Here is a 230,686-nt window from a genome sequence, read left to right on the forward strand (position 1 = left end):
GCGATTTTCTAGCTGAATACAGACTTTTGCCCTCCGGAAACTTAAACCTGCGGTTTTTCCGTACAAACCAGCTAGACCAGCTGGGGCAGATGGAGTTCCGTGAAAGGATTGGTTTTTCTCTTATTCACCGCAAGCGGTTTAACAAATGGAAGTACCTGTTTAAGAGCCGGACAAAAGAGAAAAAGAGATTAGGTATAGAAGGCAACCCAGATGAACAGTAAACAAACGCAGTAAACAAACCATTACTAAAAGACGCATATGCTGCGTCTTTTTTGTTACTATAGCTTTTATCCATTGTTAACACCTAACAAATTGCCTACTACACAGTTCTCTAACAACAACGATTGATTTACCTATTATCACAGACTATTTTTTTATGATTGTCAATACAGACCCAAAAGGGTGGGAAGTAATTCACCAGCGGGCACACGGATTATTAGCTATGAAAATAGCCAGCCAATGGCGCAAAGACCAGCGGCCGCATCGATGGATAGAAACTTTGCTGGCAACTGCCGAACACGACGACGGCCAGGAAGACTGGACAGGAACAAACCACATCAATGAAGCAGGTGCCCCCCTGGATTTTATCCATAAACGCTTCAACATGGTGCAGTTGAAACGCATAACTGAACTCTCGCAGCATAAAGGACAATGGATAGCACTGCTTATTTCTATGCACATGTCTTTTTTATATGAGAGTATGCGGGGCAAAGAAAAAGAACTGGATTCATTTCTGGATGAACAGAAACAGCACCAGGAACAATGGAGGAAATCGCTGAAAGTTAGCCAGCAGGAAGTAAAAAGTGCCTATGCGCTGATGCAGTGGTGCGACCGTTTCTCCCTCATCTTATGCAGAAATGAACTGCCTGCCGGAGAAAGATTGCTGGAAGTAAGCACTGGGCCCGATGGCACAAAGTACGAAGTAATGCAGCAAGGCGATAAAACAGTAATAGTAAAACCCTGGCCTTTTGAAGAAGATAGGTTTGAGCTATCTATAGAAGCTACTTACCTTAATCAATTGAGCTTTAAAAACGACCAGGAGTTATTGGCTACCTTAAAAAAATCTGCCATTAAGGACAAAGCATGGCTGCTAAGCAAGGCGTAGGGGAACAGGTTATATCAAATAAATCCTCTACCTTTGCAGCAGCATAAGCTTTATTACGAATTATAAATGTTCATGGAAGAGAAAATCCGGATTGCCATACAAAAATCTGGCAGGTTAAGTGAAGATTCATTAAAACTGATTAAAGAGTGTGGCATTCAATTCAACAATGGTACTGGTAAGTTAAAATCCGATTCAGACAATTTTCCGGCAGAGTTCCTTTTCCTACGTGACGACGACATACCGGGTTATGTAGCTGACGGCGTGGCAGACATAGGGATTGTAGGCGAAAATGTATCTGTAGAGACAAATAAACCGGTACATACGGTACATAAACTAGGGTTTTCCAAATGCCGCTTATCTTTAGCAGTACCCCGGACGGTAGAATATACAGGACTGCAAATGTTTCATAACAAAAATATAGCTACCTCCTATCCACGTATCTTGTCTACCTATTTGCAGCAGGAGGGAATTGAGGCAGCTATTCATGAAATCAGCGGATCAGTAGAAATAGCTCCCAGCATTGGCCTAGCCGATGCCATATGTGATATTGTCAGTTCCGGCAGCACATTAATGAGTAATGGGTTGAAGGAAGTAGAAGTTATTTTCCGTTCGGAAGCTGTTTTAATCAGCAGCAATACCTTATCAGCTGCTAAGCAGAAAATACTGGATCAGCTGCTGTTCAGGATTAAAGCCGTGCAGGCAGCCAAAAACAATAAATATATACTACTGAATGCACCCAACCATGCTATTCCTAAGATAATAGATGTATTGCCAGGCATGAAAAGCCCCACCGTGGTGCCCCTGGCTATGGAAGGCTGGAGCTCGATTCATTCTGTGATCAACGAAAATGAATTCTGGCAAATTATTGAAAACCTGCGGGAAGCCGGAGCCCAAGGAATTCTTGTGGTACCTATCGAAAAAATGATTATATAGCAAATAAACTAGCCCTAGCTGCTTTATGAAAAACCTTTGTCTATGTATCATTTGCTTTATAGTAGCATTGGGCACGCAGGCCCAGGTTGCCAATACATTATCTGGACAGGAAAAAAAGGAAGGCTGGAAACTATTGTTTGATGGAAAAAGCCTTATTGGCTGGCATACCTATGGAAAAAAAGGGATTGGCCCAGCCTGGAAAGTTGAAGGAGATGCGTTATTACTACATGTACCGGAGAGAGCAGGAAATAAAACGCAGGGAGGCGGAGATATCGTAACTGATGACGTATTTACCGGAGACTTTGAACTAAAGTTTGACTGGAAAATTACCCGTTTGGCGAATAGTGGCGTGTTTTTATTTGTTACAGAAAGTCCCAAGTATGAGAATGCACACAATACTGGCTTAGAAATACAAGTTACAGACAATGCCATTTTTGGTGAAGGCCCAGATAACAACCGCCGGGCAGGCGACCTATTCGGAATTGCCAGTTCCAGGCTACGGGAGGTAAAATCGGTAGGTGAATGGAACCAGACACACGTAGTATTTCAGAAAGGCCGCTTAAATATATTTCTGAATGGATTTCAGATCCACGAAATACGGTTGGACAGCCAGGCATGGAAAGAAGCTTTAGCCAAAAGTGGCCTGAAAGAAGCTCCCATTAGCCAAGGCAAATTTACCGGACGCATCGGAATACAAGATTGGGGTAGCCAAGCATGGTACCGGAATATTAAGATAAAGCCCTTATAGAATACATATCAAGCCTAGACATGAACGTTTCTTTAAAGCATATATGAAAAACCCTGCCAGGTGGAATAATCTGGCAGGGTTTTTCAATTTTTCGATTTTATAAAGATTTTACCTAAGCTTCTGCCTTCATTGCCTGAGAAAGCTCTTCCCGGTGTTTTTTATTTACCTTAAATGCGTCTAAGGTTTTCTGATACACTTCTTTATCTCCGCCTTTTATCCGGTTTACTACGGCTTCCAGCTGTTTGTCTGATAACCAGGGGCGGGTATCTTCTACAGCAGGGGCAGCGGGCTGTTCGGTTGCCGCCTGGGCGGGTTGCCTGTTCTGCGATTTACTTATTTCATCTGCGCTGGCAATACTATCTATAACCCCGATACCTGCCATAGCACAAGCCCTGCCTACAGCCGAAGTCTCTGCATTTTCCAGAGCCGATGAGTAATTTACTTCCCGGTAATTATCAGACTCCAGCTCTTGGGCTAACCCGGTATACACATATTGTTTATCATCTTTGTACATGGTAAGCTTGGCTTTCACTACCCACATTTTGCGTGATTCAAAGTACTGGTAATCAGTTTCAATAGAATAATCAAAATCGTCCTGGTTGGCTAAGTACAAAATGCGTTCTTTTACTTCTACATACTCTTTACCTTTGATAGAGATTGTTTTTAGTTTTCTGGTGGCCATAAAATGTGTAAATGGATAAGTTGTGCTAGGCTAATTAAATGAAAAAATAATGTCAGAATTACAAATTACTACTGATTATACTAAGGCAGATTAATAAATGCCTGCTGAGCAAATTAATAAAGTATTGGCACAAATACCAATCTTATAAAATTTAGTCAGACAAGTGTTTATTCATTGAGGTATACCCAGTATCAGGCCAGAGAATTACAGTTTGATCTGTTAGTAAAGATTTTGAAATTCATTCTACTTAGTGCCTACCATTACCAAAGCCCCTCTATTTATTCCCATCCCATAGCTGAGTCCAAAGCCAAGGCTGATTTGCCAGGTGGTAACCTTTTAAAGGCTGTCTGTATATATCCCGTGTAAGATTCTTTCAATTAATAAAAGCGGTAATTCCTGATAGAACCTTAATAAACGTGTTTACAGTATGAAACCCAACCAGCTTTGCTTGTACTTTTTGTTACTTTTTGTCTTACTACCGGGTCTGCCAAACGTGTATGGCCAGATTATGGTACCCAAAGGTGATATTACATTAGGAAGTAATGAGGGAGATTATCTTATACGAACCATTAAAACAAGTGACGGCGGATACCTGCTTGTTGGCATGGTAAATACAGCCAATACAGATGTTAGTGGTCCTATACAAGGCAAGTATGATTACTGGGTAGTAAAAACAAATGCAAACGGGCAAATGTTGTGGAGCCGCCTGTTAGGAAGTGCTGACAATGAATTTGTAGCGGATGTAACCGAAGATCTGGTAAATGGAGGTTTTGTTATTATCGGATACACGGATGCAGTTACAGCCAGCGGACACATTTCCTTACCTTCTAAAGGTGGCTCTACAGATATATGGGTAATTAAGCTATCTGGCGATGGAAAATCTATTATCTGGGAAAGAAGGCTAGGAGGAGACAGAGAAGACTATGCCTCCTCTATTGTTCAGCTTTCTGGCGGAAATTTTTTGATTGCCGGATATACGAACTCTACACATAGTACCGGAGACCTGGGTAGTACCACATCCCGGGGAAGTTACGATTACAGGCTTATTCATTTAAATTCTTCTGGTATGGTGGCATGGGACCGGCGTATTGGCGGGCCAAGTTTTGAAGGAACAGGCCAGAGTGGAGGAGCAGTAACTGGTATTCAGACAACTGATGGAGGCTACTTAATAGCCGGCAGAAGTTTCTCTACTACCGGAGGCGATAAAGCAGCTGGTAACATTGGTACTGGCAGTACGTCTGATATATGGATTGTCAAACTAAATGCGGCCAGAACCAAACAATGGGATGTTACGTTGGGTGGCCCGGATCAGGACATATTAGCTTCGGTTATTGAAACCTCTGATGGATTTGTAGTGGGAGGTACTACTGTAACTGATGACCCTTTGCGTGGCTATGCAAAAAACAAACAATATTTCGTAACCAAATTGAATACATCCGGATCGATGGTATGGCAAAAAACCTACGGTGGTTCTGCTGCCGATGAATTAATGTCGCTGAAACAAAGTACAGATGGTGGGTACTGGCTTGGTGGCTGGTCGTTGTCTGCAAAGGAAGGTGACAAAAGCGAACCAGGTTTTGGCTCAGCAGATTTCTGGCTTGTCAAACTTTTTTCAGATGGAAGCAAAGATTTTGATGCTACGTTTGGTGGCTCTTCCAGCGATTATTTAACAGATATTCTCGAAACAACCGACAATGGATTGCTTTTAGCCGGATTCTCAGCCTCTCCGGTTAGCGGCACCAAAACCTCTTCCAACAAAGGAGCCGACGATTTTTGGATGATGAAGGTCAATGGGATTGTGGCATTACCTGTAAATCTGTTATTCTTCAAAGCCCAGGTTATTTCAGATAGAACAGTAGCTCTTGCCTGGAGCACAGCTTCTGAATCAAACAATGCTTCTTTTACGGTAGAGCGGTCTATGAATGGACAAACATTTACACCTATTTTGCAGGTACCAGGTGCAGGCAATAGCAAAGAAGTACGGAATTACACTTCAACTGATACAGACGCACCAAATGGGTTAACCTACTACCGGTTAAAACAAACCGACTATGATGGCAAAGTAAGTTATTCAAAAACAATTAGCATACAAATTACCCAACAGCATTCGCAAGACTTTGTGGTTTTCCCTAATCCTACCGATGGTTCACAACTAAATATAGAAGTAAATTCTCTGGATATACAAGCCGAAGGATTGGTTAGCCTGACAGATATGGTAGGCCATACCATTTTTGAAAAACCAATAGCTGCGCATACAGCTAGCCGAATCAACTTGCTAGAGCATATTCCTGCATTAAAGAAAGGTATATATATTGTAACGCTGCAAAACCAAGCAGGCATTACTAGAAAAAAAGTAGTAGTTCAATAACACTAGGTACTTTTTATTAACCTTATCTTGCTATTTACTTATAAAACCACAGGCAACTCAGGCCGGTAGTTTGCCCATGCAAGCTATTAGCGGCAGTTAGCAATCAGGTTATAAAGGCATAAGCAATATTGAGTTAGACGATTTACAAGTTTTTCGTAATAAGAGAGAAAATAGCTGGAAAATCAGGGGTAATTATAGTAATTTGCGAGAATAAGTATTTTGCCTTTTCTAACCCGATTTAAACAATGGACATTACCAACCCATTAGTGTACGGAGTACCTTGTTTTGTAGCCTTCATTTTATTAGAGTTAGTTTATAGCAAAACCCACGACGACGACAGGTTGTATGAATGGAAAGATTTAGCCGTAAGCAGTGCCATGGGTTTAGGTGCTGTAATCATAACACCGCTCATTAAGGTTATTTCTTCGGCCTTTATTTTTAACGTCGTTTATGAAGCATTCAACCCCCTGGTAAATGGTGTCCGGACCAACATAATGGGCTACGAATCGTTTGGATGGGCCTGGTATACCTGGCTTATCTGCCAGTTTCTGGACGATTTCACCTATTACTGGTTCCACCGGTTAAACCACACTGTCCGTATTTTGTGGGCTGCACATATTGTTCATCATTCTTCCAATAATTTTAATTTAGGTACCGGGTTAAGGAATGGCTGGTTTACGTTAATGTACAAACCGCTGTTTTATATGTGGTTGCCTGCTATTGGCTTTCATCCCTCGATGGTAATTATTTGCCTGGCCATAGAGTCGTTGTGGCAGTTTCAATTACATACTAAATATGTACCTAAAATGGGCTTCATAGAAAAGTTTATGAATACCCATACTATGCATCAGGTACATCATGCACAAAACCTGGAGTACCTGGATAAAAACCATGGTGGATTCCTGAATATGTTCGACAAATTATTTGGTACATGGGTAGAATTGGATGAGAAAATTGATATCAAATTTGGCGTAGTGCATGCACCTAATTCTTACAATCCGGTAGTGGTCTTAACCCATGAGTTTAAAGATATCTGGCTTGATGTAAAGAAATCTAAAAATTTGTATCAGGCATTCATGTATGTATTTGGCCCTCCCGGTTGGAGTCCCGATGGCTCTACGCTAACTGTGCGGCAGATGCAGCGGGCTATGATAGCCGAGAGAAAAGCGCAACATGCTAAATCTGGAAAAATTCAGTTACAAACTGCGGTAAAGGATAAAAAGGAGGCCGTAGCTTCTAATAAATAGGTACTTGCTAAGCTAATTACGAAAGCTTATGAAGATAAATAGTAGGGGTAGCCTGGTTTGGATGGCTGCTATAAGTGTAACAAGCTTCGTGTGCTGTACTAAAGTTGCCTCAACACATCAAAAAGCTACTGATTCGGCTCAGCACCCGACTGATTCTGTAATATACATGCTAACCGCAGATAGTGTATCCATTCCAATCCGGTTAAATGAAATAGGAGATTTTCCGGCATTTGCGAAAGGGAGGCCTTACAGGCTTAGTGCCTCCGCTTACACATTTAACTTTAGAGACACAACATACCTGCACTTTTTAAATGGGCAAAGGATAGAAGGCAAACAAAAAGCCAGAATCCTACGCAGACTAAAAGAGACTGAGATAGAAAGCATAAGATATATACCTGCTGAGCAAGGAATGGAAGATTATGGACAGAAAGCAGCGAATGGCATCCTGTTTATTGAAACGAAGGATAGAAAATAAGTAGTTGGCAACTGTATAACCCTGCCTTGGTGCTCTACCTTACCAGTGAGTTTATTCTTTTAAAGCCAAACAATTGAGCCACAATCCGGTAAGGCATTCTGGTAGCCTGCTGATTATACGCCTTTATTTCTGTTTCCAACCGCTGCTGGTTCTTTATTAGTTTAGTAGCTGTTAGCTCGGCAGAGCTGAGTAATTCCTGATAATCTGGGTTATTCTGCAACTCTGGCGTATGTCCGTTTGCTTGCAAGGTAAGCTGTTTAATTGAGCTACTAAGCTTTGATGCATTTATTTTCTGGCTTGGGTCATTGGCTAGTTCTACCAGGTAAACAGGCATTTCCTTCTTATAGATCAGCAACAGGGCAGACAATTCTTTAGACATACGCACATAAGAAGCCAGTAGCTGATCTCTAGCTACCTGTAGCGAAGCGATGTTAGTACGTCTGGTAGAAAGGCTGTTGTAGTTTACAATGATCCATAAAAGTACAAATCCGGCTATTGCCAGCACCACTGGTATCATTCCCATAAGCAATCAAAATTTAAGATTCAAAGCAAAGGGCATGGAGCATATAGGGAAGGGATGCGGTACCTATCTAAAATCTACCCAAACAGCTTTACTAACAGAATTTGCGATATTCTACTTCCTCTTTCCATTGGTAGCTTACGTATCAGACACTTAAAATCCGCACCATCCGGATCAGATCGTCACTGATAGGTTTGAGTTTGGTAATGGTATCCCTGAATGGCGTATACACTAACTGATTATTGACCACACCGGCCATAACACATTTCTGCCCGTTGATTAATCCTTCCAAAGCACCTAAACCCAGGCGGCTAGCCAATATACGGTCGAAGGCGGTGGGTGCACCACCCCGCTGAATATGTCCCAGATTGGTAATACGAATGTCAGCCGTTGAGAAAATATTTTTAATCTTACTTCCTATTTCAGTTGCTCCCCCCTCTTCCCCTTCTGCCACAATAATAATAGAGGAAGTTTTAGAACGGGTCCAGCCTTGTTTCAGGGTTTCTATTACTTCTTCCAGTGGCGTAAATGTTTCCGGTACCATTACTAGTTCTGCTCCACCGGCAATACCTGATTGTATGGCAATATAGCCAGAGTCGCGTCCCATTACTTCAATAAAAAAGATACGGTCGTGCGAATCGGCGGTATCCCGTATTTTATCTATGGCATCCAAGGCCGTATTTACAGCTGTATCATAACCTATGGTATAATCGGTGCCATATAAGTCGTTGTCTATAGTACCGGGCGCACCCACTGTCGGTATTCCATATTCTTCAAAGAAAATCTGTGCACCGGTGAATGTTCCATTTCCACCAATAGCTACCAGGCCTTCTATTTCATATTGTTTCAGTTGCTCATAAGCCTTTGCTCTTCCCTCTTTGGTTCTGAATTCTGTACTGCGGGCAGACTTTAAGATGGTACCTCCCTTTTGAATGATATTGCTTACTGAATATGATTTCATTGGTGAAATCTCTCCTCTGATCATTCCATCGTAGCCATGTTTAATGCCGAAAATCTCCATCCCATAATAAATAGCTCCCCGTACTGCCGCGCGTATACAGGCATTCATTCCCGGGGCATCGCCACCAGAAGTAAAGATTGCAACTTTTTTCATGTGTATGTATTTTTTAAATAAGTGTTACCGTTATGCGTATATTTGCCTGATACTATTTTGCTTATTACAATTTTATGGAAAACAAAAGCCGCCTGCAAACATTTCTGCCTCATATTATCATTTTACTTATATTTATTGCCGTTACCTTCATTTATTTCCCTCCGGTACTTCAAGGCAAAATACTCATGCAGAATGATATTGTGCAGGCCAAGGCGGCTGCCAGAGAAGTTGCTGATTTCCATGACAAAACCGGACGCTGGCCTTTGTGGACCAACACGATGTTTGGCGGCATGCCTGCTTACCTGATTGGCACCGACTATCCGAATAGCTGGAGTACCGCCATTGGCCGTTTAGTAACCAATATTCTCCCTGAGCCCGCAAATTTACTGCTAATCTCGCTAATTGGCTTCTATATTCTGCTGATAAGTTTAAATTTTAATGTCTGGCTGGCAACAATAGGTGCTGTTGCCTTTGCTTTTTGTTCTGCTAATCTTATTAACATAGAAGCCGGACATAGTTCTAAAGTAATTGCCATTGCTTATTCGCCTCCAATTATAGCTGGTGTTATATTAGCTTACCGGGGCAAATATTTACTAGGCGGTGCTCTTACGGCCTTGTTCCTTGCACTACAACTATATGGCAACCACGTACAAATTACCTATTATTTATTTCTTGCCTTAGGCTTATACGGCTTATATAGGCTCTATTTTGCTATCCGGGAAAAAAAACTTGCCCAGTTTGGCATAGCTTCAGCTGTGCTGGCGTTAGCAGTAGTACTTAGTATAGGTTCGCATGCTTCCAGAATACTCACTACCTATGAATATTCCCAGGAAAGTATACGGGGTAATTCTGAATTAACACAGCCTTCAAAAGATGGAGAAAAGGGTTTGGATAAAGAATATGCGTTCAGATGGAGTTATGGCATTGCCGAAACATTCACCTTGCTTATTCCTAACTTCTATGGCGGAGCTACCCAAGGCGAGGTTAGCACTTCTTCCGGCTTTTATAAAGCCTTGGTATCTAACGGTATAGCACCTAACCAGGCCGTACAATATTCTTCTCAGGTACCTTTATACTGGGGCGATCAGCCTTTTACCGGCGGGCCTGCCTATGCGGGAGCTATCATTATCTTCTTGTTCGTATTAGGCTTGTTTATTGTAAAAAGTCCGGTCAAATGGTGGATATTGGCCGTAACAGTACTTTTTATCCTCTTTACCTGGGGCAAAAACTTTGCTGCATTCAACTACCTGATTTTCGATTTGTTGCCTGGGTATAATAAATTCAGGGCCGTAACCATGGTTATTGCGGTGGTGCAAATATTCCTTTGTGTACTAGCTATAATGGCGGTACGTGAGATTGTTCAAGAAAAACTCACCTGGCACTATTTAAAGAAACCTCTTGCCATTAGTGCCGGGCTTACGGCAGGGTTAGCTTTATTACTCGGCCTGTTCGCAGGTGCTTTCTTTGATTTCGCCGGAGCTTCCGACGCACTATCACAGTACCCAGCATGGCTTACCGAAGCTCTTCGCGACGACCGCAAGTCGTTCTTTCAGCGAGATGCCTTCCGGGCGGTTTTCTTCATACTAGGTACAGTAGCTTTACTTTGGGCATATGTGCAAAACAAAATAAAGATTACTGTTTTGTATGCAGGCTTGCTGGTACTAGTATTTATAGATATGTTCACCGTAAGCAAACGGTACTTAAATAATGATGATTTTGTCGTAAAACGCCGCGCACAAGAGCAGGTACAGGCTTCAGAAGCCGATCTATTGATTAACCAGGATAAAAGTATCTACCGGGTTATTGACCTGACTGATGGGATTAGCGGAACCGTTAACAGTGCCACTGCTTCCAGGTTCCATCTGTCGGTAGGCGGTTATCATGGGGCTAAGATGAAGCGTTATCAGGAAGTACTGGATAGTGTAATGCTCCAGCAAATCCAGAATTTTGCTGTACAACTTCAGCAGCAGCAAAGCTATACGCCCCAGATGCTTCAAGGATTATCTGTGCTGAATATGCTGAATACGAAATACTTCATTCTGGCTCCTTCTTCACAAGGAGTAATTACCAATACATCGGCCTTGGGCAATGCCTGGTTTGTAGATGAATATAAACTAGTACCTAATGCCAATGCGGAATTACAGGCTATCCGGAATTTTAATCCGGCAAATACCGCTATTATTGATCAACGGTACCAGAGTTTATTAAATGGCCTGACTATTTCGCCAGACAGCAGCGCCTCCATACGCCTAACCAACTATGAACCCGATTATCTGACCTATGAATCCAACACCGCCAGCCCTCAAGTAGCTGTGTTCTCTGAAATATTTTACCGCGGCAATACCGACTGGCAAGCATATATTGATGGGCAACCAGTACAGCACTTCCGGGCAAACTATATTCTGCGGGCCATGGTAGTACCTGCCGGAAAGCATAAAATAGAGTTCCGCTTTGAACCCAAAACCTATCATCAGGGAGAAACCATTGCCTTAATCAGTTCTATTTTGTTATTTGGCGGAGTAGCTGCTGCTTTCTTTCTGGAATCACGCAAGAAAGGAAACCAACAAAGCTGATTTTGCAGTCCATTTGGTTATTGCTAAACTTTTATAGAAGCACAGCTATAACCTGTGCCTCTTCTATAATATATCCATAACACTCCCCTGTGCTGGTACGTATACTATCTTCCGCACATTGTTATTTTTTACCTAGAAACTGTTCCATGGAGTGGTTAGAAAATCTGTTCAGCCAGACATATATTAATTCTCTGCAAATCACTATCCGCTTATTTTTGAGTATGCTGCTGGGTGGCTTTATTGGTTGGGAACGCGAAAGCCGCCGGCAACCTGCCGGGTTACGTACGCACATACTTATTTGTATGGGATCTACTTTATTAATGATTACGTCTATTTACATACCTCAGACTTTTCAGAATTTTCAGAACGGCGATCCTGGCCGTATAGCAGCTCAGGTAGTATCTGGTATTGGTTTTCTGGGGGCCGGGGCTATTTTCAGATTGGGCGTAAACATTAAAGGGCTTACAACAGCCGCTACTATATGGGTAGTGGCCGCTATTGGCCTAAGTGTAGGTGCAGGCATTTATTCAGCAGCCCTTATAGGCACTGGTTTTATCTTGTTTGTGCTTACGTTCCTTACTAAAGTAGAGAAGAAATACTTTACCGATTTCCATTACAAAGAACTGCAGATCCATTTTAACACAGCCCGTATAGAGACCGATGCTGTTTTTGCAACCCTTAGCAGGTTCCGTATAAAAACTGTATCCCTTAATATATTACAGTCGAGAGACAAAAAACGCAGCAAGATGAAATTGGTTATACAGTTTCCTGACAAAACCGACCTGAAGCAGTTATACAAGGAACTTAACACTATTAACCACGTTACCCAGATTCATTTGGGGCAAGATTTTTAGAAGCTGATGCGTCAAATTTGCTTGCATTCAACTATATATAAATTTTCAGGTAGGTGTCTGCCAGTGAATCAAAGCTAATGGGAGAGATAGTTCGCACTAACAAAGGCATTCTCTGGAATTTGTTGATTACTGATGAAGGGCATAACTTCCGGAAGAAAATCAGCTAGGGTTTGCAGATGAATGCATCCGCAGTTTCCTGGAAAAGATATGTTTATATAAACATGTAGCTGACTAATACAGGCAAGCTAAAAAACAAATATGTCCGGAACTGTATTTTTTACAATTCCGGACATATTCTCAAACTTTGATTTTTCTTAGATATGTACTGCCACAAATTCATCTACTGATTCCCAGGGCCGGTTCGTATGCGTATTGTCGTTTACTACTTTTATACAGTCTCTGGCTTTCATAAATTCTACAATTTTTTCGCAGCCTCTCTTCATGGAATGTACGTTTTGTTCGCCTTTCCAGCTAACGTGTAATACTTTCGTTTCTGAATTATAACCAATTTCAAAGTTCGCTTCTTCAAAAAGTACTTCTGTTTTCATGGGTGTTTAATTTGCTTTATTGGTTAATCGAAATAGCCGGTTTTTGTATTTCCTGTTTGTACATGGTACAAAGCCACTTCTTGGAAATATTAAATAAATGTTAAGATTTGAAAGTGCTAAACTACACATTATTTAATATATAATAAAAGAATAAAACCCCTTGCATTATTACATGCGACTGTTATCTATATAAATATACACCAAAAGGCTGGTTACATATTTCTGCGGTACTGGCCACCTACTTCATATAAAGCTTGTGATATCTGGCCCAACGAACACACTTTACTTGTTTCCATTAATTGTTCAAAAATATTTCCGTTGTGAACAGCTGTATGCTGCAAGGCTTGTAGCGCCTGGCCAGATACCTGTGCATTCCTCTGGTGAAAAGCCTGAAGCGAACGGATGGCATATTCCTTCTCCTCACTAGTAGAACGGATAACCTCCGCTGGAATAATCGTAGGCGAGCCTTTGGGGTCCAGGAAGGTATTGACCCCCACAATGGGTAGCGCACCGTTGTGTTTTAACGTTTCATAGTATAAGGACTCTTCCTGAATTTTAGACCGCTGATACATCCGCTCCATAGCCCCTAGCACACCTCCCCTCTCTGAAATGCTCTTAAATTCATTTAAAACAGCCTCTTCTACTAGGTCTGTTAGTTCTTCGATGATAAAAGAACCTTGTAGCGGATTTTCATTTTTAGCCAGTCCCAACTCCTTATTAATAATTAGCTGAATGGCCATGGCCCGCCGGACAGATTCTTCGGTAGGAGTTGTAATGGCTTCATCATAGGCATTGGTATGCAGCGAATTGCAATTGTCGTAAATGGCATACAAGGCTTGTAGAGTAGTACGAATATCATTAAAAGCAATTTCCTGGGCATGCAGCGAACGGCCAGATGTTTGAATATGATACTTTAACTTTTGCGACCGGTCGTTGCCTTTGTATTTGTATTTCATGGCTTTAGCCCATATCCGCCTGGCAACGCGGCCTATTACAGAATACTCCGGATCGGTTCCGTTAGAGAAAAAGAAAGACAAATTAGGGGCAAAGTCGTCGATGTGCATGCCCCGTGAGAGGTAATATTCTACAAAAGTAAAGCCATTTGCCAGCGTAAATGCCAATTGTGTTACCGGATTAGCACCCGCTTCGGCTATGTGGTAGCCAGAGATAGATACTGAATAAAAGTTGCGGACAGCCTTATCTATGAAATATTGCTGAATATCGCCCATCATGCGGAGGGCAAACTCAGTGGAGAAAATACAGGTGTTCTGCGCTTGGTCTTCTTTAAGGATATCTGCCTGCACGGTGCCCCGCACAGCTTTTAGGGTATTGGCCTTTATTTTTTGGTAGACATCTGTAGGCAATACCTGGTCACCGGTAACACCCAGCAGTAGCAACCCTAATCCATCGTTCCCTACAGGCAGGCCACCCTGGTAAGACGGGCGTGGCAGGTTTTTTTCTTCATAAATGGCATTTATTTTTTCTTCTGTTTCTTGCTCTAACCCATGTTGGCGGATGTATTTTTCGCATTGCTGATCTATGGCTGCATTCATAAAAAAACCCAGGAGCATGGGTGCAGGTCCATTAATCGTCATGGAAACAGAAGTGGCCGGATGCGATAAGTCGAAGCCGGAATAGAGTTTTTTGGCATCATCCAAGGTAGCAATGCTTACGCCTGAATTCCCAATTTTGCCATAAATATCAGGCCGATGGTCGGGATTTTCGCCATATAAAGTAACAGAATCGAAAGCTGTGGAAAGACGCTTGGCTGGCAATCCGTTGGATACATAGTGAAAGCGGCGGTTGGTACGTTCGGGGCCGCCTTCACCAGCAAACATACGGGTAGGGTCTTCTCCTTCACGCTTCAGTGGGAACACACCTGCTGCATAGGGAAATTCGCCCGGCACATTCTCTGTAAGTAACCATTTCAGTATATCCCCCCAGTTTTCATATTTTGGTAGGCTCACTTTTGGAATCCGCAGATGCGATAAGGATTCAGTATATAAATCTTGCTCGATTACCTTATCCCGAACCCGGTACTGGTATTTTTTGGAGGTGTAGCGTTTTTTAGTTTCTTCCCAGTTCTTAAGTAGATCACGGCATTCAAAATGCAGCTTGGCTTCTACATTTTCGTAAATAGCTTCAAGTTCTTTAGTTATACTCTCATTTGCTACCCCTGTTTCTCCCGCACGGTTCTTTAGCAAAGTAAGGGTGTCTTTCAGCCCAAAAAGTTGCCTGGCTATCGTGCATTGTTCTTGCACAAACTGCTGATAAGCTACACTATTTTCAGCAATTTCTGCCAGATAGCGTACCCTGTCTGGCGGAATAATATAGGTGGATGCAGGCGATTGTACAATTGTTGCAGCTAATTTTCCCGTACTCCAGCCAGATTGTTCTGTTTTTTCACCTATCTTCTGCATCAATTTCCGGTATAAGATATTGGTGCCTGCATCATTAAACTGGGAGGCAATGGTACCAAATACCGGCAGATTTTCATCGGCTACTTCCCATAAATTATGGTTGCGTTTATATTGTTTGCGTACATCCCGCAGGGCATCCAGGGAGCCTCGCTTATCGAATTTGTTAATGGCAATTACATCGGCAAAATCAAGCATGTCAATTTTTTCCAGCTGGGTAGCGGCACCGTATTCACTGGTCATCACATACAAAGACACATCGGAATGTTCCGTAATTTCCGTATCTGACTGCCCAATGCCTGATGTTTCCACAATAATAAAATCATAGCCGGCTGCCTTGCAAATATCTATGGATTCCTGCACATACCTGCTCAACGCCAGGTTGGACTGCCGCGTAGCCAGTGACCGCATGTACACCCGAGGATTATGAATGCTGTTCATGCGGATGCGGTCGCCAAGTAAAGCTCCTCCGGTTTTGCGTTTAGAAGGGTCTACAGAAATAATGGCAATGGTTTTTTCCGGGAAGTCCAGCAGATACCGCCGTACCAGTTCATCTACCAGAGAAGATTTGCCAGACCCACCAGTGCCGGTAATCCCTAATACAGGAATCTTCTTTTCCTGAATAAAACTGGCTAGTGCTGCGTGTAACTGGCGGGTTTCTTCCGGATAATTTTCTACCATGGAAATAAGAGACCCAATCACTTTCGGATCTTTTTCAGGTAGATGGTGTACTTCTCCATTGAGTGGAGGGGTTTTGGTAGGAAAATCACATTGCTGCAATAAGTCATTGATCATTCCTTGCAAACCCATCTCCCGGCCATCGTCCGGAGAATAAATCCGGTTGATGCCATAGGCATGTAGTTCTTCTATTTCGGATGGAAGGATGGTGCCGCCCCCGCCGCCGAAAATTTTTATGTGGCCAGCGCCTTTCTCGCGCAGCAGGTCATACATATATTTAAAAAATTCTACATGGCCGCCTTGGTAAGAAGTAATAGCAATGCCTTGAACATCTTCCTGTATTGCACAGTCTACAATTTCAGCTACTGAACGGTTGTGCCCCAGGTGAATTACCTCTGCGCCGGAGGCTTGTAAGATACGCCGCATAATATTGATGGCAGCATCATGGCCATCAAAGAGTGACGCAGCGGTAACAATACGTATATGGTGAGTAGGTTTGTAAGCGTGTAGTTGCGTGGTTTGCATCGGTTGACTGAAGTGTTGGTCATGCAAAGGTAGCACTTTTTGAGGGAAAACTTGGAGAGAATAGAGAAGCTGGGTAAGAATACAAAAGCCGCTCTGGAAAGCGGCTTTTGTACTAGGTAATAGGATCGTATCTGCTATTTCTTTTTCTTCTTCTTTTCGGTGGCCGGGGAGGCAGCGCCAGCTGGTGCTTCAAGAGCAGGCTGGGTTGAAGGTGCCGGAGCCGTTACTACTGGTACTGGTTCACCGTTAGTATCCAGTTCTATTATTTCAAACCCTAATCTCTCTAGTCCTGGCTTTACTAGTTCTTTATCTCCTACAACAGCAATAGCCATTTTGTCCATTGGCAGATGTTTCCCGGCTAAACTATTAATTTCCTCTTTAGTCATGTTTTTCAGAATCTCGTTCTGCTGCTTCACAAAATCTTTATCCAGATCGTACTTAATAATGTTAGATAAGAAGCCTGCTTTCTGGCCTAGCGTTTCATACTTCAACGCTTGCACCTGGCCTATAGAGTTTTTGGTAAAAACAAGCTCATCATCTGTAATACCGCTTTTGTTAAAATTGGTAAGTTCTTTTACTATTTCTACTACAGAACTATCGGTAGTATTGGCTTTTACACCAGCTGAGACGGTATAAGGCCCAGGAATTTTTGAACTATCAAAGTAAGACCAGGAACCATAGGTATACCCTTTGTCTTCCCGCAGGTTCAGGTTGATACGGCTGTTAAAAGATCCGCCCAGCGAAAAATTCATCAGTCCCATCCGGTAATATTCACCAGTCGCATCAAAGGGAATATTGGTTAAGTAACCTACCCGTATTTCAGACTGTGGAGCTTGTTTTTTATCTACCAGATAAATTTTGGCTTTTTCTACCGGTGCAGAAGCAGCTAACGTAGGCATTTGTACTTCTTTAGCAGACCAGTTTTTCAGAAAATCTAATTTGGCAAGCGCAGCTTCTTTGGTAATGTCGCCTACAATAACCAATTCAGAAACAGAGGGAGAATAATAACTGGCGTAGAACTTCTGCACATCTTCCAGGGTAATGGCTCCTACTGTTTCCATGGTACCTTCTGTTGGTACGCCAAATATGTGGCTTTTACCATAAACGGTTTTATAATACACATTATCTGCTATACTGGAAGGAACATTTTCTTCTCCCTTAATACTTTCCAACTGTTGCCTTTTTATCCGTTCAAAATCCTCCTGAGAGAATTTAGGATTGAATAGCTTTTCTTGCATAAAGGCAAGTGTAGCATCCAGGTTTTTTACCAGTGATTGTACACCAATGGTTGTTCCGGTTTTACTGGCATAGGTATATATCGTGCTACCCAGTTTATCCAGTTCATCATTCATCTGTTCGGCGGTATATTTCTTAGTGGATTCGCCTAGCAGTTTAGCCGTTAAGGAGGCTATCCCAGCTTTTTGAGGTTCGCTGGCAGAAAGCATATGGCCACCATTAATAGTTAACTGCAGATATACCATGGGTAGTTCGTCGTTGCGGGAGCCTATTACTTTCATACCATTGCTGAACTTATCCGTCCAGAACTCCGGCACATTTACTACTGGATTAGCCCCGGAACCGGGTCTTTTGCTGCGGTCGAAGGTATCTTTTCCTTTTACATAGGTTAAACTTTCATTAGGATCGTTTACCGATTTGTATTCTTGCTTGGGTACCTTATAATTATCTGGCTTTGCGGCTGCAATTACATTCCCGGATTGGTCTTTAGTAAGCACACTCAGCACAACAGCTTTTTTACCTTTCATGTACTGATTATATACCCGCAGTACATCGGCTTTAGTAACAGCCCTGTACGCTTTTAATTCCTGCATCAGGTAGTTAGGATTGTCTCTGAAAGTTTCATAATACGCCAGGGTAGATACTTTTCCGCCGACACTTTCCAGCTGTTTAATTTTATTGGCTTCATACTTGGCTTTGAATTTCTGTATGTTTTCGTCTGTTACACCGGCTTTCTCAAATTCTACCAGGGCCTCTCTCATTTCAGTTTCAAACTCTGCCAGCGATTTTCCGGGAAAGGGCAATACAAACATGATAATTTCTCCGGCCAGTTCATTGTTGTTGTTAAAAATGCTTGACTGGATAGCTTTCTGGGTTTTAACGAATTTCTGATACAGAAAAGAACTTTTACCTTCGCCTATAATATCGGCCAGGCAACTCAAGGCAGGCTCATCTGGGTGCCCGGAAGGTACGGTTGGAAAATCAAACACCAGTGCCGGAAAAGGTGCATTGTTATCTACATAGGATATGTACCGGTCTTCATTGAGAACAATAGGCGCTTGCTTATCTTTGGCTACCGCAGGGCCTTTGGGTATACTGCCAAAATATTTCTCTACCATGCGTACAACTTCTTGTGGCTTTACATCGCCGCCCACTGTTAAAGTAGCATTATTAGGGCCATACCAGCGGAGAAAGAACCGTTTCAAATCATTGACATCTGCCCGGTCCAGGTCTTCCAGGTAGCCAATTACCGGCCAGGCGTAGGGATGGTTATAGGGATACAAGGTTCTGGAAAGATTCTCCCATATTGGCCCATAAGGTGCATTATCTACGCCTTGTCCACGTTCATTTTTTACGGTAGCCCGCTGAATCTCGAATTTTTTCTGCGTAACCGCATCCAGAAAGAAACCCATACGGTCGGCTTCCAGCCATAACATCAGTTCCAGCTGGTTGTTGGGTACGGTTTCATAATAGTTTGTCCGGTCGTTGTTGGTGGACCCATTCAGCGAACCACCCGACTCAGTAACAATTTTAAAATGCTCTTCATCGGCCACATGGTCGGAGCCTTGAAACATCATGTGCTCAAAGAAATGGGCAAAACCGGATTTGCCTACCTCTTCCCGGGCAGAGCCTACGTGATAGGTAACATCTACATGCACTACTGGATCGGAGTGGTCTTCGTGAATAACTAATTTTAATCCGTTGGGTAATACGTATTTCTCGTAAGGGATCACCAGTTCATTGCCTTTCTTCGTTACTTTTTCTACCAGTTTCGTCTGGCCGAAAGCCATAGTGATAGACAGCAAGCTTAGTATACCTACTAGCTGAAGGTTCTTTTTCATAAGCATTGAGATTTAGGGATGGAAGTTTGAATACTTTCTGAATATAAATAATTTAATTATCTGATACACAGGAAATATGATGAAGCGTTTAAATCTTTTTAGCTTGGGACTATTGTATACTAGCAGGCAATAAATTAAGCATACTAAGCCGCTCATTACTAACGGTTTATAAAAAAAGTGTGTATTTTTAAAATGAATAGTTCTGGTAAAAAGAAAAAAGCCGCTGGATGAGCGGCTTTTTTTATGGATGAATAGCTTACTGCTTACGATTTCTTCTTTTTCTTCTTTTCTGTGGCTGGAGAGGCGGCTCCGGCAGGCGCTTCCGAAGCTGGCTCGGCAGGTGCAGGAGCTACTTGCGGAGTAATTAGGTTGCCTTCAAAATCCAGTTCTACTACTTCATAGCCTAGTTTTTCCAGCCCTGGTTTCACCGATGCTTTATCTCCCACTACCAGAATATTCATTTTTTCGATAGGCAAGTGTTTTTTTGCTAATGCATCTATTTCCTCTTTCGTGATATTTTTCAGGATTTCATTCTGCTTTTTCACAAAATCTTTATCCAGGTTATATTGGATGATGCGGCTAAGGAAGCTTGCCTTGTCGTAGCCTGTTTCATAGTTTAGGGCATCTCTCTGGCCGATGGAATTTTTAGTGAAGGCAAGTTCCTCCTGCGTAATGCCGCTGTTGCGGAAATTAGTTATTTCTTTTACAAACTCTACTACGGCACTATCTGTAGCGTTACCTCTTACCCCGGCAGATGCGGTGTACGGTCCTGCTAACTTAGTACCTGAGAAAAATGATCTGGCTCCATAGGTATACCCTTTATCTTCGCGCAGGTTCAAGTTAATACGGCTATTGAAAGCACCGCCAAGTATATAGTTCATAATGCCGGATTTGTAATATTCTTCCGTTGCATCATATGGCATTGCTACATAACCCATCCGTATTTCTGACTGGGGTGCTTTTTCTTTGTCTACCAGATAGATTTTGGTTTTGTCTATTGATTTGTTAGGGCTTAACTCTGGAAGTTTCACATCTTTTTTCTCCCATTTATTCAGGAAAGCCAGCTTAGGCATTACCTGGTTCTGCTCCATATCTCCTACGATTACCAGGTTGGTTACGGTTGGAGAGAAATAGCTCTTGTAAAAATTCTTTACATCGTCCAGTGTAATGCTCTTTACAGTGGTTTCAGTGCCACTCATGGGTACAGCCCGGATGCTACTCTCGCCAAATAACAGTTTGTTGTATACTTTGCTGGCAATAACTGTTGGCTGCGTGTTCTGGTTAGCGATCCCTTCCAATTGTTGCTTCTTCAATCTTTCGAAGTCATCTTGTGCAAACTTAGGGCGGTACAATCTTTCTTCAAGTAGCTTTAGGGTAGCATCAAGGTTTTTCACCAGCGATTGTACTACGACAACCGTATTTTCCGGCCCGGAAGAGATAGATATGCTGCTGCCTAATTTTTCCAGCTGATTACTCATCTCTTCGGCTGTATAAGTTTCAGTATCTTCATTCATCAGCGAAGCGGTAAGGGAAGCAATACCTGCCTTAGAAGGATCAAAGGCTGATAAGTTATGGCCACCCTCTATGGTAAACAACATAGTAACAGTAGGAATCTCGTTATTTTTGGCACCTATCACTTTTATTCCATTCTCAAAAGTATCTGTCCAGAAAGGAGGTACGTCTACTACTGGGTTTTTACCTGGGGCAGGCCGCTTGCTACGGTCAAAATTATCTTTCGCTTTTGCATATTTTAAGCCTTCATATCCATACTCCGGCGCATTGTAATTGTCTGTAGAAATCTTGTGGTTATCAGGTGCGGCAGCTGTTAGGTTCTGCCCTTTAGGCAATACACTCAAAATCACGGCTTTTTTGCCTTTGAGGTATTTGGTATACACCCGCATTACGTCTTCTTTGGTAATAGCCATGTGCCGCTTCATATCCTTCACCATATAATTAGGATCTCCGGTAAAGGTCTGATACTGGGCTAACTGCGAAACCTTGCCAGCTACTGCAGATAAAGAGTTTATGGTACCTGCTTCATAGCTTGCCTTAAAGCGGTTCAGGTCATCATCTGTTACCCCACGTTTCTCAAATTCCAGTAAGGACTGGCGAATAATAGCTTCCATACTATCTAAGGTTTGGCCCGGATAAGGAAGTATAGTAAAAGTAAACTCACCGGCTAGTTCAGATGCCGGATTAGAAGCATTTGCCTGAACAGCTTTCTGGGTAAGGGTTAAATTTTTATATAAAATAGAGTTTTTCCCCTGGCCTAAAATTTCAGCTAACAAATCCAGAGGCGCTTCATCGGGGTGGTAATTGGGTACAGCCGGGTAAACCATCCTCAGCATAGGAAAACGGATATTGTCTTCGTAGGAAATATAGCGGTCTTGCGCCAGTACTGGTGCAGGAAGTCTGGTAGGTTTTACTTCCGGGCCTTTGGCAATAGGACCAAAATACTTCTCTACCAGTTTGATTACATCTTTAGTGTTTACATCGCCGCCTATGGTTAAAACAGCATTGTTAGGGCCATACCAGCGGAGAAAGAAATTCTTCAGATCATCTAAATTTGATCTGTCCAGGTCTTCCAGGTAGCCAATGGTAAGCCAGGAATACGGATGGCCGTAAGGATACAAATGTTTAGACGTATATTCCGAAACCAATCCGTATGGACGGTTGTCGTAATTCTGGCCACGTTCATTTTTTACGGTAGCCCGCTGAATCTCGAATTTTTTCTGTGTAACGGCATCCAGCAGAAATCCCATGCGGTCGGCTTCCAGCCACAGAGCTGTTTCCAGCTGGTTGCTGGGAAGGGTTTCAAAATAATTTGTCCGGTCGCGGTTGGTTGTTCCATTCAAGGTACCACCAGCCTCACTTACAATTTTAAAATGCTCTTCATCGGCCACATGGTCGGAGCCCTGAAACATCATGTGCTCAAAGAAATGAGCAAAGCCGGATTTGCCTACTTCTTCCCGGGCAGAGCCTACATGATAGGTTACATCTACATGTACCACCGGGTCGGAATGGTCTTCATGCACAATTACTGTCAATCCATTGGGCAGTACATATTTTTCGTAAGGTATAAGGAGTTCATTTCCTTTACGGGTTACTTTTTCTACTAGCTTGGTCTGCGCCTGTGCCCAGGTAAATATACAGACACAAAGCCATACAGTAAGGTTTAGTTTTTTCATTAGTATAGTTAAATAGTAAGTAGCATAAACTAGTAATGTTACTACAAAACAGCCATATTTTCAATACGTTTTGTACTATTTACTTTATTTTTTACACGAGCGGACTTTATACAGGGATGAGTGCCAGAGAAAGGTAGGGAAATGAAAAGAGATTAAATACGGAATAGAAAGACAAGCTTGTTAGCCAGCATGGAAATAAACTTTAAACACGGTTCCTACACCATATTCACTTTCTACTTCTATACTTCCGCCATTGTTTTCGATAATCCGCTTAATAATATATAATCCTATGCCGGTGCCTTCCACATGGGTATGAAACCGCTTGAACATGGAGAAAAGCTTTTCCTGCTGATTGGGTTTCAGACCAAGTCCATTGTCTTGTATACACAGTACCACACGGCCATCTTCCATTCTGGTGCTAATTGTTATCTGGGGCATTCTATCCGGAGAACGGTATTTAATTGCATTAGAAAGCAAATTATATATAATACTGCGGAGGTTTTTGCGGGCATAAACCAGTTCCTGCACTTGCAGATCCATAGTTATTCTTGCCTCGGCACTCTCTATCAGGTTCCGGATGTCTTCTGTTACATCGTGTAGCACATCTGCCAATAACAAGGGTTCGGTATGAATGTTTTTTTCCTTTTGAACCTTGGTAATTTCAGCCAGATCGCGTATGGTGCTTTGTAATTTGTTAATCGATTGCTGCACCAGGGTAAGTAACTGATCTTCTACTGGTCCCAGCTGCTTTTGAAGTTTGCGCCGGAGCATGGTGCTGAGCCCTTCCAGGTTGGCGATAGGCGCTTTCAGGTCATGTGAGGCCGTGTAAACGAAGCTATCCAGGTCGTTATTAATCTGGGTGAGTTCCTGATTTTTGCGGCTCAGTTCCTGGTTGATGTACGATAGTTTCTGCCGGGCAGTAACCAGTTCGGTAACATCTACAGCGAAAAGCATAATGGCTTCTATCGCATCCATTTCATTCACCAAGGGTTGAAATACGATATTAAAATAATGCGTAACCAGGTTGCCATCCAGGTTCCGGTCTATGACCAGGGGCATTTCTTTGCTAGAAAAAGGTTTGCCTGTCCGCAGAACTTCCTCAGTTATGTCCATCAGAATTTTGCCTTGACGGCCTGGATGCGCCTCTTTCACCGTTTTACCCAGCAGGTCCCGGTTTTCATACATATCCTGTAAGATCGGGTTAACCAAGATATATTTCTTTTCGGATGCTTCTATCAGCCCTACAATGGCTGGTACTTGTTCAAATACTTTTTGAAGCAGCAAGGCATTCTTTTTTATCTTGTTTTCAGCCTCCTTAATTTCAGAAATATCAATTACAGACCCGATATAGCCAATGAACTCCTGATTGGTATGGAACCGCGGACTCCCAGTAGATACTACCCATTTGTACCCTTCTGTCATGTGTTTTAGCCTGTATTCGAGCCGGAAGGGAGCTTGCCGGCGATTGGCTTCCAGGTAGATTCTGGCTGATTTTTCGCGGTCGTCGGGATGCATAGCTGCCTGCCATCCTCTGCCTAACCCCTGTTCCAGAGTTTGCCCTGTAAAAACCAGCCATTGTTTATTTAAATAGGTGCATTGGCGGTCTGCATCAATAATCCAGATCATTACCGGGGCACTTTCCGCCATACTCCGGAAGCGGGCTTCACTTTCCGACAGGGCAGCTCTGGCTCTTTTATCTTTGGTAATATCGCGTACTTCTATAACCGTGGCTACCGGAATACCGGCTTCAAAAATAGGGCGGGCAGCACAGGTTACGTTAAAAAATTCGCCTCCTTTTCGGATAAATACATCTTCGTGGGCCCGCATTGCATTATTAGTAGGCAAAGCTCTGTCTATGGGGCATTCCGACAAAGGATAAGGCGTACCATCGGGGTGTGTATGATGAATCATGTTATGCAAGGGCTGCTGACGGATTTCTTCAAAGGTATACCCCGTCATATGTTCGGCAGCCGGATTCATAAATGTGCAATAGCCGTTAGCATCCATCATAAACAAAGCTGCCGTAGCATTATCAGTAATGGTTTGCTTCAGGTGGTTGGATTTTCTGACGTTCGCTTGCGAAATACCTATAAACAGGACCAATATGGCCAGTAGAATCCCTCCCTGCAGAATAAATGCCGGTAGGTCGGTATGCGTAGCAGTTTCAAAAGCAGGCAGTGAAGTAAAATACAACGTCCAGGTATTGCCGGCAATTTGGGAGGTAACGGTATTTTGATAGTAGCCTTGTTTTTTTTCCTGCAGATAATGGGCAATGGTATCTGTATCGAACAACAAAGAAGCAATTGTAGGCTTGGTTCCGTCGTACACTTCAATATCAATATCTGTATACTCATTTCCTAGAATAGCTTTGAACAGATCCTGGGACCGGAAAGGGCAATAGACGAAGCCTTTTAGTAATCTGCGCCTGTCTGTGGTATTTTCCAGATGAACCTTTCCTTCATAAACCGGCAAATAAATTAAAAAACCGGGTTGTCTATCCTTTTCATTCTCTTGTATCAATTGTACTTTGCCAGATAATACCGGATCACCAGAGTCGCGGGCGCGTTCCATGGCTTCTCTCCGGCGAGGGTCGCTAAACATATCAAACCCAAATGCCCGTCGGTTGCGCCCGGTAAAAGGTTCAATAAACGAGATAGGTGTATATATTTCCCTTTTGCCTTCAGGAAATATTATGTAATCAGGGGCCTCTTCTAGTTTTTCTGCCTCTACCTGCGCTATATGCTGGGGTAATTCATCAGACCTGAGATAGGGAGCAAACCCTATGCCTTGTATACCTGGATAATTTTCTTCTATCTGCAGCCACTTTACATAGATTGCCCAGTCGCTTCTGGTTACTGATTCGGAGGCTTTATAAAGTGCTTTTCCGCCTTTCAGTATCTGAATATAATCCCGCATCCGGTTTTCAATATCTACCTGGACCTGCGAGATTTTGAGATTAAACAATTTTTCGTTCCGTTCCTGTACCCGTTGGTAGGTTTCCTGGTATACAAGCAGCGTGAGCAACAAGACTATTACGAAGGAAGCAATGGCGAGGTAATAATAATTAAAAAAATAGCGTATGCGGGTGAGTTTCATCTTATTCCTCTGCTCTGCCAAAAATCAGGTGGTCGTACTAATTGCTTGACGGTCTTGTGTGAAACAAACGTCAATTACCTATATAGTGTTTCTATAAACCGGAAAAGCTGCTACAATCCGCAGCAGCTTTTCCGGTTGGGCAAATATACGCAAAAGTTCTAACTAAAATACCTGAAATCGTGGCCTCCCTTCAGCTGGACCAGGAACTCATACATGAGCCGGATCACGTTCTCTACATCTTCCTGATGCACCGTTTCCACGGTAGTATGCATATATTTAAGCGGCAAAGAAATAAGCGCTGAGGCCACCCCAATATTGGAATAGGCAAAGGCATCCGTATCGGTACCGGTAGCTCTGGAAGCAGAAGCCCGCTGAAACGGAATTTGCTTCTGTTCTGCTACATCTATAATCATATTGAGCAGATTATTTTGCACGGCCGGGCCATAGGTAAGCACCGGACCTTTGCCACATGCCTGATCGCCCTGTTCCATTTTTTTGTACATAGGCGAATGCGTATCGTGGCATACATCGGTAATAATGGCTACATCCGGCTGCAGGTGATGGGCAATCATTTCAGCGCCTCGAAGCCCAATTTCTTCCTGTACAGCATTTACAATGTATAACCCATAATCCAGTTTGTTGGCATTTTCATGGATCTGTCTGGCTACCTGAGCAATCATATAACCGCCTATTCGGTTGTCCAGGGCACGGCCTACATAGTATCGGTCGTTCATGGTCATAAAGCCTTCGGCAAAGGTAATAACAGAGCCTACGTGTATGCCCAGGTTATGTACTTCTTCTTTATTTTTACAGCCGCAATCAATAAAAATGTTTTTCAGGGTAGGTACTTCATCTTTATCTACATTGCGGGTATGAATAGCCGGCCATCCAAATACACCTTTTACTATCCCTTTTTTGGTATGAATGTTTACCCGCATAGAAGGGGCAATCAGCGCATCTGATCCGCCATTGCGGCGTACATATATATAGCCTTCATCTGTAATAAAATTAACAAACCAGGAAATTTCATCGGCGTGTGCTTCAATTACTACTTTATAACGGGCTTTTGGGTTAATAATGCCTACAACCGTGCCGTAGGTATCTACCATGTATTCATCAATATAGGGCTTTATGTATTCCAGCCATAGCTTTTGTCCGGATGCCTCAAATCCGGTAGGCGAAGCGTTATTGAGGTATTTTTCTAAGAATTCTAATTTATCCATTAATCTGGCGTTGAGTTTAATTTATAACAGATGAGTAGGGTGCATAATTTTATTAAACTATCCGAAAGTAAAAGTAAACATTTACCGAAAATAATTTTACAAAATACCTCATTCATAATTATTTATTAGCCACTTACTCATTAGTGCCACAGCTAGTTACCTAATATAATAAGCAAAGAAGCAACTTTTACCTCAGCTGAATGGCTTACGTAAAACCAAGCTATGCGCTACATGCATCTCCTCCGGCAAATGTATCTGCCCCTACTCTATTTATTGACTCATCTCTGTATTCTTTTCATTCAGTGTATATTTGATCAAATGATCGGAAACATTGGCTTTTAAATACCCACAGATAATTTTCTGGATATCCCGGTTGTGTGCATACGGTTTTATATACCCTCTTATCTGTGCCAGGCTAGGCTGTTCATCCATTTCTTCGAAATAGCCAAAACCTTTGTATTTACCCCCTTCTATACAAACCACTGACTTTTCGCCACGGCTTCTGCCTCTGCCCACAATAACAAAATTCTCTTTGCTAAAGCTAAAACTATTCACAGCTTCCTGTACCCGGGCATTATATTCCTCGGCTGATTCGTGTCCGATACAGGCTCCTTTGCAGCGGCGCAACTGAAAATCGAAGCAAGGACCTTTTATCTTATGCAGGTCACACATTTTCAGGCAAAGATTAAACTTCTCTACCTGCCGGTATAAGAATCCCTGTGCCCGTTGGTAATTCTGCAAAACTACCAGTGGTTCGTCGCCCACGCGTATCCGGTCGAAATAAAGGTGGAGGTAGCCATTTTTATCTAATTCCTGGTAAATGCCATACAAGCCGCCGGTCCGTTTCTGAGCAGAGTTATATTTGGGTTTTATCCGCTTTATTTCATCTGACTCCAGCAGCAAGGCTACCAGTTCGCTACCCGTCACTTCATAACTGATGTCGGTAATGCTGTTCTTAAACTCAATGGATTTACGGCTCTTGTAATCCATAGCAAAGTGACTGACAATACGCTTTTTAATATTCTTGCTTTTGCCTACATAGATTACGTGGCCATGGGCATCATGAAAATAATATACGCCTGTTTCTTCCGGAAGGGCCATTACCTGCTCAGCTCTAATTTGCGGAGGCAAGGTCTGTGCTTTTATTTCGTCATCGATGAGGTCAATCAGCTCGTGTGGTTTCTCTAACTTCAGTATTTTGTCGAATAATTTGCTGGTAGCTTCTGCATCGCCGTAGGCGCGGTGGCGGTTGGTTAATGGAATTTTTAAGCTGCTACAGAGTTTACCCAAACTATACGATGGAAAGCCAGGCAACAATTTCCGGCTTAGCCGCACAGTACATAAGGTTTTCCGCTGGTAGTTATACCCCAGGCTATGGAACTCTGATTTCAAAAATGAATAATCAAAGCGAACATTGTGGGCAACAAACACTTTTCCTTCCGTAAACTCTACAATGCGGCGGGCTACTTCATGAAATCTGGGTGCTTCCCGTACCATTTCGTTGGTGATGCCGGTAAGCTGCGTAATTTCATAGGGAATAGACCGGCCAGGGTTTATCAGGGAAGTGAATGAATCTACTACCTTCTGGCCATCGTGCAGGACTATAGCTATCTCGGTAATCTTATCTTCGGTTGGCCGGCTCCCGGTAGTTTCAATATCTACTATGGCGTACAAAACTGCTGATGTTAAAATGGACTGTTCTTATACTCTAAGTTACAATACTGCCTGTAAAGTTCAAAGCCTAAGCATAACAGCTACGCTACAAAACAGGGTCTGGAGCCGGCACATTGAGCAAAAGAATAATATACCTTAACGAGGCTGAAACCATCCGGACGCAAAAGACCTGTTATAAGGGCAATAGGTTATTTAGATCTATATTGGTTTTCCACAGTATATAGATTCTCTCCAGAGAGTACTTTTCGACTTACTGCGGCTATGCCTTACATCAAATTTTAGTTTGAGCTACTCACTTGTTGCCGATTTATACTAATTTTAATCGTTATATTTATCCTACGAATTTTACCTGCACTATTACCCTGGCAACATGGCAAAGAAATCTGGCAACGTCCCAAGAAAAACCAAACGCAGTTCTAATGGAAATAAACGGTTACTTATCCTGTTAGTGCTGTTCATTGCTATATTTCTCATTTACAATAATGCTGATAAGTTGAATTTGCCCTCGTTGAAGGAGGGCACTGTTGTACCGGCAGAGAAGAATGAAAGAAAAACGTCAGCCAGTAAAAAACCTTCTGCTGAAAAAAAACCTGATTCCCAGGCAGCTTCCCCTAACAAAAAAAGCACAGGTTCTACTAAATCTTCGTCTGGCAAAACGGCAACCAAAAATGCTTATGCACCAGATTATACGTTTGAAAACAACAAAGACTTCTCTCTTCCTACATACACCAAAAAAGACCAAATTATCTGGCATGAAGGGTATACGCTGTGTTATGTAGAAGAGTATGAACAAGCTTCCTGGGTTTCGTACAGACTTACAGCTGCCCAGATAAAAGGTAAAAATGAACGGGAAAACGACTTCCGCCCCGATCCGGAAGTGAGCTCTGGCTCAGCTGTACCCGACGACTACCGCGGCTCTGGCTACGACCGTGGGCACCTGGCCCCGGCAGCAGATTTTAAATCGTCCGCTGTTCTTATGTCGGAATCTTTTTTTATGAGCAATATGAGCCCGCAAGAGCCTGATTTCAACCGGGGTATCTGGGAAAAGCTGGAATCCAGGGTACGTACCTGGGTAAAGCGGGATGGCGCCTTATACATTGTAACCGGCCCAGTATTAAAGGGAAAAATGGCCTATATCGGCAAAAAGAACAAGGTGGCCGTTCCAACTATGTATTACAAAGTGGTTCTGGATCTGAAAGAGCCGGAAGTTAAAGCCATCGGTTTCCTGATGAAAAATGAAGGTTCTAATAAATCGTTGCAATCATTTGCCGTAACCATAGATGAAATAGAAAAAGAAACCGGCCTGGACTTCTTCCCGCAGTTGCCCGACGATATGGAAAAAACCCTGGAAGGCTCACTGGATGTAAAAATGTGGTTTAGCCGGGGTAACAAAGATGAGCTGGCAGAGTAAGGGCACTTATGCCATTACAGCTACCATGTTTATTATCGGCTCACCTAAGTAGATTGGGCCATTTATCACTATTTTTTCACGGGCCGCAGCCGGACTAATGGCTTTTGTAAATAGCTGCCAGGCAATCTCTCCTGGTATGATTACCTCAGCCAGTGGCTTTGCTACAGCCTCTTGTACTAATTGCCATTTATTGTTCTGCATATATAAGAACCAGTTTCCGCCCGCTTCGCCAGTTACAGTACATTTTACGACAGCTCCTTCTTCTGCCTCTGTATGCCGGTATGTGTGAGGCAATGCCCGCATAAAAGTATCTAGCAGCGGATAATAAAAGTGCCTGTTCATGATTCCGGCCTTATGTACTGCCAATCGTATCTGCTGTTGATGATGCCACCGTTCGGTATATTCGCGGGCTATATCAAACCAGTTCCGGGATTCTGCTTCCCCTGCCCAGGCCACCGAAAATAAAGCTTTTGCATAAGGATCAAGTCCTTTAAACACCTCATATACTTCCTTTCCGGTGTGCTCCAGCAGTTCTATTAACAGTTGCGGACTTATCCGCTTGGTAGCCTTTACCCAGTCGGCATTCAACCCATTCAGGAAATTTACCAGATCGGCATACGACTGAATATTCTCAGGTTTTTCTCCAAAGTAATTGTCTCTACCCATACTGATTCTGCGGATATTCCCATCCAGCAGATGAGAGGCAATGTCTTTTACTGTCCATAATCTGGCTACGGTAGGTCTGTTCCAGTCATCGGGACTCAGGCTACGCAATAGTTGAATAAGTTCTCTGTCCAGTTCTGGAAAGAGGTCTATCAAGTGAATTGGTGGTAATGTTTGCATATGACTTATAATTTTCCTTGCCAGAGCTGATAGTGCTCCGGAAATAAGCTTTTTACATCCGTTTCTTTTTCAAAGATTCCATATACGGTAGAGCCAGATCCAGACATACTGGCATACACCGCTCCATGTGTGTACAAAGAGTCTTTAATTTGCCGTATTCCGGGATAGTTGGCAAAAATGTTTTTTTCAAAATCATTTATCAGGTATTCTTTCCAGCGTTCTATTGGAAGGGCAAGTATTTCCTCAATTTTACGTTCCGGCTCGGCAGGTGTAATCCCTGCATAGGCCTCGGCTGTTCCTATATGGATTTGTGGATTTACTAAAGCAATATAATACTTACTCAAGTCTACCTGAATATCTCTGAACTGATCACCTTTTCCGTAACAGAACACAGGGGTATTTTCGATAAAGAAGGCACAGTCACTTCCCAACCGCCTGGCATATTCCTGCATCTGGGCCACCGTGAGGTTCAATGCAAATACCTGATTCAGCAATTTAATACAAAAAGCTCCATCAGCAGAACCGCCTCCCAGACCAGCACCTATAGGAATAACTTTGTGTAGATGAATACTTACCGGGGGTAGCGAAAAATCTTTTTGCAGGAACTGGTAGGCTTTCACACACAAATTGCCAGCTGCATCGCCTGGAATAGGTATGCCAGTACTCGCAAAGGCAAAGGATTCGGCCGGAACCATTTCCAGAACATCCGTCCAGCCAACCGGATAGAAGCAGGATTCAATGTTATGAAATCCATCGGGCCGTTTAGCAATAATATTCAGCCCTAAATTAATTTTGCAGGTAGGAAATACGACCAAGTTTTTCAGAAGTTAGTGACTAGTATTTTCGCTTTTCGGAGCAAGAGAACAATAATAACAGAATTTCTGCAAAATTTGCCCGCTTATCATAGGAAATACATAGCCGTACAATTTAGCACCTAAGCCTGGGCTAATCGTATAGCCTGTTGGCCTATCCTTTTGGGAATACCTGCCGATATTCGTAACTTGATGAGAGGAATGAGATCATGTTTATGAAGAAATATTTACTTGGATTGGGCATACTTCTGTTGTTGCTGGCGATACTTTATTTAGCAGGCCCCAAACCGGCTTCTCCCAGTCTGGTAGCCGGTTATCCTACCTTACCGCATAACCTGACCGAACTCGAAAAAGTAGTCCAGAATTCAGAAAAAGCCCTAAAAACAATAAAGCAAGATAACCAGGCCCGCATTATCTGGTTTGATAGCCTACGGAAAGAAAAGACACCCTATAGTATTGTTTACCTGCACGGCTTTGGTGCCAGCCAGGCTGAAGGAGCACCAGTACATACCCAACTGGCTAAGCAATTTGGTTGCAATTTGTACCTTTCCCGCCTCCGGGACCATGGCGTGCAACAGGAGAATGTATTTGCAGATCTTACACCAGAAAACTTTTTAGAAACTGCTCAGCAAGCTATTGCTGTGGGCAAAGAATTGGGCGATAGTGTACTGGTAATTGGCACCTCTACCGGCGGTGCTTTTGCTTTATATGCAGCCTCCCATGATCCATCTATTAAGGCTCTGGTACTGTACTCACCGTTGATAGACTTTTATTCCGGAGCTACTGCCCTCATAGACAAACCCTGGGGCCTTCAACTTATGCGGACTATTATTGGTTCGGATTATATGGAATTTACCCGGAAAGACACACTAGAAGATCAGTACTGGCTGTCTAAATACCGTCTGGAAGGTCTGGTAGCCCTCAAATCTTTCGTTGCTGCGGCCATGACCGAAGAAACATTTAGCCAGGTGAAATGCCCCGTATTTCTGGGGTATTATTACAAAAATGAAGAAGCACAGGATAAGGTTGTCTCTGTTCCGGATATGCTGGAAATGTACGATCAACTGGCTACACCCATCCATCTGAAGCAGAAAAAAGCCTTCCCGGAGGCAGGACACCATGTAATAGCATCGTATATCCGCTCCAAAGACTATGAAGGTGTAAGAGATGAAACAGCCAGATTTTTTCAGGAAGTAGTACACCTAAAACCCGTATCGGCTGCGGAACCATCTTTATCAGAGATGGCGGCTTCCCAATAATGATTAACTCCCTCTTTTCCTGCATCCGGCCTACGAACAGCCATGCTCTTTGCTTTTATCTCACTAGCTGATTATATAAGTGTGTAAGCGTTTGCTGTGCATTGGAACACAAACCGGTATGAACCGGCGATGTTTGTACAATGGTGCTACGGGAAGCCGTTAGCCAGCGGAAACGGGCAGCTATGGGCAGTTTTCCTATAATTCCTCCTTCTGCCCGGCCTGCGCATACCTTTTTAAAAGCCAGCAGCCGTTCCTCTAATTCTGGCATATCTACTTCTATAGAAAAGATTTGCAGCCGTTGCCGGGGCAGTTCATACATTGTTTCTAGAAAACCCTGCGCAGAACAATACAAAATAACACCAGCATTGAGAAATTCTTCACGTTCCACACGTGGGACAATGCGGATAACGGCATACTCAAATAAGTGCTTTTCTTGCATAATTAGCTTCGTTGACAAAAATTTCTGAAGAGGCAATCCTGGTGGTTAAAAATTGGCTATACATCTTCCGTGATTCCAGGGCGGATTCTGTTGGAAAAGCTTCTTCCAGCCACTCATCTGGTATAAGAGATACAATGGATTGTATCCGCTGAGGGGTAAGTATCGTGCGGAAAATGGCATCTGCTTGCTCCAGTTCAGAAGCCTGTGGCAATAATACATGATCTTTTACTTGCGTGAATGGCCGCTGGCTCTGCTCCTGCCAGTTTTGTCCGGAATGATGAAAGTACAAGGATGCTCCATGATCTATCAGCCATAGTTCTTTGTGCCACATCAGCATATTCGTATTACGGGCTGTGCGGTCCACATTAGTTATCAGGCAATCCAGCCATACAATTTGGGAGGCAAGCGTAGCATCTATTGTATTGACCACAGCATCAAACGTGATAGCCCCTGACAGATAATGTAACCCCAGATTTACTCCACCACTCGCTTTTAACAGATCCTGTATTTCTTCATCCGGCTCTGTCCGGGACATTACCGGATCTAAAGTAGCAAATACAATTTCGGGTATCCGCAAACCTAACGTACGGGCTATTTCTCCGGCCAGTAACTCGGCAATCAGTACTTTTACGCCCTGCCCGGCACCACGGAACTTTAGTACATATAGAAATTCATCGTCTGCCTCTATAATAGCAGGCAGTGAACCACCTTCCCGCAATGGTGTAACATATCGGACTACCTGGACAGCCCGTAATTGAGGTTGACTGCTGATCACGGCTATTTAGTTTATATAGTATCTTTGGTTAGTTGGATTCAAGTGTTTGGCAAACTCAAATGTATTAAATAATATGCTGATCTACATGATTCATACATCATTCAACCAATTTTATAGAACACCAATCCCATACCTGAATTATCAGTTGTATACTTGATAAATACGTTATATATTTACCATATGGAAGAACTCACCAAAACGGAAGAGCGCATCATGCAAGCTCTCTGGAAATTAAAGAAAGCGTTTGTCAAAGATATTATTGAGCATCTGCCGGATGATCCTAAACCTCCATATAATACTATTTCGTCTGTCGTACGTATCCTGGAGAAAAAAGGCTATGCAGGTTATACCGCTTATGGCAAAACGTATGAATACTTTCCGCTTATCAGTAAATCAGCCTATAAATCTTTTGCTGTAGAGAAATTGTTAGGCAACTATTTCGATAACTCAGCAGCCAGCCTTTTGTCGTTTATGATAAAGGAAGAAAAATTAAGTGCAGAAGAAATGAAAAAGCTAAAAAAAATCATTAACAAGAATCTGTAGGCAGCACGTATTGTAAGCAATAGGTATTGGCTGTCAGCCAAAAACAACGGGCAAAGGCGGCTGAAATAGAATGTATTGCTATAGCACCGGAAGCATAACTGTTACCGTTGTCCCTACATTTAAGGCAGAATCTATAGCTAAGTATCCTTTGTGCAGTTTAATGATTTTATCCGTTAACGATAATCCTAAGCCATGTCCCTTAACTTGTAAGGCATGATCGGCCCGGTAAAATGGCTCCCGGATATGTTGTAAATCGTCCCTGGAAATACCAACGCCTTTGTCTTCCACTTTAATTTTTAAAAAGCCCGGCTCTTCACCTAAAGTAACAGTAGTAAGTTGTCCGTTGGAAAATTTACAGGCATTCTCCATAATATTTCCCATAGCCGATTTCAGCAAAGCTTCGCTGCCTACTATGGTTAGCTTTTCTTCATCATCAGTAGGTATGTTATATTCAAAAGCAATCCGGTAGCTATCTTTAGTTTCGGTTAATTCCTCAATGGTACTTAGCAGCAGTTCATCTATGCGCAGGGGATTAATTACTATCTTTTTATTTTCAATATCCATCTGGGCCAGTTCCAGTAAGCCATTGTAGAGCTTACTTAAACTCTTTACGTCTTCTAATACGGACTGTAGTACTTTTTCATACTCTTCAACCCCTCTCTTTTTAAGTAAGGCTACTTCTATCTGGCTTGTTACAGATGTTAGCGGAGTACGTAATTCGTGGGAAGCATTCGCTACAAAATTCTTTTGCATTGTAAAGGCTTCCTCCAGCCGCTCCAGCATTTTGTTAAAAGTTATAGAGAGATGGGCTATTTCATCCTTTTGGTTTCCTTCATTTAAACGGGCATGCAGATTACTTGCTGAAATATTGTTTACATCCCGCACTACTTTTGCTATTGGCTCTAATGCCTGGTTAGCAAAAATCCATCCTGCCAGAATGGTGATTCCTATACTCAGCAAAAACACCAGGATTAGTACATACTGCAAGTTTCTTAACTTACTCAGCCCATAAATATCTCTGGCCGAAGCAATCACTACATATCGTTTGTATTTTCCCGCATAGAGCATACCTACTACCTCTTTTGTTCCATCGGTGTAATATAACTCTGTCTCCAGCCTGATCTGGTTTAACAAGGCTACAGGTATGGAGTCGCCGGCTTCGTCCTTGCTGTTGTAAATTTCTTCGTTCAGGTAATTATAAATAATTACCTTTTCTTCTGGTAAGGCGGTGGTATTCTGATTAATAATTCTAAGCAATGTATTATCTATCTCGTCTACATCTACTAACAGTTTGGCTGAACTAATGGCTTTATCTTTTAGCCGCCTGTTAAATTCATTGCTCCGGTATTGGGCCGATGAGAAATACACCACCAGAGACGACATCAGCAGGATAGATGCCACGATAAGGGCAAACTTTATGGCTAGTTTTATCTTTATATTCATATCTATTCTCCTTCCTTCATAATGTAGCCCATACCTATATGAGTATGGATTAATTTGGGAGAATAGTTTTTATCAATTTTCTTCCGGAGGAAGTTTACATATACTTCAATTACGTTGGTACCGGTATCGAATGTGTGGTTCCAGAGTTTTTCGGCCAGATCCACTTTTGAGATAATTCTGCCTTTGTTCCGTAAAAAGTACTCTAACAACTGAAATTCTTTGGCAGTTAAATTGATTATTTCGCTGCCCCTGGTGACAATTTTTGTTTCTAGATTTACTTCCAGATCTGCAATTTTTAATACACTTACGTCACCAGAAACAGGTTGGTTTGCTCTTTTTAATAAAGCCCGCAACCGTAGAAGGAGCTCTTTAAACTCAAAGGGCTTCACCAGATAATCATCGGCTCCGGCATCAAAACCTGTTTCTTTATTTTGAAGAGAACCTAATGCCGTCAGCATAAGAATAGGCACTTTTGCATTAGTAGTCCGTATTGCTTTGCAAACGTCAAACCCATTCATTTTGGGCAGGTTTATATCTAAAATAATCGCATGATACTTATTAGAAAGAGCCATTGTTTTTCCTATAACCCCGTCGAAAGCCACTTCAGCCGTATAATAATTATCTTCCAAGCCTCTTTTAATAGATCCGGCTACTTTGGTTTCATCTTCTATAATTAATATCGAGGAGTGCATAACTGAGCTTTATGGTATATGCTCTAAATTACTCTTATCACCGATAACAGCAGATGCATTATCCTGCTAAATCTTACCTGCTCATTCAGTGGATTTTAAGCTCATTTTAAGGTGCTTTTAAGGCATTTTTAACGTGAGTTTAAGTCCGTTTTAAGGAGAGGTGTATAGTTTTGCTGTATCTAACATATAACCCCAGCGCATACAACTATGAACGTATCCAACACAAACAAAGTAATTGCAAGTATTATTGCAGCCGTCATGCTTGCTCTGCTCATGACTACTTTTATCACTGTGAATAAAAATTCACAGCTTAAAGAAAAGGCTAATCAGGAAAGAATACAGTCTGAAAAGCTTTTATCTGAAAAACTATTATTAACTAAACAAATTGAAGATTTCCGGAAAGAAATTTCGTCGTTAAAAGGAATAAATAAAGAAACAGATTTGCTCCTGGAAAAAGCCAACAGAAACCTGAATGAAAAAGAAGCCACTATCAATAAATTGTCGAAAGACGCATCGGATGCTAAACAGGTAAAGGCTCAACTGGCAGATGTAAAAAAAATCCGGGAGAATTTATTAGCTGAATTAAAAAAAATAAATACCGACAACACGGAGCTGAAAGCTTCTAATGCTGAGCTGCAGGGAAAAAATGATGAGCTAAAGAAAGCCTATGATAATTTGCTAGCAGAAAACAATACGTTAGCTCATCAGCTCAGAGAAAAATCATTTACCGGTACTAATTTCAAAATTGAAGTAATTAAAGGCAAAAAGGATAAACTCACTGTAAAAGCCAAAAAAACAGATAAAATCCGGATTGAATTTGAAGTAGCTGCCAACACCTATCCCATTGACCCTACCTTTATACATGTGGATTTGCTTTCTCCGGAAAAAACCATTTCTGCAGGCGAAACAGATGTTAAGGTAGAAAACCAGGCACCGCTTTCAGCTAGTTTAGATAAAAATGTATCTAACGAAACTCCACAAAAAATTATTATTGAATACACTCCCAAAGAGAAGATGAACCTGGGCAGTTATACGGCTATTGTGTTCCATAAAAATACCTTCTTAGGTAAAGCACAGTTCCGGTTAATGAAATAACCTCTTTTAAATTTTAGCATATGCATCCTTATATTAAAGTAAGGATGCTTTTTTATTTTAGGCAATTGACAAACACAATCAGTTGCAGGCCAACCTAGGATTTTTTAGGTTTTTAACCCATTTTTATAGCTAGCAATCCAGTTGCCTGAAACCTACCTATTGAAAGGGAAGAACATTTTCTGGCGATAGAGGTTTCTATAGAGAATTTACTACTCAGCACAAGTATGGTCCATGTAAATAAATATATTGTTTTTATAGTTACCAGCATCTGGTACATAGCTGCCTGTGATGACACCAGCCAGCGGGGAATAGATAGCCAGGAAGTAAAACAGGAGATCAGAAACCGGGAAATTAAATACGTTACTCAGCCTCAGATTATCGATGCTGCTTTCAAAAGAGGGAGCCAGATTACAGATACTTTGCAGCAAGCCCTCACGCGGCAAATGCAAAAAGCCGTAGCGGAAAAAAGTCTGACAGAAGCGGCCGCTTATTGTAAGTTAGAGCAACTGGAAGCCTATAAGCAACTGCAGGAAAAACATACAGCGAGTATTAAAAGAGTACGGTTAAAAGCCCCAAAAGCCGATTTACTGTTGAATGAAATGGAGAAACAATTACTGGACGCTTACCAGTATAATCAGGAGAACAAACTACCTTTAGAGAATAATGTACAGAAATCAGGAGCAGAAGAAATGCTTTTTACAGCACCCATTCTGGTCAGCAATACTGTATGTTTGAAATGCCATGGCAAAGTCGGAACAGACCTCAGTGGGGAAGAATATCAAACCTTACAAGCAACCTATCGCATGGATTCACTGGTCAATTACTCCCTTAATCAGCCAATAGCCATATGGAGTATCCTCTTCCCGAGGAAAGGACTTATCAAAAGTATACAGGCTGAGTAGCTACTAATGTTGTTCTAATTTTTACTGGCTATGTTGCTTTACTCCATAGATGACTTTTGCTGTTCTACAGGTACTGCTGCGTACGAATAGGTTGGCTGCATAGAAAGAGTTTTTACCGGCTGCTTTGGCGGCACATTTAGCGTAGTTTTTAATTTCTGGTATGCCGAACGTATAATCCTTCCTCCCATAGCACTGAAAAATACCCCTAATAACAGATTGATAAACGCTGCAATAGCATAGGGATTATTCATCAGTATTATACCTAAGAGGACAGTGACAATTCCGCTGAAGATAAGAATCCCCTCTTTAACAGTATAGCTACGCAGGTCAAACGCCAGCGCAATTTGAACTAATCCCATACCGGCGCATATTCCTCCGAGCATACCCATAAATACATTCATAGCCGCCGCAGGAAAAGTAAGTACCCATATACCCAACAGCAAACTAAGTAAGCCTTCGTAATGGAACAAGCCAAAATTTCTGATCTCAGTTTTTGTATGAATAATCGATAATAATGTTAATAATCCGCTAATGGCTGTTGCGGTTCCAAATGTGTATGCTAGTATAGTAAAATTTTTATCTTCAAAGAATAAGGCGATTATACAGGCTAATCCAAAAACGGTACTCAATACACCTTTTACTGCCACCAGCTTTGTCTCCGATTGATTAAATACTGTTAGTGTCATAGATAATTTTAATTAATAGATATATTGTACTTTACGAATATAGGGGCAATAGTGTTTTCTCTTTTCAGTAAGTCTTAGAATAAACATGCCTGCTCATTGATGAGCAGGCATGTTTTTAGCTTTACCTGAACTATCAGTTATAAAAAAGTTTAGCAGGTATTACACTTTCTTTGTTTCAGGGGAGATAGTTTCTTTAGTTAATGCCCGTACGGCCGGGCCATTGAGTACTTCTCCGGTACTGGCTTCAAACCTGGCTCCGTGGCAAGGACAATCCCAGCTTTTATCTGAATCGTTCCATTGCACGATACAATGCATGTGCGTACAAACTGGCGAAAGGGCATGCACTACATCATTATCGTCCCGGTATACGGCTAGTTGCTTGCCTTCTACCCGTACAATGCAGCCTTCGCCTCTGGGCACCTCTGCCGCTTCGCTGGCATCAGTAGTCAGGCGGTCTTTCACAAAATGATACATGGTAGTTAAGTTTTCCTCTACCCAGTCTTTGGCTGAGGCTACAATATTTGCCCGGTTAGGGGCATATACCTTAGCTAATGGATTGTCTTTCCCAGTAAGCAGGTCGGATAGCAGCAGGGCAGAAACTACGCCAAAGGTAAGTCCATCGCCAGTGAAGCCGGTAGCAATGTATTTGTTTTTACCAAAAGGGCTTCTTCCAATGTAGGGTAATCCATCTGCGGCCTCAAAGTGTTGCGAAGACCAGCGGTGTGAGAATTCGGTAATACCGAACTTTGCTTTAGCATAAAACTCCAGTCGCCTGAACGATTCATTTTCATCATACCCACTTTCACCTACTTTGTGGTCTTCACCCCCAATGATCAGGTAATTTTCTCCATTCATTTCATAGGTACGGATGTAGTGATAATGTTTCAGCACATCCCAATATAACCCTTTGGCCACCTTATCTTTCTCTACTTTAGCAGCTACCACATACGAGCGGTAGGGAATCATTTCAGCCTGCGTAATATTGAACTGGATGGGTGTATGGGTTGCCAGCACTACGTGTTTAGCGGTAATTTTTTGTCCATTCTTGGTAGTTACTACGCAAGGTTCACTGTCGTCTACATCTGTTACATGTGTTTTTTCAAAAATCTGTCCACCATCCCGTACAATACATTGTGCCAGGCCATAGATATACTTTAATGCATTAAACTCTCCCTGATCTTTCAGTTCAAAAGCCCGCTTCACAGAAAAAGGCAGTGGAATGGTATTGGTAAAAAAAGCATTTAGCCCGGCTTCAATAGTAGCTTTTCCTCCGTCATTTACATCCTGCACCGAGCTTTCATCTTCTGTATATTGATAAGCAGATAAACGGACAAAATCACATGCTATGTTTTCGTCTTTACATACCTGCTCAATAAAATTGATGGCATTCTGCATAGAAAAAGCTACTTTTCTGGCTGTTTCTTTGTCAATGGCAGAAGAAACAAATGAGTAGTCTGCATCCAGAGAAGAAGTTAAGTGCCCGGTACTGAAAGCAGTACAGCCCGAACCCAGTTTATCAGATTCCAGCACCACTACTTTTACGCCCTGCTTTGCCAGCAGATAAGCCGTAGTAATGCCTGTAATACCTGCCCCTACCACTACCACATCTGTTTGTAAATCGGAAGTAAGGGAATGAAAGGAAGGAGCGGTAGAAGCATCCTGCCAGATAGATTTTAAGAAATTTTGCATAGTGGTTTGTTTTAATATATACTTTTTCTCTATTGTATAAATACTTTCACCTGATAGCCATTAGGCGTAAAATAGTATCAACCTCTGTTGAGGCTGTGTTGTTTAGCATACGGTGTTTATACTACAGAGTTGTAGGGAAAATTAAAACAAGGTTCCTTGTACAGGTTGAGGTGTAATGCGGGGAGGCGTCAGAGAAAATTTGCCTTTTTCGTTCAGTTGTTGAATAAAATAAGCGACTAATTCGGGAGAAAATTTATTGTCTGGCTCGTGTACAAAAAAATACAACGTTTGTAACCCAGATTCTATCCATTGTAGGCAGCGTTCTATCCAGTCACTTACCCGTGTATAATCCGTAGGATGCAAACCGTTGCCTACAAAACGGATCATGGCAATAGGTGTGGTTAAGCGTTGATGCAACACATCCCGCCGGCCGGCTACATCTGTAATAACGGTGCTAATGTTGTATTGTTCCAGCAGATCAAACGCTTTATCGGTAACAGGCGAAGACTTAAACCAGTCTTGGTGGCGGAACTCAATAGCTAGGGAAATATCTTTGGGGAAAAATTTTACATACTTCTCCAGCAGAGGAAAATACTTAGGCGAAAAATTAGGAGCTAGCTGCAGAAAGGAAGTTCCCAGATGTTCGCCTAATCCGCGGATGGCTTCACAAAACTCCAGGGTCAAGTCTTCTGCTTCATCGAGTTGCTTCTCATGGCTAATAATTTGCGGAAATTTCGGGCTGAAAGTAAATCCTGGTGCTGCGGCCGCTTTCCAGCGTTCAATGGTTTCAGGGTCTGGAATGCGGTAATGAGTTGTATTTAGCTCAATGGTGTTAAACTGCCTGGAATAATGATATAGAAAATCTTTTTCTTTGGCATGTGAAGGATATACTTTGCCTACCCAGTCTTTATTTGTCCATATCGGACAGCCTACATAGATGGCAGGTTTACTGGCTTTGTGGGCATTTTTCTGCAGAACCGTTTTTGTCTGAGACGCATCTGCAGGTAAAGTAAAGTCTACAGAAGTGATATCAGATAATTTGCCGAAATCCATGGAGAGACAGTTTGAAGATTGGTAAATGTGGAAATTTGAAAATTATTTTTCTTTTATCAAAGCAAAATTTTCAGTGTTATAGGGAAATAACCCTATTAACTACAGGTAACAAAAAAGGTTGAAATCTATAGATACTTTCGTATAGATTTCAACCTTTATATAGTATAGGTAGATATGAGCTTATAACTCCTCGTCTTCCTGCACCCCATAAGGTCCTTCTTGCCTGGCCTGGTCTTCGGCACTGTTCCCTTCTTTGCGTTCGTCCTGCAAGTCGGTTATGGTTTTGGTGCTATCCTTTTCAGCGGATACCGTTCCTTTTTCGTCAGGGTTACTATCGGCCTTTTTTATAGCCTGATAGCTACCTTCGGTAAACTGGTCTTCATTGTCGCCAATAGGCATATTTTCATTTTCCGGGTTCATACGCGTAACGTTTAGTATTCTTCTGTATATACATACGGATAGACAGAAGGCTTGTTGCTTATGAACCTGAAGCAAAAGCAACCCTTAGTTTAAAGGCGTAATATTAATCGCTTCCACTCCCCTGATCTCTGGCACAGCCTTGATAATAGCTTCTTCTACGCCAGCTTTCAGCGTCATGGTAGACATACGGCAAGAACCGCAGGCGCCTAATAATTCCAGCTTTACTACTTTTTCTTCCGTAATTTCCAGAATTTTTACATTACCTCCATCTGCTTCCAGATATGGGCGGATCGTATCTAAAGCCTTCTCTACTTTATCTGTTAAGTCAGTATTTACAAGCGTATTCATAGGTATATATTTTAATATGTCTGAACCTGGATTTAAGTATTCGAAGATTAACAGGATTACTTTAAGGGAGAATATCACCTACTGATACGGCTTTTTCTCCTGTGTTTTACATTCAGAAAAATCTTTCTCATCCAAGTAATCCGGCGAATCCTGGTTACACTTTTATTTCCACAGGTCTGGTTCTTTCCAGCGTTGCATTTCTGATAGACACTTCCTGGGCTAAAGCCTGGGCCACTTCTTTAAATGCAGCAGCGGTTACTTCATCAGTCATTACCGCAGGTTTTCCAAAGTCGCCGGCTTCCCGGATACTCTGCACCAAAGGGATCTGTCCCAGCAGCGGCACATTGTATTGAGTGGCCAGTTCTTTCCCCCCATCTTTGCCGAATAAGTAATACTTATTTTCCGGAAGTTCCTCAGGTGTAAAATACGCCATGTTTTCCACAACTCCCAGCACCGGCACATTAATTTGTGGCTGACGGAACATAGCCAATCCTTTGCGGGCATCGGCCAGGGCTACTTTCTGAGGGGTAGTCACAATAACAGCTCCGGTAACTGGCACAGTCTGCACTAGCGTCAGGTGAATATCACTGGTACCTGGAGGCAGATCAATAAGCAAATAATCTAATTCACCCCAGTCGGCATCGGCTATAAACTGGCGCAGGGCAGAACTAGCCATTGGGCCACGCCATACAACCGCACTTTCTGCCCGAGCCAGAAAGCCGATAGAAATCATTTTTATGCCATATTGCCGTACAGGAATAATATAGTTTTTGCCATCTTTCTGGGTAACCAATGGTTGCAGATTCTCCGCATCAAACATGGTTGGAATAGAAGGCCCGGAAATATCGGCATCAATAATCCCTACTTTGGCCCCACTCCTATGCAAGGCCATTGCCAGGTTAGCCGTTACCGTAGATTTGCCTACGCCTCCTTTACCGGAAGCAATAGCAATAATATTTTTTACGCCGGGTAACACAGCCGTTTTGCCCACACGGGTAGAGGTAACATCCGCTGTCAGGTTCACCACTACATTCATCTGCTCGCCAATGTACTTATGTATAGCATCGATACAGGATTTTTTTATCAGTTCTTTCAGCGGACAGGCAGGGGTAGTTAGCACCACCGTAAAGCTTACCTGATTCACTCCAATCTCAATATCCTGGATCATGTTCAGCGTTACCAGATCTTTTTTCAGATCCGGTTCCTGTACTGTACTGAGTGCCTGTAGTATATGTTCTTTGTTAATAGTCATCCCCGTTTTTTAGATTGTTGTTGGGTAAATTTTCTTATTTTTGAAATAGGCTTTTACCCTAAAAATGCATACCAGCCATATGTCTTTCCACTCCGGTACATCAAAAAAACTTGTTCAACCGGAGGAAAGCTTTTTAGGTAAACAAAATAAATGAACCTTTGGCTCAAATTTACCAAAAAAATTACTGTGCAACCAGCAGAAGTGCAGACTTACAGAAAATCAGCGGGTTTGGGCCTGTAACAAAGGTATAAAAAGTAGTTTCAACGTGAAATAAGTACGGCAAAGGATGAGAATAAGCGACGATATTATAGCACAGATCCAGCAGACGGCCGACATTGTAGAGGTAGTTGGCGATTTTGTTACCTTAAAAAAAAAGGGGCAGAATATGATGGCTTGCTGTCCTTTTCATAATGAAAAAACACCTTCTTTTTCTGTTTCTCCGGCAAAAGGCATCTACAAATGTTTTGGCTGCGGCAAGGCTGGCGATTCTATCCGCTTCATTATGGATATTGAAAGTCTGGGCTATGTGGAGGCACTGCGGTATCTGGCAAAGAAGTACAACATAGATATTCCGGAACCAGAAGCCATTACCGATACACAGGTTCAGCAGCAACAGGAAAAAGAAAGCTTATATATTGTACTGAACTATGCCAAAAATTATTACCAGAACCTGCTCTGGAACCAGGATGAAGGGCAGGCAGTTGGCTTAAGTTATTTTAAAGAACGCGGCTTTAAGGAAAATACCATCAAAGAATTTGAACTGGGCTATAGTCTGGATAACTGGGACCATTTCTCTAAAGAAGCCATTGCCAAAGGCTACAATCCGGATATTCTGGATAAAGCCGGTTTACTTATCCGCAAAGAAGGCAAACAATTTGACCGCTTCCGGGGCCGGGTAGTTTTTCCGATTCATAATGTATCTGGTAAAGTAGTAGCTTTTGGGGCCCGTATTCTGAAGCCAGATAAGAACCAGCCAAAGTACCTCAACTCTCCGGAAACAGACGTTTACCACAAAAGCCATATTCTATACGGCTTATTTCAGGCCAAAAATGCCATTCGCCAGGAAGATACGTGTTACCTGGTAGAAGGCTATACGGATGTTATTTCGCTGCACCAGGCAGGTGTAAACAACGTAGTAGCTTCCTCCGGTACTTCCCTTACCATTGAGCAAATCCGCCTGATTGGCCGTTACACGCAGAATATCACAGTTTTGTATGATGGGGATGCGGCCGGTATTAAAGCCTCTTTGCGGGGCACCGACATGATTCTGGAAGAAGGCTTGAATGTGAAAGTAGCGGTATTTCCGGATAATGACGACCCCGATAGTTATGTGCGGAAAATTGGTGCCCAGGCTTTTAAAGATTTTATCAAGAAAAACAGCACCGACTTTATTACCTTCAAAACCAAGCTTTACCTGGATGAAGCGGCCAATGACCCCTTTAAGAAAGCAGGCATCATTAAAGAAGTAGTTGAAAGCATTACCAAAATTCCTGATCCAATTAAGCGGGCGGTATTCTTTAAGCAAACAGCCGGATTGCTGCAGATGGATGAAGGCACGTTGATTGTGGAAAGCAACCAGATTCTGAAAAAACAGGTTCTGGATAAAGAAAAAAAGCATCAGAAAGACCGGGAGCACAAAAAGTCACCTGGCAGGGAAGTGTATCCGGATGCGGATGTTTTCTTTCCGGAAGGGGTACTGCCGCCTCCCGACTTTGATATGCCGGAGCCAGTAGAGGAAGTAGCTGCTGTTCCACAAAAAAATCCGATGGCTTACCGGGAAGAAGAAATTATCCGGATGCTGATCAGTTATGCAGATGCCCCGATAGATGAGCACAATAAGCTTTGCGATTACATCCTTGCCGAAATTGACGGCATTGAATTTCAGACACCCATCTACAGCCGCATCCTGGAAACCATTAAAAATCAACTACGGATGGGCAATATTGTAGGAGCCGATTACTTTGTTCGTCACTGGGATGCGGCTATACAAGCAGAAGCCATTAACCTGCTGGCAAACAAATATGAGATCAGTGAAAACTGGGAGAATAAGTACCAGATATTTATTCCTAAAGAGAAAGACATGCTTTCCCATGCGGCGTTTACGAATATTCTGCGGCTAAAGCAACGCATTGTACAGGATAAAATAACCGCCAACCTAAAAAGCTTTGCCTCAGCCCATACTGAGGCAGAGCAAGAAAGGGTTATGCGTATTCATATGCAACTCAAAGAAATAGAAAAACAAATAGCTGGCTATTTAGGAAATATTGTGAGGTAGAATTTTAAATTTGAAAATGTGAGGATGTGAAAATATACTAAACAGAATAAATGCGCATCTACTACTCTTAGACAATCTTCTCTGCAAGCTTTCTCTGGATTATCTCACTTATTTCATCTGCCCGGTTGTGAATCATAAAATGGCCTCCTTTAGGTATAGCAATGGTATGGGGTGTGTTGCTGAAAGGAAACAGCTTATCGGCTGTTCCATGAATATGCACCAGGTTATCTACAGGCATTGCATTACGCCACAATAGTATTTGTTTGATTGCCCATTCTAAAAATATACTATTTGTATCGGCTACAATCTTCTTTAACAGCACATAGTCTTCATCCGAAATAGGGCTGAAGGCAAACCGGAGAAATGGATTGGGCTTCTTTAGTAGAGCATAGGGCAACCACTTGTATACATGCAGATAGTCTGCTAAGGAGAAAAGCCTAGGGATAGCCTGCCGATGCTGCACACTGGAAATGAGAATTACCTGCTTTACCTGAAGTATTTTTGCCAGCTCTGTAGCCACCATTCCTCCAAACGATACACCCAGCAAAATCTGGTTGCTTTCTATAGCATTTGCTTCCATTAACCGCTTTGCATACTGTTGTAAACTTTCATCCGGAAGGGGAGTAAGCCAATCAATATACACTCGTTCGCCGGATAGAGTTAGCCGTTCAAAAACCCGCTTATCTGCCCCCAGGCCGGAGAATAAATATATTTTTTGCATGTTTCCCTTTACAGAACTATCTGTGTAAATTAAGCATTTTATCTATAGAGATTTCTACTATTACAAGATTCTCCCATTACATACAACTACATGGCGAAAGTTAAAACAACGTATTTCTGTCAGAACTGTGGGCATCAGTCCCCTAAATGGCTGGGCCGCTGCCCTTCCTGCGGCGATTGGAATACCTTTGTAGAAGAGCTGATAGAAAAAGAAGATAAGAATGAAAAAGGATCGTGGCGGGTAAGTACTACACAAAAAGTACTGAACAAGCCAAAGGCCATTACTGAAATTACCTATAGCGAGCAGCCCCGCACCATTACCAAAGATAAAGAGCTCAACCGGGTGCTGGGCGGCGGTATTGTACCTGGCTCTATGGTATTAATTGGTGGTGAACCGGGCATTGGTAAATCTACCCTCATGCTGCAAATTGCCTTAAGTCTGCCTAGCCGGGTGCTGTATGTATCCGGGGAAGAAAGTGAGCAGCAGATTAAAATGCGGGCGGAACGGATGACTACCAAAGGCGACAATTGCTTCATTCTATCCGAAACCTCAACGCATAACATTTTCAAGCAAATTGAGCAATTTGAGCCGGATATTTTGGTAATAGACTCCATTCAGACACTGCAATCTAACCTGATTGAATCGGCAGCAGGGAGTGTATCGCAGGTGCGGGAATGTACAGCAGAGCTGATGAAATATGCCAAAGAAAGTGGTACGCCTGTATTTATGATCGGCCATATTACCAAAGAAGGAACCCTGGCTGGTCCCAAAGTACTGGAACACATGGTAGACACCGTATTGCAATTTGAAGGAGACCGCCACATGGCTTATCGGATTCTGCGTACCACCAAAAACCGCTTTGGTTCTACGTCTGAGCTAGGCATTTACGAAATGCAGGGTTCTGGTTTACGGGAGGTCAGCAACCCTTCTGAAATTCTGATTTCGCAGCGGGAAGAAGAACTAAGTGGCTCTACCATTGGCGCCATGCTGGAAGGCAACCGGCCTCTATTAATAGAAATTCAATCGCTGGTAAGTCCGGCAACCTATGGAACTCCGCAGCGGAGCAGCACTGGCTTTGATGCCAAACGATTGAATATGCTACTGGCAGTACTGGAAAAACGCGGCGGTATCCGCTTAGGCGTGCAAGATGTGTTTCTGAACATAGCCGGTGGTCTGAAAGTAGAAGATCCGGCGATTGACCTGGCCGTTTGTGCATCCATTGTGTCTTCGTATGAGGATATCAGTATTCCCCATACGACTTGTTTTGCCGCAGAAGTAGGCTTGGGAGGGGAAGTACGGGCCGTTAACCGGATAGAAAACCGCATATCGGAAGCGGAAAAACTGGGCTTTAAGGAAATATATATTTCAAAATACAATACCAAAGGTCTGGATTTTAAACAGTTCAACATACGCGTGCATGCCGTAGCTAAACTGGAAGAGATTTTTGCCCAGATTCTGAGTAGTTAAAGAAACAGCCAATGGGTTGATGTGCTGGTGGGCTATTTATTTAGTCTAATACATTTTTTGCCTACTAACTTTATGTTTATTTTGCCAAACTCAGGTCATATTAATACATGAAACAGATACACGACAGGCGGGGATTTCTAAAAAAAAGTGCATTAGCCGCTTTAGCTGGTATAGCAGGCGTAGAAATTGTTTTTGCCGGAAATATGCCCCGCCATTATACACCCCTTTTGTTAGAAGATCCATTGGCCGGAAAAAGTCCGGAAATGATCATCTTAAGTGATAAACCCTGGAACGTAGAAACACCCCCTCATTTACTGGATGATGCCATTACGCCAGTAGAGAAAATGTTTATCCGCAACAACGGCTTAGCTCCTGAAGCATCTATTAACGCAGCTACCTGGACCTTAACAATTAATGGAGAGTCGGTAAATAAACCCAAAACCTATAAAATTACAGACCTGAAGAAACGGTTTAAGACCTATACTTACCAGCTGGTATTGGAATGTGGCGGCAATGGCCGGTCTGGTTTTCAGCCGCAAACTTCCGGTAATCAGTGGGACCAGGGAGCCATCAGTTGTGCCGAATGGACTGGGGTGCGGCTCAAAGATATTCTGGCGGATGTAGGGTTGAAAGACGATGCCGTGTACATTGGTTATTATGGCAAAGACAGCCACTTGAGCCGCGATCCATCGAAAGTAGCTATATCCAGAGGAGTTCCTATTAAGAAAGCCTTAGAAGATGAAACCCTGGTGGCCTGGGCAGTAAACGGAAAAGATATTCCCTTGATTCATGGCTTTCCGTTGCGTTTAGTAATAGGTGGTTGGCCGGCTTCTGTTTCCGGAAAATGGCTGCATACCCTTGCTGTACGCAACAAAGAACATGACGGGGCCAAAATGGATGGCCATAGTTACCGGGTACCGGTTGTACATCTGGAGCCTGGTGAAAAACTAGCTGAAACGCCTGAAAATTTCCGCATCATTGAGTCTATGCCGGTACGCTCCTTAATTACTTATCCGAAAACAGGTGCTCTGCTGGACTCTGGAAAAAAACTTATCTTAAGGGGACATGCCTGGGCGGGCGATCTGGAGGTAAAAGAAATGCATACTTCTATTGACTTTGGAGCTACCTGGCAAGCCTGTAAACTGGAAGCACCCAAAAACCGCCTGGCCTGGCAACATTGGTCTGCAGAGGTGGAGTTCCCAACAAAGGGTTATTATGAAGTATGGGCAAAGGCTACTGACAGCAAAGGTATCATGCAGCCGATGCTGATTCCGAGCTGGAACCCCGGCGGGTATCTGAACAATGCCTGCCACCGCATAGCTGTAAAAGTAGTATAATAGATTTCATCAGAACTTTTGTAGATTAAAAACCATGTGGAAATTTGTTATTTTGTTGGCTATGCTTTTTACCGGACTGGCTAGTTTTAAAGATGCTTCCCAGGCAACTGAACTTAATCCGCGGACATCTGCTAGGTGGGTAACAGATACACTAAAAGTAGATGAAGCTACCGGGTTAATTATTGACGAGCACCTGCCATTGATAAGAGCCAATTGTACGGGCTGCCATTCTACCAAACTCATTGGGCAACACCGGTTTACCAGGGAGGGCTGGGTAGGAAAAATCCGCTGGATGCAGCAATACCATAACCTCTGGAACCTGGGCGAATCAGAAAAATTGATATTAGATTACTTGGAAAAGCATTATTCTCCGGCTAGTGCCAGTAACAAGGTACCCGCCCGCAGAACTCCGCTTACCAATATTGAATGGTACAAGTTAGATGAGTAGTGACCATTAGACAAATACATCCTCATGTTAATTAAGCCTATGGTTTGTTCGTCTGTTTATTTGCAAGGTAAAGTGTAAACTTGTCAGCTATTTTTAGTTACTTGGACGCCGCAAACTCCTGTAGTAGTTCATGGAAACTTTTTTTACCGAAACGCTGGGTATTAGTAAAGAAACATACCAACTAGTGTTTTTACCGCTTGTTATTTACTGCTCACGCATGTGCGATGTAAGCCTTTCTACGTTGAGGCAAATATTTGTGATGAGCGGAAGAAGAAATTTAGCTCCCGTGGTGGGCATTTTTGAATCGCTGATATGGCTGGTTGCCATTAGCACCATTATGCAGAATCTGACGAATGTCTATTGCTATATTGCGTATGCAGCTGGTTTTGCTTCCGGTATTTTCCTGGGGATGACCATAGAAGAAAAATTAGCTTTAGGCAAGGTAGTAGTGCAGGTAATTACCCGCCGGGAAGCCACCGACCTGATTGATTATTTACGGTCTACCAAGTTTGGTTTTACCTATGTAGAAGGAGAAGGCAAACGTGAAAATGTAAAACTAATCTTCTCAGTTGTGCAACGCCAGGACCTGCCAGAACTGCTTAGCATTATTACAACCTTTAACCCGAATGCTTTTTACACGGTAGAATCTGTCCGCTATGCCAGTCAGCCGGCCAACTATGCCATGATCGGTGATAAAGGAGGATTATTCTCTTTCTTAACCAATTTAAAAAGAAGATAAATTATATATTTATATAGCTCATTTCTAACAAGTTATTAGCTATCTCTCAAAAAACAGGAACCTTACCGGCAGATATTCGTTTTTCTTACAGTTGAACTTTATTGGTAGAATCTTAGCTCCTGCCGGAGCTTTACCTGCTTTACAAGTATTCTTTATCTATGTTTTTACAGATTTTACTGCACCTTGCTGAAGGAATTCCTGCAGACGGTGGACCTATTTATGCGGAAACAGATTTAACAAATTTAGTCGCAGAACCCTGGAATGCGTATTCTTCCCTTACCTTTCTATTGCCAGTTATTTATTGGTTTTTCAAGCTACGCAATCATTATAAAGACTATCCATTTCTGATGGCCTGTATGCCATTGCTTACACTTGGGGGCATTGGCAGCACCATTTATCATGCGTTCCGTAACTCAGAATTCTTTTTGCTGATGGATGTGCTTCCTATTGCCCTGCTTACGTTTTCTGTCATTTTATATTTCTGGTGGAAGGTATTAGAGCAGTGGGTGTATGTGGCTCTGGTGGCTATTGCCTACATTACGTTACGCATATTCATTTACCAGATAGCCTTTGGCCAGCAAACCATCCTGAATCTTTCGTATTTTGTTACTGGTGTGATGATGTTTGTACCGGCCTTCTTACTCTTGCTTAAAACTAATTACAAGGGTGTGCTGATTATTATTATAGCTTCCGCTTTTTTTATATTTTCCTTGATATTCAGGCAGATAGACACTCCTTTTGTATGGCTGCCCATGGGTACACACTGGCTATGGCATGTGAGTTGTGCCATTGGTGCCTTCTTCCTGGCGCAATACCTGTATATGGTTGCCCATGTGCAAAACCAGAAAGTAAATGCCTAACATCCGATAGTATCCATCTTAGAAGGGCGGGGAAATTGTTTTCTCGCCTTTTATTTTATATACAGATTTTACCTAAACGTAAGTTGTTCCCTATTGACCCTTAGCCAGATAATTGCTTTATTGGACATAAACATCCAATACATGAAAAACCCTGCGTACACGACTAAATTTATATTGGCTATGCCTGTCATTCTGTGGTTTTTGCTGGCAGGCACGGCATTCCTAACTTCCTCATTTCAACCTCCTGTAGCAGCCAACAAACCCAGACTGATTATCCGTTGCGACGATGTCGGGATGTGCCATGCAGTAAATATGGCAACTAAACAAATGATTGAAACAGGTATTCCCTTCTCTGCTTCCGTTATGTTTGCCTGCCCCTGGTACCAGGAGGCCGTAGAGATTTTAAAGAATAAACCCCATGTTTCTGTAGGTATACATCTCACGTTGGGCTCAGAATGGAAAAATTACCGCTGGGGCCCTATATCCGGCAAAACAGTGGTGCCCAGCCTGGTAGATAGCCTAGGCTATTTTTACCCCACGCCTGGCGACCTTATTCGCCGCAATCCGGAAATCGGGGAAATAGAAACCGAATTCCGGGCACAGATTGAACGGGCGTTAGCTTCCGGCCTGAAAATAGATTACCTGGATAACCACATGGGAGCCGGACTATACAGCCATGAGCAAAGAGAATTGGTAGAAAAACTGGCGAAAGAATATAAACTAGGTATATCCCGTTATTTCGCTGAAGAAAACATGAAAGGCTTTTCGGCAATCCCATTTGAGCAGCAGCCAGACAGCCTGATTGCAGCCATCAATAAATTAGAATCCGGAAAAACATACCTGATGGTAATGCACCTGGGTTTGCAAAGTCCGGAAATGGACGCCCTGCACGATGCTAATGCTGGGGGTGTAAAACAAATGAGCAAACAACGGGAAACAGAACTACGAATTCTGCGTTCGCCTCAATTCAAAAAAGTTATTACTGATAAAGTAACTGTTCTTACTTACAAAGACTTAATGGCTAATAACGGAATAAATCAAATGAAAAGACCAAGCAACTAGTAAAAAATAAAAACCGCACAAATCATGTGATCTGTGCGGTTCTGTTCTGCAAATGGAAAAAGCATTACAGAAATTTTCCAATACTTACTCCTTTCCAACTTCTGTAATGCTTTGTACGATAAATAATCAAACTTGAGCTAATTATTTGCCGTAGTATGTTGAATTATACGGGTAGCTTTTCTGAAAGGTTATACTTTTTTGAATTTTCTTTTAAAAAGTTTCACACCAAATTTACACTTGTTTTCATTTTCTAGTATTACGTGTTTCTTATATTACGCTGGGCAAAAGAAAAAGGAACCAACGTTTCTGTGTATAGGAATTTAAAAATCTGCTATTTTTCGTGGTGAATTTTGCAAAAAGCCTGGAGAAATCTAAACTTCACTTCCCAATCTCGTATACAGTCAGTAATTAAAATCTGTATGTTTGCTCATTCAATTAATTCGTATTGCTTATGCTGAATAAAAGAGCTAGTGGCCTGTTGTTGCATATTACCTCCCTGCCTTCTGCCCATGGAATTGGCGATCTTGGCCCGGAAGCCTACCGTTTTGCAGACTTTCTGGCGGCGGCCAGGCAAACCTACTGGCAAATTTTGCCACTTACGCCTATTGAAGAAGGCTTAGGTAATTCGCCTTACAGCAGTGCTTCTGCCTTTGCTGGCAATACCCTGCTTATTAGCCTGGAGTTTCTGGTGCAGGAAGGTTTACTCTCGAGTAGCGACCTGACGGAGGTGCCCCGTTTTCCAAGCTCACAAGTAGATTTTACTGCCGTGCGCCAGTATAAAGAACCCTTGCTGCACAAAGCCTATGAACGGTTTTTTACGCATGCCTCGCATGTTGAGCTGCAAGCCTACGAATCTTTTTGTGCAGAAAACCAAAGCTGGCTGGACGACTTTGCTTTGTTTTACCCCCTTACGCTACATTTCAATTACTTGCCGTGGCGGGAGTGGCCAGATTCGATTAAGAACCGCACACCTCAGGGTATAGCAGAATATGCACACCTGCTGGCAGACAAAATTCGCAAAGAGAAATTTTTACAATACTTATTTGCCAGACAATGGTTTGCATTGAAAAAATATTGTAACGAACGGGGTATCCATTTTATAGGCGACCTTCCTATTTATGTACAATACCAGAGTTCAGATGTATGGGCAAACCCCAATATATTTAAACTTGACTTAGATAAAAAACCGTTTGCCGTAGCTGGCGTCCCACCCGATTATTTCAGCGAAACCGGGCAATTGTGGGGTAACCCAGTATATGATTGGGAAAAGCTACAACATACTCAGTATGATTGGTGGGTAAAACGGGTAGGCCATAACATCCGCCTGTTCGACATGGTGCGCCTGGATCATTTTCTGGGATTTGTGGCCTATTGGGAAGTGGATGCTGGTGAAAAAACAGCTATTAATGGTAGCTGGATTAAAGCCCCGGCTGACGATTTCTTCCAGACCTTATTTAAGCATTATCCTTATCTACCTATTATCGCTGAAGATTTAGGGATTGTTACAGCAGAAGTAAGCGGATTTATGCAACGGAATAACTTTCCGGGAATGAAAGTATTATTATTTGCCTTTGGCGAAGGCATCAGCCATAATCCCTATGCGCCACATAACCATGTAGAGAACTGTCTGGTATATACTGGTACGCATGATAATGATACGGTACGGGGCTGGTTCAGTAAAGATGCCGATAAAGCTACCCGCCAGCGGCTTGAAGCCTACCTTGGTTGCGAAGTAACCGAACGGAATATTGCGAATCAATTTATCCGGCTGGCCATGATGTCGGTAGCAAAAACAGCTATTATGCCAGTGCAGGATATCTTAAACCTGGATAATACGGCTCGTATGAATACGCCTGGTACTGCCAGCAGCAACTGGGGATGGCGATTGGCTCCTGACCTGTTAGATCAAGGGATGGCTCATAATCTGGCATCCGTTACCGAACTATTTGGCAGGGCTTAAAAGATCATGTAAAATGATTTTATTGAAAAAACATTAAACAAAAAATCCGCAGTTTGGGCTGCGGATTTTTTGTTTATTAAGCGGCTACATCGTCTATATCCTGGCTGCGGCGTTCGGCAATTACCCGCTTGAGTTTTGCAATGGCTTTTTCGGCCCTTTCAAAATCAAGTTTGTTAATGCTGCTCACCATCTTCTCTTTTTCTTCGGCAGTTACTACCTCATTATTGAGCAACAGCAGAATTTCAGCTTTCTGCTTGGTAGTAGCCGGCTTTTGGGTAGCATCGTCCTGAGCCACTACCTTGGGCTGTTGTACTTCAGCAGCTATAGGTTCTGCAGCTACCGGGGCAGCTTGCGAACGTTGCGTAGAAGCTTTAGATGCATCAGCAGGTGTAGACAAATAATCCATTTCTTCCGCAGGTGTTGGCTCATAACCGGCTGCACGGATTATCCAGGCAAGTATATTCCGGTAAGCTTTACCAATAGCCCTGGTTTGAGCCATAGAAGCAATGGCAAATTCCTGATAATATTTTTTACCTGACTCTTTATTGCTACAGATGGCAAAGCCTGAACCCACAATTTGTTCGGTACGCAGGTTCAGCAGTTTTACTTTGGCCTGGTACTTCATTTCATGCTCGTCGCTGATATTGGTGAGCTCTTCTACAATAGGCAGAATTCCCAGGCGGGAACCAGCATATTGCCAACCTTCCACATTTACAAACTCTTTTCCCTGGATGTTATGAAACAGTTTGTTCTCCTTAATGAATTTTGCCAGATCCACTGCCAGATTCATTGTCTCATCAGACTTAGAAATGTCGTAACTCTCGACCCTTTTCTTTACCATTTTCTGATTGTTTTCTGTATTCATCTCTACTTGTTTTTGCATATAATATCAACAGAAAATGTTCAGCAAAAGTGCCAATTTTATAAAAATATTTTATATATAATTAACTGAAAATTAGATTTTTATAGAGTTATTTTTCTGTTTTATACAGCTTGTATTTTTACACATCTGTATGGGAGCAGACCCTTGCTTTTTGACTAGTAAACGGTTGCCCCTTAAACGACAGGACATATCTGGTTTCTAGCATTTTTTGTAGTGGCCACTAGTGCTGATCAGGTTTTTTGCTTCTTCTTTTTAGCGGCTGGAAACAGTATATTATTCAGAATTAAGCGGTAGCCAGCCGAGTTGGGATGCAGGGATAAGTCTGTGGATTCTTCTTCCGGCATGTGCCAGTAATCTTCCGGATCGTGGCCGCCATAAAATGTCCAGGTACCTTTGCCTATTGTGCCATGGATATACCTGGCTTCATTCTCTACCTTCGTTTCTCCCATAATAACGGCCGATGCTTTAACATAAGCCTTTTTAAAAGCAGTGGTCTGTCCCATAAACCCTTTGATCATATGTTCGTGGTTCTGGGTAAGCATACTGGGAACGGGGTCCCATTTGGCAGAAAATGTAAAAAGCGAAAAAAAGTCGTTGCCTTCATAGAGGCTCCGCTCATGTCTTTTGTTATCTATATTGGAGAATCCACGGTTGTATGAACCTAGACTTAGGGTAAAATTTTCAAAAGCAAACGATTTAGTGAAATCAATTTTCTGCTGTGCCTGCGGCTCAATTCCATCGCCATCCCATGCCTCGTCCACAATATCTACCCCATCGGATGCCAGGGCCACGTCAAAGGTTTCCGTGGCAGAACACATGGCAAACATATAGCCTCCGCCCAATACAAACTCTTTGATTTTCCGGGCTACCTCAAGTTTCATGCGGGATACTTTGGTGAAGTTGTATTTAGCCGCCAGACTCTCCGACTCTTGTTGCTGCGCCTGGAACCATGCTTCGTGCCGGTGGCGGTATGATTTTCCGTACTGCCCGGTAAAATCTTCGTGGTGCAGATGCAACCAGTCGTAGGTAGGTAATTTACCTTCCAGGATTTCCTGATCATACACGCGGTCGTAGGGAATTTCTGCATAGGTAAGCACTAAGGTAACGGCATCGTCCCAGGGCTGGTTAATTTTGGGTGAATACACTACAATTTTGGGTACCTTTTCCAGCTTCATTACATCCATATTTGCATCCGGGCTGGCAATTTCTGTGAGAATAGTGTTGTATTCTGCATCTGACAATACCTGGTAAGAGATGCCCCGCACCAATAGTTCTTTTTCCAGCGGCACAGAATGTTTAAAAGCAAAACTACCTCCCCGGTAATTCAGCAGCCAGTCTATTTCTACACTATTCTGTAAAATATAGTAAGCAGCCCCATACGATTTTAAGTGGTTTTTTTGTGTGTTATCCATCGGGATAAGAACCTGGGCAGCCTGAATTTTAGGTAGTTGTAAGCAAACTACCAGCAGGCTAAGAAGGAGGCATCTGGTCATACGCAAAGACGTTTACTGATCGGAGAACATATGCTGGTAGCAAGAGCACGGTTTACTTTGTAATTGCCCTGGCTGAACCATTACAGGGTATCTATTTTACGAATGGATTAGTTCAGCCATTGTATATATAGGCTCTTGAGACATTCAATCAATATACAAAATTTAATTTGTACATCAGCCGAATATGCTCTAAAAATGAATAACTGCCGGGAGTTTGTGTTAGCCCTGGGTTTTTACGCCTACCAGTTAAAGTTAAGTAGATGATTAGCTATTATTTCACTCAAGAAACGAGGTATATTTACGTAGAAGGGTTTGTAATTTTTGTTGAATGTTTTGCTCCACTATGCCCCCATGGTAGCAAATAAGTTTGCGGATAGCTACCTGCTGAAGTTTTTCAACAGACCTGACTGCTGCCGGCAGATCAAGCGTAAAGTGCGGATTGGCTATTTCCAGTTCATCATTTTCATATACTACTGCATCTGCGGTAATTAGTGTCTGGCTTTCTTCTAGGTAAAGAGAAATATGGCCAGGCATATGACCAGGTGTAGGAATAATCCTAACTTCTTCTAGAAACAGTTCGCTTGCGTTTTCCGGCAAGGTACGATCCACCGGTACGGTTTGCATCTTTCTAAGCATCTCCTGAAAATACTGTGCACCGGCTTTCTGGTCTTCCGGAAGGGTATGATACAGCTCTTCCGCCTGCTGTAAGCGCAAGGATTTTGCTTTTCCACTAATGTATTTCTGCTCTATTGCAGACGAGTAAATTACTGCCTGCGGGTATTTCTCTTTAAACTCTGCTAATCCGCCCATATGGTCTATATCGTGATGGGTTATAAGTATACCTGTAAGGTGTTGCAATGATAAACCTTGCAAACTGGCAGCCTGCTCTATCATAGGCATAAAGCCTGTGTAGCCACAGTCCACCAACATCATTTCTTTCTCTTTTCGTAAAACCACCGGATACAGAGTATCTTCTTTTCCATTAAAGCCAAATTTTACTTCCAGTACATGTACTTGCATGGTTTCTTTAGATTATTTTCAGTAGTTGAATGTTGTTTTTTGTTTACTCAGTTGAATTACCGGTTAATTCGTATATCATCGTATACTCAGTATCCGGGCTTACTTCCTGGATAAATTCTCTTGCATAAATTGCCCGATGGCTTCTGCAACTTTTTGGGGCTGCTCTTCTTGTGGAAAGTGTCCGCTGGTTTCCAATTTTACCACCCTGGCCTGTGGAAAGCCAGCCACAAATTTATCCAGATTATGCGGTTTAATTACCGGATCTTTCATGCCCCATATCAACAGCGTTGGTTTGTTAGATAGAATATGCCTCTTATGCCAGAGTTCCTCAAACCAATGCTGATCATGTAGGAGAGATCTGGCAAATGCCAATGCCCCATATCGTTGCGATTTAGCAGCAAAAGGTTTGGTAAACTGTTTTAGGGTTGCGTTGGCTAGTGTATGCTCACCAAAGGATTGAGGAAGAATAAATCTGGGTGAAAAATTCAGATATAAGTACAAAAAAGGTAGCAAGGGACTTTTCAGAAACTTGCTCATCTTCTGGTAATCAGGATCTGCTTGACTGCTCCACAGCCAGGAATTCAAGATTATCAGGTTAGCTATTTTTTCCGGATGATTCATGGCTGCATGCAAGCCAATAGGGCCGCCAAAATCATGCACGACAAGGGTGATCCTATTTAATTGTTTTTCCTGGATAAATTTTTCCAGCGTCTGGCTGTGATTGAGCGTGGAGTAGTCGTAATGGGCGGGCTTATCCGACAGGCCGAAACCCAGGTGATCTATGGCGATGCAACGGTAGGTTGGCATTAGCGCCTTTATTACGTTGCGGAAATCGAAACTCCAGGAAGGTGTGCCATGAACAAACAACAAGCACTCACCCTGCCCTTCGTCTATGTAGTGCAACTTGTGTCCGTTTACAGAAAAATAGTGGGGCCGGAACGGATAGGCAGACGTGTCAAGCCATGGAGGAGCCATATATGTTTTTCTACAAATATCTGCTTTCTATGGCTTTAGCAAAATAATTCGCTACAAAATAACATCCTGGAGAAAACAAACAACCGTTTATAAAAGCAAAAACTGTTGCAAAGAATATTTATGTTTCTCTGCAACAGTGCCATACAGCTGACTCTAATTCATTACAGGCTGTTCTGGGTGTGGCATTCAATCGTATGCGTGTTTGAGTGTGGCTATGTCAATTTTATCCATTTGCATCATGGCTTGCATTACCCGGCCTGCTTTAGCTGCATCTTTATCCTGCATAAGTTCGCTTAGTAAGGTGGGTATAATTTGCCAGGACAGGCCATATTTATCTTGTAGCCAGCCACACCGGTTAGTGGCTCCTCCTTCAGAAAGCTTGGTCCAAAGTTCATCCACTTCGGCCTGCGTTTCGCACTTGACAAAGAAGGAGATGGCTGGGGAAAAAGTAAATTGAGGGCCTCCATTCAACACCATAAACTCTTGCCCATGAAGCTGAAACGAAGCAGACATAAACCCTCCTTTTGGCCCAGGACCTGCATCGCCGTAGCGTAACACATTTTTTACTTTTGAATCTTTAAAAATGGACATATAAAAATTCATTGCTTCTTCCGCATTGTTGTTGAACCACAGAAAGGGTGTAATTTTTTGGGTGTGGCGTTGCTCGGTTTTCATGATAAATAGGTGGTTGGTTTATACAAAGGTACTTGTTATCAACCTTTCAGCCGATGTGCATTTCCGGCATTTTAGGGGGTGGTTTGCGGCAATAATCCTGTTAAAATTTATCACCGCTTTTACCTATAAAATGTTGGTGTGTAACGGGATTTTCGATTAAGAAACAGGCATAGTACTTTGCCCGATAAACTTCATCACCAGTTCATTAAATTCATCTGGTTTATCCATATTGGCACAGTGGCCGGCATCTTTCATCAGAAAGTAGCTACTTTGAGGTTCCGACTCATGCCAATTCCTGCTCATCCGCAAGGCTAAAGCAAGGTCTTTGTCTCCGCTAATAATCAGCACCGGATAGGTACGTTTTAGCTTAGCTCTTGGCTGAAGTACTTTACCCAAGCCTGCCATCACTGTAAATGATTTTCTGGTAAACCTGGTTGCCATCTCATAAAAACGGGCTTTGGATTCCGGCTTCAATACAGATACTTCTGCCACATACTTACGGAACGAAGTCATAGAAAACAGCGCTTTCAGTATCCATTTTATGTTTTCAAGCCGTTGTGCCCTGGCCAGTTCTTTGTTATCAGCATTTATATTGTAGCCACCCAGAATAGTTAAGGAGGCTAATTTGTCTGGAAAATGCAAGGCATAGTACTGAGCAATCAATGAACCCATAGAAACACTCACCAGGTGTACTTTGCTATATCCCTCCAACCCGAGAATGGCCTCTATATGGTAAATGGAATGATCTATTTTGTCTTTAGCTTTCTCTACGGACGATAAGCCATGGCCAAGCAAGTCTATCGTTACTACCCGGTAGGCACGCGAAAAATAGGCAACCTGCTGATCGAAGCACCGGTGGTCGGCAAATGCCGGATGCAGAAATACAATCAATTCATGGGCAGGATTTCCACAAGTAAAATAATGGATTGTGTAGCCATCTTGCTTCAGTTGTTTATGCTCAAGGGTTGACTCAGTAGTAAGTAAAGACATAGCTGCGGTTTCTGTTAAAGGTACTCTTTGTGTGTAATACTGCGCTAAAACCTTTACACAAATGTTGCAAAATACCCTTTTTATTTATTCCTACCATGTCTGCATTAGCTTAGTGATGTTGTTTTATGCATTAGAAAGTATATAATCATGTGTTTAGTCCAAAGAAATTGACTCCCTGTCACAATCCATACGGTAGAGGTCAAACCCGGTATCCCAATAATCTTTTACGATTTCTCTAACTTGCAAGCCAAATTTCTCATAGAATGGGTGTACCAGCTGCAAGGTTCTGACAGAAAGTGTTTTTACTGAGCTGATTTCTTTTATCTGCCCGATTCTATACCTGGTTAGCGCCGTACCCAGACCTTTTCCCTGGCTTTCCGGATGAATAATGTCCCAAGATATTTTAGCCGTTGCGCCATCTTCTGTTATGTTAAATCCGCCACAACCCATAATTATTGCATCTACTTCTACGACAAAGTAATTTGCTGCATGGTTGTCTAAATAATAGATCAGGTCTTTTTCTTCATTGGCAGAAAAATACGCTGGTGTGTTTAGCCTAAGCAACGTTAGGACACCCTCTTTATCGGCAGGCTGGTATTTTCTGATGATCATTGTCAGTAGTATTTATCCGGTTTTCACCTTTTAAGGCTTTTCCCGGTTAGCTTCTTTGAGTTTCTAGATAAAATTACTACCGGGTGGTAAATAGTTCTCTTATGCTTGCAGCTGATGTTTAGCCATTACGTTTGGGCTCGTAATGAAGCACAACAATTCCACACTCGAAAGCGGTAGATTTTACCAGCGTGAGCTTTTGTTGACTTTCTACTTCTTTGAAAATGGCCATTCCCTTTCCAATAACTGTGGGATTTATAAACAGATGAAGTTCATCAATTAGCTGGTGTTTAATGAGAGCCGATACAAAGGTGGCACCGCCATAGGCAATAATGTCGTTACCGGTTTGTTTTTTGAGGGTATTGATTTCCTGGGTAAGGTCGCCTTTGGCTAAAACGGTGTTATCCCATATTGATTTGTCCAGGGTTTTGGTAAACACTACTTTGGGTGTATCAGTAAATTTTTTGCCGGCTGCCACTTCAGGATTTTCCGGACTAGCGGCCACATTTGCCCAATAGGGAATGAATCCTTCGGCAAGTTTCCGCCCCAGAATAATGCAATCTACGGGTTCTGTTAGCTCTTCCACGTAATTTTTAAGTTTAGTGTCCCAGTCGAAAACCATAAAGTCCATTTCGCCATTTGGTCCGGCAATATATCCATCTACAGTCATTTGTACTTGAAGCTTTACTTTTCTCATGTTCGTTTAGTTTGTTTATAGAGCAAATTTCGCAGTAAATTTTAACTTTTACGGGGTGTAAAAACGGCATAGTAGCTGGCTTTCTGCGGCAAAATTCATATAAACTTGTGTAGTATCTACGCATCAACATTAGCCCGTTGGTACAAGGCTGTCTGTAGCTTGTAACCCCAATGGCAGCGCACAGCAGTTCCAGGAGAATATGCCTGTTGGTAGCATGCCCTGAAAGCAAGATGTTGGGGTAAGTTAAAAGCCAATTTTTTTTGAATCGGATGACTGCTCGAAACCCCGTTTGTCGAAATTGAAAATATCGGCAAGCGCCATTTCTTTGTCAACTGCACTATACCCCCATGATTTTAACAAGTTGTTTGTTTTTTCTTTGGATAGCGGTTTAAATTCATAATTGGCTATCATTCTACCTTTACGAAGAAGGGCTTTGTCTACCCGTTCTATATTCGTATTGAATGTACAAACAATCTTAATATTGAGATAATCGCTGAAAAGCCCATCGGTTAGCTGGAGAATTGTGGAAACCACAGAACTTTCGCTTTGGTACTCCCTGGTAGTAATCACTTTCTCTGCATCTTCAATAATCAGGATGCAACTTTTATTTTTCAACAAAAAGGAGATAAACTCGGGATTAAGCAAATCCTTAATAAACTCATTCTGAATAAAAATAAATGCATGCTTCGGGTGCCCGGAAATGAGATGTTTAATATAGGATGTTTTGCCTGTGCCAGGTGCGCCATGCAGTAAAATTAATCCTGCCTTATCTTTAACCATTGCCTCCAGAATGAGGGAGTGTATTTCCTTAAAATCATCGTTATACAGCTTTTCAATATTCAATTCCAGTTCATCTGTAGGAACGTCTTCCGTAAAAAATCCTCCTGTATTACGGGATAATACTTTAAAAACCGGCGATTTATTAGCCCCGAACCGGATACGAAGTTTACTGTTGGTGGAGATTACCCATTGTTCAAGGGCTACGTCTGAGACATCGTATTGAAAGTCTACCATTAATTCATTACTCACTAACCGGATAAATAAGACAAGTTTTTTTGTCTCACTTCTCAGCAGATATTCGTATGGGTAATCATTAGAAGAATCAGCATTTTTTACATCTTCTGTAGACCAGTTTTTATAAACCTCTGTAATGGCTAACTCCGTAAAATCAATAGAAGCGATTACTGCTTCCATATTTTCCTTGCTTTCGTGGAGTGGCGTTTCAAATCTAAGATTGGAGGGAAGCACGTTGTAACAGACCGTATAATAAGCAGACCGGTCAAACTCCTTATAGGAATTGTAGGCATCAATGAGCTGGAGCATTTGTTAAATTTTATTTCAAGTATGAAGTTTTATAAGCAGGTATGGCTTGTACTGTAATTTCCTGTAATGCACCAGAAGAAGTGCCAATGCAAAATGTTGCTTATTTCTGCAACGCTGTGCCTTGAAAAAACTCTCCTACCTGAATGGCAGCATTCTTCCTTGTTTGTTATACCAGCCAAAAGAAACAGATATAGAGCAGTAAGCTAAGCTGTATCACCAATTAATGTATACGCTGACCGAAAGTAAGCAAATTATTATCCGGGTCGAGTACGGAAAATTCTCTTTGTTTCCAGGGTTTGTTGGCAAGTGCTGTACAATTGCTGTTTTTACTTTGAACGTATTGGTAGAATGCATCAATGTCATCTGTACGTATATATACCTGGCCATAATTTTCCTTTGGATCAAGTTCTTTAAACTCAAAGAAATGAATCTGGATATTGTCTTTTTGAATCATCAGGTAACCCTCGTAATCCGCTTCACCAAATTCTTGAAAGCCTAACTTGTTTAGGTAAAAGTCCAGAGTGAGGGCTTTATTACGCATAGGCAATTTTGGGTGGATGTCTGTCAGCATAGGTTGTTGAATTAACGTGCCAAATTTTTATTTCTCATTTTCTATTACAGCCGGAACAGTAGGTTTTCCGGAGAAGTATTCTCTATTTATTACTGTTATTCTTCCGGCATATCCTCTTTATTTTATGGCTATCCATAGTATGCTTACCGGATCAAATTGGGTAATTGATTCCTCATAAGCAGTTCGGGTAGAATCTTTCCATTCCCGGATTTGCAGAAAGATTTGATCTTGCTCGAACAGATATGTGCACTTGAGTTTCATGAAAGGTTGCTTATCTGCTTGCTTAACCTGTAAACGGAACTGATTATGTTTTTTGTTTTTACTACCTTTCCATTGTTTAGGGCTTCTGCTTTAATGTGATAGTGGTTAAACTTGCCCGCCTTTAATTCAATAATATACTCTTTTCCGTTCTCTACCTTATCAAGCTGTTGACCTGTTTTACTATCATATACCAGGATTAAGGGGAAATTAGCTTGTGCATTATCAAGATAGTACTGCCCAAAACGGATAGTATCAGCTCTATTAACCCTTTGAGTAGCAGAATATTTTTGAAAACTACAGGACGTGATACCTATACACATCCATAAAAGATAATTCTTCATATACAAAGCTTTCTGAACATGGGTTTATCTCTTTTTAAGTGCTAATTGCAAACGGTGAATCAAGAAATCACTTATACCGATGGTTTGGCCTTGCGGAGAGGAAGGACCTTCTAAAGCCGGGAGTTATCCACGGTTTTTAATTACTTGATACGTTACCTGCAAGGTACCATTCGAGTACGTCTTACTATTTATCAAGGATAGCCACACCTTGTCTTTCAATAGGTCAACCATCGGTTTACCCTTGCCCAGCAATACAGGGATAATGGCTACTGAAATTTCATCAACCAGCGCAAGATCCAACAAAGAAGCTAGCAAATTGGCGCCGCCAAACACCGCAATGTCTTTTCCTTCCTGCTGCTTAATGGCTTCCACTTGTTCTTTGATCGGATCATTAATCAGCCTGTAGTTTTTATTAACAGTCTTCAAGGTGTGAGAGAACACATAATTGGTAATACCTGGTGTTGGCTTATTCGTCATTGTCCCTATCTTTTCATACGTAATGCGGCCAAAGAAATATGTATCAAACCGTTTCATATGCTCGGCAAAGTCTATTTCTTTATCGATCAGAATCCAATCATACGCTCCATTTGGACCCTCGATATAGCCATCCAGACTTGCTGCAAAGCCAGCGATGATTTTTCTCATATCAGTGACATTATTCTGTTGAAATAGTAAAGTGGCTACAATTACAATAAATCCCCAATTCCTTATACTGTGCTATGTTAGCACGCAGGTACGTGGCGCAGGCTTACTCATACCTGTTGTGTTTGGCGAATAATAGTATCTGCAAATCCTTTTGGCTGTAAGAGCTAACTTTTTATCCAATTGCATAGTATAACCTAAGCAATGCTCACCCATTATTGCTGAGAAGCAGGTAAGTAGATTTGCAGTCCAACATTCAAGACGACTCTACCTGTCCGGTTCTCAACGCTGTACTTTGAAGAAGAGTAGGCGACTAATGCTTCTAGTCCTATCTGTTGTGTTATAAAATGTACTACTCCTACTCCCGCTCTGTATGTCGAAAAATTGTCAACATTTATCTGAGGTTCGCTTCCATTTATACGGGTATTCTGCCATAAACGCTGAAAAACAACAGCACCTTGCGTAAATAGACGGGTAGACGTTGCCTTTCCAAAATAATAGCGGATAAACGGAGAAAACCCAGCAACTGTCGTGTTTGACCGGTAGCTGTTCCCCACGGTATCGTCATTGTTGAATTTGGAGTAGCTTATGCTTACCCCTGTCCCCAGAGCAAAATTAGTAGTAATAAAATAGCCCATCTGCGGAGAGATTCCAAATGAGTAATTTTTCTCAAAATTAAAGTTAGCACTTCCCCCAAGAAGTTTGGATCCTTTTTCAGTTTGTGCCCAGGTGGTAGAGGAGAAAACAAGTAAACAGAATAAAAATAGCAAAGTGGTCTTACGCATAGTAGTTATAGTTAAAAGTTGAAATTTATAAGGAAGCGGCCTTAGTCTAGATCTGTACTAACTCAAATTTTTTGACCTCGGCTCTTGTCTTTTTGCAACACATTCCGCATCAAACCTACCTGCGCACAAAGGCGATTGCAGTGAGGCAATGTGCTTTGCTTTAGAAAGCCAGTTTGTCAAATATAAGTGTTTTGCCTATTGGCCTTGTTTAATTTTTGAGATCTTAGTAAGCTTTCTAATCCGTATACTTAGTTTTTACATCGCTTAGTATAGTATCTAACTGGCCGGCACTTAACCACTTTCCCTTAAGCATTACCCCACTTATTTTCCTTGTATTAGATATATTTTCGAGCGGATTTCCTTCAAGCAATACTAAGTCGGCAACTTTGCCAGCTTCTACGGTACCATTATCAGTATTTCTTTTCAGAAATTCCGCAGCATTAACCGTACTCGTTTTTAATGCTTCGAATTCGGAAAGTCCAATACTAACTAACTCTTCCAGTTCTTCATGAATACTGAATCCGGGTAATACATACGGATTCAGACAATCTGTTCCGGCCAGAAATCTTGCTCCGGTATCAAACATAATCTTGGCCAGCTTTTGTTGTAATGCGTATTCACTTGTTCCTTCCCGTAACCGCTGTTTCCAAAACTTTTTGGTAACCTTATCAACATATTGCTCATAGTGCTTTTGCTGGGCAAAATCGTCTGGACTTTTCTGAATATTTTTATGCACAAGCAAGGTTGGGCAAATCCACTTATAGGCTTTTCCAATCATAGCTGCTTTTGTATCTAAAGAGATTGCCGGTGAAATCTTCCTCAATTGGCTAAGGTCGATATGCTCCATTGAATATTGACTTAAGGAAAGCGTTTTGCTTAAGTCTACTGCCAGCGGAATGTGGCCAACAACAGGAATATGGAGGGAATCACTACTTTCTAAAATTTGGCTATATAACTCTGGAGTTAACGTGTGGTAAATTTTAACAAAATCAAATCCTGCCTTCTTAAACCTGATTACGGCCTCTTTTGCTTCGGTTGCAGTTTTTAAGCTTACACTTTGCGGCCAACCTTATATACATCCAGTACCGGACTGGATGTATATAAGGTTGGCCCCAGCAGTGCTCCCTTCTCAATCTGCTCTCTCCATTGCAAATGAAAAGAAAACCCAAACATATCCCGTACAGTTGTTACGCCATTGGCTACTAATAAGAGTAAGTTATTATCATCATTCAAATGCACGTGCATATCTGCCAATCCCGGAATCAGGTATTTTCCAGTGCCCTCTATCAAAAAGGGTTCAGCCATAGTATGAATGCTAGCTAGAGAACTTTCAATCTGTTTAATCCTGCCATTTTCGATCAGTACGAACTGGTGCTCCAGAATTGTATCCAGAGTCATGGGTATAAGGGATACATCCTTAAAAAGATACGTAGAAGGTTTGCCCAACATCACTTTTCCATATTTAGATGGTAATGGAGAGGTGAGATGTTCTGGAGGAAAAGTCATGAACATAGAAGGGTATAGCAAATAAGCATAGATACCGGCCACACTGATTACAGCCAGGCTAACCAGCCCTATGAGGGTACGTATGATTATTTTTTTCATTAAATCGGTCTGCTATACTTTCCTTAGGTCGTTATTTTATAGCCGCTTGAGTTCACTTACAGGTAATGGAACAATCATCCTCGCAGTTCTTGGTTTCTGTGGTGAAATCTTGCGTTGGAGCAAGCCCAATTGCCGTAGGATGAGATGCATGTTATGTGCTTATAAGCTACTAAAAAGAAAACCATTCTCTTAGACAAAAATGGTTTTCTTTTTAGTAATGAAATTCTGAATTAATGCGCTGCATTCTTCTGGTCTGCCCGCTTTTGTAGCTCTTCCACCGGTATAGACATCAGGCGGCCTTTGGGTTCATTGCCTTTGTAGGTGATCACCCGGAGCATAACTGCCTCTTTTGGAAAAATCAGTGGCTCTTTGTACTTGGGATAAAATCTGTCAGGGAATGAGTTGTCAAAAGTGTAGTAAATATCCAATCCTTCTGCTTCGGTAGTTAGTTCTACCTTTAGTTGCTTGTCGGCTGTGCGGGTGGCTGTTATGATGGGCTCAAATACACTGGGGGCATACTTTACTTCGGCTACATCCATTCTGTCGAAATGCTGCTCTACCCGGTTTACAAACTGATTCCAGTTTTTCTTTTCCTTAGGAGACCATACCGATTCTGCGATAGCAAAGCCGCGGGGCCAGGTCATGTATTCTGCATGGCGCATGTTGTATACCTGCTCTGTCCATAAGTTGGCTTGTCCTCCTTTAATATACTTGGGATCTACCCCATTGGGTACTGGCTCAAACTGGTAGGCTTTGTTTAAACGCAGAGTAGCATATACTCTGGGTTCGATACTAGGGTCGCCCTGCATATAATCTATATAGGCAAAGGTAGTAGGGCTCATTACCACTTCGTGCTTTTGTTTAGCCGCTTCTATTCCCCCTTCTATGCCCTGCCAGCTCATTACAGCCGCATTCGGAGCCAGGCCGCCTTGCAAAATTTCATCCCATCCAATAAATTTTTTACCCTTTGCCATCACTATCTTTTCCAGCCGTTTGGTAAAATAGCTCTGTACTTCATTCATGTCTTTCAGCTTCTCTTTCTTCATCAGCGCTTTTACAGCATCGCTTTTCTCCCAGAAGTTTTTGGGGCATTCATCGCCACCCATGTGTATATATTCGAATGGAAACAACTGGGCTACTTCGGTTACTACCTTATTCAAAAATTCATATACTTTTTCGTTGGCCGGACAAAGGGTGTTATCTACCAGGGCTATTGGCGGATGTCCCTGCGACCAGTCCATAATTTCCTCTCCTGAACGCACCTGGTAGTTTTCCACGCCTGGTGTACAGGAAAGTTCCGGATACGAAACTACAGCCGCTAAACTGTGGCCGGGTACATCTATTTCAGGCAGAATATTTACAAACCGTTCTTTCGCATATTGCACCAGTTCTTTGATGTCTTCCTGGGTATAAAAGCCGCCATACTCGCGTGGCTCGTCGGCAGCAGGTTTCTCAAATGTACCAAAGTAGCCTACTTTCTTTACGCTCCAGGCACCTACTTTTGTTAAGTTCGGATAGCTCTTAATCTCAATACGCCAGCCTTCATCATCCGTTAAGTGTAAGTGCAGCAGGTTGTATTTGTAGCGCACCATGTTATCAATATAAGATTTTACCTCATCTTTGGTAAAGAAGTGCCGCGATACATCAAACATCAGTCCCCGCCAGCCAAACCGGGGGTAATCGGTAATTTCTACACAAGGAGCCTCCCAGGTTACATTCTCTACCTTTGTCTTGCTTTCTATTGCTGCAGGAAACAGCTGTACCAGAGATTGTACTCCATAATACAAGCCTGCCGGTTGATTCGCTTTTATTTCAATGGCAGTAGGCTTCACCGATAACTGATACCCTTCCTTTCCAATTGTTGCATCGGCTTTTTGGTTCAGCAATAAGCGGATAGTAGCGGAAGGAGCCGTTGCATTCACAGTTACTTGCCTGCCGGTGGGTATGGATAGGCGGTCTTTCAGAAAAGCAATCACTTGTTTCATTTCCGGCTGCGATCCGGCTTCTATTACCACGTTTTCAGGCAGGGTAAATTTGCCATTGGTCTGTGTTACAGATACCGGTTCAGGAATAATGGCAATACTTGTCTGGGTATTCTGGCCAAAGGATGCTACCGTTAGAAAACTGAGGCAGAGTGCAATTAAAATTTTTTTCATAGAATGGTAAACACGACAGGTATGGAAAAAATAAAGAACGTATAATTTGCTGTTGCGTGTAGGTACACGCGATAAGCTGGTAAATTACTTAGCTAACTTAACAATTCAAAGTTACTTCATTCTATCCATATATTATTCAAGTTATTCATTAAAAAGTATAATTTTCAAAATTATAGGATTCGCCAAAAGAGTATAGCTATGGAATACGTTCCCATTACCTGGGCTCCATAGAGTACTCTTTAATTCAGTATCCGTGCGCTTTGAGTATCTATACTACAATTTTCTACCTTCCTCCTTTATCATCATTGCTAATCTTCTTGCTCCGTTTACCTCCACCATTTGCTTCCATCTGCCCGAACCGCCACTCGAAAGTAAGCCGGATAGAGCGGGTTACATACAAAGATGTAAAGGTAGACTGGAATGTAGGCATGGCCTGGCGGCCTTCTTGCCATACACCTCTATTAAAGGGATTGTTGATGCCCAAAGTAAGACTAGCTTTTTTGCTCCAGAATTCACGCTTGGCCGAGATGCCATACCAATAAAAACCTGAATATTTTCCTTGCAAGTTAATCCAGCCAGAATTGAAGTTTCCATTTGCCTGTAGGGTGAAATCTTTAGGCAATTTATAAGTAGTGTTCAGGTTTACACTCCAGATAATACCACTGTTTTGTTGGTTAAGTCCCGGACTGTTAACATAAATATATTGCATATCAGCTCCGCCATTCATGTTCCAGTCTTTATTTGGCTGCCCGGAAAGGTTCAGGTTCAATCCATAAGATTCCCGCTTGGCTATATTTTGTGGTTTGGTAAGAGATGAGCCTTCTTCGGTTACGGTAGATATATATTCTATGGCATTGTCTGTGAGCCGGTAGTATAAAGAACTATTAATGGACAATCCTTTTTTGGTGGTTGTGCTATACGAGATTTCCGGAGAATGATTTAGTTCAGGGTCCAGATAAGGATTGCCGGTAAATTTATTTAGGGTATCTGCTTCATTAATCCATGGATTTAAGTACCAGATCAGGGGCCGCTGAATACGCTGGGTATAGCTTATTTTAAATGTGTGAGTTTTAATGCCTTTAGATAAAGTAAAACTAGGAATCAGGTTAGTATAGTTGTTGGACAAAGTGGTCCGGGTGGTTACAAAGTCACCATCTATATCGGTATGCTCCAGCCTGGCTCCGATGCTTAAGCCCCACTTGCGTTTGGTATCTATCCGTAAAGAAGTATACCCAGAGTATACACGCTGTACATAATTAAAATCATTAGATTGTGCAGGTACAGGAACTAATGGCCCTACCCCATCGGCTGATTCTTCTACGCGGAACTCACTGCCGATATCCCGCAGAATACTTTTTAGACCTACTTCAACCTTTATTTCGGTAGTATCTTTCCGGCCATTCCGTTTAAATGGATGCGTGTAATCTGTTTGCACGGTATATTCTTTATTGCGGCTGTAATTGTTGCTACGCTGACGCGAAAGGATAGTCTCTCCAACGGAGAGCGCAAAGCGATCGGTATCGTAAAAATAATTATCTGGCATACGGCTGTACTGGCCAAGCAGCGAGAATTCTTGTCCGGCTTTTTTGAATGTTTTGGTGTAGCCTACATCCATCTGCCCATTGCCATACGGATTATAGAAACTAATAGCATTGCCAAAGGATTGCAGTTCGGCTCCTGCCGGATCGGTCAGCCGATTGATTACCCGGCTATCGTTCGGAAAATTTCCACCCCATATATTGAGTGCCAAATTGAACCGGCTGGTAGAATCGGGGTCATAATCAAAACTCATTTCTCCATAGCCGCCCCGGCCGGTATTGTCCATAAAGTTGCTTTGTGTAAGTGTGTTTACTGGCTGTCCATTAAAAAGAGTTGTACGCACCGATTCTCCTTCCCGTATATTGCGGTACTGGTATCCATTGGCTGAAAGGGATAGCCCAAATTTTCCTTTTTTTGCATTGAGGCTAGTGCCTATGCCCTGGTTGAAATTGCCTGCGGTGGCATTTACTGTTCCGCTAAAACCTTGCAAGGCTTTTTTAGTGATAATATTAATTACTCCAGCTGAACCTTCAGCATCGTATCTGGCACCAGGATTAGTAATTACCTCTACAGATTTAATGGTATTGGCAGGCATTTGACGCAATGCATCGGCCAGATTACGGGCCATCATGGCCGAAGGTTTTCCATTAATAAGCACTTTGATGTTACCATTACCCCGCATCTGCACATTACCATTTAAATCCACAGAGAGCATAGGCACTTTGCGGAGCACATCGGCAGCCGTACCGCCAGCATTAGAAATATCTTTTTCAGCATTGTATACCAGCCGGTCGCCTTTATCTTCTACCAGATCTTTCTGCCCGCTTACGGTTACTTCTGCTAATGCCTTGCTTTCAGTCGCCATACGAATTGCGCCTAAGTCAAGAACAGGCCGCTGGTCACTCAGGGTTACCGGAACTGTTTTACTGCGGTAGCCCACATAGGACAAAACTAGGGAGTAAGTACCTAATGGCAGATTCGCCAGCACAAACGTGCCATCGTCTTCAGAAGTGGTGCCGGTGAGTAATTTAGTACCCTCCATTAACGCTACAGTTACATAAGGAACTGGCTTAGCTGTGGTGGAGTCGGTAAGGGAGCCCGTCAGCTTCCCCGGATTGGATGTTTGGGCAAAGGCAATAGTTGCCCAGAAAGTAAACAGGAAAATGGCAAATAGCTTATTCATTGAAGTGTTATGGGCTGCTAAGGTAAATTAGCACTGGTTAAAAGGTGAACTGTATTATAATGAGAGGACTATATTCCTTTACAATAGTAATAAAGTAATACTTTGTATAAGATACTTCACAATAATATAATATGCATAGTTATTATGCGTCATGGTCATGAGTTTATGTAAAAAGGTTTTTTCTTACATATTCTTAGCTTTCTTGCGTTTGGGTTGAACAAATAATTTGCCAGCCAAAAAAGAGGCTTTTATGGAGATTAAAAGCATTTTTTATGGAATAGAACTAAAAATAACTGTCCGTTTCCGGACAGTCATTGTATCAAGTTGAACAGCAAAAATTAGTTTAATAGGATTTGTAAGCAAAGCTGCATATCAAACACACCTAAAGTCTATTAAGCAAACCTTCCACTTTTAGTACTTCGCCTGGCAGTAGATTCATCAGATGGATATGGCCGATACGCATCCGGATGAGCCGTAAGGTAGGAAAGCCCAAAGCCGCCGTCATTTTGCGGATCTGCCGGAATTTGCCTTCCGTGAGTGTAATTGCCATCCAGCTGGTGGGGCCATGGCGGTCGTCGCGGATCTTTCTGCTGCGCAGTGGCAGTTCCGGAGCCGGTTCAAGCAAGCAGGCTTTACAAGGTTTGGTTTGGTACTTTATGCCTTCTAGCGTAATTTCTATGCCTTGCTCCAGCTGTTCCATTGCCTGCTGACTGATCAATCCATCTACCTGCACGTAATATTCTTTTTCTATGCCGGCACTGGAAATATAGTTACTGAGCTTTCCATCGGTAGTTAATAGAAGCAAGCCTTCGCTTTTTTCGTCTAATCGGCCTATGCTCATGGTGCCAGGCGGAAAGGCATATAACTCACCCAGGCGTTTTTTCTTGTTGCCTTCCCCAATAAACTGGCTCAGGTAACCAAAAGGCTTATACATAATAAAATGGTGGTGCAGCATAAAGCAATATATTTCCGGATGGTGATTTGCCCGACAGGTTTGCAAAGTAAGCTTACGAAAAATACTATACAAAAGCCGCCACTGTCCTGGTTGATAACAGGCAGTGGCGGCTCGTATACGGTAAATCGTATGAACTATCCGATAATGAATTTCTATCGTTCTTCTGCTGCTTCACCTTTCAGAAGTGCCAGGTATTCTTTTTCTTTCCGCTGCATCTCTTCCTGGGTGGCAACCAGTTCTTCCATATTCTGGCGCATTTCTTCCTCTTGTGCCCGCATCTGCTCTGCCTGCTGCTGGAACTGGTTAAGCAAAGATTGAGTCATTTCGGTGCTTTGTGCAGCAGCAATGGCTGAAGCTACAAACTCTCCGGCTTTCTCTACGAAAGCAATCTCATGCGGCTCATATTTGTGGAATCCGGCAATTTCAATAATAGCCTGCACTTTGTCATTATACTTCATGGGCACAATTAACAGGCAAGTGGGGGTTGCATCGCCCAATCCGGAGGTAATGGTTGTATACTGCTGAGGCAACTGGGTTAGTAGAACAGTTTCCGCTTCCAGGTAGGTTTGCCCTACTATTCCCTGCCCGATTTCAATACGTTTTTGTATGAATTTTTTCCTGTCAAAGGCATAGCAAGCGGCCAGTTCCAGATACGAATCATTCCCTTCTTCTCCCCGGTGAACAAACAAGCCACCCTGCTGAGCATGCAAGTATTTTAGTAAAAAAACCAGCGATTCATAACACAGCTCTTGCAGGGAATGTTGATGTTTGCGGATATTTTCAGAAAACTGGTTAATGCCTTCGGTAGCCCACAAACGTTTTTCATCTTCCTGCTTTACTTTCTTCATCTGCTCCCGCATGCCAATCAGCCTACCCACCAGGTTATCTTTGTTCAGTGACTGATTTTCGTCTGTAAGTTCCTGCCATTCTACCTGATAATTACCTTCCGAAATCTGGTTAATAAAGTCTGCTGCTTTTTTCAAATTCTCGATGGAATACTCCAGAATTTCTTTTTCTTGTTGCTTGGTAGCCTTTCCAGGATTAAATAGATATTTCTGATTGTTTTCTTTCAAATTAGCTAACAGCATTTTGCGGTTACTTTCTTCTCTGCGCAGCTTTCGCAAAACAAATAGCAAGGTTGGCAGGCCAATTAGCACCAATACAATCTGGGTATATTTGCTCCGGTCCATAGCTGCGTCATAGTCTGCTTTGGATGCCTGATAGAGTTTATCTTCGTATGCATATAGCCTGGTTGTAAATTGTTCGTAATTTTTCCAGAACTGTTTTCCCCGGTCTTCGCTCAGCAACTGCCGGAAGTCAGCCATGCTATCCTGCCGGATAAGACCAATCATTTGTTCGTAGAGGTCGGTATATTCGTGTAATCCTTGTTTTACGGAGGCATACAGCTCCAGGTCGTCATAGCCTTGCAAGCGGAGCAAACTATCTACCGTAGCCAGGTTCCGCTGGTTGGTCTGGCGGGCTTCTTCTACAGATAGAAACAGAAAACGGTCTTCTTTCATTAGGGCGTAGCCCCGCAAGCTTACATCTATGCTGCGTGTGATCTGCGCCAGGTTCTGGGTTTGTTGCATTATAGATTCTGCTTGTTGTTTAACCTCCTCATTTCTGGCGATGATGTACTCATTGTAGTAAGAGAATACAGCACTTATAACAATTAAAAACAAGATGTAAGAAAGAGCAAAAGAGATATACTGTTTTTGAAAAAACTGCTTCATAAATAATGAATGAAAACACGTAGAAAAAATGATGGCCTGCTAAAAAATACAAAACAGGTACTTACAAAAAAATACAAGTCTGTTCAATCATTTTTACTGAATCTGCGGCAAAAACTACGGAAGTAGGAGAATACTCAACTTTGTAAACAATAGCAAGATTACTAGTAACTTACCGGATGTAACCTATGAATTCTTTTGCTGTAAGGCTCATTGACGACACCGTGCATTTACGAATTACCTAGGGAGAAGCAACCATGCACTAGCTTTAAAAGAGGTCAAGTGTTGGAAAAAAATTACTTACTTTGACTAGTCTAATCACGAGTGAATGCTTTTTCTACCAATTGTGCCATAAATCCATGTTAAACCTATCTGAGAATGTGTAGCCAAATTTATAAAATGCTTCTACCTTATCAGGTAACTACCCAGCATAAAGTGGATTGGTAAAAGGTAGAAGACAGATTTGGTGACTATCCAATTATGTTGATTCCTGATAGATTAATCGGATGGTGTGACCCGAAAAGAGCATTGCTTTTAGAAGAACCGATTGAGTAAAACATTAAGATAGAAAAACATCTGCCACCCATACTAGTCAAGCCGGCTACCGGGTTCACTAACCTGCAGCGCAGACCTGATGCATAGACATATGGTGGCGATTGGCCATACTCCATTAGTAAACAAACAAAAATTTAGTAATTTACCTTTATGAAAAACTATTTACTTCTGCTGTTCGGAATTCTTGGTAGTCTTGTATTTGCATGCAAAGAAGTACCTAGCAAGCAAGGAAATACACAAGAAAGGAGTGTATCGATTGAAACTGTTTCAAATACCAAACCCAGAAATGTCATATTCATTCTGGCGGACGACCACCGCTTCGACTTTCTGGGATTTACCGGAAAAGTACCCTGGCTAAAAACGCCTCACTTCGACAGAATGGCTAAAGAAGGAGCATATGGCGTAAATACCTTTGTTACCACGGCCTTATGTTCTCCCAGCCGGGCATCTATCCTCACGGGGCTTTACTCCCACACGCATACGGTTGTAGATAACCAGGCACCTGTTCCGGAGAACCTGATATTTTTTCCGCAGTACCTGCAGAAAAGAGGCTATCAGACGGCTTTCCTGGGAAAATGGCATATGGGTGAAGAAAGCAACCAACCCCGCCCCGGTTTCGATCACTGGGAAAGTTTTAAAGGGCAAGGTGTCTATTATAATCCGGTATTGAATATCAATGGCAAAGAAGTAGCTTATACCGACAGCACTTACATTACTGACCTGCTTACTGAACATGCCGTAGACTGGCTAACTAAACGGGATAAGGATAAACCATTCTTCCTGTATTTGTCGCACAAAGCCGTGCATGCCGAGTTTCAGCCGGCCAAACGGCACCGGAATACCTATCAGCGGGAGAAAATTGCCTATCCGGAATCATTTAACACACCTTTGTATGGCATAGCTCAAAAACCCACGCAAACCAAAGAACGGCCGCCGCTAACACAGCAGGAGTATTATGGACAGAACCGGATGCCCGACTGGGTAAAATCGCAGCGGGAAAGCTGGCATGGTGTGGATTATATGTACCACGGGGCACTGGATTTTGAACAGTTCTACAAACAATATTGTGAAACCTTGCTGGGTGTAGATGAAAGTGTAGGAAAAGTGCTGCAATACCTGGATGAAAACAAGTTAGCGGAATCTACCCTGGTTATTTATATGGGAGATAATGGTTTTTCTTTTGGAGAACATGGGCTGATCGATAAAAGGCATTTTTACGAAGAGTCGGTGAAAGTGCCGCTGTTGGTAAGATGTCCGGAACTGGTGAAAGGTGGCCAGACAATAACTCAGATGCTCCAGAACATTGATATTGCACCAACCATTCTGGATGTAGCAGGCATAAAAAAACCAGCCAATATGCCAGGGCAATCGTTTGTTCCTATACTCAAAGGCGAAAATATTTCCTGGCGCGACAAGATTTTTTATGAATACTACTGGGAGTTTGACTTCCCGCAAACGCCTACTATGCACGGCGTACGCACGGACAGGTACAAATACATCCGGTACCATGGTGTGTGGGATACGAATGAGCTATATGATTTGCAGGAAGACCCGCATGAGATGCATAACCTGATTGCCAGTGAAGAACATCAGCCACTAATAAAGCAGCTAAACACCGAGATTTATGACTGGCTGGAGAAAACCAACGGGTTACAGATTCCGCTCAAACGCACAGAACATCCCCACAACGATCACCGGAATAAAGACACGTATTGATTACTGTCTGATGGAATATTGAGTACCAAACAAGGAATGAGGAATGATGTTTAATACCGATTATTATTTTGTCTACATCTAAACAGAAAACCTCTGCTAAAGCAGCAAGCCAATTAGGTTACTACTTTCGACAGAGGTTTTCTGTATGTGTAAATCTTAAAGCTTATTTTTTCAGTTCAGCCAGTAATTCTTCATTCAAGCGTACATAATCGTTGTTATTGGCTTTTTTCGCAAGTTCTATCGATTTGTTTGCTGATTCCATCGCTCCTTTTTTATCTTTAAGCATAGCCTGTAATTTGGCTTTCTGATGCATTTGCCAGAATTGAGGATCTTTGGCAGTGCCTTTATTCATCATCTCCAGGGCCTGCTTCAGGTCTTTGCCATTTTCCATATAATAAACAGCGGCCTGGTAGTTAGCCATGGCATCGTCGGGTTTAGCCGCCAGGGTTTCTTTAATTTGTGCCATTACTTTGCTGTCTACTTCTGCTTCTAGCTTCAACGCTATTTTGGTATTCTCCCATTTTATATTGATCATGGCTGTTTTGTTGGTCAGGTCAGACAGGTCAATGGTCATGGTTTCGTACGTAGAAGCTGTTTTCTGCGGTTTAACTGTAAAAGTAGCTACATCCTCTTCTTTCTTGTAATCATTGGTAGACGCTTTGGCATTTTTATTCAGCATCACTTTCCACTCCGTTTGCCCTGGAAGAGAGAAGACAGAATAAGTACCGGCAGGCACTTTTTTCCCTTCAATGGTTACTTCATCGCTGAATGTAAACGTAGTAGCTCCATTGGCACCAGTCCGCCATAATTCCCCATACGGACGTATGCCGCCAAATACTTTACGGCCGCGCATGCTGGGTCTGGAATACGAAATAGTTACATCGGTTAAGCCTACTTTTTGGGTAAGGGTAGCCGCCGGACTAGCCGCAGGCGTGGCTATCTGGGCATGGCTGGTAAGAGATAATGCAATACAGCAGATCAGCGCAAAAAAGCTGTAGATTACTGATTTGTTCATAAAAAATTTGGAATGTGATTAGTGAAATTATTTTACAATATTATGCAAAATGTTTTAGTTTCCGGGATTATCTGCGTTTATATCTCTTTGGTAGCTATCTTCCAAAATACTCATCACCGGATACTGGCAGCCAAAGACCTTTTCGGTATATTTGTATAGGAGCTTTATAAAAGTCTGCGTATGCCAACTGTTACACCGTTTATTGATCTGCTTTCCCTGGGTAATTTGTTGGGTGCGGTGCAAGGTGTTTTTCTGGCAGCTATCTTTTTTGCAGCCCGTAAAAATAACCGCTACTCTAATTTTCTGCTGGCTTCTTTGTTGTTTTTTCTCTCCCTGGATATATTTGAAATTTTTCTATGCTATACAAACTATATTTTTTATGTGCCCTGGATGGTAAATATAGCGGAGCCTTTCTCTTTTTTGTATGGCCCGTTTGCCTACTTTTACGCCAGGTCGCTAACCAGTCCCGAGTTTCGTTTTGAGCGAAAGCATATCCCTTACTTTGTTCCGGCTCTCCTTTACTTTATCTACCGGATTCCCTTCTATCTGCAAAGCAATGCTTTCAAACTGCACGATGTAATTCAATCCTACCAGAAGCCCTATTCTATTGATTACGAATTAAAGCCTATTGCCTGGTTTCCCGATGGAATTAATATTTCCGGAGAGTGGTTCGACGTAGTTTTGTTTATATGGTCTCTTCCGTTTAACATGTATAGCATTTACCTGGCATATAGCTATGCCAGAAGCCATCGAATCTCTTTACTTACTACCCAAAATACATCGCTGAAATGGCTCGTGCTGACTACCTGTTATTTAACACTTACGTTTATTGTATTCGGCCTTATATCCTTTACTGATACCAGAGACCTGGGAGATATATACATCGCTACGGCTATGTCGCTGGTATTGTATGGCATGAGTTTCTATGTAATTGTAAAATCGCAGGTGTTGGACCATAAGCAAGTACCAGTGCCTGCAGAAGTTCCTCAGCCGGAAGCCAAGCGGAAGTATGAAAAATCGGCTTTGCCTACAGAGCTAGCCGATGATATGCTGCCCCGGCTTAAACAATATATGGAACAGCAAAAGCCTTTTCTAAACAGCGAACTGGGTTTACCAGAACTGGCGGCGGCTCTTTCCATCTCTACCCATCATTTGTCTCAGCTGATTAACGAAGGACTTGGGCAAAATTTTTTTGATTTCATAAACAGCTACCGGATTGATGAAATAAAAAAGCAACTGCACGACCCGAAGTTGAGCCATATCAAGATAGAAGAAATTGCTTTTCAGAACGGATTTAATTCCAAATCAGCTTTTAATACGGCTTTTAAAAAATTTACCCAGACTACACCTTCCCAATTCCGGAAAAGCATTAGTGTTTCATAAAACGCAGGTTTTGCCTTATTACGCGTTCGTTCCGGTAGGGTAGAACGTCTGATCGATCAGAAATGTCTTTATCAGGCATACTTACTCTTACTTTTGTTACCATACTCAAACAAAAATCGGCGTATGTTACCTCTACAAAATCCTACAATGGCTCCCCGAAAATACGACTTAGACTGGCTACGGGTCCTGGCTTTTACCCTGCTGATCTTTTATCATACCGGTATGTTTTTCGTCAGCTGGGGCTGGCACATTAAAAATAATGAGATTAGCGAAGCCATGGAATGGCCCATGCGTTTCCTATCCCAGTGGCGGATGCCTTTGCTGTTTATGATTTCAGGTGCCGGGGTGTACTTTGCCTTGGGCAGGCGGCCTGGCGGCACTTTTCTGGCCGAGCGGACCAAACGTATTTTAGTGCCACTCATTTTTGGCATGTTTGTCGTTGTACCTCCCCAGATCTACTATGAACGGCTAACTCAGGGAGCCACCTTTAGTTATCTGGAGTTCTACCCAAGTGTATTGGAATTCCAACCATATCCGGAAGGTAACTTCAGCTGGCACCACTTATGGTATCTGGCGTATATTTTTACCTATTCTCTCCTTTGCCTTCCCCTGTTTTTGTATCTGAGAGGCGAAAAAGGAAAACAGCTACTGCACAACCTGAGTCAATTTATTTCTACGAAAGCCGGCATTTATCTGCTGATGATTCCTCTTTTTATCAGCGAAGCTTCCCTTCGGCCCTACTGGCCCACCAACCAGAACCTGATTGCCGACTGGGCCAATTTTACACTGAGCTTACTTTTGTTCATTTATGGATTTATTATCTGTTCCCAGGAGAATATACGCCAGCGGATAGAAGATAACCGGTTTGTTTCGTTAAGTATAGCCCTGGTTACTGTAACTATTCTATATAGCTATTACTGGATTGACTGGCCAGATCCTTCTCCGGCAGGCATGCTTCTCTTCTGGGCGATAACAGTTACTAATGGCTGGTGCTGGCTGATGACCATATTCGGATTTGCCCGAAAGTACTTGAACTTCACCAATCCCTTTCTCAAGTATGCCAATGAAGCGGTGTATCCTTTCTATATTCTACATCAGACCATTATCATCTGCATTGCCTATTATATGATAGACTGGCAATTAAGTATTGCTTTGAAATTCCTGATCATCAGCACCGGCATGTTCCTGATCACCTGGTTTTTGTATGAAGGCATCATCCGGAGAATAAAGGTATTGCGGATTGTATTTGGATTGAAAGCCAACGCCACCAATAAACACATAACTGTTCCTGCTTCCGGAACCAGGCAGGTTGTGTAATTTATAGCAGCAAGCAGCCTTACACCTATACTTGGGCGGCTTTATTCCAAACCTGCCAGATTATAAAACCTGGCAGGTTTGTGGTTATATAGGAAATTGCTTGTAGATGTGCCCATTGCCTTTTAATTTGCTGGCTTAATTATTCTACGTATGACAAAAGATATCACCATTGAAGTTTGTATAGATTCTGTACAATCTGCCATTGAAGCCCAGCAAGGTGGCGCCAACCGCGTTGAACTCTGCGATAACCTCTTTGAAGGAGGTACTACACCCAGCGCCGGAGCCATCGCCATCGCCAGAAAAAACATTACAATCGGGCTGCATGTCATGATCCGTCCACGGGGTGGAGATTTCTATTACTCCGACATTGAGTTCGATTGCATGAAAAAAGACATACAAATAGCCAAAGAATTAGGGGCTGATGGAGTAGTTTTTGGTTTATTGACCAAGGATGGCCGCATAGATATAGCACGCAGCAAGGAACTGACAGAGCTGGCTTTACCGTTGCAAGTAACCTTCCACCGGGCTTTCGACATGACCATAGACCCTGTACAAGCCCTGGAAGATATTATTTCTATTAAAGGCATTACCCGCCTGCTTACCTCCGGACAAGAAAAATCGGCCCCTGAAGGTGCTGAACTGATTGCCGACCTGGTAAAGCAAGCCAATGGACGTATTAGTATTATGCCCGGAGCCGGTATTTATGAACGCAATATTGCAAAGATGAAGAAGATTACTGGAGCCAGCGAATTCCATGTTACCGGCTATAAAACCGTGCACAGCCAGATGGAATACCGCAATCCCACCATTTTTATGGGCGGTACCCTGAGTCTACCAGAATACGATATGAATGTGGTAGATTCCAGCCGCATACAAGCCATGCGTTCAGCTGCTCAATAAACAGTACCAATAAAAATACTATAGCAAACCTGTCGGGATGTAAAAACCCGACAGGTTTTAAGTTGTAAGCCGATGAACAAAAAAGCCATTGATGTGGTGCTGCTACCTTCTGGAGAAATGATGGATAAAGCCATTGCCATCAACCAGGAGCTGCTGCAACGGGGCGAGCCAAAAAAAATGGTGTTGAACAAAACAGATTGCCTTCCGCATATTTCTCTTTTAATGGGTTGCGTAGCAGAAGATGACTTTGCTCAAGTAAGCCAGCTATTGAATGATATAGCTTCCAGATATACCGCATTTCATCTACAAATAGCTGAAGTAGCGCAGGAAGGCAGCAGCACTGTACTGAATGTGCAGAACCATTACTGTTTGCAGGAGTTGCATGAAACCATTGTGAGGGAACTTACTCCTTATCTCTCCTATGATGCTGTGGCAGAAATGCTGTACAACCCACCGGAAGTAGGGCCTACATCGCTAGAATATATTAATCACTTTCGTAGCAAAGCAAGCCTTGAAAAATATTCTCCCCATATTACTGTGGGCAGTGGGCCATACCAGGTACATAATTTACCTATTTCTTTTACAGCTGCTACCTTAGCTATATGCCATCTGGGTAATTACTGTACGTGCCGGGAGATGCTGCATCAAGTGCAGTTAAAATAAGTTTCTGCCTAAAATAAAGATAGTAGGCTTACCTATTTTCAAGTTTATATACCTTCCAACTTCCCACTCACTGTATGTTCGAACTGCTAATCCGTATTCTGTGTGATATACAACCCACGACCAGTACCAACGCTATTTTCCTCTTTGGCCAGACAGAAGATAATGACGTATCTGTACTGGCCAAAGCAAAACAAGTAGTGGAAGCAAAACAGACCGACCAGATCCTGTTTATGCATACACCTCCGACTAATGGCTACCCTGGGTATGAAGCATGGAAAAAGAAGTTGATAAAAGCCGGCGTAGCCGGACAACAAATTGCAGGAGTACCTATGTTACCAGCTCCCGTTTTACATACCTTAGTAGAAGCCGAATCGGTGATGACTTATGCCAAGCAACACAACTTTCAGGCTATGTATGTAACGGCGGCTCCTTTTCATCAACCCCGTGCTTTTATGACCGCTGTAACGGCTGCCTTACGGATTTACCCTGAACTTAAGATCTACAGCCAGACTGGTATTTCCCTTCCCTGGCTGGAAGAAGCCATCCATTCTCAGGGCAAAACCACCGGCACCCGAAATCAGCTGATTGCCGGCGAAATGGAACGTATAGAAAAATACCAGAAGCAAGGAGACTTGGCTACTGTAGAACAGGTAGTAGACTATTTAAACAGGCGGGATAAGTAGAATTTGTGAATGTGGAAATTTGAAGATGAGGAAATGGCTGTTATTCTATTCTCTGTAAAGACAATCTTTTATTTCTGTTAATCAACAGAGCAGAACTTAATGTGCGGTCTACACTATTTCATTTCCAAATTACCGCATTCTCAAATTTTCAAATTAATCACTCTTTAAACCACTCCATATACTTAATATAGTTATTGGCGGTGCGGCTGATAAGGTCTATTTGTTCGGGACTTACTTTTTTAATGAATTTAGCCGGGTTTCCTGCATAAATACATCCGGGCTCGATTACTGTATTTTGCAGCACAATAGCTCCGGCTGCTACAATAGAACCTGTTTTTACCACTGCATGATCCATTACAATGGCTCCCATACCAATCAGCACGCGGTCTTCGATGGTGCAGCCATGGACAATGGCATTATGCGCAATAGATACTTCATTCCCAATAAGCGTAGCGGCCCGTTGATACGTACAATGAATAATAGCTCCATCTTGTATATTGCAATTATTGCCAATCGTAATAGAATGCACATCGCCCCGTACTACGGCATTAAACCACACACTGCAGTTATCTCCCATTTTTACCTCACCTACTACTGTTGCATTATCTGCCAGAAAACAGTTAGTACCAAATTGGGGGTGGATGCCTCTTACCGGTTTTATTAAAGCCATAAATTAATGTATAATGATGATGTTGAACGAGTACAGATTTTTACAAACAATTAAAGCTAGCCTTCCTTCTTTACCAATAAATATAGTTTAAAACTTAATGGGTAAAAAAGCTGTTGTGGAAATAATTACCTCTACTTTCTGTCTATCTTAGCTTATTGAAAGGACCCTTTACATGATTTTGATAATTTGCGGGACAAACCGGCCTAACTCCACTACCCGAAAAATTTGTACGATTTACCAGGATTTACTAACCCAACATGGTGCAGAAAGCCGGATTCTGGATTTATATGATCTCCCTGCCGACTTTACTAAAACAGCTCTTTACCATAACTCCGGAAAGAATACGGCTTTCAATGAATTCCGCCAACTGGTGGAGAGCAGCCAGAAATTCGTGTTTGTGGTGCCGGAGTATAATTACTCTTTTCCTGGTGTATTAAAAGCCTTTATTGATGGACTAAAATATCCTGATAGCTTAACGAACAAAAAAGCTGCCTTGGTAGGATTGTCATCCGGAATGCAGGGCGGTTCTGTAGCCTTAAGCCACCTGACCGATATCTTAATGTATATGGGAGTAAATTTAGTAGGCCTTCAGCTAAAGCTTTCCAGAATTGAAGCCAATATGGAGGGAAATAAAATAAGTAGTCCTATATACAACCAGCTTTTAACCACGCAAGTAGAAAGGTTGATTGCCTTTTAAAAAAAGAGGCTGAATTGATCTTTCAGCCTCTTTTTAATAATTAATCTACATTATCGTGCAGAAACCGGTTGTTGCCCAGTATCTGATCGTCGTCACTGAGGTTGAACCTGGATATATTTTTTTCAGAAGAATGCGGCACATCCTGCAGGCGGATATTGCGGCGTTTATAAGCCGGCACTTCCATTTTCTCCCGGTAATCTTCCTGCGACATATCGGCACTTATTCTTTTCAGGCGTTCTTTTCTCTCTAATAGCCTGCGATAAGCATCTTGTTCGGCATTGTATTCCTCATCCTGCATTTGCTGATCTCTATCAGCAGGCACATCTACCACCCTGAAATCATTGTCCAGGTCGTAGGTTACTTTATCCTGCTTCGGCGGATTTGCCTGAAAGTTAACTGGCGCAGGTTCTTGTCTCCGCTCTACTACCGGTTTGTTTGCCGGATATAGCTCACGTCCTGAATCGAGATCGGTAATCTTTTTTTTATCATGACTGCTAGAGGAAGAATGCCCCATAATGTCACTTTCATCAAAGCCAGTAGCAATAACCGTTACACGGATGCTGGCTCCCAGAGATGCATCCACTCCATGGCCAAAGATAACGTCGTCTGCTTCTTTGCCGGCTTTCTCCTGAATAAACTCTGTAATTTCAGAGAGTTCATCCATTTGCAGTTCTGCCTGCTCGCCAGATACGATAGACAACAATATTTTTTGTGCCCCATGAATGTTGCGGTGATTCAACAGCGGCGAAAGCAATGCTTCTTCGGCAGCACGTCTGGCCCGGTTTTCACCTTCTGTTTTAGAAGAACCCATTACCGCAGCACCGGAATCTTTCATTACCGTTTTCACATCTTCAAAATCCACGTTCACGTAGCCTGGCACCGTAATGATCTCTGCTATACCTTTGGCAGCCGTTGTTAACACATTATCTGCCTGGGCAAAAGCCTGGCTGATGGTGAGATTGCCATAAATTTCGCGCAGTTTATCGTTTACAATTACCAGCACCGTATCGCAGTTCTGGCGCATTTCTTCGATACCTTTCATGGCTTGCTCTATCTTCTTTTTGCCTTCAAAACCAAAAGGAGCCGTTACAATACCTACAGTTAGTATACCTAATTCTTTAGCAATACCAGCAATCACGGGTGCAGCGCCTGTACCGGTGCCACCACCCATCCCAGCTGTGATAAATACCATTTTTGTATTCTGGCTCAACAGTTCCCGTATATCCTGTTTACTTTCAATGGCGGCATTACGGCCTTTTTCAGGATTAGCGCCTGCACCTAAACCTTCCGTTAAACTCACGCCAATTTGTAAGCGGTTAGGAACTGGGCTATTTTTTAGGGCTTGTGCATCTGTGTTACATACCACAAATTCCACATCCTTTATCCCTTTATTGAACATGTGGTTTACCGCGTTGCTGCCGCCACCCCCTACACCAATTACCTTGATGATAGATTTATGATGATCGGGTAAGTCAAACTTAAATGTGTTTTCAGCCATAACAAAAGGGTTATGTGTTGTAGTAGGTTAGTAAGGTTAAATTCTTTTCAATAGTATGGGAATAGTTAAAGATTATCAGGTAGAATATTGAACCAAAAAATAGTTTAGTTGCCTGTATATTTACTCAATATTCATAGTCAGTAATCTTCCACCTTCCTGATCAATAATCGTTTTTATCTTTATCTTCAAAATCATCGATCATAAAACTTCTGGTTCTATCCAGAATACGTCTGAAGAAGTCGTTGCCCTGAGGCTTACGTGCTTCTTTAGGCGGAGCAACGGCAGGAGAAGCTTTTGCTGTCTGTACCTGAACATACCGGTTTTCCCGGTCATCAATAGCCTGAAAACCTGCCAGCACCAATCCGACAGACGTTGCGTACATCGGATTTTTAATGGTTTCTATTTTGCTTTTGCCCAGGTATTCATTTGGATAGCCTATTCTGGCATCCATGCCGGTTACCAGTTCAAATAGTTCTTTTGCATCTGTAAGTTGGGCACCCCCACCGGTAATGACTACGCCACCAGGCAGCCTGTTTTCGTAACCGGAACGGATAATTTCTGCATGCACCATCTCAATAATTTCTTCCATGCGGGCCTCAATGATATGAGCCAGATTTTTTACAGAAATCTCTTTGGGCAACCGGTTGCGTAAACCAGGGATAGAAACCACTTCATTCCAACTGGCAACCTCTGCAATGGCTTTACCAAACTTCACTTTCAGTGATTCAGCCTGGTTTTGCATCACCATGCAGCCTTCTTTAATGTCGGAGGTAATAATGCTGCCGCCAAACGGAATGACTGCCGTATGACGGATGATATTATCGTAGTAAATGGTAATGTCTGTAGTGCCGCCCCCGATATCTACCAGAGCTACCCCGGCTTCTTTTTCATCTTGCGTTAATACAGCCATGCTGGAAGCAATAGGCTCCAGTATCAGGTTCTCAATCTCCAGGTTAGCCCGGCGCACACATTTGTTAATGTTGTGTACTGCCGTAGTTTGTGCAGTGATAATATGAAAGTCGGCTTCCAGCTTTATGCCAGACATGCCCACCGGATCTTTAATACCACCTTCATAATCTACACTGTAATTTTGAGGCAACACATGAATAATTTCACTGCCTGGAGGAATGACTGTGCGGTACATGTCATTGGTGAGCCGGTTAATATCAGCTACGCCAATTTCTTCGTCCGAAGAGTTACGGGTAATACTTCCGCGTTGCCGCATACTTTTTATATGCTGCCCGGAAATACCTACATTCACTACCCGGATGTTAATTCCGGACTGTGCTTCTGCTTCTGCAACGGCTTGTATGATGGCATCTACCGTTTTATCTATATTTGTTACAAGGCCACGGGTTACCCCTTCTGAGTTGGCTTTGCCCATACCTAAAATTTCCAGCTTACCGTAATCGTTTTTACGGCCAACAATCGCACATATCTTCGTGCTTCCAATATCGAGACCTACTACTATTTTGTCTTTTTGCATACCAAATTATTCACAAATGATTTGATTCTGATAAGCAAGACTTACCCTGCTGTATCTGTTCCAACCTTTTACAGGTACTATCTGCTTGTAAAAGATTTTCAGTTTATTAAACTTCCGTTCAATATCCGTAGCTGTACCAAACTCTATTACTTGCTTCCCTACCTGCGGATACAAGAGTATGGTGCCATCTGCGTTCATGTATAGCTGCGCTATTTGCGCCTTCCAGAATCTGCTGCTGTCTATAAACTGCAACAACTGGAATATATTTTTACCTGAATCCGTTTGCAGGAGGTCTTTTTCTACCAGATTTTCCGCGTTATCGGCCTCAATAATTATAACTCTGGCGGTAAACCTGTCGGAAAGTGGTAACACTTCCCCCTGATCACTGATATAAGCGTCTGGCCCATAGCGTTGTACAATTCTTGCAATCGGCCGGCGCTGTTTTACTTCTACTGATAACTCTCCTTTTAGGTCTCTCGAAACCTGACAGTTCCGTATAAATTTATTGGTTTTAATTCGTTTTTCAAGAGATTTCAAATCAATATTTTTATATTCCTCCCCCACCAGCTGGTCGCTGCCATTGTTGGTAATTAAGGCCAGTACATCGGTTTCATTGATAAAATAATTGTTTAAGGTATTCTCAATCGAAACGTTTACTTTTGTACAAACCTTAGATGCCTGCTTTTTCTCCACAAATCCGATCAGCCCAAAGAATATCACAAATGTAAGAAAAACCTTAACTTTTCTTTTTAATTTATACTTAAAAAAGTTGCTAATTTTTGTCAACATACAAGCAAATCAATCATTTACAGCTAACTTTTTTTTGAAATTTTCCTGGATTGGTTGAACCAGTGTATCTATATCGCCGGCGCCTAAGGTGATTAGCACTTCCACACCGGATTTATTTAATTCTTTTAAAAGTTCATTTTTCGAACATACCATTTTTTCAGCTGAAGTAATTTCCTCCAGTAACAGTTGAGAGCTAACCCCTGGTATAGGTAGTTCCCGGGCAGGATAAATATCCAGCAGGATTACCTGGTCGGCCAGACTTAAGCTGTCTGAAAAACCTTGTGCAAAATCTCTTGTTCTGGTAAAAAGATGAGGCTGAAAAACGGCTGTAATTTTCTTTGATGGGTACAAAGCGCGTACAGATGTAAGAACGGCCTCAATTTCAGCTGGATGATGTGCATAATCGTCTATATAAACAAGGTAAGGATTTTTGATGATATATTCAAAGCGCCGTTTTACCCCCTTGTAAGAAGAAATGCCATTTTTTGCCTGCTCAGGCGTAACCCCTACGCTAAGTGCCGCAGCCATAGCCACGGTTGCATTCTCAACGTTGTGATAGCCTGGAATTTGCAATGAAACCCCTGTAATTTTTGTATCGGCGCTTACAAAATCAAAGGTAAAAGAAGCATTGGCAATATGTATGTTTTCTGCCCGGAAAGCAGCCTTAGCTGACGCAGAAAAGTCAAACACATGTACTGAACTATCTGTAGTTTTTTGCAGCGGCAACGCATGTTTCATAAATAGTGTACCGCCTGGCTTTATCTGCTTTACAAACTCATTATACGAAGCCTGCACGGAAGCATGGTCGCCATAAATATCCAGATGGTCAGCATCTACCGAATTAATTACAGCTACATCCGGAAACAACGTTAGAAAAGAACGGTCGTACTCATCGGCCTCTACTACTACTAAAGGCGCATCAGGGCTTTGCGGATCGTTTAACAGCAGATTGGTATTGTAATTTTGAGTAATACCTCCCAGGAAAGCTGCTACATTTTTGCCGGCATTTTTCAGTACATGGGCAATCATGGAAGAAGTGGTGGTTTTACCATGTGTGCCAGCTACGGCAATAGTAAACATGTTCCGGGTAAGTAAGCCTAGTACCTGCGAACGTTTTTGGATGGTAAAGCCATTATTCAGGAAGTAGTTATATTCTTGATGATCTTTTGGAACAGCCGGGGTGTACACAATTAATGTATCCGGAGAAGCATGCCTGAAGGATTGTGGAATATGCTCAAGGCCATCTTCAAAATGAATGGCTATTCCTTCCGTTTGCAACTCATTTGTGAGAGACGTGGGGGTGCGGTCGTACCCTGCAACCAGGCGGCCGTTCCTATGAAACCAGCGGGCAAGGGCACTCATCCCTATACCGCCAATGCCCAAAAAATATACGTTTGCAATATCTTTCAAATTCAAAAAATTCAGTAGGTACGTTGAGTATGCAAATTTCAAAATTTTTGGCTTACCTGCATGATAAACTCTCTTACTTTTCCATATTTTACATCATATTTTTATATATGCGCTCCTTCACTCTGAAAGGAATGTTACCAAGTAAGCTACTTAATTTATTGAATTAACGTGGGAAATTCTGCTATTCCGGGCGAGTAAGTTACAAATAAGCAGATACTGCTAACGTAGTAGATTACAAGTATGCCCAGCAACAAGGGGTAGCAACGCATTTCTGTTACACTACCTGGTAGCTTAACAGAAATGCGTTGTAGCTTGTTCTGAGCCCTTCGTATCCTGCCAGGCAGGATACGAAGGACAGAATGACCTTAAGTTAATTCATTAAGTTGCCTATTTTTTCCTTTAGGGAATCAGGGCAAATGTTCTGTTCTCTTGTTTATATCTATCTACACAGCTATCCATATGGTAAGACGGATAAAGCTGAAAAATATTTTAACGAATAAGCTTTAAAATTTCTTCCGCAATTTGCCGGGCAGCATCTGGCTTGCCTATTTTGCGGATATTTGCCGATAATTGTTCTTTCTGGCTGGTATCATTTAGCAAAGTTAATGCAGCAGGAACCAGTTTTTCCATAGCCTCTACGTCCTTTACCATTAAGGCAGCTCCATTGTTTACCAGGTTCATGGCATTCTTCGTCTGATGATCTTCTGAAACATTGGGTGAAGGCACTAATATGGCGGGTTTTGCAGCCAGGCAAAGTTCGGATATAGACAAGGCTCCTGCACGTGAAATCACAGCATCTGCAACGCCATAGGCCAGATCCATCGGTGCAATAAAATCATAGACATGCACATTCGATACGCCTGCCGCGGCCTGCTTACAGCTTTCGTAATAAAACTTTCCAGTCTGCCAGATTACCTGACAGTTGGCCTGAGAAAGAGCCGGCAATGATGCTTTCAATGTTTCGTTAATGGTTCTGGCTCCGAGGCTGCCACCAATTACCAGAAGAGTCGGCTTGTTTTCGGATAATTTAAAGTATTCTAACGCGTCTTTTCTTTTTTGGTTGGCCTGCAATATATCTTTTCTTACCGGATTTCCGGTAAATATGATTTTTTCAGCCGGAAAAAACTTTTCCATGCCTCCATAGGCCACACATATTTTATGTGCTTTTTTTGCCAGCCACTTATTGGTTAGCCCTGCATAGGAATTTTGCTCTTGAATAAGTGTAGGTATATTTCGTCCGGCAGCTGCATACAATAAAGGCCCACTGGCATACCCTCCTACCCCTACAGCAGCATCTGGCTTAAAATCACTAATAACTTTGCGGGCTTTCAGCAGGCTGTTCATCAGCTTGAAAGGAAAAAGCAAATTGGAAGGTGTTAATTTTCGCTGAATACCGGCAATAGGCAAGCCGATAATTTTATAGCCAGCCTGCGGTACTTTCTGCATTTCCATCTTCCCTTCTGCGCCTACAAACAGAATTTCGGTGCGGGTATCTAGTTCTTTTAAGGCGTTGGCAATGGCAATAGCCGGATAAATGTGCCCACCAGTACCGCCGCCGCTGATAATGATTTTATATGATTTTGTTGTCTGAACCACGATTTACTGGATTAAAAGATTAGCTGGTTTTTAGATAATTACCTACTTTTATTTGATGACTTCTTCTTTAATTTCACCCCGGCTTACACTGAGAATAATTCCAATAGAAAGGCCAGTAAATAATAAAGAGGTGCCTCCCATACTTAGTAAGGGCAAGGGCAAACCTGTAATGGGTAACAAGCCTACAGCCACACCCATATTTACCATTGCCTGTATAACCAGGCTAAAACTCAGCCCGGCCGACAGCAACCCTCCAAATGCCCGGTCACTCCGGGAGACGGCCAGCATTCCCCGGTATAAAAGGGCTAGATAGAGAAACAAGGTGAAAATGCCTCCAATCAACCCATATTCTTCGATGATAATAGCATAAATAAAATCAGAATAAGGATGCGGCAGAAAATTCCGCTGGTCACTTTTGCCAATGCCTTTGCCTACTACGCCTCCGGTAGCAATGGCAATATATGATTGCTGCGCCTGAAAGGGAGCTTCTTCTGCATATACTAATGTACTGGCAAATCTCTCTATCCGGAACATGAATGTACCTAAACGCTGCCCGAAAGCCAATGCCAACGTACCTGCCACCAGGCCTACCAGCACCAGATTGAACAGGTACTTTACCGGTACCCGGCCAATAAACATCAGCAGCATACAGGTAGAAAACAGAAGGAATGCGGTAGAAAAGTTAGATAAGGCAATGAGGCAACAAATAACGCCACACCAGATCATGATGGGCACAAAGGATATTTTAAAATCTTCAATTTTCTGCTGCCGTTTGGCCAGCATACTGGCCAGGTTGGAAATTAACGCCAGTTTAGCTAAGTCGGACGGCTGAAAGGATTGCCCGATAAATGGAATGGTAATCCAGCGGGAAGCTTCATTGATGTTCGACCCAAAAAAGAAAGAAAAAATCAGCAAGGGTACGGAAAACCACAAAGCCACCCTGGAAAGTCTGGAATAATACCGGTAATCTATCTTATGCGCCAGCCACATGAACACCAAACCTAATACCACAAGCGACGAATGTTTGATCAGGTAGTGCTCTGTGTTGCCCTGCATTTTCTTATAGGCTAGGGTTCCGGTAGCACTATACACTACCAGTACACTCATTATGGAAAGGGCCAGTACAATACACCAGATTACCGGGTCGCCTTTCAGATTTTTTGCCAGCCAGGCTTTAAATTCATTCATACTAGGGTTGGTTTGATAATGGACAGAATAGTGCCTCCACTGTCCAAACAAAAATTTATTTTAGCTGCTTCTCAAGAGTAGAACCCCCGCATTAAAAATCATTGTTTCCCGGTTCTCACACCGTGATTGTTCTCAGCTGTTTTTAGTTACCAGCTCCTCCACTGCTTGCTTGAACTGGTTGCCGCGGTCTTCGTAATTTTTAAATAAATCGAAACTGGCACAAGCCGGCGAAAGCAAAACCACATCTCCCGGATCGGCTAATTCAAGTCCTAACGAAACGGCATCCCGAATATACTCTGTTTCCTGAATCATTGGCACTTTATCTTTAAAAAAAGCAATCAATTTGCTATTATCTTTCCCCAGACAGACCAACGCCTTTACTTTCTGCATCACCATTTCCTCAATTTGTGTATAATCGTTGCCTTTGTCAATTCCTCCGGCAATGAGTACTACCGGTCTTTTCATGCTTTCCAGCGCATAAAAAACAGAATCTACATTGGTTGCTTTGGAATCATTAATAAACGTAATGCCCCGTAGTTCACCAGCTTTCTCCAGGCGGTGCGGTGCATTTTTGAACGTTTTTAATCCGGCTTTTATCGCATCTTCCGGAATGTTCAGCAACTGGCAAGTTAATATAGCGGCCATGCTGTTAATAGCATTGTGTTTACCTTGGATAGGTAATTCTTCCTGTGCTAACACAAGTTTACTATTGGCTTGTATTACCAGGTTATTGCCCGCTGCGTAAGCACCTCTTGCCATCTCTTTTTCCAGAGAAATAGGTAATAAGGCCACCGGCAGGTTTCGCTTGGCTAATTCTTCCTGAATAGGCGGATTTTCATTATAATAAATAAGATAGTCTGCTTTGGTCTGGCTCTGGGCGATACGGAATTTGGAATCTATATAGTTTTGAAATTTGTATTCATAACGGTCCAGATGGTCTGGGGTAATGTTGAGCAGCATGGCAATATGTGGATGAAACGAATATGAATTATCCAGCTGAAAACTGCTAATTTCTAACACATAATAGTCAAAGGCATCGGCTATTACCTGTTTAGCAAAACTTTCCCCAATATTACCTGCTAAGCCTACTTTTAACCCGGCAGATTTCAGTAAGTGATAAGTAAGTAAGGTGGTAGTGGTTTTGCCATTACTCCCGGTAATACCTATCAGCCTAGCTTTGGTGTATCTGGCCGCAAACTCTATTTCTGAAATAATGGACGTTCCTTTTTGTTTTAATGCCTGAATCAGGGGAGCTTTATCTGGAATACCCGGGCTTTTTACCACTTCATCTGCATCCAGAATCTGGGCTTCGCTATGTTGGCCTTCTTCAAAAAGAATGTTATTGGTTACTAACGTTTGCTTATACTTTTCAGCCAGCTGACTTTTATCTGACAGGAATACATCCATCCCTTTTGCTTTTGCCAGCAAAGCAGCACCTACACCACTTTCGCCACCACCTAAAATAACTAATTTCATAAAGTTGTATCTTGTTTTATGTGTTTTGCAGTTCTTTTGTGAAGTTTACAACCCTTCAGCTATATTTCAATCTCCGAAGATAACACCTTAATTCTTTCTATTTTTTGTTCATTCATCAAAATATATTCTACTTCTAATTTTTGCAAGCTATTTCCTGAGGGTAGAACATAAACAACCCACATCTTAATAGATGCTAGCTCTACAAAGATGTGGGTATGCAAAGGTATATCTCATCTGTATGGCAAAGTTTAATCTCTTAAACTTTTGGCAATAGTGGCATAATCGCTTTTAAAAGTATTCTTGAACTTGCCCAACGTCCAGCTCATAATCTTGTAATAATGGGTTTTGGATTCTACCACCGTAATGAGCATATACAACTCATTGTTTTCTTCATCTTGCCAGGTATGCTCTACTTGCGCACAGTGGTTGCCGTTGGCATCAAACTTTTTTACAGAGGTAACTTTCCGGTTTTTGGCGTCTTTGTTGTAATCTTCCAGAAAGCTGTTTAAGAAATCCTCTGAGTCTATGTACTTTATGCCCAGTGCTTCCAGTTGCTCTTTTGAATCGTCTATAACAATAGTATAGGCTTCTTTAGCAGCATTTTTATATTGCAGGGAAGCAACATCATTCAGGTCATAGGTTTTGAGCATATAATCCGGAATACCCAGGTAATAGACATGCCCTGCTTTCTTTTCAGATAACTTAGCCTGGCCATACAGGTTTATACAGATAAAAAAGGCTAAAAGGGTAAATAGTTGTTTCATAATTAATTAGTTTATTGTTTGCATTTAATTAATTCCTCAAAAGCAGAATTATAGTGCTCTTCGCCTAATGTAGCATGGCTTCCCGGCAGCGAGCATTTTAGCTGTAGCTCTGTGTGAAGGCAGGCCGCTGATCGGTTGAAGTAGGCGTTGGCACAAATTGTTCATCTTATTTTTCATTCAATCTTTCAAAGATAGTATCATTCAACTTCAATTGCTTTTCGGACAGAAAATGTAGATTAAGTAAATTCTTATCCTCTGTTTCAAATACGAATGCATTATCGAGTTCGTAAAGCATCACTCTACTTACTGTCTTATAAGCTTGCCTATCTTTTTCTATTTTCGTTTCTGTGAAAGTAAAGTAGTCTTCCTCATCATAGGTAATTTCAACAGCAAATTCGCCTTTTGCCGAATCTCTAGTCAATACACTTTTTCTTCCTGCCCAGCTACCTAAAATCTTATTTTTTATCTGATCAAATGAAGAAAAATCAATGGATGGATAAGCCAAGTCTAAGTCTTTCTGTCTGTCAATTGTATCAGAATGCTGGCATGAAAAAACTATTAGTGAGAAAAAAATCAGTATTGCTCGTATCATCTTAAATTTGTGGTAACGCACCAAGGCAACCGGAGACCAAAACCGCTGCGGTAAAGCTTTGCGGTTGGCAAGGGCTAGTTAGCGATAGAAGCTGGTGTTAGCAACAAAATCTTATTCATCAACCTTCCACCTTTTATTCCTCTCATACCTTCCCTTTTTACTCTACGACAATAGTTGTTTCTTTTTGAACATTTGCATTATCTTCTACTATAACCTGACAGGCTACTACCTGCTCATCTGGTGCTATTTCTAACCTCTTTGAGTAGTGTTGTATTACTAATTCCTTACTCATCAACTGCAAATTATCCTGGTAGAACAATGGCAGTTTTTCTCCGTTTTTCAGCACGCTATATACCCAAAGACGGCCTAAGGAACTGGTGCTGCTGATCGTGATCTCAAGTTGTGTCTTTTGACCTCTTTTCACTGCATGTACTTCTCCTTGCCCTGCTGTCACTTGCAATTCTACCTGTGAAGGGTCAACTTGAAGAAAGAAAGTTTGAGTTCTGCTTCTGTTCAGTTTATCTGTGACTGTTATTTCATACTCCAATTGCTTTCCTACCGATTCAAAACCTGTTGGGTGACTAAAACTGACCTCATCCATAGTAGTAGAATAAAAATCAGTTGTTTTACTAAAAGCAGCATTCTGTAAAAGATGTTTTATAGTAATACTTTGCAAGCCGGCATCTGCTCGGGCTTTAAACCCAAACCCAACCGAGGACAGAGGTGCTACTTGTTGGGGTAGGGTAAGATTTTCAATAACTGGAGCTGACAAATTATCCTGTTGATCTTTACAACTAATCAAAAAGCAAACAATGATAATGAATAGGTAAACTTTGTGCATCTTTTATTTTTATCTTTTTTACTTGCATACAATTGAACAATGCTATAAAGCGCCGTGGCATCCTGTTTAGGTTTGCGGTGGAGCGGCCAGGTGATTGTGATAGCTGGTGTGAGACGTGATTATTGTTATTGGATAAGCGTTTGAATAATAATCTCTCGGTTACTAACATCGACAAGCACAAAATTAAAATCGCTTTCATCCTGGCTGGTATATGAAAGCATATAATAACCTTCCTTAATCGTATCCAAGTTTATCTGGCCCACTTCAATGAATGGTAACTCTCCCTGGTGAAATAGTTTGTAATTGGAGTTACGCTTAACTTGCTCTAAAATCGCCTCTTGCTGTGATTTACTCAAAGAAAGTTCGATAAATATACCTCCATCTCCATTCGGGGTCCATTGTTCGTCAAATTTATTTATCTGAGTATTATCTTCAATATGCAACTGGCTTATCCGTCTTGCTACTTTATGCTCAGTTCTAGGAGGCAAATAATCGGTTAACTGCCAATAGCTAACTATCAAACTAATTACTAGAAGACTAATGAGAATTATATATTTCATTCCTTTTTATCTCTCCATTACGCCTAACATCTATATAAATACACCTTCCAGTAACTTTCACACAACCGTAAGCAGATACCATCCGGAATGTCAATTACTACCTCAACTTCAAAGTAGCCAGGCAGAATACAGCCAGCAGGATGCCGACAATCCAGAAGCGGGTTACAATTTTGGCTTCGTGGTAGCCCATTTTCTGGTAATGGTGATGTAGCGGAGCCATTTTAAAAATACGCCTGCCTTCGCCATATTTCTTTTTGGTGTATTTGAAATAATATACCTGCATAATAACCGAAAGATTTTCTACCAAAAACACACCACAAAGTACCGGAATCAGGAATTCTTTACGGACTGCTAAAGCCAGTACAGCTATTAGGCCACCCAGCGTTAAGCTGCCGGTATCGCCCATAAATACTTGTGCCGGAAAAGAATTATACCATAAAAAGCCAATACAGGCACCTACAAAAGCCGCACAAAAAATCATGAGCTCACCAGTATTGGGAATAAACATAATGTTGAGGTAGTCGGCAAAAATGGCATTACCCGACAGGTAGGCAAATAAACCCAGGGCTAAGCCAATAATAGCCGATATACCGGCGGCCAATCCATCAATTCCATCGGTAATATTGGCTCCATTGGAAACAGCTGTAATAATGAAAATCACTACCAGCACATACACAATCCAGGTATATTCATCCGGCAAAAAAGGAATCAGGTTATTATAATCAAATTCATTGTTTTTAAAGAAAGGTACCGTTGTATAAGTAGATTTGGCGTCTACATAATTCTTTCCTTCCTGCAGGGGGGCTGCTACACTGGCAATAGGCGCCGGCGGGTATTCGCGGACAACTACATCGCCATTGAAATGCAACGTAAGCCCTACAATTAACCCCAGGCCAACTTGTCCTACAACCTTAAAGCGGCCATGTAATCCCTCTTTATTCTTCTTAAACACCTTAATATAATCGTCCAGAAAACCGATCAGCCCTAGCCATACGGTTGAAACAATCAGTAGAATAATATAAATATTGTTGACTTTGGCAAAGAGCACCGTAGGGATCAGGATAGCTGCAATCATAATAAGGCCGCCCATTGTAGGAGTGCCCTTTTTACTCATTTGTCCCTCCAGGCCCAGATCGCGGATACTTTCCCCAATTTGCAGGCGGCGCAACATATTTATTAATTTATTACCAAAGGCAATCGCTACGATCAGGGAGATAATAACCGCCATACCCGCCCGGAAAGATATGTACTGGAATACACCTGCTCCGAAAAAATCAAATTCCCTGTCCAGATAATCAAATAAGTAGTATAACATTGTAATGGATAATGAGTAGTGAGTAATGAATAGTGAGCCTGATCAAATGAGAATGAATTCGTCATTAGTCATTAATCATTGTAAAGATGTTTTTTAAAGTTTGCTTATCGTCGAAGGGGTGTTTTACGCCTTTGATTTCCTGATACGTCTCATGCCCTTTGCCAGCTACCAGAATTATATCCTTGGGATTTGCCATGGCCACTGCTTTCGCAATAGCCTCTTTTCTGTCGGCAATGACCTGTACTTTTTTCCGGTCGGTAATTTTTACGCCAGCCATCATCTGGTCTAATATAGCCATTGGATCTTCGTCGCGTGGATTATCAGACGTAAGAATTATTTTGTCGCTGAGTTTGCAGGCTATTTCGGCCATTACCGGACGTTTGGTAGCATCGCGGTTTCCGCCACAGCCCACAATGGTAATTACTTGCTCATTGCCTTCCCGCAGCGAATCTATGGTAGACAACACATTCTCCAGGGCATCCGGGGTATGGGCATAATCTACAATACCTGTTACACCATTGGGGGCTACAATCTGCTCGAAACGTCCGGCAGCCGCATATAAATCCGATAGCTGGGTGAGTACTTCTTCACTGTCTTCACCTAATAAAATAGCTACTCCGTACACACCCAGCAAATTGTACGCATTGAAATTGCCAATCAGTTTAAACCATACTTCTTTACCGCCAATTTCCATTTGTAAACCCTGCAGTGTATTGGCAATCAGTTTACCTTTAAAGTCACTCATGCTTTGCAAAGCAAATGTCTGCTTTTTGGCCAGGGTGTTCTGTAGCATCACCATCCCGCGTTTATCATCTATGTTAACCAGCGCAAAGGCAGCGGAAGACAAATCGTCAAAAAACTTCTTCTTGGCTTTTATGTAATTGTCGAACGTTTTATGAAAATCCAGGTGATCGTGGGTAATGTTAGTAAATAAAGCTCCGGCAAACGTAATTCCAGTAACCCGGTGCTGCACCACCGCATGTGAGCTTACTTCCATAAATACATGCGTACAACCAGCCTGCAGCATCTGCGCCAGAAGCTTATTCAGCTGAATGGCATCCGGCGTGGTATGTGTAGAAGGAATAATGGTTTCGTTGATCTGGTTTTGCACGGTAGACAACAAGCCTGCATTATAGCCCAGTTTACGGAAAAGCTTATGAAGCAAGGTAACGGTCGTAGTTTTGCCATTAGTACCAGTTACACCCACTAACTTTAGCTTTGCCGAAGGGTTTCCATAATAATTAGAAGCTATGTAGCCAAGTGCTTCTGCACTATCGGCTACCTGTACGTATACCACATTTTCTTTTAGTTCTCCGGGTAACTCTTCACACACGATAGCACTGGCACCAGAGAGGATGGCTTTTTCAATATAGGTATGTCCATCCGTTTGGGTGCCTCTTACAGCTATAAATAAACTACCCGGCTGCACAGCCCTGGAATCAAAACAAATATGGGTAATCTCGGTGGATGTGTCTCCCTTTACAGATACTAAGGAGGCTTTATATAGAATATCTTTGAGTAATGCTTTCAAGACAGGAAAAATTATTTTTGAAAAAGATTATTAAGTACAATGCGTTTTGTATGACTGACTGCAAAAATAAATAGGTGCAAAGGTTACACCTAAATTTCTGTGAAATAATAATAAAACCTAGAGAAACTAAAATGAAAAATCATATAAAATTACACCTGGAATTCCTTGAGGGAAAACTGTTGCATTTACAAAAGGCTTACCAGGCTTAGTTTGCTAGTATTTCAAACAAAAGCATTAGAATTCACCTGTTGCAAATTTCTTCCAACAGAAAAAGCCATAATTGCTCTGAAAAGGTAACCTGCTATACATGGTTGGCTTTGCAAGGTTTTAGATGATTGGCCACTTGTACTGAAGGAGACAGGTAAATGCCAGGAATTATTACATGGGCAGCCATGATTCTGAGCCAGCTAAGAAATTATTGATCGTAGCTTTTCCAAGCTGCTATTCATCTGGCAATAGCAAAGCGTACTATACGGCAGGCAAGTCTATCGTAAGTTGATGATATAAGAGCCATTCCTTTACTTTCCCCATATACATTTTTAGGTAATTTTCTGAAAGAAAGATGTTGGCAAAGTTATCAAACCTTTCGGCCTGCACACCCAGGTAGTAAATCCAGATAGCCAACCCGGCATAGGGTATTAAAGGAATTTCTGCCTCCGGAATAGCTGTAATCTCCTGGTAGCCTTTCAGAAATAGGTGCCGTTTTCTTTCGTAGTCCGCTTTATCCGGTTGGGTATGGAACAGTTGCATGCAGAAATAACCAATATCCCAGATCAGCCATCCATTTCCACAATTATCAAAATCAAACAAAGTGATCTGGCCATCATCAGTAATGCTCATGTTATCGTACCATATATCCAGGTGCACTACACCAGTTCTACTGGCAGAAGCGGCAGCCTCCTTAAATACAGCATCTAATTTGTTAGCCGATGCCTGAATAAATTGCATGTCTGGTAAAGACTCTGGGAAATATACTTTTGCCTGCTGATAGGCTACCTTTGCCAGCGTGTGAGTAGTATAGGTTATGCGGTTAATTTGCCGGCCAAGCGTTACTTGATGCATCCGGGCCATTGTTGAGCCTATCTGGTAACACAACTCTCCGGTGAGGTTGCGGATTTTGCCTCCGTTTGCAAAAGAAAATAACACGGCATAGCGTATTCCTTCCGGCGCATAGATTTGATGAATATACGTATTATTTGTATCAGGAATGGGGTAAGAAACAGCTATACCAGATTCTTTCAGCAAATTTAACAGCCTGACTTCTTCGGCAATATCGGTTAGTGTGCGCCTGTTATAGCTATATACCCGCAAAATATACGTGGTTGCCGGCTCGCTTACTACATAGGTATGGTTCATATTGGTCCGGAGCAGCCTACAGGTAGTTTGCGTAGGGAGGTTATATTTTTCTATAGCCCATACGGCCAGATGCCTGGCTGATAAGGTAGAATCTATTACAGGAAAGGTAGACATGCAGTAGAAAATTTGTAAGGAACAGGAGGAATAATATATAGATCAAAGACATAATATTTATCAATATTCTCCGATAACTATATTATCTAGTTGGTTCCCAAATATACTCTCCTTGCTTATTTATATACCCGTAATGAAAGTTGTCGTAGTTATCGCCAATTATTACCTCAGAGAGTCCGTTTTTAAAATCTTCAATATGTGTAAAAATAGGTTCTATAGTTATATTTCCTTCCGTATCTATACACCCATATTTTTTATTTCTACCCTTTGGCTTAATTACAGCCATACCTTCATTGAAGTGGGCGCCTAGAGCAAATTCATAAGGAATTACTATTTCACCATCTTGATTAATGTATCCGTAAGTGTTATTCCATACTGCACAAAGCCCTTCAGAAAACCGAATATCTGCTCCTTGAAACTTAGGATCAATGATTATGTCATTGTTTTTATTAATAAACCCATATAAAGCTTTTTTAGTAGCTTTTCGTGTTGAAGAATTCTTAAGTAAAACGGCGGCTTTATTTTCAATAAATGGTCTTGCATATTTATAAATGGGAGGTATAATGAATCTATCGCTACTATCTATGAATCCCCATCCACCTTCTTCTTCACAATTGATGAGGCCCTCATTGTACTTAGAATTTAAGTAATATCTTTCACTGAATTTGATTTTACCTGTTTTGTCAATAAAATTACTTTTTAATTTAACAACATCCATTACCCAAGCAAGTCCATCTTTGAAACTATCACACCTGTAGAAATTCGGTTGAATAATAAAATTTCCATTTCTGTCTATGTAACTATATTTCCCTTTGTATATAACTAAAGCCAAGCCTTCTGAAAAGCCTAATGCCATCTCATATTTAGGTTCAATAATAAAGTTGCCACTTTCGTCAATAAAACCTGCCTTGTCTCTTACCATCACACTTGCTAACCCTTCTGAGAAATCCCGGCTTCCAAAAAAGTCGAATTCAAAGTCGATTATTATTTTACCAGTTCGATCTATATAACCTGACCTCCCATTTTTCTTTGCAGGATATAAGTTAGGGTTTATTATCATTTAGATACTTCAAGGTGAGTACTAAGTAAAATTTAGCAAAACATAAATTCAAATCAGAAAAGATGCTTCCTTCGTCAGCATGACAATAGGGCTAGAAGCAATCTAGGTTAAGGATATTAGAAGGAGAATCAATTCAACACCACCTCAATACTGCTGCCCGGCAGGATGTGGGTACCTGCTTGCTGAGATTGGGAAACTACCCTGCCTCGGCCCCGGTAGTTTACTTTTAACCCTTGGTTTTCTAAAATATACAGGGCATCCTTTAGCGTCATTCCGGTTACATCAGGAACTTCATCTTTGCGGGCCAGTTTGTTTTTCCAGCTAATAGAGTTGTCGCTTACATTGGCTACTACCCACTCTTCCAGTTCGCGGCCATGGTTGGAAATCCCCATCTGGTTGCACAAATACCGCAGGTCTTCAAAATGCCCGGCTTTCACCAGCGGAAAGGCTGTACTTTCTGGAGCAGTTTCTGCCGTTAATAATTTATGCATTTCCAGATCACGGGCATACACCTTATCGGCAATCTCTTTAAATACCGGTGCAGCCACTTCGGCACCATATTGCCGGTAGCCTTGCGGGCCATCTATTACTACAATACAGCTATACTTAGGTTTATCTGCCGGGAAATAACCTGCGAAGGAAGTGTAGTACTCTCTGGTATACCTGCCGTCTTTCAACTTCTGGGAAGTACCTGTTTTACCGGCAATTTTATAATCGTTGTTGCGGATACTTTTAGCAGTGCCTCTTTCTACTACGCCCTCCAGCATTTTGCGCACAATACGCAAGGTGCGGTCAGAGCATACTTTTTCGTTAATTACCCGTGCCTGGTATTGCTCTTCAGCATTGTCGGTAATGCGGGCTTCTTTCACAATAATCGGCTGAATCATTTTGCCATTGTTGGCTATCGCATTATAAAAAGCCAGTATATGCAGCGGCGACATTTTAGACTCATAGCCTACGGCCATCCAGGGCAAGGTAATGCCGCTCCAGGTCTTATCTTCCGGCCGTTTAATGTAGGGTACGGCTTCGCCCAGCATCTGAAAACCTAAGGGCCTGGTAAGCCCAAAAGCATCTAAATATTCAATATACCGCTGGGCTTTTCCCCGGAAATGATCCCGCATCATCATGACAAAGGCCACATTGGAGGAATGCTCAAAGGCTTGTTGCACCGTAATTTTCCCATAGCCTCCTGGTTTGGAATCATTCATAACGGCACCATTGTAGCGGAAAGTGCCATTACCAGTATCAATGCTGTCGGTTGGCTCTATCTGGGTTTCTTCCAGTAAAGCAATCATAGAAGGAAGCTTAAACGTAGAACCAGGGTCAGTACGGCCTTGTTGCCCTACCACAAAATTATAGGTTTCGGCATAGCCTCCATTTTTTAGCTTACCCAGATTAGCCATAGCTTTTATTTCGCCAGTAGCTACTTCCATTACGACCACACAGCCATAATTTGCCTGGTGATCAGTTACTGCCCGGTAAAGCGCATCTTGCGCCACATCTTGCAGGTTAATATCAATAGTGGTCTGAATGTCCCAGCCTTGTTCAGGGGGTACTTCTGAGCCATCGTTGAGTGGTTTCCAGCCACCACCAGCCATGCGCTGAAACAGGGCTTGTCCATCTTTACCGGCTAACTGTTTGTTAAAACTAGCTTCCAGGCCTACCACGCCTTTGCTCTGCTGGTTTACATACCCTATGGTACGGGTACCCAGGGCAGCAAATGGATTAAAGCGGCGGTCGGTCCGTTCAAAAATTACGCCTCCTTTGTAGCGGCCAGCCCGCAGGATAGGCCAGGTTTCCATCTGTTTCTTTGTCTGATAGTTGATCATTCTCGAGTTCAACATCAGGTATTTCCGCTTCTCCTGCCGGGCATTATTGATTCTGCGCTTGTATTCTTCTGGCGAACGGTCTTTGAAATGAACAGACAGCAGGTATGCCAGCGAATCTAGGCCTTGTTTATACAGTTTATTGTCGGCTACACTAGGATCTAACGCTAAGCGGTAAAAAGGCAGTGAAGTGGCCAGTAGATTTCCATTATCAGAAATAATGTTTCCCCGGGTAGCTTTTACTTTCTGAAAATTAATTGTTTTTTCTTGGGCCATGTGCCGCCATTTATCGCCCTGAACTAATTGCAGGTGAAAAATTTTTCCTACAACTGCCAGGGAAAAAAGAAATACCATTAAGAAGGCAATCCGCACCCTGACTAATATGGAGTTCTTAATGTTCACAGTAGTATATGTTGAAAAGTAAAGAATCTTAAAACTCGAAAACGATAGTTTAATCCATGTATGATCACTCTAAAAATAATTGAAATACAGCAGTTCTGTGCAAAAAACTATACATTATTCTTATTTATTCGCTTATATGTTTCCAAATTATCCTATTTATTCATTTTCCTCTTCTTCTTTTTTTCTGACAATAATTTTATAAGGTGGTTCAGAGCTTTCGGACAAGCCCATGGGCGCTACTTTTCTGGCTACTTCCGATTGCTTGCCTTCATATTCAAAACTGGCCCGCAGGGTAATAAATTCGGCCCGCAGATCATCTACTTCCAATTTTAGTTTATCCAGGGCGCGCACCGTTTTGTCGGCATAGTGAATATTGCCTATATAAAAAATTCCCATAGCCGCCGTAAACAAAATATAGGGGATATATTTTACCGGCAAGCCATTTTCGAAGATAATGCCAAGCTTTACATAGCTTTCAATAAACTTGAAAAAACTGCCTCCTTTCTTAGTTTTCTTGGGGGGTGCTACCGGTTTTTTCTCTTGTTTAAATGTATTTACTGCCATAAATTTTTACAGCTTAATGCCGGGTAGTGTGGTCAAAGAATAAACTTGCTCCTTGGTTTCGTACGCTACACAGCTCATTGTAGGAAAAGGGTATTATTAAAGTAAAATCTTTATTATTCGCTCTGGGTGCCTTAGCCATTAATGCTTTTTTTATATCCGCTCTGCTATCCTGAGTTTGGCACTTCGGGCCCGGTTATTTCTGGCTACTTCTTCTTCACTGGCTTCTACAGGCTTTTTGGTGACTGGCCTGAGCGGCACCTGCAAATTGCCAAACATATCCTTCTCTGCTTCGCCTGAGAATTTTCCTTTGTTTATAAAGTTTTTTACCAGCCGGTCTTCCAGCGAATGGTACGACATTACCACCAGGCGGCCTCCGGGTTTGAGTAGTACTACAGTTTGCTCAAGAAACTCCTCCAGTACCCGCAACTCTTCATTTACTTCTATGCGCAACGCCTGAAATACCTGAGCATAATATTTATTTTCCCGCCCTCTGGGAGCAAACTTATTCAGTATGGCTTTTAACTCATTTACTGTACCTATGGGTCTGGCAAAGCGTTCTTTTACGATAGTGGCCGCCAGAGTTTTCGCATTTTTCACTTCGCCATACATCCCGAATATTTTATGCAGCTGATCTTCTGTATACAGGTTTAGTATAGACTTAGCAGTAAGGGATGCACTACGGTCCATCCGCATATCCAGGTCGGCCTGGAAACGTGTAGAAAAACCTCTTTCCGGAGAATCTATCTGATGAGATGAAACCCCCAGATCTGCAAGTATGCCATCTACCTGCCCGGCCCCATATAGCTTTAGATACCTGCGTATATGCCTGAAATTAGCCTCTATGAAGGTAAACCCCGGATGTTCTATTTCTTTGGCATTCTGTGCAGCATCAGCATCCTGATCGAAGGCAAAAAGCTTACCGCCATTGAGTTTTTCCAGAATGGCTTTGGAATGGCCGCCGCCACCGAACGTTATATCTACGTATGTACCTTCCGGCTTTATCTGGAGCCCGTCTATACATGCTTGTAACAGTACTGGTTGGTGATACACGTACAACTAATTATGAATTATATACTTAAAACTGAGCAGATCTGCTCATGATGGTTTAACAAATGTAACGAAAGAAAGCAGAAAACTGATGCAGTTGCCTGAAAAAAGGGAATTCCGGTAAGCCCACAAATCGGAAAATCGGTTATACGTTCATTGTGAATGAGTTGCAAAAACAAGCAAATTTTTTTCCAAGAATTTTGCTACAAAGTGGTTACTTATGCCGTAGACAGCCATTAAGCCCTGAATCTGGAAGCCTACTCTGCAAATACTAAGAGCTATCAGTTGCTGGAGAATTTTGCAATATTTTTTCTACAAAATAAGCGGAATCATTAAATAATTATAAAAAATAGTATATAATTGGAAGTTTTTAGAGCAAATTACTTAACTACTCATTAAATCAAACCTTTTTATGAAAAAACAAAGTACCTTCACCAAACGTCTTTTCGCTCTGGGAGCGATGTCTGCTGTATTTTTTTGCACAGCCGGAAACTCTGTTAGTTTTGCCCAAACTATTGAAAAACAAGAAATTTTAACTGCTGAAGCCCCTGTTTTCACAGCCAGCGCTGAAGAAGATGATGCGCCTGCCGCTGCTGGTACGAATGCCACCATGGAATCTGCTGCAACTGAAGAAACCACCGCTTCAACTCAACACGCAGCTCCTGCTAAACAAGAAGTAAAAGCTGGCAAAGAAAACAAAGTAAAATCTCTGCCTGCTAAAATTCTGATGAAAACAGCCGTAAAGAAGCTGGAAAAAGCACAAAAGAAAATGGATATTAAAGCTGAAAAAGCTGCTAAAGAAGGCAAAGCCATGGATCAGCAGGTAAAAGTAGGTATCATCATTGCTGTGGTAGGGCTTTTACTAATCATCGTAGGTGCTGCTGCTTATAGCGGTGTACTGGCCGGGTTAGGTAGCTTGGCATTGGTAGTAGGCTTAGTAGTAATCTTGCTGGCTGCCTTGGAAGTAATTTAATCAGGAAAGCAACAGGTATAGTAAATATTTAGCTGGAGGGCTGTAAAAGTATATCTTTTACAGCCCTTTTTCCGTTTGTACAGCTTATCATACACTACTAATCACCAGTACCTAAACCTTTCTATCATGAGAAAAATTATCTCTTCTTCTGCGATCTCCATCCGCTGGATGGGATTGTTTGGTTTGCTATGCGTATGGACGTCTTGCAGCTCTCCTAAACTTGCACAAAATTCAACCATTCACAACCACGCCTACTTGTCAGAAACAACTGAATCGCCACAAGCGGCACAAGCCGGGCCTGAAGCCACTATTGCCGACGATGTAGAACTGGTTGCCAGCAGTGACCCAACTATGCTGCCGGCGGTATCTGAAAATTTAGCTGCCTCTGTAAATGAGCTAGCTATAGAAAACCCAAAACTAGCCCGCAAAGTAGCTAAACTAGCCCGTAAAGTAGAAAAGCAGGCGGCAACTTCTGAAAATGTAGTGCAGCAGGCCAGTGCGAAAGATCAACATGCTGCCAAACAACTGCTGGCTAAAGCAGAAAAAAAATTCGACATCATGAAAGCAAAAAAAGCCAATGCGCCTCAGGCGAATACTACCTTAGTTGCGTTGGGTGCTCTGCTAGCAATTGTCGGTCTGGTGCTGGTTCTGGCTACTTCTGGCACAGCATCCACCATAGGCATACTTGCCTTAGGAGTAGGTGTTGTCCTCTTAATTATCAGCTTATTGACCAATTAATAATCCATACAAAAGCAACGAATCGTATAAAGCCTGATAGATTCTATCAGGCTTTTTGCTAACTTAGCCATTTATTCAGGCGCTTATGCAGCATTCACAGATTTCTGAGTTCGGATACATTCTGCTCTTTATTGTAGGAGCAATAGTATTTGTCATTGTAGCCCTAACAGTTGCCCGCCTGATCCGGCCTAACCGCCCCAATGTAGAAAAACTTTCATCGTATGAGTGTGGCGAAGAACCTGTTGGCAGTGCCTGGGGGCAGTTTAATGTGCGGTTTTATATTGTAGCTCTCATTTTTATTTTGTTTGATGTGGAATTGGTATTTCTTTTTCCATGGGCAACTGTATTTGGCAACCGGGAGTTGATACAAGCAACCAACGGGCTCTGGGGATGGTTTGCCCTGGCTGAAATGTTCCTGTTTGTGGGCATACTGGTTCTTGGCCTGGCCTATGCCTGGGTAAAAGGGTACTTAGACTGGGTAAAACCACAAATAAAAACTCCTACCTTCAAAACCAATGTACCTGCGCAGCTATATGAACAAATAAACCGGAAGTACGCCGGAAAGTCACCTGTAGCTCAACCTCTAGAGCAAGCAGAAATAGAAAGCTAACTTTTTGACACTTAATTATACAGTATTATATAGTTTATAAAACGAGTAATTCTTTTCTTTATATCTATAACCCGAGCACCTCTTTCAGCTTGGCATAGCCGTTGCGGCTTACGGGAATTTGCGCCCCTGTACGCAACACAGCTATATAGGAATCTTTCTGGTAAGGATCTATCCTGGTAATGTGCTGAATTTGCAGAATGTAGGAACGGTGAACCCGTACGAATAACCGGCTATCCAGTTGTTGCTCAAAATAGTGCATGGTTTTATTTTTCACAAACATCCCTTGCGCGGTATGAATTTTCACAAAATCGTCGTAGGCTTCCAGGTATTGTACTTCCTGCACTGGAATAATGGATATTTTACTTCCTGTTTTTACCACAATCCGGTCTTGCTGGGCTGGTGATTGAGCCACGGTTTCCAATAAAGCAGTTGTTTTAGCTAAGCTGGCATCTGCATTGGTCCGCTGTTCCATCCATCGTTGTAAGGCTTTATCGAACCGTTCTTTGGTAAAAGGCTTAAGCAGGTAGTCCACTGCATGCGCTTCAAAGGCACGTAAGGCATATTCATCGAACGCCGTAGTAAAGATGACGGCAGGAGGCTTGTCTACTAATTCCAGCATTTCAAAGCCATTAATTTTAGGCATCTGAATATCCAGAAAGATTAAATCCGGTTTGTGTTGCCCAATGGCTTTTACACCTTCAAATCCATTGTTACACTCTTCCACTATGGTTAGTTGCGGATACGCTTGCAAATATTCAGTAACAATCATCCGGGCCAGCGGTTCGTCATCTATCAGGATTACGCGGGTCATTTCTGTGGTATCGTTAGTTGGGTGGTAAATGTATGATGTTGTGCTTTTGTTTCGAGCAAATCGTTCCGGCCAAACAGCAGAAATAATCTCCGCTGTACGCCACTTAAGCCAAAACCTGTACCCTGCCTGGGGTTGGCCGTATCCGGGTCGTAAGGATTTTGGATAGTAATTACCAGATGCTTATCCATACAAGTAGCCTGCACCGTAATAGTTACTGTATCAATGGTATCATATAAGCCAAATTTAATGGCATTTTCTACTACTGGCTGCAACAGCATAGGTGGCAATAGCAGGCTTGTACATTCTTCGGTATAGTCAATTTCTGTAGAGAGCCGGTGCCCAAAGCGTACTTTCTCAATATTTAAATACAATTGCAAATGCTGAAGCTCTTCTCCCAGACTTACCCATTGCTCTTCTTCCTTGCGTAAAGTACCTCTCAGAAAATCCGACAATTGATGAATCATTTTGCGGGCTTCTTCAGGCCGACTCCCGGCCAGGGCACTTATTGAATTAAGGCTGTTGAACAGAAAATGCGGCTGTAATTGCTGCCGGAGCTTATACAACTCTGCTTCTCTTGCCAGTTTCTCTGCATCCAGTTTGCGCTGCTCCTGTAATTTCTGATCTTGCCGGTTGTACCATAAGGCACTGATCATAGCAATCCAGCCCAGCGTGAGAAAAGCAATATCGAAACGTACAATCAATGATTTTTCCAGAAACAACAAATACTCTCTTTTGCTGGAGAAGATAAGTGTAAGCACCTGGTAACTGATAAATAACCATAAGCCAGCTAAGAATAAACACCAGATTAATAAGTAAACATACCGGTCTTTTTCAGGCCTGTAATACCGTAAGTTGTTGCTGATAAGTAAGCAAGTACTTGCCAGCAAGAGGTTAGTAAGCAAGCTATCGGCCAGGGCAATGGGCCAGTCTATTGCAAAACTGTATAGGGCATATGCCTGCAAGAGAGCCAGCAAAAGCCAGCAGGCAACAAACACAGTTTTTACATTAGCATCTGAAACAGGAGACTCAGCCACTTCAATAAGTATTAAAAATAGTTAGTATTTCACGTGCTGCTACAGGGGTTGAGATATGGCAACCATTATGAAAAATGGGCAAAAGATCTGCCGGCAATTTGTGCTGCCCGCTGGTGCACAGACTCAATGTACTGGTCCGGATCGTGCGGCTCAGCTATGCGGTAGTGTAGTTCTAATCCGTCTTTGAGATTACCCAACACCGATAGTTCAACTACATTAATAAACTGCCATTGTACTTTTTGCTGTTTACTGTTTAAAAAGGTATCCTGCCCTTGTGCACCCAATGCTTCTGCTTTTTCCAGGGCCTGTTGCCAGTTTTCGGCAGACAGCAAACGCAGTTGCTCATCAAACTGCGGGCGGTGCTCGCCTTCCCCACTAATGATGCGGAATATAAGTTTTGCTAAATACCAAGTCATATACTACTGTGTTAAATGAAAGAATATGTATAAGTTAAAAGTTGAAGCCCAAATAAAAGGCGCATATGTGTTCAGCGGTTAATAGAGTTTACCTGTGTAGCGCATATGCCATTTCCGGAATACTACATACAGCACCAAAAAACACACAAGCAGTTGCATGCCGGTAAATAGGTAGTTTTGCAACAGCTGCCCCAGAGCCGGAATCAGCGAAGCCGATATGGCATCTTTTTGCCCGGCTATTTCCGGTTTAAGGTTCAGCAGAAAACCAAGTCCGATAATGAAAAAGGAATGTGCCATAAGAATGTTCGTATAGGCTTATACTTGTCTTAGCCAAAGTTTTGTATCTCTATCCCCCCAAATAAGGCAGTTCCTTTCAACACCAATACTTTGTCGGGATAGGCCCGTGAAATATGTTGTACCCGTTTGTCTTCTATCCCTCCGAAGATGGCCGTCATTTCATCTGATACCACGTCCCAGTGAGAAGGAATAATAATTTTGGTACCTCCAAATATTTGTACAACCTCCAGGATTACCCGGCCTTGTATATCTGCCTGACTCAGGTTTATTTCCACACCACCTACAATTGTTACTACTTCCCCTCCTATAAAATTCTTCGAAAACACTGTTTTTTTACTCCCGCCGAAAACAGAAACCGCTTCCAGATGCTCACCCGATGGATCAGCCTGCGCATGTGTATAGGTATGCACATAAGGCGGTTCAGTTACAGGTTCCCAGTGTGCATGAGCTTCTTGGAGGCGTTTAAACTTCCACCGATGGGCTTTTCCAAACATCACCCATAAACCCAGGCAAATAATGGCAGCCGGAGCAATGTACCTGGAGATATTGATATTGGGCAGAGCCCGGTCTATTAGAAAAGCTATACCTACTGCAAAAGGCAGCAACCAGGATGAATTGGCAAACTGAGTTTTAGCACCTATTACCAGGCTAACCACAATTAAGATCATGGGCCAGCTCAACAGCCAAGATGGAAAGAAATAGCCTAACTGATGTAATAGTAAGATGGTGCCTGCGCCTATTAATATAAAGCCCGCCAGTACTTTTCCTGATCTGGGCCGTGAAGATGTCTGTTTATTGTCCATTTATTTTTAATTTTGATCAAAGATATACCGGCGGCCAACAGAAGTCTATAGCTACCCGGGTAATACGTACCAGAAATCCGGTAAACAGCGGAAAAAAGTCGGTGAAAATGTCTTGAGTATTTTTGCCGGTAGTGAGGTGGTTTGTTAAGCAGGTTTCTTTCCGGGAAATGGGTATGAAAAGGCGGATGAGTATACCTTTGTTTCCTAATAATTGTACCGACGAACGAACTATTCGGTGTAAAAAAAGCATTCAGCTAATACAGCAGCAATACAGTATAGCTATTTTTTATTCTATCTATAAATTTACTCTATGGGATTGTTAGATCAAAAGTTTGGAACAGGTGGCGTAGTCATTACCAGAACAGAAGATTTACTGAACTGGGCCCGGCTTTCGTCTTTATGGCCGATGGGTTTTGGTCTGGCCTGCTGTGCCATAGAAATGATGTCTACCTTTGCTTCCGGTTACGATTTGGATAGGTTCGGTGTTTTTCCCCGCCCTTCTCCCCGTCAGTCGGATGTGATGATTGTAGCAGGCACGGTAACGTTTAAAATGGCCGACCGTATCCGCCGCTTATACGAACAAATGGCTGAACCCCGCTACGTGATCTCAATGGGTAGTTGCTCTAACTGTGGTGGCCCTTACTGGGAACACGGCTACCATGTAGTAAAAGGCGTAGACCGCATTATTCCGGTAGATGTATATGTGCCCGGGTGCCCGCCGCGCCCTGAGGCATTAATTGGTGGCATTTTGAAACTGCAACAGAAAATCCGCAATGAAAGCTTAGTGGCGCCGAATGCATTGCTGCAACTGTTAGAGAAAACAGCCACAGTTGATTCAGCCAGCTAACCCTTTTCCCGAGAGATGACATTTATTTCGCATACAGGCAATGGCCGTAGGTTTGTTGTGTCTGACATACATGGTTGCCTGAAAACCTTCAGGCATCTTCTGGAAAACCGGCTTCAACTAACTTCTGCAGATCAGCTGTTTTTACTAGGCGATTATATAGACCGGGGCGAAAGCAACGCCGGCGTACTGGACTATATTTTACGGCTCAAAACGGAAAATTACCAGGTATATCCCCTACGTGGCAATCATGAAGAGATGATTCTGGGTGCCTGGCAGTTGCATAAGAACCAAATGCCTCCGCACATAAAATTTGCTGACAGATTATGGGATGCACCTGATCTGCTGGATGCTACAGGTGAACTTCCTGATACCTATGTAGCTTTTTTCAAGTCTTTGCCTTATTTCTATGAACTAGATAATTTTTACCTGGTACACGCGGCTATCGATTTTAAACATCCTCGTCCGTTTACAGATTACAGCACGATGGTTTGGGAAAAACAATTTTCCTATAACCCCGGGCCTAAAATAGTTGTGCATGGCCACAAAATAACTCCCCTCCCGGAGATCATAAAACGGGTAGAAAACAGAAGCCTGATTATCCCCCTGGATAATGGCTGTTATTATGGGTTAGCTAAATTCAGGAAAGGCCTATTTAATTTTGGACGCCAGAAGGAAGTAGGGAACTTGTGCTGCCTCAACCTGGATACATTTGAGCTAGTAGTGCAGGAAAATAATGAGTAATTGAAAAAAAATAGAAATTGTCATCAGTAAACTATCTCCGCTCCTTTCCAGCATATAGTATACTTCTGGATGATAGAAACCTGTGAGGTATACTACCCTCACAGATCAAATACATCAGACAGTAGCTTATAGTAGCTTATAGTGCACACCTTTACGTGTACCTGCTAATAATTACCCAGGAAACTGGCACCAAACAAGCCCCGCCCACTGAAAACGATAGTAGTGATAATAATCAACAAAGCTATACCATTAAACCAGAACAGACGCTGGTATTTTCTCACATCCCCTACTGCTTTTCTGGCGGAGACACGGGCCATGGTTATCAGTACAACAGCCAGGATCATTCCGGTAATATGTTCGGCCGTCCAGTAGCGGATATTCGGGTCCTGCATGGCTCCGCTCATAAAACGTACCCAGGGACTAATAACGTAGAGTACCAATCCCAGAATTAGTTGCGTATGAGTAGCAATCATGAGCCAGGTAGCTAACTTATAATCCCGCTGGGCAAACGGTTTTTTATTGAGCCAGCCCATTAAGGATACACCTATAACAATGACTAACAAAAGTAAAATAATGAATCGGAGTAATGAATGGGTATGAAGTAAGCCGTTGTACATAAGTAGGTTATGAAGTAGATTAAGTAATTACTTATAAATTAATGCATGAAAGGTTTGAAACAAATCATGTATATATGTCCGCTGGTATAGCAGAATGATGCATACATAGCAAAAGCCGAAGATAGAGAATAATAGGCTTTTTCTGAATTAATATTAACCTATCAATTAAACTTTATTTTTGAATTCACATAGCCTGGCAACCTACAGCTAGCGAAAGATTATATGCTAAGTCACTATGTATTAGCAATTTACTTCACACCTCACCCATGTAATTATTGTACTCACTTTACCCACTGCCATTACCAAATAAGCGCCTAGTTTTAGAGGCAGTATTCATACCTCAGACAACCCTTACAGGTCTGTACTGTTATAATCTAAACCCATCATAAAAACCAGATACTGTTACGCTCCATTTTCCGGTAGCTAGCAGCCGTCCGGTTAGATTCTCTTTCCCGATTTTCTGGCCTGGCATACACCAGGTTGATCACCTTCGCATTATCATAACACTTGTTAACTACTTTACTATGAAAAACACGTTCCTCTGGCATGTTGGCAGACCCACTCTGATATGGATAACGCTGCTTTTTGCCGAAAATTTACAGGCGCAGGATAGCTTGTATGCACACAAAAAAACATACAATTCATTTAAGGCGCCTCTCATCGAAGACAATTCTTTTTTTGTAGAAGAAGCCTTTAACCAGCAGAAAGGCATTGTCCAGTTCATTTCCACCTGCTATTTTACAAAAATCCGGCAGGGAGATATGGCCTATAGTTTTACCCATGAACTGCCGCTAAAAGGGGTAAAGCATCAATTCAGCTATACATTAAACTATTTTATGTTCCCTTCTCTGCTGCCCAATGGCCATGGGCTTGGAGATGTAATGGTAAATTACCGGTATGAACTGGCTGGCAAAAATAATTGGGCGCTGGTAACCCCCCGTCTGAGTCTGATCATTCCGACTGGGGATGTTAGCAAGGGTTTAGGTTCTGGGGCATGGGGCACACAGGTAAATTTACCAGTATCCAAAATGCTATCTAACAAGCTGGTTACACATTATAATGCAGGATTTACTTTCTTGAAGAATGCCCATTACTCCCTTGCTGAGCCATCCTCACAGGACGATTTCAGCCAACAAGACCTTACGCATTTCCATGCAGGCGCCAGCATTATCTGGCTTGCAAATGACAGGATAAATGGCATGTTAGAGTATATGTCCTCTTTCAATGATCAGTTTGATGACGCTGGCCATGTGATTAACCAACACCAGTTGTTAGTAAACCCAGGCATACGGTACGCATTTAAAGCTGGCCAAAGTCAGATTGTACCTGGTATTAGTTTGCCGATTGCCTGGCAAGAAGATCAGTCAACTACTGGTTTGTTTTTCTATTTATCTATTGAACCTGATTTTAACCTGGAGGGCAACTAGCATACCAAGCATGAAATATAAATTATCATATATTTTAACCGGAGCAGTTCTGTTAACCGGTGTTTTCATTATTTTTCTGGTACGTCTAACCAATCAGCAGATTAAAGACAGTTATGCACAAAATCAGCCTTTCATTCAAGTGAGCGATAACCTCAAGTTTAAAACTACGGTTGCTCACCTCTGGTTTGAAGAATTTATGGCTGGTGATACTACGATTAATCCTGAAAAAGATGTGATAACTAAGTTTACAGGGTCCAGGCAAATATTAACTGGTATTCTGGATGGTACAAAAACAGAACTGGGCACCTTCGAAAAAATAGCCGACCCAGATATAAAACTTACTGTCCGGCAAACAATTGAAGATATTGTAGCCCTCGAAGGATTTACCAGAGAACGGTGGCGGAGCAAACATACTAGTAAAGTACGTCTGGCAACAGATACACTTATCAATACTACAAGCCAAGCATCTTCAGGGGAAGAAGCCGGCGGAGAATTAGATACCAAGTTTGATGCTGCGTATGAGAAAACGCAGGTTTCTCTGGATGAGCTAAAAAAGCAAATACTGGCTAAAGTACGTGACGATATTCATACGACAGAAAGAGTATCTGTTATGGTGCTATTTTTACTAGGTGGCCTGTTTGCTGCCATGGCTTTCATCTTATACAAATTGCAGTCGCGTAGCGAACAGCTAGCTATGGAGCAGCAAACCAAGCTAGAAAAGGAAAAAATCCGTCTGGAGAAAATGACTGCTTTTGCAGATGCCATTGGGCAAGGCCAGTATGAAACCTCCCTCATAATAGATTCAGCTGAATCCGATAGTCTGGCTATGGCTCTTGGCAACATGAAGGATAAACTAAAAACGGTAGCTGAGGAAGACAAGAAAAGAAACTGGGTAAATGAAGGCCTGGCCAAGATGAGTGAGATTCTCCGGAAAAACCATGAAACAGAAGATATTTACACCAACATAGTGGCCTTTGTTGTCAAGTATCTGGATGCTAACCAGGGTGGATTATTTGTGGTGAATTCGTCTAATTCACAGGATGTTTTTATTGAACTGAAGTCTTGCGTTGCTTTTGACCGGAAAAAATACTTCAGCAAACGGATAGAAATAGGCGAAGGTATGGTTGGCCGCTGTGTTCAGGAAAAAGAACCTATTTATGTTACTCAGCTGCCCAATGAGTATATTACCATTACGTCTGGTTTGGGAGGTGCAAATCCGGCTTGCTTGCTGATCATGCCTTTGAAAGTAAACGAACAAATATTCGGAGTGCTGGAGCTTGCCTCTTTTACCAAGCTGGAAAGCTACCAGATAGGCTTTATTGAGAAAATAGCCGAAAGCATAGGAGCAGCCATAGCTGGTGTAGATACAACTGCCCGAACAAAAAAATTACTGGAAATAGCCCAGCAGCAAGCCGAAGAATTAAGGGCACAAGAAGAAGAAATGCGGCAGAATATGGAAGAACTCACGGCCACGCAAGAGGAAATGCGCCGGAAAGAAAAAGAATATTTAAAAATTATTAATACTGCCCCTACCAGAGAAGCCCTTAGCTTAGAGAATTCTGAAGAATAATGAGCTACACTATTGGCCCGAAAGTACACTACCAGATCCCTGAATACTATTCTGTCTTTAAGATGTGTTTCAGGGATCTGGTAGTGTATTTCTTGCGCAGGCTTTTGCTCTGGAAACCTGGCATCTACAGCAATTTTCTTCTCTATAAAAAAGGCTCTGCAAGCTAAGCTTACAGAGCCCAAAGTAATATGTACAATTGGCTTACTTAACTGTTGTTAGCCAATTACTTGTGCAGGCATTTTTGCATGAAAACTTCTGGATTTCAAATGATAGCAATTCCCTTTGGCCAGTACATGAATTACCATATTTTCAATAGAAAGAGGCTCTCCATCTTCAATACTGGTAATGGTAGAATGCTTAATATGGTGTCCGTCAAAGATCAGTACCAGACCAGAACCAATCGTTTCCATCTGATCACCCTCGGTAATTAACACGCCTGTATCTTCCCCCAAGCCTATTCCTATGCATCTGGGATGCTCTGCTACGGCTTCGGCCAGACGGCCAAACCGGCCACGGGTTACAAAATGGGTATCTATTACGACATTATTAATAAATGCCAATCCCTGAGTTAGTTTTACTGCTCCTTTTACTAAGGAATTTGAACTACTACCCCCATAAATCATGGTTTTAGACATGGCCATTGCTCCGGCACTTGTACCGGCAATAACAAAAGGCTCATTCTGGTACCGCTCCTGCAGGATCTCTAAAAATTCCGTTCCTCTGAAAAAACGGCTTAAGCGGCTCTGATCTCCTCCTGTAAACAAGACCCCATCGGCTTGCCTGATTCTATCCAGCAAACGGATGTCTTCGGCATCCTTCCGGCTTTTTATGTGCATAACGCCAATATTCTTACATCCCAGTTTTGCAAATGCCTGCACATAATTTTCACCTACCTCTTCCGGAATTTCCGAGGCAGACGTAATAATTTCTACCCGGGAGTCGGTTCCTTTCATTTCCTGAAGAATCCGGCGTAAAATACCAAACTCAAAAAAGTTCAAATAATATTTAGGAGGGTGGTTAGGCTCCGGGCATGTCCCCTTATCTTCATTTCCTCCAATTGCAATCAATTTTCCTTTGGGAATACGTATACTCATCTAATGCACTTTATTTAAATAGTATTAAATAATTACTTGCCTATTATTTATACAAAACTAATACCATTAAAAGTTTGCTGCTAATTTTTTTATTTTAAAATGTCACATCTTCACGATTTATTCGTATAAAACAATAATTAAAGTTTATCACAAAAAAATTATATTTTTATCTACCAGCCTGCGAATATAACCACCTACTTATAATCCCATCATTTATATGAAAGTCCATGAGATAAAGGCTATGCGTGGCCCCAACTATTGGTCTGTCAGGTACCATAAGCTGATTGTAATGAAGCTGGACCTGGAGGAACTAGAACATTTGCCTACCAACAAAATACCCGGCTTTGCAGAAAATTTAGAAAATCAGATCCCCAGTTTATATACCCATTATTGTTCTGAAGGGCAGGCAGGTGGTTTTCTGAAACGGGTAAAAGAAGGTACCTGGATGGGTCATGTAATTGAACACATAGCCCTGGAACTGCAAACCCTGGCTGGCATGGACTGTGGGTTTGGCCGCACCCGGGGCACGGGAGAAGAAGGCGTATACTTTGTAGTGTTTGCCTACCAGGAGGAAAAAGCTGGTTTATATGCTGCAGCGGCCGCCGTCAGAATTGCAGAAGCATTGATAAGTGGCTCTTTATACAATGTGCAGGCCGATATAGTTGCGCTGCGGAAAATAGCTTTACAAGAGTATCCCGGCCCTAGTACAGGATCTATTCTGGAAGAAGCTAAAAATAGAAATATACCTTACTTTAAGTTAGAAGGCACACCCATTATTCAGTTTGGCTACGGCAAATACCAGAAACGCATACGGGCCACTATCTCCTCTCAAACCAGTAGCCTTGGGGTAGACATTGCCTGTAATAAAGAAGAAACCAAACGAATATTAGGTGCAGCTGCTATTCCAGTTCCCAAAGGAATGATTGTCCATACAGCCGGAGAACTAAATGCAGTAGCTGATCATATTGGCTATCCGCTGGTAATAAAACCTGTAGACGGTAACCAAGGTAAAGGAGCTACTATAGGTATCAAAAACAGGGATGAGCTAGAAAAAGCTTTTGCCCTCGCTAAAACTTTTTCAGCCAGTATTATTGTCGAGAAACTTATAGCCGGACATGACTTCCGTTTGTTAGTTATCAATTATAAACTGGTTGCAGCAGCTTTACGGACACCCGCCTGCGTAACCGGCGATGGCCGTTCTACGATCCGTCAACTTATAGATCAGATAAATAGCGATCCGGCTAGGGGATCAGGTCACGAAAATGTATTAACGGCCATCCAGCTAGATGAAGTTTCATATGCATTATTAGCAGAAAAAGGATTTACTCTGGATTCGGTACTCACGAAGGGAGAAGTGTTGCACTTGAAAAAAACGGCTAACCTAAGTACCGGTGGTACGGCAACGGATGTAACCGACCAGCTACACCCTGATACTATTGCTATGGCCGAACGTATTGCCCGTATTGTTGGCCTGGATATCTGCGGAATAGATATTATGGCCCCTTCTATTGATTCACCCATTACCCAGAATGGCGGAGCAGTATTAGAAGTAAATGCGGCACCCGGTTTCCGGATGCACTTATGCCCGACAGTAGGCTTAGCCAGAAATGTTGCCAAACCAGTAATTGATATGTTGTTTCCAGCTGGAAGCAACTCCCGTATTCCTGTTGTAGCGGTTACAGGAACGAATGGAAAAACTACCACTACCCGGCTTATTGCTCATATGGCCAAAAAAGCAGGCTATCAGGTAGGGTACACCACAACAGATGGCATTTATATTGGCGATAAACTAATGGTACAAGGCGATTGTACCGGACCTGCCAGTACAGAATTTATACTTAAAGATCCTACGGTAGACTTTGCCGTATTAGAGTGTGCCAGAGGAGGAATTTTGCGGTCAGGGTTAGGATTTGACTATTGTGATATAGGCATAGTTACTAATGTTAGTGACGACCACCTGGGAATAAATAACATCGATACCCTGGAGAAAATGGCTAAAGTAAAAAGTGTGATTCCGGAGAGTGTAAGCAACCATGGCTATGCTATCTTAAACGCCGATGATGATTTGGTGTACGATATGGCCAGGGACCTGGATTGTAAAATAGCTTTGTTCAGCCTGGATGCCCACAACCCACGCATTAAAAGACATTGCGAGCAAGAGGGACTGGCTGTGGTAGTAGAAGAAAAATACATTACGGTGTATGAAGGGAAATGGAAAACCCGCATAGAACAAGTAGACACTATTCCGCTGACATTCGGAGGAAAGGCTGGTTTTATGATACAAAATATTTTACCGGCTGTTTTAACCGGGTATATCCGGGGCTTTGCTATAAAAGATATCCGCCAGGCTTTGCAGACATTTATCCCTTCGCCCGAACAAACACCTGGAAGGTTAAATATATTTGAATTCAATGAGTTTAAAGTGATGGTAGATTATGCGCATAATCCGGCAGGGTTCCGGGCATTGGCACAATTTCTAGCAACCATAGCAGATAGCCCAAAAGTTGGCATTGTTACTGGTGTAGGCGACCGGAGAAATGAAGATATCCTTAAGCTTGGTGAACTTTCCGCACAAATGTTTGATGAGATTATTATCCGCCAGGATAAAGATTTACGCGGCCGTGCCGATATGGAGATTGTTCACCTGATGAGGCAGGGAATAGAAAAGACTGCTCCTGCTAAACCTGTAAAAGTAATAGCCACAGAAACCGAATCAGTAGTACATGCAGTAAAATATGCAAAAAAAGGGGCATTCATCACTGTTTGCAGCGAAGATCTACATAACACACTGGCTTTGCTTAAGAAATTGCAGCAAGAAGAAGAACAGTTTGGTATGATTGTTAGCCACTAATACCACACCTTTACCGGCCATAGACTGAAGATAAGGTCCATACTTCTGCAATTCTGTCTGTTTCAGGGCTTGCGTTGCTTTTCTACAAAATGATCAATTAGTTTGCGGGCAATACTTAAAGGAGGCGGAATGCTGGGTAAATCATCGGCACTATACCAGGCGGCTTCTTCTATTTCTGTTTTATCCACGGTCAGGTCACCTCCGGCATATTTTGCCGTAAAGCCAATCATCAAAGAATTAGGAAACGGCCAGGGCTGGCTACCAAAGTAGGATATCTCTTTCACCTGGATGCCTACCTCCTCCATTATTTCCCTTTCCACGGCTTGTTCCAGATTTTCGCCTGGTTCTACAAAACCTGCCTGGATACTATACATCCCTTTCGGGAAATGAGGAGAACGGCTTAATAGTACTTTGTGATTATGCTCAATCAGTACAATTACAGCCGGGGAGATACGCGGATAAGCTGATAAGCCACAGGCCGGACACTTTTTAGCAAATTCATATCCTACATATTCTGTAGGCGTACCACACCGGCCACAAAACTGATGAGTACGGTCCCAATCCACAATCTGTATAGCTTCTCCGGCCAGAGAGAAAAACACGTCCGGTAATAATCCATATATTTGCCGCAAGCCTGTCCATCGCAGCTGCGAAGGCAATCCTACTGCTGGCTCCAGTTCTACAGCGTAGCAATGTATTTCTTCCCATAGGCCCAGGTATTGCTGCCGAATAATATTCCCTAGCTGGCTGATGTCTGCCAACAAAGGTATACTTGCCAGCTCTCCTTTATCTTCTACCAGCAACTGATTGTCTTTAAAAATAAACCAGTAGGCTAGAGTAATCTTTTCTACCGGAGGGCTTGCCTTTACAAAACGCTTGGCCATATAGGGGTGCATAGCTACTAAAGAATAGTCTTCTGCAAAGTTGCGCTGTATTTGGTTAATAAGGGGCTGTTTAGGCAGATTTTTATTGCATGGCCACTCAATACAGATCTTTAGTAGACAAGATTTTGAAAGACATGGCATTTTCAGTCTGAAAATATACCAGGACTACATTATTCTTTAGCTTCACAAAATCAAAGTATTTGATATCCTTGAAATCAGGCACATGTAAAAGTAGTTTATAGGACTTCACCGGACTGCGTTGGACATCCGACAGTTGAATCATATTCACTTTACAGCGTTCTTTTTTTATAATATTCTCTGAAATATAGTTGCTCGTCAGCAGCCTGATCCCCAACAGAAAACTTGTAGTCGAATATTCCGAACTGCTGCAATGTGTTCAATACTTTTAACTCTCCCAGATCTACCGGAATAGACCGCACCACTTCTGGCTTATCAATTTTGGTTACATGGTGCATATGCCCGGTTTCGTCCAGATCATAAAGCAGCATATCAATTATTTTGTAAGATGTTAGCTGTGGATTAATAAAGGGAGCAAACCCAGTTACACTGCCAATCAGCCCGGTGGCAACAATGGCTGCGGCATCTATAGGATTGAATAAAGAAAACCTGATCAAGCTACAGGAACTTTGGCTATCGGTTGGTGGTATTTTATAGCTTTTACAGTAAATGTTTACCCAAGTATAAACCTGTTAGGTTTTCAAAACCTAACAGGTTTATACTTGGGTAAATCTTAGGTTGGTTCTTGCTGAAAGAAGTATAGCTTCTATCTGACATGCGTTGTAGATTCATTGCAGGATAGAAGACCTTTCTGCTGAGCAGTTCCATAAGAAACAAGGTAACAATACGTAAGCCATTAGCTTATTTCTTACAGAACAAAAAATTGCCTGAGCAGCAGAATGAATCTATTTTTTATAAATGTGGCCGCCTATAGCTCTTTCAAAGAGAGCACCTGTGCATCAATATTATTCGATTGGATAATGCGGTTAGTAAAACTCATTTGCCCGTGAGGCACCATTAAATGCAGTTTTCCGTTTAGCTGCTTAGCCAGTGTAGAAAGAATCATCCACTTAGAGACAATCAGGTTTTTGTCTTTTTTCGGATAATCTACTACTTCAAAATAATGCTTACTGCCATCTCTGCGGGCAGTTAAATCTGGCGTAAAGCTTTCGTCGGCACCTTTTCTGGTAATATGCGCCGGATCCTGGTATTCATCAATGCCTTGCGCCTGTATATTTTCGTATCCTTTTTTCTTTAAATACTCCGTAATGGAGAATACTATTTTCTGATAAACTGGGGTTTTCTTTTTTGATAAAATCATAAGTTCGTTTGGTTTTTGGTTAAAAATGGTCTGTTTTACAATAGGCTGAATAAGTATAACGTTTTTTTAGCCAAAAAGGTCCCCTTAGTCTACTTCTATCGGTTATGCACGAGGGTATGAACCTGAAAACTTCTGCTCCTTTTCTTTAGTTAAAGCCAGTAAACCTAGTTTTATGTCTGCTACTGCCGCGTTACCCGAAGAAATAAAAAATCTGTTAGAGAGCCACCAGCCGCCTGAAGTACTCCTGCATAACCTGATGCCGCTGGTAGCACAAACCTTGCAAGCAGACCGCTGTTTTATTCATGCGCACAACCCGGCATTGGGCGTTGGACGCATTGCCTTCTGCTGGTGTAAAGATGCTTCTATCCCTAATGTACTACAGCATGAATGGACTCCTGACACTGCTACATTACCTCAGGAAGATCCGCTATTTGCAGCCGCTTTGCGTACTGATCCGTCTATCTACATAGAAGATGTAACTACAGCAGACCCAGGTGTATTGAACCAGGATTTTGAGAACAAAACATTTGGTCACCGGGCACTCATTCATGCCCATCTGGTGCTGGAAGGCAACTTATGGGGTATTTTGCAACCTGCTATTTTTGGAAAGCCACGAACATGGACTAACCAAGACAGGGCGTTTATTGAAACATTGTTGCCGCATGTAGCACCAGTTGTGCAAGCATTTGTTCAACAAACGGTGTTTTAACTGGCAAAACCAGGAATACCCTCTAGGTGAGCAAAGTTTTCTGCATCTTTCAGCTATATTTACCTGTCTTATTTATAACAAGCTATTATGAAAATACGAGTTGGACAAGGATACGATGTACATCAGTTAAAGGAAGGATTACCCTTCTGGCTAGGAGGCATTCAGGTAGAGCATACACATGGTGCACTAGGCCATTCCGATGCCGATGTGTTGCTTCATGCCATTTGTGATGCATTGTTAGGTGCTGCCAATCTGCGCGACATAGGGTACCATTTCTCTGACAAAGATCCTCAGTATAAAGGCATTGACAGCAAACTACTGCTGAAAAGAGTAATGCAAATGATCCGGGAGCAAGGGTATGAAGTAAGCAATATCGATGCTACTATTTGTTTGCAGGTACCTAAAATAAATCCTTATGTACCTGCCATGAAGAAAACCATTGCTGAGGTAATGTCTGTCCGGGAAGAAGATATTTCCATAAAAGCCACCACTACCGAGCAACTTGGTTTTGTAGGCCGCAAAGAGGGAATTTCAGCCTATGCGGTAGCTTTGATCTATGGCGTATCTGACCAGACGATTAAAGTTTCTGCACGGGATATTTAAGCAAAGAAACCTGTTAGGTTTGAAATACCTAACAGGTTTGATTTGATTGTTATTGCCGATCGTATAAGATATTACTCCCACAAATTTTTAGGATATACTCCTTCTTTTTCGAGTCTGGCCAGCTGTTCTATTACTACCGGTTTGTCTGCCGGATACGTTACACCAAACCATTTTTCAGAAGTAGATAGCACCTTCATTTGGGCTTTGCCTTCCTGAATAAGGGTATTGACTACTTTAGGAATATAAAACTCTGATTTCAATTCCTGGCCTTGCTCTTTTAAAAACTGTACGAACAAGCGGCGGCAATGCTCAAAAATGGTAGGCGTAAATCCCATTAAGTTCATCGAAACAGTTTCATTGCCTGTTAACGGAAATTCTTTTCCATCGTCCTCCACATACACTACCCTACTTCCATCAGTAGACTTACCAATTTTGGTGCGTTCGGCCAGGCCTGCCATATTGCCTTTTTCATCTATTTCACAAACTCCTCTGGAAACATAGCCATGTTCCGAAAGCGTATTTGCCAGCTTATAGCCCACCAGACAATAGTTATTAGAACTACTATCCACTTTGCGTAAATAATCTGCCACTACCTGAAAAGCTTGCCGGCCATAAAAATCATCGCCATTGATCACGGCAAAAGGTTCTTGAATTTTAGCTCCGGCTACCCACACGGCTTGCCCGGTGCCCCAGGGCTTTACCCGTTCGGGTGTTACAGGTATTGGCTCCGGCAACATATCCAGTTCCTGGCATACATACTCTACCTGTATTTTATGAGCAAATTTTTTATTGAAATGTTCTTTAAAGGTATCTTCTATGGATTTGCGGATAACAAACACAACTTTTCCAAAACCTGCCTGGATGGCATCATATACAGCATATTCCAGAATTGTTTCGCCAGATGGGCCAAACTGGTCCATTTGTTTTAAACTTCCATAGCGGCTTGCCATGCCGGCTGCCATAATTAATAAGCTTGGTTGCATAATGTAGGTGATTCTTAAGTATAAAATTAGGGAGTTGAAAATCTGAAACTTTCGCCTGACTTCAAGTCTGGCAAATATATAGGAAACTCCTATAAGGTTAATCCACAATCCGGACAAACCTGCATGTGTTTTTCTATAGCAGCACCACAAGCCGGGCAAACATCCGGGCGGCTCATCCAGCTAAGCTGTTCTTGCGAAATATTTTCTCTGCTAAGTTCTACTTCATTTATTGTTTTACCCATACGTAAATCAAAGATTACAGTTGTTATATAAACCAAGGCCGTATACAAACTCCATAAAATGCCTATTCCCCAAAGTTGCGTTGCGCTGCTGCCCGGCCGCAAGGAAAATTGATCGGCAATAATGGAGATCAGGATGATAGAAGTAAGAAAGCAAGCTAACCAGAACATATGTACAAAACTCAACTCATAAGTCACCCGTAATTGATTGCCGCTAAAAGTTACCCGAATGAGACCGCCGGAAATCCAGTTGAGCCGGATAAGTACTTCTGTAAATCCTCGGTTAAATACTATCTCATATCCATTCTGGATAATGGCTACATTCGGCTTGTGCAGCTTGCGTAATAGTTTGTTCACCAGAGATTCTGCAAACTGAACTTTATCAATATGATTACTGATGACAAATGATTTTCTGACTGCAAATGGAAACATGGAAGCAATATACAAATAAACCTGCGTGCGATTATATGACCATTTGTCCTGTTAATGCTATACCATTGAATCAACTATACTGTACAAAAAAACAAACCTGTTAGATATAGAGATCTAACAGGTTTGAATGCCAGGCATAACTATACCAGCGGATTAGCCGGTTTACCTGTAATTAAAATTTATGACGCACAAAAGCTTCAATAGCTTCATATTCTGTAAGGCCAAGTTTATCGTAAAGTTGTGCTGTAGCCCGGTTGCGGTCTTCCGCACGTTGCCAGAACTCGCGTTTATCGTTACCTGGGAATACAGGGCTATCTTTCTGTGACTGGTGTTTAAAGATTGCTTTCCGTTTCCGCAACAACTCCTCCGGACTAATCGGAACAGCCATTTCAATATCTTCAATATCCCACTCTTGCCAGGCGCCCCGGTACAACCATAGATAACAGTCTTTAATCCAGGCTTCACCTTTTAGCCGTTCCAGAGCCGCAAAAATAGCATCCAGACAAACCCGGTGTGTTCCATGAGGGTCACGCAAGTCGCCGGCGGCGAATATCTGGTGGGGTTTTATCTTCTGGAGTAAGTCTGCCACCACTTGTATGTCTTCTTCGCCCAGTGGTTTTTTCTGCACTTTTCCGGTTTCATAGAAAGGCATGTTCATAAAATGGACATTTTCCTCCTTTACACCGCAGAAGCGGCAGGCGGCAGCCGCTTCACCTTTCCGGATCAGGGCTTTTACATCTTGTACTACGGACGTATCTTCTTCGCCTAGCTTCTTACCTTTCAGAAATTCTACTACCTCTGTATGCAAATGTTCCATCTGGCCATTGCCCAGGTTCATCTTCTTGTAGAAATCCAGGGCAAAATCGGCAAAGCGGCGGGCATCGTCATCGAATACAGCAATATTTCCGGAAGTCTGGTAGGCTACGTGTACGTCGTGTTTCTGGTCTACCAGGCGTAGCAGCGTACCTCCCATAGATATAACGTCATCGTCCGGATGCGGACTGAATATAATTGACCGTTTAGGAAAGGGTTGTGCCCGTTCCGGACGATTGGTGTCATCGGAATTGGGTTTGCCGCCTGGCCATCCGGTAATGGTATTCTGAATGGTATTAAACACCTGAATATTCAACTGGTACGCATTTCCGGCTTCTACCAGCAAGTCACTTAAGCTACCATCTTTATAATCTTCGTCAGTCAGTTTCAGAATAGGTTTCTCGGTAGTTAAGCTCAGCCAGATAACTGCCCGGCGGATCAGTTCTTTATTCCAGGTAACTACCCCAACGAGCCATGGAGTTTTGATTCGGGTAAGTTCCAGGGCTGCCCATTGGTCTACAATTACCTGCACATTCGGATGCTGTTGCAGGAAAGACGCCGGTACTTCATCGGATATATTCCCTTCTATCGTTTTTTGCAGAATTTTCGCCTTTCCTTCGCCCCAGGCTAACAATATTATTTTACGGGCTTTCATGATGGTACCAACCCCCATTGTAATAGCGCGCAGGGGCACAAATTCTTCTTTTATAAAATCTTTGGCTGCGTCGGTAATAGTCAATGGATCTAACTTTACCAACCTAGTAACCGTTTGATTGGATGAACCTGGTTCGTTAAACCCAATGTGGCCGGTGCGTCCGATACCTAATAACTGTACATCTATACCACCCACTGCTTCTATTTTTTTCTCATAATTGAGACAGTATTCTTTTACTTTTTCAATAGGCAGTGTACCATCCGGAATATTAATATTTTCAGGAAGTATGTCTATATGATTAAACAGGTGTTCATGCATAAAGTAGACATAACTCTGCAATTCATCTGGTTTCATCGGATAGTACTCATCCAGATTGAATGTAATTACATTCTTGAAACTCAGGTTATCCTCTTTATGCAGGCGTACCAGTTCCCGGTATACATTAATGGGAGATGTACCGGTAGCCAGGCCTAATACAGCATTCCGGCCTTCCTTTTGTTTGCTCCGGATAACTGAGGCAATCTCATGTGCGGCTCTAATGGCCCCTTCTTGCGCATTCTCGAAGATGGTGACTGGCAGCTTTTCGTAAGTTGTTTCAGGATAATTGAGGATTTCCATGATAGTTGGGATGAGTTACGGATTTACACTTTCTAAAAAAACAGCAAGCTAGATTACAACAAATATAAGAATCAGGTATTAATTGGATTTTTCTAAGTACGCATCATTTAGTCAACCAAACATATTTATAATTTATATAATTTACAAGCAAAATTTGAAAAAAATGTGTCCGCACACATAATTTTAATAATTCTGCGTGTACGGACACACTGTAAATTATCGCACTATTATTTTTGTTTTAACTTTGTAGTTCATGAATTGAATTATTCTTATATTTATAATCTAGTTATATATGTTTACCTATAAGATCATAACTTTATTTTTGTGAACAAACCCACCATCCGTATAAAAGATATTGCCCAGAAAGCAAATGTTTCTATTGGGACCGTAGACCGGGTATTGCACAACCGGGGCAGGGTTTCTGAAGAGGTACGGGTAAAGATACTTCAGATCATAGAGGAGTTAGATTACCAGCCAAATATGATTGCCCGCACCCTGGGTACCAACCGGACATACCGGATAGCTGCCCTCATACCTGATGGCACTATAGACCCTTACTGGCAGGAATCGCAAAATGGGATTGAAAAGGCCGGCAAAGAGTTACAAATATATGGGGTGCAAATAACGCAATACCGGTTTAACCAGCACGATGTACAGGCATTTATTGATCAAGCAACAGCCCTTGCACAGGCTAACCTGGATGGCATTTTGGTGGCTCCGGTATTTTACCGGGAATCGTTGCCTTTTTTTGAACAATGGCATGCTTTATCTATTCCTTTTGTATTATTCAACACCCAGATTGAAGAAAGCAATTCCTTAAGTTATATCGGACAAGATGCCTTTCAGAGTGGTTCGCTGGCCGGAAAACTGCTACATTACGGACAACCAGAGGGCTGTACGTTTTTAGTGGCCCACATTGCCGAGGATATAGCTAATTCTGCGCATTTACTGGGTAAAGAAAAAGGATTCCGGGCATATTTTTCTCAACAGCCGGCGCTGGCAAGTTCCTATAAAGTAATCAGTGCTGACCTGAAAAAGCCAGGGGACATCTCCTTTTTCCATCAGCTAGATAGGTTACTGGATCATTATCCAGACATGAAAGGCATTTTTGTAACTACTTCCAAAGCCTATGAGATAGCTACTTACCTGCAACATACCCCTGAGCGGAATATCCGTCTGGTAGGGTATGATTTACTGGAGAAGAATTTAGCATTTATGGAAGAAGGGTTAATTGATTTTATTATTAACCAGAATCCGCAGGGGCAGGGCTACTGGGGCATTCAATTTTTAGCCGACCATCTGGTGTTTAAGAAAAAAGTAGCACTCCGTAAAAATCTTCCTCTTGACATTATTACCAGAGAAAATCTGGCCTATTATCTGGAAGCCGCCCAGTAAGTATCAGAAAGTATAAAACAAATAAAGATTTATGCTCGGATAATAGCCGTATTTACGGAAAGCTTCTTTAAACTCCTGGTCTAAACGTGTGTAAATTTGATCAGCCAGAGATGTTTGATCCAGAAAAGTATTAGACGAGGAGAAGGAGTTAATAGCTGAAAAAGTTCTGGTAAACCCTACTTCCGTATGGATGGCAAACCTGGAATTGGGCAGCACAAACTTTCTGCCAACGAGTATGCCAGCATTCCAGATGTTAGACTGCCATTTTAATTGCAAGCCTTGCAGCAAAGGCTCAAATTCTGGTGGAATAGGAGGCAAATCCTTCCTATAATACGTATATAAAGCATCTGTAAGCCGGCCTTGTCCACGCAAGTGACCATATTGGGCGTAAATTCCCAGGTAAAATTTACGGTAATGCACATTTACGCCGGCTGTACCCAGATACCCGACATCAAAGGATTCTTTAATAATGCGGCTTAGGTTTTTATTCAAGCCAGACTGCTCCATGCTATAGAGAAAGATTTTATCCAGTGGGTGGATCATGGCACCGGCCTGCACTCGCACCGACACCAATGGGTGCAGTTGATACTGATAACCAGCTGTAAATTGGAGAGGAAACTGCGAACCTATAAATGCCTCGTTGCGGGTTTGCTGGGCAACACCTGGCGAAATAGCCAGTAAAACAATAAATGAGAGTATAACTATCTTTTTTATCATCATAAGCAACAACAAAAATGTGTACTGCCTATTGGCATAACCTATAATTTATCTATTTGTTGAGAAATTTTTGGCTTGAGCGGCTAAACATAGCAAAGCTACCGGTGAAAAACAAAATGCCCTCCGCCTAGGTATGCGGAAGGCATTCGTTTAAAATTTATAAATCTATCATCTAGTTAACTACCAGCATATCTGCCAGAATCTTTGCTCCTTCGTTTAAGTAAAGGTCTTTTGCTTTGCTGTCTTTACTGTCAGCAGGTTTCTGTTCGCTGCTTTCCTCTTCCGGCACTTCCGGATCAGATGACTCTATTTTATTGGCGACGCTTCTTTTCTGTTCCAGCTCATCCCGTTCTTTTTTACGTTTAGCTTCCTGTAACGAAATTTCGGTCTTTTTCTGTGCCTTCTTCAATTCTTCAATGGCTGACTGGTATTGTTTCCATTCCGGATCTGCTTTCATACGTTTTTCCACATTAGCTTCCAGCTTGGTAATCAGGGCAGGAGAAATATTGTTAGTGGGCTTAAAACCTGTAGACTTAATCTGATCCCAGGGTAAAGCACTTGGCTGAGAACTTTCGCCAAACTCTTCAGCACTAAATCTGGAGGGTAAGGCAATGTCCGGGCTAACGCCTTTATGCTGGGTGCTGCTACCAGTTACCCGGTAGAATTTAGCTATGGTCAGTTTCAAATCGCCAAGTTTCTCGCCTTCGTTGCGCATAAATCTATCCAGGCCCACCATGTTTTGTACGGTTCCTTTGCCATAGGTTTGTTCTCCAACGACTACGCCACGCTTGTAATCCTGTATAGCACCGGCAAATATTTCTGAGGCCGATGCACTAAAGCGGTTGATTAATACAGCCAGCGGACCTGTGTAAACCTGTGAAGGGTCCGGGTCTTTCATTACATCTATTTTGCCAGAGGCATCCCGTACTTGTACTACTGGTCCATCCGGAATAAATAAACCGGATAATTCAATAGCTTCTGACAATGAACCTCCCCCATTATTGCGTAAGTCTATAATCAGACCATCAATTTTTTCGGTATTCAATTCTTTAATCATGCGGCGTACATCGCGGCTGGTGCTGTTAAAGTTTTTGTTTCCTTTCTGCGCTTCTTCATAGTCCATGTAGAAGGTAGGAATGGTGATAACACCCATACGCATGGTTTTGCCATTCTGGGTAATGGGCACAATTTCTTTCTTGGCAGCAGCTTCTTCCAGTTTTATTTTATCACGCACCAGAGTTATTTCTCTTGGCAAAGCGGCTTCATCTGATCCGGCAGGCAATATCTGTAAACGGACGGTTGTTCCTTTTGGCCCACGTATCAGCTTTACCACTTCATCTATCCGCCAGCCTACTACATCTACCATTTTACCATCTGTCCCTTGGGCTACGGCTACAATCCGGTCGTCTTTGCGCAGTAGTTTGCTTTTAAAAGCAGGGCCACCAGCAATAATCTCCGCTACTTTGGTATAATCATTTTCTGTACGCAGCGAAGCGCCAATCCCTTCCAGAGAAAGGCTCATGTCAATTTTGAAGTTATCGGAAGCAGCTGGTGAAAAATAGTTTGTATGCGGATCAACAGCTCCGGAAAAGGCATTTATGTACTCAGAAAAAACATCTTCACTGGTAAATCTACCTAATGCTTTTTGCTGGTTCTGATATCTCTCCTTTAATGTTTTGGAGATCTCTTCAGGCTTTTTACCAGACAACTTTAAGCTTAATGCCTGGCTTTTAATCATTTTCCGCCATAACTCATCCGACTCGGCTGTTGACTTTGGCCAGGGGGCTTTTTCACGATCCGTATTATAGGTTTCGTCTACTGTAAAATCAAACGGCTTATCCAGCAACGCAGATACATAGTTCATACGTTCGTCAAAGCGGTTTTTGAAGGTGTTGAAAATGGTATAGGCCGGAGTCAGTTCGCCTTGTTTCAAGTCATCGTCAATGGCTGTACGGTATTTTTCAAACTGGGCAATATCGGATGCCAGAAATATAACCTTGTTGTTGTCCAGCGATTGCAGATACCGGTCGAATATAGCCGAAGACAGCGAATCGTCCAAGGCAAGTTTGCGGTAATGCCCCTGGGTAAGAATCTGGGTGATGAGTTGTTGTACTTTGGCTTGCTGCTGACTAGGCCGTAAATCGCCCCCGGCAGCAGGCTTACCTGGTGTATTTTTAGCAATTTGCTGAGCAGGTAGTACCCCTGCCAATAATACACAATACAAAATAATAAGTACTTTTTTCATAAATATCTGTTTGATTTTGTCGCTCATAATAAGGCAGGGAATGAACTTAGTATGAGGTATCTGGTAAAATTTCCGTACAATATGCTATACGGATGTTAAGTATTAAAGGTAACTAATTTACTAACAAAATTAACTCCAAACTGATTCAAAGGATGAATACTATGACAAGAGGTAAATTCCTCCTAAAGAACTCATTTAACTTTTGTTGCCTGTGATTAGTTCCGCAAAAACAGGGTATAAATTACTGATTTATTCCTTGCTCAGCAACCGCAAGCCTGCCCCTTTAACGGAGGCAAAATAGATTTATTTGAGTGAAATACAAATCCGATTCAGCCGAATATATCACATGCTTCAAAAACTTTAGTATGCATTTCCGATCTTACCTTTTATATTGCTTTTGAAACCATCTCCGCTCAGAAAACCACCATCCATGATCAAGCTACAGCTAATACACCAACCTTTCTGCCTGTTACTTTTAAGTGTTTTTGCTCTGTTGCTGGGGCAATGCCAGCCTGCTTCCGAAAAGCAACTCCAAGGCGGTTTACAACAACTGATGGCAGATACCGAAAGCATCCGCGGACGCAAAGAATACCTGCCATCTCCTTTTGTAACGGCCGGAGACAGAATTTATTTGGTCGGCCATCAGGATGGGCAGTTTCCGGATCTGGGCTGGCATGTGCCCGGCGAAATGGGCGGCATCTGGAACCACCCGATCAAACTGATGGATGGCTTTGCAGCAGCTATAAAAGATACCAGGCAAACCAATTGTTTAGCAGAAGCCGATACCTTCGTTAATTATCCCTTTGCCAATAAACATATTTATACCGCCACACTTCCGGGTATCCGGGTAGAGCGGTTTCAATTTGTGCCAGACAGTTTGCAAGCGGTGGTGGTGGAATTTACTTTTTATAATAATGGCGCAGATGCGAAAGAAGTACTGTTTGAATTCAATGGCATGGCAGATCTACGGCCGGTGTGGCTTGGCGAACGCACCCAACTAACCGATGGACAGGATGTAGCTCAGTGGAACGAAGCAACTAAAAGTATAGTAGTAAAAGATAGCCTGAATAACTGGTATGTAGTATATGGGGCTACCCAGTTCCTGCAAAGCCACCAGCTTAGTAGCCAGACCTGTAATTTTGAGAGAGCAGGCAAAGGCACCAATGCTTCGCTAACCTACGCCTTAACTATTCCGGCGAATGGCAGTGTTCATTTGCCTATGATTATTGCCGGTTCACATCAATCTTTGCAGGAAGCAACCAACGTATTTGCCTATACCAGCAAAAATACCCGGCAACTGCTTCAGCAAAAAAAAGAACGGTATACTAAACTAGCCCAAACTGCTAAGCTCACCATTCCTGACGAAAAACTTCAACAAGCCTTCCGCTGGGTAAAATACAATACCGACTGGCTGATCCGGGATGTGCCGGAAGTGGGACGGGGTTTATCAGCCGGCTTACCGGATTATCCCTGGTGGTTTGGTGCCGATAGTGACTACGCCTTGCAAGGCGCCCTTGTTAGCGGCCGGAAAGATATTGTTTACCAGACCATAGACTTATTGCAGCAACTTTCTGAAAAAACCAATGGCAACGGGCGTATCATTCATGAAGTATCTACCAACGGCGCTGTATTTAATCCGGGAAATATCAACGAAACACCTCAGTTTGCCTCCCTTATCTGGTTTGTATACCAATGGACGGGAGATAAAGATTTTTTACAAAAGTACTATCCAACTGTAAAAAAAGGCATGGACTGGCTACTGACAGAGAATGATAAAGACAAAAACTTACTACCGGATGGTTTTGGGATGATGGAAATACATGGCCTGAACAGTGAGATGATAGACGTAGCCGTGTACACACAAAAAGCTTTTGCCGATGCTTCCCACATGGCCAGACTCATGGGCGAAGAAGCCCTAGCCAGGCAATACCAGACGACCGCAGATCAGTTAAAGGCAAAAATCAATGCAGACTTCTGGGTGCCGGAAGCCAAATCCTATGCAGATTTTGTGGGTACAGCCAGGCAAGCCGGACAGTTAATTGATGATGCCATCATCCGGGCTGATACCTTGAAGAAGCCATGGGCAGTAAAGGAACTGCAAGCCACCAGAACTAAAGTAGCCACATATCCGCCCAATAAAAAACAAGGCTTTGTGCTGCACCATAACTGGGTAGTGAACACACCGATGGAAACCGGCATAGCCGATACAGCCAAAGCCCTGGCTGCATTAGAAACAGGCAGCCAGTTTGTAAATCCATTCGGTATGTTTGTTACGGGCATAGACCGTGACGAAACTGCCGGTAAAGACGAAAGTTCTTTTGGGGCAGGCAGAAAAATATTCACCTACACAGGTGCCGTTATGACCTTACCTACTGGCGTACAAGCCATAGCCGAAAATAATTATGGCCGCCCCGATCAAGCCCTGGATTACCTGCAACGCATGACCCGCACCTTTAGCTATGCCCTGCCCGGTTCCATCTATGAGGTTTCCCCAGACTACGGAATGACCACCCAGGCCTGGAATATTTATAGCTTTGCCATACCTATTATTACGCAGTTTTTCGGCATCAAACCCAGAGCATATGAGAAAACTATCTACATTCAGCCGCAAATGCCCTCTGCCTGGAATACAGCCAGTATAGAAAATGTGCCGGTTGGAGAGAATATGGTAACAATGGCTTATACCCGGAAAGGCAACTCTCTGCAATTTGCCATCAGGCAGAGCCGGGAAGACTGGAAAATTAGGATTGCCCTTCCGGCCGGAAAGTACAGCCGATGGCAAGTGAATGGACAACAAACTTCTCCTCAACCAGCTGGCAATCTACAGATGGTAGAAACTAAGGGGAAAGAGATAACAATAGTGGTGGAATAATTCTGGGTAAGCTTACAACAACTTATCTGGTGTGATAGGTAACTCCCGTATGCGTTTGCCAGTGGCATGATATACTGCATTAGCTATGGCAGCTGAAAAGCCCACCAGAGGTATTTCACCTATGCCTTTGGCACCCATAGGATCTATTACCGGGTCTGGCTTATCTACAAACAATACCTCTATTGGTGGAACATCGGCACAGGTGGGTACGTGGTACTCGGCCAGATCATTATTTAGATGCCTTCCGTAGCGGTGGTCTAGTTTGGCTTCTTCCATTAATGCGATGCCAATACCCCAGGTAATAGAGCCATATACCTGACTGGTAGCCGTCTTTTTATTTACCACCCTTCCACAGTCTACGGCAGATACTACCCGGTTCACGCGTACTTCTCCGGTTAACGAATGTACCCGCACCTCTACAAAGTTGGCACAGAACGATTTTCCAGAATATTTCTCTTGCTCCGGCCCGCCGCCCTTCGATTCGGTACTTACCTGCACTTGCGGTAAAGCATGGCTTTTTAAAATATCTGCATAGGACAATTGTATCTGCTTATTTTTTAGCCCTACGGTGCCCTCTTCTACCACCAGATCATTTTGCTGTGCACGGGCAAGTTCAGAATTGGGCATGGTTATGGCTAGTTCCTGCAATTTTTTCTTCAATAGCGTACATACTTCATAAATGGCCGAACCTACCGAGGCAGTAGTATGTGAGCCAAACTGGCCGGGTGCTTTGGGTAATTTCGAGTTGCCCCATTCAAACGTCACCTGCTTTACATCCATTGCCAACACATCGGCAGCAATTTGAGTAAAGATTGTAGCAGAACCTGGGCCTACATCTGCCACGGCACTTTGCACCACAACCGAGCCATTGGCTAGTACGGTAGCAATGGCAGAAGCAGCATCCCGTTCAGATTTGTAGATGCCTGCGGCCATACCCATGCCTACCTGCCATTCATCCTTCCGCATAGAGCCTGGTGTAGGGGTACGCTTGTTCCAGCCAAATCGGTCGGCGCCCATCTGGTAGCATTCCTTCAAGTAATTGCTGGACCAGGGCAGATTTTTCTCCGGATCGCTGGGTGCATAATTTTTCAGCCGTAGTGCCAGAGGATCTATGTTCAGGGCGTACGCCAGTTCATCCATAGCTGATTCCAGAGCAAATGACCCGCTGGTTTCTCCCGGCCCGCGGGTCCAGCAGGGTGTACTCATGTCGAGGGGTATCAGCTTATAAGCTGTATTCAGATTTGGGCAGTTATACAAGGTTTTGGTAGGGTCTACGATGCGTTCAGTAAACTGTTCATATTGAGAGGTAGAGGTAAATGCTTCGTGCGTAATTCCGGTCAATATTCCTTCAGCCGTCGCCCCAATCCCTATTTTCTGGATGGACCTAGGGCGGTACCCTACCATGTTAAATACCTGATCACGTTTTAGCGCTACCTTTACTGGCTTACCTGTTACTTTGGCTCCCATAATAGCCGCCATTTCCTGTGGCCACACCCTGGAAGAGCTACCAAAGGCTCCACCCACAAAAGGAGAAATAGCCTGTACATTTTCTTCCTTTAGGTCAAAAGCTTTCATAATCTCTTGCTGAGATAGTTTGGTAGCCTGCGTTTTGTTGTACACCGTTACTTTGGTTGCTCCCTCCCAGACAGCGGTAGTCGCATGAGGTTCCATGGGATTATGCACTTGAATGGGTGTTCCGTACTCCAGTTCCAGGTTGACGGGTGCATTTTTAAATGCATAAGCTGTGCCCCGGCTATAGTCTTTACCTCTGGCAGGAGTAATGGCATTGGATGTATTGGCTTTACTATTAGTTTGGTGCTTCTCCTGGGCATAGTGTACCTTTATCAGAGATGCGGCATGTTCTGCCTGTTCTGGTGTACTGGCTATGGCTAAGGCAATAGGCTGGTCATTATGGTAGATTTTATTGTCGTAAAACAAACGGAACTCCTGCCCATACACCCTGGAACCCTCATTATCTGTGCCTGCCTGATGTCCTGGTACTTTAGGTGCATTTTTATGGTTGATTATTGCCAGTACGCCCGGTGCTTTTTCAGCTGCTCTAGTATCCATCTCTTTGATGCTACCTTTAGCAATAGTGCTGGTTACCAACACGCCATATACAACGCTTTTCAAGGTATATTCTGCAGCATACCTGGCTGCCCCGCTGACCTTCAGGCGAGCATCTACCCGGTCCATGGCATCGCCGATCTGTACTTTCTTTATAAATGCTTTTTCCATAATGATTATTTAGGCTATACCTGCTGCTGTTTTTAGTGCTTGCACAATGGCATTGGGAGCTAATTTGAGTTTATAGGCATTGTGTTCAAACGACTTTGCCCCTTGCATGGCTATTTCGGCGGCTTGCCGGAAAGTAGCTTCTGTTACTTTTTTTCCGATCAGTGCCTTTTCTGCGCTTGCCAGCCGCCAGGGTTTGTGTGCTACTCCACCCATCGCCAGGCAGGCACGTTGAATGGTATCGTTTTCCAACTGCAAGCCGGCTGCTACCGATACCAGGGCAAACGCATAAGAAGCCCGTTCCCGGACTTTCAGGTAGTGTACATTTTTGGTAAAAGGGGAATCCGGAAGGGTAACGGCAGTAATGAGTTCATTCTTTTCCAGAACGGTATCTACGTGCGGCTTGTCTCCCGGCAGCCGGTGAAAATCAGCAAAAGCTATTTTCCTGTCGCCTGTTGGGCCGGATACAAGTACAGTCGCATCCAACGCTGCCAGGGCTACACACATGTCACTGGGATGTACGGCAATACACTTTTCACTAAAGCCAAAAATTGCATGCATATGGTTATTCCCTTCCAGGGCACCACAGCCTGTACCCGGCTCCCGTTTGTTGCAGGGCAGAGATGTATCATAGAAGTAGTGGCAGCGGGTACGTTGTAGTATATTGCCCCCTACAGTGGCCATATTGCGTAACTGAGCCGATGCTCCTGCCTGTAAGGCCTGAGCAAGCAAAGGAAATTTTTCTTTTATGAAAGCATTTTCAGCTACCTCACTGTTAAGGGCCATGGCACCAATGCGGACACCGCTGGCTTCTCTTTCTATCTTATTCAGCGGAAGCCGGCTAATATCAACCAGTTTCTCCGGCGACACGATCCCCCGCTTCATCAAGTCTAGCAGATTGGTGCCACCTGCAATAAAGCGTGCATCAGGATCTTTAGCAACAGCATCTATAGCTGCCTTTGTGCTCGTAGTGCGTATATACTGGAAGTTGTTCATAGCTTCTTGCCTTCTTTTTTTACTTCCATAATAGCCGCTACTATATTCGGATAAGCTCCGCATCGGCAAAGGTTGCCACTCATGTATTCTTGTATTTCTTCTGCGGAATTAGCATGACCTTCGCGTATACATGCTACAGCCGACATAATTTGCCCTGGGGTACAGTATCCACACTGAAGGCCATCGTGCTTCACAAAAGCTTCCTGCATGGGATGCAGGGTATCTCCTCCGGCCAGGCCTTCAATAGTGGTTACTTTTCTGCCTTCCTGCATCACCGCCAGACTCATGCAAGCCAGTACCCGCCTGCCATCTACATGCACCGTACAAGCTCCACACTGCCCATAATCACAGCCTTTTTTGGTGCCTGTCAGGGCTAATTGTTCACGCAGTAGATCAAGCAGGGTAACCCGTGGTTCTATAGCTAAGCTATGTTTGGTTCCATTCACCTCCAGGCTTAGCGATATTTTTTCAAAAGCACCGGCCAATCTTTCATCCCATTGGCTGCTTGCTGCCTTTAATACTGTGGAAGGAGTCAGCGCCATAGCGGTGAGCAGCGAGGAATGTTTCAGAAAATCGCGGCGCGATTCATCCAGGCCTTCGGAATTGTTGTCATCTGGCTGATGGTCTGTCATAGGATATAGGTATATAAAGATATAGGATAGGATTTCTATAGCTGACGTTCCGGAGTATAGGGAGTTTATGGTTGTGCACCCAGAATAAGCTGGGTGCACTGCTATCATCCTTGGCTGAAGCAGCCGAGCCGCTGTTCTATCCAGATGTATATTCCTCAACGGCTATGAGGCCGTTTATGTTTAGTGCAGGTTGACAGAACCTGTAAAAAAAGTAGAGGCACCAGGAATCTGTAGCCTGTGGTGTCAGGTATAGCCGGATGCGTTCGCACAATAAAATTTATTAAAAAACTGATCTATATTTGCGGCAAATACATTTTTATCTTCCAAGTGAGGGTAGCAGCCATTCCGGTATTCCGGATAACTAAGCATGAATGAAACCGTAAAAAGAAATACGTAGTAACCTTATGATGCAGCACCGTATTCCTCAAGCACGATATGTAACAAACAAACAGTATTGGCTATAATTAACTAGTGCCCGGCAAAGGCAAATAATGCACGTTAATCTACTAAATCCCTTATGTTCTTCCACATAAACCAGCCCCTATGAAATTAATCAGGAACCTTAAAATCCGGGACAAACTACTGCTGCTCTTTTTTATTCTGCTTATTCCCTTGCTGTACTTTGTGATAACGGGCACCATGGCCGTTATTACTAAACAGGAAGAATTAAATGATTTTTACAAGAATCTGGAGGAAGCAGAACTTATTTCTACCCTTATTCATGAATTACAAAATGAACGGGCACTATCCAATGGCTACTTGTCGAGCCAGGGCAAAGATTTCCGGAAGGAACTTCTGGCGCAAAGGCAGCTCACCGACCAGGCCAGGTTCAGGCTGGAAGCCTATCTGGAAGAAAGCGAAAGAGAGCTTCCCCAGATGGGTACTTTCGACAATCAACCGGTGCTCCGCAGCGAAATCGATCAATTAAAGAAGGATTCTGTGCGGGAGGATTCTTTTTACGGAGAAATTCGGGAAGGGCTAATGGTACGCGTAAGCAACATGGCCCATAAGATGGATGACGACGAAGCCCGTAATTTGCTGCTGGCTCATAATTCCCTGTTAAACGCCAAACACGAACTGGGCCGGATACGGTCGTTAACCAGCAGTTTGTTTGCAAGTCCGGTGTTAACCATGCAGGAATATAAAAACTTTGGTACGCTGAAGACTTTGCTCGAACAGTCGCTACAGAATTTTGTCAGAGGTGCCTCTCCGGAGGTATTGAAAGCATACAACACCCATACCTCCTCTAATAATTTTAGCGAAGTAAACACACTCATTAACTCTATTGAGCAAAATCCGCAGGTTAACCTTGCTAATCTGGATGCCGGCACCTGGTATCAGAAATTTACGGTGGCCATTGTCAGTATGAGAGAGGTAGAAGTACTTTCTATCCAGGCTATCAAGAAACTGATGGAAAATAAAATTGAGGCCAACAACCGGTTACTGTTGTTTTATATCTTCTTTGTTTTGCTTTCGCTGGTACTTGCCATTATTGTAGCTGTTTTTATTATCCGCTATATTTCAGATGCCATCCTGAGCCTGAGGGATGTTTCAGAGAAGCTGAGCCGGGGCGAAACAGATGTAGCCATTTCAGTGGATGCCGAAGATGAGCTTGGCGACCTGGCTAAGTCTTTTGGCAAACTGGCTGGCAACAATATTCAGCTGGCCGCTGTTGCCGAAGCCATCGGGCAGGGCAAGTACGACATAGAAGTAGCGCTGACGGGGCCACAAGATGTACTGGGCTATTCTCTTAACACGATGCGGCAACGGCTGAGAACCCTGTCGCTGGAGCAGGATAACCGCAACTGGCTGTTAAGCGGAATTGCCGGCCTTAACGACCTGATGAGTGGAGCTTCCGACATTAAGCAGACAGCCAGGCATATAACTACGTATTTATGCGAATATCTGCAGGCACAGGCAGGTGTATTTTACCTGAATAATGAGAGAGGTTCTTTTGTATTTACTGCTGGCTATGCAGCCAATGAAGAAAGCCTGCGGATGCCGGTTTTTAAGATTGGGGAAGGCGTTAGTGGCCAGGCAGTAGCCCAAAAGAAAATAGTATTGCTGGAAAATGTACCCGATCAATACCTAAGTATACGGACCGGCATGGCAGAAATCCCCCCCTCACAACTTATTTTAATCCCTCTGCACTTCAGTGACGAAATAATCGGCCTTGTAGAGTTAGCTTCCCGGAAAGGCTTTAGTCCCCAGCAGCAGCAATTTTTGGAGGAAGTCTCTGCACGTATAGCCCTGGTGGTGCATACACTTCAGGCAAATCTTAAAACGCAGGAATTGCTGCATGAAACACAAAATCAGTCGGAAGAACTGGCTGCCCAACAGGAAGAACTTCGCCAGGTAAATACAGAGTTACGGGAGCAGAAAGAACAACTGGTAGCTTCTGAAGAAGAACTGCGGGTGAGCCAGGAAGAATTGCAGGAAAAAAACCAGGAACTGGAAGAACAATACGAATCTATCCGCATAAAAAACCGGGAAATTGAAGAAGCCCAGCAAGCCATTGAACTCAAGATCCAGCAAGTAGAAACTGTAAGCCGCTACAAATCTGAGTTTCTGGCCAACATGTCGCATGAGTTGCGTACGCCGCTTAACAGCATTATGATTTTATCCAGCCTGCTGGCAGAAGATATGCAGAAAAGAGGCCTGGAAAAACTGGCCGAACACTCACGCATCATTCATAATTCGGGTGGCGACTTGCTAAAACTGATCAATGAGATACTGGACCTGGCCAAAATTGAATCCGGACAAATTGGCCTGGAAATAGCCAAAGTCCAGGTAGACAGGCTGAATGCAGGCAGGGAATTCAGGCAACTGGCCGAAGAGAAAGGCATCGAATTCGATGTACAGGTTATGCCAGGCGCACCCGAAACCATTACTACCGATGCTTTCCGCTTAGACCAGATTTTGAAAAACCTGCTTTCTAACGCACTCAAATTTACGCCCGCTGGCGGTAAAGTTACCTTGCGTATCTACAAACCAAATAATGTGCTATACAAATCTAATTCGCTGATAGAAGCCCAGGAAACTATTGCCTTCGGCGTAACCGATACCGGGATTGGCATACCGAAAAGTAAACAAGCATTGGTATTTGAAGCCTTTCAGCAGGCCGATACTTCTACCACACGTAAATATGGAGGCACCGGCCTGGGCTTATCCATCTGCCGGGAACTGGCCGCTTTACTGGGTGGCGAAATACACCTGTACAGTGAAGAAGACAAAGGAAGTACATTTACCCTCTATCTGCCAACGAATTTACCGGCAGCAGCAGGTGTAGTAGCTCCTGCCATTGTTCATGCTGCCAGTTCAGGCAGTACCAATTCAGAAAAGTCTACCAGCGAAACAATCGGTGCCTTGCTTCCCCAAACAGAAATTAACGCCAATGGCAAATCCAAAAAAATTATTATTGTAGAAGACGATCCAAACTTTAATAATGCCCTGGCAGATTTTGCCCGGTCTAAAGATTTTACTGTTGTACAAGCTTTCACCGGCACAGAAGGCTGGGATCTGATAAAAAAACATATTCCGGATGCGGTGTTACTGGATATTCAACTGCCCGGAATAAACGGATGGGATATCTTGAAAATGATGCGGGCAGACAGCAGGTTGAAACAGGTGCAGATACATGTTATGTCAGCCTACGACAAACAAGACGTGGAAAGTGCCTTGCAGAATGAAGAATTTATACCCAAGCCGCTTACGCTGGAAAAGATAGACAAAGCCTTTGCCCAGATTTCTGGGAACCTGAACACCAAACTCCAGAATATTTTAGTAGTGGAAGATAACCTGATAGAGAACAAAGCCATTACTGAACTCCTGGCCGCCCACAACATTCATGCTATCCCGGCTTACTCTGGTACCGAGGCATTAGAAACCCTTCAGCATGCACATGTAGACGGCATTATTCTAGACCTGAAATTGCCGGATATGGAAGGCTACGCAGTGATGGAAAAAATACGGGCTACTATTGGCGGAGAAGATTTACCTATTGTTATCTACAGTGGAAAAGATCTCTCCATGGAAGAAGAAAATAAGTTGAAAAAATATACCAATACCGTTATCATCAAGAATGAGTTTTCTTACCTACGGCTGATGGATGAGGTAAAACTTTTTCTACAGAAGGTACAAGACAAACTCCAGGGCAAACAAGACAAGAGTACAGCCATAGTAGATACCCCTATGGACCTGCATGTACCAGGCGAGGTGCTTCAGAATAAGAAAGTACTCATTGTAGACGACGATGTACGTAACATTTATTCGCTGTACACTGTGCTTGAACGGCAAGGCATGCAAATAACCATAGCCAACGATGGAAAAGAAGCCCTGCAAAAACTACAGGAAGAAAAAGATGTAAACATTGTGCTGATGGATACCATGATGCCCGAAATGGATGGAATTGAGTGTACCCGCAAAATTCGCCAGCAGAGCCAGTTCAAAACACTTCCCATTATTGCCCTTACGGCTAAGGCCATGAAAGGCGACCGCGAAAAGTGTCTGGAGGCCGGGGCATCCGATTATATTTCTAAACCTTTAGATATTGATAAACTTCTTTCTCTGATGCGCGTTTGGGTGTATGACCAGGATAAAAGATAAGAAGGTATGCTTGATAATGTACAGGTAGATGATCTGTTTGAGGAGTTGCTAAAACAGTATGGCTATGATTTCAGGGATTATTCCAGGGCTTCTGTCTTGCGCAGGGTAAGCAGATTTATGACGCATACCAGGTTGCCCGATCTTCATAGCTTAAAGCTAGCTACCTTGAAAGATCCGCAGTTTTTTGAGTACTTTTTGCAAGAGATCACCGTGAATGTTACTGAGATGTTCCGTGACCCAAGCTTTTTTCTGGCTTTGCGGCAGAAGGTAGTGCCTATTTTATCTACCTACCCCTACATAAAAATATGGGATGCGGGCTGCTCTACCGGTGAAGAAATATTTTCCCTGGCCATTCTGTTGAAAGAAGAGAATCTGTTGAAACGTACCAGAATTTATGCAACCGATATTAATCAGAAAGTGCTCCGGCAAGCGAAAGAGGGTATTTTTCCGATGGCTCACATGGTACATTATACCAAAAACTACCAGAAAGCAGGCGGCAAGTACTCTTTGTCTGATTATTACCATGCTCATCACGGCGGTGCTATCTTTGACAGTACCTTGCTGGAAAACATTATTTTCTATCCGCATAACCTGGCAACTGACGAATCTTTCAACGAATTCCATCTAATTATTTGCAGAAACGTATTAATCTATTTCAATAAACAATTGCAGGAACGGGTATTTGGCCTTTTCCTGAAAAGTTTGGCCCCATTAGGCTATTTAGGACTGGGAAAAAAGGAATCTGTTTTGTTTGCAGCAAAACCTGAGTTTTTTGAAAGTATTGATAAAGAAGAAAAAATATATAGAAGAACATATTAATGTGCCGATGTGACTATTTGCTGATGTGCTGATGTAAAAATCCGGTTTGCTTTACGTTTGTTGTTCGGATAAAGGCAACATAGCAGTAAACCTTGTAGAGTATGCTACCCTGTTTACCTGTTTGAATGAGGCCATTCATCAGCACATAAACACAGCAGCATAGCCGCACATAAATGAAGGTATATATGTCGGGTAAATATAAAGCAGTAGTTATGGGTGGGTCATGGGGTGGAATGAATGCAGCCGTAGAAATTCTAAAGTATCTGCCTGCCGATTATCCACTACCCATTGTACTGGTCTTGCACCGGTTAAAAGGAGTAATTAGCGAACTTCCTGCCTTAATCAGGAAAAAAACGTATGTACAGATAAAGGAAGCAGATGAAAAAGAAAAAATGCAGCCGGGTACCGTGTATATAGCCCCGGCCGATTATCACTTGCTGATTGAGCAGGATCAGACATTTTCGCTGGATGTGTCGGAAGCTATACTTTTTTCCCGGCCATCGATAGATGTCACCTTTGAAAGTGCAGCGGAAGTATTTGGCAAAAAGCTGATTGGCATCGTATTATCCGGAGCCAGCAAAGATGGCAGCCAGGGGTTGTATACGATTTGCAGAGCCGGCGGGCAGGCCATTGTACAGGACCCCAGGCAGGCAGAAGTTACTACAATGCCTCAAGCGGCCATAGAAACAGTAAAACGGGCTAAGGTACTGACACTTGATGAAATAGCCGCTTATTTATTGGCTGTATAATATTAGGTTGTCTTACGTATATGCCCAACAGCATGAATAAAAAGGTTATTCTGAAAGCCTTTACAAATTAACATAGCTACCATGAAAGAAGAACAGCATAAAAGCCATTTTGTATCACCGGAGAGAATGGAGGGTGCCCTCAATATCTTGTTGGTGGATGACAAAGTAGCTAATCTGTATTCTTTAAAAGCATTGCTTGAAAAAGAAAATGAATCAGAAGCCGGAGACTTTAATTATATCTTATGCCCATCTGCCGAAGAAGGCTTAAAAGTAGCTATTAAAGAAGACCTGGCCCTGATTCTGCTGGATGTACAAATGCCTGAAATGGATGGCTATGAGATGGCCCGCATCCTGAAGGGTAATAAGAAAACAGCTCATATTCCGATCATTTTTATTACGGCCATCGATCAGAATAACAGCAATATGCTGCAAGGTTTTAAGGTAGGCGCCGTCGACTTTCTGTTTAAGCCCCTTAATGCAACGCTGCTAAAGGCAAAAGTAGATGTATTTGTGGCCTTATATAAACGTGAAAAGGAACTGGAACTGAAAAACCGCATGCTGCAGAACAGCAATCAGATTCTGCACGAAACACAGTTTTTACTCAAAGGCGTACTGGATTCTGCCTTTATTGGCATTATGGCGTTGCGGGCAATCCGCGAAGAAGGCCGCATTGTAGATTTTGAGTTTATGCTGGTAAACAAAGCTACCCAGCAGATTATGCAGCGTACCGATTTATTTGGTAAAAAGCTGATGGAGGTAATGCCTGGCTACAAGGTAGAAGGCTTATTCGACAGATTTGTTACAGTAGCGGAGTCTGGAAAACCTATTAATATTGAGCATTATTATGCACGCGAGTCTTTTAAAAACTGGTTCCGCATAATGGCAACCAAGTGGGAAGACGGATTGGTGGTGGCTTTTGAAGATATTACGCAAAGAAAAATAACTGAAGAAACCATTAATTCAGCCAATGTAGAATTACATGCTACCAAAGAAGCCCTGGTAGAACTGAACAATGAACTGGAGAGCCGGGTAAGCCAGCGGACTATAGAGCTAAAAAATGCTCAGGAAGAACTGCTGAAAACCAACGAAAACTTAAAAAGCATAAATACAGATCTGGATAATTTTATTTACACAGCCTCGCATGACCTGAAAGCTCCCATCAGCAATATTGAAGGCCTAGTGATGTTGCTTAAATCCAGGTTACCCGAAGAAGACAACAAAGCGCATCAGCTGCTCTCTCTGGTCGAAGAATCAGTAGCCAGGTTCAAAATAACCATTAAAGACTTAACCCAGGTTGCCAGGCTGCAACATGAAGAAGCTGAGGATATCAAAGATATTGAATTCCAGGAAGTCGTTCATGAACTGAAAATGACTATGGCCGATGATATAGCTAGGCGTAATGCGCACATCAGTGAAGAGTACCAGGTGCCAGCTATTCAGTACTCAGCCAAAAATATGCGGAGTATTTTATATAACCTGCTATCTAATGCTATTAAGTACTGCGCACCGGAAGTAGAACCCCGAATTCATATTTGCACCTATCTATCCGGGCGGTATACCGTGTTGTCTGTAAAGGACAATGGCTATGGTATACGCGAGGCAGATATTCCCAAAGTTTTTAAGATGTTCAAACGCCTACATACCCATACGGAAGGCACCGGTATTGGAATGTACATTGTGAAGCGGATACTGGAAAACAGCGGTGGCAAGATTGAGGTAAAAAGTGACTATGGCAAAGGCTCAGAATTTCTGGTATATCTGAAGAATTAAGCCTGTTTCCTATAGGTTGAACAAAAACCAGTTATGTCATTTGAAGTTGGTTTGCAGCAATTCTTGTTTCAACCCTAACAGATTCAAGTTTACGCTTTCTCCCGCCACCATAATAAGCTCAGAGAAGCCACAAGCGGCAAAAAGAACCAGAGAAGCGGAATGTCTTCCCAGGCAGGATACGCATAGGTTTTATCCGGGGCCTCAACGGATAGGTTTTGTTGATTCTGCCGCCACCAGGTAGCCTGCCTTAAATCTGCCCAGGCATGGGCAGGCAACACATAAACCTGATGTACAGACGTTGTATCCTCTCCATAATTAATTTGCAGCCATCCTTCTTCCACAGGTATAAACTGGTAGGAAGTTTTACCTGTAAGCGGTAAGCCTCCTTTGGGCATGGCGTGTTGTTGCAAGCCAGAAGCATATTGAATAATAGCTGGAGCACGCACGGTATCTGTACTATGGAAATGCGCCGGAAAATCTTTTACTATAAAAGGAAATTCAGCTAAGTGTATTTCCCGGCCATACTGGCGGCGGCTGAAAGACTCAAGTATATCGGTCCATAAGCGGTTGTAGACAGCTGTTTCTCCTTGCAGAAGCCAGGGAAACGTAGCCGTAACTAACATAGCTCCTACCCTTCCTTTTCCATCCGGCCTGTAGGCTGCAATAATTTCACCTTCTCTGCTGTAGGCTACCGGAATAAGCAGTGAGTTTGCTGCAAAAGTCGCCGGAAGTTTGTCTGCCATCGCTTTTCCTTGTGCTGCCTGCGGCTCCTGCCTGGGTGCAAAGGAAAGCAGCGTAGATGGTGAAATGGGAAACGTTTGGCTATTAATTTGAGGATTTTTCAGCCATGCTTCATCTGCCAGTACCAGTAAGCCAAGGCCATTGGCGACTGCTTGTTGTATGCGTTTATTTTCCGCTGCCGAAAGCTGGCGCAAACTTTCTGCATCACAAATCAGCAAATCCATATCCGCCAGGTTCTCTGCAGACAAGGGCGGTTTTGGTCCGGAATCTTGATTTATATTGATAGTCTGAGTAGCATATTTATCCCGGCTGATGCGTGCCCTCATTTGAATGTGATGTTTTGCCTGGCCTATCCAGTCTTTCAGGTAGTTCAGTTCGAAGGAGGGAAAGCCCTGCAATAGTAGCACGTGCAGCGGCCTTTTTTCTTCTACAGTATAGGGCAGAAATTCTGTACGGACACTGTCGTTGGTACGGATATGTAAAGCAGCCATATAGTTTCCCGCTAGCTGTGTTTGTGCCTGCAATGAAAACCGGCTTTCACCAGACACCAGACGTACAGAATCTTGCAAGCCTTCTATGGTAGATAAACCCAATTTTACTGTGTCAGCAGTTGTATGGCGATACGTGCCGCTAACCAGGAATTCTTCCCCTTGCTTAATCCGCCGGCTATAGCTAAGCCAGTTAAATCCCTCTGGAGCCTCTTCTTCCAGAAAATGAACCTTTAACCGTTGCAGGTTTTTTGCTTGTGCCGGTTCCAGGGTATATCCGGCAACATAGATTTCCTGTATCTCCGGATGGTTCCGTTCAATAAATCCCAGGTCTGGTACTTCCTGTACATTGGCCGTAGTTTTTACATCCGGCAAGGCAAATACCGGCAAAGAATCCGGAATCTTAGGCATAGACTGAGTTAGCAGCAATGCTTTTCCTCCGGGTTTGGATACACTATATTGAGGTTGATAAATGATTAAACACAGGCAACACAAAGCCATAGCCAGTAATGCACTCCTAATGCCTGCTTCGGGCAACGAATGGCGGCGGAATACTACGAATACATAGGTAGCCCAGATAGCCCCGGCAAGGGCGGCGATACTAAGGGTTTCGGCTACGCCTAACTGGCTCCACTGCATCATTTTTTACTCAACTCCTGTACAAAAATATCTAACTCTGGTTCGGTATGCGTCTGCTCCGCTCCTGGCTTAACTGGTTCCTTTGGGAGTACCTGCACCAATCTTTTCTGCAATTCTGCTATCTGGCTGGAAGGCAATTTTTGTCCGGCAACTATCTCTCTAAGGGTGTTTACTAAACGAACTGGTATGCCAGGCTGCTCTAAAATAAGGTTGCCTAGCTCGGCTCCTGCCTTTTCTAATGCGCGGACTTCACCGGACGTCAGCTTATTATTCCCTTGATGCTTTAGCTTTTCCAGAAGGCTTATTGCTTCCCGCATTGCCGGATAAGTAACCGGTTGATCTTTCGTCTCCAGCACTCTTTTCGGACTGGTAATTTCATTTAACTCTCCGGTCAGGCGTTTTTCGGCGGGTTTTAGAGGCGGAGGATCAAAGCCTACCCGTTCTACATATACCCGGCTCTTCTGCTGAATGGCCTTTATCAGTTCCAACGCCTTATACTCATAGAGCAAGGCTTCTTTAGGCCGTAACGTACGCAGGCGGAGTTCAGCTTCCCACATCTGTGCTAAAGCGGCTTTTAGTTGTGCTTTCAGGGCATCGTCAAACAAGGTAGCGGCTTCTTCTGCATCGTGCCGGTGTGAGTACTCGTTCAGCATATCTCCGGCATCCCCAAATACCGTAGGCGCCGTTTGTTCCTTGTGGTGGTGCAGATCTTCCAGAGGTTGTTCTGCTTCTTCCTGTTCATGCTCTTCGCCTTCTTCATGCGTATGTATATCTTCTTGGGAAGGTCCGCCGCCTGTCTCAAACTCTTCGCCTAAAAACTGTCCATAGCGCAGCCGTAACACTTTCTGATCTATTCCCAAGTTTTTAGACCGTTCTTTAAATACTTCCTTACTCAGGCCTTTTTGCTCTTTAAGTAATTTTTCTGTATCAATTATAATCTGCCGCTGGCTGCGGAAATAGGCAGGCATATTGTCTAACGAGATTCCGGCCATAACCGATAGTTTTTGAGAAGTGGTATCTTCCCATTGCACAAAATAGGTATCAGTACGTGTTTTCTGCGGTGGGATTGCGCCATCCCAGGCTTCAGCATAAAAATATAGTTCATCGCCCGGCTCCATTTTCAGCGTAGCAAAGGCAAGCAATTTTTGCAGGCGTGCTTCTTTGTTTCCGGCTATAGGTTTGCCAAAACTCAGCTTCTCTTCGCGGAACTTCACCGATTCTCCACTTCCCCGGCTTACCGTAGCCACTATATGTGCTCCTTGCAGGCCATAGTCATCACTCAACTGCACGGATACCTGTACCTGTGGCTGCTGTCCGTACAGCACAAAGGTATAGGGCTCAGGTGCCTGCACGGTAATCTGCGGCGGCTGGTCATCTTTAGCTACTAGTGTATATACCGGACTCGTATACCACTGGTCATCAACTCCATAGCGAATCTGGTAAAACAGGGAGGTTTTACTAGTTGTCTGCCATTGGTATAATCCATCTGCCGAGGGTTGTACAGTAGTGGTATCTTTGCCATTCCATAGTACCTGTAACCTGCTTGCGGAAGCAGATAATTGACATTTCCAGAATATAGCTGACCCTTCCGGAGCTTCTAGTGAAAGCTCTCTGGCAAAAAACGAAGCCTGTCTGGTATAGGCCGGAGGTTTTACTTCTATTTGTATACCGGTGATTTTTGGGAGAGTCGTTCCTACAGTCTCCGGTAGCACAGGTAAGGCCGTTCTGGCTATTGATTGGGCAGGCTGGGAAGAATGGGAGTTAAACTTCACGAACTGAGTTACTGCATAGAGTGCCCATACACCAACAAACGTGAGTAGAATTACTTTTAGGTCTGGCCATGCTTTTACTTCTTTTTTCCGCTCTACCAGTTTGTGTAGAATCCGTTGCCGCTGCAGCTGTTGCAGCGGGTGCTCTGTCGCAAGCGGAATTAGGGCAGTGCTGAATTCCAGCCATGGGTAATGATGATTGAGGTAATTCGTCAGACCATTTGCAGGCAGTTGCCAGAATTTTCTACCCTGCCACCATACTATACCAGCTACTATTCCGAATATAGGTAACAGATAGCGGTACGGCACAGCAAACACCTTACTCATTATAGCGAAGATTAGCCAAAGTATGGCAATACTCAGCACCATCTTTATAAGATACCCTGCCTGATATTGCCGGTTTAAGTTTTGCCAGATGCTAAGTGCCTGTTCTTCTATCCCAGTTTTTTCGGCCATAGTCTTTCCAGGGTTATTATAAGTAATAAAAATAAACCAAGCCAAACCCGTTCTCTCCCAGCCTTCTGTTGCACAGATTCCGGGAAGGAGGTTATTTGCTCCTTCTCCCCCTCCTGGTTGCCTGCCAGATCTATCTTGCGGAAATCGGCGTGGGGGGTGGCAGCTTGTTTATATTTGAATTCCGAAATATAGGGACGCAGGGCCTCCAGAAACCCTCCTTCCAGTATGTTGGCAGTGGTTAGTTCTTTACGGATTACCAGCTTGTTTTTTCCGGCCTTTTCCAGCCAATCTATACTTTTTCCTGGTTCATATACCCACATCAGCTTAGTTAATCCGGATGTAAGGGCGGTGGTAGTATCAAACAACACTACCCAGTCGGTGGCTGCAGTGTTTTCTTCTATAAATTTCACTGGTACTTTCTGGTACTGGGCTACGGCTTGTACAGCTTTTTGAAATAAATATCCTTCTTCCTTTGTATCCTCATTCACAACAGCAGCAATAGTCAACGTATCTGGTGTTGAAAGGGGCACCCGGTACCTGGCAGCGCCTTTCTTTACCTCTATATATTTTTTGTCTGCTGAATATGCTGTTTGTATTTGCCCAGGCGAAGAATCATGTAATCCTTTCTGCACCTGATAAACCGACTCCTGTGCTTGTGTATGAAACCACAGCAATTCCGGGTCAGTATTTGTTTCGCCTGCCCAAACCAACTGGAGAGAATCATTTTGCATGTCGGTTAGTTCCCATGACAGGGCAGCCCTAATCCGGGGTGGTGTACCCTTGAAATAGTGCTGTTGGTTTGGTGCAATCATGTGTATACTATCTGCCGGGAAACGCAAATCTGCTTCTGCTACCAATGACCAGATATCCTTACTATCTTCTGTAATTGGGTTTGTAGCCGCCGGAAACCCAGATGCGAGCCAGTGTACATGCACTGAGTCGTTCTGCCAACCGGCAGCCAGTTGGCGGTACTGGCTGGTATCTCCTGCTTCCGGATGAATTAATAGTAACGCATGGAGCCTCTCTGCTTTGCCGGACGTATCTTTTTTATAAAGATCTACCAGTAGTAATACCACAACTGTCAGCAGCAATAAGCGAATCAGCAGCAAAGGCCACAGGTGGACGCGCCGGAAATTCCATTGGGCTGTCTGCACTTCCTCTACCCACCGCAGGCTACCCATCAGCTTTACCTGGGTACGCCGCCGGTTGTACAAATGAATAACTATGGGTACAGCCATTGCCAGCAAAGCCCACCAATAAGCCGGATGATTAATTTGCCACATTAGGAAATTTGAAAATTATAGTCTTTTTCTTACTTATTGGTAAACTCAAACCTGTTAGGTTTTCAAAACCTAACAGGTTTCTGATTCTATTTACCACACCCCACTATTTTTTCGGGCCTACGCGCATGGAATGTTGTTTTTTAATATACTTCTATGTCTCTGATTTATATCCATTCTTCCTAGATGTATTGGACTAAAAGTACATCTGCTGATTAACTCACCCCTTCACCTGGTTTCTCAGAAACAACCGCAACTCATTCACTGGGGACTTAGGCATCTGACATAGATGATATTCCGCATGCCAGCCCAGTACCTGATTCCGGCACTGCTGAAGATAACTGGCAACGTTAGTCTGGTAGGCTTCCCTTATTTTTGCCGTGTCCGTTTCTATTTGCCTGCCTGTTTCAGCATCTTCAAAAATAGTAGTCTCTTTAAAATCCAGTTCCATCTCCTGCCGCCCCATCAGATGAAAAACTACCACCTGGTTTTTTGCAGGCAACAAGCTGCGGATAAAGCTCCCCAGTTCATTAGCCTGCTCATACAGATCTGTAATAAGGATAAATTTATTACGGAAACCTGCTTGCAGAGCGGGCAACGTAATAGTTGACGGCCACACACCTGCTACTTTCGCCTCATATAACAACTGCATCCGGGCTTGTTCGGCTCCTGGTTTTGGCGGCAGGTGTTCTACCTGTTTATCATTTACTAACACTATCCCATCTGTATCGCCTTGCTGACGGGCTATATACGTAATAGCTGCCCATAATATCTTGGCATATTGCCACTTACTGATATTACTTTCTTCATACTGCATACTGGCACTGGCATCCAGAATACCATACCAACGGGTACGGCTCTCTAATTCTGACTCCTTTACATACAGGCGATCGGTGCGGCCATATAGTTTCCAGTCAACCCGGCGAAGATCGTCACCCGGCATGTAAGACCGGTACTGGCTAAAGTCTGTGCCCTGGCCCAGCTGTTTTCCGGAATGTAAGCCTGATAGCGTTTCATGCGCCAGCTTGCGGGCCAGCCACTCCAGTCCTTTTAAGCTTTGCAATTCCTCTGGGTTAAACCATTGGGCAGGTGTCGTATACCTCTTCTTATCGGACATAGGGTAACTCACAACATTATCTGGCAACTTTACTTATAGTTATTTTCACTTTCGTGAGCAGGGTATTAATTACCTCGTCTGTTTGCACACCATCTGCTTCGGCTTTAAAATTGAGCAATATCCGGTGCCGTAGCACAGGTTTGGCCAGTACTTCTATATCTTCTGGCGTAACCGCATACCGTCCGGCCAGTAGCGCCCGGGCCTTAGCACAAACTACTAATGCTTGTCCGGCACGTGTACCTGCTCCCCACTGTACAAATTCTTTGATCTGCTCCGGACTTTCCGGCCCGGGCCTTGTAGCTCTTACCAGCCGATTAATCCATAGTAATATATCTTCATGAATACTTACTTCGCGTGTCCAGTGTTGCAAATCCAGTACTTCCTGCCGGCTAAGTACGGATTGCAGTTTTGCCTGATGGCTGCCCGTAGTCTGGCGGAGTACTTCCAGTTCATCGGCTGCTTCCGGATATTCCATGCGGATATACAGCAGAAAACGGTCGAGCTGCGCTTCAGGTAAAGGAAAGGTACCAGCTTGCTCCAGCGGATTCTGCGTAGCCAGAATAAAGTAGGGAGCTTCCATTTTATAGGTTTCTCCGGTATAGGTTACTGATTTTTCCTGCATCGCCTCCAGCAACGCCGACTGTGTTTTAGGAGGTGTCCGGTTAATTTCATCTGCCAGAATAATATTGGCAAATAAAGGTCCCTGAATAAACCTGAACTGCCGCTGCCCGGAAGGATCGTCTTGCAGAATAGCTGTACCTATGATATCGGATGGCATGAGGTCGGGGGTGAACTGGATGCGGCGGAATTTCAGATCCAAAGCCTCGGCTACCGAACGGATAAGTAACGTTTTTCCCAGGCCGGGAACACCTTCCAATAAGGCATGGCCTCCGGCTAGTAAGGCGATCAATAGTTGATCTACGGTTTCGTTCTGCCCTATTACGGCTTTGGCAATTTCCTGTTTCAGCAGTGTCAGCTTCTGCTGCAATTCTTGTATGGGATGTGTCGGGTTCAAAAGGGGATGATGAATTTGAAAATGGGAGAATTTGGAAATTTGAAAATGAGCTATGCTTTTTTATTAGTTCTTTATAAAGTGAATCAAGAAATGAAAGATACCCTAAATCCCCTAAGGGAACTTCTAATAAAGTCCCCATTAGGGAATTTAAGGGTTAATGTACATATTGCCTCTTTTCCAATTCCAACCCTTGTTTCACATTTTTAGTTGTTCTTATACTTATATCATTTTAAGATTAAGAGGAATTATTCTAAAAGGCATTTTTGATCTGGGTAACTCTATGGTCAGCATATCCACACATCAATCACCTCATTAACGCATGCAATACGATGTTTACGCCGAAGCGGGTGTTGTCTTTGGCTAACCATCGTTTGTTGCGGAAGTCGTAGTCCCACTCGCAGCCATAATCTTTGTTGCTGTACAAGACCCCAATTTTTCCATTAATCAGAATCGCCTTCAGGTAATCATGCACCAGGTCGTCGCCCCAGCCATTTAACTCGACACTGGTGGTAGGCGGACCGTCTTCAAACTCAAAGAAGGACGAATACAAGGCATGGTTATTAGGTATTTTTTTCAAGGTACCGGCCCCAAATAATTCCTCCATCTGGCTTTCAAATGACTTAGCAAACAGCCCATCAATATCATGGTTACAATCGTCTACAAATACAAATCCGCCTCTTTCCACATAGGCCTTAAAGTTTTCTTTTTCTGCTTTTGTAAACTCCACCAGCTTATGGCCGCTTAAATAACAGAAAGGCGAAGAAAATAAAGCTTTATCCGACAGAGGAATAATCTTTTCCTTGGTATCTACGGGTATAGTGGTGTATTCAATCAGCGAGTTGAGCAAATTAGAAGGCATCCGCTGGTCGGTATTCCAGTCGCCAGATGTGTATTGCAACCGTGTAAAGAAAAAGGCCTTGTTTAGCTCCATAGCTTGTGTTGTCAAGCAACCACTTATTTACCAAATAATTGTTAAAATTATTTTAAGCCAGGTAATCAAATTGTAGCGTATATAGATAGCTTTTGTCATCCAGGTCCGGACAGCCCTGCTTCTGTAGCACCACCCTATTATAATCCGCACAAACCTGCTCCTGGTACCTCAGCTAGTGTAAGGCGGCTTTGGCAGAAGCTGTTATCAACTTCTGCATGAAACTGCATTTATCTTAACTCTTCCTGGTATTACACGGCATCGGACAGGCTGGTGAAGGTGAAGTCCCGGATACGCATCGGGGGTATCAGGTTACCCTCTACCCGCTGAGGCTTGCCTAAGGCATCCAGGTTATTAAGCATAATCACCGGGCTCTCGTTGAAGCGGAAGTTTTTTACCGGATATTTAATTTGTCCGTTTTCAATATAGAAGGTTCCATCGCGGGTAAGGCCAGTATAAAGCAGTGTCTGCGGATCTACCGCACGGATATACCACAGCCGGGTAACTAATACGCCTCTTTCAGTGCCTTTAATCAAATCTTCCAGGCTTCCTGTTCCTCCCTGCATAATAATGTTGTTTGGCGGAGCCACGGCCTCAGCCCCCTTCTGGCTGGCCCAGAAACGGTCGTAATATAATTTTTGTACGACGCCATTTTTTATCCATTCGGTTCGGGTACGGGGTAGGCCTTCATTCGTCCAGGTAGAGCCAGGGAGATTTGGATCCATAGGATCGGTGTAAATAGTTACCCGTTCGTCTACAATTTTCTCATTCAGTTTATTCTTTCCGCCAGGTTTAGATAAAAAACTGCGGCCTTCATCGGCTGTCCGGGCATTAAAGTTCGACATCATATTGTCGATAAGGGTAACAGCAGCAGCAGGCTCTAAAATAACGGTATATTTCCCGGGTTCAATGGCTTTGGCTGCCCGTGAATTTACGGCCTTTTGAATAGCTATTTCAGAAGCTTCCGCTGCATTGAGTTTAGAGGCATCGTTGAAGTCGCGGGAGGCCCAGCCGGAACCTTGCCCATCGCTTGTACGCATAGTGACCGTAAAATCTACGTTGCTGTTTTTCTGATACGCAAACAGTTTTTTGGAATTCATCATAGAATCAAATCCAGACGAATGTTGTAAGAAACCAGCAGCGGTAACGTCTTTCTGGGTAGCTGGCACAATACTATTTTCCGCTACTTTCGCCCGGAATTCTGGGTTGATATTCGCTGTGCTGTCAAAAAAGGCGGCTGACTCTGCATATTGCTGTGGACCCAGAATACTGACAAATTCCGGATTTTCAGGAGCCAGTTTAGCTAACTCCTCTGCCCGACGTACTACTTTTTCCAGCGATGCATCATCGAATTCGTTGATGGAAGCGGTGCCGCTGCGTTTGCCGAAACTGGAAAGGATGGTTAGGTTCCGGTTGGTTTCTTCGCCACTGGTAGAAACCTCATTGCGGGCATACCGGATGTTGCCACCTTGCGTGCCGGTCAGGCTTACGGTACACTCGTCTGCTTTAGAAAAGCTCAGTACTTTTTCTAGTATCTGGCGGGCTTCTTCTTTAGTTAATATAGCCATGGTATGAATTTGCAAATTAGAAAATATGAAAATTTGTAAATGAGATGATCAGAAAGCGGAAATTACAAGTTCGTGCACTTGTCTGCTTTCTAGTCTCTGCCTTCTGCTAAATCTTACGGGCGGTGTTGATTACATTTACTCCGTCGAAGCGGGCCGTAGATGAGCCATGCGATACAGCACTGATCTGAGAAGGCTGCCCTTTGCCATCGAAGAACGAACCAAACATGCGGTAGTCGCTTTCGTCGCATATTTTAGAGCAGGAGTTCCAGAATTCCTGGGTGTTGGCCTGGTAGGCTACATCGTCGAGCATACCCACTATTTTGCCTCCTTTAATCTCATAGAATAATTGCCCTCCAAACTGGAAGTTGTACCGCTGCTGATCGATGGAGTAGGAACCCCGGCCGGCAATGTAAATACCCCGGTCTACGTCCTTAATCATATCATTCACATTGAGTTTTGCTTTACCGGGGGCGAGGGAGACATTTGGCATGCGCTGAAATTGTACGGAACTCCAGCTATCAGCATAGCAACAGCCATGCGATTCGGTTTCGCCAATGATTTTAGCCTGGTCGCGGATGGCCTGGTAGTTGACCAGCACTCCATCTTTTATAATATCCCAGCGTTTGGTTTTTACGCCTTCGTCGTCCCAGCCTACAGCCCCCAGGGAACCTGGCTGTGTTTTGTCGGCAAATATGGTTACTTGTTTGCTGCCATAGTTGAACTTTTTGGTTTGCCATTTATCCAACGTGGCAAAAGAAGTACCCGCATAATTGGCTTCGTAGCCCAGAACCCTGTCCAGTTCAGTCGGGTGACCTACCGATTCGTGTATGGTGAGGCCCAGGTGATTTGGTTCCAGTACCAGGGTGTATTTGCCAGGGTCAACGGATTTAGCTTTTAACTTAGCTTTTGCCTGTTTGGCAGCGGCTATGGCATCTTCTTTTATATCGTATGAATTTTTGTACAAAGCCAGTTCTGTGCCTTGCGGACCGGCAATTTTTCCGGCTCCATTGCCAGTGAGGTATTCATAACCCATACCCATGGGCGAACTTAAAGCATCGCGTGTTTTAAACTTGCCGGTAGCAGGATCTGTAGCCGTTACCGTAAAAGTTGGCCATACCCGGTGAATATCCTGGTCAATATAAGAGCCGTCGGTAGAGGCAAAGTATTTTTGTTCGTTTACAAAGAACAAAGCTGAATTGACAAATTGAGCCCCGTTCTGAATAGCCGCGGCATTGGCTGAAAGCAGCAAATCTACCTTTTCAGATACCGGCACTTCAAAGGCATTTCGCTCGATAGGTGTTTTCCAGCTTACTTCGCCATAACCTTTGGCAGGCACCAGTTGTACTGGTTCTTTCTGCAAACGGGAATTAGCTTTGGCGATGGCCAGGGCCTGGTTTGTAGCTTTGGCAATGCCTTCCGGGGTTACATCGTTTGTAGAGGCAAAGCCCCAGGTTCCGTTGGCAATTACCCGTATGCCGGCCCCAAAGGACTCAGCATTGACAATATTCTGCACCTGGCTTTCTCTGGTATAAATATACTGGTTCAGATAGCGACCTATGCGAATGTCGGCGTAGGTGGCTCCATTGCTCTTAGCAGCTTGCAGGGCCACATCGGCTAGCTGTTTTTTCTGAGCTACTTCCATGCCGGTTGCCAGGAGTTGCAGCGGATCTACTGACTGGCCAAATAGCGGAACAGGCATGGTCAATGCCCCCAGACCGAGCCCGGTGAGTTGTATAAAATCTCTTCGTTTCACTAGTGTAGGTTTAGTTAGTTAATAAAATAATCACTTGCTGCATTGCAGTAGCGATATATTTCGTAAGGTAATCTCAAAATAAGCCAAATTTTCTATTTTTTCCTATACATCTAATGTAAAACTGCTTCTCCAGGCAAAGATTCGAGCATCTGTTGTGTTTAGTAATCAGGCTAACAGAAGCCGAATAATTGACTATAAAATGAGTTTATCCTTTTTCTTACAAAAATTTTCTTATGCCTATCATTGCTATATATATTAATCTTATATATATTTATCATATATATTAAGTATTAGCACATATGCACTCACCAGAACTACTAAAAGGCATGCTGAAGACTATTATCTTAAAGTTATTGTCGGAGCATAAGCGGATGTATGGCTATGAAATAATTCAGGCTATTAAGGAAATATCGGATGGAAAAATAGACATGGCCGTTGCGGCTATTTATCCAGTGCTGCATAAGTTGAGAGACGAAGGATCTCTTACCATTGAGAAGGTAGCTATGGGAGAACGGGTGCGGATTTACTATTCGCTGACTCCGGATGGCAGTTCTGCGGCTAAAGAGAAAATAGAGGAACTAACGGACTTCTTAGGCACCATTAGCAAACTGATGGACTTTAAACCTGGCTTACAATCGTTGTTTCTGGTATGATCTATCTGAACAAAGAACAAACCGATATTATCCGAAGGGAGGTTCAGCGGCAAGGCATAAAACTTCCCGGTCTGGAAGAAGATCTGGTAGATTTTCTTTGCACAGCCGTGGAAAACGAATTATTACATGAGCCGGATTTTAATAAGGCATTCCAACAAGTATTAAACACCCTAACTCCTAACGAACTTAAAATGACACAGGAACGGACCCAAGAGTTACTAAATAACAAGTTAAGTTCTCTTCAGATTGTTGCTTACACGGCCCTTGCCCTGCTTGGCTTTGGCTTTGTACTGACTATGTTTGCCATGCCATTTGCTACGCCTATCATTTTAGGAGCCACTGCTCTGCTGGTAGTTCTTTACTTTTACTCCAACATCCGCTGGTATTTTACTTTCGACAATAAAAGCTGGAAGCAGAAGCTGGTATTTTCAGCCGGGCTGTTTGTAGTATTCTTACTGCTGCTAGGATTTATATTCAAACTCAATCACTTTAAAGGAGCTGATCTCATGATGGTTAGCTCACTGGGTATCCTCATCTTTTTGCCTGTTTTCTTTAGTATCTACTTTTTTATCAAGCAGGGTAACACCCAAATCAAATTTATCCTGCCTATTATTCAGCGGCACAGAACAAGTCTGGAACTTATTCTAATCTTTATGCTGGTACTGGGATTTATAGCCAGATTCCTATTAATTAACAGCCTGGGAAATATGCTGATTATTATCTCTTTATTCTGTTTAAGCATCTTATTTACTTCCTACACCTGGCCGTACTATAAGCCAGATAACAAAAAAAGTTTACAGGTTCTGCTGCTTTTTATGAGTATTGCCTGTTATGTTTCATTGCTGGTAGCGGCTTTGTTTAAGATTATGCATTGGCCTTTGCCGCTAGGCCGCTGGAGTGATGTTTATTGTTTGCTGCTGGCACTCCTGACTTTTGTCTGGTATAGCCGCCAGTTAATTATTCACAAAACGGTCCGGTATTTTTTGTTGTTTATTTGTACGTGTCTACTTAGCGGCTATGCCCTGCTTTTATTTCTTGGTATGTCGCAACATCAGGCAGTAGCCGGAATCATTTACAATATCCCGGTTCTGATTTTACTAACAGCCATACTATTGTTTTTCTACAAGCATACGTTATTCAAGGCTCTAGCGGTGTTTTTATTTGGGTATTATGTTCTGGCCTATCCTTACCTGCTGATGCCTAATAAATCCGTTATTGAAAAAGTGTATCAGTATAACCCGGAATTTGTGGAATTATATAACCAGACATACGAGAATCCCGGAAATACTGCTCAATGGAAACAGTTACTGGAATACCCACATAAAGCCAGGAATTTCTAACTTTGCGGGTATTGGTCAAGGGGTATTTGTTAGTAGCCATTGGGGAGTAGCCTAAATTTTCGAAGGAAGTTTAAAAGCTCAACGCCCAGACCTGTTAGGTTTTGAAAACCTAACAGGTCTTACCGATACTTGCTTTATTCAAAAAACTGCTGACCAATAACCAGTAATAACTGACCCAAATCTTATGGCAATAAAACCTATCCAGTACGAATATAAGCCAGAGAATTTCCGCCTTTCCGAGCCTAATAAATACCGTCCGGAAGACTTGAAGCGGGAAGAGATGATTCTGAGCCTGGGGCCTCAGCATCCCTCTACCCATGGCGTACTCCGGATAGAGGTAATTACCGATGGTGAACTGGTAGTAGATGTAGTACCACACCTGGGCTATTTACACCGCTGCTTTGAGAAACATGCTGAATCTATGCCCTATAATCAGGTAATTCCCTATGTAGACCGCATGGATTACCTGGCGTCTATGAACAATGAGCATGCCTATGTTATGGGCGTAGAGCGGATGCTGGGCATCGATAAAGACATTCCAAAACGGGTAGAATATATACGGGTGCTGGTAGCTGAACTCAACCGGCTGGCTTCTCATTTTGTTGCCATTGGTACCTATGCCATGGATATAGGTGCCTATACGCCTTTTCTGTGGATGATGCGAGACCGGGAGCATATTCAGCGTTTGCTGGAATGGACCTGTGGCGCCCGTATGCTCTACAACTACATCTGGGTTGGCGGCTTGTTTTACGACTTGCCGGTAGGGTTTGAAGAACGCTGCGGAGATTTTATCCGCTACCTGAAACCTAAGCTGCTGGAGTTACAGAGATTAGTTATTGAGAACAAAATTTTTATTCAGCGGACAGCCAATGTAGGTGTACTTCCCTTGCCATTAGCCATTAATTATGGCTGCTCTGGCCCGGTGCTCAGAGGCTCCGGCCTGCGCCTGGATTTACGTAGAGTGGATGGCTACTCGGTCTATCCCGAATTAGCATTTGAAATTCCGATAGGAACCGGAGCAATGGGAGCTTTAGGAGATTGCTGGGACCGGAATTATGTGCGGGCAATGGAATGTTATGAATCCGTAAAAATAATTGAACAATGCTTGCAACGCCTGCAGACGGACTTAAAACGTACCCGCGACTTTGATCCGCAAGCCATGGTTCCCAAGAAAATACGTCCGAAAGCTATGGACTTCTACATCCGTGCCGAAAACCCGAAAGGTGAACTGGGCTATTACTTCCGGGCCGATGGCAGAAGCGATATTCCTTTCCGCTGCAAAGCCCGTTCCTGCTGCTTTCATAATTTATCGGTACTGCCAGAAATAAGCCACGGTGCCATGATTGCCGACCTGGTAGCTATAATTGGTTCTCTGGATTTAGTAATGGGAGAGGTGGACCGGTAGACTTCCTGGTATTTCCAAAAAAAGCTTCCAAAGCTGTTATTCTTCAATACTTTTACTCTTTTTTTGATAATTAATTCCTTTTTTGGCATTTACTATAGGAAATATAGTACTTTGGTCTAAAGTATTGTATTTAATAGTGAGAAGTGTTCTGTTTTTGATCTGGTTTCTGTGCCTGCATTTTGTTGCTTTGCCGCTGCATGCTCAAACAAAAAATTCTGCTGTGCAAAAGCCGAATATTGTTTTTATTCTGGCAGATGATTTGGGATGGGCGGACCTATCTGGCTATGGAGCAAAAGATTTACATACTCCGCATATCGATGCATTATTACAAGCAGGTATGAAGTTTCAAAACTTCTATGCCAACTCTCCGGTGTGTTCTCCTACCCGGGCTTCTATTCTTACTGGCCGGTATCTAGATTTAGTAGGTGTACCAGGTGTTATCCGAACCAATCCGGAAGATAGCTGGGGGTATTTGTCTACCAAAACACGCCTGCTTCCTCTAATACTAAAACAAAATGGGTACCATACAGCCATTATCGGCAAATGGCATTTAGGTCTGGAATTACCCAATACGCCTACTTCCCGTGGGTTCGACTATTTCCATGGCTTCTTAGGAGATATGATGGACGACTACACGACCCACTTGCGGGATGGGAAAAATTTTATGCGGCTAAATGATAAAACTATCCAGCCTGAAGGCCATGCTACTGATTTATTTACCCAGTGGGCCGTTAGCTATCTGGCTAGCCAGAAAGGGAATACACAACCATTTTTCTTATATCTGGCGTATAATGCACCACATGTACCTGTGCAACCACCAGCAGCATGGCTGGCAAAAGTACAGGCACGTGAAAAAAGTATCTCAGAAAAACGTGCAAAATTAGTGGCCTTAATTGAACATATGGACGCAGGAATTGGCCAGATTATTGAGGCCCTGAAGGCCAACGGACAATATGAACATACATTACTTGTATTCACCAGCGACAATGGTGGCGAATTAGTTGCAGGTGCTGACTGTGGCCCATGGCGGGGTAACAAACAAGATTTGTATGAGGGTGGCATCCGGGTACCCATGTGTGCAGTATGGCCTGGTAAAATTGCTGCCCAATCGCAGACAGCGCATGTAGCTCTCACTATGGATCTGTTTCCGACAGTTTGTGAGGCAGCAGGCGTAAATGTACCAGAACCGGTAGATGGCCTATCGTTATTGCCACTATTAACTGGCCGGAAACACTCAGTTGTAGCACGCGATTTGTTCTGGATGCGGCGGGAAGGAACCCTGCATTACAACGGGCAAGACTACTATGCTGTGCGCAGAGGCAACTGGAAGCTAGTGCAGAATCATCCGTTCCGTCCACTGGAGTTATACAATTTGGCTGAAGATCCGTTAGAGAAACAAGATCTGGCAAGTAGGGAACGAAGCGTGTACGAAGAACTGTCCAAAGCTTTGCGCAGCCATATTATACAATCAGGAAAAGTACCCTGGCAAAAACCAGAATAGCAGCAAATGGGTCATTTGTTTTGTTATTCCCTTTAATACAATATTTTTGCCTCTTTACAAGAAATACAAGACATGATAAGCATTCAGATAACTGTAACTTCAATGATGTAAAATTTTAATACTCTTTTGCCTGGCAACAGCAGAAGTAAATGTGATGCTAGAGGTACCTATTATAACCGGTACATTTAGTTAAAATAATTAGTACAAACCACATTTTTCAACCTAGTAGGTACATTGAAGCATACAATTAAATTGTTTGAAAACTCTCCGGCAGGAGTAGCTTTTATAAGTCTGGATGGGAAATTCAAAGAAGTCAACACGGCTTTATGCCGGATGCTGAACTATACCAAGGCAGAACTTTTACAGCTGAGCGTTAATGATATTACGCATCCGGAAGATGTTGGCCGTGAGCTTGAACTCATGAAGGAACTTACCCCTCAGTCAGCTTTCCAGTATATCACCGAAAAACGGTATCTCAAAAAAGATGGCAGCCTGCTTCCGGTACAACTTCATGCAAGCATTGTAATGGATGCTGAGCTTCATGAAAGTTTTATTCTGGGTGTAATCACCGACCTTACGCATCATAAAACGATTGAAGAACGGTACCACTTGTTAATCCGGCAACTGGAAGATAATAACCGGGATTTGGTAGTACAGGAAGAAGAACTCCGGGCTACCAACGAAGAACTAACAGCGAACCAGGAAGATTTATTGGAAACCAATGCCCGCCTGGAGAAAACCAGCAGTGAGCTTAGTGAACGGAATTTCGAGCTGGACCAGTTTGTATACAAAGTATCTCATGATCTTCGTTCGCCCCTGGTAACCATTCTTGGATTGGTCAATCTGGCTAAACTGGAAGAAGACCTGCCAATCATTAAAAACTACATAGACCTGATTGAAAACCGGGTATCCAAATTGGATGCGTTTCTGAAGTCTATGCTGAACTATCTGAAAATAAACCGCAGCGAAATTTCTTTCGAAAAGATCAATTTTGAAGAAATTATTCAGGAGGTATTAACCGACTTGGAGTTTATGACAGACTTTAAGCGGATAAAGAAACAATGGGTATTGCATGGAGAATGCGACTTCTATAGTGATCCGTTACGCATCCGGGTAATCTTCCAGAATATCATTTCTAATGCCATAAAATACCAGAATCTCTACGAGCCCAGCAGCTATTTGTACATAATCATCCGGCTAGATGAAAAGCAAGCCCAGATTACCTTCACAGATAATGGAATAGGCATGAGCAAAGAGCATCTGAAAAATATATTCCAGATATTTTACCGGGCCTCTTCCAAGTCTGATGGTTCGGGGTTGGGCATGTATATTGTTAAACAGGCGGTTGAGAAATTAAAGGGCACCATTAGTATAGAAAGTCCTAGCAACAAAGGTATGTCTACCAAAGTTGTGCTTCCGAATCTGACGCCACAAGCCCGTTAGTTTTACTCCGGCAGCAACTTTCCATACAAGCTGGTAAACTTATCTATGGTTAGCGGTTTGCTAAGAAACCCGGCTATTGGGTATTTGTATGCCCTGTCAATATCGCGGTTATCGGTAGAGGTAGTAAGCACCACAATCTTTAAAGGGTGCCTCAATGAGAAACTATCTATTTTTTCCAGAAACTCAAAGCCATCCATAATCGGCATATTCAAATCTAACAGAATTAAATCTATCCCCTGTCCGGCTGTACCTGCCAGACAATGCTGTTTAATAAATTCTACTGCTTCCTGCCCATTAGTAGCCAGATAAATTTCATCTGCCAGGCCAGTGTTTCGGATTATTTCTTCTGTAATAATATTGTTAATAAAATCATCGTCTACAACCAGGATTTTATATTTCTTTTCCATAAAGCTAAATTGATGAAGAGGTACTTTTACGTAAACTGGTTAATGATACAACTGGTTATGAGCTAAGAAAACACAGAAACCGGCTGCTTAATAGAGCCGGTATCAGATAATTTAAATAGGGTACGGCAAAATCTGTTAGCTTCAATAGCAGCTAATGTCAGAAAAAATAATGAATTTTAACGTGTCAGCGTGAAAAACTATTCAAGCATGACCGGTATTTTAGATTTATTAGTTGTTTTCTGTTCAGCTATACCCCAGCAAACTCATCTGGTATTACCAAAATATACCAATAATACGGGGCTTGCCAAAATTCTTCGCTTGCAAAGCTGCCTGTTTTATCTATCAGGTAGCTGGATGCCGTATAATTAATTTCAAATGCATGGACTTAATATACTCTTCCGGCTTTTTTCTCATTACATGAAAGCAGCAAAGAGTGCTAGGGTAATACACCATACAACCCATATTCTTTTGACCATTTTGTATATTTGTAAATATGAATAACCCAAGTAAACTTATTAACTGCCTGTTGCTGCTTACTGTTTTGTGGGTAGCTGGTTGCGGCAATTCCTCTAACGACCGTTTTCAGAAAGCATATAATCAAGCCCTGGAGAAACAAAACAAAGATAAGGCTCCGGACAAAAAAGAAGAGACTCCGAGCATTGGCCTGAATATCAACACGCAGAATGCCAAAGAAGTACTAACCAAGTATGGCCAGGAAAATCCGGAGAAGCTGGTACAAATCAGCACCAGGTTGGGCAACATCAAAATACGGTTATATGATGATACTCCACTGCACCGGGCAAATTTCATCATGCTTACTAAAAAGAAATTTTACGATGAAGCAGAGTTCAGCCGGGTTGTAAAAGATTTTATGATTCAGGGTGGAGATTCAGATAAACGAAAGATGCGCATTCCCAGGTATCTGATTCCAATGGAGCTTCATCCTGAGCATTTTCATAAACGAGGGGCCGTCGCTATGGCTAAGAACGACAATGAAGCTGGTTCTTCTTCTCATTATTTTTATATTGTACAAGGTGTAAAACTAACAGACCCGCAGCTGGATGCTATAGAAAAAGAATTTAAGCTAACCCTTAGTCCTGCCCAGCGGGCTGCCTACAAAACCGTGGGAGGCGTACCTCAGTTAGACGGAAAGTATACAGTTTTTGGGGAAGTGGTAGAAGGGTTATCGGTGGTAAGCAAAATAGCCGCTTTAAAAACAGATAAAGAAGAGTGGCCCTTAGACAAAGTAGCCATCAAGGCTACTGTAATAAACCAATAAAAGAGTGAGCCTGACTACTAGTAGCCAGGCTCACTCTTTTATTGGTTTACAGTTAGTTGTCTTTTTTGGTACCGGGACCTGTTTCTGTTACATGCTCAGGCATACTCCCATTCATGGTGCCATCATTTCCGTCGTTATCTGAATTTACCTCGTTGTTGGTTAAAGAATCTGCTCTGCCTGCCTCCTCAAACCGCTCAGAAGGAATTGCATCGGTGGTTTTTTCCCGTTTCTTTTCTGTAGAATCACATGAATAAAATGCTGACAATACAATTACTGCTGCTAGTAATCCTGTTTTTATTTTTCTTATAATCATTTCCATAGCTTTTAAATATTGATTTTCCGACATTTTTCTGTAAATGCCTTGCAAGGTTTCTACGGAAAATGGCCATAACTGTTTTCTTAAGCTACCTAACTTTCCTTCTGGACGCCGGATTTTTACAACTTTCTACTATTCTTTAGGTTACTTTTCATTTTGTACAAAATCTTTTCTATAGGGCTTATAACCGTTTTTCTACCAATCTAAGTTGCCAGTACCAGTTTCCTGTGATTTTGGGTGGTATCATACACTATTGGCTATACAGCAAGGGGTGTACCCATCCCCCGGGCATCCATATACTATCATCTATTTTATATAAATTTAATATAACAAGCCTGATACAAGGGAAAATAGGCAATGGGGCATGCGGGCAACTTCCGGAATATGTCTTGAGTAAGATGGAATAACAAAATCAGGAAGCAGCTCAGGCACTATGGAAGGAGAATAGCCGGTAAGCACTAAAAATACCAAGCAAACCGTGTGATAGGCACCGCTTTACCCGTATCCTGTAAACAATACAGGCGTGAAGCGGTAAAGGCAAAGACGGCAAGGGAATATGTTAAAGAAATGTTTTCCTACGCATGTAATGAAACAGTAAAAAATGATCCGGCAGACAGCTATTATGTAGCTGTAAGCAACTACAAGAAATAACTTTAACATTTCAAACCTGATCTCCATGGTGGAACGCATACTTCATAAGAATTATGACTTATTGCAGGTAATACACAAAGCACAGTCTGCCTTTATCGACAGAAGTGAATCGTTGAGTACTATCCTGCAAATACTCCTGAAGAGTGTGATGGAGATTACAGAAAGTGAATACGGCTATATCGGAAAGCTTGTTGATTCTCATATACCTGGAGCAGAAGGAAATATAGTAAAATCTATAGCAGTAGCTACCAGTGGAAGTGTTGGTATACATCCTTCAAAACGGCAACACTCTCAACAGGTTAACCTCACTGCTTTGCTGGAGAAAGCAGCCAAAAGCAAACAGGCAATTGTACTGGAAGATATTTCTAAGAATGAACACCAGCCCTTTGCTTTTGTAGGTATTCCTGTTTTTTATAAACACCAAGTAATAGCTGTACTTGGGCTGGCTGGTTGCCGCATCGGATATCCGGATAATATTGTTACATTTTTAAGCCCTCTGGCAGATGCCTGTGCGGCAATGATCCAGGCATCGTCTAGCCTATCTGTGGTTTTACCGGTAAATGAACACATTGTCGATAGAACAACTATTACCGGAAAGGTAGTAGATGCATTTCCCTGGGCTTGGTACATCGCAGACATGCATACGGATACCATCTTATATGCCAATCATGCTTTTTGTAAGTTATGGAACCTGGAACATCTGGAATTTAGCCTCCGAACCGGTGAATTGACCCACCACAGTGAGGTAAAGCCTTACCTGCTCCGGATGATGGCTGACAGAGAAAGTAAGCTCAACCTTGATGGCTTTGATCTGCCGTCGATCCCTGGCCACAATGAAACAGAAGTACGCTTAACCAACAACAAAGTACTACGGGTACTCACTTCGCAGCTGGAAAATGCGGCTCATCAGGTAGTGTATGTGTTTGAGGATATTACGGCCCGCACCAAACAGGGAGAAGCCTTGATACAAGCCAAAGTAGAGGCTGAAGAAACCGCTGCGGCCAAACAATCTTTCTTGTCGGCTATGAGCCATGAGATACGCACCCCCATGAATGCTGTGCTGGGTATGACGCATTTACTTTTGCAGGAAAATCCCCGGCCCGAACAAATTGAAAACTTACAAACCCTGAAGTTCTCATCTGAAAATTTATTAGTGTTAATTAATGATATACTCGATTTAAGTAAAATAGAAGCTGGAAAAATGATTTTTGAAGAGACAGACTTTGATCTGAAGGAACTGGTATACAACTTAAAAAACTCCCTTCAACATAAAGCAGAAGAGAAAAATATAAAAATAAACATCCGGCTGGATAAAACGCTGCCTGAGTTGCTGGTAGGCGACCCTGTCCGGTTGGCCCAGGTATTGAATAACCTCATAAGCAATGCTGTAAAGTTTACAGAAAAAGGCTCTGTAACTATAGATGTGATGCTGGAAAGCGATGAAGGACAAACCCTTAAAATCAACTTTGCCGTCATTGATACAGGAATAGGCATAGCAAAGGACAAACTGGAATATATCTTTGAGAGCTTCACGCAGGAAACAACTGATATTACCCGCCGGTTTGGAGGCACCGGCCTTGGACTAGCCATTACCAAACGTTTGCTGGAATTGCAAAACAGCCAGATCTATGTAGAAAGCAGCCATGGAAAAGGTTCTGTATTTTATTTTACTCTGGCTTTCAAGAGAAGCCTAAAAGAAAGAATTACCCCTACCAGTCAGGTAATAGATTATTCAGACATTGATTTAAGCCATGTACGCTTGCTACTGGTAGAAGACAATGAAATTAATCAGCTGGTTGCCACTAAATTTCTGAAGCAACTAAACATTAAGCCGGATTATGCCAACAACGGACTTATAGCCATTAACAAAGTACAAGAAAAAGAATATGACCTGATTTTAATGGATTTGCAAATGCCGGAAATGGGAGGCTATGAAGCAACCAAAGCCATTCGCGACCTGGGCGGCAGATACAAACATATTCCGATTATTGCTGTTACGGCGGCAGTTATACTAGATACACGAAACCGGGCTTTAGCGGCAGGCATTACTGACTTTGCAGCCAAACCTATAAACCCGAATGAATTATTTCAAAAGATTTTACAATACGTTTCACAAAACAAAACCAATATTCACTTGCAACAAGATACTCCGCTGCCTATGTCTCCTAAAGCAGAGCCGTTTACCTCATACCGCACGTTGTATAGCAGCCTGATAGAAGTATGCGCTGGCGATCCGGCAGCCCAGCACCAGATTATTACCTTGGCCATCCAATCGTTTTCGCAGTTTAAAACTAATTATCAGAAAGCGCTGCTAACCAAAGATAGCTCCTTACTGGATTCTGCCGCTCATTATATGAAAACCTTGTTTCATATGTTAAAAGAAGAAGAGCTGATCATGGAAGTACAAAACGGCAAAAAATTAACCACCAATATGCATAGTAATCCCATACACCTGACACAGTCGGTTAACCGCATCAATCAGATTTGCGACCGGATAGTGTTTAATCTCCGGCAAATGTCAGCTGAAAAAATAAGTGCATAGTTTTACAATTTCAATTAAACTAAAAAAGGCTGCTCACTGAGGCAGCCTCTTTTTTTGACCTAAAAATATTAAAAGTTTTAGTTTTGCTCCTGTACAGCATTTTTTACTTTGAATTTTAGAAACAGATACGCTAGTAGGGAAATAATAAAAATACTGAGTGCATACAGCAAGGCTATGAGTAATGCCTGCAAACCTCCCATCAACACTTCAAGTGGAGGCACTTCTTTAAGGGTTTGTAAGCTTTTAAACATTGCCGATAAGCCATACACGGTAGCCAAAGCTCCCCAGGCCAAAGCAAGCATACCTGCGTGTTTTATTGTTTCCAGCCACTTTATAGCTACATATTTACCTGTAACGATACAATAACTCACATAGGCAATTGAGCCAATTAAAAAAAGGAGCATTAACGTTAGTGGAAACATCCATTCCATTCCTCCTTCTACATGTAATCTAAACATACGTATAAGTGTTTTATTTAAGCAAGCATACGAAGAATGATGGCGTCAATCTATTATTTATGACTACCGGATACAGAAGAGAAAGATATACCTTTTTTTGTGAGGGATATGGCGAAAGGGTGTATTTTTCGGTAGAAAAGGAATGGTAACTTATTTCTTTCTTTACCTTTCTGGCGAGGTACTTCTTTTTTTCATAAATATGTATGGGTAGCAAGCATTTATGGAGTCTATTGAACGTTTACATTGGGTTCCTTTTTTCCGCAGGCGATGGCTGCTGCATACTATCTTTTGGGTATGTATACTTGCCGTATATGTCATTTTCTTTGGTCGTGCCAGTAGCAATTACCTGCAAACTTTTGTGTTTGTAACCTTATTGATGCCTATTACTGTTGGGACTACTTATTTTCTTACCTACTTTCTGGTCCCGCGGTATTTTATGCGGGAAAAGTACAAGTTATTTGCTCTATATTTTCTCTATACCATTATTGGTTCTCTGTTCCTGGAAATGGTGGTGGCCAGTATTACTTTTGTAGTGATAGCTCAGTTGCAGTTGAGTAATATGAATCCGGCATCGGTGGATATTTTTTTCCTGCTTGCATCTTTGTTGATGGTAGTCTTTTTTGGCTTAGTTCTTAAACTACTACGGCAATGGCGGCAATCCAGGGAGGCATACCAACAGCTGATGCATGAAAAACTGGAGGCAGAACTTAGATTTTTGAAAACCCAGCTCAACCCTCATTTCCTGTTCAATACCCTAAATAATCTATATTACCTGGCCAGTGAAAAGTCAGATAAGGCTCCCCAGGCAATTTTAGCTTTAAGCGAAATCCTCGATTATGTATTGCAGGAAGGAAAAGCCATATCTGTTCCTTTGGAAAAAGAGCTAAAGCAGGTGGAAAATTATATAGCTTTGGAATTACTCCGCTATGACGACCGGGTGCACGTAGAAACAACAATAGAAGGGTGCAAAACCGACAAAAACATAGGTCCCATGCTTCTTATTACCTTATTAGAAAATAGTTTTAAACATGGAGTAATGCAGGTAGCCGGTAAGTCGTGGATACACCTGCTTGTAGAAGGAAGGAATAACCATATTTATATCCATGTCGGCAATAGTTGTAAAGATACTAATGCAGGTAAGGGAATAGGCCTGGAAAATCTACGCAGCCAGCTTCAGCATTTGTATACCAATACCTATTCATTTTCTATCGATAGCAGCTTACCTAATCAGTTCTGGGTTCATCTGATACTACCAGATAAAGTAGAAGCTACTCCACTGCTAACCTCCAAGCTATGAAATATAAATACCTAATTATAGATGATGAACCTCTAGCCCGGAAACTTGTATTTTCCCATACTTCTAAAATAGAAGGCTTAGAGCTAGCAGCCGAATGTAGAGATGCCATTGAAGCAAGCAATTTTCTCAGAAGCAAGTCAGTTGACCTGCTTTTCCTAAATATTCAGCTACCAGAGATAGATGGACTAAAATTAATAGGCACCTTGAAGAATCCACCTTCTGTTATTATTACTACTGCCTACCGCGATTTTGCTCCAGAAGCCTTTGATCTGGATGTAATAGATTACTTGCTGAAGCCTATTGCCTTCGAGCGAATGGTAAAGGCAGTAAATAAATTTTTTGACCGCAAAACAGCATCAACCTCCATTGCCGTAAATACAGAAGGCCAAAAACACTTTATTTATATAAAAGCAGACCGGAAGATGCACAAACTGTATGTAGAGGATATTCTTTACATCGAAAGCCTGGACGATTATGTGAAAATACACTTACATAACCAGGTACTTACTACTAGGGAGAACATCAGCCAGCTCGAACAAAAACTTGCATCAGAGGCATTTATCCGGATACATCGGTCGTTTCTGGTATCAGCAAAGGCAGTAACTTGTATTAGCCAGGAAGGGGTAGAAATCCGGAATAAATGGCTTCCTTTTGGCAGGGCTTTTAAACATAGTGCTATGGCTAGTTTACAATTTAAAAGCTAGATATTTTAAATAAGGAAAGAAGATACGTTGCCTATTGAAAAAGAACACTGGCTCCAAAAAGTATATGATCTTTGAAACCAGTGTACTGCATTTATACTTTTGTTTTTTACACTACTATTAGGCGTTAATTTCTTCTTTCTTATTGTCGCGGGTATTTTTTTGAACAGCTATGGCAGCAAACAAACTTAAGGTAAAAGCCATGCCATAAAAGCCTTTTTCACTAGCCGTTAAGGTGGCGTTCCATAGGCCTACTACTAATAATAAAATAGCTAACACTGTAGAAAACCAGCTTAAGCCATAATAAATAGTAGTCACTGGTACGCCTTCCAGCTGATCTCTTACCGATTTCTGGAGTGAGATGGCTGAAAATAAGCCATACATGAGTACCACAAAATAATATCCCTTTTCATTTAATAGCATTTCGGCATTCCAAAGACCTACATTAAACGTAATTACTCCGGCAATTAAGGCTACCCACGAAGCAGCAACAAAAGCATTGGATGGTTTTTGATTCATTGTTTTAGTGTTGAAAGTTATAGTTGTTATATAGTTTATTTACTAATTTGTTGGCCTCCTCTGGCCTTTATGAAAAATAGGTATTGCAAGTAACAGGTACTTAAGCACCTGCAGTAAGCCAGGCAGGTAATAAAATGGTGATTTGTCCAACCCAGCCGCCTGATTACGATACAAAGGAAACGTATCTAAGCAGAAGAATTTAATTTTATAGGTATACAGCAGGTGAACAACACTAAAAAAGAAAGTATACAAAAGGTAAACAGCTTTTACTCTACTGTCTTCTTCTATTAATAAATATGTATAGGCAGGTTAAATAAATATCGGTCTCCGGAAGATGCTACATAACAAATGAACTATACCGATTTTATAATCGGTGTATAACAAATATAGGGTAGCCACAAATGGCTACCCTATGAAGATTAAACTAGTTTCCTGTTGAGAAATATTTATGTTTTTACTAATACATTTACCGGAAAATCTTTGAAAAGATCTTTGACTAATAGTTTACCAGTACTTTTCATACTTTTCTCTGAAAAAGCATCTTCCCAATTACCGGGCTCTATTGATTTTGGCAATTCAATTGCGGTATCTGCCCACACAGCTTCACCTAAAGGCAATTGTTTGTCACTAATTACTTTTGTCAGAAAGCGGGGTACAACTGTAATAACAGATTGTCCGTCCTTTTGCCGGGCAAAAGCAAGGATATGCTCTTTGTATTTGCCACTTACCTGCAAAGGAATATAGCTACCTTCATTAAATAAAGCAACATATTGGTTGCGTAGCTGCAAACACATATACACTGTAAATAATTTAACCCGTCCGTCTTCTTTCGTCTTTAGCAAATCAGCTAGTAAGCCTTGCCGATCTGTTTTTAGTTTTGCTTGTATCTGCTCCAGGTAGCTTTGCCTGATCTGGTACTCAACCGGACGGCGGTTGTCTGGGTCAACAAAGCTCAAATCCCATAATTCGCAACCCTGGTATATATCTGGCACTCCTGGGGACATTAGTTTTACCACCGTTTGAGCCAGTGAGTTGAATACGCCATAATGTGCCACTTTTTTCTGGAACGGACGGAAAGCGGGAATAAATCCATGTGAAGGGTCGAGTATCTTTTTAGCAAAAGCAACTGCTTGCTCTTCATGTTCTTCGTCCGGCGTCGACCAGCTGGTATTTACTTTAGCTTCTTTCATTGCTTTCAATAGATACTCTGATAGACGGTCTGCGAAGTTTTCTGGCAGCGAATCTTCCACTGGCCATCCGCCTACCAGGCTCTGGTACAGAAAATATTCTTCATTGCTGATAGACCATGCTTCCCGTTTATTCTTTCCTTGTAGTGGTTTATTTAGTTCATGCCATTTTTTTATTTGCTCTTCCCACTCTTGCGGAATTTCCGACAATACATTAATACGTGCCCTTACATCTTCTCCGCGTTTAGTGTCATGCGTTGCCGAAGCATTTATCTTCAAAGGCCAATGTTGCAGCTGATCCTGGTTAAACTGGTGAAATTCCTCGATAGAAATACCAAACACCTCCGGATCGCCTCCTACTTCATTAAGGGAAATAAGCCGGTTGAATATATAGAAGGTTGTATCTTCTAATCCTTTTGCCATTAGTGGCCCAGAAATTTGCTGGAACTGCATAACGGTTTTTAGCCAGTTGCTCATTTTCAGCTTATTTAAGTTCTTAGGGAACTCCAACAACAAAATTTTCCTGAGGAATAGTAAAGTATTTTTTTGATCAGGCAATAAAGATTCAGCTTTATGGAAAGCTTCTTCTATATAGATTTTGTCTTGCTCCGATACGGCAGGCGAATTAATATAGGTACGGTATACCGGAAAACAGGCCAGTAATACACCCAGTGTTTGCCGTAAATCGGATTGCAGAATATCTACGCCTTCCGGAATATAAAACGAAAGCCGCTTGAATTGCAGAAATAACTTTTCCAGATCACCTACGAAGAGCCGTTCCAGCACAAATTTCTTTTTCTCGTACAGCAGTTCTTCATAGGTAAATTTTTTGCCGATGAAACCGGAGTATACCTGATGAAACTGTTCTCTGTTGGGATGATAGCAAAATAAGTTATTCAAATAGGTAAGAAAATCGTACCCGCTTGTGCCTTGTACCGGCCAGTTTCCGGGCAACTTTTCACCTTGTTCTAATATTTTTTCCACTACAATGTACGCCTCCGGGGCTTTCTCCCGCAAGTGCTGCAAATACGATAAGGGATCATTTAAGCCATCTATATGATCTATGCGGACACCACTTACCGCCGGATTAGATAGTAGTTCAAAAATAAATTGATGTGTCTGGGCAAATACAGCCGGATCTTCTACGCGTATACTAATTAGTTGATTGATATTAAAAAAGCGGCGGTAATTTATTTCCCGGTTAGCAACTCGCCAGTAAGCCAGGCGGAAATACTGAAAAGCCAATAGTTGGTGTTTTTTCTCTATACTAGAATTAAAGGCTTTAAGTAGTTTGTCTACATGTGATTTAAAAGCTTTGTTGCTTGTATAGGCCTGCCACAATACCTGCTTGGCTTTTTCCATCTGAGCAACCCGCTCCTCTCCTTTTACACTGGCAATAGCGGCAAATGCTTCTACCAGTTCATGCGATAGTTTGCTTAACTCATTTTCCTGCCCGCCCTGCGCTACCATGTTTTTACCAATCAATAACGGATACGACTCAATACGTAAGGGCAATTGCAGGTCATAATAGGCTATACAGAAAAGACCATCGGTGTACTTAAATTGCAACTCGCCTTTTTTCAATATTTCGTGATAAGGCGAACCCAGAAAGGGCACCATCAGCTTTTTCCGTAAAGCTTCATTCGGGTGATTCCATTCTATGTCAAAATGGCTACTATAAGGCGAGGCATAACCTTTTTCCAGTACATCCATCAGTAACTGGTTTTCACTGCTGAACACCATATGATTGGGTACTATATCTTGCAGCCAGCTAAGCTTTTTACCTTTTAGTGTAGTTAATAAGGTAGTAAATTCTTCGGGGGTGCCCACTTCCGGGTTTACCTGATTTGGGTCAGCCACGTCGTAGCCATGCGTACTTCCGGAAGCGGCCTTAAAAATAGGCGATGCATAAATAGTACTGATGCCTAATTTTTGTAAGTAATCTATAATCCCGGAAACAGACTGAAAATTAAATTCTTTATGAAATTGTATGCGGTAGGTCGCAATAGGTGTTTGCATTGTAAAATAGGTTAATACTATTTACCATACGTTAAAGGCATAAGCAGGTTGGTACTTGTGAAACTATAATGAAGAAAAAAAATTATCCGCTACAGTTGGCTAACTATTTGGTGGCTTTTCATTAAAAACAAACAACGATAAAGCAAAAAAGGCAGACATGCTTGCCTACCTTTTGCTTATCTATACCTTGAATCTGAGTATAAACTATCCGATATGAACCTCCAGTTCGTCGCCTAATTCTTCAAAATGTTTTACCCATTTCTGAGCAGATGCCTCACCACGGTTAGCAAGCGCCTGCATTTCCCGGAAATGTGTCTGGCCAATGGTAAAGTACATATTCTGAATCATCCACCGGTCGATAACCATGGGCAATTTTTTGAGGTGCTTAAAAATTTCCAGAATGTATTTGAGCCGTTCCGTATTTTTTGGATTTGTAGAGAAGAGCTTCATAATGGCATTCATGCGTTTGGTAATTACAAAGTCCAGGGTATCTACATCCAGCTTTACGGCCCATCGTTCTACTTCTTCGGTTAACCGTTCCAGTTCATCCAAGTTAATATGTTCTTCCTCAAACAGCTTTCGCAGATCGGCATTCAGAATAAATTCCACGGTAGTTTTAAAAACTGTTGGCAGCGGTGCATTGGCATGATTGGTCAGGTTCATCATGTGGTAATTATGCTCATATATTTGCCGGAAAGAGTTCTCCATTTTCTGCAAGGTTTTCTGCATAATCTGGTTAAATACCCGGCGCTGCTCATCTTTGGATAAGTGGAATAAGGAATACCACCTGGGTCCAAAATACTGACCCATCAGGTTCATAATCTCTCCTACTTCGCTCCTCAAAAAAGCCCTCCGTATTTTCCCATGCATGGCGTTGAATACATCGTCGGGCATATTTTCCATAGCATTGGCGATGATAGAATGCTGCCCTAGGTATAATACTACAAAGCTTACTTCACTTTCTTCCAGGGTAATGGTAGAATATACTTTGGCAATGCCTATTACCAGCTTCTGCACGCCAGCCTCCATGCGGTCGTATACTTCGCTTTTAAAGACATAGCTGTAAATGGGCAGATTCTCCGGATACTCTTCAAACAACGAAACAATGGCATAATGTAACCCTACTTTGAGCAAATCCAGGCGGGCAGGTTTGGCATAGGCTTCGTAAATATGGGCTCCATTTACATATTCATCCAGGTTGCTGGGGGCTTTTGCCAGAAGTTCAGTAAAGGCTTTCTCCAGCTTCAGCTCCGATACTTCTTCGGCCAGTTGAATGGCACGGCTGGCATATTGAATTACCTGTATGGTTTCAATACCGGAAAGTTCGTCGAAGAACCACCCGCAGCTGGTATACATCAGCATGGCATGCCGCTGCATCTCCAGTAACTTTATTATTTTTATTCGTTCATCTTTGGTTAGTTCTTTCCTGGCAAACGAATGCACAAAAGCTTCTACCTTATTTCTCGGCCGGTGAAGCAATACATCCATAAAGGCATTGCGGGCCTGCCAGGGGTTACGGAGGTATTTGCTTCCTTCCTTCTCAAATAGCTCTACCAGATTGTCGCGCAGCCAGTCCAGAGCATTCCGTAAAGGATTCCGCCAGTTCTGGTGGAAATGCGTACCACCGGTATTACACCCACAGTTATTCCGCCAGCGTTCTACCCCGTGCACACAACTCCAGGAACTGTTCTCAAATATTTCGGTTTCATACGTGGGAGGAAACTTCTCTAGAAACTCTCCATAATTGGTAATAGTCGCCAGCCCTTCCTTTTCCAGGTAGTGCAGGCAATAGGCCAAAGCCATATCGCCATGCCGGTGATGGTGTCCGTAGCTTTCGCCATCGGTAGCAATATGCACGAGTTGGGGTGTATGCTCACTTTCGTGAGTGAAAGAATAGGCAAAGCGGTTAGCAAAATCACGTCCGTTCTTTAATAAGCCTTTAAAGGCCACATCTTGTGAAATACCGCCATCATAGTAGAACAATACTATTTTTCTTCCGGAAGGCAGATTGCACACATAAGGCATCCTAGGATCTATCCGTTCTCCGGAAACATCTGTCCAGTGGCTATCGCCGATGCGGCGCACCCGCCTTGCCTGCCTTGGTGCCAGCACAGTAAATTTAATATTATGCTCGGCCAGTACTTCTAAGGTATCGGTATCTACGGCGGCCTCCGGAAGCCACATGCCTTCGGGTTTTCTTTTGAAACGGTATTCAAAATCGCGTATACCCCATATTACCTGCGTATGTTTATCGCGTTGGTTGGCCAGTGGCATAATAATATGTCCAAAAGCCTGAGCCATGGCCGAACCATGCCCTGAAAAGCGCTTGCGGCTTTCTTCATCGGCTTTTAGAATAGCTTTATAGGTCTCTGGCTCGTATTTCTCCATCCAGGAGAGCAGGGTTGGGCCAAAGTTGAAACTTATTTTAGAATAATTATTCGTAATATCAATGATGTCCCCTTTTTCATCCAGAATTCTGGAAGCCGTATTGGGCGTATAGCATTCATAGGTAATCCGTTCGTTCCAGTCATGGAAGGGTTGAGCGGAATCCTGCGCCTCTATCGCTTCTAACCAAGGGTTTTCTCTGGGTGGCTGGTAAAAATGTCCGTGTATACAGACGTAACGGTTATTCATGAGGAATACATTAATTTAAAAGAGTACTTAGAAAACACCCTTTAAATTAATGTATCCGGGCAATTTTCTCAAATTACGACTGTTTTTGAAATAGGGCAACATTGTAAGATTGAAGCTTTATTTGATCGGTTACCTTTACAATAGGCGGCAGCAGATTTCCATTTCCACCCCAGAATTTATCAGAAGCATCCAGGATCTTATGCCATGTACCTTCATATGCTGAGAAAGGGACAGTTACTTCTTCATTACTACAATTTAACAAACATACTAAATTCTCAGTATTTTCAAACCACCTTTCCAAGACAATAACCTTACCGGAAACCACCTGCGCACGGATACTTTTTTTATCCGGATTATGTAGGGCGACATGTGCTTTGCGGAGAGCAATCAGCTTTTTGTACCACTCCAGCATTAACTTGCCCTGACCTTGGTCTTTTTTATGCCAATGTAATTTAGATTCTAAAAATGTTTGCTCAGCTTGAGGGTCGGGGGCTTCTCCCATCCAGGAGAAAGCTGAAAACTCGGCTTTCCGTCCGTTTCTTACAGCTTCTACCAGGCCCGGATCAGAATGGCTGACAAAGTACAGAAAGGGGGCATCTTCGGCATATTCTTCTCCCATAAATAGCATTGGCACGTAAGGCGAAAGCAACATAGCTGCAGCCGCCAGTTTCAATGCATCAAAAGAAAGTGTTTTGGTAAGCCGGTCACCTAACATCCGGTTGCCTACCTGATCGTGGTTTTGGGTATAAATTACAAAATGCTCGCCTGAAAAATCTGTGGAAGAGTTGCCGTATTTCCGCTTGCGGTAATCCGAATAGGTGCCATTGTAAACAAAGCCTTCCTGGAAAGATTTAGCCAGGTGCTGTATGCTGCCAAAGTCTGTGTAATAGCCTGTTTTTTCTCCGGTAAGTAACGCATGTAGGGAATGATGAAAATCGTCCATCCACTGGCTGTTAAAACCCCAGCCTCCCTGATCCAGTGGCTTGATCACTTTCACATCATTCAGATCACTTTCGGCAATGGTGTAAAACGGCCTGCCAACTCTGGCAGAGAATTTGGCTACTTTCTGGTTTACATATTGCCAGAAATGCACGGCTCCCATATCAAATACCGCATGGATGGCATCCAGCCGGAGGGCATCCACATGAAAATGTTCCAGAAAGTATACGGCACTATCTGCAAAAAAATCACGGATAGGATCGGCATACTTTTCGTCAAAATTGAGGGCTGCTCCCCAGGGCGTATGGTATTTCTCTATAAAATAAGGCCCGAACTCTGTTACATAATTCCCCTCCGGGCCCAAATGGTTGTATACCATATCCAGTACCACTGCAATACCTTTGGCATGGCAGGCATCTACCAGAGCCTTAAAATCGTCGGGTGTGCCGTAGCTATTTTGAACAGAATAAGGGTGTACACCATCGTAGCCCCAGTTGCGGTTGCCTGGAAACTGTGAAATAGGTAGTAGTTCAATTGCATTAATGCCTAGCTCCGCCAGATAATCCAGTTTTTCTAGTACGCCTCTGAATGTACCTTCGGGTGAAAAGGTACCTACGTGTAGCTCATAGATAATCATATCCTGAAGCGGGATACCTTTCCATTCTTTGTCTTTCCAGGCATACGCCTGGTGGTCAACAACTTGCGAAGCTTTGTGAAGCCCCTTAGGTTGAAAGTATGTAGCCGGATCGGGACGGTCTTTGCCGCCATCTATTTGGTAAAAATATTGGGTGCCAGGCATAACATTAGTGGCTTCTGCGATGAAATAGCCATCTGCCTGCTTTTGCATAGTCACTAATTTTTCTTCTGGTGTGATAATATGTACAGAAGCTTTCTCTACCAGCGGTGCCCAGAAAGTAAAGGTACACCGTCCGTTGCCCTGATAATTTGCGCCAATCTTCATAAGGTGATGTGAATCAGTAAGAATAAGGAAAAAATATATTTACTGATATACCGAAAAAGTGGAGGCAGGGTTATTCTTAATGAAATATTTATTTTATCTGTACATAAATAATGCAGATGTAGTTACCAGAATATGTAGATTTCATTAAAAAAGCAGGAGAGTAATTGTTTCAGCATGTTCTTGATTAAAGAAGTAAAAGAACAAAAGATCGTTCTTCAGGCAAGAATCCTTTCTCAACATTATTTATTACCCTGTTATAACTAGTAGAATAGCTATACCTTTATTTACGGGCGTAGCTGGAATAATCTTTCAGGTTGGATTTGGTAATAATTTTGCTGCCTTCTGATAACCCAGGCGAGGAAATACCCAAAACTTTGCCTTCTGCCGCATCTATGATCAGGTGCAGGTAATTAATCTTTATTTTATTCTTTGAGGAGGTGATCTCCGGCACAATCTGCAAATATGCATAACTGGAATCTCCCTGCATCACTAAGTTGTTGAAGGTACTTGCATCAGTCAGCAGGAAAGCGTGGGGATAGGCTTCTTTTATTTCATTGTCGGTAAGAGAATGATAGGCCCAGTCTTTCCGGAGCAAAAGTGTTTTAGTGGCGAGTACTTGCCCGCTTACTTGCATTACTTGCTTTAATTCACAGGATTTGCTTCGTTTGTCAGCCTCCCGCAGGTACAAATTGAACGTTTGCAAGCCAAATACCATATCTGATTTTTCGGGAAAAATATTAGCCAGATTCTGGCTATACACAGCAGGGGTTTTGCTTAGCTCTTCTACCAGTTTAATCTGCATCACGGTGTATTTATCCCAGTAATCTCTGCCTACATTCAGGTTCTGGTAAGACCACAGTAGCCCCTCATGCATTTTACCTCCGGTTTGCCCCACGTGTTTAAAGTTTTCTACCGTAGCGCAATATAATACGGCATATTGGTCTGTTTTATATAACCGCTTGGCATCGGTAAATTTCATATACAGAATTTTTGTGTCGAATGGCCAAAGCCGCTCGGCAACTTCTTTCATGGAGGTATTATAGTCTGCTACTGATTTCCTGTACTTGTCTATCTGGTCGGGCCGCTTTTTGGTTTGCAGAATTTTAATAATCTGGGCAGATTCTTCTTCTACCACCACAATAAGCTTTCTGTTTTGCAACTGTTTCATTTTCTCCAGATTCCCAGTACCATACTGTGCATAGGCAACACAGGTATAAAGCAACGCGAGAAACAATATAGCAGCTCTTATCATAAGCAATTATAGGGTATATACTTAGATGATTAGCATTAAAACTACTATCTACATCAGAAAAGAGCAAACAAAGGGGCCAACTGCTATACTGGCATCGTGTACGTTCTGTGCAACATTTAGGTAATTTAGGTTTTCACATACAAGTTATGGCCTGGCATCATGCGATATATTGACCAGGTTACCTGCCAAACTTTTACTTGATTTTATCCACCTTACCTTGCAGGTGAACTCAGTGAATTTTCTACCTTACACACGTGTTTGTGAGAGAAGGGTATACTAAGCTCATATAGTATGGCAAACTAGGGTTTTTAATACTACCGGTGTAATTGTACAGCAGCCTTACTTTCTAGAAAAGCGCAAAGAATAGAACACCTTACAATTCCTGCCAACCTATAAATAAAAACAGCCTGCTGTACAGGCTGTTTTCTCAACTATTACTTATTCACTGAAATCAACTCTACATCAAATATAAGGGTAGAGTCCGGGCCAATATCACTCCCGGCTCCTCTGGAACCATAGGCCAGGTTAGACGGGATAAACAATCGCCATTTGGCTCCCTCCTGCATCAATTGCAAAGCCTCTGTCCATCCGGCAATAACACCATTTACCGGAAAAGTAGCCGGCTCTCCACGTTCATAACTGGAATCAAAGACGGTCCCATCAATGAGAGTTCCATGGTAATGAGTGGTCACCTTATCAGTTTTTGAAGGAGTTTTTCCTTTCCCTGCCTGTAGCACCTGGTATTGCAGGCCACTTGGAAGTGTTTTCACCCCTTCTTTATTTTTGTTTTCTGCCAGAAAATCTTCGCCTGCCTTTTTATTGCCTGATGATTTAGCCTGCTGTTTCTGGCTTACTTCCTGTTGTAAAGCCATCATTGCTTGTTGTACTTCAGCTTGTGAAAGCACAGAGGGCTTACCTGCCATAGCTTCTTTCATGCCTTGTACAAAAGCTTCTGCTTCTACATCGATGCCTTGTTTTTGGAGGTTAGCAGCCATATCACGTCCGATAATATAACTGATTTTGTCTTTTAGGTTAGTTAATTGCATAAAATATAGTGGTTTGTGCACCTTAGTGCTTTATAAAAATAGCTGCAAATATAGCCGGATAGACCGTTAGTAGTACCATGTACCTAATTATTTCTATACGCAGAGGAAGGTAAAGTGGATGAACAAAGAAATACACTTCAGATTAGTGTACGTAAAATCATCCTTAGAGCATGTTTAAAATCTATAAAATAAGAACTTACATTATGATTTACAGCATAACATCTTACTTTCTTTGTCATTGCTACAAAGAAAGTAACAAAGAAAAATCTAGAAAAAACAACGCTTCCCCGCTCTAAACCCACGCATGGCCCGCAGTTTTTTCAGGCCTGCGCTTACGGATTATTATTCTATTTTGCTTTTCATTCTATTTTTGCTTGTATTCCGAATAAAATTCGGAACACACTCTTACTTATTCCAACGTTTTTAGTGCTTACTGACTTAAAGAATTGTGCGGATTGTACAAACTGTGGATTAGCTATGTACTGAGGTTACTGATTGAGGCTTTATAAATTGTGATTATTAATTAATTGCTATTCCTATTTTTACACCTAAGTTAATTGTTGATAGTGATTCTCTTTCTTGATAAATACGAGGTGGATGGAGGGTTCTTAAATCTTCCCAAGCTGTATAGGTTTCTCCTATCGCAAAAACTTGATACTTGATTAAGTTTTCTCCAATAGTTACTCCTATAAAACTATCTATCAGAATATCTACCTTTTCACTAAGAGAAATAATCTTGAAACGGTAGCCTACTGCTCCTTTTCCTCCGTAAAGCTGTTCATACTTAGACTCCAGATGTCTATAGGGGCCATAAGAGCCATTCCAATTAAACTCATAATACTTGTTCTCGTAATAGCGGTAGCGGTAGAAAAGAGCTGTAGATAAGTATAGTCCATAGTTACTCTGGCTTTTATTTGCAACCAAACTATGCTTAAAGGCTAGGGAAGCATATTGAGAGGCTCCCGGATGAATTAATTGGTCATTATCAAAAAAGCCAATAAGTTTGTCGCCTACAATAATGAATTCACTTTGCTTAGGCATTCGGATGGCTGCTACTACTTCCAGACTACTCCGTGAACTAACAAATCTTTCATAGCCTATTTGTATTTCTCTAAGCAAAATTTGAGTAGCATTCAAGCTAAGAATATTCTTCTTTTGCAAGCTGTCAGTTTGAGCTAAGGCTTTTGGAATAAGTATTATAAATAGTAATAGTAACAAAATTTGTCTCATTCTTTTTGGCAACTAATATCTATATATATGTTATTGTAGAGATACACCTCCCCCTTATGAAACATACGCTAGTAAATCTATACACTCATTTTTGCTTGTCCCTCTGATAAATTATATCAAAATTGCCCGTGTAGGTTTCAGAACGATATATCCTTACCCATTTGCCTTGTCATGCAGAACATTCCCGCTACTAATAAGTATATTGACTTTTCATTATCTTATGAACTTCTCATCGTTACGGTAGTGCATCATGCATTAGGAGCTTAGTAAATTTTATTTTCAATAATTTTTGAAAGTTTAAAAACTTTATTATATTTGTTTCATGCAATTGGATCAAGCCAAGGAGAAATTTATTCAGACATGGGGAACATTGGGCTCTAATTGGGGCATCAACCGTACGATGGCGCAGGTGCATGCTTTGTTATTAGTTTCTCCAGAGCCTTTAAGTGCAGAGGATATTATGGAACAGCTAACTATTTCACGTGGAAATGCCAATATGAACATACGGGCACTGATTGACTGGGGCCTTGTATATAAAGAGTTGAAATCAGGTGAACGCCGTGAATTCTTTTCGGCAGAAAAAGACATGTGGAAAGTATTTAAACAAATAGCTAAAGAACGCCGCAAGCGGGAATTAGAGCCCATTTTCAAAGTTCTGAATGATATATCACAGGTGGAAGGAGATCCAAAAGATCCAAATTATCAGGCATTTGTTCAATCTATTGGGGGTATACAAAAGTTTGCCGGGCAAGCAGATGATTTTCTAAGTAAAGTAATTAAAGCCGATGAGCACTGGTTTTTCAATACGTTGCTTCGTTTCATGAAATAAATTTTTTTATCTACAATTTTCATATTTTATTGAAAGTACTGAATAAATATATATCTATGAAAGATAAAGCCATTATTTATGATAACAACTGCCCCATGTGTGCCCTATATACAGAAGGTTTTGTCAAATGGGGCTTACTGGAAGCCAGCAACCGGATTGCTTTCTCACAACTGGAGCAGCAGGAGTTTATTAAACAAGTAGACTGGCACAGGGCTAAGCACGAAATTCCACTGGTAGACATACAGGGCGGACAAACCTTATATGGCCTGCAAGCCCTTACGCATGTTCTAAGCCAGAAGATACCCTGGCTACCAACAATACTTCAGTACAAACTATGCTATACCCTATGTAAAGGCTTATACAATCTTGTATCGTATAACAGGCGGATTATTATTCCCTCAACTAAGACGGGCAGTGCAGGTTTCGATTCTACACCAGATTTTCATTTAACCTATAGAATAGCCTTTATTTTACTGGCTATTTTCAGCTCTATTGGAATTACCTATGCTTTCGGACAGTCACTGAATACGCTACTGGCTAGTACTACCGGCGGCCTTACTATGCTGCTGATTGCCGGCACAGGTTGGGTAGTACAACTCTGTCTGGCTGGTATTTTCCTCCACGAGAAACGTATGGAATATATTAGCCATTTGGCTGTAATTATGCTGCTGGGTGTTTTACTACTCGTTCCGGCTATATGCCTGAGCTGGGTAACAAAAAACATTTATTTGCCGATTGCTTGCCTAAGTGTTTTACTGAGCAGCAGTCTTATGTGCCGGCAGCATTATCTCCGGATACGCACCTTATCTCTCTCCCAACGCTGGACGGCCTTATGGTTTATGGTGCTGCAAACAACCGCTTTCTTCTGGATCTATCAACTTTATTTCAACTAATTCTCTATGAATATTCTAAAGAAAATTCCGATTACTTATCAGGGGCAACTACATAATGTACAGTTAATTAATTTTTCTGTAGAACGCGAAGAAGTAGAACCGTATGTGCCCTGGAAAATCAAAATACGCGACTTTGGCGGAAGAGCCATGATTTCTATGGTAAATGTATACCTTAAAAATATGCACCCGACTTTTATTCCACAGGGTTTAACTTTTGAATACCGCCATATCGGCTTCCGCCTACTGGTAGACGACAGCCAGTGGAACGAAGGCCAATACAAGGGGATTTATTTTATCCGGTCTTTTACAGACAATGCCCTGATTGCGCAAGGAGGGCAACTTATGACGGATTATAATCTGGAAAAGGCAGAGATTATTTGCACCAATGAATTACTGGCCCTGAAAAAAGGGGCACAATTTCTAACCTATGCCCTGGATGAGCAACAACCCGACATTCGCAATAAAGAGCTATACCAGACCATTGCATCCATAGACCGGGCTTATTCGCACCTGGATGGGCAAATCCGGATGACTCAAATTCAACGGGAGAAATGGCCTATTGAATGGGCTAATTGCTATCATTTCCAGACGAACTTCTTTGAAACTGCCCGATTTGAAGGCGCCTTCCGTGTAAACGAAACAATTTATTACCAATGGGAACCTCCGAAAAACATCCGGTAAGCCGTATTATTATTCTGGGCGCCAATGGCCAGGTGGGTAGTAGTATTTATTCTTACCTGAAACGGCATTTTCCGGCACTACAGATTACAGCTTGTGTACGGCGATTATTCACTAATACACACTCACCGGATTATACTGTGTTTGATCCTTTTGCACACAACTGGCAGCAAACAGGCAAAGCCGATGTATTAATTAACTGTATTGGCATTATTCAAGAAACGAAAGATTTTACTTTTGAACAGGCACACCTGGGCTTAACGCGGCTTATCTTGCAGCATAGGCAAACTCTAGGTAATCCAAAAATTATTCAGATCTCTGCTCTGGGTGCTCAATCAGATAGCCCGGCCGCTTTCCTGTCCAGTAAGGGACGGGCAGATGAGTTGCTTCTGACGCATCCAGATACTGTAGTAATCAGGCCATCTATTGTGTGTACGCCTAATACAGTGTTTGCACAAAAATTAACTCTACTACGCCGGATCAGCCGTTATCTGTGGAACTACCTACCCTTTCCAGGTCATCTGTTGCAAACCCGTATTCAACCCATTATGCCGGACGATCTGGCAAGTTTAGTAGCCAGGCTTTGTTTTACAGATCAACATCCGGCTATTATTTATGCTGTAGGACCTGATGAAATTTCATTACAGGAGCTTATTCATTTATCTAGTAATTCTATTTCTTTGCTTTCTGTACCTCGTATAGTCGCAGACCCTGGCATCCGGCTTTTGGCAGCCCTTTTACCAGATCTTCTTAACCCGCAACAATATGCTTTACTGCTCCATCCTAACACAGCCAGTAAACAGATAGCGGAAAACCTGATCGGAAGAAGTTTGCATTCGACGAAAGGATTCTGGCAACAGTTGAGTTAAATGGTGAGCATTATAGCTAATAAAAAACCCTTCAATTTGAAAGGCTCTTTATAGTAACTAATATTATCATTTTGAGGATTCCCAAGGCGAGAGCCAATGGGAACCAACGTAGGTGTGAGAAATCTTGTTGCTCTTTTTGATGAACCTAAAAGGCTCCTCCTCACCTCGGAATGACATTTTAGTAAATGATACACTAAAATAATTCTGTTGAGATGCTTACCTACGTAGATTTACCTAGACTCCCCTGTTTCTCCAATACAAAAAATTTGGTATTTCGTGAGGCTGGCTAATTATTTCCGGTAGAAGGAAACGGGTTGGGTTTTATGTAAAAAACAACAAGTCCTGGCAATTGATTGCCAGGACTTGTTGTCCCCTTAAACCAGTGTAAAAAATAGAAAATTTTGTTACACCAGTCTAACTAAGAATGTACCCTTTTACTAACGCTCTAAGGATGTAGGATTAATTAGTCTCATTTTTGTGAGAATTAATAAATACTAGAGAGCCTGCTCCAAGTGCTAGTAGGGTTGCTGCCATAATGGCTAATCCTGTAAATAGTTCCATAGGCTTTTCGGTAAATAAGTGATAAAATATGCTGTAACTTTTAAACGAAATTTACTAAAAAAAAGTGTCACATTTTAATTTTTTTTATAATAATTAGTAAAATCCTATTAAAAACGTCCTTAAAAAGCAATTTAAGGCTTTTATATGATTGTAAGATTAATAGGCCGTTCGTCATTATTTAATATTGTGGGGAGATGTAATGGAAAGAATCCGAGCTAGATTGAGCTTTAACAGAATAATTTTCTACACACTATTTTTTTATTGTGCAGAAAAATACGGCAGCTTTTTGGTAATAATTAGTGGAAAAGATGAATACTAGGCTGTGTTAATAAGCTATATTATTCAGATGAAGCAGGCAGCCTGGGTAAGTTGGGAACCATAAAACCAAACACCTGCTGACAGTCACTATCCAACCACTGCTGATTCAACTGTTGAAGCTCTTTTATGACTTGCCTTTTTCTTTCGCCTGTTATACCTGGCTGGTGGTACTCTTCCAGAAGTACTTCTGCCTGATCCTGAATAAATTCACAGGTTAGCTGAATAGCATCGCCGCCTGGAAACACGGGCCTGTTAGCAGAAGTATCAGCCGCTTCCGGGCGTGGCTGGCTAGGGGTAGCTGTTGCAGGGATTCGGCTTTTTTCCTTCTCTGTTGCCGGCGTGCAACCAAACACACCTATAGTAATACATAGTAACAGGAACATAGGTGGCAGGATGCGTTTCCAGATCCTGAGAGCATACGTAGAAGTGCAAATTACTATTTCAGAGTTGTACAAAGCTTTACAAAATTGAAAGCTCAAATTAGCAATAATCTCTGGTATGGCATTGCCTGATATAGCCGGAAATATTTTCTTACTCAGTTCAATGCAAATGAGCAATAGCCATTCTGGTCTTATAGCCTGCTTTGTAAAGCAGCCAGCACTTTAGTACTGGTTACTGGTTTTTCTACATACCCCACTAGCGGAAAATATTTTACCTTCTCTTTTTCGTCTTTATAAGCTGAACTGCTAATGATTAGTATACCGGTATTTTCGTGCCGCAAGCCTTCCATCCGGTGAAGTTCCGCCAGAAACTCATACCCATCAATTACAGGCATGTTAATGTCTAGTAAAATTAACTCCGGACAAAAAATTTGTTCATTTTCAAGGGTGGGCATACAGTTCTCTGTCAGGTACCGCAAGGCTTTAAAGGCACTACAACAGCTAATGATTTTTTCGGCAATACTCAGCTTACTTACTGCCATTTCTGTCAGGTGCAGGCTAAGTTTGTCATCATCTATTATCATAAGTTGCTTTACCCTTTTCATAACAGAATGATTTATACTAGCTTGTACTCCATATGATAAAAATAGTTTAGCTGTTTTTGTAAAATGCAGGATATGGTTTCTACTTTAAACATATGCAGATAGAAACACATCCGGGCAATGGTGTTGCTCATAACGGTTGACTAATTCAAGCCATAAATATCCGTTGTAGATTGAGCCGGGAATCTGTATATTCGTATAAAATAAAAGTTATGTTCAACAGGTTAACTTAACTTAGTATGGCAACACGCAAAGCAAAATACCTATCTAAAGATGAAAGCAAGGGTCTTCGCACCAACTCCATCTATGATATCAACACGCAAGTAGTTGGCGACAAAATAGCGGTTGAAGTTACGCAAGCCAATCAGCAAGCCCAGATGCACTATACCTCCAAACGGGAGTTTCTGAAAGATTGGCTGGTAATTGATTAACAGGTTTACCTGCTGAGATTCTTTGCTAGAGAAGCCCGGCAGGTAAGCATCCTATTTTTTCTTATACCTACCTTACTACACTTAGTTTATGGAAGTAAACTATTAAATTTGTCAGAGAAACACAGCTTATTTTCATTCTCTAGCTGAAAGATAAATATTCATCTTTCTTGCTTTAATTCTGCTAGCGGGCAAGCCATATTTTTAGCAGTCGGGATACTTTACTTACATACGTAGGATGCATAAACTTACTCTCAAATGGCAGTCGTTTGCGTCGAGTAAATTTATTTATGCGAACTTTTTTACTCGGCATAATTCTTTGTTTTACGCTTGATATCCAAATATTTGCCAGCGGTGATCCCTGGCCGGTTGGCGGCCGGGCATCCGGTATAGCTAACACAGCTGTTACCCTCACAGATGGCTGGTCGCTGTTTAATAACCCTGCCGGGCTGGCAGGTAGTAAGCAACTCCACGTACTATTTGCTTTCGATAGCCGGTTTGGTATTGCTGGGCTTCAAAGTGTAGGCGCCGGTGTGGCTATGCCGCTGAAACAAGCAACCGTTGGAATAAGTGTACAGAAACTAGGCGATGCCTTGTATAGTGAACAGATGGCCGGAATAGCATTTAGCCACAAAATAAGCCATGTCCAATTAGGCATAAAAGCAAATTACGTGCAGGTTCATGTAGGAGACTTGGGAACAAAAGGTGCGCTGGCAATGGAGTTTGGCGGAATAGCTACTATTACGCCACAGCTGTTTTTCGGAGCTCATGTTTATAATTTTAATCAGGCCAAACTAGCCAGCTACCAGGATGAACGTATTCCTACGGTCATGAAAACGGGCCTATCTTACCGGCCTATCACCCGATTAATGCTGAACCTGGAAGCTCAAAAAGATACCGACTTTCCGGCTACCGTTAACGCAGGTATCGAATACCAGATTGTTAGCCAATTTTACCTGCGTACAGGCATTGCCACAAAGCCAGGTATTCAGCACTTTGGGGTAGGGGTACACAAAAAGAAATTTCACTTCGATTATGCTTTACGTACGCATCCTACCTTAGGACTCTCTCATCACTTGTCGGTAGCCTTAACGTTTGACAGAAAAACGCAGGCAACGAAAGCATCCAATCTCTAATTATTCATGCATTACCTAGCTTTTCCTGGATATTTGGGGTTGTATACTTCTATACGTAAAACTGGTTTGCTAGCTTTTTTCCTGTTTTGCATGGCTGCAGTTGCCTTTAGCCAGGAATATCCTAAAAAGGAGATTAATATAGATGCCTTTGTGCAAGAGTTGTTTAGCCAGCAGGAAGAAGATATAGATTATGAAGATTTATACGAATCGTTATTTCAGTTATATGCCCATCCGTTGAATTTGAATACAGCTAGCAGAGACGAACTAGCCTCAACCTATATCTTGTCAGAAGAACAGTTAAACCATTTCTTTAGCTACCGCAAAGTGAATGGCAACTTGCTTTCTATCTATGAGTTACAGGCAATTCCCGGATTTGATCTACCTACCATTTACAAACTATTACCCTTTGTAGAAATTCGTGATGGAGGCTTGCAGCAAGATAACCGTCCGTTATGGGAACGTATAAAAGCAGAGCCTACCCATTACTTACTACTGCGCTACGACCAGGTGCTGGAGACAAAAAAAGGATATACCCCTGCAGATACTAATTCAACAGGTGAGCTCAACCAGCGGTATCTGGGTTCGCCAGGTAGATTGTATGCCCGTTACCGCATTAGCCACAGCAAAGATTTTAGTTTTGGGTTTACTGCGGAGAAAGATGCGGGAGAGCAACTGACGTTTCAGCCTTCTACCCGTCGCTATGGAACAGATTTTTTCTCTTTCCATGCAATGCTGCAGAATAAAGGCCGCTGGAAAAATATAACCATTGGCGACTACCAGATTCAGGCAGGACAAGGTTTGGCAGTATCTTCCGGATTTGCTGTAGGCAAAGGTGCAGAAACCATTACTACCATCCGGCGCAACAACCTGGGAACCCGGCCTTATACATCTGTACTGGAATATGGATTCTTCAGAGGCATAGCTGCTACCTACGGTTTCAAACAGGTAGATATTACTGCTTTTTATTCAAACATCCGCCGCGATGCTCATTTGCCTGCTGCTACCGATACTCTTACGGAAGCAGAAGACTATTATACTTCTTTACAGACTACTGGCTTTCACCGGACACCTTCGGAAATAAAAGCCAAAGGCAATGTAGCCGAACAGTCAGCCGGTACCAATGTGCTTTACCAACACGCCAGTAAGAATCTGCAAATTGGTGGCACCTTTTTACATACCTTGTTCAGCTCCCCTTTGGCCAAAAGGCCATCCTCATACAATCAATTTGAGTTCAATGACAGGCAGAATTATATTGCAGCAATCAATTATAGTTATGTCTGGCAGAATTTTAACTTTTTTGGCGAAACGGCTAGTTCCCAGGGAGGAGGTACTGGCCTGATCACTGGCTTTGTGAGCAGCTTAACACCTAAACTGGAACTGGCTATGGTTTACCGTACCTACAGCAAAAGTTTTCATAGTTTGTATGGCAATGCCTTTGGGGAAAACACGCGGAATGCGAATGAAAAGGCCCTTTATTGGGGAATAAAGCTACAACCTATCCGGAAAATCACTCTGGCTGCTTATTATGACCGTTTCAGTTTTCCATGGCTCAAGTACCGGGTAGATGCTCCCTCACAGGGATATGAATATTTGGGACGTATTACCTACAAACCCACTAAAACCATTATGCTTTATGCCCAGTTCCGGCAAGAATCCAAAGCCATGAATCAGGCGGATAACTCAACTGCCATAGATTTTCTGGTGCCCGCTCACCGGAGAAACTTTCTCTTCAACATAGATTATCCGGCAGCAAAGTATATTTTTCTAAAATCCAGGGTACAGGGCAGCAGTTTCAGGCAAGATAATGTTCCCACTTTTGGCTATGCCATCATTCAGGACCTAACTTTAGATCTAGGTAAATGGAAAGCAAGCACCCGGTTTGCCCTGTTTGATACCGATAATTACGATAACAGGCAATATGCCTACGAAAAAGATGTGCTCTATGCATTTTCCATTCCCGCCTATGACGGAAGGGGCACGCGGAAGTATCTGCTGGTGCAATACCAGGTTAACCGCAAACTGGAACTGTGGGCCAGATATTCCCGCACAGCCTACCGAAACAAAAATAGTATCAGCTCCGGTCTGGAAGAAATAGAAGCATCTCACCGGTCTGAGGTAAAAATGCAAGTGCGGTATATGTTTTAACCTATCAGCTACAAAGCTTTCTACATGCAAAAAGGTAAGCTTTTATGCCTACCTTTTAATGACAACTAGTAGCATGAACTCCCGCATACTATGTGCTGTGTTGAGCTATGAGCTGAGGCGCACCGGTTGGCGGATTAAGTTTGGTATTGTATGAAGGTCTTATTCCATTTCTCCTTCCTGCTCGGCCATTCGGATTGCCTGCTTCAAAGTAGATTCATCAGATTTAATAACTGAAATCAACCGTCCTATTTTCAGAAGTGTTTCTTTGTCTGAACTCCAAATTGCTAGGCCATCTGCTTCATCATCAAATCGAATTTTTGTCAAAATTGCAGGATCGGACAGTTGAATTGCTCCATAAATGATGCCTAACCAACTGGGGCCTCCCCCTTGATACCCATTTGAACTTAAGAAATTGTAATGGCTGTCTTCTTCACTTACATCATAATAGTCAAGCCTATACTCATTCTGGCTTATTTCAATAAGAGTGCCTCTTATTTTAATTTCAGAGTTGTTTAAAGCATTAAGTAATAGTTTATTCTTTTCCATTGGACTACTATAACCTATCAGTAGAAATAGTAGTAAAATTTGACCAATAAGTTTCATTTATCTATTTATCTTTTTTCACTTACATAGCAATATATGCGTAATGCGTAGTAGGCGAATAGACTGCCATTTATCAGCTTATTGGTTTTTCCAAACACACATCAGTATAAGTTCTTATCTTCTTCTCTTCTTCCGTTGAGCTTTAGGGCTTCCGGGGCAGTCGCAGTCAGATTTCTTTTTCTTGCTGAACAAGCCTGATTTATTGCTGTATCCTTTTTTGCTGCGTTTTACTTTTGCACGTTTCTTTGCAGCTTTTCCGTCAGTAGAAGAAAAGATAGAGGTACTGCCTGCCGACCTGCTGCTGGTAGAAGCTTGTCCGCCGGTTTGTGCAAAAAGCGGGGTGCTTAGCATCCACAGGCTGATGCCTAAAAAAAGGAGGATTCTTTTGAATACCATAAGGTAAATAGATTTATAAAAAATGTAAGATAGCCAAAAAAGCTAGTACAGGCAATGCTTTGTAATTTTACGGCTCAAAAGTTAGCTGAATAGGTAAAGTTACAGAAGAATCTTTATTTTTACTTAAAAAACCTTACCCTTGAAAAATACTAACCTATTCAGAAGAAAAACTGTTGACCAAATACTCGCCGAAGTTAAACTACAGGAAGACCACGCTTCCGGAGAACTAGTCCGCAACCTTACCTTACGAGATTTAGTATCCATGGGAATTGCCGCCATCATTGGTGCTGGTATTTTCAGTACTATTGGCAATGCCAGTGCGGCTGGTGGCCCTGCTGTTTCACTTCTTTTTATTTTTACTGCCATTGCCTGCGTATTTTCTGCCATGTGTTATGCACAGTTTGCCTCCACCATCCCTATTAGTGGCAGTGCGTACACCTATGCATATGCCTCTTTTGGCGAACTTGTTGCCTGGATTATTGGCTGGGATCTATTAATGGAATATGCCATCGGAAATATTGCTGTGGCTATTTCCTGGTCAGATTATTTTACCGGCCTGCTGGTAGGAATGGGACTGGACGTACCTTTATACCTGACCATGGATTTTTTATCAGCTTCCCGCGGGCACGATGTTGTAACAGAACTGCTCAACCAGGGCAAGCCTCTCAGTGAAGCTTCTGCTTTGCAAGTAGCTGGGTATGAAGCCTGGAATACAGCTCCGAGTATTGGTGGATTGAAACTAGTAGCCGACCTGCCTGCCTTGCTGATTACCTTTTTTGTTACGGTACTAGTCTATATCGGCATTAAAGAATCCAAAACGACAGGCAATATACTGGTATTAATTAAGCTGGTAGTGGTGCTTCTGGTAATTGCGGTGGGCTCATTTTATATTCAACCTTCCAACTGGAGCCCCTTTGCGCCAAATGGAATTAGTGGTGTTTTAAAAGGCGTTTCAGCAGTATTTTTCTCCTACATCGGGTTTGATGCCATTTCTACAACAGCCGAAGAATGTAAAAATCCGCAACGCGACTTACCTAAAGCTATGCTATATACCTTGTTAATCTGTACGGTGCTGTATGTCTTGATTACGTTAGTATTAACCGGCATGGTCAATTACACAGAGTTAGCTGTAGGCGACCCGCTAGCTTTTGTATTCGACCGGGTAAACTTAAATTTTATGGCTGGCATTATTTCCGTTAGTGCCATTGTGGCCTTAACCAGTGTGCTATTGGTGTTCCAGCTGGGGCAGCCCCGCATCTGGATGAGCATGAGCCGTGATGGATTACTGCCTAAAGCTTTTTCAAAAATTCATCCCCGCTTCAATACGCCTTCTTTTTCTACGGTTGTCACCGGCCTGGTGGTAGCCATACCAGCGTTGTTTATGAACCTGACTGAGGTTACAGACCTTACCAGTATCGGAACTTTATTTGCGTTTGTGCTCGTATGCGGTGGGGTGCTGTTGCTGGATAAAACAGAAAAAGTACCAGGCCGCTTCAAAGTGCCTTATATTAATGGAAAATACATTGTACCCGCGCTATTGATGGGTATTACTCTCTATATATTCTTGAATAACCGGGAAATGATTACGCATTTTTTTACTATTAATCAGGTTGAGGGTAATTTTTGGGATGTGCTGGAACACAAAATACTGGCCATTCTTTTCATTGTGGTTAGTATCTGGATAAGCTGGCTTACCTTCAGCAAAAATTTATCCCTAATTCCAGTATTGGGCCTGCTAACTAATTTATACTTGATGACCGAGCTGGGTATTACCAACTGGAGCCGTTTTCTGGCCTGGCTATTACTCGGACTAGTTATTTATTTCAGCTATAGTTACCGCAATAGTAAGCTGGGCAAATTGCAACATAGAACCAACAGGTAGTATAGAAAAAGCCTGTCAGGTTATTGAAACCTGACAGGCTTAATTCACAAATTTAGGTTAGTTAATAGCCTGGATTTTGTGTGAGCACTCCCCCACTGGCATCTATCTGCGATTGAGGGATAGGCATTAATTCATGTTTGCCGGCTACAAAGTTTTTACCTGCTGCTTGCAATACCTGTGCTGCTCTGCCTTGGCGTACTAAATCCCAGAAGCGGTCGTGTTCCATGGCTAGTTCTACTCTTCGCTCCTGCCAGATAGCATTGCGCATCTGCGTCTGATCTACAAAAACTACATCTGGCAATATAGCCGGGTTGTCTTCTCTGGCTCTGGCCCGCACCATATTTAAGGCCATGGTAGCCGCTGCACTATTGCCTAATTCATTAGCCGCTTCGGTATGCATTAACAGGATATCAGCATACCGCAGCAAACGGATATTTTTACCTGCATCGCCTATTCCACACCCAGAACGTGGTTCGTTTTGTCCAACATAGGCTTTTTGATTATACCTGGGATTGGGTGCTGTTTCTGCTACCGTAAAGCCATCGGACAAGGTTTCTCCACGAGATAAAATGGTGGCATCTCTTCTAGGGTCGCCTGGCTCATAGGCATTGAGCAGGTTTTCTGAAGGTGTATTGAATCCCCAGCCTATCTGCCCTCTCACCGATTGTACTTCGGCGTATTGCGAGCCTAGCCCGCATTGTGGGGTAGCCGCTGCCTGCACTTCAAATACAGATTCTTTGCCATTTTCACCTGCTTCTGTAAATATTACCTGGTAAGGGGTAGACAAATCATACTCGCCGGAAGTAACAATCTCCTCAGTTAAGCGGAACACATCAGGCCATTCTTTCAGGTACATATGCACTTTGGCTAAAAAACCTTTTGCAGCACCCTTGGTAGCCCGGCCCAATTCCGACTGTGGATAGGCACTTTTCTCAGGCAACACGGCAATTGCTTCTGTTAAATCTTGTTTGATCAGGGCATAAATCTCCTGACTGGATGACCGGGGAATTACCTCCGCATTTTCTGTAGCTACTTCCAGTATTTTTGGAACGCCACCGAAAGTTCTCACCAGGTTAAAATAAAAATAGGCCCTCAGGAATTTTGCTTCGGCGATGTAGCGGCTTTTCAGCTCTTCATCCATTTCAATAGCTGGCACCCGTTGAATTACCTCATTTGCCTTAGCAATACCGGCATATTGCCCGTTCCAGAAATCATTAAAGAAAAAATTAGTAGGTGTAAAGGTAAAATTATCCAGTTCACCCATAAATGGTGCATCTCCAGGATCGCTGCCCTTATCTGCGTTATCAGACGTAACACTGGTAATACCAATAAAAGCAAATACATGTGTTGGCCATTGACGGAGCTGCCAGTAAATAGCATTTGTCGCTTTTAACGCACCCTCTGCACTGCTAAAAAAATCAGGTGTGATTTCTTCCCCTTGCGGCCGTTGATCCAGAAAATCGTCGCCACAAGATTGGGTGCCTAGCAATAATGTACCTGTTAATGCACAGGCTAGTATATGTTTTATATATGTTTTCATAATTTCTCTATTATACCTGTTTAGAAACCAAAATTTAACCCGACAGTATAGGTTGCATATACCGGTACCAGATTTAAATCTACTCCCCGGCTTAGGGCATCGTTTCCGCCAATTTCAGGGGTAAAACCAGAATAAGGTGTAAAAGTGATCGGATTCAGTGCATTTACATATACCCGTAGTGTAGACAGTTTCACCCGTTCTACCAGGGCTTTTGGGAAAGTATAGCCAATCTGTATATTCCGCAGCCGCACAAATGATCCGCTTTCTATATAATAATCAGACACATCGTAGTTTTGTCCGCCATTGGTTACGCGGGGCTCTGTGTTAGATGGGTTTGCTGGCGTCCATCGGTTGAGAATTACCTGCTCGTAGTTTTCGTTTCCGAAGCGGACCGCACGTTTACCATTGTAAATCTTATTCCCGTGGTTGCCTTGCACATCAAAAGCCAGATCAAAGCCTTTATAGGCGAAGTTACTGTTGAACCCCCAGAATACTTTAGGAATGGATGAACCCAAGTATACTCTGTCGCTGGCATCTATCACATTGTTGGCATCTACATCCCGGAATATTAAATCGCCAGGTTGGGCATCTGGCTGGGCACTGCCAGCAATCTGGCTTTCATCCTGGAAAATACCCAGCGTCTGATACCCATAAAACCCACCTATAGGAAGGCCAATATTTGTAAGTGTTACATTCCGGCCGTTGCCCAGGCCACCCCCTATAATCGGAATGCCGCCATTTCCTAAATCAGTAACTTCATTGTGTACCGTAGTCAGGTTAGCACCTACACTATAGGTAAAGGGCCCGGTTTCGTTTTGCCAGCCAAGAGAAAATTCAAATCCGCTGTTTATTACACTGGCTGCATTGGTTAAAATAGGTTCTGGGCTACCGGCTATATCTACTTCCAGAATAATATCAGAGGTTTTGCGGTTATAATAGTCTGCTTCAAAAGTCAGGCGGTTGCTGAGAAAAGATGCTTCTAACCCAATATCTGTTTGAGTTACCACTTCCCATAATAAATTAAAGGCCGTAGCTCTCAACTCTGTTGCACCGATCTGGGGTGTCTGGGTAGGCCCAAAAACGGCATCCAGATTGGGTGCTATTCTGGGGAAATAGGCGTAGTTTGGAACATTAATATTGCCTATCTGCCCATAACTTGCCCGCAGTTTCAGGTTGTCGAACAGGTTTACATTCTGCATAAAAGGTTCTTCGCTGATACGCCAGCCAAGGCCTATAGCCGGGAAGTTGCCAAAGCGGTTGTTTGTCGGGAACCGGGATGATCCGTCTCTGCGGAAGCTGGCGGTTAATAAATACCTGTCCAGTAACGTATAATTTACCCGGAATAAATAGGAAAGATAGGTAAAGGTGTTCCCTTCATCGGTAACAGTCTGTCCTACGGCATTTCCTAACCGCAGATATTGTACATCTGAACTATATCCGGGCACATCCAGCCGGGAACCACTTAATTCATCGTAGGTGGTTTGTTGAGAGGTGTAGCCTACTAACGCAGTCAGGTTATGTATATCGTTGAAGCTTTTGTTATAGGAAAGGGTATTTTCCCAAAGCCAGGTATTGTTGGTATTCTGGCTTCTGTTCAACCGGCTCCGCTCATTGAATTGTGAAGGTGATACTCTGTACACTGGCGTAAACTGGCTGCTTCTGTTGTAGGCCATATCTACCCCATAACTGGTGCGCAAGGTAAAATTCTTAAGAAAGGTGAGTTCACCAAACACATTACCTACTATGCGCCCCCCTTTTGTTTGGTTATTGTTATACGCCAGTTGTGCTACCGGATTGGCTACTGTGGTAGCTGTTGAAAACCCATACACTCCATTGGCATCCACAGGCACTACGGTTGGGTCCATCATGTAGGCATTCTGGATAATGCCGCCGGGGAGGTTGTTCGTATGTTCATACGATAAGGCCACATTATTGCCTAATTTCAGAAAATCGGTTGCCTGGTAGCTATTGTTGAACCGCAGTGTATAGCGCTTATAATCAGAAGTTTTTACGATCCCTTCCTGCGAAAAATAGCTTCCGCTGATACTATAGGTGGTTTTTTCACCGGCACCCATTGCACTTACCTGGTGGTTCTGAATAAAGCCGGGTTGAAAAATTTCATCAAACCAGTTAGTACCCTCACCTAAAGCAGACGGATCGGGATATCTGGGTGACGCGCCCGGATCTGTATTAACGATGGCTTCATTTATTAATGCCCCATACTCGGAAGCATTGGCCATTTCTATGCGGTTCGTTACACTCGTATACCCTGCATAGCCGTCGTAGGAGAAGGAGGCTTTGGCGCCGCGTCCGGTTTTAGTAGTAATAATTATAACCCCATTTGCCCCTCTTACCCCATAAATAGCCAATGAGGAAGCATCTTTCAGCACATCCATTGATTCAATATCTCCGGGGTTAAGGTAGCGTATATCATCTACAAACATACCATCTACCACATATAGCGGATTGCTATTTCCGGTTGTACCCACCCCACGTATCCGTACAGAAGGGGCTGCCCCAGGCGTGCCTTGATTCGTAGTAATCAATACGCCGGCTGCCTTACCTTGTAACGCCTGTTCAGCATTTGATACTGGCCGGTTGGCTATGTCTTCTTGCTTGATGGAAGAAATGGCCCCGGTTACGTCAGCTTTTCGCTGAACACCATAGCCTACCACCACTACTTCGCTTAACGATTGTACATCTGTTACCAGTCCAACATTTATGACTGACTGATTATTCACTGGTATTTCTTCCGTGGTGTATCCCACATAACTATAGGTTAGTACCGCATTTTCGGGAACACTAATGCTGTAATTGCCTTCAATGTCTGTCTGGGTTCCGGTAGTAGAGCCTTTTACTACTACGTTTACCCCTACCATTCCTGAGCCATCTTCCTGGTCGGTAACCTTACCGGTTACAGTTTGCTGTGCCCACGCCGAACACACAGCTGCCAGAAGCATGCATAATGTAAGCTTAATTTTCATAGGTTTTAACTGGTTGAATTGTTGTTGGTATTTTACTTTTACTACTTAGTTGAGCTAGCCGATACGCGCACGTATGTAAACTATCTGGTAACATGCAAGCAAATTACATGTGATCGGAGGAGACCGGATTTACATAATCAGGTGTACTTTCAACACGAACTTTCGGGAATGAATTGATGATAACATTGCATAACATATGGGTTATTGTAGATACATAAGTTAACTTTGTTACTCATACGGTAAATAACCTTGTAAGGGTGGCATATTTGTGCTTATTTATCATAAATTATCACTATTACAAGTAACTTTAATTCATAGACCATTTACTAACCAGGGGGTTGTCTCAAATAAAGCAATGCAGGCTTCATGCTGAAACCATCAGACAAGGTATAGTTACAGGAGGCTGTAGAGGAAACTGTTTGAATAAATAATTCACGCTTTGCTTGACAATTGCTTTGGCAGCAAGTACTTTAGCACTGTTAAACCAACTTACAATTATTATTTATGGGAAAGGGAGATAAAAAATCGAAAAAAGGGAAGCTTTTTATGGGCACATTCGGCAATAGCCGCAAACGCAGTTCAGCGGTTAAAGTAGCTGAAGTTGCTACAGATGCCCCTAAGGAAGCAAAACCTGCTGCTAAAAAAGCTAAAAAATAAAAACTATACAATCAAAAAAGCCCTGTTGATTATTCAGCAGGGCTTTTTTGGTTTAATTGATCAGCTTATTTCTGAAAATTATTCCTGTCCAGGAACTGCTGATAAGCAGTTTTATAATCTTCTACACTGGGTTGTAATTTAATCGCTTCTTCATAAGCTTTCATGGCATCTAGTAACAGGTTGTTCTCTTCAAAAAACGATGCCTGTAATAGTTTGCTAACCGAGGTTTCTTCTTTTCCTTCTTTGAGCTGGGCTAACTTTTTGTTGATAGTTAGTGCATCCTCTGGGCTTACTTTCGCAATGCTATACTTTTCGAATGTTGCACTTGGCCTGTCTATAGAACTGATGGCCACCAGGTAGCTGCTTTCTTTCCGTAATGTAGCCTGACTTAAGTCCAATGTGAACATTGTATCGGCTGTAGTAGCTGAGTACAAAACTTCATCAAACATATCCAACACATTAATTTTGTAGCTTCTTGTGCCTGGTAATTTGTTCCATTTTAAAAGCACCTGGTCGCTGAAAGTATGGGTTGGTTTGGCAGCAGGCATACGCGCTACTATCTCGTATTCGCCTCTCTCTACTTTACCTTCAATACCCATGTTGCTGTGGCGGTTTTTGTTTACATCTTCTTTTTCCGCTTTTGTAATCTCATTAATCATAAAATCTACATACTTCTGGTTGAAGGTAGCTTGTGAGGTAGCAAGTTTGGTAGCCAATTCGCTGGCTGAAAAAGTGCCTGGTGTTTTCAGCTCCAGTGTTCGGCCACTTTTATGTACCAGGCCCAGAAAGCTATCGGGCGCCAGCTTAATTTTATCTTCCTTGGTAATTTTTTGTCCTGTCTTTAAAGATTTCCAGTCGGTTGCTGCACTTCCTCTGGCTACTGAATTGCTTCCGCTACTGGCCAGTACTTTAAATACATACTCCTGCGGACTGGTGGTACTTTGTGCAAATACTGCCTGACATAAGGAAGTATAAACTACTAACAACAATGTAATAATTTTCATGTTTGTAAAAAGTTATTTGTAAGGATCACTTACATTCTCTGGTTCCCTTAATGCCTTTTCGCAATTCCAGGACCTCATTCCTCCTAAGTGACCTGCTTTTTTGATTTATTAGAAACAAATTTAATAAAATGTGTGCGGTTATACATCCGCAATACAATATGATAATACAACTCCAGTGCATTGCTTGACAGCAAAACTGCTGCCAAAGCTAATGTAAGATTTATTTTTAAATTGAACATATAAAACAAAGCCACTACCACGTACATAATAATACAGGTCTGCATCAGTTGCCAGATAATAGTTAAGCTGTCGTACCAGTCGCCAAAGTGGTTCATGATGAGGGTAAACAAAACCACATTCAGGAAACACAACACTACTGCAATAACAATTTCTATAACCGTTGGCGCATCATTAATGTATTCTTCCCGCAAAATCATGGATATACTATTGGCATGCACCACTACGCCGTACATGTCTGGATGGGCTTTGCCTACATAATTTTCATTCAGCGGGGTATAGAGTTTATCTTCCAGGGTACGCGACTGAAAATTCTCCCCCATATATCCCATTAACACAATCTTATCTTTCAGGAAAGAGCCATCCCATTCCGGATCAAAAACTTCTGCAACATCTACTGCATAAAACGACCCGGACGTAAAATTGCCCCGGTAATTGATGTATTCATAGGCATTATCTCTTTGCAGAAAGCGTTTAATTATGGATGGCTGATATACTTGCGCCACCTTTACCGGAAAAGCCAGCTCAGTATGGCCGCGTACGTTTTCTTTCGGACTAAAACTCCGGCACGACTTGTAGTAATCATCACTTTCTACGATCAGGTTAGCAAAGCCGGTAGTTCCATGCAATGTAAACATAGGATGCGAAGTCTCCAGGGTATCGTATTGGTTGGTTTCCTTATTAAACTGATGAACGCCACTTACCAGCACCAGATTATCTACACGAGCCATGGCATGAGCCAGTGCCGTATCCCCTTCCAGGCTTTTGGGGGTGCGGAAGGCAGCATCTATGCCGATTACCTTAGGCTTGTATTGATTAATAATGTTGATCTGTTCTGCAATACCTGCCCTGTTTAACCTACCAATGTTTACCAGTACAATGTTAGTATCGGCCTTGTATAATGTATCGGGTCGTAGTTTAGAAAATACAATATCTGTCAACTCAAAGTCGTCGAAGGTAGACTCTACCGGATTGAGCACATCCGATTGTATGGGAATAGAGGATAGCATACCCAGAATGGCAAAAATGAACAGGGTGCATAAAAAATTATGCTTGCTCCATAGATCTTGCCTTAATTTTTTTGGTAGCATTCCTTTATTCTAGTATAATCAATCTTTCAGAATGGGTAGTATCAACAGGTATTAATGAAGAAACAAGCGACAGGTAATCTTATCCATAAAAAAATGTATCTGTATCGTACCTGCTGTATAGTAAAGTCTGGTTGTTAACTGGTTCGCAGGTATCAATTTACAAAAAAAATATGGAAATTGCAGGACTGTTTTATGCGTGGTTACATAAATAAAAGAGACTGCATATTTCTAAATGCAGTCTCTTTTATTTTATGAATATCTATGCTATAAATTATTACCCAAGCATTAATGCGTTATACTATAGATTCCCAGATACGTAAGGGCTCCGGCTATATATCCTATCAAGGCCAGCAAACTGATCCGTTTGATGTACCACATAAAATCTATTTTCTCCATACCCATTACAGCTACGCCTGCTGCAGAACCAATAATTAATATACTGCCGCCAGTACCAGCACAATAGGCTAAAAATTCCCATAATTTAGAATCTGTAGGGAAGGTGTTCATATCATACATACCCATAGTGGCCGCTACTAATGGCACATTATCGATTATGGCAGAGGCTATGCCAATGGCTATAACGATAATATCCAAGTTACCGATAGTTTCGCTCATCCATGTGGCCAGATCAGTAAGTAAGTGAGTAGCCTCCAGCGAGCCAATGGCAATTAATATTCCTAAGAAGAACAATACACTGGATGTGTCTATTCGAGAAAGGGCATGGGCAGGCGTATATGGATGGCGCTCTTCTTCGTCTTTATCACTATTAATCAACTCCGATACTACCCACACTACCCCTAATGAAAAGAGCATGCCCATGTAAGGCGGCAGGTGGGTAACGGTTTTGAAAATAGGCACAAATATGAGTCCGCCAACACCTACAAAAAACATTAATTTGCTTCTCTCATGAGCGTTATCTTCTACTTCTAACGCTTCTCCGTGTATATCTCCCTTCATCCGGAAAGAAAGAACCAGCAGAGGCACCAGAATGCATACCAGACTTGGAACAATTAACTCTTTAATAATGGCGAGGGCGGAAATTTGTCCGCCAATCCAGAGCATCGTAGTGGTTACGTCCCCAATGGGCGACCAGGCACCGCCGGCATTCGCCGCAATAATGACCATACCAGCATAGAACTTCCGTTGTTCCTGGTCCGTAATGAGTTTTCGTAACAGCGAAACCATTACAATAGATGTAGTCAGGTTATCGAGAACAGCTGACAAAAAGAACGTGATAAAAGACAATACCCATAATAATATACGGCTATTCTTAGTCGTAATCCGGTCGGTAATTACTTTGAAGCCATGGTGTGCATCTACCAACTCTACAATAGTCATGGCTCCCAGCAGAAAGAATAGAATTTCGGATACAGCCCCCAGATGATGGGATAGCTCTTCTACTACCGCTTCCGGGTTTTCATGGGTAAACAGTACATATACTGTCCAGCAAAGCACACCCGTAATTAAGGCAGATGCTGTTTTGTTGATTTTGATAGGATGCTCGAAAGCAATAGCCAGGTACCCGACTACAAAAATTCCTATGATCAGTCCGTACATAAATTAAAAGGTTTGGGCGAATAAGGTTTGTTGAGTGTTAATGAAAATTACTAAAAAATGAGTGGCGACAAATATAAAGAAAGTATTGAATTAAGAAAGTTATATTTTCTTCTGGTTTAAGAAAAATTTACCAAATCCGGAAACTGAGTAGTATGTCAAGCATATATAAAAATTACAAGTGTTTGTTGTAATTTTTTAAGCAAATAAACACCTACCTAGAAAAAACACTATTTCTGATTGCTTAATTGTAGCATAACCCATAGTTTTGCATAAAGTAAATCTGGCAAGCGGCCAGTTAATTTCGTCTATAAAAATTACTATATATTATGTCATTAGTAGGAAAAAAAGCACCGGCGTTTAGTGCCCCTGCCGTAATCAATGGAGAAGAACTTGTAGAAGATTTCTCTTTGGATCAGTATCTGGGCAAAAAAGAAGTTATTTTCTTCTTCTATCCAAAAGATTTTACATTCGTATGTCCCACGGAGATACTGGCTTTCCAGGAAAAATTAGCTGAGTTTGAAAAAAGAAATGTAGCCGTGGTGGGTTGTTCTACCGACACAGAAAACTCCCACTGGGCATGGTTGCAAACCCCTAAAGACAGAGGCGGTATTCAGGGAGTTACATATCCTTTGGTAGCGGATGTAGCCAAAACCATTTCTTCTAACTTTGGCGTACTGGCCGGCCACTATGACTATAATGAAGATGGCGATATGGTTTTCCATGGAACTCCTGTTGCCTACAGAGGTACATTCCTGATAGACAAAGCCGGTGTAGTAAGACACTGCGTAATTAATGACCTGCCGCTGGGCCGTAATATTGACGAAGCCATCCGTATGGTAGATGCCCTGCAATATGTAGAAAAGCATGGCGAAGTTTGCCCGGCCAACTGGGAAGAAGGCAAAGATGCGATGAAAGCTACAAACGAAGGAGTAGCCAGCTACTTAGCTTCTCACTAACAAAATAACCAAATACAAGATAACTCCATAAAAAATCCCCGTAGAGAAATATTCTGCGGGGATTTGTATTTTATAGGGTATGCGAATAGAAGGTATCGGAAACTGGTTTGCAGTATATTTTACTTCAACCCGCCAATCATGTCTTTGGCAACAACCCACTGGTCAAACTGCTCGGAAGTAAGCAGATTCAGGGCAATGGCAGCCTGGCGAAGAGATGTGCCTTCTTTATGAGCTTTCTTAGCTATTTTAGCAGCATTCTCATAACCGATATGCGGATTAAGCGCCGTTACCAGCATCAGTGAATTCTCCAGATTTTTCTCAATCACCGGATAGTTTGGCTCAATACCTACTACACAATTTTTATCGAACGAATCGCTGGCATCGCCAATCAGGCGGGCAGCCATTAAGAGATTGAAGATAATAACCGGCTTAAATACATTCAATTCAAAATGGCCGTTCATCGCACCTACCGTAATAGCTGCATCGTTGCCAATTACCTGGGCACACACCATCGTTAAGGCTTCTACCTGTGTAGGATTTACTTTCCCTGGCATAATAGAGGAACCTGGCTCATTTTCAGGAATGAGTATTTCTGCAATCCCGGAACGTGGACCAGAAGAGAGCATCCGGATATCGTTGGCTATTTTCATCAGGCTTACGGCCAGGCCTTTTAATGCACCAGAAGTAGCTACAGCTGCATCGTGAGCAGCCAAAGCTTCAAATTTATTAGGAGCCGTTTTAAAGGGATGACCTGCAAATTCAGAAATTTTCCGGGCCACTAGTTCGGAATAGCCTTTTGGGGTATTTAATCCGGTTCCAACAGCCGTACCACCCAGGGCCAGTTCAGATAAGTGTGTTAACGTATTTTTCAGTGCCTGAATACCGTTTTCCAGTTGGGCCACATAGCCGGAGAACTCTTGCCCTAAGGTGAGTGGCGTAGCATCCATAAAGTGGGTACGGCCAATTTTCACCACATCTTTAAATGCTTCTGATTTCTGCTTTAAAGAATTTTTTAGCTTCTCTACCATTGGAATTGTGTGCTCTACTACTATTTTGTAAGCAGCAATACTCATAGCCGTTGGGAATGTATCGTTCGACGACTGCGATTTGTTTACATCGTCGTTGGGGTGGATCTTCTTTTTATCGTCCATCAAATTTCCGCCAAGCAGCACATGCGCCCGGTTGGCTACTACCTCATTCACATTCATATTTGACTGTGTACCCGAACCAGTCTGCCATACAACCAGTGGGAACTGGTCGTCTAACTTACCCTCCAGCACTTCATCACAGACCTGCGCTATGATATCTGCTTTGTCAGCGGCTAAAACACCTAATTCCTGGTTGGTGCGGGCAGCCGCTTTTTTCAGAATGGCAAAGGCGCGTATAATTTCAAGGGGCATCTGATGGCCGCCAATAGTAAAGTTTTCTTTGGAACGCTGGGTTTGTGCACCCCAATACTTGTCGGCAGGTACTTTTACCTCGCCCATGGTGTCTTTTTCTATACGGAATTCCATAACGCTTTCAGATTTTTGTCTGCGAATTAACGAAGAAAAGTTGAGGAAGCGTAGGGAAAAATCGGAAAATACACAGCAAGCCCACTTCATCCATCCTACAACTTAAACTCTAACTAAAATTTTTCGTTATATAACTATACATTATAGTTGCATAACTAATTTCTATAGTTTATATTTATTGTATGGAAAAGCTAACACCAAAAGAAGAGGAAGTACTGCAATTATTGTGGGAAGTAAAAAAGGGCTTTGTAAAAGAACTGCTTGCCCGGATGCCAGAACCAAAACCCCACTACAACACCCTCTCTACTATTATCCGCAATCTGGAAGAGAAAGGCTATGTAGGCTATACGGCCTATGGAACTACCTACGAATATTATCCGCTGATCAGCCAGGAGCAATACAAGGAAAACTCTATAGCTAAAATTCTTTCCCGCTACTTTGATAATTCTTATAAGAACCTGGTAGCTTTTTTTGCCCAGGAAGAAAAAATCAGTGCCGAGGAGTTAAAGGAGATTATGGAGATTATTAACAAACAAAAGAATACATAAGATGAATGCTTTGTTCCTATACTTGTTAAAAGTCAGTCTTGCCCAGTGTATGTTATTCGGAGTGTACTGGCTGTTTCTCCGGAAGGAAACATTTCACCAGGCTAACCGGTTTTTTTTGCTGGGAATTCTGGCTAGCTCGCTGGTTTTGCCTTTGCTTCCCTTCCCTGATTTTGTGCCGGATAAGGCTGTTCATTCAAGTACACCAGTTTCTTCGGTACAAACTGCCTATTATACATTGATTTCGCAGCCATTACCTGCCTCATCCAGCATGCCGGTAGAATTGGCAGCATCTATGGAAGTAAGTACGCTTATTTACTGGAGTGTAGTCAGCATGCTCATTATGTATTTTGTCGTGCAAGTACTGGCGTTGTATCGCATTATCCGCCGGTCTGTTATTCAAACCCACCGGCAGTACATTCTGGCAACTTCCCGGGCAGTCGGCAACCCTTTTTCTTTCTTCCGGTACATTGTTGTGCCTGCGCAGTCTGTTCACGAACCCTCTTTTGAGCAGGTTCTCCGGCATGAGCAAGTGCACGTACAGCAATGGCATACCTTAGATATTTTACTGGCCGAAGTGTACACCGTATTCTTCTGGTTTAATCCGTTTGCCTGGTGGCACAAGAAGATGATCCGGCTTAACCTGGAATACCTGGCAGATAAAGGCGTACTGGCAGCTGGCATACACAGCCAACAATATCAACTCAACCTCTTGAAAATAACACTGGAACAAGCCAACCTATCCCTTGCCAACAACTTTAACCGCTCGTCTGTCCGGAAACGTATTTTGATGATGAACAGCCCCTATTCTTCTCAAATGGCCAGATTAAAATATTTACTATGTATTCCTCTTTTATGTGGGCTATGTATGCTATTTGGCCTGACTAAAGCCGAGGAAGTAGAAAGCAACCTTACTGCCTTTTCCAGCAACTTATCAACGGTTGTACAAAAATCCACCTGGAAGGCAACAAAGCAAGGAAATACAAGAATAATTAATGGAATAGTGAAGGATGCAGACACCGACAGGCCTATACACAGAGCACACATTAAAGTAAAAGGTCAGTCGACGGATGTCATAACAGATGCATTGGGCAGATTCTCTATTGATGTGGATCAAAAAGATAAGGTATTAGTTGTTGAAACATTTCCTTATCAAGGCATAGAAATGGCGCTTACTCCATTGAACGAAATGACGATTCTCCTGAGATTAAGTGACAGAGCCAGATACGAGGGCAACAGATTTGGCCCCAATGGAATCTTTGTTGGCGGCAGCTCAGTTTTTCGTTCAAGCTTTAACGAAATTATTACGCTATATAAACCAGTAGCCATTATGGAGTCTCCTAAACCTTTACCAGACTCGGTAATGTATATTATTGACGGAAAAAAGGTAGATAAAACGGCTATACAAGCACTCAATCCGGAAATGATAGAGAAGGTAATTATTTATAAGCGGTACGAAGCTGAGCAGCGGTTTGGCAAAGGAGCAGGCCCGGGTGTAGTGGATGTGTATACAAAAAAGTAAAGTTATTTTCCTTCATATATCCCTATACAGCGCAGATGGCCATTATAAAGTATACCTTATTCGTAATCTTACTATGGGTAAGCTTTTCTGCGCAGGCACAAGGGCCATTAAAAGGCAGAGTGGTAGATGGAGAAACCAATGAGGCTTTGCCTTTTGTATCTGTTTTTGTAAATACCACCACTATTGGTACCACTACCAACGAAAAAGGAGAATTTACCCTTAGCTTACAACCTGGTACCTATGAAATAGTAGTATCCTATATTGGGTACGAACCTATTATTTACCAGGTGGATATGAACCAGCCGCCACCTTCTATTTTATTCAAGCTTACCCCCAAAGAATTTACCCTTTCGGAAGTGGAAGTAACTGCCCAGCGGGATAGTTCCTGGTATGTAAATCTGGAAGTATTTAAGGAGAATTTTTTGGGTAAAAGCCAGCTAGCCCGCCAATGCAAGTTGCTGAATCCGGAAGTGTTGATCATTTCCTTCAATCCGCAAACAGGTGTACTGGATGTAAAAGCTAGGGACATGCTTCAGATAGAAAACCCGGAACTAGGGTACCGGATAAAATATGTGTTAGTAGAATTCAAATACTTTACCCAAGAAAACTATGTAACGTACCTGGGTTATCCGAGGTATGAACCTATGCTGGGAAAGAAAGCAAAGGATAAACGATGGAGCAAAAACCGCCAAAAAGCCTACAATGGTTCTGTGATGCATTTTGTACGGGTGTTACGTAAACAGCAACTTCAGGAAGAAGGTTTTAATTTACGGCGGCTTATCCGTACGCCCAACCCCAACCGGCCAAGTGAAGAAGAACTGGAAGCTGCCCGCGAACAACTCCGGCAACGGGGAGGCGATAGCAACTTATCTAAAAATGATCCTATTTCTATTACTTTATCCAAAGCCAGTTTACCTAAAATTCTAGAACAGCTGGATACAGCTAAGGTGCCCTACCAGACCTACCTCTGCCCGACAGATAAAGGAGTTACTATGGCTTTTGAAGGATATTTCCAGGTAGTGTATACGGGCGAAAAGGAGGAATCAGGGTATGTACAAGCCAGCAGCCAGTTTCAGCGTAGAGGACCCACCTATCAAACATCAGTTATTTCTCTAAATGTAGACGCTGTACTGCTGGAAGAAACAGGCAATATTGTAGAACCTTTGGACGTCTTGTTTGAAGGGTATTGGAGCTGGGAAAAAATAGGCGATATGCTCCCTCAAGATTATGGTTTAGGTAAGTAACCCTGATTAAGAGTATGGACCTGGTTTATCCCGGCGTTATAAATGCGCGACATCCCTGGCCATGAAGGCACACCTATCAGCGAGGTTGCAGTCAAGACTGGCTACATCTGTTAGTAGTTTGAATAAACTATTTTTCTTTTACTCCGCTTTTTTCTTTTTAGCCACTATTTCATCCATCACTTTTTCTGCTTCCGCCGTTTTCAGGGCAAATGCCCGCATATCGCCGGCTCGCTGAATATCTCTGGCTTCCTGCATCAGTTGTTCATATTTCTTTTGCAATAGGGCAGTTTCATCTTTTTTCTTGAATAATCCGAACATGAGTTTCTGAGAGTAGTTATATGGTAAGAAGTCTATAGAATCTACAACTCCAAAAGCAGCCGTATGTTTAGCAAACATCCTAATTAGCTGGCTTTCGTATAGAAACAAATCCTGTAACTCTCTAAATCCCGTAACTCGTGGTTCAGCGTATATGAAAAACTTTGCCAGCCTGTTTACCGAACTCGACCAGACCAACAAAACCAACGACAAAATTGCCATTCTCACCAGATATTTCGGCCAGGTAGATGATGCAGATAAAGTATGGGCATTGGCATTGCTTTCCGGTAAACGGCCAAAGCGCCAGGTAAACACCACCCTGCTCCGCACCTGGGCCATGGAAGTAAGCGGCATTCCGCCCTGGCTTTTCGAAGAATCGTATCATGTAGTAGGCGACCTGGCAGAAACGATTTCTTTGTTGCTGCCTCCTCCTCAAAAAACCTCGGATAAAAGTTTAACCGAATGGGTAGCTTTTTTGCAGACTTTACCAGCCATGGATGAAACAGATCTCAAGGAAAGTGTAATTGCCGCCTGGGAAGAATTAACTACCCAGGAACGCCTGGTATTTATTAAACTCATGACTGGCGAATTCCGGATAGGTGTATCGCAGAACCTTGTCGTCAAAGCCTTGTCTGTCTTAACTGGCAAAGAAACCTCTGTCATTGCTCACCAGCTAATGGGGAAGTGGAATCCGGTGGAAACCAGTTTTGAAACCCTGATGTCGGATGAAGAAGATGCCAGCAGTGTTTCCCGCCCCTATCCTTTTTTTCTGGCCTATGCTATAGAAGACACGCCCGATTTTTTGGGCAACCCGGAAGACTGGCAAGCTGAATGGAAGTGGGATGGTATCCGGTCGCAAACCATAAAGCGGCAAGGGGAATTATTCGTCTGGTCAAGAGGGGAAGATCTGGTAACAGATAAATTTCCGGAGTTGCAGGCACTCAAGCATGAATTGCCAGACGGCACCGTCATAGACGGAGAGATATTGCCTTTTCTGGAAGGAAAAATTATGCCTTTTAGTGTGTTGCAAACCCGTATTGGCCGCAAAAACATCACCCCAAAATATTTAAAAGAAGCCCCCATTATTATTGTAGCCTATGATCTGCTGGAATGGGAGGGCAAAGATATCCGGTCGGAACCTCTGGCCTATCGGAGAAAACTGCTGGAGCAAGTAATTGATACACTTACTACCGAAGTTATTACCTACTCTGATCCGGTCCGCTTCAGCAGCTGGGAAGAATTAACCAAGATCCGCACCAAGTCCAGGGAAAATTTTGCGGAAGGATTAATGTTAAAACGCCTGGCCTCTTCTTATCAGACTGGCCGCAAACGTGGCGATTGGTGGAAGTGGAAAATAGAACCCCTGACTGTAGATGGCGTACTTATTTATGCGCAGAAAGGCCATGGCCGCCGGGCAGACTTATTCACCGATTATACCTTCGGCGTATGGCAGGGCGATACCTTAGTTCCTTTTGCCAAAGCATATTCAGGCCTTACTGACAAAGAAATTAAACAGGTAGATACATTTGTCAGGAAAAACACCTTTGAAAAATTTGGCCCGGTCCGTACAGTAAAACCTGAACTGGTGTTTGAAATAGCATTTGAAGGCATACAAGCCTCTAACCGGCATAAATCTGGGGTGGCCGTACGTTTCCCGCGCATACTCCGCTGGCGGCATGACAAGCCTGCTTCTGAGGCTGACAGTATACAGCAACTTCAGGCCCTATTAAAGGTTTATTTGGAATAAATCGTATAACCTATTCAACTTGACACCGTATTGAAAAAAAGAATGAATTACCAATCAATTGTCACCAGTTATGAGAATATGTAAACCGTTTATTGCTGCAAGCCTGTTCAGCGCTTGCCTTTTTTTTCCAAATTTATACCTATCTGCCCAGGATGCGAATACTATGGACGATGCCTCCAAAGCAGAAGGCGACCTGATTACTTCTAAGGTAGAAGGCAATATATTTAAACCTGCCTTGGTAGATGCCACCGACGAGCGCATAAAACAACTGAAAGTTCCGGCAGGATTTACTGTAACAAAGTTTGCCGGAAACTTGGGCAAACCCCGCATGCTTGCTGTCAGCGACAAGGGGCATGTTTATGTAACCAACCGCGATGAAGGTACGGTTACCTTGCTACGCGATACCAACAATGATGGAAAAGCAGATGAAAACAAGGTAGTAGCCAAACGGGAGAAGATGCACGGTATTACTATCCACCAGAATAAAATGTATCTGATTACAGTAGAAGATGTATTTACCACCGATATAAAAGAAGATGGCACCTTAGGGGAACTGAAAATGATTATGGAAGGCTTACCGGATGGCGGACAGCATGCGAACCGTACCATTGCCGTTGGGCCAGATAATATGCTCTATATTTCTGTAGGCAGTACATGCAATGCCTGTGAAGAAACCAGTGAAGAAAGTGCTACCATGATCCAAGCAAAATTAGACGGATCAGATAAAAAGATATTTGCCAAAGGTTTACGGAACACCATCGGTTTCGACTGGCATCCACAAACCAAGGAACTCTATGGCATGGACCACGGCATTGACTGGCTGGGTGATGAATCCCAGAAAGAAGAATTAAATAAGCTGGTAAAAGATGGAAATTATGGATGGCCGTATGTGTATGAAGATGGTAAACCCAATTTAGCAGATACTCCTCCCCAAGGCCAGACGTTTGAAGAATATGCCAAAAAAACCAAATTTCCAGAACTTACTTATACTGCTCACAGTGCGCCTTTAGCGATGAAGTTTTACACAGGTGCGCAATTTCCTGCGGAATATAAAAACAGTGCGTTTATAACCCTGCGTGGTTCCTGGAACCGGGCCGAGCCTTCGGGTTACAAAGTAATACGGCTGAAATTTGAAAATGGCAAACCGGCCGGCTTTGAAGATTTCTTATCCGGCTTTTTAATTGATAATAACAAAAGCCAGTTTGGCCGGGTGGTAGGCCTTACGCAACACACAGATGGCTCACTGTTAATTACGGATGATAACAATGGGGTCGTATACCGGGTAGCGTATAAGCAATAATTCTTTATAAATAAAAGACGTGCTACTTATTTGGTAGTATATACTAGAAAACCTGTTAGGTTTCCAACACCTAACAGGTTTTTTAAGCTTTGTATGTTTGCAAGACGTCAGTAGTTACTGACAACTATTCCCGTAAACGGGTACCATTGCGGTGAAGCCTTCTGGCAAGACAAGGCCGCTTGACGGTGAATAGAGTGTTAAGAACCGTATTTAATCCAATTTATTTATAAGGATTTAACTGATATACACATATCAAAAATATGTAATCCTTCCGGATGAGTTTTTGCGTCGTTCAAATGATTCAAATATACGCCTCTACTATCTGGTTGGTATCCACTACTTGGAAACCATTCATTATACAAATAGTCCCAGGCAGTAAAACAATCCTCTAGGGTGCCCTCTTTGTGAAGAACAACATACTTTCCTCCAGGTATGATGGATTTACCAATAATGCCTTCTCCGTCAATTTCTTTCGGAACTGATAAGCAAACATCCGCTTGAACCTTACCATTAGCATCTGGCATGCTTCGATAGACCGTTAATGCTTTTGTAGTAGGAAAATTCACTAGTCCTCTTGCCGCTGCCCATTTCATCAAGGTGGAGAACATACTCCCAAAGCCCTCTGAATCGTGCACATGTATGGAATGGTTTCTCACATACACTACAGGAAGGAGAGCCAATTCTTTGACCTCAATGTTGACTACTTTGTTTTGTTCCATAGATTTTTGTATTTGGTTATTTTCTATGGGTGCAAAGTAGCCGTCCTTTGCTTTTAACAGTTGTCCTAACTTGCTATTGTATTGTCCGATCTTGCTATTTTTATTTAAGTGATGTTCTCTCCATTGCGTAGGGCTTTGCTTGTTGATTCTTTTAAAGCTTTTGGAAAAAGACGCCACATCTGAATAGCCTACATAATAAGCCAGTTCTGTAATAGGAATTACTGAACTATTGAGTAGCCTAAATTGTGCTCTACCTATTCGTAACTGCATTTTATATTCATTGGGAGGTATGCCAGTAACTGCTTTAAATAGTCGATGGAAATGAAACTTTGAAAAATTGGCATTCTCCGCTAACTCCTCCAGAGAAACTTCTCTATCTAAGTGAAGTCTCATATAATCAATAGCTTTATTGATTCTGAAAATATACTCTTGCAATGATTTTTCTTGCACCAAACTACTTATTGACTTTTTGATTTGCCCCTTATTTTTATGATTGCTAACACTATCGTGCCGACAAATTGGAAGAAGCTTTGGCTTTGCTTAACGCCTGAGTAGTAGTATAATATTTCGCCAGCATATTGGGCACTTCCCAATCAGGTAGTTTCCCGGCTTCCAGGTATTGCAAAAAACGCTGCGCTACTTCTCCAAAATGTGCCTCATGGCCGGTGCGGTACTTTTCCGGAATTACTATTTGCCATTTCTCAGCAGATAGCTTCTTCAACTCTACGCCGGCATACTTGCTTTTAATTTTTTCAAACGCCTGTACCAGGGCTTTTTCATCTATTTTTGTTTTAGGAGCAGGTTCCAGATACAGCTCTGGTACATATTTTTGCTCAGCTCCCTGCCGGATTACCAGGTTAGCTTTGGAACCTTTCATAATGGAATAATGGGTATCGCCTGCCCCTTCCGGCGCTTTATAGTTCCAGATAACGGAAACTTTGGCGTGTATTCCTTTCAAGGTATAATTAATTTCTCCATTCGAATATACATTCAGGTTAGTATCCTTTACTACATCTTTACGCAGGTATTCCGGAAAATCGGGCTGCCCGGTGATTAAGGCAAACTGGCTGCGGGTCATGGGAGTGGGCCAACGTTTTACCTGTAAAATTTCAATATCTTTCTGGTAATCTATGGTTTGTTCCGGAAAGCACTCCCATTGTACTAAGTCTACCAGGTGGGTAGTTACATCTACAATCCCTTCGCCTTGCTGGGCTACATCCATAAACCAGGCCGGACGCTTCAACGGACTGCCGGAAACATACTTATAAAAATGATGTACACTTTCTTTGGTTACTGCCGGATCTTTTACCGTGCCTTTTTGTAGTTCGCCGAATATCTCCGGTAGTTGTGCCAGTTCTTTCTGTAAGACAGTGGTAATCTCCGACCGTTCCGTCATAATATCATAGAGAAGTACCTTGTTTTTTTCAGCTGCCTCGAATGAAGCTTTTAATAGTTCAAACCCCTCTGTATCTATACACATGGGTTTATCGGCGAGTACATGCAGCCCAGCATCTATCGATTCTTTAATGTATTCTGTCTTTTTCAGATTGTTTCCTGAAATTACTACTACATTACCTTTTTTCTGCTCAACCATCTTTTGCAGAAAATCCGGTCCGGTATACACTTCTTCTTTCCAGTGGGTTGGGTTTTCCTGCCGGCTGTTGTAGCCTTCTATCCTTTTAAGGTGGTCCTGCACATCACTTCCTTCGGGCGCATACACATGTACTGTAGAATCTACCTTATCGAACATAGTTTTCTGCACCAGTGCCGCATGAAAATGCCCAGGGTCTAAGGTAATAAGTCTGACCATGTTGGAATTAGTCGTAGTTGCTTTGTCTGTTGTTTCTTCGGTCTTTTTTTCTTCCGGAGCACAAGCCATCAGTAAACTTCCCATCAGCACTGCTCCGGCCAGGTTTTGAATATGTTTCATAAATATTGATTTAGGTATTCTAACTTTACGCGGCTCTACCCTTTATTTTCAAATGTTAAATTTCCACATTTTCAACTTGTTTTCCTACCAATCAAACAAGGTCCCATCTTCTTTACGGTTTACAGGCAGGTAGGCCCGCTGATACGGATAGGTAGCGGCTAGTTCCTCATTGAAATCTACCCCAAGACCTGGTTCATCCCCCGGATACATATAGCCTTTTTCAAATGCATAGGCATGCGGAAAAACATCATTAGCTTCTGCCGGATGTTTCATGTATTCCTGAATGCCGAAATTATTTACGGCTAGGTTAAAGTGCAGGGCAGCTGCCATAGTAATAGGAGACAAATCCGAAGCGCCATGAAAGCCGGTTCGCACCTGATAGATGGAAGCCAGTGCCGCTACTTTCTGCATAGAGGTAATGCCGCCACCCCGCAAAATAGACATGCGGATATAATCTATCAGTTGCTCGGTAATAAGCGTCGTGTAATCATAAACCGTATTGAATACTTCGCCTACAGCCAGTGGTGTAGTCGTATGTTTACGGATCAGCCGGAAGCTTTCTTGTAACTCTGCCGGTGTGGTATCTTCCAGCCAAAATAAATGATAAGGTTCCAACTCTTTACCTAATCGGCCCGCTTCAATAGGTGTAAGCCGGTGATGGCAGTCGTGCAGCAAGTGAATATCATCTCCTATGGCATCGCGTACTTTCTGGAAAAGTTTCGGTGTAAAATTCAGGTATTTCTCTGTAGACCATTCATACTCGGTAGGCATCCCACGTTGGGCAGGTTCATAGGTTTTCCCCTTTGCCACCCCATAGGTACTTTTTAAACCTGGAATGCCACTCTGGGCACGCACGGCTACATAGCCTTCGTCCACATATTTTTGCACATTTTCAATGGTAGCTTCTATTGTTTCTCCATACGCGTGCGGATATACCATTACTCCTTGCCGGCTTTTGCCACCCAACAGGTTATACACTGGTGTTTTCAGGGCTTTTCCTTTAATATCCCACAGGGCCATATCTATCGCTGCCACCGCCGACATGGTAACCGGGCCTCTGCGCCAGTAGGCTCCTTTGTAGAAATAATGCCAGATGTCTTCAATCTGGAATGGATCGCGGCCAAGCAGGCAGGGTATACAGTAATCTTCCAGATAGGACACTACAGATTTTTCCCGTCCATTCAAGGTACCATCGCCAATTCCATAAATTCCTTCGTCGGTATAAATTTTAAGCGTTACAAAGTTTCTGCCGGGTGAGCAGACAAATACTTTGGCATCAGTTATTTTCATATAGTGAAAGTCAAAGAGGAGTTTAGTACGTAGACATTAAAAGTTAGAAAACAGAAGAGGCTAACTCCTCTGGCCTTTACCTACTATGTACACCCAATTATTTATAGGCAGAAGCTTTGGTATAATTCAGTTCATAATTATTGCCAATAGCGTATTGAATGCCTCCCAGGATGTGTTTCATAAAAGCGGGATCTGCATAATCTTCGGGACTATGGCCGCCAGCGGTGTAAAATGACCGGCCACCTTCAAATTCATGATACCAGGCAAATGGATAATTAGCTGTATGCCGCTCGCTTTTGAAGGTAGTAGTATCTAGTGTAGCCAGCACTTTAATATCCGGATTGATGTCCCGGAAAAAATACCACTCGTCGTACCGCTGCCAGCGTTTAGGCAGGTGTTTCGTGGAAAGATGCGTTTGGTCCGTTACCTCAATAGTACCATTCTGAATTGGTGGATGCCATACAAATACGGCTCCTACCAGTTTACCATACCAGGGCCATTCCCGTTCGGTTCCAGTTGCTGCATGTACGCCTACAAAACCTCCGCCAGCCCGGATATACCGCTGAAAGGCTTCTTTTTGTTCAGGTGTAAACACATCCTTGTTGGAACTTATAAAAATAAGGGCACTGTATTGCTTTAACTTTTCATCCGTAAAATATTCCGAGCTTTCGGTAGTATCTGCCAGAAATCCATTTTCTTCACAGAGTTTTTTCACAGCGATTTTAGCAGGTTCAATAGAAGCATGCCGGTAGCTATCTGGGGCAGTTTTAGTAAAAATAAGTACCCGTTTTTCTTGCCGCACTTTTGCTGAAGAAGCACTTGATGATTTGCTACAGGAAAAAGCAACAAAAGCAGAAAACAGCAGAAAAAAGGCTGCGTAGTAAAAAGATCTATAGTTCATTCTGTCTAAATAGCTAATTATACCTTTATCTGGTAAGGGGCACGCATTGGTCTGGAGAGCATACTGTTAGCTTCTTCATCATTTTTGAAGCGTTCCTTCTCTGGGTCCCAGTATACTTTCCGCTTTAATTTCATAGCTATGTGGTGCACCAGGCAGGCAGAACATGAACGGTGAGCTACCTCTACGGGAGCTATATTCGGCTTACGCGACTTAATACTATCCAGCCAGTTGCCGTGCTGTTCCGGGCTTTCGTACAGGTGTATTTCATTGGGGCCAATTTCAGAAGTTAGGATTTTAGGGTCGTTTGCATCCAGTACCTTACTGTTTTTCTCCCGTACGCCGGGGTCACTGGCGGTAACGGCATAATCTCCCCGGGTAACAAATATCCACCCCTCTGTTCCTTCAAACTTTACTCCATTCGGCAATTCATTGGATACAATCATTTTTACCCCGTTGGCATACATAGCTTCCGTTTTAAAAATACCATGTACATTCCATAAACCACTAGTGGGAAATTCTGCCCATCCGGATACTTCTATGGGACCTGTAAGTTCGGTATCCATTGCCCAGTGAGCTGTATCTATGTGATGTGCCCCCCATCCAGTGATCATCCCGGCTCCGAACTGCTCGCAACGCAGCCAGCCTGGCCTGTCATAATCTGCCTGCGGATGTACCCTTTTTTCGGTGTAATAAACCTCAGGTGTAGAGCCCAGCCACATATCGTAATTCAGATTTTTTGGTACTGGCATTTCCGGTTCATCTTGTCCGGAAGGATCTCCGGGTAAACCGACATATACAGTTTTCAGGTCCCCTATGCGGCCATTTCGTACAAGTTCACAGGCTTTCTTGAACTGAGGCCATGGATCAATGGACCGCTGCTGGCTGCCGATCTGAAAAATGCGGTTATGTTTGGTAACAATATCACTCAATAAACGGCCTTCGGCTATGGTGAGCGAAGTAGGTTTTTGTAAATAAATATCTTTTCCGGCTATGGCTGCATCTATGGCTGGCAAGGCGTGCCAGTGATCTGGCGTACTGATCACTACCGCATCTACATCTTTATTGCTCAACAAATCGCGGTAATCTTCATAGGTTTTTACGCCTTTGTACCGTTTATTAGCTTGCTTGGTGTAATAGTCTTCTACCAGTTTTTTGGCATCCTGCACCCGTTTACTATCCACATCGCATACAGCCATAATGCGGGCATGATTGTATTTCAGCACTTCTGGCATATCATGCCCTCTAGAGATACGGCCAGTACCAATACATCCTATATTAATGCGGTTACTGGGAGAATAAGGTCCTAAAACAGAAGCAGGTACAATAGTAGGGGCAAAAAATACCGCACTGGCTGCCGCCACACTCTTCTTCAGAAAATCTCGCCTGCTATTTAACAATTGGTTATCTGTATTTTCCATAAGCTCAGGAAGGGTTTGTTCTCATACATATAAGGAGGAAGCTGGCATTTTGTACTATAGGATTTCTAAAATCCTATAGAATTTCCACCATCTACACACAACTGGGTACCATTAACAAATTTGGCAGCATCTGAAGCCAGGTAAACTGCCGCATAGCCAATGTCTTCAGGCTTTCCAAATGTGCCCATTGGCGTACGGCTTAATACTTTGTTTTTCCGGTTTTCATCATTTTGCATGGCTTTCGTTAACATGGGGGTTTCTATAAACCCGGGAGCTATGGCATTGATGCGGATGCCATGCGGCGAAAGATCACAGGCCAGTGTACGGGTAAGACCCAGAACAGCCGATTTTGAAGCTGTATACGCTGGTACCCCGGGAATACCATACACCGCTGCCATAGATGTAATCATAATGATACTGCCTTTTTTGCGGGTAACCATTTTCTTACTTACTTCTCTGGTCAGCGTAAATACCGCCTGCAGATTGGTTTGTATAATGGTGGAAAACTCTTCGTCGCTTACCTCCAATGCAAATTTCTTCATATTAATACCTGCATTATTCACCAGAATATCCAGAGGGCCATAGCGGTCTTCCAGGTCAGTTACCAAAGTGGCGGCTCCTGTTAGTTGAGTAACATCATGTATGGCATAATGGCATTTTCCGCCAATTGTTGCAGTAGCTTCCTTTAGGGGCTCTTCTCTTCTTCCGGTAATAATTACTTCGGCGCCGGCATCCGTCATTGCTTTGGCGATGGCTAAGCCCAACCCCGTACCTCCACCAGTGATCAAAGCTAGTTTGCCTTTTAAGGAAAAAGGATTTTGTGACATACTTCCTTTATTTTGTTCAATATAATAAAGGTATAAGTAAATTATCATTAATGCAATCGGTTGCGTAAATTTTTATTCTTCTCTGATGCCAATTGGTAGATAGGATTACTTAGCTGTGAGGTAGGGCGTAGTTATTGCGGATTAGCGGTAGCAAATACATGACAACCTCTTGCTTTTAAGCAGTTTACTCCTTCCTCATAAGAGTTGGTAAGCAGATTACCGCTTTTTTTCTGGCAGAAAGGGCAGGCATGTAAGTCGCCGTCGGTGTCTATGTATAAGAACCGGTTGCCGGCTCCGGTGCAGCCGGCTTTCCGCTGATGGTAGCCATGAAATACCACAATAGGCCAGTCGGCATAGGCTGGGTCCAGGTTTAATTTTTCATAGAAGCTCGTAAGCAGTTGGATCTGGTCTGGATTGAGTTCAACCTCTTTTCCAATATAATGCCCTACGGCTCGAGGTTCTAATAGTTGAACAAAAGCTACACCCAGTCTCTTGGCAAGTCTGGCATACTGCATCAGGTTTTCCTCAGTTACAAAGGCTTTCGTGGCACAAAGTGCCAGGCTTACGACTAATCCAGCTTTATGGGCCTCAACCACAGCATTGATAGCCAGCTGGTAGGCATTAGCCAAGTTGCGGAATGTATTATGCTCTTGCTCCAGGTAGTGATCCAGGCTTACAGACACGCCGGTAAGTCCGGCTTCTTTAAGCAGGCGGGCATTTTGAGCCGTAAAATTATAGCCAGAGGTAAATACCCAGAAATCTGTAACTGGCCGTGCCATTTTAAGCACCTCCACTATATCGTGTACCCGGAGCATAGGTTCGCCACCACTGAACAGAACCTGGGTTATGCCTTTATCTTGCAAGGTATGTACAATCTGCATAATAGCAGATAGGGAAAGTTTTTCGCGTTTATTGAGGTTGTCCCATTCAAAACAATGCTCACAGCCTAGGGGGCACTTCTTGGTAATAGCAAAAAAAGCAATATAGGGGTGAATGGGCACTTGCGGGTGAGTGACCAAGCGATTTATTTCATTGTGCATAAAATCTTTGTAAGCCACAGAAGGCCATCCGGGGCAATGATGCGTCCAGTAATACCGGCCATCTACCTGGGCTACTTTTCTGATAGACTTTGTGCCATAAAACAGTTGCCGTAAAGCACGGGCTTTTTTTATAAGTTTCGGAAGAGAGTCTGCTTTGGAAACATGCTTCATGAGCAACGAAATATCTTGTATACGAAACCTGGTGGCCAGTAGCTTCCGCCTAATGGAAGAGACCACGATAGTAGAAGGAAGGTATGGAATATGGGTAGTGGCCGGATAGCCCTCATTTGCCGGCGTATGCTTAGTCAAGGTGCTTTCCATAGATTATTTAGTGGTAGCTGTTAAACCCATTTGTTTATTTATTTCAAGGTATTTTTCTTTAGAAAATTCAACAAACCGGCCTTCTTTACGGAACGATAGTAATTCGGGTATATCTGGAGTACCCTTATATTCACGTACATGTTCATAATACCCTTTTGTATGCAGAAAGGTACTTACCTTTGTACCCTCTATGGGTTGCATTGGATTCATATACGTAAGGGTAACGGCTGTTCCGGGTTGTAATTGTTGTGCGTATACCGTATCGTCTTCAGAAAGCATGGCACGCATATCCTCATTTTTCTCATTTATGGCCGAATATGGCTTACATTTCTCCAGCTTCACAGGTAAATTAGTGCTGTAATCTATGCCAGCATAGTCTATTTCCCAGAACATAAAACCTGCAGCCAGTTTAACACGGATGGTATCTTTTGTTTTCACGGCTGCCAGGTTTAGCGGTATTACTAAATTACGGGAAGCCAATGGGCCAACTGATTCTATTCTGTCTACCAGTTGCCAGCCGGCGGATGTTTCCAGATATACACTTAAGGGGATACCCTGGTCTATCTGCCATTGGGAAAGCTTTTGAAACGGTTCTTTTTTCTGGCTGGCGGCCCATGTAGGATACAAGCTGCCAAACTGCTGGGTAAACTCTCCGAAAAGATAATCTAGCCAGAGGGAATTTTGTGCCCGGAGCACCAGCTTTCCACTGGAGATTTGTGCAGGTTTGTCAAATGTTAAAACAACTTCATTGAGCGAACCGGCAGGTACGGTTTCATTAAATAAGTAATTGGTTGAATCTTTCCGGAATAGTTGATCCAGGCAAGATTCACCAGCACTTGTTTGAGCCTGTATAGGTGCCTCTACCTGAGATAAGGTATGTATGTTACCTTTGTTATCGAGTAATACAGTTACTTCTGCCGGATGCTGTACTACCCAAAGCTCCGCCAAGTTAGTATACTGCCGTTCTTTTAACTCATTGGTAATACGAATGCGGTATTGGTCCTCTACTGGAACACTAGTGGGTAGAGGCATAAAGTCGTGGCGTTCGAGTGGGGCAAATATGGCTCCTCCATACGTTTCTCCGGTAAATTCATATCCTTCCCCGGTATCTGTATAGACAAAAGGGCATGAACTTTTAGTCAGTACAATGATAATACTAATCAGTACCAGTACGCCAATAGTTACTCCTACGGCCGTTAGCACATGAGAGGCAACTGTACGGCCGGTATCCTGTTCAACAATATCTATCCGCTTGATGGAAGAAACCGGGATAGCTATTTGATTTCCTTCCTCCTGCCTATACTCATTGATATACAGATGCACCCGGTTGAGGGCATTGTATTTATCGGTAGACCGGTATCGGTGAGACTTATTGGGATCTGCCGTAGCATAGTTTGTTTGGGAGACAGGCACTTCATTCAAGGTTCCTTCCAGCTCTTCTCCAGTCAGCACTACATTTGTTAACGACCAGGTTTTCGGACCTTGGTGCAGTATAAATATTTTTCTTTTGCTTAATGAATAAACAGTATTTAGAGCATCGGGAGCTTCGGTACGGGTACGGTAATAATTACAAGCAATGAGTTGAAACAGAAAACAGAATAGCGTAATGCGAGCCAGGTATCGGTTTAAGCAACTCTTTGCCAAGTTCTTAAAAATACCGCACTGGCTATGTTTACCAGCCGCTGAAGAAGTACTCTTTTTTCTCATATAGTCAACTCTTAAAACTGGAAGCCAATACTTATATTCCCCGATACTTTTGCGGAAGTGGGCGGATCAGAATAGTATCTTCTACTCATTGTTCTTCGCTGAAAACCCAACCCGAAGTCCATACCCAGCAAAATTGTTTTATCTAGCTGATACCATATACCATTGTTCAGTAAAAAGGCATATTGGGTTCCTATGCTGGTAGGTAAAGATGTTCCGGGAGAAGGATAATAATAATCTGTTATGTATCTAAAAAACCCCAGTTGGAAAGAAGGGCCAATATAATACCGGAATCTATCGGGCTTGCCCACATAAAAATTTAGGTCCAGGCCAGTGCTGAATGTCCGGTTGCGGAGCATCGAAAAATTGTTATATACATCGCCTTTGATCTCTTTATGGCTAATCCCTATGGATATGGGTAGCCGTATACCTACCTTCTGATTGGCAGAGAGATGTTCGTAAAGCAAACTTAAATTGGTAAAGGCAAAATCTATGGGCCTGAAGCCTATTATGTTTCTGCCCTTGTTATACACCACTGATGGTTTGGGCACAATGGGAGCAGAGACAGGAGGAAACTGCTGAACAGAGCCATCCTGATAAGTGATGGACACTACATCTTCTTTGCTGATAACATATAGTTTTCCATTATTTTCGGCATTCTTCGTAAAATGAATTTCTGATCCTTTTACTTCCACTACTTTAACGTCCAGCTTTACTCCATCAGTTCGCACAATACTATTTTGAGCAGCAGCAGCAAGTACACTAAAGCATAAAAATAGAGTAGTAAAGAACCGGTACATATATGTGCTTTTGTATGTATTAACTAGCCGATAAACCTTCTGCCATACTCGTAATAGCAGGTGTGATCTATTGATGCAATCTTTTTAAGGGATAAAGGAATACCCGTGTGTATATTAGTTATTACCTAATTATACCCAAAAGTCCGCTTCATTCGCTTTTACCTGTTTTAGTAGCAGATGATTATAATTCAAAGTACTTATAACCACTTAATTGTTGCTTCGCGGCTATAAGGCCAACAAACGTTTTAATTGAAAAAAAATTAATGGGGCTTTACAGGTAATGCTGAAATTGCAATAAAAGCTATTACTTACTGGTAATACTTATGTGTAGTTGAAAATTCACCCGAAGGACAACGGGTCTGTGCTGGTTATTAAAGAAATGAATATACTACAATTATTAATTGCTTGGTTGAAGAATCTAATAATTATTTCACCAGTAATCTATTCTATAAATAGCTTTTACATTCTTAGGAGACAGCCATTCACTTAAATTAGGCTCATTGGCTTAGCATACTTATAAAGGCCCACTTGTTAGTGAGAGTTCTTCAGGTGTTTTCATCTTTATGCTTCCAGGCTTCATTTAAAACCAGATAAGCACAGGAGCAATAGTTCCATACCAGCTTACTCTACTTGGATATCCTGTATACAAAGCCTAATTTGAACTCCATCATCCGGATATAGGAACTATACACATCGCCTACATGGTGTTCGTGTACTACCTGATTGACTGGGTTGATGAATCTGGTACTATATGAAAATACATCTCCGGACGCAGGCACCGGGTGATGATGCGTAGCTGGGGTGGCCGGAATATTTACATTCATATAACTGACTTTACCTCCCTGTGTATACAAAGCAGAAATATCCGCAAAGAAACGTTGCTTACTAGCTTTCTTAATTATGCTGCTTAAATCCCAGCGCAGCCCGCCGCCTCCACTTACTGAAAATGCCCCATCTGTTTGTAAAGCCTTATTTTCTAAAGGTTTGCATCCATCCGGATCATCTGGGTTTTCTATATAGAGCGAAGTGCGGTACAAACTATAGCCTGCTTGCCCGGTCAGGTAGGGAGTAACTATTGAAGCAGGCAGCAAGTCTAATCTGCCAATTAAAGCAAAGGTGGAAAATGCATTATCTACGCTTACATCTGTTTCGGTAGTAGAGCCATCACCGAAACGGTAGGTCTGTCTGGAAGTTTCGCTGCCATAGCCATTGAATCCTATGCCAGCACCAAACGCCAAGCGGCTATTGGGGAGCCGGTACAAAGCCTGAAACTGCAAACCATGAGCATGTTTAATATAATCTCCCATCTGTTGTTGCGGACGGGAATATACATACCCGGTGGATAGATCATATTGTGCCATAGTAGCTGTACTAACACAAAGTAGCAACAGCAGGGAAAGTAAAATATTTTTCATAACCGGTTTTATTTGAGTGGATTGTATAGTAATTACTTAATTTTTTTGCAAGAAATCAACAAAATAATCCAATAAATTATATTACTTAGTAGATAGGGTTCGTTTGCAGGTACACCACCCATCATGCGTTAAACTTGACCATACTCCACACTAATACTGATAAACCTATGAAGTCCTTCCTACTGTTTTTATGCATCCTTACCACTCATCTCTCGCATGCCCAGAAACTGATTAATGCGGCTCAGAAAGAAGTGGTTTTTAATCATGTACATGTTATTCCTATGGACCGGGAACGGGTACTGGAAAACCAGGCGGTGGTAGTGAAAGGTGGCAAAATTGTATCGGTGACAGATGCCAGCAAAGCCAAATATGCCAGTAATGCTATTGTCATTGAAGCCAGAGGCAAATACCTGATTCCTGGCTTAGCGGAGATGCATGCGCATGTGCCGCCTATAGACGACATAGAGCCCATGAAAGAAGTGCTTATGTTGTTTGCCGCCAATGGCATTACCACTATCCGGGGTATGCTGGGCCATCCACGCCACCTGGAACTAAGAAGCAAAGTACAAAGTGGTGAGATTCTTGGTCCCCGGTTCTATACTACCGGCCCTTCCTTTAGTGGGCAGAGTGCAAAAACTCCTGAACAAACTTCACAGATGGTACGCCAGCAAAAACAAGCCGGCTATGATTACCTGAAAATACATCCCGGCCTTACCAGAGAAACTTTTGCTGCTATGGAAAAAACAGCGAAAGAAGTAGGTATTCCTTTTGTAGGCCATGTACCGTTTGAGGTAGGCATCTGGCGGGCCATAGAGGCAGGGTATTCTTCTATAGATCACCTGGATGGATTTATTGAAGGTATGGTACCTGGTATGGAAAACATGACTGAGCAGCAAGTAGGTTTATTCGGTATGTTTGTAGCCGACAAGGCAGATATTAGTCAACTCCCTAAACTAATGAAAGGATTGAAGGATAAAAACATATGGGTAGTTCCTACGCAAGCCTTAGCAGAGCGGTGGTTTGCCCCGGTAGATCCACAGCAACTCCAAAATGCCCCTGAAATGAAATATATGCCAGTAGAAACCAGTAATAACTGGGTAAATAGCAAGAAAAACCTCCAATCTAACCCGCAGTATGATAAGGTAAAAATGGAGAAGTATATTCAACTCCGCAGGCAGCTAATTCTGGAATGCCAGAAAAATGGCGTGGGTTTGCTGCTAGGCTGTGATGCTCCACAAATATTCAATGTTCCTGGCTTCTCTACACATCATGAGTTAGCGTATATGGTAGCCGCCGGGCTTTCTCCTTATGAAGCACTGCGTACTGGTACAGTAAATGTGGCAAAATATCTAAACAAGGCCGAGCAGACCGGGGTAATCAAAGCAGGAGCCGTATCGGATCTGGTGTTGCTGAATGGAAATCCTTTGGCGGATATCAACCAATCGGCGAGTATTGAAGGTGTGATGATAGGGGCTCAATATATGGATAAAGCTTACCGGGAAGCCGCCTTACAAAAGTTAGTTAAGCAATAAACAGCTATAAAATGAGCCATGCTTTCTGGAAATATTATATGGACGTAACCAGGTATAATATAGCCATTTCAGTTATCCTTGCTCTCATTACTTTAAACCCGTTGAATGGCATTGTTTGCCTGGCAACCGGTGGAATGGTGATTGGCTTATATTGTTACAAACAGTTCCAACAGTCGCAGTATTATTTTTATTACAACATAGGCATCACTAAAAGGAAATTAATCACTTTCACATGGCTAATTAATATAGCCCTTTCACTGGTAGCTGCTTTAGTTTTTCTGACCCTCGCCTGAATGCATAGCCTGTCGGTTCATCATGTAACAAAAAATTTTAGAAACAGACCTGTGCTAACTCATGTCAAGTTTAGCTGCCAGACCGGGGAAATGGTTGGCATATTTGGCAGAAACGGAAGCGGAAAATCCACTTTATTGAAAATTTTGTTTGGTACCTTACCAGCCGATTCTATTGAAGTATGGTTAGATGCAACTATAATAGAGCCAACCCAGGTTATTCCTAACCAATATATAGCCTATTTACCTCAGGAAGGGTTTCTGCCAAAAGATATGAAGGTAAGAGACGTTATTCCGCTGTATTTTCGGGATGGAGAAAAGCAGAACCAATTATTCTATGCACCTAAGATTGCCAGCGTAGCTAACAAAAGAGTAAGCACTCTTTCCCATGGTGAATTAAGGTACGTTGAGATATTGCTGATTGCTCACCTGGAACACCCTTTTCTGCTGCTGGATGAGCCTTTTTCCATGATTGAACCTTTATACAAGGATAGTATCAAAGAATTGCTTAGCAGCCTGAAAGCGAAAAAAGGAATTATTCTTACGGACCATTATTATAGGGATGTGCTGCAAATAACAGATAAGAACCTACTAATGATCAATGGCACATTGCATGAAATAAAAGGTAAAGAAGATCTAGCTGCACATGGCTATATTTCTTCATAAAAAGATTTTACTGTTTCTGCTACAGCTCAAAATTATACCCTTTAGACTTTAAAGCTTCATATTTCTGTTTGTCGAACTGGTAGAGCTGGGCCGCCCGGTGCGCTACACCTGCCTGCCGTTCATTCAATGGAATCAGCAGATCCATTTTAAGTATTTTTTTTCGGAAGTTACGTTTATCCAGAGGGGTTTCCAGTACGGTTTCAT

The 230,686-nt window shown here is 42.6% G+C and carries 194 protein-coding genes (2 of these 194 running past the window's edge); 72 read left to right on the forward strand and 122 right to left on the reverse strand.

Features of this window, described 5'->3' with window-relative positions; genetic code table 11:
- The 4 genes from Q0590_RS05625 to Q0590_RS05640 all read left to right on the forward strand — a co-directional run.
- On the forward strand, positions 1 to 221 hold the 3' end of the coding sequence (locus Q0590_RS05625; protein WP_302036517.1) for a translocation/assembly module TamB domain-containing protein. The gene continues 4,645 nt to the left of window position 1, outside the view; 221 of the gene's 4,866 nt are visible here — the last part of the coding sequence; its start codon lies beyond the left edge, outside the window; the stop codon is at positions 219 to 221.
- A 155-nt stretch (positions 222 to 376) separates the two neighbouring features.
- Entirely contained in the window at positions 377 to 1,105 is a 729-nt protein-coding gene (locus Q0590_RS05630) for a DUF3891 family protein (RefSeq protein ID WP_302036518.1), read from the forward strand.
- A gap of 72 nt (positions 1,106 to 1,177) precedes the next feature.
- On the forward strand, positions 1,178 to 2,038 hold the full coding sequence (gene hisG / locus Q0590_RS05635) for an ATP phosphoribosyltransferase (RefSeq protein WP_302036519.1): 861 nt from the start codon (positions 1,178 to 1,180) through the stop codon (positions 2,036 to 2,038).
- 25 nt (positions 2,039 to 2,063) lie between these two features.
- Entirely contained in the window at positions 2,064 to 2,786 is a 723-nt protein-coding gene (locus Q0590_RS05640; protein WP_302036520.1) for a 3-keto-disaccharide hydrolase, read from the forward strand.
- Between the two features lie 112 nt (positions 2,787 to 2,898).
- Here Q0590_RS05640 and Q0590_RS05645 read toward each other — a convergent pair whose 3' ends face one another.
- Complete coding sequence (locus tag Q0590_RS05645; RefSeq protein WP_302036521.1) at positions 2,899 to 3,468, reverse strand: hypothetical protein; 570 nt, start codon at positions 3,466 to 3,468, stop codon at positions 2,899 to 2,901.
- Positions 3,469 to 3,895: 427 nt separating this feature from the next.
- On the opposite strand from Q0590_RS05645, the gene Q0590_RS05650 reads away from it, so the two are divergent.
- From Q0590_RS05650 to Q0590_RS05660, 3 genes are all read left to right on the forward strand, one after another.
- Positions 3,896 to 5,836 carry a T9SS type A sorting domain-containing protein gene (locus tag Q0590_RS05650; RefSeq protein ID WP_302036522.1) on the forward strand — a complete coding sequence of 647 codons (1,941 nt, stop codon included), beginning with the start codon at positions 3,896 to 3,898 and terminating at the stop codon, positions 5,834 to 5,836.
- 245 nt (positions 5,837 to 6,081) lie between these two features.
- Complete coding sequence (locus tag Q0590_RS05655) at positions 6,082 to 7,083, forward strand: sterol desaturase family protein (RefSeq protein WP_302036523.1); 1,002 nt, start codon at positions 6,082 to 6,084, stop codon at positions 7,081 to 7,083.
- Positions 7,084 to 7,111: 28 nt separating this feature from the next.
- Positions 7,112 to 7,558, forward strand: a complete 447-nt coding sequence (locus tag Q0590_RS05660) for a hypothetical protein (RefSeq protein ID WP_302036524.1) — start codon at positions 7,112 to 7,114, stop codon at positions 7,556 to 7,558.
- Positions 7,559 to 7,592: 34 nt separating this feature from the next.
- Here Q0590_RS05660 and Q0590_RS05665 read toward each other — a convergent pair whose 3' ends face one another.
- The gene (locus Q0590_RS05665) at positions 7,593 to 8,081 is read right to left on the reverse strand and encodes a LemA family protein (RefSeq protein ID WP_302036525.1); all 489 of its coding nucleotides are present in this window, start codon (positions 8,079 to 8,081) and stop codon (positions 7,593 to 7,595) included.
- A gap of 142 nt (positions 8,082 to 8,223) precedes the next feature.
- Positions 8,224 to 9,192 carry a 6-phosphofructokinase gene (gene pfkA / locus Q0590_RS05670; RefSeq protein WP_302036526.1) on the reverse strand — a complete coding sequence of 323 codons (969 nt, stop codon included), beginning with the start codon at positions 9,190 to 9,192 and terminating at the stop codon, positions 8,224 to 8,226.
- A 74-nt stretch (positions 9,193 to 9,266) separates the two neighbouring features.
- On the opposite strand from pfkA, the gene Q0590_RS05675 reads away from it, so the two are divergent.
- Positions 9,267 to 11,765 carry a glycosyltransferase family protein gene (locus Q0590_RS05675; protein WP_302036527.1) on the forward strand — a complete coding sequence of 833 codons (2,499 nt, stop codon included), beginning with the start codon at positions 9,267 to 9,269 and terminating at the stop codon, positions 11,763 to 11,765.
- A gap of 146 nt (positions 11,766 to 11,911) precedes the next feature.
- Complete coding sequence (locus Q0590_RS05680) at positions 11,912 to 12,619, forward strand: MgtC/SapB family protein (RefSeq protein ID WP_302036528.1); 708 nt, start codon at positions 11,912 to 11,914, stop codon at positions 12,617 to 12,619.
- Positions 12,620 to 12,933: 314 nt separating this feature from the next.
- Here the strand turns inward: Q0590_RS05680 and Q0590_RS05685 are convergent, their stop codons facing one another.
- The 7 genes from Q0590_RS05685 to Q0590_RS05715 form a co-directional block, all read right to left on the reverse strand.
- Complete coding sequence (locus Q0590_RS05685) at positions 12,934 to 13,167, reverse strand: hypothetical protein (RefSeq protein WP_302036529.1); 234 nt, start codon at positions 13,165 to 13,167, stop codon at positions 12,934 to 12,936.
- Between the two features lie 212 nt (positions 13,168 to 13,379).
- A complete protein-coding gene (locus Q0590_RS05690) occupies positions 13,380 to 16,787 on the reverse strand; it encodes a methylmalonyl-CoA mutase family protein (protein ID WP_302036780.1) in 3,408 nt (1,135 codons plus the stop codon).
- A 134-nt stretch (positions 16,788 to 16,921) separates the two neighbouring features.
- Positions 16,922 to 19,864: a M16 family metallopeptidase gene (locus Q0590_RS05695; protein ID WP_366970314.1), complete on the reverse strand. Its 2,943-nt coding sequence runs from the start codon at positions 19,862 to 19,864 to the stop codon at positions 16,922 to 16,924.
- Between the two features lie 263 nt (positions 19,865 to 20,127).
- Positions 20,128 to 23,052 carry a M16 family metallopeptidase gene (locus Q0590_RS05700; protein WP_302036531.1) on the reverse strand — a complete coding sequence of 975 codons (2,925 nt, stop codon included), beginning with the start codon at positions 23,050 to 23,052 and terminating at the stop codon, positions 20,128 to 20,130.
- A gap of 180 nt (positions 23,053 to 23,232) precedes the next feature.
- Positions 23,233 to 26,148 carry a CHASE domain-containing protein gene (locus Q0590_RS05705; RefSeq protein ID WP_302036532.1) on the reverse strand — a complete coding sequence of 972 codons (2,916 nt, stop codon included), beginning with the start codon at positions 26,146 to 26,148 and terminating at the stop codon, positions 23,233 to 23,235.
- Between the two features lie 158 nt (positions 26,149 to 26,306).
- On the reverse strand, positions 26,307 to 27,371 hold the full coding sequence (locus tag Q0590_RS05710; RefSeq protein WP_302036533.1) for a M42 family metallopeptidase: 1,065 nt from the start codon (positions 27,369 to 27,371) through the stop codon (positions 26,307 to 26,309).
- A 270-nt stretch (positions 27,372 to 27,641) separates the two neighbouring features.
- Positions 27,642 to 29,045 carry an exonuclease domain-containing protein gene (locus tag Q0590_RS05715; RefSeq protein ID WP_302036534.1) on the reverse strand — a complete coding sequence of 468 codons (1,404 nt, stop codon included), beginning with the start codon at positions 29,043 to 29,045 and terminating at the stop codon, positions 27,642 to 27,644.
- A gap of 370 nt (positions 29,046 to 29,415) precedes the next feature.
- On the opposite strand from Q0590_RS05715, the gene Q0590_RS05720 reads away from it, so the two are divergent.
- Positions 29,416 to 30,456: a DNA/RNA non-specific endonuclease gene (locus Q0590_RS05720; protein WP_302036535.1), complete on the forward strand. Its 1,041-nt coding sequence runs from the start codon at positions 29,416 to 29,418 to the stop codon at positions 30,454 to 30,456.
- Positions 30,457 to 30,462: 6 nt separating this feature from the next.
- Here the strand turns inward: Q0590_RS05720 and Q0590_RS05725 are convergent, their stop codons facing one another.
- Together Q0590_RS05725 and ispE are read right to left on the reverse strand one after the other, a co-directional pair.
- A complete protein-coding gene (locus Q0590_RS05725) occupies positions 30,463 to 31,299 on the reverse strand; it encodes a maleylpyruvate isomerase N-terminal domain-containing protein (RefSeq protein WP_302036536.1) in 837 nt (278 codons plus the stop codon).
- A 5-nt stretch (positions 31,300 to 31,304) separates the two neighbouring features.
- Complete coding sequence (gene ispE, locus Q0590_RS05730; protein WP_302036537.1) at positions 31,305 to 32,114, reverse strand: 4-(cytidine 5'-diphospho)-2-C-methyl-D-erythritol kinase; 810 nt, start codon at positions 32,112 to 32,114, stop codon at positions 31,305 to 31,307.
- Between the two features lie 212 nt (positions 32,115 to 32,326).
- Between ispE and Q0590_RS05735 the strand changes: the two genes are divergently transcribed.
- On the forward strand, positions 32,327 to 33,370 hold the full coding sequence (locus Q0590_RS05735; protein WP_302036538.1) for an alpha/beta hydrolase: 1,044 nt from the start codon (positions 32,327 to 32,329) through the stop codon (positions 33,368 to 33,370).
- Between the two features lie 55 nt (positions 33,371 to 33,425).
- Here the strand turns inward: Q0590_RS05735 and Q0590_RS05740 are convergent, their stop codons facing one another.
- Positions 33,426 to 33,809 carry a DUF3037 domain-containing protein gene (locus Q0590_RS05740; protein ID WP_302036539.1) on the reverse strand — a complete coding sequence of 128 codons (384 nt, stop codon included), beginning with the start codon at positions 33,807 to 33,809 and terminating at the stop codon, positions 33,426 to 33,428.
- Positions 33,787 to 34,584, reverse strand: coding sequence for a HipA family kinase (locus tag Q0590_RS05745; protein WP_302036540.1), 798 nt, complete (start codon positions 34,582 to 34,584; stop codon positions 33,787 to 33,789). Before Q0590_RS05745 ends, Q0590_RS05740 begins: the two co-directional genes overlap by 23 nt.
- 180 nt (positions 34,585 to 34,764) lie before the next feature.
- Here Q0590_RS05745 and Q0590_RS05750 point away from each other — a divergent pair, with 180 nt between their 5' ends.
- Positions 34,765 to 35,127 (forward strand): BlaI/MecI/CopY family transcriptional regulator, encoded by a 363-nt coding sequence (locus Q0590_RS05750; RefSeq protein ID WP_302036541.1) that lies wholly within the window; start codon positions 34,765 to 34,767, stop codon positions 35,125 to 35,127.
- Between the two features lie 78 nt (positions 35,128 to 35,205).
- On the opposite strand, the gene Q0590_RS05755 is transcribed toward Q0590_RS05750, so the two are convergent.
- Together Q0590_RS05755 and Q0590_RS05760 are read right to left on the reverse strand one after the other, a co-directional pair.
- A complete protein-coding gene (locus Q0590_RS05755; RefSeq protein WP_302036542.1) occupies positions 35,206 to 36,570 on the reverse strand; it encodes a sensor histidine kinase in 1,365 nt (454 codons plus the stop codon).
- Positions 36,571 to 36,572: 2 nt separating this feature from the next.
- Positions 36,573 to 37,262: a response regulator transcription factor gene (locus Q0590_RS05760; RefSeq protein WP_302036543.1), complete on the reverse strand. Its 690-nt coding sequence runs from the start codon at positions 37,260 to 37,262 to the stop codon at positions 36,573 to 36,575.
- A gap of 207 nt (positions 37,263 to 37,469) precedes the next feature.
- Here Q0590_RS05760 and Q0590_RS05765 point away from each other — a divergent pair, with 207 nt between their 5' ends.
- Together Q0590_RS05765 and Q0590_RS05770 are read left to right on the forward strand one after the other, a co-directional pair.
- A complete protein-coding gene (locus Q0590_RS05765) occupies positions 37,470 to 38,357 on the forward strand; it encodes a DUF8428 domain-containing protein (protein ID WP_302036544.1) in 888 nt (295 codons plus the stop codon).
- 224 nt (positions 38,358 to 38,581) lie between these two features.
- Positions 38,582 to 39,259, forward strand: a complete 678-nt coding sequence (locus Q0590_RS05770) for a c-type heme family protein (protein WP_302036545.1) — start codon at positions 38,582 to 38,584, stop codon at positions 39,257 to 39,259.
- Positions 39,260 to 39,297: 38 nt separating this feature from the next.
- On the opposite strand, the gene Q0590_RS05775 is transcribed toward Q0590_RS05770, so the two are convergent.
- The 6 genes from Q0590_RS05775 to Q0590_RS05800 form a co-directional block, all read right to left on the reverse strand.
- Positions 39,298 to 39,945, reverse strand: a complete 648-nt coding sequence (locus Q0590_RS05775) for an HdeD family acid-resistance protein (protein ID WP_302036546.1) — start codon at positions 39,943 to 39,945, stop codon at positions 39,298 to 39,300.
- A gap of 159 nt (positions 39,946 to 40,104) precedes the next feature.
- A complete protein-coding gene (locus Q0590_RS05780; RefSeq protein WP_302036547.1) occupies positions 40,105 to 41,634 on the reverse strand; it encodes an FAD-dependent oxidoreductase in 1,530 nt (509 codons plus the stop codon).
- Between the two features lie 141 nt (positions 41,635 to 41,775).
- Positions 41,776 to 42,687: a DUF72 domain-containing protein gene (locus Q0590_RS05785; protein ID WP_302036548.1), complete on the reverse strand. Its 912-nt coding sequence runs from the start codon at positions 42,685 to 42,687 to the stop codon at positions 41,776 to 41,778.
- Between the two features lie 180 nt (positions 42,688 to 42,867).
- Positions 42,868 to 43,107 (reverse strand): hypothetical protein, encoded by a 240-nt coding sequence (locus tag Q0590_RS05790; protein ID WP_302036549.1) that lies wholly within the window; start codon positions 43,105 to 43,107, stop codon positions 42,868 to 42,870.
- A gap of 84 nt (positions 43,108 to 43,191) precedes the next feature.
- Positions 43,192 to 43,455, reverse strand: coding sequence for a NifU family protein (locus Q0590_RS05795; protein WP_302036550.1), 264 nt, complete (start codon positions 43,453 to 43,455; stop codon positions 43,192 to 43,194).
- Positions 43,456 to 43,609: 154 nt separating this feature from the next.
- Positions 43,610 to 44,707: an Mrp/NBP35 family ATP-binding protein gene (locus Q0590_RS05800; protein WP_302036551.1), complete on the reverse strand. Its 1,098-nt coding sequence runs from the start codon at positions 44,705 to 44,707 to the stop codon at positions 43,610 to 43,612.
- A gap of 286 nt (positions 44,708 to 44,993) precedes the next feature.
- Here Q0590_RS05800 and dnaG point away from each other — a divergent pair, with 286 nt between their 5' ends.
- The gene (gene dnaG / locus Q0590_RS05805) at positions 44,994 to 46,982 is read left to right on the forward strand and encodes a DNA primase (RefSeq protein WP_302036552.1); all 1,989 of its coding nucleotides are present in this window, start codon (positions 44,994 to 44,996) and stop codon (positions 46,980 to 46,982) included.
- A 67-nt stretch (positions 46,983 to 47,049) separates the two neighbouring features.
- Here the strand turns inward: dnaG and Q0590_RS05810 are convergent, their stop codons facing one another.
- Positions 47,050 to 47,703, reverse strand: coding sequence for an alpha/beta fold hydrolase (locus Q0590_RS05810; RefSeq protein ID WP_302036553.1), 654 nt, complete (start codon positions 47,701 to 47,703; stop codon positions 47,050 to 47,052).
- A 90-nt stretch (positions 47,704 to 47,793) separates the two neighbouring features.
- Between Q0590_RS05810 and radA the strand changes: the two genes are divergently transcribed.
- The 7 genes from radA (at position 47,794) to malQ (ending at position 55,576) form a co-directional block, all read left to right on the forward strand.
- Positions 47,794 to 49,170 carry a DNA repair protein RadA gene (radA, locus tag Q0590_RS05815; RefSeq protein ID WP_302036554.1) on the forward strand — a complete coding sequence of 459 codons (1,377 nt, stop codon included), beginning with the start codon at positions 47,794 to 47,796 and terminating at the stop codon, positions 49,168 to 49,170.
- Between the two features lie 107 nt (positions 49,171 to 49,277).
- Entirely contained in the window at positions 49,278 to 50,507 is a 1,230-nt protein-coding gene (locus tag Q0590_RS05820; RefSeq protein ID WP_302036555.1) for a sulfite oxidase, read from the forward strand.
- A gap of 34 nt (positions 50,508 to 50,541) precedes the next feature.
- Positions 50,542 to 50,955, forward strand: a complete 414-nt coding sequence (locus Q0590_RS05825; RefSeq protein ID WP_302036556.1) for a hypothetical protein — start codon at positions 50,542 to 50,544, stop codon at positions 50,953 to 50,955.
- 130 nt (positions 50,956 to 51,085) lie between these two features.
- Positions 51,086 to 51,694, forward strand: coding sequence for a DUF2179 domain-containing protein (locus tag Q0590_RS05830; RefSeq protein WP_302036557.1), 609 nt, complete (start codon positions 51,086 to 51,088; stop codon positions 51,692 to 51,694).
- A gap of 158 nt (positions 51,695 to 51,852) precedes the next feature.
- Positions 51,853 to 52,554 (forward strand): hypothetical protein, encoded by a 702-nt coding sequence (locus Q0590_RS05835; protein ID WP_302036558.1) that lies wholly within the window; start codon positions 51,853 to 51,855, stop codon positions 52,552 to 52,554.
- Positions 52,555 to 52,695: 141 nt separating this feature from the next.
- Positions 52,696 to 53,616: a polysaccharide deacetylase family protein gene (locus tag Q0590_RS05840; RefSeq protein WP_302036559.1), complete on the forward strand. Its 921-nt coding sequence runs from the start codon at positions 52,696 to 52,698 to the stop codon at positions 53,614 to 53,616.
- 451 nt (positions 53,617 to 54,067) lie between these two features.
- Positions 54,068 to 55,576: a 4-alpha-glucanotransferase gene (gene malQ, locus Q0590_RS05845; protein WP_302036560.1), complete on the forward strand. Its 1,509-nt coding sequence runs from the start codon at positions 54,068 to 54,070 to the stop codon at positions 55,574 to 55,576.
- Between the two features lie 76 nt (positions 55,577 to 55,652).
- Here the strand turns inward: malQ and Q0590_RS05850 are convergent, their stop codons facing one another.
- From Q0590_RS05850 to Q0590_RS05945, 20 genes are all read right to left on the reverse strand, one after another.
- Positions 55,653 to 56,459 carry a hypothetical protein gene (locus Q0590_RS05850; RefSeq protein ID WP_302036561.1) on the reverse strand — a complete coding sequence of 269 codons (807 nt, stop codon included), beginning with the start codon at positions 56,457 to 56,459 and terminating at the stop codon, positions 55,653 to 55,655.
- Between the two features lie 230 nt (positions 56,460 to 56,689).
- Positions 56,690 to 57,952, reverse strand: coding sequence for an asparagine synthetase B (locus Q0590_RS05855; RefSeq protein ID WP_302036562.1), 1,263 nt, complete (start codon positions 57,950 to 57,952; stop codon positions 56,690 to 56,692).
- Between the two features lie 276 nt (positions 57,953 to 58,228).
- Positions 58,229 to 58,972 carry an MBL fold metallo-hydrolase gene (locus Q0590_RS05860; protein ID WP_302036563.1) on the reverse strand — a complete coding sequence of 248 codons (744 nt, stop codon included), beginning with the start codon at positions 58,970 to 58,972 and terminating at the stop codon, positions 58,229 to 58,231.
- A 99-nt stretch (positions 58,973 to 59,071) separates the two neighbouring features.
- Positions 59,072 to 59,947, reverse strand: coding sequence for an alpha/beta fold hydrolase (locus Q0590_RS05865; protein WP_302036564.1), 876 nt, complete (start codon positions 59,945 to 59,947; stop codon positions 59,072 to 59,074).
- Between the two features lie 186 nt (positions 59,948 to 60,133).
- Positions 60,134 to 60,622 carry a VOC family protein gene (locus Q0590_RS05870; protein ID WP_302036565.1) on the reverse strand — a complete coding sequence of 163 codons (489 nt, stop codon included), beginning with the start codon at positions 60,620 to 60,622 and terminating at the stop codon, positions 60,134 to 60,136.
- A 156-nt stretch (positions 60,623 to 60,778) separates the two neighbouring features.
- The gene (locus tag Q0590_RS05875) at positions 60,779 to 61,612 is read right to left on the reverse strand and encodes an alpha/beta fold hydrolase (protein ID WP_302036566.1); all 834 of its coding nucleotides are present in this window, start codon (positions 61,610 to 61,612) and stop codon (positions 60,779 to 60,781) included.
- Positions 61,613 to 61,765: 153 nt separating this feature from the next.
- Positions 61,766 to 62,224: a GNAT family N-acetyltransferase gene (locus tag Q0590_RS05880; protein ID WP_302036567.1), complete on the reverse strand. Its 459-nt coding sequence runs from the start codon at positions 62,222 to 62,224 to the stop codon at positions 61,766 to 61,768.
- A 118-nt stretch (positions 62,225 to 62,342) separates the two neighbouring features.
- Positions 62,343 to 62,918, reverse strand: a complete 576-nt coding sequence (locus Q0590_RS05885) for a dihydrofolate reductase family protein (RefSeq protein ID WP_302036568.1) — start codon at positions 62,916 to 62,918, stop codon at positions 62,343 to 62,345.
- A 243-nt stretch (positions 62,919 to 63,161) separates the two neighbouring features.
- Positions 63,162 to 64,241: an AAA family ATPase gene (locus tag Q0590_RS05890; protein ID WP_302036569.1), complete on the reverse strand. Its 1,080-nt coding sequence runs from the start codon at positions 64,239 to 64,241 to the stop codon at positions 63,162 to 63,164.
- Positions 64,242 to 64,461: 220 nt separating this feature from the next.
- The gene (locus Q0590_RS05895; RefSeq protein ID WP_302036570.1) at positions 64,462 to 64,812 is read right to left on the reverse strand and encodes a bleomycin resistance protein; all 351 of its coding nucleotides are present in this window, start codon (positions 64,810 to 64,812) and stop codon (positions 64,462 to 64,464) included.
- A gap of 117 nt (positions 64,813 to 64,929) precedes the next feature.
- Positions 64,930 to 65,073, reverse strand: coding sequence for a hypothetical protein (locus Q0590_RS05900; RefSeq protein WP_302036571.1), 144 nt, complete (start codon positions 65,071 to 65,073; stop codon positions 64,930 to 64,932).
- Positions 65,070 to 65,414 carry a hypothetical protein gene (locus Q0590_RS05905; RefSeq protein WP_302036572.1) on the reverse strand — a complete coding sequence of 115 codons (345 nt, stop codon included), beginning with the start codon at positions 65,412 to 65,414 and terminating at the stop codon, positions 65,070 to 65,072. The genes Q0590_RS05900 and Q0590_RS05905 overlap by 4 nt, the downstream gene beginning before the upstream one ends.
- A gap of 123 nt (positions 65,415 to 65,537) precedes the next feature.
- The gene (locus tag Q0590_RS05910) at positions 65,538 to 66,059 is read right to left on the reverse strand and encodes a dihydrofolate reductase family protein (RefSeq protein WP_302036573.1); all 522 of its coding nucleotides are present in this window, start codon (positions 66,057 to 66,059) and stop codon (positions 65,538 to 65,540) included.
- A 212-nt stretch (positions 66,060 to 66,271) separates the two neighbouring features.
- Positions 66,272 to 66,841 carry a hypothetical protein gene (locus tag Q0590_RS05915; protein WP_302036574.1) on the reverse strand — a complete coding sequence of 190 codons (570 nt, stop codon included), beginning with the start codon at positions 66,839 to 66,841 and terminating at the stop codon, positions 66,272 to 66,274.
- A gap of 235 nt (positions 66,842 to 67,076) precedes the next feature.
- The gene (locus Q0590_RS05920; RefSeq protein WP_302036575.1) at positions 67,077 to 67,688 is read right to left on the reverse strand and encodes an amidohydrolase family protein; all 612 of its coding nucleotides are present in this window, start codon (positions 67,686 to 67,688) and stop codon (positions 67,077 to 67,079) included.
- Positions 67,689 to 67,891: 203 nt separating this feature from the next.
- Positions 67,892 to 68,446, reverse strand: a complete 555-nt coding sequence (locus tag Q0590_RS05925) for an amidohydrolase family protein (RefSeq protein ID WP_302036576.1) — start codon at positions 68,444 to 68,446, stop codon at positions 67,892 to 67,894.
- Positions 68,447 to 68,676: 230 nt separating this feature from the next.
- Positions 68,677 to 70,602, reverse strand: a complete 1,926-nt coding sequence (locus Q0590_RS05930; protein ID WP_302036577.1) for a beta-N-acetylhexosaminidase — start codon at positions 70,600 to 70,602, stop codon at positions 68,677 to 68,679.
- Between the two features lie 283 nt (positions 70,603 to 70,885).
- Positions 70,886 to 73,324, reverse strand: coding sequence for a TonB-dependent receptor (locus tag Q0590_RS05935; protein ID WP_302036578.1), 2,439 nt, complete (start codon positions 73,322 to 73,324; stop codon positions 70,886 to 70,888).
- A gap of 382 nt (positions 73,325 to 73,706) precedes the next feature.
- A complete protein-coding gene (locus Q0590_RS05940; RefSeq protein WP_302036579.1) occupies positions 73,707 to 74,279 on the reverse strand; it encodes a pseudouridine synthase in 573 nt (190 codons plus the stop codon).
- Between the two features lie 152 nt (positions 74,280 to 74,431).
- A complete protein-coding gene (locus Q0590_RS05945; protein WP_302036580.1) occupies positions 74,432 to 76,012 on the reverse strand; it encodes a GAF domain-containing protein in 1,581 nt (526 codons plus the stop codon).
- A 702-nt stretch (positions 76,013 to 76,714) separates the two neighbouring features.
- Between Q0590_RS05945 and Q0590_RS05950 the strand changes: the two genes are divergently transcribed.
- Positions 76,715 to 78,280 (forward strand): sulfatase family protein, encoded by a 1,566-nt coding sequence (locus Q0590_RS05950; RefSeq protein WP_302036581.1) that lies wholly within the window; start codon positions 76,715 to 76,717, stop codon positions 78,278 to 78,280.
- A 163-nt stretch (positions 78,281 to 78,443) separates the two neighbouring features.
- On the opposite strand, the gene Q0590_RS05955 is transcribed toward Q0590_RS05950, so the two are convergent.
- Complete coding sequence (locus Q0590_RS05955) at positions 78,444 to 79,295, reverse strand: DUF2911 domain-containing protein (protein WP_302036582.1); 852 nt, start codon at positions 79,293 to 79,295, stop codon at positions 78,444 to 78,446.
- A 180-nt stretch (positions 79,296 to 79,475) separates the two neighbouring features.
- Between Q0590_RS05955 and Q0590_RS05960 the strand changes: the two genes are divergently transcribed.
- The 5 genes from Q0590_RS05960 (at position 79,476) to Q0590_RS05980 (ending at position 84,241) form a co-directional block, all read left to right on the forward strand.
- Complete coding sequence (locus tag Q0590_RS05960) at positions 79,476 to 80,678, forward strand: helix-turn-helix domain-containing protein (RefSeq protein ID WP_302036583.1); 1,203 nt, start codon at positions 79,476 to 79,478, stop codon at positions 80,676 to 80,678.
- A 123-nt stretch (positions 80,679 to 80,801) separates the two neighbouring features.
- Complete coding sequence (locus Q0590_RS05965; RefSeq protein WP_302036584.1) at positions 80,802 to 81,995, forward strand: acyltransferase family protein; 1,194 nt, start codon at positions 80,802 to 80,804, stop codon at positions 81,993 to 81,995.
- Positions 81,996 to 82,145: 150 nt separating this feature from the next.
- Complete coding sequence (locus tag Q0590_RS05970; RefSeq protein ID WP_302036585.1) at positions 82,146 to 82,895, forward strand: copper homeostasis protein CutC; 750 nt, start codon at positions 82,146 to 82,148, stop codon at positions 82,893 to 82,895.
- A gap of 72 nt (positions 82,896 to 82,967) precedes the next feature.
- The gene (locus tag Q0590_RS05975; RefSeq protein WP_302036586.1) at positions 82,968 to 83,558 is read left to right on the forward strand and encodes a 2'-5' RNA ligase family protein; all 591 of its coding nucleotides are present in this window, start codon (positions 82,968 to 82,970) and stop codon (positions 83,556 to 83,558) included.
- 74 nt (positions 83,559 to 83,632) lie between these two features.
- Positions 83,633 to 84,241, forward strand: a complete 609-nt coding sequence (locus tag Q0590_RS05980; RefSeq protein ID WP_302036587.1) for a YdcF family protein — start codon at positions 83,633 to 83,635, stop codon at positions 84,239 to 84,241.
- A 157-nt stretch (positions 84,242 to 84,398) separates the two neighbouring features.
- Here the strand turns inward: Q0590_RS05980 and Q0590_RS05985 are convergent, their stop codons facing one another.
- Positions 84,399 to 84,911: a gamma carbonic anhydrase family protein gene (locus tag Q0590_RS05985; protein WP_302036588.1), complete on the reverse strand. Its 513-nt coding sequence runs from the start codon at positions 84,909 to 84,911 to the stop codon at positions 84,399 to 84,401.
- Positions 84,912 to 85,083: 172 nt separating this feature from the next.
- On the opposite strand from Q0590_RS05985, the gene Q0590_RS05990 reads away from it, so the two are divergent.
- Complete coding sequence (locus tag Q0590_RS05990) at positions 85,084 to 85,608, forward strand: NADPH-dependent FMN reductase (RefSeq protein WP_302036589.1); 525 nt, start codon at positions 85,084 to 85,086, stop codon at positions 85,606 to 85,608.
- Between the two features lie 40 nt (positions 85,609 to 85,648).
- Here the strand turns inward: Q0590_RS05990 and ftsZ are convergent, their stop codons facing one another.
- From ftsZ to rsmH, 18 genes are all read right to left on the reverse strand, one after another.
- Positions 85,649 to 87,106, reverse strand: coding sequence for a cell division protein FtsZ (ftsZ, locus tag Q0590_RS05995; protein WP_302036590.1), 1,458 nt, complete (start codon positions 87,104 to 87,106; stop codon positions 85,649 to 85,651).
- A gap of 160 nt (positions 87,107 to 87,266) precedes the next feature.
- Complete coding sequence (gene ftsA, locus Q0590_RS06000) at positions 87,267 to 88,592, reverse strand: cell division protein FtsA (protein WP_302036591.1); 1,326 nt, start codon at positions 88,590 to 88,592, stop codon at positions 87,267 to 87,269.
- A 6-nt stretch (positions 88,593 to 88,598) separates the two neighbouring features.
- Entirely contained in the window at positions 88,599 to 89,312 is a 714-nt protein-coding gene (locus Q0590_RS06005) for a cell division protein FtsQ/DivIB (RefSeq protein WP_302036592.1), read from the reverse strand.
- Positions 89,313 to 89,390: 78 nt separating this feature from the next.
- Entirely contained in the window at positions 89,391 to 90,797 is a 1,407-nt protein-coding gene (murC, locus tag Q0590_RS06010) for a UDP-N-acetylmuramate--L-alanine ligase (protein ID WP_302036593.1), read from the reverse strand.
- 483 nt (positions 90,798 to 91,280) lie between these two features.
- Positions 91,281 to 92,387, reverse strand: coding sequence for an undecaprenyldiphospho-muramoylpentapeptide beta-N-acetylglucosaminyltransferase (gene murG / locus Q0590_RS06015; RefSeq protein WP_302036594.1), 1,107 nt, complete (start codon positions 92,385 to 92,387; stop codon positions 91,281 to 91,283).
- 48 nt (positions 92,388 to 92,435) lie between these two features.
- Positions 92,436 to 93,575 (reverse strand): FtsW/RodA/SpoVE family cell cycle protein, encoded by a 1,140-nt coding sequence (locus tag Q0590_RS06020; protein WP_302036595.1) that lies wholly within the window; start codon positions 93,573 to 93,575, stop codon positions 92,436 to 92,438.
- Positions 93,576 to 93,707: 132 nt separating this feature from the next.
- Positions 93,708 to 95,051 (reverse strand): UDP-N-acetylmuramoyl-L-alanine--D-glutamate ligase, encoded by a 1,344-nt coding sequence (gene murD, locus Q0590_RS06025; RefSeq protein ID WP_302036596.1) that lies wholly within the window; start codon positions 95,049 to 95,051, stop codon positions 93,708 to 93,710.
- Positions 95,052 to 95,299: 248 nt separating this feature from the next.
- A complete protein-coding gene (locus Q0590_RS06030) occupies positions 95,300 to 95,815 on the reverse strand; it encodes a hypothetical protein (protein ID WP_302036597.1) in 516 nt (171 codons plus the stop codon).
- Between the two features lie 166 nt (positions 95,816 to 95,981).
- Positions 95,982 to 96,407: a hypothetical protein gene (locus Q0590_RS06035; RefSeq protein ID WP_302036598.1), complete on the reverse strand. Its 426-nt coding sequence runs from the start codon at positions 96,405 to 96,407 to the stop codon at positions 95,982 to 95,984.
- A 157-nt stretch (positions 96,408 to 96,564) separates the two neighbouring features.
- Positions 96,565 to 97,248 carry a hypothetical protein gene (locus tag Q0590_RS06040; protein WP_302036599.1) on the reverse strand — a complete coding sequence of 228 codons (684 nt, stop codon included), beginning with the start codon at positions 97,246 to 97,248 and terminating at the stop codon, positions 96,565 to 96,567.
- Positions 97,249 to 97,373: 125 nt separating this feature from the next.
- On the reverse strand, positions 97,374 to 97,736 hold the full coding sequence (locus Q0590_RS06045) for a hypothetical protein (RefSeq protein ID WP_302036600.1): 363 nt from the start codon (positions 97,734 to 97,736) through the stop codon (positions 97,374 to 97,376).
- A 169-nt stretch (positions 97,737 to 97,905) separates the two neighbouring features.
- Complete coding sequence (gene mraY, locus Q0590_RS06050; protein ID WP_302036601.1) at positions 97,906 to 99,123, reverse strand: phospho-N-acetylmuramoyl-pentapeptide-transferase; 1,218 nt, start codon at positions 99,121 to 99,123, stop codon at positions 97,906 to 97,908.
- Between the two features lie 64 nt (positions 99,124 to 99,187).
- Positions 99,188 to 100,654: a UDP-N-acetylmuramoyl-L-alanyl-D-glutamate--2,6-diaminopimelate ligase gene (locus Q0590_RS06055; RefSeq protein ID WP_302036602.1), complete on the reverse strand. Its 1,467-nt coding sequence runs from the start codon at positions 100,652 to 100,654 to the stop codon at positions 99,188 to 99,190.
- Between the two features lie 468 nt (positions 100,655 to 101,122).
- A complete protein-coding gene (locus Q0590_RS06060) occupies positions 101,123 to 102,124 on the reverse strand; it encodes a phosphotransferase (RefSeq protein ID WP_302036603.1) in 1,002 nt (333 codons plus the stop codon).
- An 82-nt stretch (positions 102,125 to 102,206) separates the two neighbouring features.
- Entirely contained in the window at positions 102,207 to 103,184 is a 978-nt protein-coding gene (locus Q0590_RS06065) for a WG repeat-containing protein (protein ID WP_302036604.1), read from the reverse strand.
- A 128-nt stretch (positions 103,185 to 103,312) separates the two neighbouring features.
- Positions 103,313 to 105,412, reverse strand: coding sequence for a penicillin-binding protein (locus tag Q0590_RS06070; RefSeq protein ID WP_302036605.1), 2,100 nt, complete (start codon positions 105,410 to 105,412; stop codon positions 103,313 to 103,315).
- Positions 105,413 to 105,568: 156 nt separating this feature from the next.
- Positions 105,569 to 105,976, reverse strand: coding sequence for an FtsL-like putative cell division protein (locus Q0590_RS06075; RefSeq protein ID WP_302036606.1), 408 nt, complete (start codon positions 105,974 to 105,976; stop codon positions 105,569 to 105,571).
- 150 nt (positions 105,977 to 106,126) lie between these two features.
- A complete protein-coding gene (gene rsmH / locus Q0590_RS06080; protein ID WP_302036607.1) occupies positions 106,127 to 107,032 on the reverse strand; it encodes a 16S rRNA (cytosine(1402)-N(4))-methyltransferase RsmH in 906 nt (301 codons plus the stop codon).
- A 403-nt stretch (positions 107,033 to 107,435) separates the two neighbouring features.
- On the opposite strand from rsmH, the gene Q0590_RS06085 reads away from it, so the two are divergent.
- The 3 genes from Q0590_RS06085 to Q0590_RS06095 all read left to right on the forward strand — a co-directional run bounded on the left by Q0590_RS06085 (position 107,436) and on the right by Q0590_RS06095 (position 109,344).
- Positions 107,436 to 107,996: a hypothetical protein gene (locus Q0590_RS06085; protein ID WP_302036608.1), complete on the forward strand. Its 561-nt coding sequence runs from the start codon at positions 107,436 to 107,438 to the stop codon at positions 107,994 to 107,996.
- A gap of 126 nt (positions 107,997 to 108,122) precedes the next feature.
- Entirely contained in the window at positions 108,123 to 108,734 is a 612-nt protein-coding gene (locus tag Q0590_RS06090) for a hypothetical protein (RefSeq protein ID WP_302036609.1), read from the forward strand.
- A gap of 85 nt (positions 108,735 to 108,819) precedes the next feature.
- Positions 108,820 to 109,344, forward strand: a complete 525-nt coding sequence (locus Q0590_RS06095; protein WP_302036610.1) for an NADH-quinone oxidoreductase subunit A — start codon at positions 108,820 to 108,822, stop codon at positions 109,342 to 109,344.
- A gap of 64 nt (positions 109,345 to 109,408) precedes the next feature.
- Here the strand turns inward: Q0590_RS06095 and Q0590_RS06100 are convergent, their stop codons facing one another.
- From Q0590_RS06100 to Q0590_RS06125, 6 genes are all read right to left on the reverse strand, one after another.
- Positions 109,409 to 110,155: a LytR/AlgR family response regulator transcription factor gene (locus Q0590_RS06100; RefSeq protein WP_302036611.1), complete on the reverse strand. Its 747-nt coding sequence runs from the start codon at positions 110,153 to 110,155 to the stop codon at positions 109,409 to 109,411.
- Entirely contained in the window at positions 110,152 to 111,189 is a 1,038-nt protein-coding gene (locus tag Q0590_RS06105) for a sensor histidine kinase (RefSeq protein ID WP_302036612.1), read from the reverse strand. Before Q0590_RS06105 ends, Q0590_RS06100 begins: the two co-directional genes overlap by 4 nt.
- 65 nt (positions 111,190 to 111,254) lie before the next feature.
- A complete protein-coding gene (locus tag Q0590_RS06110; RefSeq protein WP_302036613.1) occupies positions 111,255 to 111,605 on the reverse strand; it encodes a DUF4288 domain-containing protein in 351 nt (116 codons plus the stop codon).
- A gap of 78 nt (positions 111,606 to 111,683) precedes the next feature.
- Complete coding sequence (locus Q0590_RS06115) at positions 111,684 to 111,902, reverse strand: hypothetical protein (RefSeq protein ID WP_302036614.1); 219 nt, start codon at positions 111,900 to 111,902, stop codon at positions 111,684 to 111,686.
- Between the two features lie 29 nt (positions 111,903 to 111,931).
- Positions 111,932 to 112,705: a LiaF transmembrane domain-containing protein gene (locus Q0590_RS06120; RefSeq protein WP_302036615.1), complete on the reverse strand. Its 774-nt coding sequence runs from the start codon at positions 112,703 to 112,705 to the stop codon at positions 111,932 to 111,934.
- A gap of 16 nt (positions 112,706 to 112,721) precedes the next feature.
- The gene (locus Q0590_RS06125) at positions 112,722 to 112,955 is read right to left on the reverse strand and encodes a hypothetical protein (RefSeq protein WP_302036616.1); all 234 of its coding nucleotides are present in this window, start codon (positions 112,953 to 112,955) and stop codon (positions 112,722 to 112,724) included.
- A gap of 60 nt (positions 112,956 to 113,015) precedes the next feature.
- Here Q0590_RS06125 and nuoB point away from each other — a divergent pair, with 60 nt between their 5' ends.
- On the forward strand, positions 113,016 to 113,552 hold the full coding sequence (nuoB, locus tag Q0590_RS06130; protein WP_302036617.1) for an NADH-quinone oxidoreductase subunit NuoB: 537 nt from the start codon (positions 113,016 to 113,018) through the stop codon (positions 113,550 to 113,552).
- A 15-nt stretch (positions 113,553 to 113,567) separates the two neighbouring features.
- Positions 113,568 to 114,293, forward strand: coding sequence for a metallophosphoesterase family protein (locus Q0590_RS06135; RefSeq protein WP_302036618.1), 726 nt, complete (start codon positions 113,568 to 113,570; stop codon positions 114,291 to 114,293).
- 164 nt (positions 114,294 to 114,457) lie between these two features.
- Here Q0590_RS06135 and Q0590_RS06140 read toward each other — a convergent pair whose 3' ends face one another.
- Positions 114,458 to 114,910: a cytochrome B gene (locus Q0590_RS06140; protein WP_302036619.1), complete on the reverse strand. Its 453-nt coding sequence runs from the start codon at positions 114,908 to 114,910 to the stop codon at positions 114,458 to 114,460.
- A gap of 524 nt (positions 114,911 to 115,434) precedes the next feature.
- Between Q0590_RS06140 and Q0590_RS06145 the strand changes: the two genes are divergently transcribed.
- Positions 115,435 to 116,337 carry a transporter gene (locus Q0590_RS06145; RefSeq protein WP_302036620.1) on the forward strand — a complete coding sequence of 301 codons (903 nt, stop codon included), beginning with the start codon at positions 115,435 to 115,437 and terminating at the stop codon, positions 116,335 to 116,337.
- A gap of 10 nt (positions 116,338 to 116,347) precedes the next feature.
- Entirely contained in the window at positions 116,348 to 117,907 is a 1,560-nt protein-coding gene (locus Q0590_RS06150; protein ID WP_302036621.1) for a GAF domain-containing protein, read from the forward strand.
- A gap of 215 nt (positions 117,908 to 118,122) precedes the next feature.
- Here the strand turns inward: Q0590_RS06150 and Q0590_RS06155 are convergent, their stop codons facing one another.
- Positions 118,123 to 119,001 (reverse strand): cyanophycinase, encoded by an 879-nt coding sequence (locus Q0590_RS06155; protein WP_302036622.1) that lies wholly within the window; start codon positions 118,999 to 119,001, stop codon positions 118,123 to 118,125.
- 217 nt (positions 119,002 to 119,218) lie between these two features.
- Between Q0590_RS06155 and cphA the strand changes: the two genes are divergently transcribed.
- Complete coding sequence (cphA, locus tag Q0590_RS06160) at positions 119,219 to 121,852, forward strand: cyanophycin synthetase (RefSeq protein WP_302036623.1); 2,634 nt, start codon at positions 119,219 to 119,221, stop codon at positions 121,850 to 121,852.
- 62 nt (positions 121,853 to 121,914) lie between these two features.
- Here the strand turns inward: cphA and nudC are convergent, their stop codons facing one another.
- From nudC to Q0590_RS06175, 3 genes are all read right to left on the reverse strand, one after another.
- A complete protein-coding gene (gene nudC / locus Q0590_RS06165) occupies positions 121,915 to 122,736 on the reverse strand; it encodes an NAD(+) diphosphatase (RefSeq protein WP_302036624.1) in 822 nt (273 codons plus the stop codon).
- A gap of 290 nt (positions 122,737 to 123,026) precedes the next feature.
- Positions 123,027 to 123,371: a hypothetical protein gene (locus Q0590_RS06170; RefSeq protein WP_302036625.1), complete on the reverse strand. Its 345-nt coding sequence runs from the start codon at positions 123,369 to 123,371 to the stop codon at positions 123,027 to 123,029.
- 311 nt (positions 123,372 to 123,682) lie between these two features.
- Entirely contained in the window at positions 123,683 to 124,075 is a 393-nt protein-coding gene (locus Q0590_RS06175) for a hypothetical protein (protein WP_302036626.1), read from the reverse strand.
- 172 nt (positions 124,076 to 124,247) lie between these two features.
- Here Q0590_RS06175 and Q0590_RS06180 point away from each other — a divergent pair, with 172 nt between their 5' ends.
- A complete protein-coding gene (locus Q0590_RS06180; RefSeq protein ID WP_302036627.1) occupies positions 124,248 to 124,784 on the forward strand; it encodes a GAF domain-containing protein in 537 nt (178 codons plus the stop codon).
- Positions 124,785 to 124,871: 87 nt separating this feature from the next.
- Positions 124,872 to 125,387, forward strand: a complete 516-nt coding sequence (gene ispF / locus Q0590_RS06185) for a 2-C-methyl-D-erythritol 2,4-cyclodiphosphate synthase (protein ID WP_378410390.1) — start codon at positions 124,872 to 124,874, stop codon at positions 125,385 to 125,387.
- Positions 125,388 to 125,458: 71 nt separating this feature from the next.
- Here the strand turns inward: ispF and Q0590_RS06190 are convergent, their stop codons facing one another.
- From Q0590_RS06190 to nagB, 3 genes are all read right to left on the reverse strand, one after another.
- Positions 125,459 to 126,370 (reverse strand): nucleotidyltransferase family protein, encoded by a 912-nt coding sequence (locus tag Q0590_RS06190; protein ID WP_302036628.1) that lies wholly within the window; start codon positions 126,368 to 126,370, stop codon positions 125,459 to 125,461.
- A gap of 89 nt (positions 126,371 to 126,459) precedes the next feature.
- Positions 126,460 to 127,041, reverse strand: coding sequence for a hypothetical protein (locus Q0590_RS06195; RefSeq protein ID WP_302036629.1), 582 nt, complete (start codon positions 127,039 to 127,041; stop codon positions 126,460 to 126,462).
- 172 nt (positions 127,042 to 127,213) lie between these two features.
- The gene (gene nagB, locus Q0590_RS06200; protein WP_302036630.1) at positions 127,214 to 129,127 is read right to left on the reverse strand and encodes a glucosamine-6-phosphate deaminase; all 1,914 of its coding nucleotides are present in this window, start codon (positions 129,125 to 129,127) and stop codon (positions 127,214 to 127,216) included.
- A gap of 324 nt (positions 129,128 to 129,451) precedes the next feature.
- On the opposite strand from nagB, the gene Q0590_RS06205 reads away from it, so the two are divergent.
- Positions 129,452 to 130,522, forward strand: a complete 1,071-nt coding sequence (locus tag Q0590_RS06205) for a LacI family DNA-binding transcriptional regulator (RefSeq protein ID WP_302036631.1) — start codon at positions 129,452 to 129,454, stop codon at positions 130,520 to 130,522.
- A 3-nt stretch (positions 130,523 to 130,525) separates the two neighbouring features.
- Here Q0590_RS06205 and Q0590_RS06210 read toward each other — a convergent pair whose 3' ends face one another.
- Both Q0590_RS06210 and Q0590_RS06215 read right to left on the reverse strand, forming a co-directional pair.
- Positions 130,526 to 131,242 carry a hypothetical protein gene (locus Q0590_RS06210; RefSeq protein ID WP_302036632.1) on the reverse strand — a complete coding sequence of 239 codons (717 nt, stop codon included), beginning with the start codon at positions 131,240 to 131,242 and terminating at the stop codon, positions 130,526 to 130,528.
- Between the two features lie 169 nt (positions 131,243 to 131,411).
- Entirely contained in the window at positions 131,412 to 133,484 is a 2,073-nt protein-coding gene (locus Q0590_RS06215; RefSeq protein WP_302036633.1) for a carboxy terminal-processing peptidase, read from the reverse strand.
- Between the two features lie 430 nt (positions 133,485 to 133,914).
- Between Q0590_RS06215 and Q0590_RS06220 the strand changes: the two genes are divergently transcribed.
- Entirely contained in the window at positions 133,915 to 136,356 is a 2,442-nt protein-coding gene (locus Q0590_RS06220; RefSeq protein WP_302036634.1) for an alpha-L-rhamnosidase-related protein, read from the forward strand.
- A gap of 12 nt (positions 136,357 to 136,368) precedes the next feature.
- Here the strand turns inward: Q0590_RS06220 and Q0590_RS06225 are convergent, their stop codons facing one another.
- Genes Q0590_RS06225 through Q0590_RS06235 form a run of 3 tightly spaced genes read right to left on the reverse strand, consistent with a single transcriptional unit; the run spans position 136,369 to position 140,219 of the window.
- Positions 136,369 to 138,594 carry a xanthine dehydrogenase family protein molybdopterin-binding subunit gene (locus Q0590_RS06225; protein ID WP_302036635.1) on the reverse strand — a complete coding sequence of 742 codons (2,226 nt, stop codon included), beginning with the start codon at positions 138,592 to 138,594 and terminating at the stop codon, positions 136,369 to 136,371.
- A gap of 9 nt (positions 138,595 to 138,603) precedes the next feature.
- Positions 138,604 to 139,587, reverse strand: a complete 984-nt coding sequence (locus Q0590_RS06230; RefSeq protein ID WP_302036636.1) for an FAD binding domain-containing protein — start codon at positions 139,585 to 139,587, stop codon at positions 138,604 to 138,606.
- Entirely contained in the window at positions 139,584 to 140,219 is a 636-nt protein-coding gene (locus Q0590_RS06235) for a (2Fe-2S)-binding protein (RefSeq protein ID WP_302036637.1), read from the reverse strand. Before Q0590_RS06235 ends, Q0590_RS06230 begins: the two co-directional genes overlap by 4 nt.
- A gap of 543 nt (positions 140,220 to 140,762) precedes the next feature.
- Here Q0590_RS06235 and Q0590_RS06240 point away from each other — a divergent pair.
- From Q0590_RS06240 to Q0590_RS06255, 4 genes are all read left to right on the forward strand, one after another.
- On the forward strand, positions 140,763 to 144,824 hold the full coding sequence (locus Q0590_RS06240) for a response regulator (protein WP_302036638.1): 4,062 nt from the start codon (positions 140,763 to 140,765) through the stop codon (positions 144,822 to 144,824).
- A 6-nt stretch (positions 144,825 to 144,830) separates the two neighbouring features.
- Positions 144,831 to 145,643 carry a CheR family methyltransferase gene (locus Q0590_RS06245; protein ID WP_302036639.1) on the forward strand — a complete coding sequence of 271 codons (813 nt, stop codon included), beginning with the start codon at positions 144,831 to 144,833 and terminating at the stop codon, positions 145,641 to 145,643.
- Positions 145,644 to 145,816: 173 nt separating this feature from the next.
- A complete protein-coding gene (locus Q0590_RS06250; RefSeq protein WP_302036640.1) occupies positions 145,817 to 146,392 on the forward strand; it encodes a chemotaxis protein CheB in 576 nt (191 codons plus the stop codon).
- Positions 146,393 to 146,473: 81 nt separating this feature from the next.
- Positions 146,474 to 148,162, forward strand: a complete 1,689-nt coding sequence (locus Q0590_RS06255; RefSeq protein ID WP_302036641.1) for a hybrid sensor histidine kinase/response regulator — start codon at positions 146,474 to 146,476, stop codon at positions 148,160 to 148,162.
- Between the two features lie 89 nt (positions 148,163 to 148,251).
- On the opposite strand, the gene Q0590_RS06260 is transcribed toward Q0590_RS06255, so the two are convergent.
- From Q0590_RS06260 to Q0590_RS06295, 8 genes are all read right to left on the reverse strand, one after another.
- The gene (locus Q0590_RS06260; RefSeq protein ID WP_302036642.1) at positions 148,252 to 150,033 is read right to left on the reverse strand and encodes a hypothetical protein; all 1,782 of its coding nucleotides are present in this window, start codon (positions 150,031 to 150,033) and stop codon (positions 148,252 to 148,254) included.
- Complete coding sequence (locus tag Q0590_RS06265; protein ID WP_302036643.1) at positions 150,030 to 152,255, reverse strand: hypothetical protein; 2,226 nt, start codon at positions 152,253 to 152,255, stop codon at positions 150,030 to 150,032. The genes Q0590_RS06260 and Q0590_RS06265 overlap by 4 nt, the downstream gene beginning before the upstream one ends.
- Positions 152,234 to 153,538, reverse strand: a complete 1,305-nt coding sequence (locus Q0590_RS06270; RefSeq protein WP_302036644.1) for a BatA domain-containing protein — start codon at positions 153,536 to 153,538, stop codon at positions 152,234 to 152,236. Before Q0590_RS06270 ends, Q0590_RS06265 begins: the two co-directional genes overlap by 22 nt.
- A 217-nt stretch (positions 153,539 to 153,755) precedes the next feature.
- Complete coding sequence (locus tag Q0590_RS06275) at positions 153,756 to 154,652, reverse strand: DUF58 domain-containing protein (RefSeq protein WP_302036645.1); 897 nt, start codon at positions 154,650 to 154,652, stop codon at positions 153,756 to 153,758.
- Positions 154,653 to 154,668: 16 nt separating this feature from the next.
- Positions 154,669 to 155,667, reverse strand: coding sequence for an AAA family ATPase (locus Q0590_RS06280; protein WP_302036646.1), 999 nt, complete (start codon positions 155,665 to 155,667; stop codon positions 154,669 to 154,671).
- 304 nt (positions 155,668 to 155,971) lie between these two features.
- The gene (locus Q0590_RS06285) at positions 155,972 to 156,598 is read right to left on the reverse strand and encodes a DUF4159 domain-containing protein (protein ID WP_302036647.1); all 627 of its coding nucleotides are present in this window, start codon (positions 156,596 to 156,598) and stop codon (positions 155,972 to 155,974) included.
- A gap of 248 nt (positions 156,599 to 156,846) precedes the next feature.
- Positions 156,847 to 158,163 (reverse strand): TldD/PmbA family protein, encoded by a 1,317-nt coding sequence (locus Q0590_RS06290; protein WP_302036648.1) that lies wholly within the window; start codon positions 158,161 to 158,163, stop codon positions 156,847 to 156,849.
- 106 nt (positions 158,164 to 158,269) lie between these two features.
- On the reverse strand, positions 158,270 to 159,916 hold the full coding sequence (locus tag Q0590_RS06295; RefSeq protein ID WP_302036649.1) for a TldD/PmbA family protein: 1,647 nt from the start codon (positions 159,914 to 159,916) through the stop codon (positions 158,270 to 158,272).
- A gap of 299 nt (positions 159,917 to 160,215) precedes the next feature.
- Between Q0590_RS06295 and Q0590_RS06300 the strand changes: the two genes are divergently transcribed.
- The 5 genes from Q0590_RS06300 to Q0590_RS06320 all read left to right on the forward strand — a co-directional run bounded on the left by Q0590_RS06300 (position 160,216) and on the right by Q0590_RS06320 (position 166,258).
- On the forward strand, positions 160,216 to 160,569 hold the full coding sequence (locus tag Q0590_RS06300) for a PadR family transcriptional regulator (protein WP_302036650.1): 354 nt from the start codon (positions 160,216 to 160,218) through the stop codon (positions 160,567 to 160,569).
- On the forward strand, positions 160,566 to 161,909 hold the full coding sequence (locus tag Q0590_RS06305; protein WP_302036651.1) for a hypothetical protein: 1,344 nt from the start codon (positions 160,566 to 160,568) through the stop codon (positions 161,907 to 161,909). The genes Q0590_RS06300 and Q0590_RS06305 overlap by 4 nt, the downstream gene beginning before the upstream one ends.
- A gap of 184 nt (positions 161,910 to 162,093) precedes the next feature.
- Entirely contained in the window at positions 162,094 to 163,314 is a 1,221-nt protein-coding gene (locus Q0590_RS06310) for an NADH-quinone oxidoreductase subunit D (RefSeq protein ID WP_302036652.1), read from the forward strand.
- A 220-nt stretch (positions 163,315 to 163,534) separates the two neighbouring features.
- Positions 163,535 to 164,815 carry a sulfatase-like hydrolase/transferase gene (locus Q0590_RS06315; RefSeq protein WP_302036653.1) on the forward strand — a complete coding sequence of 427 codons (1,281 nt, stop codon included), beginning with the start codon at positions 163,535 to 163,537 and terminating at the stop codon, positions 164,813 to 164,815.
- Positions 164,816 to 165,049: 234 nt separating this feature from the next.
- Entirely contained in the window at positions 165,050 to 166,258 is a 1,209-nt protein-coding gene (locus Q0590_RS06320; protein WP_302036654.1) for a sensor histidine kinase, read from the forward strand.
- Between the two features lie 2 nt (positions 166,259 to 166,260).
- Here the strand turns inward: Q0590_RS06320 and Q0590_RS06325 are convergent, their stop codons facing one another.
- Positions 166,261 to 166,665 (reverse strand): response regulator, encoded by a 405-nt coding sequence (locus Q0590_RS06325; RefSeq protein ID WP_302036655.1) that lies wholly within the window; start codon positions 166,663 to 166,665, stop codon positions 166,261 to 166,263.
- A 493-nt stretch (positions 166,666 to 167,158) separates the two neighbouring features.
- On the opposite strand from Q0590_RS06325, the gene Q0590_RS06330 reads away from it, so the two are divergent.
- Positions 167,159 to 167,944, forward strand: a complete 786-nt coding sequence (locus tag Q0590_RS06330; protein WP_302036656.1) for a peptidylprolyl isomerase — start codon at positions 167,159 to 167,161, stop codon at positions 167,942 to 167,944.
- Positions 167,945 to 167,996: 52 nt separating this feature from the next.
- Here the strand turns inward: Q0590_RS06330 and Q0590_RS06335 are convergent, their stop codons facing one another.
- Positions 167,997 to 168,263: a hypothetical protein gene (locus Q0590_RS06335; RefSeq protein WP_302036657.1), complete on the reverse strand. Its 267-nt coding sequence runs from the start codon at positions 168,261 to 168,263 to the stop codon at positions 167,997 to 167,999.
- 673 nt (positions 168,264 to 168,936) lie between these two features.
- On the opposite strand from Q0590_RS06335, the gene Q0590_RS06340 reads away from it, so the two are divergent.
- On the forward strand, positions 168,937 to 171,453 hold the full coding sequence (locus Q0590_RS06340) for an ATP-binding protein (RefSeq protein ID WP_302036658.1): 2,517 nt from the start codon (positions 168,937 to 168,939) through the stop codon (positions 171,451 to 171,453).
- Between the two features lie 77 nt (positions 171,454 to 171,530).
- On the opposite strand, the gene Q0590_RS06345 is transcribed toward Q0590_RS06340, so the two are convergent.
- On the reverse strand, positions 171,531 to 171,911 hold the full coding sequence (locus tag Q0590_RS06345) for a MotA/TolQ/ExbB proton channel family protein (RefSeq protein ID WP_302036659.1): 381 nt from the start codon (positions 171,909 to 171,911) through the stop codon (positions 171,531 to 171,533).
- 220 nt (positions 171,912 to 172,131) lie between these two features.
- Here Q0590_RS06345 and Q0590_RS06350 point away from each other — a divergent pair, with 220 nt between their 5' ends.
- Both Q0590_RS06350 and Q0590_RS06355 read left to right on the forward strand, forming a co-directional pair.
- A complete protein-coding gene (locus tag Q0590_RS06350; protein WP_302036660.1) occupies positions 172,132 to 173,208 on the forward strand; it encodes a sensor histidine kinase in 1,077 nt (358 codons plus the stop codon).
- Positions 173,205 to 173,912 (forward strand): LytR/AlgR family response regulator transcription factor, encoded by a 708-nt coding sequence (locus Q0590_RS06355; RefSeq protein ID WP_302036661.1) that lies wholly within the window; start codon positions 173,205 to 173,207, stop codon positions 173,910 to 173,912. The genes Q0590_RS06350 and Q0590_RS06355 overlap by 4 nt, the downstream gene beginning before the upstream one ends.
- A 117-nt stretch (positions 173,913 to 174,029) precedes the next feature.
- Here Q0590_RS06355 and yiaA read toward each other — a convergent pair whose 3' ends face one another.
- The 7 genes from yiaA to Q0590_RS06390 form a co-directional block, all read right to left on the reverse strand.
- A complete protein-coding gene (yiaA, locus tag Q0590_RS06360; RefSeq protein ID WP_302036662.1) occupies positions 174,030 to 174,428 on the reverse strand; it encodes an inner membrane protein YiaA in 399 nt (132 codons plus the stop codon).
- A 446-nt stretch (positions 174,429 to 174,874) separates the two neighbouring features.
- Positions 174,875 to 177,634: a malto-oligosyltrehalose synthase gene (gene treY, locus Q0590_RS06365; RefSeq protein WP_302036663.1), complete on the reverse strand. Its 2,760-nt coding sequence runs from the start codon at positions 177,632 to 177,634 to the stop codon at positions 174,875 to 174,877.
- A gap of 204 nt (positions 177,635 to 177,838) precedes the next feature.
- Positions 177,839 to 180,268 carry a DUF3536 domain-containing protein gene (locus Q0590_RS06370; RefSeq protein ID WP_302036664.1) on the reverse strand — a complete coding sequence of 810 codons (2,430 nt, stop codon included), beginning with the start codon at positions 180,266 to 180,268 and terminating at the stop codon, positions 177,839 to 177,841.
- A gap of 73 nt (positions 180,269 to 180,341) precedes the next feature.
- Complete coding sequence (gene treZ / locus Q0590_RS06375; RefSeq protein ID WP_302036665.1) at positions 180,342 to 182,168, reverse strand: malto-oligosyltrehalose trehalohydrolase; 1,827 nt, start codon at positions 182,166 to 182,168, stop codon at positions 180,342 to 180,344.
- Between the two features lie 280 nt (positions 182,169 to 182,448).
- Positions 182,449 to 183,420, reverse strand: a complete 972-nt coding sequence (locus Q0590_RS06380) for a hypothetical protein (protein WP_302036666.1) — start codon at positions 183,418 to 183,420, stop codon at positions 182,449 to 182,451.
- A 434-nt stretch (positions 183,421 to 183,854) separates the two neighbouring features.
- The gene (gene bamJ / locus Q0590_RS06385) at positions 183,855 to 184,466 is read right to left on the reverse strand and encodes a BamJ family beta-barrel-assembly machinery protein (RefSeq protein WP_302036667.1); all 612 of its coding nucleotides are present in this window, start codon (positions 184,464 to 184,466) and stop codon (positions 183,855 to 183,857) included.
- Positions 184,467 to 184,985: 519 nt separating this feature from the next.
- The gene (locus tag Q0590_RS06390) at positions 184,986 to 185,696 is read right to left on the reverse strand and encodes a hypothetical protein (RefSeq protein ID WP_302036668.1); all 711 of its coding nucleotides are present in this window, start codon (positions 185,694 to 185,696) and stop codon (positions 184,986 to 184,988) included.
- A 322-nt stretch (positions 185,697 to 186,018) separates the two neighbouring features.
- Between Q0590_RS06390 and Q0590_RS06395 the strand changes: the two genes are divergently transcribed.
- From Q0590_RS06395 to Q0590_RS06410, 4 genes are read left to right on the forward strand one after another with little or no spacing between them, the layout of a single operon-like run.
- A complete protein-coding gene (locus Q0590_RS06395; RefSeq protein ID WP_302036669.1) occupies positions 186,019 to 186,525 on the forward strand; it encodes a GbsR/MarR family transcriptional regulator in 507 nt (168 codons plus the stop codon).
- A gap of 56 nt (positions 186,526 to 186,581) precedes the next feature.
- Positions 186,582 to 187,418: a hypothetical protein gene (locus tag Q0590_RS06400; protein ID WP_302036670.1), complete on the forward strand. Its 837-nt coding sequence runs from the start codon at positions 186,582 to 186,584 to the stop codon at positions 187,416 to 187,418.
- A gap of 6 nt (positions 187,419 to 187,424) precedes the next feature.
- Positions 187,425 to 188,099 carry a DUF2071 domain-containing protein gene (locus Q0590_RS06405; RefSeq protein ID WP_302036671.1) on the forward strand — a complete coding sequence of 225 codons (675 nt, stop codon included), beginning with the start codon at positions 187,425 to 187,427 and terminating at the stop codon, positions 188,097 to 188,099.
- Positions 188,072 to 188,965 carry a Rossmann-fold NAD(P)-binding domain-containing protein gene (locus Q0590_RS06410; RefSeq protein WP_302036672.1) on the forward strand — a complete coding sequence of 298 codons (894 nt, stop codon included), beginning with the start codon at positions 188,072 to 188,074 and terminating at the stop codon, positions 188,963 to 188,965. Before Q0590_RS06405 ends, Q0590_RS06410 begins: the two co-directional genes overlap by 28 nt.
- Positions 188,966 to 189,864: 899 nt before the next feature.
- On the opposite strand, the gene Q0590_RS06415 is transcribed toward Q0590_RS06410, so the two are convergent.
- Positions 189,865 to 190,227 carry a hypothetical protein gene (locus Q0590_RS06415; protein WP_302036673.1) on the reverse strand — a complete coding sequence of 121 codons (363 nt, stop codon included), beginning with the start codon at positions 190,225 to 190,227 and terminating at the stop codon, positions 189,865 to 189,867.
- A gap of 188 nt (positions 190,228 to 190,415) precedes the next feature.
- On the reverse strand, positions 190,416 to 190,808 hold the full coding sequence (locus Q0590_RS06420) for a response regulator (protein WP_302036674.1): 393 nt from the start codon (positions 190,806 to 190,808) through the stop codon (positions 190,416 to 190,418).
- Between the two features lie 257 nt (positions 190,809 to 191,065).
- Between Q0590_RS06420 and Q0590_RS06425 the strand changes: the two genes are divergently transcribed.
- The 3 genes from Q0590_RS06425 (at position 191,066) to Q0590_RS06435 (ending at position 194,535) form a co-directional block, all read left to right on the forward strand.
- The gene (locus tag Q0590_RS06425; protein WP_302036675.1) at positions 191,066 to 191,257 is read left to right on the forward strand and encodes a hypothetical protein; all 192 of its coding nucleotides are present in this window, start codon (positions 191,066 to 191,068) and stop codon (positions 191,255 to 191,257) included.
- A gap of 287 nt (positions 191,258 to 191,544) precedes the next feature.
- Positions 191,545 to 192,390 carry a PorV/PorQ family protein gene (locus tag Q0590_RS06430; RefSeq protein WP_302036676.1) on the forward strand — a complete coding sequence of 282 codons (846 nt, stop codon included), beginning with the start codon at positions 191,545 to 191,547 and terminating at the stop codon, positions 192,388 to 192,390.
- 90 nt (positions 192,391 to 192,480) lie between these two features.
- The gene (locus tag Q0590_RS06435; protein WP_302036677.1) at positions 192,481 to 194,535 is read left to right on the forward strand and encodes a ComEA family DNA-binding protein; all 2,055 of its coding nucleotides are present in this window, start codon (positions 192,481 to 192,483) and stop codon (positions 194,533 to 194,535) included.
- Positions 194,536 to 194,694: 159 nt separating this feature from the next.
- On the opposite strand, the gene Q0590_RS06440 is transcribed toward Q0590_RS06435, so the two are convergent.
- Complete coding sequence (locus tag Q0590_RS06440; RefSeq protein ID WP_302036678.1) at positions 194,695 to 195,081, reverse strand: Imm51 family immunity protein; 387 nt, start codon at positions 195,079 to 195,081, stop codon at positions 194,695 to 194,697.
- A 171-nt stretch (positions 195,082 to 195,252) separates the two neighbouring features.
- Positions 195,253 to 195,534 carry a hypothetical protein gene (locus tag Q0590_RS06445; RefSeq protein ID WP_302036679.1) on the reverse strand — a complete coding sequence of 94 codons (282 nt, stop codon included), beginning with the start codon at positions 195,532 to 195,534 and terminating at the stop codon, positions 195,253 to 195,255.
- A 262-nt stretch (positions 195,535 to 195,796) separates the two neighbouring features.
- On the opposite strand from Q0590_RS06445, the gene Q0590_RS06450 reads away from it, so the two are divergent.
- The gene (locus Q0590_RS06450; protein WP_378410436.1) at positions 195,797 to 197,416 is read left to right on the forward strand and encodes an amino acid permease; all 1,620 of its coding nucleotides are present in this window, start codon (positions 195,797 to 195,799) and stop codon (positions 197,414 to 197,416) included.
- A gap of 61 nt (positions 197,417 to 197,477) precedes the next feature.
- Here the strand turns inward: Q0590_RS06450 and Q0590_RS06455 are convergent, their stop codons facing one another.
- Together Q0590_RS06455 and Q0590_RS06460 are read right to left on the reverse strand one after the other, a co-directional pair.
- The gene (locus Q0590_RS06455; protein WP_302036681.1) at positions 197,478 to 198,956 is read right to left on the reverse strand and encodes a RagB/SusD family nutrient uptake outer membrane protein; all 1,479 of its coding nucleotides are present in this window, start codon (positions 198,954 to 198,956) and stop codon (positions 197,478 to 197,480) included.
- Between the two features lie 20 nt (positions 198,957 to 198,976).
- Entirely contained in the window at positions 198,977 to 201,940 is a 2,964-nt protein-coding gene (locus Q0590_RS06460; RefSeq protein ID WP_302036682.1) for a SusC/RagA family TonB-linked outer membrane protein, read from the reverse strand.
- Positions 201,941 to 202,444: 504 nt separating this feature from the next.
- On the opposite strand from Q0590_RS06460, the gene Q0590_RS06465 reads away from it, so the two are divergent.
- The gene (locus Q0590_RS06465; protein WP_302036683.1) at positions 202,445 to 202,597 is read left to right on the forward strand and encodes a 30S ribosomal protein THX; all 153 of its coding nucleotides are present in this window, start codon (positions 202,445 to 202,447) and stop codon (positions 202,595 to 202,597) included.
- Between the two features lie 65 nt (positions 202,598 to 202,662).
- On the opposite strand, the gene Q0590_RS06470 is transcribed toward Q0590_RS06465, so the two are convergent.
- The 3 genes from Q0590_RS06470 to nhaD form a co-directional block, all read right to left on the reverse strand.
- The gene (locus Q0590_RS06470; protein ID WP_302036684.1) at positions 202,663 to 203,601 is read right to left on the reverse strand and encodes a hypothetical protein; all 939 of its coding nucleotides are present in this window, start codon (positions 203,599 to 203,601) and stop codon (positions 202,663 to 202,665) included.
- An 83-nt stretch (positions 203,602 to 203,684) separates the two neighbouring features.
- The gene (locus Q0590_RS06475) at positions 203,685 to 204,848 is read right to left on the reverse strand and encodes a CHASE2 domain-containing protein (protein WP_302036685.1); all 1,164 of its coding nucleotides are present in this window, start codon (positions 204,846 to 204,848) and stop codon (positions 203,685 to 203,687) included.
- Between the two features lie 366 nt (positions 204,849 to 205,214).
- Positions 205,215 to 206,486: a sodium:proton antiporter NhaD gene (gene nhaD / locus Q0590_RS06480; RefSeq protein ID WP_302036686.1), complete on the reverse strand. Its 1,272-nt coding sequence runs from the start codon at positions 206,484 to 206,486 to the stop codon at positions 205,215 to 205,217.
- Positions 206,487 to 206,812: 326 nt separating this feature from the next.
- Between nhaD and Q0590_RS06485 the strand changes: the two genes are divergently transcribed.
- The gene (locus Q0590_RS06485) at positions 206,813 to 207,442 is read left to right on the forward strand and encodes a peroxiredoxin (RefSeq protein ID WP_302036687.1); all 630 of its coding nucleotides are present in this window, start codon (positions 206,813 to 206,815) and stop codon (positions 207,440 to 207,442) included.
- Positions 207,443 to 207,561: 119 nt separating this feature from the next.
- Here the strand turns inward: Q0590_RS06485 and fumC are convergent, their stop codons facing one another.
- Entirely contained in the window at positions 207,562 to 208,956 is a 1,395-nt protein-coding gene (gene fumC, locus Q0590_RS06490; protein WP_302036688.1) for a class II fumarate hydratase, read from the reverse strand.
- A 182-nt stretch (positions 208,957 to 209,138) separates the two neighbouring features.
- On the opposite strand from fumC, the gene Q0590_RS06495 reads away from it, so the two are divergent.
- The 3 genes from Q0590_RS06495 to Q0590_RS06505 are packed head-to-tail and all read left to right on the forward strand — an operon-like array spanning position 209,139 to position 212,267.
- Positions 209,139 to 209,504 (forward strand): BlaI/MecI/CopY family transcriptional regulator, encoded by a 366-nt coding sequence (locus Q0590_RS06495; protein ID WP_302036689.1) that lies wholly within the window; start codon positions 209,139 to 209,141, stop codon positions 209,502 to 209,504.
- Between the two features lie 49 nt (positions 209,505 to 209,553).
- Entirely contained in the window at positions 209,554 to 211,023 is a 1,470-nt protein-coding gene (locus Q0590_RS06500; RefSeq protein ID WP_302036690.1) for a M56 family metallopeptidase, read from the forward strand.
- Positions 211,024 to 211,058: 35 nt separating this feature from the next.
- Positions 211,059 to 212,267, forward strand: coding sequence for a carboxypeptidase-like regulatory domain-containing protein (locus Q0590_RS06505; RefSeq protein ID WP_302036691.1), 1,209 nt, complete (start codon positions 211,059 to 211,061; stop codon positions 212,265 to 212,267).
- A 138-nt stretch (positions 212,268 to 212,405) separates the two neighbouring features.
- On the opposite strand, the gene Q0590_RS06510 is transcribed toward Q0590_RS06505, so the two are convergent.
- On the reverse strand, positions 212,406 to 212,663 hold the full coding sequence (locus tag Q0590_RS06510; protein ID WP_302036692.1) for a Lacal_2735 family protein: 258 nt from the start codon (positions 212,661 to 212,663) through the stop codon (positions 212,406 to 212,408).
- A gap of 73 nt (positions 212,664 to 212,736) precedes the next feature.
- On the opposite strand from Q0590_RS06510, the gene Q0590_RS06515 reads away from it, so the two are divergent.
- A complete protein-coding gene (locus Q0590_RS06515; RefSeq protein WP_302036693.1) occupies positions 212,737 to 214,329 on the forward strand; it encodes an ATP-dependent DNA ligase in 1,593 nt (530 codons plus the stop codon).
- Between the two features lie 70 nt (positions 214,330 to 214,399).
- Positions 214,400 to 215,629 carry a PQQ-dependent sugar dehydrogenase gene (locus Q0590_RS06520; protein ID WP_302036694.1) on the forward strand — a complete coding sequence of 410 codons (1,230 nt, stop codon included), beginning with the start codon at positions 214,400 to 214,402 and terminating at the stop codon, positions 215,627 to 215,629.
- Positions 215,630 to 215,853: 224 nt separating this feature from the next.
- Here Q0590_RS06520 and Q0590_RS06525 read toward each other — a convergent pair whose 3' ends face one another.
- The 10 genes from Q0590_RS06525 to Q0590_RS06570 form a co-directional block, all read right to left on the reverse strand.
- Complete coding sequence (locus Q0590_RS06525) at positions 215,854 to 216,741, reverse strand: AraC family transcriptional regulator (RefSeq protein WP_302036695.1); 888 nt, start codon at positions 216,739 to 216,741, stop codon at positions 215,854 to 215,856.
- 109 nt (positions 216,742 to 216,850) lie between these two features.
- Complete coding sequence (locus Q0590_RS06530; protein WP_302036696.1) at positions 216,851 to 218,278, reverse strand: putative oxidoreductase C-terminal domain-containing protein; 1,428 nt, start codon at positions 218,276 to 218,278, stop codon at positions 216,851 to 216,853.
- Positions 218,279 to 218,362: 84 nt separating this feature from the next.
- Positions 218,363 to 219,568 (reverse strand): D-mannonate dehydratase ManD, encoded by a 1,206-nt coding sequence (gene manD, locus Q0590_RS06535; RefSeq protein WP_302036697.1) that lies wholly within the window; start codon positions 219,566 to 219,568, stop codon positions 218,363 to 218,365.
- A gap of 97 nt (positions 219,569 to 219,665) precedes the next feature.
- A complete protein-coding gene (locus Q0590_RS06540) occupies positions 219,666 to 220,469 on the reverse strand; it encodes a ThuA domain-containing protein (protein WP_302036698.1) in 804 nt (267 codons plus the stop codon).
- 17 nt (positions 220,470 to 220,486) lie between these two features.
- Positions 220,487 to 221,887 (reverse strand): Gfo/Idh/MocA family protein, encoded by a 1,401-nt coding sequence (locus Q0590_RS06545; protein ID WP_302036699.1) that lies wholly within the window; start codon positions 221,885 to 221,887, stop codon positions 220,487 to 220,489.
- 65 nt (positions 221,888 to 221,952) lie between these two features.
- Positions 221,953 to 222,714, reverse strand: coding sequence for an SDR family NAD(P)-dependent oxidoreductase (locus Q0590_RS06550; protein ID WP_302036700.1), 762 nt, complete (start codon positions 222,712 to 222,714; stop codon positions 221,953 to 221,955).
- A gap of 131 nt (positions 222,715 to 222,845) precedes the next feature.
- A complete protein-coding gene (locus Q0590_RS06555; RefSeq protein WP_302036701.1) occupies positions 222,846 to 224,075 on the reverse strand; it encodes a radical SAM/SPASM domain-containing protein in 1,230 nt (409 codons plus the stop codon).
- Positions 224,076 to 224,078: 3 nt separating this feature from the next.
- Positions 224,079 to 225,782, reverse strand: coding sequence for a hypothetical protein (locus tag Q0590_RS06560; RefSeq protein WP_302036702.1), 1,704 nt, complete (start codon positions 225,780 to 225,782; stop codon positions 224,079 to 224,081).
- A gap of 11 nt (positions 225,783 to 225,793) precedes the next feature.
- A complete protein-coding gene (locus Q0590_RS06565) occupies positions 225,794 to 226,579 on the reverse strand; it encodes a hypothetical protein (RefSeq protein WP_302036703.1) in 786 nt (261 codons plus the stop codon).
- Between the two features lie 626 nt (positions 226,580 to 227,205).
- Complete coding sequence (locus Q0590_RS06570; RefSeq protein ID WP_302036704.1) at positions 227,206 to 227,994, reverse strand: hypothetical protein; 789 nt, start codon at positions 227,992 to 227,994, stop codon at positions 227,206 to 227,208.
- Between the two features lie 167 nt (positions 227,995 to 228,161).
- Between Q0590_RS06570 and Q0590_RS06575 the strand changes: the two genes are divergently transcribed.
- From Q0590_RS06575 to Q0590_RS06585, 3 genes are read left to right on the forward strand one after another with little or no spacing between them, the layout of a single operon-like run.
- Complete coding sequence (locus Q0590_RS06575; RefSeq protein ID WP_302036705.1) at positions 228,162 to 229,526, forward strand: amidohydrolase family protein; 1,365 nt, start codon at positions 228,162 to 228,164, stop codon at positions 229,524 to 229,526.
- An 11-nt stretch (positions 229,527 to 229,537) separates the two neighbouring features.
- Positions 229,538 to 229,819 (forward strand): hypothetical protein, encoded by a 282-nt coding sequence (locus Q0590_RS06580; protein WP_302036706.1) that lies wholly within the window; start codon positions 229,538 to 229,540, stop codon positions 229,817 to 229,819.
- A 51-nt stretch (positions 229,820 to 229,870) separates the two neighbouring features.
- Positions 229,871 to 230,482, forward strand: a complete 612-nt coding sequence (locus tag Q0590_RS06585; protein ID WP_302036707.1) for an ATP-binding cassette domain-containing protein — start codon at positions 229,871 to 229,873, stop codon at positions 230,480 to 230,482.
- A gap of 19 nt (positions 230,483 to 230,501) precedes the next feature.
- Here the strand turns inward: Q0590_RS06585 and Q0590_RS06590 are convergent, their stop codons facing one another.
- Positions 230,502 to 230,686, reverse strand: the final stretch of a protein-coding gene (locus Q0590_RS06590) for an NUDIX hydrolase (protein WP_302036708.1). 508 nt of this gene lie beyond the right edge of the window; the window shows 185 of its 693 coding nt (coding positions 509-693); its start codon lies off the right edge, out of view; the stop codon is at positions 230,502 to 230,504.

The sequence above is a fragment of the Rhodocytophaga aerolata genome, assembly GCF_030503435.1.
Taxonomy (GTDB): domain Bacteria; phylum Bacteroidota; class Bacteroidia; order Cytophagales; family 172606-1; genus Rhodocytophaga; species Rhodocytophaga aerolata.

Coding starts and splice junctions, on each gene's coding strand:
- Q0590_RS05630 (WP_302036518.1), top strand. CDS start 377: ATGATTGTCAATACAGACCCAAAAGGGTGGGAAGTAATTCACCAGCGG.
- hisG (WP_302036519.1), top strand. CDS start 1,178: ATGGAAGAGAAAATCCGGATTGCCATACAAAAATCTGGCAGGTTAAGT.
- Q0590_RS05640 (WP_302036520.1), top strand. CDS start 2,064: ATGAAAAACCTTTGTCTATGTATCATTTGCTTTATAGTAGCATTGGGC.
- Q0590_RS05645 (WP_302036521.1), bottom strand. CDS start 3,468: ATGGCCACCAGAAAACTAAAAACAATCTCTATCAAAGGTAAAGAGTAT.
- Q0590_RS05650 (WP_302036522.1), top strand. CDS start 3,896: ATGAAACCCAACCAGCTTTGCTTGTACTTTTTGTTACTTTTTGTCTTA.
- Q0590_RS05655 (WP_302036523.1), top strand. CDS start 6,082: ATGGACATTACCAACCCATTAGTGTACGGAGTACCTTGTTTTGTAGCC.
- Q0590_RS05660 (WP_302036524.1), top strand. CDS start 7,112: ATGAAGATAAATAGTAGGGGTAGCCTGGTTTGGATGGCTGCTATAAGT.
- Q0590_RS05665 (WP_302036525.1), bottom strand. CDS start 8,081: ATGGGAATGATACCAGTGGTGCTGGCAATAGCCGGATTTGTACTTTTA.
- pfkA (WP_302036526.1), bottom strand. CDS start 9,192: ATGAAAAAAGTTGCAATCTTTACTTCTGGTGGCGATGCCCCGGGAATG.
- Q0590_RS05675 (WP_302036527.1), top strand. CDS start 9,267: ATGGAAAACAAAAGCCGCCTGCAAACATTTCTGCCTCATATTATCATT.
- Q0590_RS05680 (WP_302036528.1), top strand. CDS start 11,912: ATGGAGTGGTTAGAAAATCTGTTCAGCCAGACATATATTAATTCTCTG.
- Q0590_RS05685 (WP_302036529.1), bottom strand. CDS start 13,167: ATGAAAACAGAAGTACTTTTTGAAGAAGCGAACTTTGAAATTGGTTAT.
- Q0590_RS05690 (WP_302036780.1), bottom strand. CDS start 16,787: ATGCAAACCACGCAACTACACGCTTACAAACCTACTCACCATATACGT.
- Q0590_RS05695 (WP_366970314.1), bottom strand. CDS start 19,864: ATGAAAAAGAACCTTCAGCTAGTAGGTATACTAAGCTTGCTGTCTATC.
- Q0590_RS05700 (WP_302036531.1), bottom strand. CDS start 23,052: ATGAAAAAACTAAACCTTACTGTATGGCTTTGTGTCTGTATATTTACC.
- Q0590_RS05705 (WP_302036532.1), bottom strand. CDS start 26,148: ATGAAACTCACCCGCATACGCTATTTTTTTAATTATTATTACCTCGCC.
- Q0590_RS05710 (WP_302036533.1), bottom strand. CDS start 27,371: ATGGATAAATTAGAATTCTTAGAAAAATACCTCAATAACGCTTCGCCT.
- Q0590_RS05720 (WP_302036535.1), top strand. CDS start 29,416: ATGGCAAAGAAATCTGGCAACGTCCCAAGAAAAACCAAACGCAGTTCT.
- Q0590_RS05725 (WP_302036536.1), bottom strand. CDS start 31,299: ATGCAAACATTACCACCAATTCACTTGATAGACCTCTTTCCAGAACTG.
- Q0590_RS05735 (WP_302036538.1), top strand. CDS start 32,327: ATGAAGAAATATTTACTTGGATTGGGCATACTTCTGTTGTTGCTGGCG.
- Q0590_RS05740 (WP_302036539.1), bottom strand. CDS start 33,809: ATGCAAGAAAAGCACTTATTTGAGTATGCCGTTATCCGCATTGTCCCA.
- Q0590_RS05750 (WP_302036541.1), top strand. CDS start 34,765: ATGGAAGAACTCACCAAAACGGAAGAGCGCATCATGCAAGCTCTCTGG.
- Q0590_RS05755 (WP_302036542.1), bottom strand. CDS start 36,570: ATGAATATAAAGATAAAACTAGCCATAAAGTTTGCCCTTATCGTGGCA.
- Q0590_RS05760 (WP_302036543.1), bottom strand. CDS start 37,262: ATGCACTCCTCGATATTAATTATAGAAGATGAAACCAAAGTAGCCGGA.
- Q0590_RS05765 (WP_302036544.1), top strand. CDS start 37,470: ATGAACGTATCCAACACAAACAAAGTAATTGCAAGTATTATTGCAGCC.
- Q0590_RS05770 (WP_302036545.1), top strand. CDS start 38,582: ATGGTCCATGTAAATAAATATATTGTTTTTATAGTTACCAGCATCTGG.
- Q0590_RS05775 (WP_302036546.1), bottom strand. CDS start 39,945: ATGACACTAACAGTATTTAATCAATCGGAGACAAAGCTGGTGGCAGTA.
- Q0590_RS05780 (WP_302036547.1), bottom strand. CDS start 41,634: ATGCAAAATTTCTTAAAATCTATCTGGCAGGATGCTTCTACCGCTCCT.
- Q0590_RS05785 (WP_302036548.1), bottom strand. CDS start 42,687: ATGGATTTCGGCAAATTATCTGATATCACTTCTGTAGACTTTACTTTA.
- Q0590_RS05790 (WP_302036549.1), bottom strand. CDS start 43,107: ATGAACCCGGAAAATGAAAATATGCCTATTGGCGACAATGAAGACCAG.
- Q0590_RS05795 (WP_302036550.1), bottom strand. CDS start 43,455: ATGAATACGCTTGTAAATACTGACTTAACAGATAAAGTAGAGAAGGCT.
- Q0590_RS05800 (WP_302036551.1), bottom strand. CDS start 44,707: ATGACTATTAACAAAGAACATATACTACAGGCACTCAGTACAGTACAG.
- dnaG (WP_302036552.1), top strand. CDS start 44,994: ATGAGAATAAGCGACGATATTATAGCACAGATCCAGCAGACGGCCGAC.
- Q0590_RS05810 (WP_302036553.1), bottom strand. CDS start 47,703: ATGCAAAAAATATATTTATTCTCCGGCCTGGGGGCAGATAAGCGGGTT.
- radA (WP_302036554.1), top strand. CDS start 47,794: ATGGCGAAAGTTAAAACAACGTATTTCTGTCAGAACTGTGGGCATCAG.
- Q0590_RS05820 (WP_302036555.1), top strand. CDS start 49,278: ATGAAACAGATACACGACAGGCGGGGATTTCTAAAAAAAAGTGCATTA.
- Q0590_RS05825 (WP_302036556.1), top strand. CDS start 50,542: ATGTGGAAATTTGTTATTTTGTTGGCTATGCTTTTTACCGGACTGGCT.
- Q0590_RS05830 (WP_302036557.1), top strand. CDS start 51,086: ATGGAAACTTTTTTTACCGAAACGCTGGGTATTAGTAAAGAAACATAC.
- Q0590_RS05835 (WP_302036558.1), top strand. CDS start 51,853: ATGTTTTTACAGATTTTACTGCACCTTGCTGAAGGAATTCCTGCAGAC.
- Q0590_RS05840 (WP_302036559.1), top strand. CDS start 52,696: ATGAAAAACCCTGCGTACACGACTAAATTTATATTGGCTATGCCTGTC.
- malQ (WP_302036560.1), top strand. CDS start 54,068: ATGCTGAATAAAAGAGCTAGTGGCCTGTTGTTGCATATTACCTCCCTG.
- Q0590_RS05850 (WP_302036561.1), bottom strand. CDS start 56,459: ATGCAAAAACAAGTAGAGATGAATACAGAAAACAATCAGAAAATGGTA.
- Q0590_RS05855 (WP_302036562.1), bottom strand. CDS start 57,952: ATGACCAGATGCCTCCTTCTTAGCCTGCTGGTAGTTTGCTTACAACTA.
- Q0590_RS05860 (WP_302036563.1), bottom strand. CDS start 58,972: ATGCAAGTACATGTACTGGAAGTAAAATTTGGCTTTAATGGAAAAGAA.
- Q0590_RS05865 (WP_302036564.1), bottom strand. CDS start 59,947: ATGGCTCCTCCATGGCTTGACACGTCTGCCTATCCGTTCCGGCCCCAC.
- Q0590_RS05870 (WP_302036565.1), bottom strand. CDS start 60,622: ATGAAAACCGAGCAACGCCACACCCAAAAAATTACACCCTTTCTGTGG.
- Q0590_RS05875 (WP_302036566.1), bottom strand. CDS start 61,612: ATGTCTTTACTTACTACTGAGTCAACCCTTGAGCATAAACAACTGAAG.
- Q0590_RS05880 (WP_302036567.1), bottom strand. CDS start 62,224: ATGATCATCAGAAAATACCAGCCTGCCGATAAAGAGGGTGTCCTAACG.
- Q0590_RS05885 (WP_302036568.1), bottom strand. CDS start 62,918: ATGAGAAAAGTAAAGCTTCAAGTACAAATGACTGTAGATGGATATATT.
- Q0590_RS05890 (WP_302036569.1), bottom strand. CDS start 64,241: ATGCTCCAGCTCATTGATGCCTACAATTCCTATAAGGAGTTTGACCGG.
- Q0590_RS05895 (WP_302036570.1), bottom strand. CDS start 64,812: ATGCTGACAGACATCCACCCAAAATTGCCTATGCGTAATAAAGCCCTC.
- Q0590_RS05900 (WP_302036571.1), bottom strand. CDS start 65,073: ATGAAACTCAAGTGCACATATCTGTTCGAGCAAGATCAAATCTTTCTG.
- Q0590_RS05905 (WP_302036572.1), bottom strand. CDS start 65,414: ATGAAGAATTATCTTTTATGGATGTGTATAGGTATCACGTCCTGTAGT.
- Q0590_RS05910 (WP_302036573.1), bottom strand. CDS start 66,059: ATGAGAAAAATCATCGCTGGCTTTGCAGCAAGTCTGGATGGCTATATC.
- Q0590_RS05915 (WP_302036574.1), bottom strand. CDS start 66,841: ATGCGTAAGACCACTTTGCTATTTTTATTCTGTTTACTTGTTTTCTCC.
- Q0590_RS05920 (WP_302036575.1), bottom strand. CDS start 67,688: ATGGAGCATATCGACCTTAGCCAATTGAGGAAGATTTCACCGGCAATC.
- Q0590_RS05925 (WP_302036576.1), bottom strand. CDS start 68,446: ATGAAAAAAATAATCATACGTACCCTCATAGGGCTGGTTAGCCTGGCT.
- Q0590_RS05930 (WP_302036577.1), bottom strand. CDS start 70,602: ATGAAAAAAATTTTAATTGCACTCTGCCTCAGTTTTCTAACGGTAGCA.
- Q0590_RS05935 (WP_302036578.1), bottom strand. CDS start 73,324: ATGAATAAGCTATTTGCCATTTTCCTGTTTACTTTCTGGGCAACTATT.
- Q0590_RS05940 (WP_302036579.1), bottom strand. CDS start 74,279: ATGCTGCACCACCATTTTATTATGTATAAGCCTTTTGGTTACCTGAGC.
- Q0590_RS05945 (WP_302036580.1), bottom strand. CDS start 76,012: ATGAAGCAGTTTTTTCAAAAACAGTATATCTCTTTTGCTCTTTCTTAC.
- Q0590_RS05950 (WP_302036581.1), top strand. CDS start 76,715: ATGAAAAACTATTTACTTCTGCTGTTCGGAATTCTTGGTAGTCTTGTA.
- Q0590_RS05955 (WP_302036582.1), bottom strand. CDS start 79,295: ATGAACAAATCAGTAATCTACAGCTTTTTTGCGCTGATCTGCTGTATT.
- Q0590_RS05960 (WP_302036583.1), top strand. CDS start 79,476: ATGCCAACTGTTACACCGTTTATTGATCTGCTTTCCCTGGGTAATTTG.
- Q0590_RS05965 (WP_302036584.1), top strand. CDS start 80,802: ATGTTACCTCTACAAAATCCTACAATGGCTCCCCGAAAATACGACTTA.
- Q0590_RS05970 (WP_302036585.1), top strand. CDS start 82,146: ATGACAAAAGATATCACCATTGAAGTTTGTATAGATTCTGTACAATCT.
- Q0590_RS05975 (WP_302036586.1), top strand. CDS start 82,968: ATGAACAAAAAAGCCATTGATGTGGTGCTGCTACCTTCTGGAGAAATG.
- Q0590_RS05980 (WP_302036587.1), top strand. CDS start 83,633: ATGTTCGAACTGCTAATCCGTATTCTGTGTGATATACAACCCACGACC.
- Q0590_RS05985 (WP_302036588.1), bottom strand. CDS start 84,911: ATGGCTTTAATAAAACCGGTAAGAGGCATCCACCCCCAATTTGGTACT.
- Q0590_RS05990 (WP_302036589.1), top strand. CDS start 85,084: ATGATTTTGATAATTTGCGGGACAAACCGGCCTAACTCCACTACCCGA.
- ftsZ (WP_302036590.1), bottom strand. CDS start 87,106: ATGGCTGAAAACACATTTAAGTTTGACTTACCCGATCATCATAAATCT.
- ftsA (WP_302036591.1), bottom strand. CDS start 88,592: ATGCAAAAAGACAAAATAGTAGTAGGTCTCGATATTGGAAGCACGAAG.
- Q0590_RS06020 (WP_302036595.1), bottom strand. CDS start 93,575: ATGAATGAATTTAAAGCCTGGCTGGCAAAAAATCTGAAAGGCGACCCG.
- murD (WP_302036596.1), bottom strand. CDS start 95,051: ATGAAATTAGTTATTTTAGGTGGTGGCGAAAGTGGTGTAGGTGCTGCT.
- Q0590_RS06030 (WP_302036597.1), bottom strand. CDS start 95,815: ATGAAACAACTATTTACCCTTTTAGCCTTTTTTATCTGTATAAACCTG.
- Q0590_RS06035 (WP_302036598.1), bottom strand. CDS start 96,407: ATGATACGAGCAATACTGATTTTTTTCTCACTAATAGTTTTTTCATGC.
- Q0590_RS06040 (WP_302036599.1), bottom strand. CDS start 97,248: ATGCACAAAGTTTACCTATTCATTATCATTGTTTGCTTTTTGATTAGT.
- mraY (WP_302036601.1), bottom strand. CDS start 99,123: ATGTTATACTACTTATTTGATTATCTGGACAGGGAATTTGATTTTTTC.
- Q0590_RS06060 (WP_302036603.1), bottom strand. CDS start 102,124: ATGTCTACCTTTCCTGTAATAGATTCTACCTTATCAGCCAGGCATCTG.
- Q0590_RS06065 (WP_302036604.1), bottom strand. CDS start 103,184: ATGATAATAAACCCTAACTTATATCCTGCAAAGAAAAATGGGAGGTCA.
- Q0590_RS06075 (WP_302036606.1), bottom strand. CDS start 105,976: ATGGCAGTAAATACATTTAAACAAGAGAAAAAACCGGTAGCACCCCCC.
- Q0590_RS06085 (WP_302036608.1), top strand. CDS start 107,436: ATGAAAAAACAAAGTACCTTCACCAAACGTCTTTTCGCTCTGGGAGCG.
- Q0590_RS06090 (WP_302036609.1), top strand. CDS start 108,123: ATGAGAAAAATTATCTCTTCTTCTGCGATCTCCATCCGCTGGATGGGA.
- Q0590_RS06095 (WP_302036610.1), top strand. CDS start 108,820: ATGCAGCATTCACAGATTTCTGAGTTCGGATACATTCTGCTCTTTATT.
- Q0590_RS06100 (WP_302036611.1), bottom strand. CDS start 110,155: ATGACCCGCGTAATCCTGATAGATGACGAACCGCTGGCCCGGATGATT.
- Q0590_RS06110 (WP_302036613.1), bottom strand. CDS start 111,605: ATGACTTGGTATTTAGCAAAACTTATATTCCGCATCATTAGTGGGGAA.
- Q0590_RS06115 (WP_302036614.1), bottom strand. CDS start 111,902: ATGGCACATTCCTTTTTCATTATCGGACTTGGTTTTCTGCTGAACCTT.
- Q0590_RS06120 (WP_302036615.1), bottom strand. CDS start 112,705: ATGGACAATAAACAGACATCTTCACGGCCCAGATCAGGAAAAGTACTG.
- Q0590_RS06125 (WP_302036616.1), bottom strand. CDS start 112,955: ATGCTTTTTTTACACCGAATAGTTCGTTCGTCGGTACAATTATTAGGA.
- nuoB (WP_302036617.1), top strand. CDS start 113,016: ATGGGATTGTTAGATCAAAAGTTTGGAACAGGTGGCGTAGTCATTACC.
- Q0590_RS06135 (WP_302036618.1), top strand. CDS start 113,568: ATGACATTTATTTCGCATACAGGCAATGGCCGTAGGTTTGTTGTGTCT.
- Q0590_RS06140 (WP_302036619.1), bottom strand. CDS start 114,910: ATGTACAACGGCTTACTTCATACCCATTCATTACTCCGATTCATTATT.
- Q0590_RS06145 (WP_302036620.1), top strand. CDS start 115,435: ATGAAAAACACGTTCCTCTGGCATGTTGGCAGACCCACTCTGATATGG.
- Q0590_RS06150 (WP_302036621.1), top strand. CDS start 116,348: ATGAAATATAAATTATCATATATTTTAACCGGAGCAGTTCTGTTAACC.
- Q0590_RS06155 (WP_302036622.1), bottom strand. CDS start 119,001: ATGAGTATACGTATTCCCAAAGGAAAATTGATTGCAATTGGAGGAAAT.
- cphA (WP_302036623.1), top strand. CDS start 119,219: ATGAAAGTCCATGAGATAAAGGCTATGCGTGGCCCCAACTATTGGTCT.
- nudC (WP_302036624.1), bottom strand. CDS start 122,736: ATGGCCAAGCGTTTTGTAAAGGCAAGCCCTCCGGTAGAAAAGATTACT.
- Q0590_RS06175 (WP_302036626.1), bottom strand. CDS start 124,075: ATGATTTTATCAAAAAAGAAAACCCCAGTTTATCAGAAAATAGTATTC.
- Q0590_RS06180 (WP_302036627.1), top strand. CDS start 124,248: ATGTCTGCTACTGCCGCGTTACCCGAAGAAATAAAAAATCTGTTAGAG.
- ispF (WP_378410390.1), top strand. CDS start 124,872: ATGAAAATACGAGTTGGACAAGGATACGATGTACATCAGTTAAAGGAA.
- Q0590_RS06190 (WP_302036628.1), bottom strand. CDS start 126,370: ATGCAACCAAGCTTATTAATTATGGCAGCCGGCATGGCAAGCCGCTAT.
- Q0590_RS06195 (WP_302036629.1), bottom strand. CDS start 127,041: ATGTTTCCATTTGCAGTCAGAAAATCATTTGTCATCAGTAATCATATT.
- nagB (WP_302036630.1), bottom strand. CDS start 129,127: ATGGAAATCCTCAATTATCCTGAAACAACTTACGAAAAGCTGCCAGTC.
- Q0590_RS06210 (WP_302036632.1), bottom strand. CDS start 131,242: ATGATGATAAAAAAGATAGTTATACTCTCATTTATTGTTTTACTGGCT.
- Q0590_RS06215 (WP_302036633.1), bottom strand. CDS start 133,484: ATGAAAAAAGTACTTATTATTTTGTATTGTGTATTATTGGCAGGGGTA.
- Q0590_RS06220 (WP_302036634.1), top strand. CDS start 133,915: ATGATCAAGCTACAGCTAATACACCAACCTTTCTGCCTGTTACTTTTA.
- Q0590_RS06225 (WP_302036635.1), bottom strand. CDS start 138,594: ATGGAAAAAGCATTTATAAAGAAAGTACAGATCGGCGATGCCATGGAC.
- Q0590_RS06230 (WP_302036636.1), bottom strand. CDS start 139,587: ATGAACAACTTCCAGTATATACGCACTACGAGCACAAAGGCAGCTATA.
- Q0590_RS06235 (WP_302036637.1), bottom strand. CDS start 140,219: ATGACAGACCATCAGCCAGATGACAACAATTCCGAAGGCCTGGATGAA.
- Q0590_RS06240 (WP_302036638.1), top strand. CDS start 140,763: ATGAAATTAATCAGGAACCTTAAAATCCGGGACAAACTACTGCTGCTC.
- Q0590_RS06245 (WP_302036639.1), top strand. CDS start 144,831: ATGCTTGATAATGTACAGGTAGATGATCTGTTTGAGGAGTTGCTAAAA.
- Q0590_RS06250 (WP_302036640.1), top strand. CDS start 145,817: ATGAAGGTATATATGTCGGGTAAATATAAAGCAGTAGTTATGGGTGGG.
- Q0590_RS06255 (WP_302036641.1), top strand. CDS start 146,474: ATGAAAGAAGAACAGCATAAAAGCCATTTTGTATCACCGGAGAGAATG.
- Q0590_RS06260 (WP_302036642.1), bottom strand. CDS start 150,033: ATGATGCAGTGGAGCCAGTTAGGCGTAGCCGAAACCCTTAGTATCGCC.
- Q0590_RS06265 (WP_302036643.1), bottom strand. CDS start 152,255: ATGGCCGAAAAAACTGGGATAGAAGAACAGGCACTTAGCATCTGGCAA.
- Q0590_RS06270 (WP_302036644.1), bottom strand. CDS start 153,538: ATGTGGCAAATTAATCATCCGGCTTATTGGTGGGCTTTGCTGGCAATG.
- Q0590_RS06275 (WP_302036645.1), bottom strand. CDS start 154,652: ATGTCCGATAAGAAGAGGTATACGACACCTGCCCAATGGTTTAACCCA.
- Q0590_RS06285 (WP_302036647.1), bottom strand. CDS start 156,598: ATGGAGCTAAACAAGGCCTTTTTCTTTACACGGTTGCAATACACATCT.
- Q0590_RS06290 (WP_302036648.1), bottom strand. CDS start 158,163: ATGGCTATATTAACTAAAGAAGAAGCCCGCCAGATACTAGAAAAAGTA.
- Q0590_RS06300 (WP_302036650.1), top strand. CDS start 160,216: ATGCACTCACCAGAACTACTAAAAGGCATGCTGAAGACTATTATCTTA.
- Q0590_RS06305 (WP_302036651.1), top strand. CDS start 160,566: ATGATCTATCTGAACAAAGAACAAACCGATATTATCCGAAGGGAGGTT.
- Q0590_RS06310 (WP_302036652.1), top strand. CDS start 162,094: ATGGCAATAAAACCTATCCAGTACGAATATAAGCCAGAGAATTTCCGC.
- Q0590_RS06325 (WP_302036655.1), bottom strand. CDS start 166,665: ATGGAAAAGAAATATAAAATCCTGGTTGTAGACGATGATTTTATTAAC.
- Q0590_RS06330 (WP_302036656.1), top strand. CDS start 167,159: ATGAATAACCCAAGTAAACTTATTAACTGCCTGTTGCTGCTTACTGTT.
- Q0590_RS06335 (WP_302036657.1), bottom strand. CDS start 168,263: ATGGAAATGATTATAAGAAAAATAAAAACAGGATTACTAGCAGCAGTA.
- Q0590_RS06340 (WP_302036658.1), top strand. CDS start 168,937: ATGGTGGAACGCATACTTCATAAGAATTATGACTTATTGCAGGTAATA.
- Q0590_RS06345 (WP_302036659.1), bottom strand. CDS start 171,911: ATGTTTAGATTACATGTAGAAGGAGGAATGGAATGGATGTTTCCACTA.
- Q0590_RS06350 (WP_302036660.1), top strand. CDS start 172,132: ATGGAGTCTATTGAACGTTTACATTGGGTTCCTTTTTTCCGCAGGCGA.
- Q0590_RS06355 (WP_302036661.1), top strand. CDS start 173,205: ATGAAATATAAATACCTAATTATAGATGATGAACCTCTAGCCCGGAAA.
- yiaA (WP_302036662.1), bottom strand. CDS start 174,428: ATGAATCAAAAACCATCCAATGCTTTTGTTGCTGCTTCGTGGGTAGCC.
- treY (WP_302036663.1), bottom strand. CDS start 177,634: ATGCAAACACCTATTGCGACCTACCGCATACAATTTCATAAAGAATTT.
- Q0590_RS06370 (WP_302036664.1), bottom strand. CDS start 180,268: ATGAATAACCGTTACGTCTGTATACACGGACATTTTTACCAGCCACCC.
- treZ (WP_302036665.1), bottom strand. CDS start 182,168: ATGAAGATTGGCGCAAATTATCAGGGCAACGGACGGTGTACCTTTACT.
- Q0590_RS06380 (WP_302036666.1), bottom strand. CDS start 183,420: ATGATAAGAGCTGCTATATTGTTTCTCGCGTTGCTTTATACCTGTGTT.
- bamJ (WP_302036667.1), bottom strand. CDS start 184,466: ATGCAATTAACTAACCTAAAAGACAAAATCAGTTATATTATCGGACGT.
- Q0590_RS06390 (WP_302036668.1), bottom strand. CDS start 185,696: ATGAGACAAATTTTGTTACTATTACTATTTATAATACTTATTCCAAAA.
- Q0590_RS06395 (WP_302036669.1), top strand. CDS start 186,019: ATGCAATTGGATCAAGCCAAGGAGAAATTTATTCAGACATGGGGAACA.
- Q0590_RS06400 (WP_302036670.1), top strand. CDS start 186,582: ATGAAAGATAAAGCCATTATTTATGATAACAACTGCCCCATGTGTGCC.
- Q0590_RS06405 (WP_302036671.1), top strand. CDS start 187,425: ATGAATATTCTAAAGAAAATTCCGATTACTTATCAGGGGCAACTACAT.
- Q0590_RS06410 (WP_302036672.1), top strand. CDS start 188,072: ATGGGAACCTCCGAAAAACATCCGGTAAGCCGTATTATTATTCTGGGC.
- Q0590_RS06415 (WP_302036673.1), bottom strand. CDS start 190,227: ATGTTCCTGTTACTATGTATTACTATAGGTGTGTTTGGTTGCACGCCG.
- Q0590_RS06420 (WP_302036674.1), bottom strand. CDS start 190,808: ATGATAATAGATGATGACAAACTTAGCCTGCACCTGACAGAAATGGCA.
- Q0590_RS06425 (WP_302036675.1), top strand. CDS start 191,066: ATGGCAACACGCAAAGCAAAATACCTATCTAAAGATGAAAGCAAGGGT.
- Q0590_RS06430 (WP_302036676.1), top strand. CDS start 191,545: ATGCGAACTTTTTTACTCGGCATAATTCTTTGTTTTACGCTTGATATC.
- Q0590_RS06435 (WP_302036677.1), top strand. CDS start 192,481: ATGGCTGCAGTTGCCTTTAGCCAGGAATATCCTAAAAAGGAGATTAAT.
- Q0590_RS06440 (WP_302036678.1), bottom strand. CDS start 195,081: ATGGAAAAGAATAAACTATTACTTAATGCTTTAAACAACTCTGAAATT.
- Q0590_RS06445 (WP_302036679.1), bottom strand. CDS start 195,534: ATGGTATTCAAAAGAATCCTCCTTTTTTTAGGCATCAGCCTGTGGATG.
- Q0590_RS06450 (WP_378410436.1), top strand. CDS start 195,797: ATGGGAATTGCCGCCATCATTGGTGCTGGTATTTTCAGTACTATTGGC.
- Q0590_RS06455 (WP_302036681.1), bottom strand. CDS start 198,956: ATGAAAACATATATAAAACATATACTAGCCTGTGCATTAACAGGTACA.
- Q0590_RS06460 (WP_302036682.1), bottom strand. CDS start 201,940: ATGAAAATTAAGCTTACATTATGCATGCTTCTGGCAGCTGTGTGTTCG.
- Q0590_RS06465 (WP_302036683.1), top strand. CDS start 202,445: ATGGGAAAGGGAGATAAAAAATCGAAAAAAGGGAAGCTTTTTATGGGC.
- Q0590_RS06470 (WP_302036684.1), bottom strand. CDS start 203,601: ATGAAAATTATTACATTGTTGTTAGTAGTTTATACTTCCTTATGTCAG.
- Q0590_RS06475 (WP_302036685.1), bottom strand. CDS start 204,848: ATGCTATCCTCTATTCCCATACAATCGGATGTGCTCAATCCGGTAGAG.
- nhaD (WP_302036686.1), bottom strand. CDS start 206,486: ATGTACGGACTGATCATAGGAATTTTTGTAGTCGGGTACCTGGCTATT.
- Q0590_RS06485 (WP_302036687.1), top strand. CDS start 206,813: ATGTCATTAGTAGGAAAAAAAGCACCGGCGTTTAGTGCCCCTGCCGTA.
- fumC (WP_302036688.1), bottom strand. CDS start 208,956: ATGGAATTCCGTATAGAAAAAGACACCATGGGCGAGGTAAAAGTACCT.
- Q0590_RS06495 (WP_302036689.1), top strand. CDS start 209,139: ATGGAAAAGCTAACACCAAAAGAAGAGGAAGTACTGCAATTATTGTGG.
- Q0590_RS06500 (WP_302036690.1), top strand. CDS start 209,554: ATGTTATTCGGAGTGTACTGGCTGTTTCTCCGGAAGGAAACATTTCAC.
- Q0590_RS06505 (WP_302036691.1), top strand. CDS start 211,059: ATGGCCATTATAAAGTATACCTTATTCGTAATCTTACTATGGGTAAGC.
- Q0590_RS06510 (WP_302036692.1), bottom strand. CDS start 212,663: ATGTTTGCTAAACATACGGCTGCTTTTGGAGTTGTAGATTCTATAGAC.
- Q0590_RS06515 (WP_302036693.1), top strand. CDS start 212,737: ATGAAAAACTTTGCCAGCCTGTTTACCGAACTCGACCAGACCAACAAA.
- Q0590_RS06520 (WP_302036694.1), top strand. CDS start 214,400: ATGAGAATATGTAAACCGTTTATTGCTGCAAGCCTGTTCAGCGCTTGC.
- Q0590_RS06525 (WP_302036695.1), bottom strand. CDS start 216,741: ATGAGACTTCACTTAGATAGAGAAGTTTCTCTGGAGGAGTTAGCGGAG.
- Q0590_RS06530 (WP_302036696.1), bottom strand. CDS start 218,278: ATGAAACATATTCAAAACCTGGCCGGAGCAGTGCTGATGGGAAGTTTA.
- manD (WP_302036697.1), bottom strand. CDS start 219,568: ATGAAAATAACTGATGCCAAAGTATTTGTCTGCTCACCCGGCAGAAAC.
- Q0590_RS06540 (WP_302036698.1), bottom strand. CDS start 220,469: ATGAACTATAGATCTTTTTACTACGCAGCCTTTTTTCTGCTGTTTTCT.
- Q0590_RS06545 (WP_302036699.1), bottom strand. CDS start 221,887: ATGGAAAATACAGATAACCAATTGTTAAATAGCAGGCGAGATTTTCTG.
- Q0590_RS06550 (WP_302036700.1), bottom strand. CDS start 222,714: ATGTCACAAAATCCTTTTTCCTTAAAAGGCAAACTAGCTTTGATCACT.
- Q0590_RS06555 (WP_302036701.1), bottom strand. CDS start 224,075: ATGGAAAGCACCTTGACTAAGCATACGCCGGCAAATGAGGGCTATCCG.
- Q0590_RS06560 (WP_302036702.1), bottom strand. CDS start 225,782: ATGAGAAAAAAGAGTACTTCTTCAGCGGCTGGTAAACATAGCCAGTGC.
- Q0590_RS06565 (WP_302036703.1), bottom strand. CDS start 226,579: ATGTACCGGTTCTTTACTACTCTATTTTTATGCTTTAGTGTACTTGCT.
- Q0590_RS06570 (WP_302036704.1), bottom strand. CDS start 227,994: ATGAAAAATATTTTACTTTCCCTGCTGTTGCTACTTTGTGTTAGTACA.
- Q0590_RS06575 (WP_302036705.1), top strand. CDS start 228,162: ATGAAGTCCTTCCTACTGTTTTTATGCATCCTTACCACTCATCTCTCG.
- Q0590_RS06580 (WP_302036706.1), top strand. CDS start 229,538: ATGAGCCATGCTTTCTGGAAATATTATATGGACGTAACCAGGTATAAT.